This window comes from Erysipelatoclostridium sp. DFI.2.3 (assembly GCF_019132535.1).
In the GTDB taxonomy this organism is placed as follows: Bacteria; Bacillota_I; Bacilli_A; order Erysipelotrichales; family Erysipelotrichaceae; genus Clostridium_AQ; species Clostridium_AQ innocuum.
Window position 1 is genome coordinate 1 of record NZ_JAHOOJ010000011.1, and the last position, 175,181, is coordinate 175,181.

A 175,181-nucleotide genomic window follows, 5' to 3' on the forward strand; every position below is an offset into this window, starting at 1 on the left:
TTAGCTCTAACGCATGACTTGCGTTTGAATTTCATTTTTGTTATCGTTATACCGAGAATATTGTTTTCTCAAATAATTGACGTTTCCTGTTCAGTTTTCAAAGACCGAAATTTCTATTTCGTGCGCCCTTGTTTCTCATCAGCGCTCGTATATAATACAACACATATCCCTGTGTGTCAACAGCTTTTTTTATTTTTTTGACTTTTTTGTCATAAATCAGCAAACTGTGTCACAACGCCTTCGATACGCCGCATGCGACAGCTGGTTATCATATACCGTACAAACCTTCCCCATCGCCTATAGGATGGCAGATCCAGTGGAATAAGATCAGGGTTTCGTAAGATCCAGTCTACCGTTCATTCACACAGGCGTTCCTTACCTGCTTCATCCGAAATACCACTTCATCACATGCAGCAGTATCACAACGGTAAAATTCTATATCTTTGCCGATTCGTTCCACTGTATCCTGTCTCTGCACTGCCTGCTCTTCATCTTACTTCCATAATTTTTTAAAGAAATCTTTTACCCTCATAGTATCTCTCTTTCCTCTATGTTTTAACTATATTCGTATTCTATATATAGAAGTATACCATACACAAGGCAATACCTATGGTAAAATCAGCCTCTTCCCCAATCTTGTAGTAGATTTTGACAGTTCCCTTTCCTTCTTTTGATGACATAATAAAAGGGCTCCTATACGATTGCTTAATATCCTATAAGAAGCCCTTCTATATATCAGAATTGCAGGAAAGCTCTTTGGCATTCATTCCCTCTAACGGTTTATGCTTCCTTTTCCTCCAGTTGTGTTTGCTGCTTTGCTTCTTCCACATGTTCTTCATCCATGTTACGAAGCAGCTTTTTGAAGAAGAGCACGAACATCGTTACCGTAGTCAGAACGGCCAGTATATCCGCGATCGGCTCTGCCAGAAATACTGCCATAACCTTATCCTCTATAAACATCGGAAGGATATAAATCAGCGGGATCAAAACGATAATTTTACGAAACATCGCAAGAAATGCTGAGGTTTTTGCGTTGCCAAGGGCAATAAAGGTTTGCTGACAGGCAATCTGTGCTCCAAACAGCAGGCAACCTCCCATATAAATGCGCAAAGCCCACACGGTAATTTCTGTTAGAGCGGGATCACTGGTAAATATCGCCGCAAACATATTCGGCACCACCATGGCAAGCAGCCAGAGTACAGCAGAGTAGGTCAGACAGCTGATCAGCAACAGACGAAAGGCCTTTTTCACACGATAGGCATTGTTTGCTCCATAGTTATAGCTGATAATCGGCTGTGCTCCCTGGGTAAAGCCGGATAGTGGCAGCATGGCAAACTGCATAACACTCGATAGTATCGTCATAGCACCGACTGCAAGGTCTCCCCCATACTTCAAGAGGGAAGAGTTAAAGCACAATACGAGAATACTTTCCGTTGATTGCATTATGAAGGGTGCCACACCTAAGGCAAGTGAGGGTAACAGCACCTTTGCTTTTATACGGAAATTGCTCATGCGCAGCTTCAATATCGTCTGCTTTCCCATCAGAAAGCGCATGACCCAAACGGAAGAAATCCCCTGCGATATAACCGTGGCGAGCGCAGCACCCTGCACTCCCATATCGAAAACAAAAATCAGTATCGGATCCAAAATGATATTGGTGATTGCTCCGATTACAACGGTCAGCATACTGATTCTGCTGAAGCCCTGCGCAGATATAAAGGCGTTCATCCCAAGCGTAAGCTGGACGAAAATCGTGCCGGCAGCATATATGATCATATAGGACTGTGCATAGCCGATCGTATTCTCACTTGCTCCAAACATATAAAGCAGTGGTGTATGAAAACCGATGACAGCTATGGTAAGCACCAGAGCGGTGATGATCAGAGCACAGCAGCAGTTTCCGAGAATCTTCTCCGCACCCTTGATATCCTGCTGCCCCATCAGAATAGAAGCACGTGGTGCTCCCCCCATTGCGACAAGTGCCGCAAAGGCGGATATAATCATGATAATAGGAAAGCTGATTCCGACACCTGTCAGGGCCGTTGCACCCACTTCCGGTATATGACCGATGTACATACGGTCTACCATATTGTACAGAGCGTTAACCAGCTGTGATAAAATAGCCGGTACTGCCAGCATAAAAAATAATCTGCCAATGCGTTCCTTTCCCAAATCCACTTCTTTTGACATCTTCATTCATCATTCCTCCAATGTGTGTTCATTTGTTTCTATAATATTTTCGATATTCGCATTGATGCGATCAAAGGTCTGTAGGACGATATTTATATGCTCCTGTGGGATCCCCTTCAGAATGTGAGCTTCCACCTCACTGCGTTTTTTCAAAAGCACCTGAATGACCTCCTGTGCCGCTTCTGTCAGAAACAGGTGCTGTATACGCCGGTCACTATTGTCTGTTTCTATGTATACATATCCCTTTAGCAACAGGGATTCAATCCCTCTGGCAACCAGCCCCTTGGATATACCAAGAAATGCACTCAGCTCCTTTGCCGTATTGATTGTACGATTGTTGGATAGGAAAATCAGAATATCCACTTCGCTGGGAGAGAGCTGGTAATGCTTCAGCTCAGGCGCACTTATTCTGGCATAAACCTTACGAAAAGCCGCACAACGCTTTACAAGTGTTTCCAGATTGGTATGTTTGAGCATGTCATCACCTCCATTAGTTTACTTGTAAACGATTATAGTATATCATGTTTTCACGAACTTGCAAGCAGCAATATAGAATATGCATTGCCAAAGGCATGCTGTATTGATTCTTTACAGCTGATATAGCCCACTACCTTATCAATGCGAAGAAAGAAAATTCATAAATGAAAGGAACCACTGGCGAAGCGGCTGGAAAAGTTTGCTTTGCAGCAATCCCTTCCCGTATTCCATAAGCAGAAACAATCCCTAGCGCCTTTCAACAGAAAATATGTTGAGTTAAAAGCAGCGCATAATCCAAATGCGGACCTCTTGAATGCAAGCTGCTTCTTTTAAGACAGCTTTTATTTAACGGGACGGTAATTGCCTGTATGATATATTTATTTCCTATTAGACGATACGCCGATTTTGCATATTGCAGGATACTGCCGGAAAGACATAGGCAGGTGTTGTGATATTTACTTAGAAAGTTAAAAGCAAACCCCGACAGCACCATCCTGGAAACGGATAGAGGTTTATAACAGCCAAAGAATAAAGTGTGAAACAAAACAATTATGCAATATCTGCGACCGCACAGCGAAATGCTGGAGAAATTGAAAAAGATATGAAATATTTCGATCCTATTCTAAAGGGCATTGAATGTCTATAACGGATAGTCAGGTCATTTTCCTAATTTTGCTGTTCTATCCCGGAATAACAAAAGGGCCTCCGCTTCCATTGGATATCATCCAACAGAATAAGAGTCCCATTCTTTTTATAAGCAGATCACAGTTTTACGCAGGTAAGCGTACTGATACAGGAGGTAACTTTTTCTATGCACTGTACGCTTATTTTTCCAGCAGCCCCTCCTGTACCAGAAATTCGTGTGCAACCTCTGCCGGCTCACGTTTTTTTACATCCACCTCATAATTCAGCTTTCGCATCCCTTCGCTGCTCAGATGCTTGCTAAGCTCATTGATCACCCCAACTGCATCCGGATACTCCGTAAGCAGATGCTCGCTTACCATAGGTACCCCATAGTATGGAAGAAAATACTGTTTATCATCCTCCAGCACGACCAGATCATAATAGTCGATCAGTCCGTCCGTGGAATATGCATCAATCACATCACTTTCTTTATTGGCCAGAGCTACATAGCGTGTCGCTCCATCCATTGCAATATTATCCTGAAAGTTCATGTTCGGATATTTGCTTTTGATGCCTGGCAGCGCCTCTTTACGATTATTGAATGCCAGGGTTGGTGTGATGGTAAGACGATCGGATACCTTTTCCAGATCACTGACTGTCTTTAAATTGTATTTCTCTGCTGTATCCTTGCGCACAGTAAAGGTATAGGTATCGTTAAACGGCGTCTGATCCAGCAGTGTAAGATTATATTGTTCTTTGATTTTATCTTTCGCAATGCGATACACCTCATCTGCATTGCTGTTTGATTTCATTTTTAAAATATCGCCATATAATGTTCCGGTATAATCAACATACATGTCAATCTGACCGTTTTGCAGTGCGCTGAAGCATATCTGTACCCCGCCAAGAGAAAGATCTCTTTGAACCTTGTAGTCCGTTTTCGCTTCTATCATATCGGCATACATGTTACCGAGAATCAGCTGTTCACTCATATCGGAGCTCCCGATATGCAAAGCGTCCTTACTCACGCCCTTCATAAGTCTGCCCCCAACAGAAGCCATCAGCAGGCAAAGACACAGCAGTGATACAATAAGTTTTGTTGATTTGCGTACAGGTCGATTGGTCTGTGAATTTCCAATCGTCAGTCCTTCCGGAACAACCACACGCTCCAGGATTCCCATAAAGGAATCAATAACCAGCGCCAGAATACAGGCAGGAACTGCACCGGCCAGAATCTGCATATTGTTGGATGTTCGGATACCGGAATATACAAGGTAGCCAAGACCTCCTGCTCCGATAAAGGCCGCAATCGTCATCAGTCCGACAGCTGTAACAGCAGAAATCCGTACACCCGCCATAATAATTGGCAATGCCATGGGAATTTGTACCTTTATAAGAATCTGCGCTCTTGTCATACCGATACCCTTAGCCGCCTCCAGTGTCTGATCCGGTATGCTTTGAATACCGGTATACGTATTTTTAATAATTGGCAGCAGTGAATACAGAATAACCATAAAAATGGCCGGCTTGGAGCCGATTCCAAGGAACGGGATTGCAAACCCAAGCAAGGCAAGGCTCGGTATGGCCTGAACGATATTGGCAATTCCCAGAACCGGCTTTGTCAGCTTTTTGAGATAGGAAATCAAAATCCCAAGAGGAACACCAATCGCAATGGCAAGAATCACAGAAAACAGCGTAAGCTCCACATGCTCCCAGCTCAACGATAAAATCTGTCCCTGGATGGATTGTACATATTCGAGAAATTCACTCATGCCTGTTCACCTTCTTCCAGATCAAACTGCTTGGAGAAGGTTGTCACCAGAGAGCTTCTGGTAATCAGTCCACGCAGCTTTCCCTGCTCATCCAATACAGGAACATTGTAAAAGTCATGCTGTCTTGTCTGCTGCATAACATCCACAAGGTTATCATCCTCCTGAGCACAGTATGCAGGATTGACCATAATATCACGCACCAGCAGGTGATTGTCCCGCGGCTGTCTGCGAATCATTTTGGCCGTGATCATTCCCTGCAGCATCTGGCTGTGATCAACCACCATCAGCGTATCCACCTTGTTGTAACGCATGTATTCATAGGCACGTACCAGAGAAACACCCGGATAGGTTGTAATGACACGCTTAATCATGATATCACTGGCACGAATCAGCTCCGGCGAATCCCAGATGCGGTTTTTACCGACAAAGCTGCTGACAAATTCGTTAACCGGATGCTTTAGAATTTCCTCCGGTGTATCGAATTGCACGATATTTCCATCATGCATAATGCAGATACGATCTGCAATTTTAATTGCCTCATCCATATCATGTGTTACGAATACGATCGTTTTTCTCACGTTTTCCTGAATCTGTAAAAGCTGATCCTGCAGTGATGATCGCGTAATCGGGTCCAGTGCGGAAAACGGCTCATCCATCAGGATGATATCCGGATCAAGAGCAAAAGCTCTGGCCACACCGACTCTTTGCTGCTGACCGCCGCTGAGCTCCTGCGGATAGCGTTGGGAAAATTCGGCATAGTCCAGTCCAACCATTTCCATCAGCTCCCTGGTCCTTGCCCTGCGCTGTGCCTGCTCCACATGCTCCAGCTTTGCAATCACCTCCATATTATCCTCTATATTCATATGCGGAAACAAGCCTGTCTGCTGGATGACATATCCCATATTTCTTCGCAGACGAATCACATCCTCATTTCGAATATCACTGCCATTCAAAAGTATCTGACCTTTCGAGGGAGCGATCAAACGATTGATCATTTTCAGGGACGTTGTCTTCCCGCAGCCGCTGGGGCCGATAAGTACAACAAATTCACCGTCGTGAATCTCCATATTGATATCATGAAGAACCTCCTGATTTTTAAAAGTTTTGGAAACATGCTGAAATTCCAACATCTATATTCCTCCTCTCTTTTCCAAATAGAAAAAACTGTCTGTCGACAGCGTACCGGCGACGTAAGATGAAAGGCGATTTCTGCGTCCCCATCCTTTTTCACCATGTGTAGTTATAAGTATAACACAGTTTGAAAAAAATGTAAAATCCATGGTAAAAAGCAAAGATTTTTTCATTTTATTTCAGTCACAGCAATTCTTACATTATCTGCAGGAGCTCACCATTATCCTATGTTTTTCATAAAAAAAGGATTGCAATTCCTAAATAAATACGCTATAATAACAAAGCAATCGCCCGAGTGGTGAAACTGGTAGACGCAACGGACTCAAAATCCGTCGGTAGCAATACCATGCCGGTTCGAGTCCGGCCTCGGGCACCAGTAAACCAGACAACAGATACATCGTATCTGTTTTTTTTATTTATGAGAATTCCGATTCCATTTTCAATTGATCCGCATTGTACACACCGGCTTATGCGATGGCACAGTCATTGTCTGCTGTTTCAAGCTTCATATATATACCCGCCAGCTTTTTTTGCAAATCATTCCTAAAAAAAAGAAAACCATCGCAACAATCAATGAAAGATATATCCTTATTCATCGATTGTGTTGAAGGTTTTTTTATACCTGCTGCTATGCCTTATGCAGACAATGCGTGCTTACTGATTCAGGAATAGCGCTTACTTTTCCACCTGCTTCATGACTGCCGCCTTCTGCTGCTCATCGATCATATTTTCACGAATCATTGCATTCAGTACCTGAATCTGCCGATTTCTGGCTGCGGATTCATGATTACTCAGCTGATAATTTGCGGGAGATTGTGGAAGACCTGCCAAAAGCGTTGCCTCATCCAGCGTCAGATCCTTTGGCTCCTTATGAAAATATCCCTCACTTGCCGCCTTGATTCCGATATAATTATCTCCGTAATTGATCACGTTGACATACAGCTCCAATATTTCTTTTTTGCTCAGTTCCCTTTCAAGATCGTATGCGGTAAAAATCTCACTGACCTTGCGCAGATAGGACGGCTGATAGGTGTAATACATATTTTTTGCCAGCTGCTGCGTGATGGTGCTCCCTCCTCCGCGAATCTGCCCCGCCAGCACATTCTGGTACAGTGCTCTGGCCATGGAACGGTATTCCACCCCATGATGCTCATAAAAGCGCCGGTCCTCGATTGCAACCGTTGCCTGCAGCAGCTCTTCGCTGATTTCATCATACGTTACATAGGACTTTTTATGTTTAATTTCCTCTACCTTTTCACTGATGCTGACCTCATTGGTAGCCTTGACATAATTCACAAAGCCAAGTCCTACAAACAGTGTGAGAGCAATCAAAACGATCAGCAGCAAAATCAGGAACAGTTTTCTTATAATCTTCACTTTATCACCATACTCATTATAGCATACTTATTCCCCTGTGAAGCTAACTTACAGATTCGTTATAAAATCGTCAGGAAACAGAAAGATTCTTCAAAATCAGAATACAAGAAACAAGATAAAATAAAACACGGTCATCACCGTGTATTATCTGTTTGCGTTCACTGACTTCATTATCTGTTTAATCTGAGCCTCAGATGGTTTTCTTCCCATTTGTAAAAACATCGCACGAATCATTTTCTCGTTGATAGGCGGGTTTTCTCTAAGTTCTTTCTCGAATTTCTTTTTTGTGAAATAGAAACCGAGGAATCCCCCAATTGCCAATCCTACAAGGGTAAATAACACAGAGCTTAAAAAATCCATATGTAATCCTCCTTACAATAAGCATATTTTACTATTTTTATGGAGATTTTACAATAGTTTTCGCCCTATTTATCCACTTCTTGGACCAGAAGGCAGCGATATTTTCTTTTCAGCAGCTGATAAAACGGATTCGTGCAATCCTCCATGCAGGCCGCTCCCTCCCGTATGTACACCACATATACCCGGGATTTCAAAAAATGATCATAGCTGAGACAGTCCTTTCTGCACTCGATTTCCTTTTGAAAGAAAGCCTCCGCACTCTCTTGCAGGGACTGCATTTCTATCGGAATCTGGATTCTGCTTCTTTGCTGCTCATCCATCCCTTCCAGCAATACCTGTATGTTCCCACTCTGCTTCATGATATCATAAAAGGCAGGCTGAATCGCATAACACAATTTCATAGATTATCACCCGCTTACATTGTACATCGCCCATTAGTGTGAGATTTGTAGAATTTTGTGGAACGGATTGCTTTTATGGCAGAAACCGCTGCAGCTTGAAGGTGCGGATTCTGGCCGATCAGACACAGCGAAAAACTGGTATACAGCATGTAAAGCCCTCAACGTTAAAAGGGAGGAATCGGGTTACGAATGTCCCGATTCCCACCTCATCATTCTTTATCTGTGTAAATCAATATCCGAGAAATCATATTTCTCAAGGGTAGATGCAATCGTCTTATCCTTGATTGCCAAATTTTCCTTGGTCATGCGTGCTTTCGCTTTCGGCATATTTTCTATAGTCGCCGGTCCGCAGATACAGCCGCCCTGACATGCCATACCCTCCAGAATGTCTGCCTGAAACCGATTCACCTTCATCATGAGCAGCGCTTTTTTGCAGGCATCGCTTCCATCTGCATATTCCGCTGTTACCGCCTCATCATTATTCTCCTTTAAAGCAACGGCAACCGCCTTGGATACACCACCGCCGACAGAGAAGAATCGTCCATAGGCAGAAGCGGTATCCTCTTCCTTCGCAGGAACATTTTCCGGAGAGATATGCCTGGATACAAACATTGCACCAAGCTCTTCGAAGGTGATACAGAAATCAACCTCACTGTCCTGAACCTCCTGCTTTTTCGCAACACATGGTCCCACGAATACGACCTTGCAATTCGGGTGATGCTTTTTCAGATAGCGCGTTGTCGCAACCATTGGGCTTACCATATGTGAAACACTGCTTTCATATACCGTCGGGAAATGCTGCTTCGCCATGTTTACGAAGGCAGGGCAGCAGGAGGTAGTGATTTTCTTTCCCTCTGCCTTGTGCTTTTTTGCATCTTCCTTTTCATACCATGCCACAGCATCCGCTCCAATAGCCGCTTCGTATACGTCGCTAAAGCCCAGCTCACGCATTGCCTGCATGATCTGCGGCAGCGTTGCGCTGTCAAACTGCCCCTGAATAGCAGGAGCAAACACCGCATAAACCTCTTCTTTTTTCTTCAGTAGCTCGATAACATCCAGCATCCAGGACATATCCTCGATTGCGCCAAACGGACATTTCGCCTGACAGGCACCACAATTTATACATTTTGCCTCATCGATTTTCGCCAGTCCGTCTTCTCCCATACGGATCGCATCGACCGGACAGCTTTTCATGCAGGGACGCTGTGTTTCAACGATGGCATTGAACGGACATGCATTTTTGCAGGCCCCGCATTCCTTACATTTATCATAATCGATGAAAGCGTGATCCTCCCCCATATGAATCGCATCAAATTTACATGCAGACAGGCAGGCCTTTGCCATACACTTCCGGCAATTATCCGTCACCTGTATTTTATGGATGCTGCAGCCGTCACATGCTGCTTCAATCACGCGTACAATCTGACGCTTGTTGTCATTCTCCACCGGTACCGGCGGCTTACCAAGCGCCATTCGCGTCCGCTGGCGTATGATTTCTTTTTCCTTATAAATACAGCAGCGGAATTCTGCATGTTTCCCCGGAATCAACAGATTCGCTACCTCATCACAGACGTCATCATTCAGTTTTCCATCAAACGCACGCTTGCTGACCTCTCTCAGTACGTCGAATTTAAACTGTCTGGCTTCGTGATCAAATAATGACATAATATCCTCCTCTATGCGCAAGCAGTATAAACAGCTTGTGCTTTTTTTAACATGATAATTATATCACAAAGCGTACGTATAAAAAAAGCGGTAAATCGTAAAAATTTACAGCTTTTTATGTATTTATACTTTTTTTCAGCAGATATCCTGCTGCTTCTCTTTCTTCTTTCGTCCCGGCTTATATTCAATATATAGAATGGAGGAGAAAATCAGACAGGCTCCGAGTATCATCGGAGGACTCATTACCTCCCCCAGCAGCAGGAAGGAGAAGATGGAAGCAAACAGCGCCTCCATGGACAGGATCAGGGATGCGCTGTTGGCAGTTGTAAATTTCTGCGCAAAGGTCTGCAGCAGATAGGCAAGCAGAGTTGACACAAAAATCAGATAGGCCACATTTCCTGCCGCATGCCAGTTAAAGGAGGTCGGCGGCTGTTCCAGCGTCAATGCACATATCGTGGAAATAACGCCGGCTGTCATCATTTGCAAAGCGGTCATGCACACCGTATCCACATGGGCAGAGTAGCGTTCCAGCGCAATGATATGCAATGCGAAGAACAAGGCGCAGATAAGGGACAGCATATCGCCGAAGCCCAGCATGAGTGCATCCTTTTTCAACGTCAGCAGTGCAATACCCACAATGCACAGCAATGAAGCAATCAGCTCCTTGCGGGAGGGACGCCGATGCCAAAGCAGCCAGAGCAGATAGGGCACAAACACCACATTGGTAGCGGTCAGAAATGCATTCTTACTCGGCGTTGAATACTTCAAGCCAAAGGTTTGAAAGGCAAACGCCAGAAACAGAAATATCCCTGTCACGATTCCATGTCCAATCGTTGCACGATCCAGCCTGCGCAGCTTTTTCCAGCAGATCAGCAGTGGAAAAACAGCAGCCCCTACAAAACGTATCATCATGATATAAAACGGAGACAACGCATCCAGCGCTCCGTCGGTAGCGATGAAACCGCCTCCCCAGACAACGGTAACAACCACCAGTATCATATTTGCGTATATTTTTTTCATAATTCACCTCATTGGTCAACATCATACCACAGCCTTTTCGCTGCCGCAAGTATTCTTTATCAGGAAATATAAGCTTTTTTCGTATCCTTTTTACAGTCGAAGTCCCCGTCCCATGCAAGCAAAAAAAGGATTGCTATTTCTCTATCTCCATATTATAATAATACCCATGAGAAATCAGTCTCGTTTTTTTATACAATTTAAGAGAGAGGAAGCGTTTGTATGAGATTACTGGAAGAATACATAAAAAAATACGGCAATGCTCTGAATGAGGATGTTTTGAAGGTGGATGCTTTTTTGAACCATCAAATCGATGCACAGCTGATGATGGAGCTGGCAAAGGATTTCAAAGAGCATTTCAAGGATAAGCACATCACCAAAATTGCGACAATTGAGACAAGTGGTATCGCACCCGCAGTCATGCTCGGTTACTTGCTGCAGGTTCCCGTTGTCTATTTCAAAAAGGATACCTCCCGGATCATGAAGGACGATCTGTATACCTGTCAGATCCATTCCTTTACCAAAAACAAGGATTATGATATCATCTGCAGTAAGAAATATTTGTCCGCTGATGACCATGTCCTGTTTCTGGATGATTTCATGGCGAATGGTGAGGCATGTCTTGGCGGGATTGAAATACTGAAGCAGGCAAACGCTGTTATCGAAGGCATAGGAATCGTAATTGAGAAAGCCTTTCAGCAGGGGCGCCTGAAGGTAGAGGCGCAGGGGTATCCGGTGTATTCTCAGGCACGCATCGCTTCCCTTTCACAGGGAATGATTACATTCGTTTCCGAAGAGTACGAGGTTGCATAGGCGAGTATTATACATAATCCGGACACTGTCCGGTTTTTTTCTGCTTTTGGTATGCCCCACACCCCCATACATAGTGATTGCGAGACTGTATCTTTTTATTGAAGCTGCACACGCCCCCCTCTGCCGCGCCCTCGCTTATTTCACCGCTGAAATATCCTAAGGATTTTTCAATCTGCAAAGGATGCAATACTTCAATAAAAAAGGAAGACTGCACAGCGATTTCGTAATCGCATACACTCTTCCCTTCTACATATATGTGAAAGCATACACAGCAGAACTGCCTGTTCGGCTGCATCAATCCTCTGCTTTTCTGACCTCCAGCTTTTTCACGACACTCACAAGAAGCGGTATCATCACCAGCTGCAGCACAATGCCGGGTATCGCAGTAACAAAGGTGGCAGTTAAAAATATCTGCACGGTATATGCCTTGTGTGCCATGCTCAGCAGCACCAGGTTGGCAAGTCCGCTGACTGCCCTTCCTGCCAGCATCGTGATAATTAAAGAAGGATACAGCGGCAACTTTTTTGTCATCCATCCGCTCAAAAAGCCATACGTCGACAGCTCCAAACACATGGCAATTCCGGTCGGCATGAGCGGCGGCATGCCGGTTAATGCACTCGACAGCAGCGGTGTCAGCATGCCAACCAGAGCGCCATAGGCGGGGCCGCACACAAATCCGCACAGCAATACCGGTATATGCATCGGCAGAAAAACTGTGCCTGCCTGCGGTCCGAAGGAATGAAAGGCAAAGGGCAGTACAAGCCCCAGTGCCAGAAAGAATGCTGACAGTGTCAGCTGTTTGACCTGATTACTCATAAAATCCCCCTATTTTGTTACGGCAGAAAACATATCCTCATAGATTTTTTTCAGCTCCTGCGTTTCCTTCTCTGTCATTTTCCGTTCATGCGCATCATGACCATCCACCGTACCAATGTGTCCGGAAACAGCCTTTCCATCCTTTACGACCACGACAAAGGGCACGTAAAGCTGATACTCACCTTGATCATCCTTTTCCATAAACTGCTTTGTATAAGAAATCATCTCCAGCTTCTGCTTTGGTGTATAGAGAAGCTCCTTCTTGTCATCTCTTGTTCGTATGTATAAGATATGCTGCTTATCTGCCTTCGCGACTTCATTCATCACAGGCAGTGCCTCCACACACCACGGACAGCTTGGATATCCGAAATACAGGATTGCACTTTCCTTTTTCTGAAATACGGAAAGAGCCTCCTGCATATCCGAATCTACAAACTGATTTTTTGTTTCCCTAAAATCCTTATATCCGCTCATATCCGCACTTTCATCAATTCCGCAGGCACTGCTTTTATCTGTTTCATCTGAGCAGTAGGCATCCTTTTTATTCGGTTCTGACTTATCTGTCTCCGTATTTGCACTGCATGCGCATAACAGGCTGACCATGAGCAGCAGAACGATTTTTTTCATAAAATCACCTCATTTGTCTGTGTTGATTATATCATACCTGTCTGTAAAATCACATAAAAACCATATAAAATATATCATCAGGAAAAGAACCGACTCCCTATCCAGTCAGTGGGATACTGTAAATTTCCTTCAGCTCATATCAAGCACAGATGTAATGTCGTTTTTACTGAACAGTATTATGTATTGCTTTTCACCATATGTTCCAGCGTATCGAAAGGGAAAAGAAAACGGACAGCTTCACCATCCGTTTCTTTCGATCAGTCCTTCAGCAGTGTAACAAGAACCGCCTTTTGCGCATGTAGACGATTTTCCGCTTCGTCGAAGATTTCATCCGCATGAGCTTCAAATACCTTCTCTGTAATTTCCTCTTCCCGATGTGCAGGCAGGCAGTGCAGTACCATGGCATCCGCTTTTGCCACAGCCATGCATGCATCATTGATCTGATAGATGCCCTCAAAGATCTTCCTGCGTTGAGCAGCCTCCTGCTCTTCCCCCATGCTCGCCCACACATCCGTCACCAGTACATCCGCATCCTTCGCGGCCTCCAGCACATTCTGGGTCAGTGTGAAGCGTCCGCTGGCCTGTGCACGCTTCGTGATTTCCTCATCCGGCAGATATTCCAGCGGGCAGGCACATGCCACCTCCATGCCGGCGAGAATTCCACCGTTGATCAGGGAATTCGCCATATTATTTCCGGCACCGATAAAGCACATTTTCAAACCCGTAAGAGTACCCTTGTGTTCCCGAATCGTCTGTAGATCTGCCAGCACCTGACAGGGATGCACATAGTCTGTCAGACCATTGATAATCGGAATGCTTCCATATTCCGCAAGCTCCTCTACATCGGAATGCTTGTACGTGCGAATCATAATGCCATCCAGATAGCGGGACAGCACACGTGCCGTATCCTTGATTGGCTCTCCGCGTCCCAGCTGCATATCATTGGCATTCAGATACAGTGCAGTGCCACCCAGCTGTGCCATTCCCGTTTCAAAGGAAACACGGGTTCTGGTGGATGATTTGGTAAAAATCATACCAAGCGTTTTATTTCGCAGGTATGGCGTAAACACACCCTTTTTCACTTCTTTTTTCAGACTGTCTGCCAAATCCAGCAGATCATACAGCTCTTCCTTTGTCAAATCTGCAAGTGTCAGTAAATGCTTCATCGTCTTCCTCCTTACGCAATCTGCGTCAGTACAGCTTCCATAACATCCATCGCTTCCTTCAGCTCATCCAGCGTGATGGTAAGCGGAGGCAGCAGGCGGAGCTTGTCCTTAGCCGTTAAAAGCAATACGCCCTTTTCAATGCATGCAGCCACAACATCCCTGGCTGTAACACCATCCAGAACCACACCACGCATGAGTCCCAGACCATTGACCTGTACGACATGCGGCATTTCGCTCAGTCGCTGCTCTACATAAGCACCCTTTTTTTGAACAGCGCTCAGAAACGCTTCATCCATGCGCTTTAATACAACACATGCACCGGCACAGGCAATGGGATTGCCACCGAACGTTGTACCATGATCGCCGGGATGAAAGGTGTCGGATACCTTTTCCGACAACAGGACACCACCAATCGGAAGACCGTTCCCCAGCCCCTTTGCTGTGGTAACGATATCCGGATGAATCCCATACTGTTCATACGCATACAGGGTACCGCAACGCCCGATACCGGTCTGCACCTCATCCACGATCAGCAGGATGTCCCGCTCCCTGCACAGCTCTGCCACCGCGCTCACAAACGCCGGCTCCAGTGGAAGTACACCGCCTTCTCCCTGAATCATCTCCAGCATGACAGCACAGGTACGCTTGCTGACTTTGCTTTTCAAATCCGCGATATCATTGGCAACCGCATGTACAAATCCGGGTGTAAAGGGATCAAAATGCTGGTGGAAATGATCCTGTCCGGTTGCACTCAACGCCGTAATGGTTCGTCCGTGAAAGGAATTCACCAGCGTGATGATTTCATGCCGTCCAGAGCCATAATGATCACTGGAATATTTTCTGGCAACCTTGATTGCACCTTCATTCGCCTCTGCTCCGGAATTCGCAAAAAACATATTGGTAAAGCCGCATCGCTCACACAGCAGCTCTGCCACATCACTGTCCGGCTGTGAATAATACAGATTGGACACATGCGGAAGCGTGGCCGCCTGGCTCGCAACAGCCTGTACCCATGCATCATCCGCATAGCCAAGTGCATTTACACCGATACCGGCTGTCAGATCCAGATATTCCTTTTCATTTTCATCATATACCCGACAGCCCTTGCCATGCGTCAGCACAACATCAAAGCGTGCATACGTGTGGGCGATATAGTGCTGATCATTCTCTTTTATACCCATATTCTCACTCCTCTACCAGGGTTCCGATGCCTTCTTCACTGAACATTTCAATCAGGATGGAATGCGGAACCCGTCCATCGATAATCACCGCCCGCTGCACAGAGCCCTGTACAGCTGTCACCAGACAGTCCACCTTGGGAATCATCCCGCCGCTGATGACACCATCCTTTTTCAATTCCTCGATTTCGGATAACGTCGCTCTTGGAATCAGCGAGCCTTCATCCTCGGGATTTCGTAAAAGCCCCGGTATATCGCTAACCAGAATCATATTTTCCGCATGCAGCTTAGCCGCAATACTGGCCGCTGCCGTATCTGCATTGATGTTATAGGCATGTCCTGCCGCGTCACAGCCGACACTGGCCACCACCGGAATATAGCCCTTTTCAATGATATCCAGAATCAGCTCCTCATGAATCTCCTCGATTTCACCGACATAGCCGAGATCGCCCTCATCCACCGTATACTGCCTTGCCTGAATACAATTGGCATCCATTCCGCTGATGCCGACCGCTCTGGCCCCCTTCTGGTTGATCAGGGACACCAGATCCTTATTCGTTTTTCCAGCCAGCACCATCTGTACAACATCCATTGTTTCCTCATCTGTATAGCGCAGTCCTGCGACAAAGCGTGACTGCTTACCAACCTTATGCAGCATACCATTGATTTCCGGCCCTCCGCCGTGCACCAGCACGACATGCACACCGATTTCCGACAGCAATACAATATCCGTCATGACATTTTGCTTCAGCGTTTCATTTTTCATGGCGTTTCCGCCGTATTTAATGACAACGATTTTACCGTTATACTTCTGTATATACGGAAGTGCCTTGGACAATATGGTCGCTTTCTGTATGGCATCTATTTTCAATGTACTCACATCTCCCTTATCCTATGTTCGATAGTCTCCATTGATTTTCACATAATCATACGTCAGGTCACAGCCCCACGCCGTAGCCTGTGCACTCCCCTGCTTCATATCAATCAGAATATCAATTTCACTCTCACTTAAAATACAAAGTGCCTCTTCCTCATCAAAGCCGCAGCCTGCGCCATCCTTACATACCAGCATACGGCCTGCCTTACTGGCTAGCGTGACATCCACCTTATGAATATCAAAATCCCCCTCTGCATATCCGATGGCACACAGGATACGCCCCCAGTTGGCATCACGTCCGAACATGGCAGCCTTGAACAAAGAGCTTGTGACAACGGATTTTGCAATCGCTTTCGCTGTTTTCGTATCCTTGGCAGAGGCTACCCTGCAGGTCAGCAGCTTGGTAGCTCCTTCCCCGTCCTTGGCGATATTTCGACTTATTTCCACACAGATTTCCATCAGTGCCTGCTTAAAGGCTTCATAATCCTCATTACGCTCACAGATTTCCGGATTCTTTGCCAGACCATTCGCAAGAATACTCAGCATGTCATTCGTTGAGGTATCTCCATCGACACTGACCATATTGAAGGTGTCTGCGACTACCTCATGCACAACGGCATCCAGCAGCTCGGCAGAAATCGCCACATCGGTTGTGAGGAATGCCAGCATCGTTGCCATGTTGGGGTGAATCATACCGCTCCCCTTGGCCATACCGCCGATATGACATACCCTGCCCTGCAGCGTAAAGGTCACTGCGAATTGTTTCTTAAAGGTGTCTGTGGTCATGATTCCCTCACATGCATCGCTTCCGCCCTTCACATCCAGTGCAGAAACCAGCTCCTGCATGTGCTCTTCAAACGGTGTAATGCTCAGCGGCTCACCAATGACTCCGGTAGAAGCAACGATGATATCCTCTGCGTTTAGATTCAGTTCCTGTGCGCAAAGCTCACACATGCGATTTGCGATTTCCTCTCCATTGGCGTTGCAGGTATTTGCATTGCCGGAATTGCAGATGATCGCCTGGGCATGACCGTCCTGCAGATGCCGCTTTGTAACAGCGATCGGTGCTCCCTTCACCTTGTTTAATGTATATGTGCTGGCAGCAGTACACATGACACTGCTGTAAATCAGAGCCAGATCCTTTTTCGAGCGGTTCCTGCGTATCCCGCAGTGAATTCCAGCAGCCTGAAAGCCCACAGGTGCACAAATACCGTTTTCCATCCAAGTAACCATAATCAATTTCCTTTCCCTAGAAGGAGGCAGGCACATACATCAGCCCGCTGTCCTCCTTACAGTCGAACAGAATGTTCATATTCTGTATGGCCTGTCCGGCAGCACCCTTCACCATATTATCGATGGCCGATACCAGAATCAGGCGGTTATTGCGAGCCTCCATATGCAGGGATACATCGCAGAAATTCGAATACTTAATATATTTCAAATCCGCACAGCTGCCCAGAGGCAGTACGCGGACAAAGGGTTCGTCCTGATAGAACAGCCGATACATCGTCCAAAGCTCCTCCAGAATTGCTTCATCCGTCAAATCCACATAAATCGTTGAAATGATACCGCGGTTAATGGGCAACAGGTGCGGTGTAAAGGTAATGCTGGCTTTGCTGTGGCACAGCTCGGACAGAGTCTGTTCAATTTCCGGTGTATGGCGGTGTGCCGCAACCTTATACGGAGCAAAGGCTTCGTTGCAGCGCGGGAAATGTGTGTTATCACTCAGTCCCTTGCCTGCCCCGGTTGTCCCTGACTTCGCATCGATGATGATATGCTGCTCATTGACCAGCCCCAGCTTCATGAGCGGTGCAAGTGCCAGCGCGATGCTGGTTGGATAACAGCCCGGATTACCAATGATATCCGCCCCTTTGATTTGCGCACGATACAGCTCCGGCAAGCCGTACACAGCCAATTCATGGAGCTCACTGTCATGATAATCCAGCTTGTACCATTCCCTGTAATCCTGCTCATCACGCAGACGGAAATCCGCCCCCAGATCAATGAATTTCACATGAGCATCATAGCATTTGCGTGCCAGCGGCTCACTGAGTCCGTGCGGCAGGGATGCAAATACGATATCCGATGCTGCAATCACCGTGTCCTCATCGCTGAACACCATATCACAGAGCTGGTAAAAGCCCGGATATAATTCACTGATAGGCTTTCCGGTATAGCTTTGGGAGCTGATTGCCGTCAGCTCGGCATATGGATGCATCAGCAGCAGCCGCACAAGTTCTGCACCGGCATAGCCGCTGGCTCCAATGACCCCCGCTTTAATCAATTTCATCTGCATCCATCTCCTTTTGTATCGCTTTCACATGTTCAATATGTGCGGCAACGATTTCCGGAGCCGGTCCGCCGATGACCTTTCGCTGTTTCACACAGGTCTCCAGAGAAATCGCTTCATAGATGTCTTCTTCAAACTCATCACTGAAGCTTTTATACTCATCCAGTGTCAGTGTTTCCAGTGTTTTTTCCTGTTCCTGTGCATAGCTTACCAGTCTGCCCAAGACCCGGTAGGCGTCCCGAAATGCCATGCCCTTCTTCGTCAGATAATCGGCGCAGTCGGTCGCATTGATAAAGCCCCTGGCGGCTGCATTACGCATATTATCCTTGCGAATTGCAGCGCTTTTGAGCATCGGTGTAAAGGTGGTCAGACACAGCTGCACTGTATGAAGGGCATCAAAAACTGCCTCCTTATCCTCCTGCATATCCTTATTATAGGCAAGCGGAAGTCCCTTCATCATCGTCAGCAGCGTCTGTAAATCGCCATAGACCCGTCCGGTTTTTCCACGAATCAGCTCTGCCACATCCGGATTCTTCTTCTGCGGCATAATGCTGCTTCCTGTCGCAAAGGCATCGTCCAGCTCCATAAATTTAAATTCCCAGGAGCACCACAGAATCACCTCTTCCGCAAAACGGGACAGATGCATCATAACCATAGAAAGATCGGATGCAATTTCTATACAGAAGTCGCGATCACTGACACCGTCCAGAGAATTCATGCTGATGCTGTCAAAGTGAAGCTGCTCCTTTACAAATTCCCGGTCAATCGGATAGGTGGTAGCTGCCAGAGCACCGCTTCCCAGCGGGAGTGTGCGAATTCGCTTCTGTGCCTCCTGCAATCGCTGAAGGTCGCGTAAAAACATCTCCGCATATGCCATCAGATGATGCGCAAAGGTGATGGGCTGCGCACGCTGCAGATGCGTGTAGCCCGGCATGATGGTTTCCGTATGCTCCTGTGCCTTTTCACACAGGACCGTAAGCAGCTCCTGCAGCTTGTCACATACCGTACGTACCTCATCACTGCAATACATACGGGTATCCAGTGCCACCTGATCATTACGGGAGCGCGCTGTATGCAATCGCTTTCCCGCATCCCCGATCCGTTTTGTAAGCTCCTGCTCCATGAACATATGAATATCCTCGGCTGAGGGATCAATCAAAAGCGCGCCGCTCTCAATATCTCTTTGAATCGCTTCCAGCCCCTGCGCGATGGCAGCACCGTCTGCTTTTGAAATAATTCCCTGCTTTGCAAGCATGGCCGCATGCGCCATGGAGCCTTTTATATCCTGTGTAACCATAAGATGGTCAATGGAAATACTGGAGTTGAAATCATTCAGCCGCTGATCCGCTTCCTTCTTGAATCGTGCATCCCATAAATTCATATGCTCTCATCCTCTCTTTTCCTTGTATGCCAGAAGGCAGTGCAGTCTAAATGCTGCAGCATTCAACAGACTCCCCTTCTTATCTATATTTATTTCTTCCTTTTTTCATCCATGATCGCCTTTACCTTGATTGGCAGCCCATACAGATTGATAAAGCCTGCGGAATCATTTTGATCATAGGAATCATCCTCACCAAAGCTTGCAATCTGCTCGGAATATAAGGTATATGGCGAGGAAATGCTGGCCGGTGTAAGATTTCCCTTATACAGCTTGATTTTCACCTCACCGCTCACGGTTTCACTTGTCTTATCGACAAAGGCACTCAATGCTTCACGAAGCGGAGTGAACCATTGTCCGTTGTAGAGGATTTCACCGAATTTAATTCCTACCCCCTGCTTGTAATGCATGGTTTCCTTATCCAGACAGATGGATTCCAGCCACTGATGCGCCTTATATAAAATGGTTCCGCCCGGTGTTTCATAAACACCACGGCTCTTCATTCCCACCAGCCGGTTTTCTACCATATCAATGATACCGATGCCGTTGGCACCGCCAATCTCATTCAGCTTTGTTACCATTGCCTGACCGCCCAGCTTTTCACCATTTAATGCTGTCGGAATTCCCTTCTCAAAGGTCAGAGTGATATAAGTCGGTGTATCCGGAGCCTGTTCCGGGGTCACTCCCATCTCCAGTATGTCATCATACTGCGGCTCATTCATCGGATCCTCCAGATCCAGCCCCTCATGGCTTAAATGCCACAGATTTTTATCCTTGGAATAATTGGTTTCTCTTGAAATCTTTAACGGAATGTTATGCGCTTCTGCATAATCAATTTCATCATCTCTGGATTTCAGCTCCCATGTTCTCCATGGCGCTATAATCGGCATATCCGGTGCAAACGCCTTGATTGCCAGCTCGAAGCGTACCTGATCATTCCCCTTACCGGTACAGCCGTGACAAATAGCGTCTGCCCCCTCCTGTTTCGCGATTTCCACCAGCTTCTGTCCAATCAGCGGACGTGCAAAGGCTGTACCCAGCAGATATACATCCTCATAAATGGCATTGGCTTTTAAACAGGGATAGATATAATCCTCCACAAATTCATCCTTCAAATCCAGAATATACAGCTTGCTGGCACCGGTCTTGATCGCTTTTTCCTCAAGTCCATCCAGCTCTGTTCCCTGTCCTACATCCGCAGAAACCGCAACGACCTCACAGTTATTGTAATTTTCCTTCAGCCACGGGATGATAATGGAGGTATCCAGCCCTCCGGAATATGCAAGTATTACCTTCTTAATGTCTTTTGTTTCCATGTTCTTCTCCTCTTCTTTCTGTTATTCTTTCTCTACGTTCATTGTAACACGTTTTCAGCCCTTCTCGTCGTTTTCATCGTCGTTTCATCATATTTTTCATATCCTCACCTCATGTACAAAAAAAGCGCCGTTCGATATACTCGAAAGACGCTTGCACGCGGTACCACTTCCGTTGCTCTGTCAGAGACAGAACCCCTTGTTTCATAACGCAGAAAGATCGCGTCCCATGATACTTGATTCCCACAGGCTCTAGCAGGTGCGCTTCCCCATACGTTTCACAACAGCCTTCCACCATCGCTGTCTCGCTTTTGATTCCGGTATGACTACTCTCCTGCATCATCGATTTGTTGAATACATCATACTACTGTGAAAACTCAATGTCAACCTTTAATTTCATAAATTTACATTTCGCTATCATTTCTTTCAATTTTATTACAAAATAAACTTATTTCTTTCATTTCATATCATTTCAAGCAAGACTGCTTTGACAATCCCTGCGGAATACAGTAGAATTTAACCATACATATGAAATAACCGTCAGGAGGGAATTTTATGAACTTTATCTTTATTTCTCCGCACTTTCCGGAAAGCTACTGGCTGTTCTGTCAGGGACTGAAGAACAACGGTGTCAATGTGCTGGCGATTGCGGACACTCCGTACAACTCGTTAAGCACCAATCTGAAGAATTCCATCAATGACTTCTATCAGGTTTCCAGTCTTGAAAACTACGATGAAATGCTGCGGGCAGTTGCCTGGTTCACCTATAAGCATGGAAAAATTGACTGGATCGAATCAAACAATGAATACTGGCTTCGTCAGGATGCAGCGCTGCGCAGAGATTTCCATGTTGAAACCGGATTCCCCTGCGAAGCGCTTGACAACTGTCAGAGCAAGCATCGCATGAAGGAGTTTTTCGCGGCTGCCGGATTGAAAACCGCCCGCTGGCAGCTGGCAACCAATCTGGAGGATGCACAGAAATTTACAGAGCTTGTCGGATATCCGATTGTAATCAAGCCGGATATCGGTGTAGGTGCCAGTGATACGCACAAAATCAAAAACGGGGATGAGCTGCGCACTGCCTTTGCTCATGGCTTTAAGGAAGCTATGATTATGGAGGAATACATAAACGGGAGCTGTTTTTCCTTTGACGGTATTACAAACAGTAAAAAGGAGCTGCTGTTTGTGACCTCTCATCAGTACACGGATAGTATTATGGATGCTGTCAATGAACAGAAAAATATCGGCTGTTATTCCTATAAGGATATTCCTGCCGATATCATGGAGGCCGGTACCCGCAGTGTGGAAGCCTTTGATACACGCAGCAGATTCTTCCATTTTGAATTTTTCCGTCTGCTGGAGGATCAGCCGGTTGGTAAAAAAGGCGATATCATCGGCCTTGAGGTCAATATGCGCCCGCCTGGCGGCTTCCTGCCGGATATGATCAACTTTGCCAATGACAGCAATGTCTATCAGCTGTGGGCAGACATGATCGTTCATGACACGATCCATTACCAGCAGGTGCGCAAGTATTCCTCCGGCTTCATCGGAAGAAGAGACCGCCTGCACTATGCACATACCACGCAGGATATTCAGGACACCTATCGCGACAGTATTCTGATGATTCGCCGTCTTCCTGCGGCCCTTGCCACTGCTATGGGGGATGAGGTGATTGTGGCACGCTTTAAAACCGAGGAGGAAATCCTTGATTTCTTCCGCTATGTACAGGAATAAAAAACCGATAAAGCAGGATACCCCTTTTATGAAAAAGGTCATAAAAAGAGATTTCTTAAATGATGAGCTTCATTTTTGAAACCTCTTTTTCTATTGGCCATACATAATCTGGATGACACAGCCTGTTCTTTTATTAACTCAAAGGTCTGTAGTCCTATAATGCGGCACGCAGCACAGCCTCCACCTTTTCCTTTGTCGGTACACCCTCCAGCAGCTTAACACCATCCACGAAATAGGTTGGAACATACCAGTAATCCAGAGAATCCGCAAGCTCCTTCTGTTCCTGTTCCTCAATCGCCTCTATGTTTACACCCCGCAGCTCAGGATAGCTGTCCTGCAATTCCTTTACCATTGCGAATGCCGCTTTGCAATGCGGACATCCCTTCAAATACATCATACGTACATGCTTCATGAACATCATCTCCTTTATATTACTATAGCACAGCATGCCCAAAAACCACAGAAATATGCCTACAGCAGCATTGTCAGCGCCAGCAAAAGCTGTGCAGTGTAGTACAGACTCAGATTCCATCGTGTCATGCGCGTTGTGTTGCGATTGCCAAACAGCATAAATGCCAGAATCAAATCGCTCAATACAAAACACAGGGATGCAATATTCAGGATGCCACCATACAGCATGCCATCCTGCAAATGCCACAGAGCGCACGCTTCCATAAATAAAATAACAGCAGCATACACCGTACTCGGAAGACGCATCTCCTGGAAATCTACCTGTTTTTTCTTCAGAACTTCAATCACGAGCAATGCCAGCAGAATTGAACATATTGCGACCAGAATCCCCGCTTTCACCGGCATGACAAAAAGTGCAGCTACATACGCGAGATGCCCGAACAGGAAAAAAAGCAATCCACCCAGAAAGAAGAGGTTCTTCCTTTTTGGATAGCAAAACGGCAGGGCCAGCAAAACATCCCCAATCGCTCCCGATACAAGTCCTATCAGCATCCATTCACCATAGCGCCTGTCAACACATGCTGCAAATGCGCAGAAGCCGACGAGCAGAAAACAGAAGGAGGAAGCACTTTTCCAGAACAGGGATGTAAATGCGGAGGAATGCTCCTTAAAAATATAATACACAACAACGAAAAGAAACAGCAGACATGCAATTTTGATCATAGCCTCGCTCCCCTTTCTATCCCAATTATAACAAACCCAACATCATCTGACATCATTTTTGTGCTATAATACTGACCATGAGGTGATGGTATGATTGAGAAACGAGATATTTATATCCCCTGCTTTCAGGATATGAGAATGCTGCATATCTATCTGCCGGAGGATTATGAGAAGGAAACAAGACATTACCCTGTCCTGTATATGTTTGACGGGCACAACCTGTTTTATGATGAGGATGCGACATTTGGCAGAAGCTGGGGGTTAAAGCGATGGCTGGATGAGCATACGATGCCTCTCATCGTTGTCGGTGTGGAATGCAATCACGAGGGAAATCGCCGGCTGGAGGAATTTTCTCCCTATGATTTCAGTGATGCGACGGTTGGCTTTATTCACGGACAGGGGAAAGAGCTGATGGAGTGGATGAGCAGCGACCTCAAGCGGTGGATCGATCATGCCTATCGAACATTGCCAGGAAAACACCACACAGCCATCGGTGGAAGCTCTATGGGTGGTTTGATGGCACTGTATGCGGTTGTCCATCACTGTGATATTTACAGTAAGGCGGCAGTCCTCTCCCCTTTCATTTATCGTTTAAAGGATGAGCTTCTAACTGAAATCCGGGCCTGTCCCAAGCTGCGTTCTCATAAAATTTATATCTCATGGGGGAGTGATGAATTTCGCACCAAGCAGCAGCTGGCGCTTGCCAGTGGCAGAATACTCGAGCTGATGCGCTGTCTTGAGGAGAAGGAGGCAAAGGTATATCCCAACCTCGTTTTCAAGGGACGGCATAATGAGGAAAGCTGGGAACAGGAGCTGGATACCGTCCTGACATGGCTGTTTACCGAATAAAAAAGCGGACATTTGAAATCCGCTTTTTCTGTATTCACAGCAGAATATTCGCAATCACCAAAACGAGCATAATCAAGAGGAGCACAGCCAGCAGAATCAGAAAATCTCTGCGATACCGGTTCCAATATGCCTGCATATCATTTCCGTATGCAATATCCTTCTGCAGCCGCTCTCTGACAGCCTTTGTCATCACGATTTTCTTACGTCCTGACATTGCCGTCCCCTCCTTTCCCTATCTATATCATACCATAGGATATGCGGATGTACATACTTCTGGAATAATCAGATGAGTTTTGGGAAAGGTTGTCCGCATACTACTCCGTCAGGGAAATATAATAGGGTACGATATTCACATATGCTCCATCGCTCTGCAAAAAGCCGCCCGGTATCGTGCCCAGAGAATGAAATCCCAGACTCTCATACAAATGCCGTGCGGAAGCATTGCTCTCTACGACTGCGTTAAATTGCAGAATGCGAAAGCCTAAACTTCTTGCGGTCTTCATACAGTCCAGCACCAGCGCTTTGCCGATATGCTTTCCTCTTTGCTTCTGATTCACAGCAAAGCTGGCATTGCATATATGTCCGCACCGGCCGACATTATTCGGATGCAGGATATACAGCCCCACCACAGTATCCTCATCGATGCAGACACGCGTTTTGCTCTGCGAGGAAAAAAAGACATCGCCGCTTTGCTCATCCAGCTGCTCCAGCTGAGGAAAACATTTCCCTGGGCGACTACAGCATTCCATATGCGACACATCTGTGACAGATCATTCACTTGATAATCCCGCAGCATCCGCTATTCTCCATTGATGATCAGCTCCCTGGTTGTTCGCTTGGGAACATGATGCACATCCTGTGCATCCCGGTAATATGTCGTATCTCCCTGTACATTTACATCCTCAAGTACAATCGTTTCGTCCGGTTTTCCAATAGCCACAACCAGCAGCGGCACGAGATTTTCGCTCAGCTTCAGCACCTCATGCAGCGCATTCTTTTGAAAGCTGCCGATCATACACCGCCAAGCCCCAACTCAGCAGCACGCAGCAGCATCGTCTGAGCGACAATGCCGACATCCTTCTGATAAGCCTCCAGTGCAGTTGAAATGGCAGTATCCTGACAGATTACAATAAAGGCTCTGGGACAATGTCCCTCATACGGCACCTCTTTCTTTAGGGCTTTTGCCCACGCGGTTAAGGGCTGAATCTGATTCGTCTTTTCCCTCTCACATGCCAGATAGTATTTCAGCGCCTGTTTATTAACGCTGGACGGTGTCAGTCTGGCATGCTCTACCAGATCGACCAGCTCTTCCCTGGTAACCGCTCTTGTTTCATCATATCCCCGATAGCTTCGGTTTTTCAATAACAGATCCTTCAGCATAAAGATCCCTCCTCGTATCCATTATAGCACTGCACATGCACATCTCATAGCTCCTGATTATAGATTTTTGAAACCTGCTTCCTGTTGCGGATAATCAGCAGGAAGATAGCAAGCATCGAAAACGAAGCAAACAGCAGTGCCGTCAACGGGTAGGATACGTATTGTGCAATTACACCTGCGCTGAATCTGGAAGCCATCATAATGAGGGCAACCAGCACCTGAAACAACGCATTCACCCTTGCCCGCATGTGAGAGGGCAAATAGTTTTGTGTACTGGCCTCCCGTATATTCAGGGAATTGATGCCCAGAAAGCCGCAGGTAAACCGATTGACAACCATGAGCGGATAAGGAAGAAACAGGAAAACCATATCCAGGGATTCATAAACCGCATAGACACTGACAGCAACCCGGTAGCGTTTCTTCGCCGGAATATGCAGGACGTAATGCATCAGACCGCCAGCCATGCGTCCAATGGTATCCGCTGTTGTCAGAAACGCATACATCGTCGTTGTGAGTATGGGAGATGATTGAAACATCGCCATGGTCACCAGATTGATCCCCTCTGCCGAAGCATTGGTTACCGCCATGTAGCCGTAAATGGAACGGATTCCCTTTTCTTTTTTCAAATAACGAAAGCCATCCATTAAATCTCCTTTATATTTCTGCAAGGTAAACACCCGCTTTCCGATTGTTTCCTGATAGCGTATGCGCGCTTCAAACAGAGCTGCTGTCAGCAACAGAATTCCCTCCATCGCACAGATCCAGGCAATCCCCAGATGTACATACAGCAGGGATGCAACCGGTGTGAATAACGCTGTCACACTGGGATAAATCAAGGAGGATACGGAATAGCCCTTCTGCGCAAAGCCCTTGGGAATCAGATCAGGATACAGGGAGGAATATGCCAGAGAATAAATGGCTCCAAAGGATGCGGTAAGCAGGGAAAATACCAGATAGCCCGCATAAGAAAATTCCTGCATAAGCAGAAAGGCGGCAAACAGCAGATACAGAATGCCATTTCCACTATCCAGCATAACAATCAAGCGCTTTCTGCAGCATCCATCGACCAGCGGTGCTGCCAGAATGGGAATCAGAACCGTCGGCATCAGGGATATCGCAGTGAAGATTCCGGTCATAAGGGTTGATGAGGTATGGTCGAATACCACAAGCGACAGTGCAAAGCTCATAGCGGTAGAACCGATTGCACTGATCAGTGTCCCCAGTGTTATAATTATAAAATCATGTGACCATAGGGTCTTTTTCATAGGTATCATCTCCTGCGTTTAGTATACCGTATGATACGAATATAAAAAATACCCTGTATTTGGGAAAATAGTGTCCAAATATCAGGGTTAAGCCATCATAAATTAGCTTGTTCAGGAAAATTTCGTTTCCTCCATCAGCTTCATGACCTCCTTGTACCTGCGCTTCTTCTTTAACGCAGCAATGAGGTAGGACAGATGAAACTGACAGAAGCCATGGAAATAACGGGAAGTGTCACAGAGCGTATACAGGCAGTCGATATAGACCTCTGCATCCACGGCAGTTCCATAGCGGTATCTTACAAACTGCACGATTTCCCTGCGACCGTCTGCCCCATGTGAATCCAGCTACCTCTCCATCTCCTGTACATAGCGAAGGCCCTCCTTTTTCTGATTCAGCTGTTCATATAAAAGCGCCAGCTTATGACAGCATAGAAAGGTGTCATCCAGTATCTGATAGGCCTTTAGAAGCAGTGGCAGCGCCTTTTGGAAATCACCCCACTGCTGATATGTGGATCCGATATTATACCACACATGGGCCTGCATCTGCTTGTTTTTGCTGCTGCGGCAAAGATGCTCACAGCGTTCGTAATACATCAGCATGACACCTTCTGCATGCATAGCGGAATAGCAGTTTGCAATATGCATGGACGCATCGATCATACAGGGCAGAAAGCCTTCCTCACATGCAAGGTCATAGGCCTTCAGATGGTGATGCAGCGCCTGAGAATAGTCCCCCATAAGCACATACACATCTCCCTTCATCTGATATAAAATACTCCACCCTCCATATTTCTGTGCTTCCTGCAGCTGGGCAAGTATCGCTGAAAGAGTTTGTTCCTCCCTGCTTTGAAGTGCCTGTCCCGCACATAGAAAATGATACAAGAACCGCTGTGCATCCTGCATATATGGAAGAAAAACAGACGCAGAGGCCAGCGGCTTATCCGCATGCTCCTTCGTATACAGTGCTTTGATGAGCAGCGCATCAACACAGAGGGGAGAGTTCAAAAGGTTCTCCATCTGCTTTTCCAGCTCAAACGCTTCGCGTTGTTCTCCATAAAACCAAGATGACGCCAGCTCCTGAAGCTTTTCCTTCCAAACAGCAAGCCATTCTTCATTTTCCTGAAACACGATTCCCAGCCTGTGAAACAGCGCCTGATAAATTTCATCCGCAGCCTGTACCTTCCCCTGCTCCAGCTTACTGAGATAAGAAACTGCACAAATGCCGCGACACAGACCCTCCTGTGAATAATTCCTCTGCAGCCGATGACAGCGCACTAGGAAGCCTCGTAAATCCATAGAATCACCTCATATCCATGCAAAATATAGTAACACATTCCAGTTTTTTTCACTTCACAGAAAACAGCAGCCTGCTTTACCTCCTTAATCGCGTTATCCATACCGATGGGAAATTACATCCTATCTGACTTCAGTCCCTGAGTTTATCCGGGAACATCACTACCTTCTTCATATTTCCTGCAGGTACTGTCCCAGTACTCCTATACATGGAGTATATCCCTCATTCAATACTCACAAAAGGATGCTATGCGCTTGCCTCTTCTTTACAGCAATCAGAAATATGACATATTTTAAAAAGCATGCTATTCGGCTGTTTATTCACAAAGCAACATATCCTAGACTTCTGTCTTTCCTGGTTATAGGATAGCGCAGAATGTAGAAGTTTACAACGTTTTTCTTGCATGATACAAGGAAATTCTCTATAATTGAGCCAGAGATAAAGGAGGCTGCCTATGTTTGATCGTTCCATTCATTCGTATTCTGTTCTGTCTGATAGCAGAAGAATCATCGCCATTAGTGATATTCATGGCAATCTTCCGGTATTTAAAAAGCTGTTACGTAAAATCGCCTTTGATCCGGAAAAGGATGCGCTGTTTCTCGTTGGTGATCTATTGGAGAAGGGACCCTATAATCTGGAAACACTGTATTATATCATGGAGCTTTCCAGACACCCGCACGTACATCCCATGATTGGAAACTGTGATGTGGTATGCCGCAATGTGCTCTATGATACCCGTCTGGAATTTCTGCAGAACATCCTGTTGAATCGTCCAAACAGCATTCTGCATGAAATGGCACAGCGTGTCGGTCAGCGCATAGACAAAGAGACAGATATGGCTGCTCTCAGCAGGGAGCTGCGAAAAGTATTTCTCAGGGAATTGACCTTTATCGACAGACTTCCCCATGTGATTGAAACCGAGCGCTTTATCTTTGCACACGCAGGCATACGGGATGAGAAAACCTATGGCCGTGATATGCGTGATATTATGGTACAGGATCTGTTTATGAAGGAGGCCGGCAGCTTTCATAAATACATTGTTGTCGGGCACCTTCCGGTTAGCGAATATCGGAAGGATATCTGCTGCTTCAATCCCATCATTGACACACGCCGCCATATCATATCCATCGACGGAGGAAATGAAGTGAAGTCAGCTGGACAACTGAATGCATTGATCTATGAGCAGGGCAGATTTCAATTCGCATGCAGTGATCATCTGAAAAAAGCACGGATAACAAGAGATATTCTCCCTGTCAACAGGACGCCCTTTTTTATTACCTGGCATGAAGGACAGGTACATATGCTGCGTGATGAAGGTGCATGCTGCCTTTGCCGGCATGAAGCCAGCGGCAAAGTAATGCACATCGCAAAGGAATTTTTATTTTACAAAGGTAAGGAGCTGCACGCCTGTGACTTCACCAATTACCAGATACCGGCAAGGTGTGGAGATCTCGTAAAAATCGTTTCTCAAACAAGGAATGCTGTATTAGTGAAAAAGCAGGGTCTGATGGGATGGATTCCAGCAGATGCATTAGCTTTGGAAAGCTGAATCGGCAGCTGCAGTGCAATGCTATGAAGAGAAACATCAAGCAAACAGGCAAATAAATAAAGCATACTGCAGTCTTCAAATCATTAAAAATAAGATCAAAAGGATTTCATTTTGCTTTTCTTCGCTTTCAGATTTATAAAAATCATAAAAAAAGAAATACAGTTCCTAATAAAATTCAGGATTTGTATTTCTTTTTTCCTATGTTACAGCTTTACAATTCTCCGGCATCATGCAGGTATCTCGCTTCCACTGTTTATTTTCCTACCGCATAATCATGCAGCCATCCCATTTTTCTAGTACCGTAATCAAGGTGTTTTGTGATTACTTCTTATTTCTGTTTTTTCCTTCCGATTGCTTTTAAAAACACATTTCTATCTCTCAGATTCCTGTCCGCTTTCCCGCATCCGTTGAAGAAGACTGTTTAGATATTCAATAAATCGATCCACTTCCTTTTCCTCAGTTGCCCAGGATGTCACAAAGCGCATTGCCGTATGTTCTTCATCCATTGTTTCCCAGACCTGAAACGCATATTCCTTCTGCAGCTCTTCAATCAGCAGGTTGGGCAGGACTGGAAATATTTGATTTGTCGTTGTCTTTATAAGAAACGGCAGCCCAGATGCCTCCATGGCATCCTGCAGCTTCTGAGCCATCCGGTTTGCATGTGCTGCGATTTCAATATAGCGGTTTCCTTCAAACAATGCCGCAAACTGTACACCCAGCAGCCAACCCTTGGCAAGCATGCCGCCTCGCTGTTTGATCATATAGCGGAAGTCTTTTTTCAGTTTATCATTTACAATGATAACCGCCTCTCCGAAGAGAGCACCATTCTTAGTCCCGCCAAGATAGAAAACGTCACAGTATGTACATAAATCGTTAAAGGATACATCATTGTCCTTTGCTGCCAGAGCAGCTCCCATGCGGGCACCGTCCATAAACAGATACAGACCGAATTCTCTGCAAACTTCCGCAATCTGCTTCAATTCCTCTTTGTGATAGATGGTACCGATTTCCGTTGCGTTCGAAATATAGACCATTGCCGGCTTTACCATATGCTCATCCTCATGGCTAAGTACCGCTTTACGGATTCCCTGCGGTGTGATTTTACCATCGACACCTTCAGCAATCAGCACCTTGTGACCGGTCGCTTCCACAGCACCTGTTTCGTGAACATTGATATGTCCGCTGTCCACAGCAATCACTGCCTCATACGGACGAAGAGCACCCGCAATCACCGTCAGATTGGCCTGGGTTCCGCCGACTAAAAAATGTATATCACAATCCTCACAGTGCAGCTTCGCCTTCAGCTGCCGCTTCGCCTGTTCGCAAAGCGCATCCTCACCATACCCGACATTCTGGCATTGATTCAGTTCCAGCAGGCGCTCCATGATAACAGGATGGGCCCCCTCACTATAATCATTACGAAAACTATACATATGCATTCCTCATTTCTTTTTCACTCTACCATTATAATACAGGCTGAAAGAAAAGGAAACGAAAAGGCGGCCGGAATCTCATCGTCCGTACCGCCCATCGTTTGCCCTGTATTGTCTGTGATTATTTCTACTACCATTGAGACTTCTACATGCTAATGCTACTCACTACAAGCTACCTTATCATTCCAACACAATGCTATGCCAGACAATACAATGGCTGAGTCAGCCTGAGAAGCAATCTCCTTGACCAATGGTCTCCACTGCCTCCTCTGCATGAGCTCTATATCATCACTTTCATCAAGTGTGATAATCTTTAACCACCCTTATTATATAAAATACAGCAATAATGTAAAGTGTTTTGGAATTTTTGGCAGAAAAATGGAAAAAAAGGGAATTACATCCTTTTCTTTATTCAATTTATGCCTTTAATCCGATCAATTCTTCACGGAACAGACGCTCATCCATAGTTTTCAGATTATCAGCGACAGCAGGCTTGAATTCCATCTGTCCCAGAACATCCTTTTCCAGATCAACACCAGGTGCGATTTCCGTTAATGTCAGCTTACCGTCCAGCAGCTCGAATACCGCACGCTCTGTAACGTACAGAACCTTCTGTCCTGTTTCGGTTGCGAAATCTGCAGAGAAGGTAATCTGTTCCACTTCCTGTTTGAACTTCTTGATTCTTCCCTCCTGCAGAATATGCAGCTTACCGTCCTTGACCTCAACCTTGAGTCCGCCTGCAGTAAAGGTACCGCAGTACACAACGACCGGTGAAGTCTGTGTAATATTGATAAACCCGCCGCAGCCTGCAATTTTCGGTCCGAAACGGCTGACGTTGATGTTACCGGAGCAGTCGCATTCCGCAAGTCCCAGGAATGCCTGATCCAGTCCGCCTCCGTCATAGAAGTCAAACTGATACGGCTGATCGATGATGGCATCCGGATTTGTACAGGTACCAAACGCAGTTCCTGCATTCGGTACACCGCCGATTCCTCCAGCTTCCACCGTCAGCTTCAAGCCTGGAAGTCCCTCTTCATTTGCAACATTGGCAATTCCCTCCGGCATACCGATACCAAGATTGATAATAGCCGCAGGATCCAGCTCCATAGCCGCACGACGGCAGATGACCTTGCGCTCATTCAGCTTCATCGGTGCAATGGAATTTACTGGAACCTTCACTTCTCCGCTCAATGCAGGATCATACGGGTTCGCATATGTCTGCCAGTGATTTTCCGGGCGTGCAACAACGATACCGTCCACATAAATTCCGGGAATTTTCACTTTTCTTGGATCCAGTGTACCGTTCTGTACCACCTTTTCCACCTGCAGCAACACGATACCACCGGAATTCTTCGCAGCCTGGGCTATGGAAAGAGAGTCCAGAGTAGCTGCTTCCTTTTCCATGGTAGCATTGCCGTCCTCATCACAATACGTGGCACGAATCAGCGCCACATTTAACGGGAAGGATTTATAGCGCAGCCACTCTTCCCCATCGATATGCATCAGCTCAACAAGATCTTCCTTGGAGCGTTCATTCATCTTCGCTCCTTCGATACGAGGATCGACGAACGTTTTCAGACCGACCTTTGTAATCGTACCCGGACGATGTCCGGCAATATCACGGAACATCAAAGAAATGGTACCAAGGGGAAGGTTGTAGCCTTCTACCTTGTTTTCAAATACCAGCTTCTGCAGTTTTGGAATTAACCCCCAGTGACCACCAATGATACGCTTCAGCAATCCCTCATGTCCCAGCTTATTCAGACCCAGACGGTCCGTTCCATCACCAATACCGGCAGAAAACATGATAGTCAGATCCTTCGGATGTCCGCTCTTGAGAAAGGATTCCTCGATGCCTACAGAAAATTCCTGAGGATGTCCGGATCCGATAAAACCGCCAATTCCGATAGCAGCGCCATCCGGAATCATGGAAACTGCCTGTTCAATACTTATTACTTTACTCAAATCGATTACCTCCTTTGTATTATCTCCTGTTTCCAGTGTACCACAACTGAAAGCGTTTACGGAAATAATAAGCTCAAGAATTTACTTGCTTATTTGTTAGAGAATTTTTTATCCTTCGTTTTTTCCAGGAAGCAGGTCATACCATAGGTCTGATCTTCTGTCGCAAAACAATTGGAGAATTCTTCCACTTCGATTGCAATTCCACCATCGATATCTGTCTGCAGCCCGTTGTTGATTGCTTTTTTACTGTATGCAACAGCGATTGGCGCATTCTTTGCGATACCGTTTGCCATCTTCATAACAACAGCCATCAGTTCTTCGGCAGGGACAACGTTATTTACCAGACCGATGGCGTATGCACGCTCTGCTTTGATGTTTCTTGCTGTATAAATCATTTCCTTCGCAATGCCGGTACCGACAAGACGTGCCAGACGCTGTGTTCCACCAAAGCCCGGAGTGATTCCCAAGCCAACTTCCGGCTGTCCGAAGACTGCATTTTCACTTGCCACACGAATGTCGCAGCTCATTGCCAGCTCACAGCCTCCGCCTAATGCGAAGCCGTTTACAGCAGCGATTACAGGGCAGCGGAACGTTTCAATCTTACGGAATACCTCATTACCGAATTTCCCATAAGCAGCAGCCTCTTCCACGCTCTTATCCTTCATTTCAGCGATATCTGCACCTGCAACAAAGGATTTCTCTCCTGCTCCGGTAAGTACCAGTGCATATACATCGTTGTTTGCCGCAACTTCATCCAGTGCCTGATTCAGCTCTGTTAAAACCTGTGTGCTTAATGCGTTCAGTGCTTTTGGACGGTTGATTGTGATGGTTGCTACATGTCCTTCATAGTTTACTAAAATTGTTTCCATTGTATTCATCTTCCTTTCCATTTTTAAAAAAGTGAATCCACAATTTCAATGGGTTTCATGTGAAATTACAGATTCACTCGTCATGTGTTGTATGCGTGAATTATTTAGAGTAGTCGTAGAATCCGATACCGGATTTCTGACCGAGCTTACCTCCGCGAACCATTTTGCGGATCAGCGTACAGCAGCGATATTTAGAGTCTTTTGTTTCATTGTAAAGAACATCCATGATAGCTTCCACGATATCCAGACCAATCAGATCACCCAGTGCCAGAGGTCCCATCGGATGGTTAGCCCCCAGTTTCATAGCTATATCGATATCTTCAACAGATGCAATTCCTTCCTGCAGAATGAAGGCAGCCTCGTTGATCATCGGAACCAGGATACGGTTTACAACAAATCCAGGACCTTCTGCAACTTCAACAGGAGTTTTTCCTAAGGATTTAGAGATTTCAAGAATAGCTTCCTTTGTTTCAACAGGCGTGTTGATTCCGGAAATAACCTCAACCAGCTTCATACGGTCAGCAGGGTTGAAGAAGTGCATACCGATGACATTGTGCTTGATTCCGGTAGCGATTTCGGTAATGGATAAAGAAGATGTGTTAGAACCAAAGATACAGGAATCCTTACAGATTTCATCCAGTGTTGTGAACAGTTCTTTCTTAACTTCCATTTTTTCAAGAACAGCTTCCACGATCAGATCGCAGTCAGCCAGATCCTTGTATTCTCCAGCCTTCAGATTTCCTTTTACTTCTGCAGCCTTGTCAGCCGTCATTTTTTCTCTGGAAACCAGTTTGTCCAGTTTTTTAGCGATTTTGTCGATTCCACCCTGTGCCCATTCGATTTTAATGTCACATACGGTTACATCGTACCCATTGGAAGCAAATGCATTTGCAATACCCTGGCCCATTGTTCCGGCACCAATTACACCAACTTTTTTCATGTTTATTATCTCCTTTACTATTTTTGTATACCAAGAGGGGTAGTTTCCCACCCTCTTGTATAAACGTATTTATTATCCCTTTTTCGCAGCGATGATTTCATCCTTCAGCAGAGGAAGGATTTCTTTTACATCACCGATGAAGCCCATGTTTGCAATGCTGAAGATTTCAGCCTGCGGGTCACGGTTGATCGCGATAATCATATCGGATTTTTCCATACCGGCAACATGCTGGCATGCTCCGGAAATACCACATGCGATGTACAGACTAGGACGAACGGTCTTACCGGTCTGTCCTACCTGAATTGCCTTGTCAGCAAATCCATCGTCAACTACGGCACGGGAAGCACACAGCTCTCCGCCCAGTTCTTCAGCAACTGCCTGTACCATATCCAGACAGTCTTCAGCACCACGACCTGCACCTACCAGGATGTCAGCCTTTGTGATGTCAACGCCTTCTACTACTTTAGCGATCACTTCTTTAACGATTACTTTTGGATCTGTATCTGTCCATTCCGGAGTAAATTCTACAACCTCTCCGGTTCTGGAAGCATCCACTGCATCCATAGAGAATACGTTCGGACGAATTGTTGCCATCTGCGGACGAGTATCCGGACATACGATCGTACCAAACAGGTTTCCGCCGAATGTAGGACGGGTAACCAGCAGCAGCGCTTCTCCGTCTTTTGCCTTTTCCTGATCGATTTCGATTTTGGTAGCATCTGCAGTCAGACCGGCATTCAAACGTGCAGCAACACGTGGTGCAAGGTCACGACCAAGTACCGTAGCTCCTGTCAGGAAGCTGTCCGGCTTGAAGCTGTTGATGACCTGTGTCAGGGCATCCGCATAGAACTGTGTGGAATATCCTTCCAGCAGCGCGTCATCCACAACGATTACCTTGTCGGCACCATGTGCAATTACGTCATTCGCCTTGTCTTTGATGTTGTGTCCAAGCAGTACACCGACAACCTGGAAGTTCATCTGAGGAATGGATGCAACCAGTTTTCTAGCTTCGGAAATCAGTTCGTATCCAACGTTGGCAACTTCGCCGTTTTTCTGTTCTACGAATACGTAAATGTCTTTATATCCTTCAAATTTAGCCATTGTTCCTTCTCCTCCTATTTCGTAATAATCTGCTTGTCTTTCAGTGTCTTTGCAATCAGTTTGGCAGCTTCTGCAGCTGGCAGATCGAATGTTTCTGTTTCAGCAGATACTTCTTTGGTGAATGTAGCGTGAACCTTAGTCGGAGAACCTGCAAGACCAACGATGCTCTCATCGATTCCCAGATCATCAAATGTCATAACGTTCACTTCTTTAGAGAAGGAGTCAACGATATCGTTACAGTTCATGTAACGTGGCTCGTTCATTCCACTTAAGGTTGTCAGAACACAAGGCAGCTTCGCCTCAATGATCTCTTCACTGTCTTCCAGTGATTTTCTAACAGTAACAGCAGTATCGCTAAGTTCAATAATGTCGTCTACGTAGGTAACCTGAGGGATTCCCAGACGTTCAGCAGTCTGCGGACCAACCTGTGCAGTATCCCCATCGATAGCCTGACGTCCTGCAATGATCAGGTCGTAGCCTGTTTTGTTCAATGCAGCAGCCAGTGTGCTGGAAGTTGCACATGTATCAGCACCAGCAAATTTGCGGTCTGTGATCAGGATACATTCGTCAACTCCACGAGCGTATAATTCTTTCAGCATTCCCGTAGCCTGAGGAGGTCCCATGGAAATGATAGTAACAGTTGCCCCGTATTTTTCTTTCAGCTGCAGTGCAGCTTCCACACCAGCCAGATCATCTGGATTGATGATACTAGGAACTCCGGCACGAATCAATGTACCAGTAACTTTGTCAACACGGATTTCAGTAGAATCCGGTACCTGTTTTACAAGAACGATAATTTTCATAATCTTCGTATCCTTTCTTTTCTCTCTGTATTACTTCAGCATTGCGCCACTGATAACCATGCGCTGTACTTCAGAAGTACCCTCATAGATTTCAGTGATCTTCGCATCACGGAACATTCTTTCAACCGGATAGTCACGAGTATAACCGTATCCACCCATCAGCTGAATTGCCTTGGTTGTAACTTCCATTGCAACCTCTGCTGCGAACAGTTTCGCCTTAGCAGCTTCGACAGAGTAAGGAAGACCTTTTTCTTTCTTCATTGCTGCATCGTATACCAGCCATCTGGCTGCATCTGTTTTCACCTGCATATCAGCCAGCTGGAACTGTGTGTTCTGGAATTTTGCAATGGAACGTCCGAACTGCTTACGAGCTTTTACATAAGGAACGGTTTCATCAATTGCACCCTGTGCAATACCAAGTGCCTGCGCAGCGATACCGATACGTCCGCCATCCAGTGTCATCATGGCAATCTTGAAGCCTTTGCCTTCCTGTCCGAGCAGGTGGTCCTTGCTTAAACGCACGTTGTTGAAGATCAGCTCACTGGTTGCACTACCGCGGATACCCAGCTTCTTTTCATGCTGACCAACAGTGAATCCAGGCATTCCCTTCTCTACGATAAATGCAGAGATACCATGAGTTCCCTTTGTCTTGTCAGTCATTGCAAAGATTACATAAACATCTGCTTCCCCAGCGTTGGTAATGAAGATTTTTGTACCGTTCAGGATGTAATCGTCACCGTCTTTTACAGCCGTTGTCTGCTGTCCGGCAGCATCTGTACCGGCATTTGGCTCTGTTAAGCCGAATGCAGCCAGCTTCTTGCCTGTACATAAGTCAGGCAGATATTTGTTTTTCTGTTCTTCTGTTCCGAAGTGTTCGATTGGCCATGTTCCAAGAGATGTGTGAGCAGACAATACAACACCTGTTGTACCGCATTTCTTGCTCAGCTCCTCGACTGCCAGAATATAGCTCAGGTAGTCAGCACCTGCTCCGCCGTATTCTCTGCTGAACGGAATCCCCATCATTTTGCAGGCTTTCATTTTTTCGACGTTTTCTCTAGGGAAACGTTCATCTTCGTCTACTTCTGCTGCAAGAGGTTTTACTTCTTTTTCAGCAAACTCAGCGAAAAGTTTCTTCATCATCTGTTGTTGTTCTGTTAACATGAAGTCCATAAGTGTTCTCCTCTCCTTGATTTACTTGAACTTAGGATTGCTTGCATGCGCCTATATTGCGCCTATATAAATATAGTATAAGCAGCGTATTCATCGCGTTGTCGAGAATACATAATCCATCTACATTTTAGACCTCTTTTTTGTTCACGTCAATATGTTTGTTAAAGTTTTAACAAGTTTTTGTTACAAAATTAACAAGTTGACATTTGTTCAGAATATATTCCTACATTCTCATTTGTTAATTTATTAACAAGTTTCTTGACAAACGTTTTTTCTTCCGTTACCATAGCCTTGACAAAGGGTCCTCTTCCCCTTCCCCAAGGAAGACCAATATAGAAAGCGGAGGTTATTACATGAGAAAAGCATATGTCGTAGCAGCAAAGCGAAGCGCTATCGGAAGCTTCATGGGCGGGCTTACCAACATGCCCCTGGTAGATCTGGGAGCTGCTGTTTTAAGCAGAACCATCGAGGAGGCAGGCATTGATCCTGCCAATATCGACGAGGTGATTGTCGGAAACGTGATTGCGGCAGGTCTTGGTCAAAACATCGGACGTCAGGTCAGCATCAAGGCCGGTGTCCCTGTTGAGGTATGTGCACAGTCCCTGAATATGCTGTGCGGTTCCGGATTAAAGGCGGTTATGGAAGCCACCATGCGCATCCAGTGCGGATTCGGCGATATCTTTGTAGCCGGTGGTGTGGAATCTATGACCAATGCACCGTATCTGGTGCCTAGTAAGGTGCGAAACGGTGTGAAGATGGGTGACATGAAGATGGTGGATTCCATGCTGCATGATGGATTAACAGATGGTATGTATGGGATACACATGGGTGTTACCGCAGATAATATAGCGAAAAAGTATTCCATTTCCCGTGAGGATCAGGACGCCTTTGCCTATGCATCCCAGCAGAAGGCAATCGCTGCCATCGATTCCGGGCGCTTTCAGGATGAAATCGTGCCGGTAGAAGTACCCGGCCGTAAGGGCAGTGTGACGGTATTTGACACCGATGAGCACCCGAACCGTGCCTCCACGCCGGAAAAGCTGGCAAAGCTGCGTCCCGCTTTCACAAAGGACGGTACCGTTACTGCCGGAAATGCTTCCGGTATCAATGACGGTGCCAGCTTTACAATCATCGCCAGTGAGGATGCCGTTAAGAAATATAATCTGACACCGCTTGCGGAAGTCATCGGCATCGGTCAGGGCGGTGTAGATCCACGCGTCATGGGTCTTGGTCCTACGCCTGCGATTCTGCATGCGCTGAAGTATGCTGACCTGTGCATCGAGGACATGGAGCTCGTAGAGCTGAATGAAGCGTTTGCTGCACAGTCTCTGGGTGTCATTCATGAACTGGAGGAAGCAACCGGCATGGATCGTAACGCCTTTATGGAAAAAACCAACGTCAATGGCGGAGCAATCGCACTGGGACATCCGGTCGGTGCATCCGGAAACCGAATTCTGGTGAGTCTGCTTCACGAAATGCAGAAGCGCGATTTGAAAATCGGACTGGCTTCCCTGTGCATCGGCGGCGGACAGGGTGCTGCAGTCATCATCAAACGCGTATAAACAAAAGAACAAGCTCACAAGGGCTTGTTTTTCCTGCTTTTGTGTTTCAAAATCGTAAAAAGAGAAATCCGACAGATGCATTCACTTATGAATTTTTTCACAAGTTATTGACAAATGCATGAATTTTCGTTACTATGTTGATGTATTGAGTGTCGTATGCGACACGTTACATTGAAAGAAAGACAGGTAGAGAAAAATGAGAAAAACTTATGTTGTTAGCGCTAAACGTAGTGCAATCGGTAGTTTCTTAGGATCTTTAACTACCGTAAAACCAGTTGATTTAGGGGCTACAGTAGTAAAGGCACTGCTGGAAGATGGAAAGGTTGCTCCTGAGCAGGTAGACGAGCTGCTGTGCGGGAACGTGCTGAGCGCTGGTCTGGGACAGAACATCGGACGTCAGGTTGCCCTTGCTGCAGGAATTCCGGAAAGTGTATGCTCACACTCCGTGAACATGGTATGTGGTTCCGGACTTCGTACCGTTATGGAGGGTGTTATGTCCATTCAGACAGGATTTAATGACATTGTCGTTGCCGGTGGTGTGGAATCCATGTCCGGTGCTCCTTACCTGATTCCTGCAAATACACGTACAGGAAACAAAATGGGAGATTTCAAGTGTGTAGACCATATGATCTACGATGCCCTGACAGATGCTATGAACGGTATCCACATGGGTGTTACGGCAGAGAACATTGCCAAGAAATACAATATCACACGTGAAATGCAGGATGCATTCGGTTATGCTTCTCAGCAGAAGGCTATCGCTGCTGTTGATTCCGGACGTTTCAAGGACGAAATCGTTCCTGTTGAAGTGAAGCTGAGAAAAGAAACAATCGTATTTGATACAGACGAGCATCCAAACCGCAAATCCACTCCTGAAAAGATGGCAAAGCTGCGTCCGGCATTCGTTAAGGACGGTAGTGTAACGGCTGCCAACGCATCCGGCATCAACGATGGTGCTTCCTTCGTTCTGCTGGCAAGTGAAGAAGCTGTCGAAAAATACAACCTGACTCCGCTGTGCGAGGTAGTCGGCATCGGTCAGGGTGGTGTGGATCCGTTAACAATGGGTCTGGGACCTACTCCGGCAATCCGCAATGCATTGAAATATGCAGACATGAAGCTGGATGAGGTTGAACTGGTAGAGCTGAATGAAGCATTTGCCGCTCAGTCTTTAGGTGTTGTACACGAGCTGGTGGAAGAGCACGGAATCGATCGTGAAGCATTCCTGGAAAAAACGAATGTAAACGGTGGAGCAATCGCTCTGGGTCACCCGGTTGGTGCGTCCGGAAACCGTATTCTGGTTACACTGATTCACGAAATGATCAAGCGTGATGCGAAATCTGGTCTTGCATCTCTGTGCATCGGTGGTGGACAGGGTACCGCTGTTATCGTAAAGCGCCCATAATATATAAGAAAAGAGGAACTCACACACGGCTCCTCTTTTTTTGTACCCGTTTATTTGAATTTATCTTTCTATAACATACATGCGCTCCCTTTACAAATCATCAAGGATCGGCAGACATAGTTATACCAGCAGAAAGATATGCGCAAGCAGATTGATTCCCATACACAGCAGGATACCAAGTACGGTTGGCAACAGAAAGCTGACGGCAGTCCATTTCCAGCTTTGTGTTTCCTTGCGTATGGTGAGCAGTGTAGTAGCACATGGAAAGTGTACCAGAGAGAACATTAGGGTGCAGATGGCGGTTACCCATGTCCAGCCGTTGTTGACGAACAGCTCCTTTAATACGGCAAGATCACCGATATCCGTCATCGATCCATTTGCCAGATACGCCATGATCATGATCGGTACAACGATTTCATTTGCCGGGAAGCCCAGAAGGAAGGCCAGCAGAATGACACCGTCCAGCCCCATCAGATGAGCAAAGGGATCCAGAAACAGCGATATATGCTGCAGCAGGCTTGCATCCTGAACCTGAATATTGGCCAGCAGCCAGATAATTGCTCCGGCAGGTATGGCAACACTCACTGCCCTGCCCAGCACGAACAGCGTACGGTCAAAGATGGAACGCACGATCACCTTGCCAAACTGCGGTCGCCGATACGGAGGAAGCTCCAGTGTAAAGCTTGACGGCACTCCCTTCAGCAGCGTTTTCGACAAAAAGCGTGAGGTGAGAAAGGTCAGGATGACACCAAATACAATAACGCCCGTCAACAGCAGTGTTGACAGAAGACCATTCCACGGTGCCGCCACCACCCCTGCAAAGAACATCGTAATAATACTGATCAGCGTAGGAAAGCGGCCATTGCAGGGTACAAAGGTATTGGTGATAATTGCAATCAGACGCTCCCGCGGACTGTCGATAATACGGGCTCCACTGACCCCGACGGCATTGCAGCCAAATCCCATACACATCGTCAGCGCCTGTTTCCCGCAGGTGCAGGCCTTTTGAAAGAAGCCGTCCAGATTAAAAGCGATTCGCGGCAGATAACCAAAGTCCTCCAGCAGTGTGAACATCGGAAAGAAGATTGCCATCGGCGGCAGCATAACGGAAATTACCCAGCCGCAGGTTTTCACGACTCCATCCACAATAAAGCTGGTGATATATGGATTCATACTCCAGGAGGCAAATAGCTGATGCAGCCATACCTGCAGATCCTCAAACATTCCTGAAAGCATTTCGCTTGGAACATTGGCTCCGGAAATGGTAATCCAAAATATTACAGATAACAATACGACCATCCATACCAGTCCCCAGCCTTTGCTGGTAACAACATGATCAATACGCATATCCCGGTTCTGGTAGGATGCATTGTTAAATATAATACATTCTTCACTGATTTCCCTTGCTCTTTCATGCAGGGCGTGTACTACGATATCTTCAAAGCGTTCATACAAATCCTTATCCTTTAAGCGAGCAATCTGTTTTTCCACCTCTGCCCTTGTTTCCTCCTGGTTTTCGATATCCTCATAAAACAGCGTGCTGTCAACCTCCGGATCCAGCAGCTTCAAGGCCGTGAAGCGTGTATTGAGCCGCCGTGTTTTCATAACATCAGCTACCGCAGCAATGGCCTGCTCCAGATCTTTGGCATAACGGACTGCAGCCCCTTGCGTATCACTTACACGGTTTCCCACCTCTTCAATGGCTTCCTTGACATCCTCAAAGCCCTCATGATTGCGTGCGCTCATTTCTACGACACGAACCTTCAAAAGCTTGGCAAGCTTTTCCGTATCAATCGTAATGTTCTTCTTTTTGGCTTCATCCATAAGATTTAAAACAAGTACGACATGATCTGTGATTTCCATCGTTTGCAGAACCAGGTTCAGGTTACGTTCAAGAACAGTGGCATCACAGATAACCAGGCACACATCGCATGGCTCAAAGCACACATAATTTCGTGTAACCTCCTCCTCACTGGAGTGTGCAAGCAGGGAGTAGGTTCCAGGAAGATCTATCATCTGATTCTGGCGATACCTATGTGTATAGTGTCCTTTCGCAAGCTCCACCGTTTTCCCCGGCCAGTTACCGGTATGCTGATTCATGCCGGTAAGCTCATTGAATACCGTGCTTTTACCAACATTGGGATTTCCAAGCAAAGCAATGGTATATCCCTTGCGCTGCTTCAAGTACATTTCATTGATATTGTCGTTCGCCTGAACGAGCTTTTCAAACAGCATATGCAGCCTCCTTCCCTTTTATCAGAATCCGCTCACTGTCTTCACTGCGTAAAGCGATTTTACAGCCCTTGATCAGATAGGCACGCATATCCCTGCTGGGACTTTCCAAAACCGGTGTCACTCCAGTGCCCGGTACGAACCCAAGATCCATCAGCCTGCGTTTCATCAAAGCTGTATGCTCGATATCTACCACAAAAACCTCTTCGTTGAGAACAGCATCTTTTAAACAGTTCATTTCTACCCTCCTGCACCTATACTATCAACCTACGGGCAAATGCGCCTCCACAAATGCCTACAACCACCATCTCCCTTTCCGTAAGCAGGCAGAAGCAGCAGCGTCAAAAAGTGGAGTTTCTCAGGTATGCTGCTTACAGGAGACTGTGCAAATACTTAAAAAAATGATAGAGGTACCCCAGCACATACGCAATAAAAGCTGACAGCATAAGCGGCTCTTTTGCTCAGCTTGCTGTCAGTGCCACATAGCTGTAATTTCTGCAATGTAAATGGAAGACTGCTTAGAAAGGTTCACTAAAAAAGGAATGCCGCCATGATATCACGCGAACACTCCTGTCTGTATTTATGAGTTGCTTTTCATGCTTACCCAGCTTTGCTCTTAAGAAGCTCCATATCGCTGCTCATATGTGCCAGATCCTCACGTATAGCGATATGCTGTGGACACAGTGCTTCACATTTCCCGCATTTCTTACACTGGCTGCTTCTTTCTTCCTCCTTCATTTCTTCAAAATAACGTTTTCTTGCCACTTCCGTATTTCCATATTTTGCATGCTCATTCCAGATGCGGAAATTCTTTGGAATATCCAGACCAAATGGACACGGCATACAGTACGCACAGCCTGTACAGCCGTTCATCGTTCTCGCCTTGATTTCTTCTGCGATTTCCTTAATCAACCCCTGCTCCGCTACGCTCAGCGGTTTAAAATCTTCAAAGGTTGACAGGTTATCGAGCACCTGCTCCATGGTGGACATGCCACTGAGTACCACCTTAACATTTGGCTTACTGGCTACCCAGCGAAGCGCCCAGGAGGAGATGCTGCTATTGGGTGCAGCCTCCTTTAAGCGTGAAGCAAGATCCTGTGGCAGCTTGGAAAGCGAGCCGCCCTTCACCGGCTCCATGATGACCATCGGAATTCCCAGTTTCTCAGCCAGGGCATAGCCGCGATCTCCGGCCTGCTCTTGTGTATCCACATAATTATACTGTATCTGGCAAAAATCCCATTTGCGATAAGTCAGTATCTCTTCAAATACGTCGTATTCATCATGAAAGGAAAAGCCGAAATTCCGTATTTTTCCCTGCGCTTTTAATTCTTCACAATATGCAAGAATGCCCAGCTGCTTTGCTTTTTCCCATTTCGCCTTATCTACCGCATGGAGCAGATAAAAATCCACATACGTTACATCAAGGCGCTTCAGCTGATTTTCAAACATCGCTTTCGCATCCTCCAGCGTGTTCAAATCCCAAAGCGGCAGCTTTGTTGTCAGATAGTAGCTGCTTCTATCGTATTTTTTCAGCACACGGCCTACAAACGGTTCACTATCTCCATGATGATACGGAAACGCTGTATCGATATACTTCACACCATGTGCGATTGCGGTATCCAGCATCCGTTCAGCTTCCGCCTCATCAATCTTCCCCTGTGCATCCAGCGGGAAACGCATACATCCAAATCCCAGCAGGGATGGCTGATACTCCTCATTCAGCTCTCTGTATTCCATACTTCAAACTCCTCCTTTAACCAGCATCTTATAATACCTATATTATAAACGCAGAGGAAGAAAAAGGAAACAGAGCAGGCAAAAATATCTTACAAAAAGCTGTCCGACACTTACAATGGTGTTTCAAAATGCAGGATACAGTTCAGGGAAAGCTATTGTTTCCTTTGCAAGCCATCCTATCTGAACAATGAAAGCTGCAAATCATCAAAATAACTGGGGCACATCCCTTGCTTGCTATGCTGTCTATAGGGTCTGATTTGTCAATGCTGCGATCTCATAACGAGTATCTGAGAAATAAAAAAAGGATAGAAATCATCCAATCAAAGCTTGGTTTCTACCCATTCGCTCGGTGACTGCAGATAGATGTTTCGATTAACAGGCTGTTTAAACTCATCGTTCATTGACTTCCTGTATTTTTCAAGAAACGCAGTTCTCTGTGAAAACGGCCTGCACCTTAAGCCTGTTACAACACACAAGGCACTGGATCTCCATGGCATGTATACCCTGTATCATATCAGGATATTATTTCTATTCATACAGACGCTGCAGCCACGTTATGTTCTTGTTTATAAGCACTTAATTCCTGCAGGTCATACGGTGTCATCTGATATACGTAATTCAGCCAGTTGCGATACAACAGATTTGCATGAGAACGCCATGTTAAAACAGGCTCCTGCTGTGGATCATCCTCAGGGAAATAATTAAAGGGAAGCTGAATTTCCTTACCCTGCGAAAGATCGCGGAAATATTCCTGCGCCAGTGTTTCCTTGCCATATTCCAGATGCCCCAGGATATAAATTTCCCGGAAATCTCCGGTCGCAACAATATTGCTGCCGGTTACATCCGAGCGGGATAAAATTTCAAGGGCTTCCTGCTTAGCCAGTGCATGTTCATCAATGGCAGTATGGCGGGAATGCGGCGTGTAATGTATTTCATCAAAGCCATTTGTCAGAAAATTGTATTCATCACATAACGTTTGCGGATAAATACCAAATACCTTCTGCTTCATCAAATGCTTCTGAATATGATAATGATAATACAATCCTGCCTGTGCACCCCAGCAGATATGCAGCGTGGAGTACACATGAGTTTTGCTCCATTCCATGATTTCACAAAGCTCGTCCCAGTAATCGACATCCTCAAATTCCAGATGCTCCACCGGTGCACCGGTTATAATCAAACAGTCATAACGGTTCTTTTTCAGCGTCGAAAAATCATCATAGAACTTCAACAGATGATCAGCACTCGTGTTTTTGGAAACATGATTGCTGACCATCATAAAATCGATATCCACCTGTAATGGGGATTTGGATATCAGACGCAGAATCTGTGTTTCCGTTTCAATTTTTTTTGGCATCAGATTGAGGATAACAATTCTCAGCGGGCGGATATCCTGCTTTCTAGCTACATCCTCTTCCAGTGCAAAGATTTTTTCACTTTCCAGAATCTGCTTGGCTGGCAGGCCATTCGGTATATTGATCGGCATGCTGTTTCATCTCCTATATCTGTGCGAACGCCTGTGTTAAATCTTCCAGGATATCATCAATATGCTCTATCCCGCAGGACAGTCGAATCAATCCCGGTGTGATACCGCAGTTTACCAGCTGTTCATCCGTAAGCTGCCGGTGTGTTGAGCTTGCCGGATGCAGAATACAGGTGCGAATATCCGCAACATGGACTTCCAGAGATACCATCTTCAAATGATCGATGAAAGCAGCTGCGCGCTCTCTTCCTCCCTTGATGGAGAAGGAAATAACGCCACAGCATCCCTTCGGCAGATATTTTTGTGCCAGGGCGTGATATTTATTCTGCTTGAGACCCGGATAGTTTACAAATTCCACCGCGTCCTGTGATTCCAGAAATTCAGCCGTTCTTTGTGCATTCGCACAATGACGTTCCATACGGACTGCCAGCGTTTCCAGCCCCAGATTCAACAGGAATGCAGAATGCGCAGCCGGATAACAGCCCAGATCACGCATCAGCTGAACTCTGGCCTTGGTGATATAAGCTGCTTCCTTGAAGGTATCCGTATACACGATACCATGATAGGAGGCATCCGGTGTGCTCAGACCCGGGAATTTGCCGTTTGCCCAGTTGAAGGTTCCCCCGTCAACGATAACACCGCCAATCTGCAGGGCATGTCCATCCATATATTTTGTTGTGCTGTGAATGACGATGTCCGCACCGAAACGAAACGGCTGACACAGGACAGGCGTCGCAAAGGTATTATCGACAAACAGCGGAATATCATGTGCATGTGCGACACTGGCAAATTTCTCAATATCCAGTACATTCATGGCAGGGTTTGCCATAATCTCTCCAAATACCGCTTTCGTATTCGGGCGAATCAGCTTTTCGATTTCCTCTGCAGCCGCATCCGGATCCACATAGGACACTTCGATGCCGAATTTTCGGAAGGTGATAGACAACAGATTGACTGAACCTCCGTAAATGGTAGAGGAAGCAACCAGATGGTCTCCGCTTTCCAGCACATTCATTAAAGCAAGGAAGGTTGCGGACTGTCCGGATGTTGTACAAAGTGCTCCGACACCACCCTCCAGTGCTGCGATTTTTTTCTCTACCGCATCCACCGTCGGATTGGAGATACGGGAATACATGTGTCCCTCCGCTGTCAGATCAAACAGCTGTCCGACAAAGTCTGTAGAGTCATATTTATAGGTCGTACTCTGGTAAATCGGCAGAACACGAGGTTCTCCGTTTTTCGGTTCATAGCCTGCATGCAGACATTTCGATTCAATTTTCATTACAATTACCTCACCTTTCACTGCGTATTATTTTACTATTTTTATGAAAATTATTCAATCCGTAATGAAAAACTTTCAGAAATTTTAAAGAGATTTCACATATTCCAGAACTTTCATAATTTCCATGCTCTGCCGCTCTCCCAGAATCGGGCTCTCCAGCAGCCCCTGCTGTATGCATGCCGCCGCATGCTCCACCTCTCCGGTAAAGTCGGATTTCATGTCAACCTCGATGGGGGTACAGATACCATCCCTTTTTAGAATCGCTCGGGTATTCTTCCAGAAGTTTTCTGTCTCAATGCTTCCCTTACTGCCATACAACACTCCGCGGTTATCCATCCACTGCTTCCAGCCGCTGCGCACACTGGCAATTACGCCGTTATCGTAGGTGAGCAATGCCTGTGTGAACATATCATAGCCCCCTGCTGCACAATCCTTGACCGCCTGAATGTCAGAGATACATCCATCGGAAAACCAGTTCGCATAACAGATCGGATACACACCGACATCATAGACGCTGCCGCCTGCTTCTTTAGAGAAGCACCAGTGATCCTCCTCCATTTCTGAAAGATCGATTGGATAGGAATAGCTGCCCTCCACATACCGCAGCTGTCCAATCACTCCTTCCTTCACCAGCTGCTTGAGTTTTCTGTTCAGCGGCGTAAATAATGTCTTTTCTGCTTCCATCAGAAACAGATTGCTGCTGCGTGCCAGCTCAAAGCACTCCTTTAGCTGCTCAGCATTCGCCACCAGCGGCTTTTCACATAAAACATGCTTTCCATGGCGCAAAGCGTTTTGAATATGCTCGAAATGCAAATGATTTGGTGTGCATATATATACCATCTCCACCTGCGGATCCTGCAGGAGTCTTTCATAGCTGTCATAAATTTTCTGAGCTCCATATAGTCTCTGAAATTCCCCTGCTTTTTCTAAGGAGCGTGAGCCAACCGCATACAGCTCTGCGTTTTCTGCATAGCAGATTCCCTTAGCTACTCGATGCGCAATCTGCCCCAGACCCATAATTCCTACACGTATCATCGTATGTCCTCACTTTCTGCTCTAATTTTATCGCACTTTTGTATAATAGAAAAGGTAAATATTTTCCAATTATGATAGAATAAAGATATCATACGACAGGAGGAGATTCAATGAAATATGAAATTATCGGCGGACAGCTGCCGGCCGTTGTCTGCAAGCTGGATCGCGGGGAAAAAATGTTTACTGAATCCGGTGGAATGTGCTGGATGGAAGAAGGGTTCTCTATGGATTCCAATACCCGTGGAGGGCTGCTGAAGGGACTGGGACGTGCCATGTCCGGCGAGTCTATTTTTCTAACCACGTATACCAGCAGTCACGACCATGCGGAAATCGCCTTCGGCTCCAGCTTTCCAGGTAAGATTCTGCCGGTTACCCTGCATGATGGAAAGACGCTCATTGTTCAGAAAAACGCCTTTCTTGCTGCAGAGGACGGTGTGAATCTACAGGCACATTTCCGCAAAAAGCTGGGTACCGGATTTTTCGGCGGTGAGGGCTTTGTCTTACAGAAGCTGACAGGAAACGGTACAGCCTTCCTTGAGATAGATGGAGATATCATCGAAAAAACACTGGCTCCCGGTGAAACCTTGCAGGTGGATCAGGGGTATATCGCCGGATTCGAGGAATCTGTACACTTTGATATCACAACGGTAAAGGGATTGAAAAACAAGTTTTTCAGTGGTGAAGGGATGTTCCTTGCGACGTTAAGCGGTCCCGGCAAAATCTGGCTGCAGACAATGCCATTCAGTGTTTTGGCAGACCGTGTAATTTCTCTGGTGCCTAAAAATTAACCAAACACCTTCTCATATGCTGCATAAAAGTGTATGAGAAGGTGTTTTTATCAGGCCGTGGTTGATATCCAAATCTCTTGCAGTATAAACGATGGAAACAGCAAGATAAACAGCTTTTACAGATTTGAAAGGGATATGCGTATATCAGAGCTATCGTAACGAGGTTTTCTTCCGGTAAAAGTAATGCCTTGGTCAATATTCACCATTGACATTTGGAGAAACTCATAAAACCATAACGTGAGTGAGTATCAGGCTATAACAAATCAATCCCCAAGATATCTCTTGTATTTTTACAGGCTCTCACAGAGGAATAGGAGCCTATCGGTAAAAAAAACGAAAAAAATTAAAAAAAGTGTTGCATAAACTAAAAAAATAGTGTATATTATTAGAGCAATCAAGAGATGCGGGTGTAGTTCAATGGTAGAACTTCAGCCTTCCAAGCTGACTACGTGAGTTCGATTCTCATCACCCGCTCCATATATCAAATAAGCCGATAATTATCGGCTTTTTTTGTGCTTTTTGAAAACTTGACCAACGATTTGACCAACTTTATGGCTGTACTGAAGAACACCTGCGTGTTTAGACAAAAGCGTAGCTTCCTTTACAGATAAGGGTATTTCTAGATACAGCCCTTAAAGGCTTCCGATTCTATAGCCACTCAAAAATCACAGAGAACCCTACCGTTTTTTTATACAGAAATATGCAGCATAAGAGAAAGTGCGCAAAAGCAGGCTGTCTACATGCTGCCATCGCTATCAATACGCTGATGCACATCTTATTTTATTCTTATATTACAGAGCTTTAAGTTCTAAACACAAACTTTTCTATCCTTCTAAGCGATATGTTCGCCCTTCAGAAAGCGTTTATAAAACAAAGGAGATGCCGTATAATTCATTTGAAAATGGTGATAAGTAATCAGCGGGAGTCATGAAGCATTTGATTTTCGCTTTTTCTTATCAGGATGTGCCTTATGAAAAAAACAAAGCGTATTCTTTTATCATAAATCATGGAATACTTTGCGGAATACCAGCAGCAGGTACCATCCTTTTTACGTTTTTTCATCTCGAAATAGCCATGCGGTTCCCCGGACAGCATCGCATTATAAAAGCGTATGAATTCCGGTATGCTTCCTCTCTCTACCGTACCGTCTTTCACAATACTCATTGGCACTTCATACATAATCTGCGAAAGGTCAAAGTCTTCGCTGATCTGCGGTGGCAGCGTTAACCTGCATTCCTCAATATCAAAGGTATACATCAGCTGATCCTACTGCTGCCTCCCTTTTACTATATCGAATGTCTGCAGTATTGTATTGCAATGTTTAGGTAATCTGTAATTTATGGAGCTGCAGGACAATCACAAATGGCAAATTTCTCACAGCCATGTCTCTGCTTCTAAACATCAGAAGACCGATCTGGAGAAGAATTCTTAACAGATAAATCCCAGAATCATGAAAAAAGGATCCATATCATCGTAAAAAAGATGAAAGTGACCCTTTTTGTTTATCCTGTTGTTTTTTCGTCAAAGCAGGAAGAAATCTTCAGTAACCCCAATCTTCTGCAGGTTGGGCGAAAGCTTCAACTGCTGATAACTGCTTTCTAAACGTGTATGGACTTATCAGCGAAGCATTGTTTTTGCTGCGACTGCGAGAACCTTTGGATTTTTATGATACGGTGTCACCGGGCACAGCTTCTTCTCAATACCAAGCAGTCCGTAAACTGCCATACGTGCTGCGCGTACAGAATATTCCTCCGTGAATACCATATCCTCCGGAATCTCCACAAATTGTGAAATCATGGCAAAATTGGTAGAGCCGCTTGGGATAACCAGCGGACGATCACTCATCGCTCTTGGCTGGAATTGTGAATCGATATACGGCATCATGCATGGGATGACGTTCACTACGGATTCCATGATATCCTTCGTATTCTCTTCAAAATGCAGATGGTGAATCAGCTCCATCAGGATTTCCTCACCGCTGCACTCCCGCATCGGTTTTTTCACGTAATCACCAAGCGCATCCGTATACAGGCCATAGCCCCAGAAAATTGTTGTATTGGCATCCTGTGCCTTGAAATGAGGCTGTGCTGCCACTACAATGGACATCAGCCAGCTGGAATCCTTAAAGGTCATAAGTGCACCACTGCCCGGAATATTGCCGGAGAACTGCTCAATCATTTTCAGCATCCTGTTCCCTTTCATTGTGACAGTGAAGCTCTCCCAATTGGTCTCCTCCGGCTTACCAAAGAATGGCGTTGGATCGCCCAGAACCGGCTTCTTTTCTGCAACTCGTTTCCACAGCTGCGCTGAAATCGGATCCTTTGGTTCATAAGGTGCCGGTGTTTTAAAGTCACCAAGCGTTGCACAATCCGTCATACAGCCATTTGTCATAATACATAAATCACTGTCCTCCAGATGGATGGTGCGCTGTTTTCCATTTTCCAAGAGATGAATATCTGTAACTGTTACACTGTCTTCCTTAAAATCCAGATCCTCGACAACAGCACGAATGCTGAAGTCCACACCAAAGCCCTCCAGATATGCCTTTAACGGAAGAATCACAGATTCATACTGGTTGTATGGTGTTCTGGTTACTCCCTCAAGCGTTTCAATACGTGGAAACTCCAGAATCATACGATTCATATACCGGCGGAATTCAAATGCACTGGACCATTTCTGAAAAGCAAAGGTTGTCTGCCACATATACCAGAAATTTGTAGTGAAGAAGTGCGGACTATCCTTAAACCACTGTTCAATGGTTACATCATCCAGCTTTTCTTCCGGTGTTGCAAGCAGCTTTGTCATCAGAAAGCGGTCGGTATTGTTAAACTGCATGCTGCGCACATCCTGAATCACGCCATAACGATCCACCAGTCTGGCCTGCGCATGCGTTGGATGCAGGTGATCAAAATTCAATATTTCTTCGGTCACACTTTTTCCCGGCCAGTCCAGAGAAGGAATGGAGGAAAACAAGTCCCAGAAGTTCTCATAGGTTTCCTCATTCAGCATTCTGCCCCCGCGGCAGACAAACCCATTCTGCATCGTCCCTGCACCGTCATTGCTTCCGCCAAGGATGCTCATCCCTTCCATGATATGAATATTCTCTCCATGAAAGCTGCCATCCTGAATAAGGTAAGCCGCTGCCGATAAGGAAGCCAGACCGCCGCCAATCAGATAGGCCTGCCGTTCCCCTTCTCTTCCGCTGCTCACCATGCTCTGGGCACTCTGTTCGCGTTTCTTCGTAACATGACGCACTGCCGTTGCTGCTGCAATACCCGCTGCAGCAGCCGCTGCACCTGCAGCAAGTTTCTTTGTCTGTCTCTTCATACAAATCTCCTCCTATGTTTTGATATACATATGCTACTTCTATCTGGTTTCAGTATAGCGCGTTTTCATGCCTGTGTATTTATACAGTTTTAATACTTTGTCTGTTTTCTTTTAGTATATGAAAAAAAGCGAAAGCCATGCGCCTTCGCCGTCACATATTTAACTTTTTACGCATGCGTTCCGAGTTACTCGCATACATCAGTGCAGCTTCCTTATCAATTCTGCCTGCTTCATACAGCTTCATAAGACTCTCATCCATGGTTATCATTCCCTGATCCCTTCCTGCAATCATGGAATTTTCCAGCTGATGAATTTTTCCTTCCCTGATTTGCGTACGAATCGCCGGATTGACGATCATAATTTCAAAAACAGGTATGATACCCCCATCCGTGGCCGGCACCAGCTGTTCACTGATAACAGCATGCAGCGTCATGGACAGCTGTACGCGAATCTGCTGCTGCTGTTCACTTGGAAATACATCAATCATGCGGTCAATGGTATTGGCTGCCCCCATGGTATGAAGGGTCGATAAAATTAAATGTCCGGTCTCTGCGGCAGTAACTGCCGTATTGATCGTCTCAAGATCCCGCATTTCTCCAACCAGTATGACCTCCGGGGCTTCCCGCAGGGCAGAACGCAGCGCGTTTAAATAATCCTGTGTATCGTGATACACCTCCCGCTGAGAAACAATGCTTTTTTTATGGGCGTGCAGATATTCAATCGGATCTTCTATCGTTATGATATGTACGTTGCGGCTTTCGTTGATTTTATCAATGATGCAGGCGAGCGTCGTTGATTTTCCGCACCCAGCCGGTCCGCTTACCAGAATCATTCCCTTTTTCACCGCCGCAAGAGATGTGATGACCTGTGGTATATTCAATTCAACAGGATCGGGAAGTTCAAAGCGGACAACGCGCAGAACCGCTGCCTGCGAATTTCTCTGCAGATAGACATTGCAGCGAAACCGCCCGACATCCGGTATGGAAAAGGAAAAATCATCATCCTTTTTTTTGAGAAAATCCTCATAGGTATTCTGCAGCGCATACTGATAAATTTCCTGAATCAGCTGAGCTGTGTCATTGGGCATCAGCCTGGTTTCCTGCATGGAGTGAATTTCTCCATTGATTTTAAAGGCATATGGATGCCCTGCTACTAAAAATATATCCGAAGCATCCCTTGCGATTGCTTCCTTCAGCATCTGTTCGATTGTCACCATCACAGTGCATCTCCCTTCGTAATTGTTTTCCATGCTTTTATATGAACAGCACTTCCCTGCTTCTGCAATCTCAGCTGCAGCTGCTGTGCATCCTGAACCGGTATTGTCACAAGCAGCTCATCCTGCTCCCAATCCGTTTTCATCGCATATTCCTGCAGCAGCGACTGCACCCTGCTTTGTTTCAGACTTTGCTGCAGGGTTTGCTTTGGATACTGCCGGAGTTCATCAATCAGCAGCTGTGCTCCCGCATCACTTTTGGCAACTGCCTCCTGATACAGCTTCTCTCGCTGTGCAATTTTTTCGTTTTGTAATGAGCGTGTGTACGAAAGTACTGACAAGATCATCATACACAAAACGACGAAAATCATGAAGATACTGGATGCTCCCAGACCAATCTGCACGCCGCGCTTTTCAAGCTTCATTTTTGAACGCCCCCTTCCAGCAGAAAGGGAAGACGTACAAGCTCTTTGTCATCGCGGTAAATACAAAGCTCACAAAGTGCCCGACCACTTTTTTCAACCGCTTTCTTCTGTTCAATTTCAACCCGATAATATCCTGCCTGCGAAGATGACCGGTTTCCGTTCTCATCCAAGTAAAAGATTTTCTTCTGCATTGCCTGCTGTACCTGGGGAATCTTTCGCTGTGCCACCAGATTTTCTCCATATTGCAGCGCATTCCGCGTATCTGCAGCCAGATTATTTTTATCCTTTGCCGTTCCCAAAACGAGCACACAAACCGCACTCGCCAGGGTAAAGAAGAAAAGCACAAAGATGAGCTCCATCAGAAACGATATCGATTTATTTGCATGACTCTCCCGCATAGCGCTTCCTCCTTACTCACTCTTCAGCTCCATCATCATACGGCTGGCTTTCCCCTGCTCATCGTGGATGCTCACTTGCAGCAGACCTCCATTTTCCTGTGCTTCAAAGTCATAAACGGTAAACAGTGATGTCCCTGCAGAAAGCATCGGCTTCACTTCCTCACTCGCATACAGCTCCCGCAGCTTTCCCTCATATTCATATATATAGGTAACAATACGTTCTTTCTTATCGTGTATTACAATCGCATCCGTGTCCTCCAGCTGTCTCACAGATACGGCCCCGTCTTCATCCGCACTTCTAATTTTTGCGCGAAGATATGCCAGGGGTGTATGCATACGCTCGACCTCTTCCCCCTGCTTAATGATAGCCTGATAGCTTCCGGTCTGAAACAGAAGCACCAGAAACGCACAGATTACAAATACAGTAAATAACGATAGAGAGAACAAAATATCAATGGAATGTCGTTGTTTCATGGCTGTTCACTCCTTGGATACACATCCGTATCCGGCATGATATTTGCCCCGATGTAATGATAGCGGATGCGATAGGCATCCTCCTGTATATACAAACCATAGTGCTGCTTCAGATACTCCAGCGACTGGGGGTATGCGCCCTCGATACTGTAGCATTCCAGTGCTGCCTTCTGAATTGCCTCCTTAGCACGCTGTGCATCCTCCCTGCTGAGTCCGCTGTCAGCTGTCGAAAATCCGTAATAGAGCATGACCAGGATTCCCATGAACATAAAAAGCTGCAGACCCAGCATTTTTTTCTTATGTTTCATCATCCGATGGATGACATAATGCTCATCAGCGGCAGCATGACAGAGAGCAGTATGATTCCTACGATTACAGATAAAACAATCACAATGACAGGTTCAATGGTATTCAGGAAGGTTGAGATACTGGTATCCACATCCTTCTCGTATAGGGTGCTCACCTTCTGCATGACCTCATCACTTTTTCCGCTGTGAAAGCCGGTGATGATCATACTCGCATATACTCCCTGATAAAGCGCCTGCTCGCGCAGACATTGCGAAAAGCTTTTCCCCTCCTGCATATCACTGCGGCAGGCATCAATTTTCTTTTGAACCGCCTCATCCCCGACAACATCCGTAAGATACCCCAGCGCCTCCTCCATTTCATACCCGCTCGTAATGAACAGCGACAGCGCATAGGTCATTTTCGCCATGACCATGTTATGGTAGAGCCGCTTTGTCATAAACAGATGGGAAAGGAACGATTTACCTCCTGATTTTCTAAAGGTCACTGCAAGTAGAATCCCCCCCAGCAGGAACAGTGTCAGTATGATAAAGGAGGCTGTGGCAAACAGCTGTCCAAAGCGCATCATGGAGGCGGCCGTCCCCTGAAGGGCAGCTCCCATATGCAAAAGAACCTTTTCAAATATTGGCAGAACCTTCCATACGATAATGCCGACTACCGCCCACATCATCAATAACAGAATCGAGGGATAGGTCAGTGCCTCCTTCAAGGATTGCTTCAGGTCACTGCTGCGCTCATAATATAGCGCCAGCTCCTTCATAACATTATCGAGATGACCGCTGATTTCCCCGATTTCAACCATTTTCTTGGCATACGTGTCGAAATACGGAGCCTCTTCCAGCGCCGCGCTGAAGGAACCTATGACATGTACCTTTTCCAGCAGACATGCGGCAGCCTCCTTCATATGCGGATTATCCGTATCGTCCCCTATAATTTCCAGCCCCTCCTCGACAGATAGTCCGCCTGCGAGAATCATCGACATCTGGGTACAGAAATCAAACATCTCCTCAGAGCGTAATGTTGTATGTGTCATACCGTTTTCCTCCTAGTAGTAATACTTATCTTCATAGTCATCTTTATAATCAATGTCACTGGCATCAAAAGTTGGATCCATACGGCTCCATTTCTTTGCATGCAGCAGAATATCGGGATTGATCCATCCCTTTCCCTCAATATATACCTCAACCCAGGCATGATACTCAATCGTGGTATTTCCCGTTACCAGTCTGGTTGGAATCTGCTGGCTGCGCAGCATCGCCGCAAGCAGAGCCGCATAATCAAAGCATATCCCTTTTTTGCTTTCCAGTGTTTCATCCACGACAGGAAGCACATAAATATCCTCTACTTCCTTCGCCTTTTTCGAATCATAGCTGATGTTATCCACAACATAATTATACAGTGTCGCAATCCGCTTCAATACGGTATCATCATCCTTCGTCAGATCAAAGGCTTTTTTTACAGCCGCTGTATGACTGTCATAGTTCACCGTCTGATTTGGATATAAAAACGGTATCCGCTCATTTTCAAGCTTGACATCCACTGACAGGGTCAATGTGATCGTATAGGTTTTCCCGGAACGATTTTCGAGTACCTTTACCAGATATGTTCCGCTTCCCTGCTCAAAGGGAAAGGTTTCATATTCGTTTTCCTTTGTAAAATCATATGCGATGTTTCCTACACCGTCCTTGGTTATCTGGAGGCGCATCCTTTTTTCAGGCTTGTGCAAAAGCTTGGCCTGCAGATATCCGCTGCTTGTATTGCTGTAATCGATTTGTACCAGTCCGCTGGAATCCACAGCCACCTGCTCTCCGGGGCTGCTGGGCAGACGAAGCTCAGACATTTTCGGACTCGGTGATGGTTCATATTCGCTTGGATACTTCTTACCGTCTTCCTTGCCTGCACAACCGCTGATCAGCAGCAGAGCTGTCAGAAAGCATAGAAAACGTCTGAATTTCATGCTCATACCGCTCTCTCCTTGTTTTGATTATTATAGCATTCTTTTCATCAGGAGAAAAGCTTTCTTACCATATGCCCACAATGAGAAAAGCAGGAGGCAGAAAGTAAAACAGAAACAACTATCTGCATACAGCAAAAAGCTATATTCGCTACCGGAATACAGCTCGTTCCAATTTTCATTGCATCCTGTTTAGGATTATACATTTTGGATATCAATGACAGTATACTATTTTGCCAGTGCATTTTAAAACAGCGCATTCTCCTGATCCGTGTCCTTATTCACCGTTATTGTATCCACTTCACATGATATGAGTCTTAAGAGCAGAGTATCCTTAGAAGCAATTATATCTGTTACTTCCGATCTTCTTCTGTTTTATAATAGTGGAAAGCCATGTTTGCATCCGGCTTATTTATGATATCAAGTCTACATAATCAAATTTAATAAAGTAATCCATATTTTAATTATTTTTCTTTCCCTTCCAAAAGCTTGTTCATGTAACTATCGTGTTTCAATTTGCTCTGCCATCATATTTGTTTCATCTAACTTAAAACATATACAGAATGTTTCTCATCACTGATATTTTCAATTTTGGCGTATTTATCTCTTAAATCAGGATTTAATTTAATAATAGTCATATATTGTCAAAAAAACGATTGATGAATAACATAATTAACCCTTAACACATTTTTTTAAATTTAAGAAAACTATATACAGATTACTCAAATAAATCATCAATCGTTAACAGAATTGCACAATCTATTTCTGCTTGTCGTTTTACTGGTTCCGTATATCCGGATTTACTTACAAAATATAAATATATTTCTTTGATATTTGGAAATGCTTTTGTAGCATTTACGAGATCGGTATATTCTTCAAGAGGCATAGGACTAGATGTGAATTTACACTCCATGAAGATTGCTTTTTTTCCACTTCGATCAATTGCTAAAACATCAACATCATCTTGTGCTTTGATACTTGGATTATTCCCCCACCATTTTCCTATAGAAAATGGAATAAAAGGAAGTTTTCTTTGCTTTGCCTGATGAATTAAATATTCTTTACATACACCTTCGAACACATCACCCATAAGGTTTGAAATATCATTCATAATTTCTTCAGCAGCATCTTTTGCGCCTAACATTGCATAATAAGCGTTGTTTGTAAATTCATAGCGAAACCAAAATCTTAAGAAGTTATCTTTTATTACATAAATTGATTTTTTAGATTTATCGTTTTCGCCACATGGAACTCTTTTTTCAATCAAGCGTAATGTTTGAAGCGTTGTTAAATACTTAGAAACTTTTGTTTGACTCTCGTATATATAATCTGCAATTTCGATGATTCTGTTTCTTCCATTCGCAATTGCAGAAAGTATGGAATTATAGGTGTTTGTTTCTCGTAATTCTGCTTTCAATAAATTTTCAGGTTCTTCATATAAATAGGAACCATTTCGAATAATTTTAGAAGCTATATTTTCTCCAATGGATTTATCAGCATCAAATGCTTCTAAATATCTTGGAATACCACCTAAAATACCATAAGCAATCAACTTATCTTCATTGCTATAGTTAGGAAAGAAATTACTGCTTTCTAAATAATCGAATGGTATTATTTCAAGGGTTGCCGTTTGCCGATCATGTAATGGACTTTTTCTTCCCATGATTTCATTCTCCATGACACTAACTGAAGAACCACAAAGAACTAAAAAGATATTTTTATTCTTCCAGCTATGATCAATGGCATGTTGTAGAAGTGATTTAACAGAAGGGTTTTCTTCAATGATATATGGAAATTCATCAATAATAAGTGCAGTTCGATCCTGTATTTTATTACCAATATACACAAAAGCATCTTCCCAGCTTTTAAATGATGAAATAAATTGCTGATCAAAATAAAGTTGTATTGTTTTTGAGAAATCTTCTAAATTTAATGCATCATTTTTTTCACGTGCAGGAAAAAAGATTGCATTTGTATGTTTTGAAAATTCTTGAAGCAATGTTGTCTTACCAACTCTTCTTCGACCATACATAACTAAAAACTCAAACTTTTCACTTTCGTATAATTCATTCAAATAGTTTAATTCAGCTACTCTTCCTAGCATAGTATCCCTCCTGTTTCGTTTATACACTCATAAATATTATACTCTAAAGTATATAAATATTCAATCGCTATAAACTCTCTTTTTACATAGGACTTCCCTCTTTCCGCATGGTTGTCACCTGTAAGTGCCACTGCGCCTTGATTATTTAAGCCTGTCTACTTGTTCCACCCCTTATGCACGTTCCCTCACGAGTTCGTTGGGCTTCCTTTGCGTTTGGCTGCACCCTTAACGCCATAAGTCTTTCACTCATGCAGAGTAGTTATCATCTCCTGATTTTTGAACAGCTCTTCCTATTAGATACGTATTCAATTTGCATCAGAATTACGAAATCTGTATGTGTAACTGCCTGTCACAAGAAAAACCGGAATACAGCTCGTTCCAATTTTCACTGCATCCTGTTTAGGATTATATATTTTGGATATTGACAGATTACTATTTTGCCAGTGCATTTCAAAACAGCGCATTCTCCTGATCCGTGTCCTTATTCACCGTTATTGTATCCACTTCACACGATATGTGTCTTATAGACCAGAGTCTCCTTGGAAGCAGTTATTATATCTGTTACTTTCAATCTTCTTCTGTTTTATAAAAGAGGAAAGCCATGTTTGCTTCCAGCTTATTTATAAATACCCATCCACGTTTGTCTGTTTATCATAGGATGTATGGAAAGGAGGCAGATATATGGCAAAGGTTATCGTATATAATGTATATACGCAGGCATTGGAAACCTTCTATCTGGAGGAAAATGATCCAATGCCGTATGCATACGATCGAACAATGCTGGTGAGAGAATTCAGAGGATCGTCGCGATCCAGTGTTCTATGGACAACAAATGCGGCAATGGAAGCATGGAATGCAACACGAAGAACCTATGGAGCCCCCATACCTTTTCGGTATGCATTTAAACGAATCTGGGAAGGCGGACATGGGAAGCAGTCACAGCATTATGCAGGTGTTTCCTTCGATGTGGGACAGGCATTGACGCAGGCAGAGCGTAACAGAATCTGGAATACTGCGAACAATCTTGGTGTCTGGGTTTATGTGGAGCCTATTTACATGACACCGACCTGGGTACACTTCGACAAACGGTATGGCACACCGGCCTGCAGTGCCGGATTCCCTGTTTTACGCAGTGGCAGCCGTGGTGTTTACGTTTTGATTCTACAGGATGCATTAAACGCATTAGGCTACAGTACACAGACCCTTGATGGGGTATTCGGAGGAAATACACGGAATGCATTAGTTGCATATCAGCGTGATAACGGACTCAGTGCAGATGGTGTAGTCGGATGTGGAACCTGGACAAGGATCGTTAATGAGGTAGTAGGAATCGGAAGGACTCCAACGGTTATCGATCCGTAGAAAAAAAAGCGTGAGTATGAGTTTACTCACGCTTGTACATAAGAAGTTTTATTTTCTATGATGGAGAATCCATACAATTTCCATAAAAAAGAAAAAGGATGAAATAACTTCAGACCTGAAGTCTTTGTTCTCTATTTCTTGGAAACTGTAGTCAAAAGGTGGTGTTTACATGGTTCACTCCATTACAGATTAAAGGATAGAATTAAAAAAATGAAAAGCAGAAAATTCCATATTATCTGGATCACTGCCCGTAATACTGCCATGAATGACTCTGATGTAAATTCACTTGTGATTCGTGGGCAGAAATTAGATTCTGCCGTTATTTTTTCGATTGCAAAAGATGTATATGAGCAACCTGGAAAAAGTAGATGTATATGAAGGCAATGAAATCACTAGAAAAACACCATTATTTTTTTCTTTTATGAAAAAAGGAATTAGATTGGAATGAATTTTTCCTTATGCTGATCCCTTTTATTTCAATCAAACAGCTGTCTGACTGCAAATCTGTAAGCTAACAGGGATTGCATACATAAAGGCTTCCACCGGTACTCTATTCACTGACATCGAACTGCCATAATATAAAAAGATTTCAGAACACATCCTCTGAAACCTTTTTCTTACAAACATGATGGCCGATGTCATTTTTTAGGACTACATGTCCCTCTGCTACTCACATGAACCTGAATACCGTTTTTAAGCGGTGCTATAAAAAACCCGGTAATAACACCAAGCAGAAACGCATTCAGTAGATACGACTTCTGACGCTGTACCATGAAAGCTCCTCCTGTAATCCCCTACAGAATAGCACGAAACATATACAAACGCAAGTCTGATTCCCTATATCCTTATGTATGGAATCGCCAACAGCTCCATCACCACCGGTTCCTGTTCCTTTGAAAACGTGCGGTACACCTGACGGCTGTAAACCTCACCGCTTCGCTTCAGATTATGCTCCCTGAAAAATGTGCGAACGGTTTCCGTTATTCCAGCATCCGTCTTTAAATTGTCAAATGTGCATAGAACAGCATGTGCTGCACTGCGTAAGTGAAAATATGGATTCTCACAATACTGTGCATATTCCGCACAATCCTTATAAATTCCAAACCCCTTTTCACTTCTCCAGACACCATTCTCTTCATAATAATGAACGCTTTGGAAAAAAAGATCCGCATGATTGGAAAAATTGTGAAATCCCTTTGGCTGCTCCTGTGCAAAGGAGGACTGAATGCAATGCTGTGTTGATATGAAATACATATCCGGGCGCATTCCGTAAATGCACCTTCCCTTTGATTGCTCTGCAGTCTGTAGGATATCCAGACAGTTCATCAAATTGCTTGTTTTCATCTGCAGAATTCTCAGCCGCTCCTGCGTTGATTGCAGAGTTTCCGATATCACCTGCTCATAGGAATGCAAAGAACCATTCAGAAACTGCTCCCGTATCAGCTGCAAACTGATTCCCATCTGTGATAAACGTTGTATGTACAGCAGCTGGCTCAGCTGCTCCTCGGTAAAGTATCGGTAATTGGTCTGCGGATCCTTTTCCGGTTTGATGAGTCCCATGCGCTCATAATGTCGTATTGCCTCCGTAGTAACACCCATAACCTTTGCAATATCGCCGATTTTATAAATCATAGCATTCACCCCCAGCTATTGTAATCCTCTTTCCAATTTCTGTATAGTAAAATAATCGATTTTAGCTGCTGTAGTCACGATCTGTGCTCATTTCTCAGAAACCGGATTTCACACTCCAGCTCATAGCCGCTATGCTCTTTGACCTCCTGCTGAACTCTGTGAATCAGCTCCAGAAAATCCTGACTGCTGGCAGCCCCGCGATTGATAAGGAAGCCGGCATGCTTTGTGGATACCTGTGCATCATGCACCTCTGTCCCCATCAATCCAGCATCCCGTATCAAAGCAGAAGCATAATTTCCCTGTGGCCGTTTAAATGTGGAGCCTGCACTATAGGCATCCAGCGGCTGCTTTTCTCTTCGCCGCCGCATCAGCTCCTCCATTTGTGCCAGGATTGCCTCCTGTCTTCCAGGAATTAGTGCATACACAGCTTCCAGTACGATACCTCCATGCTTTGAAAAACGACTATGCCGGTAGGACAGCTCCAGCTGTGCTGCACAGCTTGTATGAAGACTCCCGTTTTCATCCAGCCAAACCACTTCAAGCAAAACATCCTTTGTTTCTCCGCCATACGCTCCTGCATTCATGTAAACGGCCCCTCCGACACTTCCCGGAATTCCACAGGCAAACTCCAGACCGCTCAGAGAATGCGCTGCACAAAATGCACTTACCGCCTTGATGGCTGCCCCGCTTTGTGCACGCACACGATTTTCCTTCTCCAGTCGGATGCTGTTAAAATTCGTTGCCAGGACGATGACCATTCCCTGAAAGCCTTCATCCATTGCCAGAACATTGCTGCCGTTACCAAGCAGAAACCATTCTATGCGGTGCTGTTTGCATACTGCCAGACACTGCTGAATCTGTGTAATACTGGACGGCTCCGCCAGAATCTGTGCCTCCCCGCCGATATGCAGTGTCGTATATTGCTTTAATTCAATATGTCTTCTTGCCGCAATCCCTTCATCCTGAAGGAACTGGTATGCCTTTTCAAATATATCCACATATATCATCCTCTCCCCTCTATTATATGTGGAATCTGATAATGTTAAATAGAAATGCCCGTAAAATTCATTCTCATCCCAAAAGAACCACGCCACGCAGACATTCAGACAACCCGGTTGATAACAGTTCCTTCCATATACGCTTCGATATTTGCGGACACCAGCTGTAAAAGACGCTGTCTGGTTTCCAGACCACGCCATCCCATATGCGGTGTAATAATGACATTCGGCATTGTGTACAGTGGATTATCCTCACGCATTGGCTCCTCTTCCTGCACATCCAGTGCCGCTTTGGCAATCCGCTTGTTCTGCAAGGCCGCAATCAGCGCCTGTTCATCAATCAGGGCTCCACGAGCCGTATTGATAATAGCGGCGGAAGGCTTCATCATCGACAGATGCACTTCGTCAATCAGATGTCTGGTTTCAGAGGTAAGCGGACAATGCAGAGAAACATAATCACTTTCCTTTAAAAGCTCTGGCAGGGAAACAAAGCGTACTCCCTCCACATGCTCGCGCGGTGTTCTCGTATACACCAGAATTTTCATATCCAGGACTTTAGCAATACGAATCACCTCCTGTCCGATACTGCCGTAACCGATAACTCCCAGCGTCTTATCATTGACCTCGGTATGCTCCACCAGCATATGGTCTGTAAAATTTCGGTAATCTTTATGTTCCAGCATTTGCAGCTGCTCGCGCATGGAGCTGCTAAGGCTTAAAAGCAGCATAATCGCCGTATGTGCCACACGCTTTGTGGAATAAGCGGGCGTATTGCACACAATGATTCCCTTTTTGCGGCAGGCCTCCAGATCGATATTGTTATAGCCGGTCCCTGCTTCACAGATTAAGCGCACACTGTCCGGAAACTGCTCAATCAGCGCTTTGGAAAGCCCCAGCTCCTTACTGACTACAATTTCACAATCCTGAACACGCTGTAGAATCTCCTGTAAATCACTATCCTCATAAGCAACAACATCTCCCTTTATACAGCTGATATCAAGCCTATGATCATAATTGATTCGTGCGATATTTAACATACAGATACGATGCTTCATATTTCCCTCCTTGTTATAGCAGCACATTCCGTAAGCTGTTCCTATAACCTTTTCCTTATACGATAATATTTTATCATGTTTTTCAGGAAATCTGTCCTTTTTCACAAAATTGTAGTATCCTTATGCATGTGAGGTAATCTTATGAAGAAATGGATAAAGCAAACAATAAAATATATACTGCTGGCGATGTTTGTTGCCGGCATGCTCTATTTCAATATCAAGGACCATGCTGCGGAAATCTTCGATACGCTGCAGCATTTGCAGCTACGCTATACGCTTGGACTGATACTGCTCAGTGCTTCTGTTTATGTGATAGGAGGAATCGGAATCTGCGTGCTGTGCAGGAAGGTCAATCCTGCTTATCAAATGAAAAGCGGAATATCCAATGCAATGATTTCCCTTTTCCTGATGAATGTCAGTGCCTCCGCTGTAGCAAAGGCGGCGCAGATGCTGTTATTTAAGGTCAGGAACATATCATGGGAGCAGGGCTGCAGTATTCTCGTCATGGATCAGATTCTGTATCAAATATCCTATATGGCGCTCAGTGCATGTGCTGTTTTCATCAGCTGTGATTTTCTGATCCCTTTATTTCCAAAGGAAAGCATCCTGGCGCTCACCGGCTTTGCAATCAGTATTTTCCCCATCCTTATTGTCGCGCTGCTGTTTCTGTGGCCGGGTGTTTTCGCAGGACTGAGCAAAGGTATCGGCTATCTGATTGACAAACTGCAGCTGCCATTTGACAAGCTGTCCATCCAGCATGCGCTGCAGCGCTTCGCAGATTCTCTGCAGACAGCAAACGGTCTGTATAAAAAGGATTACCGAGTGATGCTAAGGGTTCATCTACTGAACACAGTAAAGCTGAGTATACGGCATTCTCTGCCGCTTCTCATCGCATTCTTTCTGCAAATTGATCTCCGTCTGCAGGATATCCCACTCTTTTTTTCAGCATCCTTTTTTGTAGATCTGATATTATCTGCTCTTCCGGTATATGGCAAGCACGGCGTAGCAGAAACAACCTTTACCCTTATATTTACTCCTCTCGCCGGTGCAGCTCAGGCTGCCAGCATCATGCTGGTATGGCGGGCAATCACCTTCTATACCAATACCGTGCTTGGTGGTATCTGCATGATCCTGTCTCCGGATATCAGCCGCAGCAGTCTGAAGGAAATCAAGCAGAATTCCAAGATGTCAACTTAGCAGGAAGCGTTATAGCTCATGCTGAAACAAATTCAGCAGCTTACAGAAAATGAAGTCACCCATATGTTCGTGATGCTTTGCATTGCCATATCTATGATTATAGCAAATGCATGATCCTATCCGCATGAAAAAGCACGGCTGCATACTTTCTAAATGCAGGCAAAAAAATCTCGAAGCTGTGCATTTCCTAATGAGTTCCCATTTGTATAAGCTTAAAAACCTGAAGAAAGCAGGCTGTTAGACAAAAACTGAATGCCGTATACAATCCGTCATGAATTCCTGCACCCTAAAAAGCTGTCTGAATCACACGTTTGTCCGTGTATGAATCAGACAGCTTTTCTGCAGCTTGCCTCTTTTCAGCCGTTAGTTTTGTATCATCAGCTTTATGATCTCATCATCCGTTTCCTTCATGCCATCTCTTGCCAGCTGACCGACACCCATGATGGTTTCCTCAATATCGCGGCAAACAATACCCTCTCCGCGATAGAACTGCTTTCCCTTTTGATACATCATACAGCCCATGATGCCGGCATCAACCGCCGTTGCTATTTTTGCGGCACAGGAAGGCTTTGCACCGTCACAAATCATACCTGACGTTATTGCGAGTGCATTGACAATGGCATGGCAGATATGATCATAATCTCCGCCCAGCAGATATGCAATCCCTGCACCTGCGCCGGCACCTGCACTGACTGCACCACAATAAGCGGATAGCCGACCGATATATTTTTTCTGATACAGTGTGGAGAGATTGGATATGAGCAAAGCCCGGTACAGCTGTTCTTCACTGGATTGGAGCTCCCTTGCATAGGCGATTACCGGAAGAGAGCAGGTCATTCCCTGATTTCCGCTTCCGCTGTTGATAATAACCGGCAGCTCACAGCCGCTCATTCTGGCATCACTTCCCGCCGCAGCCAGAGCACGGGCACGAATCTGTACACTGTCACCATAGGTAGAGAGTAGCACGGAACCGATATTGGCACCATAGGAATGGGCTAACCCCTCTTCCGCTATGGCGGTATTGCATTGAATCTGTCGATCCAGTATCTCCTTTACATCCGCAAGATCCGCTATTTCTGCAAACTCATAGATACCCTGCATCGAAAACTGCATGGCATCCAGCTGCTCCTGTGTATCCTTGCGTGCCTCTTTGTCCAGCACACACCTTCCATCCTCTTCAATACGTACGATATTGGAATGCTCATTCTGGATACATACCAGTACAGTATGCTTATCTCCGGAAACTCTGACACCGACCTGCAGGGCACAGCTGCACTGCTCATGATGTACATACACTGCTGTCTTTTCAAGAAAAGCTTCCATTTGCGCGATCTGCTCCGTACGGACATGAGAAATAACCTCCAGTCCGAGGGTTGGATCACCGGCGATAATACCAATAGCTGCCGCACTTTGGATTCCCTTGCGTCCTCCGGTATTCGGCACCGTAACGCTTTTTACATTTTTGATGATATTGCCACTGGCATAAATATCCACCTGTTTTATATCTTCCTTCAGGCGTGCAGCTGCCTGCGCTGCCGCATAGGCAATCGCAATCGGCTCTGTACACCCCATCGCCGGAACGAGCTCTTTTTTCAGCAGGGTCACATATCCTCTGTACTGTGCATCCTGTTTTTTCATAAAATTTCTCCCTTTTCGCATTTTGCGTTGACTTCTCTTTAAATGTATTATATCATCACCATATATTTATGAAAATTTTATATATTTTATAAGATGATTAAATTATCTTTATGGGAGGATTTATGGAATTACGTACACTACGAACATTTCAGCGGGTAGCTCAGCTGAAGAGCTTCTCAAAGGCTGCGGCTGCACTGGGCTATACACAGGCTGCGGTCACCATTCAAATTCAGCAGCTGGAAAAAGAGCTGCACACCCGTCTGTTTGACCGTTTCGGCAAGACGATTTCGCTTACGCAGCAGGGAACTATATTTTATGACTATGCCTGCCGCATCCTCGATGAAAGTGAAAAAGCCAAGCTTGCGCTGCAGGAAGCACAGGAGCTGGAGGGACATCTGCGCATCGGCATGACGGAATCCCTGTGTGCATCCTCCTTTCCAAAACTGCTGCATGCCTTTCATACAACGTATCCGCATATCTCCATCAGCGTGGAAACCTCATCACCGGAAATTTTACTGGATATGATGAATCATAATGAGCTGGATATCGTCTATTTCATCGACCGCCGCCAGTATCATCCCGACTGGATCCGCGTCGTTGATGAACCGGAGGAAATCGTGTTTGTCTGCCATCCCTCTCATGCGCTGACAAAACGGAAATCACTGATTCTCAAGGACTTATTACAGGAGGAGCTGATTCTGACGGAAAGTGCAGCCAGCTATCGTTATGAGCTGGATCAGTATGCCCTGTCCATCAAACAGCAGGTGCATCCATACCTGGAAATAGGGAATACAGAATTCATCATACGGGAGCTGTTGAGTGAATGTGAGATTTCCTTTCTTCCCGCCTTCTGTGTGCAGCCCTATGTAGATCAGGGACGTCTGTCCATCCTGCGGCCGCGAGATTTTCAGCTGCGTGTATACCGCCAGATTGTTTATCATAAAAGCAAATGGCTCACACCGCATATGAATGCCTTTTTATCCTTTGCTTCCTAGTGGATCTAAATTTTTGAGCGTTCTGAGAGGTCCCTGTGCACCTGTGTCTAGCCTCTCCTGAGGCTAATGCACAAGATATTTTAAAAGCATAAAAAGACGGCATCTGCCATCTTTTTTCAAGATCGATTCTCAACTGCCTGCACACCGGTGATGATGCCGATGGAATAGATCGTATCCACGCTTGCCCTGCGCGTCAAGATATTGACCGGTTTACGCAAGCCCTGTAAAATCGGGCCAAACATGGTAAAGCCACCCAGCTCGACAGCAATCTTATAGCCGATATTTCCGGCATCGATATTCGGGAATATCAGTGTATTCATCTCCCCGGCGATGGCTGAATGCGGAGCCTTTACCTTTGCGACGATTGGAGAGATTGCCGCATCCACCTGAATCTCCCCGTCAACAGCAAAATCCAGCGGCATCCGTTTCAGATGCTCCGCTACGACGCGCACCTTATCCACACTTTCTCCGCTTCCCGACCCAAACGAGGAATACGATAAAATACCAACCTTCGGTTCAATACCAAACTGCCGTGCTGTTCTGGCACACTGGAGGGTAATCTCCACCAGCTCCTGAACCGATGGATCCACATTCAGTGTACAGTCCCCCATAATATAATGGATGTTATCCCGCTCCAGCAGAACACAGCTGGATACGGTTCGCTCATTCTCGGCAGTCCGAATGAGCTGTAAAGCGGGACGCATGGTTTCCGCTGTTGTTGCGATAACACCGCCAACCAGACCGTCAATATAGCCAAGCTCCAGATACATTGTTGAAAAATAATTGATATCCTTTAGTTTATCCTCACATGCTTCCCTGGTCCAGTCACCACGGCGAATCATCAGCATGCGTGACACCATTTCCGCCTTATTCGCAAAGCTTTCCATATCTGCGATTTCCACACCGCTGATATCAGCGCCAAGCTCCTTCGCATGCCAGAGAATTTCCTTTTTATGACCAATCAGCACCGGCAGTATAAAGCCGTTTTCCACATGCCGTATCGCTGCACGGATCACGTCGGGATTCGCTCCCTCCGCAAATCCGATTCTGGGATGCTTACCCAACAGATGATGCTCCAGATTTTTCATATGCCAATCACACTCACCTTTCTTTACAGCTATTCTACCACCTGTGATAACGCTTTCAAATAAAAACTTTATGAATTTTTTCACAACATTTGGAGAACACGGCAGGTTTCCTGCTTGCAAGTATATGCCAGGTATCGTACAATGAGCATAAAGACAAGGAGCCAAGAGAAGGAGGTGCTGATATGAACGTGATATTTCACATCGACGAAGAAAAACGCTGGCCGCTTGTACAGGGAAATGTAACCCATATGCTTGCCTATTGCGAACAGCTGCAGCAGGATTTCCATATCGAAATCGTCGTTAATGGAAGAGCTGTCCGGCAGCTGAAGGAGGAGGCCGCAGAGCAGCTGGAATACAAAGCAGTTTTCTGTGATTTTATAAAACGCGGTGTCATCATAGCCGCCTGCCGCAATGCCATGAAGGGGCAGAGGATGGAGGAGCAGGAGCTTTTAAACGGTGTGACAACGGTTGCAAGCGGTGTTGTGGAGCTTGCCGTTAAGCAGCAGGCGGGATATTCCTACATCAAACCGTAATCCGGCGAAGGTCGGATTTTTTATTTGAAATAAATGGAAATCCATACTATAATAAATACCACCTGGAAAGGAGGATGCACATGCTGAAAAAAACGGCAGCCTGGATCAGGGAGCATCCCTATGCGCTGTGCCTTCTTTATTTTATCCCCTATCTGATTTACTTTGAGCTTTTGGAGGCCTTTGCGGTTCCCAAATTTATCATACACTGTCCGCTGGATGACTGGATCCCTTTTCATGAAGGCTTTGTTATACCTTATTTTGCCTGGTTCCCCATGCTTGCAGTCTCTCTTGGTTATTTTCTGTTCCACTCGCGAAGGGATTTTCTGGATCTGTGCTTTATTATGTTCACCGGTATGACAATCTGTCTGCTGATCTATACCGTACTGCCCAACGGTCTACAGCTGCGTCCTGCTGTTGTACGTGACAATCTGCTTGCCCGTATTGCCGGAATGCTGTATGCCATTGATACACCGACGAACGTCTGTCCGTCCATTCATGTTTCCAGTACCGTGGCGATTATGATCATTGTCATGCGCTATCAAAAGTTTTCTCATGCGGCACTGGTCAAAGGCTTTACCCTGTTATGCGGAATCGCAGTATGTCTTTCAACCGTTGTACTGAAACAGCATTCCGTCATTGATATCGTTCTCGGAGGGCTTCTCACACTTATCTTATATAAGGTATGTATGCAAACAGACTGGATGAAATATCTGCGCAAACTCCCATATAGGAAGCTTCTATCTCGTAAATCTTAGGCTTTAAAGCATGCAAAAAGATGCAGACCTTCTGCATCTTTTTATAGGGGCTCCATGCGTACATGCTATCTCTCAGGTAATGCTGGCATCATAAATAGACTGTATGGAGCTTTTCAGTAAGGCTTCAAATTCATCATCACTCTGGGTTACGCAAAGTCCCTGTGATAATGCACGGGAGAAGCTCGCAATCAGTCCCGGATTTCTTGCAAGCCTTTCATTCGCTTCATCTCTTGTATACCCTCCGGATAATGCGACTATGCGCAGAACATGCGGATCATTCATCAGCTCTGTGTAGAAACCGTCAACACTTGGAATGGTCAGCTTGAACATAATGATTTCATCTGCTGTCAGCTTCGCCAGATGCTTTTTGATTTCCGCCTTCAGCAATACCTCACAATCCGCCTTATCCGATGCTGTAATATCTACCTCAGGCTCAAGAATCGGCACCAATCCTGCCGCACAGATACGTTTACCGATAGCGAACTGCTGCTCGACGATAGCGCGGATACCATCCGTATTGCTTTCCCTGATAACAGAGCGCATCTTCGTTCCAAAGATATGGCGCTGTTTTGCACGCTCGAGCAGCTCCTCCAGCTGTGGAATTTCCTTCATCAGCTGAACGCCGTTTTCCAGTGGGGCAAGCCCCTTGTCCACCTTCAGAATCGGAAGAATTCCCTTTTGATTCCACAGATAGTCAGCAGTGTACTCGTTGTTCACCTTCCGTTCCATAGTGTTTTCAAACAGAATGGCTGCAAGTATATGCTCGCTTGTAAAGGAAGGGCATGTCAATATTCTGGTTCTCATCTCATGAACCAGATCAAACATCTCTTCATCGCTATGATATGCATCCTCTGCAATACCATACAGTCGAAGTGCTTTCGGTGTACTGCCGCCGCTTTGATCAAGCGCCGCAATAAAACCTTTGCCTGTGTGCATGCGAATACGTTTTGGATCACTCATGATGATACCTCCTTCCATCTATTGTCATCATACCACTTTATGATGCAAAAAAACAGTGCTATTGAGTATTTCAACATATCGGTATGCAGCATAGTCACAGCAGCATCAATGCATTGGATGGAATAAAAAAGGGATATCTAAAGTATCGTAGGAATAAAAAAGCCGGTTCTTCCTATTCAGATGTCCGGCTTTGTGAGTATTCACGAATCATACTGTGCTGTATGTAAAAGCTCATTCGCATGCTTTACGAGTGCTTTGTCCGGAGGCAGGACATCCTTTAGTGCATAGGTATAGCCAAGCTCCTCCCACTTGTAGGCACCCAGTGTATGATATGGCAGAATCTCAACACGCGCTACATTATGCAGAGTCTGCAAAAAGGTATCCAGCTTTTGAAGGTCCTCATCACTGTCATTGATACCAGGTACCAGCACATGACGAATCCAGACAGGCTTACCGATATCAGAAAGATATTTTGCCAGATCCAGAATATTGCGGTTGCTTTTTCCCGTCAGTGCGCGATGCTTTTTTTCATCATAAACCTTAAGATCCAGCAGGATGAGGTCTGTGACATTCATCAGCTCCTGGAATTTATCAAAAAAGTCCCCTTCACCGGTAAACGGATTTCCCGCCGTATCCAGAACGGTGTGAATGTTTTCCTTCTTCGCCTTTTGAAACAAATCCAGAAGAAAGTCAATTTGCAGCAAAGGCTCTCCCCCGCTGACCGTAATACCGCCGTTTTTGCCCCAGTAGCTGCGATAACGCATCGCACGCTTCAGCAATGCTTCACTGTCTGTATCCGGCTCCCCGCATTTCCAGGTATCCGGATTATGGCAATACTGGCAGCGCATGGCACAGCCTTTTAGAAATATAACAAAGCGCACCCCCGGTCCATCAACGGAGCCAAAGGTTTCAATGGAATGAATCGCTCCTTTTACACTCATAAAATCACCTCCATAAACGTAGAAAGGCCTGCTTGTATAACAGACCTCTTTTCTTTGTAACTTACAGACTTGCGTGGCAGGTTCTGGAAATAACATCCAGTTGCTGTTCACGCGTCAGGTCAATGAATTTTACAGCATATCCGGAAACACGGATCGTGAAGTTTGCATACTCCTCTTTTTCCGGATGCTCCATGGCATCATGCAGCTTTTCAATACCGAATACATTGACATTCAGATGATGGGCTCCCTGATCAAAGTAGCCATCCAGAACATGTACCAGATTATCGGCACGCTCATCCTCATTGTGTCCAAGCGCATCCGGACTGATGGTCTGCGTATTGCTGATGCCGTCCAATGCATATTCATAAGGCAGCTTGGTTACGGAATTCAAAGAAGCCAGCAGACCGTTCTGTTCTGCACCATAGGAAGGGTTTGCCCCCGGTGACAATGGCTCTCCGGCCTTACGTCCGTCCGGCAGAGCTCCGGTAGCCTTACCATATACGACATTGGAGGTGATAGTAAGAATCGAGGTTGTCGGTTCAGAGTCACGATAGGTATGACGCTTCTCGATTTTCTCCATAAAGGTCTTTAACAGCCACACTGCAATATCATCCGCACGGTCATCATCATTTCCATAGCGCGGGAAATCACCCTCGATTTCATAATCAATAACCAGTCCGTCTTCATCACGAACCGTCTTAACCTTGGCATATTTGATTGCTGCCAGGGAATCTACGACATGGGAGAATCCGGCAATGCCTGTCGCAAAGGTTCTGCGCACATCGGTATCGATCAGTGCCATTAAGGAGCTTTCATAATAATATTTATCATGCATGTACTGAATCAGGTTCAGGATGTTGACATACAGATCAGCCAGCCATTCCATCATGTTGTCATACTTATGCATAACCTCATCATAATCCAGATACTCGCTTGTGATCGGGCGATATTCCGGACCAACCTGTGCCTTCGTCTTTTCATCGACTCCACCGTTGATCGCATACAGCAGACATTTCGCAAGGTTTGCACGTGCTCCGAAGAACTGCATTTCCTTACCGGTCTGTGTAGCACTTACACAGCAGCATACCGCATAGTCATCGCCCCATACCGGACGCATAACATCATCATTCTCATACTGAACAGAGCTTGTTTCAATTGAGATGCGCGCAGAATATGTTTTAAAGCTTTCCGGCAGATGTGAAGAATACAGCACCGTAAGGTTCGGCTCCGGTGCCGGCCCCATATTTTCCAGTGTGTGCAAAAAACGGAAGTCGGATTTTGTAACCATATGGCGGCCATCCATACCCAGACCTGCCAGATCCAGTGTAGCCCATACCGGGTCACCGGAGAACAGCTGGTTATAAGAAGGAATACGTGCAAATTTCACCATACGGAACTTCATCGTCATATGATCGATCAGCTCCTGTGCTTCACTTTCGGTAAGAATTCCTGCCTCCAGATCACGTTCGATATAAATATCCAGGAAGGTGGAAACACGTCCGACACTCATTGCAGCACCATTCTGTGTCTTGATGGCCGCAAGATAACCGAAATACAGCCACTGAACTGCCTCCTTCGCGGTTGTTGCAGGTCCGCTGATATCAAAGCCGTAAAGTGCAGCCATCGCCTTCATACCCTTTAACGCCTTAATCTGCTCAGCCAGCTCCTCACGCTGACGGATGATGTCATCGCTCATTACACCGCAGCCGCAGTTTGCCTTATCCTTCTGTTTCTGTTCGATCAGATAATCGATACCGTACAGAGCAACACGACGGTAATCGCCAACGATTCGTCCGCGTCCATAGGTATCCGGAAGACCGGTAACGATTTTGTTCCGTCTTGCCAGTCGCATTTCCGGTGTATAGCAGTCAAACACGGCATCGTTGTGTGTCTTGTGATATTCATGGAAGATTTCATGCAGCTTTTCACTTGGCTCATATCCATAGGTGGTACATGCCTCTTCACTCATTTTAATACCGCCGTATGGCATGAAAGCACGCTTCAGCGGCTTGTCTGTCTGCAAGCCGACGACTGCTTCCATATCCTTTAATTCATCCTTGATGTAGCCGGGGCCATAAGAGGTCAAAGAGGAAACGATTTCTGTTTCCATATCGAGAACACCGTTCTTTGCGCGTTCTTCCTTCTGCAGCTTCTGCAGCTCCTGCCACAGCTTGTTCGTTGCTTCTGTCGGTTCAGCCAGAAACGACTCGTCCCCGTCATATGGCTTGTAGTTGTTCTGAATAAAATCCCGAACATTGATTTCCTCTTTCCAGAGGCGGCCTGTAAAGCCTTCCCATTCTTTGCGTTCATTCATCATAAATCCTGCGTCCTCCTGTTTCATTCTGTTATGAAATGGTTTCGTAAGATAAATCATAGGACTGATTCATCCACAAGAAAAGAGCCGACAGTTGTCCCGAGCTCTTCTGCCCAGACGGTCGGCCCCTATACATTATACTCCCTGTGGTCAATTCCACTTCCGTCAGTCATATAACTGAATAAACTGTATCATTTTTTCAGCCGAACGTCAATAGGCTTGCATACAAAATAAGCTTACAAAGTAAGAAGGTCACGATTCACAGCAAATCCACGAAAAGAAGGATCAAACAGAAGTATAAAAATCACACAGGATGGAAAGTCATTCCCCCGTCAAACTATTACATCTTTTCTTTTTTGATCATTCGTTTATAAACTGTGAACAGTAACAAAAGCAGACCGCCTGTCCGCCGTATCGTGGAAACAGACAGTCTGATTGTGAAGTCAGATTTGGGCTGGTTGTAAAGTTATAAGGAAAACAAAGAACTGCAATCTCTTTGTTAGTTTAATCTAACTCCATATATAGAATACTCTTTTTTACAGCATCTGTCAATGAAAACATCCTGAACTCTTTATAAAAAAAGAAGCTGATGATGATAAGGTGCGCAACTTCAGAAAATAAAAACGAAAAGGCTTTGAATTCCTCTCCGTCTTTCTTCATATGTATGTTAATAAACAGTAAAACCGCCATCACTTGCGACAATGCTACCGGTGATGTGTCTTGCCTCATCACTGGCAAAATACAGGATCGTCGCTGCCTGCTCCTCACTTGTAGCATTGCGATGCTGCAGAGTTTCCGTCTTACCGGCAATCATGGAATTCTTCATAAATTCCTGCGGGTCTTTTCCCTGTGCCTTCAATTCCGCAATCTTGGCATAAATCTTCTGCTTTGCGGCTTCTGTCAGCGGTGTATCGGTTCCTGCCGGACAGATGGCATTGCAGGTAATGTTTTTCGCAGCGTAATCCATTGCCGTTGATTTTGTCAGTCCGACAACACCGTGCTTGCTGGCAACATAGGCAGGTCCTGCAGGGGTTGCCCGAATACCTGCCACGGATGCGGTATTCACAATACTTCCACCGGTTTCATTGGTAAGCATGTATTTCACTTCCTCACGAATGCAATAGAACATGGCATTCAGATTGGCATTGACAACGCTGAACCAGTCCTCATCTGTCAAATCTTCGATTTTCTTGGAATCTCCGACGATGCCGGCATTGTTAATAGCGATATCGATACGTCCATACACTTCCATCACTTTCGCATACAGGGCGATGATATCTTCTTTTATAGTCACATCACAGCGCACAAACAGTGCCTTGCCTCCCTGATCCGTAATGGTCTTTTCAATCGCCTTTCCGCGTTCTTCATTTCGTCCAGCGATGACAACGGTTGCCCCTTCTGCACCGGCACGGATACAAACTGCTTTTCCTATTCCGGAGGTTCCTCCGGTTACGACCATAATTTTATCCTTAAAACGTTCTGTATTCATAAAAAGCTCCTTTCTGTTTTCTTAATATTATTATAGCGCTTACAAAGAAAAAATACTACACTTATACAATCTTTATGCAGAGTTGAAAACCGCAGCTGGAAATCCTCCATGCTACGGCTATTTCATTTTATCTATACGCTTTCGTTCCCTTTATTTCTTTATCTCCTTCCTTATGCTTCTTTTTCTTTTTCATACTGCGTTGATGGCTCTAGCATCGCATCCAGTACAAGCTGCGCCATTTCATAATGCAGCTTGCGATAATCCTCCTCACATTCCCATTTCTCGTTCTTGCGACTGACATGAACAGCGAGGCAGTTTGCAGCAGGAATCTGGTATAAGGATGCTAGTATATAAAGTACTGCTGTTTCCATTTCACAATTCATAATTCCCAGACTTGACCATTCTTCAATCATATTGGGAACAGGAAGTGCTTTTCCCTTTATTGAAATACCCCTTCCCTGCCCTATGTAATATGTTTCTGCCGTCAGTCCCAATCCGATATGGATTTTTTTACTGCCGGACAGATGTTTTGCAATCCGACTGACTAACAGCGAATCTGCAACAGCAGGATACGTATCCGGGACATAAGTCGTCATCAATCCTGTTGTTCGTGCCATTCCAGTATTTAAAATGATATCGCCTGGCTCAATATCGTCACGCCATGCGCCGCAGCCTCCGCAACGTACGATTTGTTTTGCTCCATTTTCCAGCAGCTCACTCACACAGATTTCCGTTGAGCCTACACCTATGCCGGTAGAACATACGGATACCTTCTGATTTTTATAATAACCATTCATTAAAAGAAATTCACGATTATTAACAATAATACTACGCTTATCAAACGCTTCTGCAAGAAGTGAAACCCTACCAGGATCTCCAACAATTATGGTCGCTTCCCCCAAATCTCCGTGCTTTAATTCTTTCAAATGTATACTCATATTATCTACCTCCTATGCCTGTGTTTCTGCTGGCTTTGGCTTGTGTATCTGTAGCGTTGTCACTGTAATCAGAGATATACAGTATAACACGGTAAGAAATGCCATGGCTACTGTTAGAGAATAGTTATCTAAAAAGAAACCGATAGCGATTGAGGAAAAACCACCAATAGCACGACCGATATTGAAAATAATATTATTTGCAGTTGCACGGATATGTGTTGGATATAGATTACCAACAATTGCTCCGTAGCCTGCATTCATACCGTTGGCAAAAAAACCTACAATTGCGCCCCCAACCAAAATCAACATTGCAGAATCTGCAAAGGAATATGCAAATACTGCAATCGCAGATGCAATCAGAAATGATGCATAGGCCGTTTTGGCACCAATCTTATCCATAATCTGACCGAAGACCAGCATTCCTAAAGACATACCGATAATGGTTGCTATCATCCAAATTGATGAACCGGAAATACTAAGTCCGGCTTTGTTTTGCAAAATTGAAGGAAGCCAGTTCATCAGCCCAAAGTATCCGGCAACCTGTACAATCGCCATAATGGTCAGACGAATCGTTGTAAAAGCCCTGCCTTCTGTAAAAAGATCACGTATTCCTGATTTTTTAGTAACCGATTCTTTTTTTACCGCCTTCCATGCTTCAGATTCCGGCAGCTTCCAAAGGATAAAAACAGCCAGGAAAATTGGAAGAGCACCAAATACAAATAAACCTCTCCAGCCGAATGTTGGAATAATCAATGCAGCTCCTATGGCAGCAATGATACTGCCAAGCTGTCCTGCAATTGTTACAAATGAAGTAATTCTTCCTCTTTTACCCTCAGCGAAAGAATCCGCAATGATGGACATAATCACACCATACTCTCCGCCTCCGCCGACACCTACCAAAAAGCGCAGCACATAAATGGCAGTTATGCTTGTAGAACAAGCTGTCAGCCCTGTCGCTATAGAGAAAATAGCGACTGTAATTGCAAAAATTTTTACTCTGCCATACTTGTCTGCCAATGTTCCAAAGATGATACCACCGGCCAGCATTCCCAGATTGGTGATGGTGGATATCGCTCCACCTGCAGTTGAGCTGATTGCAAAATCAGCAATAATAGAGGTCAGTACATAGGATAACAGCATCGTACTACAGCTCTGCATTCCCAGCCCGGCCATTGTGGTACCTAATGCCGTTTTCTGATAGGTACTCATATTCATACGTTCTTGACTCATAAAAAGTCTCCTTTCCTTACACCACCATTTTAGATAGAAAAGCGCATTCTAACAATTGTGGAAAGAGCCCAAAAATTACCAGTGATTTCGTGTATCTACACAATTTACACGTTTACTTCTTGTATGATATCATTCAGTAATAAATAAGGTGTATTGTAACCGCAATCATATTATTTATATACCGGTATGATCTGTATCCAAAAACATCACACGAAATTTGTGAATGGGAGGTGATACCGTATGATCTATTTAAGCACGATCATGAGCAGTGATATCTGGGATCTGAAAGCGCTGTATGAGGGGGCTAATGTACAGCGCTTGGTTGCTTCTGTAACCATTATGGAATCTCTACCCATACGGGAATGGGCGAAGGGTGGTGAACTGCTTCTGACAAGTTCCAGAACATTACCGGAAAATGAGCAGGATCTGCTGGAGTTACTCCATGATATGCAGCGCCTGTCAACCGCTGCTCTTGCGGTAAAATGCAGAGAAACTGACGAGCATATGGCGCGTGTAAAAAGACTTTCCATACTGGCGCAGGAATGGCAGATTCCCATTTTTCTCATTCCGCCTCAGCGAACCTACCTATCCTTAACGAATGCTATCAATCGTCTGCTTTCTCTGGCAGATGAACAGGATACCCTTAAGGAATACCTTATGCGTTATCTGCTATTAAGCACGGATCCTTTCAAGGATTTGATTGTCCGACGCTGTACGCAGTCATTGCAGCTTGCACTGTTTCAGAACGAACTGCAGCTGATTCAGTTTCAAATTGATAGAGAATCTACGAATGCTCAGCTCTCTGAGCAGAAGCGCTATTCGATTTTTCTGCATGTCTGTACGATATATGAGCGTATGAAGCAACAGCATCTGCTTCATGACTTTCTCTTCATGCATACGAACACGGCGATTTATACAGCCGTAATTCTGAAAGCTTCACAGTTTTCTTCAGCCTGTATACAAGAACTTAAGCAGTTGATTCCAGTATATCCAGATCTGCAGATTGGAATCAGCTCAGTTCAGAAAGCAGCTAATATTGCTGAGCTGATGAAAGAAGCTGAATTTTCTGTACACGTTGGTCTGACACTACAGAAACAGCAGATTATCCTTTATCCAAAGGTACAACTGCTGCGAATCATACAGGAGCTTCAGCAGCAGGATAAAACAAATTATTTTCAGCAGACCATTGCACCGCTAAAGGAGTATCCTTTTCTGTTGGATACTCTTATCAAATACTTCCGCAATAACGAGAACCAGAAGCAAACATGTAAAGAGTTGTTTATTCATGTTAATACACTGCAGTATCGGCTGAAGAAAATTGAAGCATTATGTGGTTTACACATGAATGACATGCAGGAGAAAATAAACCTTTATGTATCCTTATTATCACATATGATGGAAAATTGGAGGAATGACAATGACAATGATTGAATTGAAAAACATTTCAAAATGTTTTACGACAGCTAACGGAGAGCGGATACAAGCAATTAAAGATGTATCTCTTGCAATCCATGAACACGAATTCATCTCTATTATTGGTCCCAGCGGCTGTGGCAAATCCACATTGCTGCGAATCGTAAGTGAATTACAGGAGCGTGACGGTGGAGAAATCGTATTCCATGACAACACGTTAAAAGAAAATCTGGGTTTTGTATTTCAGGATTCAGTTTTATTCCCTTGGAAAAGTGTTTATGAAAATATCATAATGCCATTGGAAATCAAACATCAAAAAACACCGGAATCATTGATGCGTGTAGAGAAATTGCTGGAGTTGATGAAACTTAAGGAATTTCGAAATTCTCTGCCAAAGGAGCTGAGCGGAGGTATGAAGCAGAGAGCTTCCATCGCTCGTTCACTTAGCTACGACCCAAAGCTTCTGTTAATGGATGAACCCTTTGGTGCGTTGGATGCCCTGACACGAGATTATTTGAATCTGGAGCTCAGACGTCTTTGGAAACAGACGAAAAAAACCATTCTATTTGTTACACATGACATAGAAGAGGCTGTTTTTCTATCCACACGCGTTGCCGTTTTAAGTAATCGGCCTTCCAAAATTCGCGACATCATCACTATTGATCTCCCACAGGAACGAAGCCTGAAGCTGCGAGAAGCTATAGAGTTTACGGATTATGTATCCAGATTGCGAGGTATGCTGAATGAGCAGGCATAAAAAAGAAGCGATATGGTATACGCTTCTCTCTCTATCTGTATTTATCTTTTTATGGTATGCTTATGTAACTTTTTTCCATATTCCCTCCTTCATCCTACCAACTCCCACTGCCGTTGCTAAGGAAATGGTTTTTCAGCTCACGCAAATGGATTTTTATAAAAATCTGCTATATACCCTGAGCGAGGTTCTGTTTGGCTTCGCACTCTCAGTTTTGTTTGGTATTATAGTCGGTTACTGTATTGGGAAGCATCCACATATCAAACAGCTGAGTATGCCTCTGCTTGTATTTTTTCAGGTATCACCGAAAATTGCCTTAATTCCTATTTTCATTATCTGGTTTGGACTTGGTTATGGCTCCAAATTATTCATCGTTTTCATCATGTCCTTTTTTCCTATCATAGAAGGTGTGCTGCTGGGTCTCGGTCATATCCCAAAAGAAATGTATGCATATATGCAGGTATTGAACGCAGATCGCAGACAGATATTTACTCAGCTAGAGTTTCCGTGCTGCATACCGTATCTTCTCTCTTCCTTCAAGATAAGCATCCTACAGGCTATTATTGGAGCAACTGTAGCGGAATGGATGGCAGGACAGTCGGGTATCGGATATTTGCAATCATTTGCCAGTTCCACCTTTGATAGTCCGCTGCTGATATCAGGTATTCTATTTACCATTTTGCTGGGAATTTTACTGTATGCAGCTGTAAACCTGCTGGAACAACGGTTACAGCGATATCAGGAGGTAAAGCAATGAAAAAATTCTGTTTCATTTTGTTATCTTTATGTTTGTTATCCGGATGTACTGGTTCTTCGTTTCACCCATATAAAAATACAGATGGACTATTTGAAGTTGATATTCAGATTGATGGAGCTGCAACACCTTATTATGCGCCGCTATATCTCGCACAGGAAAAGGGCTATTTCAAGGAGGAAGGACTGCAGGTCAATTTCTATTATGCATCTGCTGCAGAAATTGTTAAAAACGTGGGGGCAGGAAATGTACCCTTCGGTTTTCCTAATGCGGATACTGTATTGTTGGGTCGGGGAAACGGTGTTCCAGTCAACATCATTCATACTACCTATCAGAAGGGGCTGGGAGCAATCATTTACAAAAGCGAATCTGGCATTCATAAAATACAGGATCTGAAGGGCAAAACAATTGCCATTACAAGTTATGGCAGTCCCAATTATATTCAGCTGAAGGTTATTCTGCAGCAGAACGGCCTATCCATCCATGATGTGCAAATCAAAGTGATCGGAACAGGTGCAATTGTGAATGCTCTCGTTTCCAATCAGGTAGATGCAATTTGCTTTTCTAAGCTTCGCACCTATGAGCTTCAGTCTAGTGGAATCGACGTTAAACAGTTTCTCAGCAACGACTATATGCCCTCCTATGGAAATGTAGTAATCACCTCACAGACTTTCTTGAAAGAGCATCCGGAAATATGCAGAGGTTTTACGAATGCCTTGAATCGGGGTATGCAGGATATTATAGAAGGTCAGGTGCAGGAAGCTGTGAATATCGCAAAGGAAAAATTTACACCAAGCATTGCCGGAAGTGAACAGAAATACATAGATATTATTTCGCAGGAATTTGTAAAAAATCTTTGGGTTTCTGAAGATACCGCAGTGTATGGATATGGCTACAGTAATCTCCATGATTATCAGATTTACATTGACCTGCTGCAAAAAAACGGATTATTCAAGACATCCTTTCCTGCAGATGAGCTCATAGTTCAACCGGGAGGTGCATCATGAAAAAAACAAGAATCTATGTGGAAATGTGCGTACTGCTTACATGCCTGCTGATACTGTGGCAGTTTATCACCATTATATTTCATATCCCCAGCTATTATCTTCCTTCTCCTGTTGATTTTTTCAAATATTTTATACAATTTATGCAAAGCGGCAACATGGGATTGCATATCACAACAACGCTGTATGAAATTTTTATCGGCACCTTCTGGGGTATTATCTTAGGTATGATTCTCGGTTATTTACTCGCGAAAAACAGACTTTTAGAGCATCTGCTTATGCCATTGCTTCTCATCATGCAGATTTCACCGAAAATTTCCATTGCTCCGCTATTCATTTTATGGTTTGGGCTTGGACTGACTTCCAAAATAGCATTGGTCATTCTGGTAGTGTCCTTCCCTATCATGGTGGCGGAAAGCAGTGCATTGAAGAAAATCAATTCCGGATATAGGGATCTCATGAATATATTACAGGCAAATCGATGGCAGATTTTCATACGTATGGAGTTGCCCTGTGCCTTCCATGAGGTCATCAGCGGCAGCAAGGTCGCTGTGACACAGGCAATTACTAGCGCTGTGATCGGAGAAATGATGGGGGCAAAAGCCGGTCTTGGCTATCTGCTGACAAATGGTGCAGAAATGTACGATTTAAATATGATTCTCTCTTCAATATTCCTGCTTTCTCTGCTGGGACTTCTTTTATATGAAGCTTGTCAGATTGTAGAGCATAGAGTGCTGTATTGGAAATAACAATGCCTTTTTGGCAATGTATATACTTTTTTCCTAAGGCTGAATAATAAAAAAAGGGAAATCCAAAATGATTGAATTCCTCAATCGTTTGGATTTCCTTTTTCATAAACACTCAAAGATATAAACACTCGGCAAATGCTGAAAGTATTTTAACTATGCTTTTATAATAGAGACATATTTAGTGCTCCAGCTCGTTCATTGAAATGGTTGTAAAATTCAAGGCCTCCAGCACCTTTAATATCGCATTTGCCGTATCAAAGGAGGTGAAGCAGCTGATATTATTTTCTGCGGATACACGACGAATCAGGAAGCCGTCATTCGTTACCTCCTTATCCTCGCTGGACATGGTATTGATCACATAATTTACCTTTCCCTTGCGAATCACATCCAGGACATTCAAATCGCCCTCCTGGGAAATCTTATTGACAGTTTTCACAAACAACCCGTTTTCCTGTAAGAACTTCGCTGTTCCACTTGTCGCATAGATGCCATAGCCGATGGCTGAGAAACGCTTTGCCATGCGCAGCCCCTCTTCCTTGTCATCATCCGCAATCGTCATCAGCACATTTCCATGATTCGGAATACGGATACCGCTGGCAAGCAGTGCCTTATACAGTGCTTTTTCCAAGGTAACATCACCACCCAGTGCTTCTCCGGTCGATTTCATTTCTGGTCCCAGCACCGTATCAACGCTGCGCAGCTTCGCAAAGGAGAACACCGGAGCCTTGACAAATACACGATTCTCAAACGGACGGATACCTTCCTCATAGCCCTGCTCAGCCAAAGAGTCACCTAGAACACAGCGTGTTGCGATATGACTCATTGCCACTCCGGTGATTTTGCTTAAGAATGGTACGGTACGGGAGCTTCGCGGATTGACCTCCAGAACATATACCATTTCCTCTTTTCCATCCTTTGGCGCCTCCACGATAAACTGAATATTGAACAAGCCGATAAAGTGGAATCCCTTTCCGATACGAATGCTGTAATCAACGATGGTGTCGCGCACCTTGTCGGAAATGGTCTGCGGCGGATAGACACTGATCGAGTCACCGGAGTGAATACCGGCCCGCTCGATATGCTCCATGATTCCCGGAATATACACATGCTCCCCATCGCAGATGGCATCGATTTCCAGCTCCTTACCGACGATGTATTTATCCACCAGAATCGGCGCATCGTGACTGATTTCCTTGACCGCTGTTGCCATATAAACTCGCAGATCATCATCATTGTTCACGATTTCCATCGCACGTCCGCCAAGGACGTAAGAAGGGCGTACCAGTACCGGATATCCGATACGATTCGCAATGTTTACAGCTTCTTCAACCTCCACTGCTGTTTCCCCCTGTGGCTGCGGGATATCCAGCGTGTGCAGCAATGCTTCAAACGCATGGCGGTCTTCGGCACGATCAATATCCTTGAGGGAGGTTCCCAGAATCTTCACACCGCGCTCCACCAGCTTATCCGCCAGATTGATTGCCGTCTGTCCACCGAACTGAACAATCACACCCAGCGGCTGTTCCAGATCCACAACGTGCATAACATCCTCAATCGTCAGCGGTTCAAAATACAGCTTATCGGATATAGAAAAGTCTGTCGATACCGTTTCCGGATTGTTGTTGATAACGATCGCCTCATAGCCGCGCTCCCGCAGTGTCATTACACAGTGTACGGTCGCATAGTCGAATTCCACACCCTGTCCGATACGAATCGGTCCAGAGCCTAGAACGATGATTTTCTTACGGTCTGTACGGAAGGATTCCGTTTCCTGTTCATAGGTGGAATAGAAATACGGCGTCGCACTTTCAAATTCCGCTGCACAGGTATCCACCATTTTGTATACTGGTACGATGCCGTTATTCTTCCGCAGCTCATAGAGGGAGCGCTCCTTCATCCCCCACTTGCGGGCGATATAGGAATCCGCAAAGCCGTTTTCCTTCAACGTACGGAGTACGGTAAGATCCTGTGGATGTGCCATCATTTCTTCTTCCAGAGAAATGATATTCGCAAACTTATGCAGGAAGAACATATCGATCTTCGTTATTTCATGAATACGTGCTAGTGATTCCTTACGGCGAATCAGCTCAGCGATGCCGAACATGCGCAGATCATCCTTTACCGCGATTTTCTCCCACAGCTGCTCAGTTGTACAGGCATCAATTTCCTTATGATCGATGTGATCACATTTCATTTCCAGAGAGCGTACTGCCTTCAGAAAGCTTTCTTCAAAATTGCGACCGATGGACATGACTTCACCGGTAGCCTTCATCTGTGTTCCCAAACGACGATCGGCCCTCTCAAATTTATCAAACGGGAATCGTGCCAGCTTCGTAACGATGTAATCCAGTGATGGCTCAAAGCAGGCATAGCTCGTCTTGGTAATCGGATTGATGATTTCATCCAATGTCATACCGACCGCAATCTTTGCGGCCAGCTTTGCAATCGGATAGCCGGTAGCCTTGGAGGCGAGCGCTGAAGAGCGGGATACTCTTGGATTCACCTCAATGATATAGTATTTGAAGCTGTTGGGATCCAGAGCCAGCTGTACATTGCAGCCTCCGCATATTTTCAAGGCACGTATGATTTTCAGACTGGCATTGCGCAGCATCTGATGCTCACGATCGGACAACGTCTGCACGGGCGCCACAACCATGGAATCCCCGGTATGAATGCCCACTGGATCAATGTTTTCCATGTTGCAGACCACGATAGCATTATCGTTATTGTCCCGCATAACCTCATATTCGATTTCTTTAAAGCCTGCGATGCTGCGTTCAATCAGACACTGATGTACTGGAGACAGCTTTAATCCGTTATCCGCAATGATACGCAGCTCCTCTTCCGTATCCGCAAAGCCTCCACCGGTTCCTCCCAGTGTGTACGCCGGACGAACAACTACCGGATAGCCAATGGAATTCGCAAAGGCAATCGCCTCCTCCACCGTATGAACGATATCGCTCTCCGGTACCGGTTCGTTGATTTCATACATCAGATTCCGAAACAGCTCACGATCCTCCGCCTTGTTGATGGCAGCTAAGTCCGTTCCCAAAATCTCCACATCGTATTCCTCAAGAATTCCCGATTCAGCTAGTTCAACAACCAGATTCAATCCGGTTTGTCCCCCCAGACTGCCCAGTATAGCATCCGGACGTTCTTTATATATGATACGGCTGGCAAATTCCAGTGTTAGCGGTTCAATATAGACACGATCCGCAATCGCCGTATCGGTCATGATCGTTGCCGGATTGGAATTGATCAGGACGACCTCATAGCCTTCCTCACGAAGAGACTGGCAGGCCTGACTTCCGGCATAATCAAATTCCGCTGCCTGACCGATGACAATTGGTCCAGACCCGATCACAAGTATTTTTTTCATATCTGTACGCTTTGTCATTTTATACGTTCTCCTTTTCCATCAGTTTCATAAATTGGTCAAACAGATAATTCGCATCCTCCGGTCCCGGTGCAGCCTCCGGATGATACTGTACACTGAATACCGGATAGCGTTTATGGCGGACACCCTCCACACTCTTATCATTCAGTGCCTGATGTGTCATAATCAGATCTGTGTTCGCAAGACTTTCTGCTTCCACAGCATAGCCGTGATTCTGCGAGGTGATTTCCACCTTTTTGCTGGACAGATTCAGGACGGGATGATTACAGCCGCGATGTCCGAATTTCAGCTTAACCGTATTGGCACCGCACGCCAGAGAAATCAGCTGATGTCCAAGGCAGATGCCGAATACCGGAACATGCTTGATCAGCTCGCGGATTTCCTTGATTGCACCTGTCATATCCTTGGGATCCCCCGGACCGTTGCTCAGCATAATGCCATCCGGATGCAGAGCAAGAATCGCCTGTGCTGATGTATTGTATGGTACAACGACAAGATCGCAGCTTCTGCGAGACAGCTCGCGGATGATGCCATGCTTTGCCCCGAAATCCATCAGTACAACCTTTTTCCCACGGGCTGGAATTGGAAAAGGCTTCTGCGTGGATACGCGTGCAACCTGATCGTGCAAAAAATCAGTCTCCTTCAACAGCCTGACCATTGCATCCACATCTGCATCCGCATTTGCCATAATGGCACGCATGGTACCGCTGCTGCGCAGCTTTCTTGTAATCGCGCGCGTATCCACATGACAGATTCCCGGTATTTCTTTTAGCTTTAAAAATTCATCCAGTGTCAGATCGCATCGGAAATTGCTTGGCTGCGCGCAGTATTCCTTCACAACAAAACCGAACACAGCAGGATCCAGACTTTCAAAGTCATCCCGGTTGATTCCATAATTTCCAATCATCGGATAGGTCATCATAACGATTTGACCGCAATAGGATAAATCGGACAGTACCTCCTGATAGCCGCTCATTCCGGTATTGAACACAAGCTCCCCTACCTGATAATGATCAGCTCCGAAGCCGCAGCCTTCATATACACTGCCGTCCTCCAGTATCAGTAAACGTTTTTTCATATAGCTCCTCCTGTAAGTCCTTACAATTGCCGTTTCCACCAAAAGGGCATAGAATACCTGCTGTATTCTATGCCCCAATGCATTGTGCTCTCTATTCTATTTTTCCATCCAGGATTCATCCTTCGGATCCTGTTTCCATGCCTTTAACTTCTCAAGGTCTCCATCCTTGATATAGGCATGCTCCAATGCCACATCTATCAGTACATCATAATTGCTCAATGTCTTAAATTCACAGGAAATACTGTGAAACAGCTCTGTAGATGCCGGTAACAGATAGGTGAAAATTGCCACAACGCCCAGTACCTCGGCACCTGCCTCACGCAGGGATTCAATGACATCCTTGACGGAGCCTCCCGTTGAAATCAAATCCTCTACGACAACAACCTTAGCACCCTGTTCGATTTTTCCCTCGATTTTATTTCCTTTGCCATGGCTCTTGTTGGAGCTGCGCACATAGCCAAACGGCTTCTCCAGCTTGTCTGCCACCATCGCTCCCCATGGGATACCGGCAGTCGCTGTACCGACGATGACCTCAGCCTCTGCATATTCCTGCTTGATCAGTTCCACAAAGCCTTGCACAACCACAGTGCGCTTTTCCGGAAAGGAAAGTACCAGACGGTTGTCACAGTAGATTGGTGATTTGATTCCGCTTGCCCATGTAAATGGATTATTTGGCTGCAGAGATACCGCCTGGATATCCAGCAGATTCTTTGCGACAGTTTTTTCAATATTCATTTATTTTCCCTCCATCGTTTTTTCAATTTCATGATAGGTAGCCACCGGATCGGCACTTTTTGTAATGCTTCTTCCCACGACGATGTAGTCACAGCCCTGTTCTTTGGCAAATGCCGGCGTTGCCACTCGCTTTTGATCATCCTTGGAATCATCCGCAAGACGAATACCCGGTGTAACCGTCAGAAAGTCAGACCCGCATGCCTCATGAATTGCCTTTGCTTCATGAACAGAGCACACAACACCGTCCAGTCCGCTTTCCTTTGCCAGCTTCGCATAGGAGATAACAACATCCTTTACATCTCCGGGAATCAGCAGCTCTTCATTCATTGCCTCATTGGATGTACTTGTCAGCTGTGTTACAGCGATGCAAAGTGGACGCTTGCCATTGACAGCTCCCTCTTCCAGACCTTCGATTGCAGCCTTCATCATGGCACTTCCACCTGCCGCATGCAGATTAACAACATCCACATCCAGCTTTGCCAGATTCTTCATCGCCTGTTTAACCGTATTTGGAATATCATGCAGCTTCAGATCCAGAAAAATCTGGTGTCCCATCGCCTTCACTTCCCGAACAATTTCAAAACCAAAAGAATACGTAAGCTCCATACCGATTTTCACATAAATCGGCTCCTGAAACTTTAATAGAAATTCATATACTTCCTTACGCGTGGAGAAATCCAACGCAACCATTGTTTTACTCATCAACGAAAACTCCTTCCAACAGCATCATTCAGACTGTTATTCCCATATTTCTTCAGGACCTTTGGCAAATCCTCTATTATTTTAACACAGCACAGCGGATCGATAAAGTTCTGCATTCCCACTTCAACCGCACTTGCCCCGGCATACAGAAATTCCAGTACATCCTCCGCACGCGTGATACCACCGACACCGATAATCGGAATATTGACAGCAGATGCCACCTGATGCACCATACGCACTGCTACCGGCTTAATGGCAGGGCCGCTCAGACCGCCGGTCACATTGGCCAGCAGCGGCTTTCCCGTATGCAGATCCATACGCATTCCCATCAAGGTATTGATGAGCACCAGACCGTCTGCCCCTGCCTCTTCTACAGCCTTGGCAATCTCTACGATGTTGGTAACATTCGGTGACAGCTTGACATAGACCGGCTTTTCCGCCGCTTCCTTAGCCATGCGGGTAACACTCGCCGCCAGCTTGGGATCCGTACCCAGACCGATTCCCCCGTGCTTCACATTCGGACAGCTGATGTTCAGCTCATATGCCTTAACAACCTCGCTTTTATTCAGCTTCGTGATCACCTCGACATATTCCTCTTCACTGGCACCTGCCACATTGGCAATGATCTCCGTATCAAACTGCGCCAGCCATGGCAGCTCCCGCTCCATGATGACATCCACCCCTGGGTTTTGAAGACCGATGGCATTCAGCATGCCGCACGGTGTTTCCGCAACACGCGGTGTCGGATTTCCGAAGCGGCTGTGTGGTGTTGCACTCTTGATTGCTATACCTCCCAAAAGACTCAGATCATACAGCTCGGCAAATTCACGGCCAAAGCCGAAGCAGCCACTGGCTGGGATGATGGGGTTCTTCAGATGAAGTCCCGGTAGTTCTACATGCAGATCCATCAGTATTCCACCTTTCCGATTGGGAAAACAGGACCTTCCTTGCAAATGCGATGGTACATGTTTTCTTCCAACTTATCCTTTGCCACACACGCCATGCAGGCTCCGATGCCGCATGCCATACGGCTTTCAAAGGACATATAGCCGCGGGTGTAGTGCGCTTCCACTGCTTTCAGCATCGGTCTTGGACCGCAGCTGCAGGTAAACTCTGTCGTGATATTATGCTCCCTGATGGCATCCATCACCGTTCCCTTTGTCCCATAACTTCCATCCATGGTCGCTACTGCAACATGACAGCCCAGCCGCTGAAATTCATTTTCGTAAAATACGCTTTCCTGATCATTGAAGCCAAGCACCACGTTAACAGAGGCATTGATATTGCGGTATTGCTTTGCCAGCTCATACAGCGGCGGCACTCCCACACCGCCACCGATCAGCAGCACCTCATGCTCCTCCTCATGAATCGGATAGCTGCTGCCAAGGGGACCAAACACATCGATGATTCCCTGCGTGCGCAGCGTGGAAAGTTTGGCTGTGCCATCCCCTACCACCTTGTAGATGATGACAAAGCGTGTTTTATCTTCAACAGAACAGATGCTGATGGGACGGCGCAGCATAAACCCCTCCACCGCTACATTTACAAACTGTCCCGGCTTCATATCCTTTGCGATGGATGCCTGTATTTCCATACGGTAGGTATCCTTCGCTATCCTCTTATTACTTAAAATCAGTCCTTTTTCTTCCTGCATCTTATCCCTCCAGTTCATTCATGGAAATGGTGGTAAACGTCTGGGATTCCAGCACACGCAGAATCGCATTGGCGGTATCCAGCGATGTGAAGCAGCTGATATTATTCTCAGCGGCAGCACGGCGGATTTCAAAGCCGTCCCGGTTTACCTCACTGGAGATACTCATCGTATTGACCACATAGTTGACGCGTCCCTTACGGATGACATCAATCACATTGTTGTCTGTTTCTTCCTTTACCTTGTCTACGGTTTTTACATAGATACCGTTGGAGGAAAGATACTGTGCCGTTCCCTTCGTCGCATAAATACCATAGCCGATGGCAGAAAAGCGCTTCGCGATCTTCAGCCCCTCCTGCTTGTCATCATCCGCAACCGTAATAAGAACATTGCCGTGCAGCGGAATCTTCACACCACTTGCCAGCAGTGCCTTGTATAATGCCTTTTCCAGCGTTACATCGCCGCCCAGTGCTTCCCCGGTAGATTTCATTTCCGGTCCCAGTGTCGTATCTACACTTCGCAGCTTCGCAAAGGAGAATACCGGGGCCTTGACAAAGACACGCTCCCCTTCCGGATGCACGCCTTCCTCGTAGCCCTGATCCTTTAAAGAATCTCCCAGAACACAGCGTGTTGCCACATAGGACATCCCAACATTCGTAACCTTGCTCAGGAATGGCACGGTACGGGAGCTTCTAGGATTAACCTCCAGAACATACACTCTTTCTTCCCCGCTTTTCTTATCGGTTTCCACGATAAACTGTATATTATACAGACCGATGAAGTGGAATCCCTTACCGATGCGTGTCGCATAATCAATAATGGTATCCTTTACCTTCTGACTTGCCGTCGGAGCCGGATAGACACTGATGGAGTCACCGGAATGCACACCGGCACGCTCGATATGCTCCATGATTCCCGGAATGTATACATGCTCTCCATCACAGATTGCATCCACTTCCATTTCCTTACCGATGATATATTTATCTACCAGAATCGGTGCATCATGACTGATTTCCTTCACAGCCGTTGCCATATAGACACGCAGGTCATCATCGTTGTGCACGATTTCCATCGCACGTCCCCCTAATACATAGGATGGGCGCACCAGTACCGGATATCCGATACGGTTTGCGATTTTCACTGCTTCCTCAACCTCCACAGCGGTTTCCCCCTGCGGCTGCGGTATATCCAGCTTATGCAGCATTTCTTCAAACTCGTGACGATCCTCTGCACGGTCGATATCCTCCAGAGAGGTTCCCAGAATTTTCACACCGCGCGCAACCAGCTTATCTGCCAGATTGATTGCCGTCTGCCCGCCGAACTGCACGACAACACCAAGGGGCTGTTCCAGATCGATGACATGCATAACATCTTCAATCGTCAGCGGTTCGAAATACAGCTTATCGGAAATGGAATAGTCGGTTGATACGGTTTCCGGATTATTGTTGATAACAATCGCTTCATAGCCGCGTTCACGAATCGTCTTTACACAGTGTACAGTCGCATAGTCAAACTCCACACCCTGACCGATACGAATCGGACCGGAGCCGAGTACGATAATTTTACGGTTGTCACTGCATACGGATTCGTTTTCATGCTCATAGGTGGAATACAGATACGGTGTATGCGATACATACTCCCCTGCACATGTATCCACATTTTTATAGACCGGCATAATGCCGTTTTGTTTTCTTGTATCGTAGAGAGCAGCTTCCTCTACGTTCCAGCTTCTTGCAATCCAGGAATCCGCAAAGCCCATTTTCTTGGAAGCCTGCAGAACGTTTAGATCCATCGGATGCTGACGGATGACGGTTTCCTGTGCAACGATGTTTTTAAAGCGGTTCAGGAAGTAGCGATCCATCTTCGTTACTGCAAAGATATCCTCGATATCCGCACCCTTTCGAAGCAATGCGGTTATGACATAGATGCGCTCATCATCACACTGTGCCAGCTTCTTCCATAAGGCATCCTCATTCATCGCGTTGATATCCTTTTGTTCCAGGTGATCCGTCTTCATTTCCAGAGAGCGGATAGCCTTTAAAATCGCTTCATCGAAGGTACGTCCTATGGACATAACCTCACCGGTTGCCTTCATCTGTGTACCCAGTGTACGATCTGCCTTCGGGAATTTATCAAAGGCAAAGCGCGGGAATTTTGTGACAACATAATCGATGCAAGGCTCCACACAGGCATAGCTGGTTGTTGTGACCGGATTGATAATTTCATCCAGTGTCAGACCGACAGCCACCTTCGCCGCAAGCTTGGCAATCGGATATCCGGTCGCCTTGGAGGCAAGGGCAGAGGAGCGTGACACACGCGGATTGACCTCAATGACATAGTAGTTGAAGCTGTTTGGATCCAGTGCGAGCTGCACATTGCAGCCACCGCAGATTTTTAATGCACGAATGATTTTCAATGCAGATGCACGCATAATGCCGCATTCTCTATCCGTCAGCGTCTGAGTTGGCGCAACAACGATGGAATCACCGGTGTGAATACCGACCGGGTCAACATTTTCCATATTGCAGACAACGATTGCATTGTCCGCATTGTCACGCATAACCTCGTATTCAATTTCCTTATAACCGGCGATGCTCTGTTCGATCAGGCACTGGTGAACCGGAGAGATTTTTAAACCGTTATCGCAGATTACCCGCAGCTCTTCCTCACTGTGAGCGAAGCCGCCTCCGGTACCACCCAATGTAAACGCAGGACGTACCACAACCGGATAGCCGTTTTCACATGCGAAAGCCACCGCTTCCTCAATCGTATGAACGATTACACTTTCCGGTACCGGTTCCCCGATTTCATACATCAGCTCTCGGAATTTATCGCGGTCCTCTGCTTTTTCAATGGCATCCAGTGCTGTTCCCAGAATTTCCACGTGATATTCATCCAGAATACCGCTTTCTGCCAGCTCAACAACAAGATTTAAGCCGGTCTGTCCTCCCAGGCTGCCCAAAATAGCATCCGGACGCTCCTTATAGATAACACGGCTCGCAAATTCCAGCGTCAGCGGCTCAATATATACACGGTCCGCAATAACAGTATCCGTCATAATCGTTGCCGGATTGGAGTTGATCAGAATAACCTCATAGCCTTCCTCGCGCAAAGAGGTGCAGGCCTGACAGCCGGCATAGTCAAACTCCGCTGCCTGTCCAATGACGATCGGACCGGAGCCAATCACCATGATTTTCTTTATATCGTTTCTTTTCGGCATTCTATTCAGCACTCCTTTCCTTCATTACATTGCAGAAATCATCAAATATATAGGTACAGTCATCCGCACCCGGTGCTGCCTCCGGCTCAAAGGAGTAAGAGTACAGCGGATAGGTTTCATGGGTAAAGCCTTCTATGGAGCCATCATTCAGTGCGGTATAGGTGGTGATCAGTCCGGATCCCTTTATGGAGTCCGGTTCCACCTCATAGCCGTGATTCTGTGCAGTAAACTCGATTTTCTGTTTCCTCAGATTGCGCACCGGAGAAGAGTTTCCATGGTGACCAACCTTCATTTTCACAACGTTTGCGCCGCATGCAGCCGCAATGACCTCATGTCCCAGACCGATGCCCAGCATCGGCACACTGCCCAGCAGCTCTTTACAGGTAGCTACCGTTTCCGGAATATCTTCCGGTGCTCCCGGTCCGCCGCTGTAGACGATGCCATCCGGATGAATGGCCAGAATATCCTGTGCACTCATATTGTATGGTACGACAATCAGATCACAGCCGCGCATGTTAAACTCGCGGATTACGGCAAACTTTGTTCCGATGTCCACCATAACGACCTTCTGCCCACGGGATGGAATCGGGAACGGCTTCACTGTAGATACTGCCTGTACACCGTCTTTTGGTAACTCACTTTCCCGCAGCTGCTTCACAATCGCCTCCACATCGGCATCCGCATCCGCCATGATTGCCTTGCATGTACCATGATCTCTGATCTTTCTTGTAATTTCACGCGTATCGATATCCGCAATTCCCGGAATGCCCTTCAGCTTCATAAACGCATCGAGTGTCATATCACTGCGGAAGTTGCTCGGTGTTTCACAGTATTCCTTGACAACAAAGCCGAACATCTTCGGTGAAATACTCTCAAAGTCATCACGGTTGATTCCGCAGTTTCCCATGGCAGGATAGGTCATCATGACGATTTGTCCATAATAGGACAGATCGGAGATAATTTCCTGATACCCGCTCATTCCTGTCTGGAAGATCAGCTCTCCCATCTGATACCGGTCGCCTCCAAAGGCGATTCCTTCATAAACACTGCCGTCTTCAAGAATCAATAGTCGCTTTTTCATTTCAGCAAACCCTCCCTGTTATCGTATACGCAGATTCCATCCACAAATGTCTTCACCGCAAAGCCGCTGCAGACAATACCGTCAAACGGTGTGTTTTTTCCCATGGAATAGAATCCCTGTTTCTCTATCTTTCGTACGCTGTCCAGATCCATCAGTACAAAATCCGAAGCGTTTCCTTCCTTCAGTTTTCCCCTGCGTTCCATTTGAAAGCGTTTGGCAGGCGCCTCGCTCATCCAGTACACCAGCTGTTCCAGCGTGAAGATGCCCTCCTCCTTCACAAAGCGGGTATACAGCAGTGGAAACGCGGTTTCCAGTGCAACAATACCAAAGGGAGCCTTTTCCATCCCTCTGCTTTTTTCTTCCTCGCTGTGCGGTGCATGATCGTTGGCAATCATATCGATCGTACCATCCAGCAGTCCCTGAATCAGAGCCTGACGGTCCTCCTCGCTGCGCAGTGGCGGGTTCATTTTATGATTGGCATTTTCTACTGCCATTTCATTCAGCAGCAGGTGATGTGCCGTTACCTCACCACTGACATCCAGTCCTTCCTTCTTTGCCCTGCGCAGGGATTCCACACTTTCCTGCGCACTCATATGGCATACATGATAGCGGCAGCCGGTTTCCCTGACAAGTGCCAAATCCCGTTGGAACTGTGCATATTCACAGGCACTGGGAATCCCGGTAAGACCAAGCTGTTTACTGCGGATGCCTTCGTGCATGCAGGCGTTCGGCTTGCGATAGCTCATATCCTCGGTATGGGCAGCGATGATACCGTCAACATCACGGCACTTCTGCATGGCCGCCTTCATCATATCCGCTGTTGCCACACCAACGCCGTCATCACTGAAGGCATGAATCCCCATGGCGCTCAGTCCTTCCATATCACTCAGCTTTTGACTCGCCTCCGCCTTTGTGATACAGGCATAGGGAATCACATGCACACGGCTGTCCTGTTTGATTTTCGTCAGATATGTCTTCATCGTTTCCGTATTGTCCGGATACGGGATGATATTGGGCATTGCCATTATGGTGGTAAAGCCGCCATGGGCTGCAGCAGCCGTCCCACTGGCAATTGTTTCCTTATGCGCATAGCCCGGCTCACGCAGATGGGTATGTACATCGATCAGTCCGCTCAGCAGTACACAATTCTCTGCCGGTATTACCTCCTGCGCCAATGCAGGATCGATATGCTTTGCGATTTTCACAATCTGTGTTTCATCAAACAGCACATCCATTGTCTCTGTTTCATTTCCTTTTGTAAGGATGCGGGCCTGCTGAATCAGTTTCATAACTGCACCTCTTTTCTATGTATTTTTATGTAGCTTCTTATTCAAATTCATATCCCAGTGCGCGTTTGATCACTGCCTTGCGCACAAGAACTCCATTGCTCATCTGCTTGAAGATGCGGCTGTTTTCCGCCTCCACCAGATCGCTGTCGATTTCCACACCGCGGTTGACCGGTGCCGGATGCATGATGATGGCATGCGGCTGCATCATGGCTGCACGCTGTTTCGTCAGACCGTAGCGCTCCAGATATTCCGCCCTGCTCATCGCCATGGTTTCCTTATGACGCTCATGCTGAATGCGAAGCATCATAACAGCATCCGCCCATTGTACTGCCTCATCCACACGCTTGTAATAGGCATCCTTTGCGACCCATTCATCGGGACCGGAGAAGGCTACCTCTCCCCCCAGCATACCAAGTGCTTCCTTGATGCTGTTTGCAACACGGGAATGTGTAATGTCACCAATGACCGCCACCTTAATTCCCTGAAATGTCTGAAATTCCTGATATATGGTAAGCAGATCCAGCAGACACTGGGTCGGATGATTCCCACAGCCATCACCTGCATTCAGGATTGGAATTCGGATATCTTCCAGCTCTTTGAAGTATTCATTCTGGCTGTGACGGATGACCACGGCATCATAGCCGATGCTTTCAAATGTCTTTACCGTGTCATACAGGCTTTCGCCCTTTTCCACGCTGCTTCCCTGTGCAGTGAAATTTTCCACACAGGCGCCCAGCTGATGCTCAGCGCTGGCAAATGAGAAATGTGTCCGCGTGCTCGGCTCAAAAAAAAGATTAGCAACCAGCGTTTTACGCGGAAATTGCCAATCTGATTGAGAACTGGAAAAAGCAGCAGCATCCTCAAGAATGTGAAAAATCTCTTCACTCGTTAAGTCACAGATTTTCAGTAAACTGTTCTTGTTCATATGCTTTCCTCCTGCCGGTCCTATCATAAAAGGGTCCGTTTTGATACACAAAAGGACCCTTTCTATACACTTCAGGTTTGGTGTTCGCCTTCATAACCTCTCTGGATTATCTTAAAGGACCTTTTATCACTCAATATTTTACCATATATCTGCCGTATTGCAAGATTTTTTTACATGGAGTTCATAAGGATTGGCTTTTCCTGTTCTATATTATATGAAATAAGCGTTTTCAACGAAATAACATGAATATATCAGCTGAGCATTCTTCAATAGAAAACAGCAGTTTCACAGATCCTCATATACCACGGCAGTTGCTTAGCTGGCTTCTCCGCACGATCGTGAATACGTAATCTCTTAGCTGTATAAACAAAAAGAGAAGACGAAGAAAAGCAGACAGTACATTTCCATGACATGCATGTTAAATAATGCTATACTATGCTTGAATAGGAGGTTTTCTTATGGCTTTCTGGTTGTTTATGCTCATCATGAATCTTCTGATCCCCTTTACCATGATAGGATTTGGCTTCTATTTTCAAAAGCATCCCCCAAAGGAAATCAATGAACTTTTCGGATACCGCACATCCCTGTCTATGAAAAATGAAGATACATGGAAAACAGCACATGTACAATTTGGCAGAGTCTGGTTGATCTGGGGTTGGTTCAGTGCTGCGTTTTCTTTTCCTTGTATGCTGTTGCTGTATGGAAAAAGTGATACAGCATGCGGAATCTACGGAGTCATTCTCTGTTTCCTGCAATGTATTGTCCTTCTTTTCACACTGTTTATTGTAGAACGCAGACTGCACAGAATCTTTCATAAGGACGGCACTAGGAAACTAAGATGATGAATTTTAAATCGCATGCAGGAGGAACACAGCCTGTCGTTCACGGAATGTTGTGAATAAGACACATTAAATATAGAAGTAGCTGTTTTTTTAAGAAACGCAGGAACAAAAAGCTTATTTCGGACAACCATACGTTCAAGTAAAGCCCATCATAAATGAATCAGTGCTTTTTCATTACTCACACAGGTACATATAGAAAACCTTTCTTCATAAAAATTCCTATTCCATAGAGTGAAAAAATTCCATACAATGATCATATATAACCAAATGATATGAATAACCACGATAAAATCAGCCCAGGCAGCTATCAGGGCTGTTTTTCATATCTCGTTTGATCTGGTAGCTCCAGCACTTTATGCAGCAGGTGTTCATTTACCGTCATGAACTGCTGTAAGCGATGCTGCAGTGTTTCTTCCTTCAACAGCAGCTGATGCAGAATTTCCTGCCGCAAAATCTCATCCTGAAAATCAAATAGAATCTGACTGGCTCCCCGCACACCTTTTAATCCCGCTTCATCACTTAGCTGTAAACGGGATACAGAAGCAAGAAATACAAGCTGTGCATCCAGACAGTGCTGCATACTTTCACTTACTTCCTGCAATACCAGCTTTGCGGCTTTACTTCTTATATATGGATTTCTCTGCAATACGTTTAATGCATCCATTTTTTTCAAGGTGTTCTTCAGCTCCAGAAGATACAGATGCAAAAGCTGAGCCTGCCGCTTAGCCGTTTCCATGCTGCAGCATCCTTTTAAGTATATTCTCCACCATGGTGGCATTGCGGTAAATGAGCAGATATTTCTTTTCAATGACATTCTCGCCCTGTGTGAAGCTAAGGGTTACACTTGGAATCTCTTCGATATCAATCCGCATAGAAAGCTTCGTCTGCTCTCTTGGAAGCTCTCTGCCATCCAGAAGGATGCTGTCTTTCTGAATATTGATATGGAAATTACGATCACGCTCCTCCCACAGGCGAAACTGTTCAACAATTTCCGGATACAATCGAACAGGACACTTCAATACGGTATACTGTGAAAAACGCTCTTTCATAATCCGCAGCAGCTTTTCCTGCTGTTTTTGTGCAACTTCGCGCTGCTTTGCCAGCTTACGCTCTACGATTTCCTGTACAGCCTTACGGTCCGGATCCTGCAGCAGGGAAGCCTGATGAATCCGCATGAGATCGGATGCATCTGTCAGGGCATTATGCTCCACTGCCCCTTCTATCGCATAAGCAGTCTTTAAATCATCCAGTGATAAGGTTGCGGATACCAGCACATTCTGATACGTTACCTTTGCTGAAATCTGCTTTTGTAAATCAAGAATTCCTTCAAACAAAGACGGATCGCAATGATGTCGTGCGCATTCCTGCAACAGGGTTCTTCGATCATCCGGTCCAAAGCTATACATACGGCAGGAAGAAGATTCCATATAGGGCTGCAGCCATTGCATAAACTGTTTTAAAACATCCGGAAAGCTGTTTGCATTACGGATATCGCTATCCTTTAAATGTGTCATTTTACGTACCACAGAAGTCAGACGCCGAAAGTTTTTAGGACAGACCAGAGAATAAAAGGTTGCCTCCTGCGCATCCTTTTTCAGAACCGCCCCTAGGGATACTACCATCTGACAGTACTTCCCATTGATTTTTACTGCGTCAAATTCTGCATCAATATATATATGAACCATAACTTTACTACCTCATTTATTTCTAGTATGAACAGCTGCCTTCAATTATGCAATCTGAAAGATATAGAACTTCAGATACGATGTTTCCGGTACGTTCCAGAGGATCGGATGATCGCAGCTCTGCTGTCTTGCCTCAATCTGACGAAGAGATACACCTGCTGCCTGCGCCGCCTCATGCAGCATGCTTTTAAACAGACCCTCATTCATGAAATGAGAACAGGAACAGGTTGCCAGATATCCGCCTCTTGGTAACAGCTTCATAGCAGCAGTATTGATTTCCCGATATCCCTTTACTGCATGGGAAATCGTTTCTCTGGATTTGGTGAAGGCCGGTGGATCCAGAATGATCATATCATATACACGCGGCTGTTTTTTCAAAGCCTTTAAAAGATCAAATACATCCGCTGTTTCAAAGCTCATCCGCTCCTGTAATCCGTTTATATCCGCATGGTGCTGTGCCATATCAATCGCTGTCTGAGAAATATCCACGGCATGTACATGCGCTGCCCCACCCTTTGCGGCATTCAAAGCAAAGCTGCCGGTATGGGTAAAGCAATCCAGAACATGCTTTCCCTTCGCAATGCGTGCAATTGCAGCCCGATTGTATTTCTGATCGAGAAAAAATCCGGTTTTCTGACCATTTTCAACATCCACATCATAGGAAATACCATTCTCAACTATGCTGGTAAGACAGCTTTCCGGATGCTTCGGCAAAACGGAATGCGCATACCAGCCTTTTGTCTCCTCAAGGCCCTCCAGCTTACGGATTGCCACATCATTACGCTCATAGATTCCTCTGATAGCTACATGATATTCATCTCTCAAAATCTTCACAAGCATGGGAAACAGCATATCCTTTCGCTGCTCCATACCATAGGAGAGTGTCTGCACGACCAGCAAATCATGAAAACGGTCAACTGTCAGTCCGGGTAAATAATCAGCCTCTCCGAAAATCAGGCGACAGGCATCAAAATCCTCTCCCATAACTGTTGCACGGTAGCTGATTGCATGCTGCAAACGGCGGTAAAAAAAATCCTCATCGAATCTGTCATTGGCATTACGGGATAGCAGGCGGATACGGATTCGTGAATTTCCGTTATACAGTCCGCTTCCCTGATAGCTGCCTTTTTCAGAAAACACATCCACAATATCTCCATTTTGTATATTCGCTTCAAGAGCCAGCACCTCTCCCTCATATACCCAGGGATGACCGCTCTGTAGCTTCTTAGTTCCTTTTTTTGTTATCGTAACCTGTTTCCATTCACGTGTAGTTTTCATTTTCTTCTTCCATTTCCTATATACGGCGACAGCGCATCATACACTAATTCGCTTATTCATATGGACATATTATAGCAAACGCATACTGATTACGCAAACAGAGCAGTGAATGTCCTACCCCTATCCGCTTTCATTACAGTCACTTGAAACATCAGGAATAACTGGCTGCGTGGTAAATTCTTATGAAAGGGAGCAGATGATGCAAGCAAGGATTCCATCAATCCTTTCCGATTTTTTCAAATGGCGAATAAAATCGCAGCATCTGCAGGCATTTCTAAGCTTAATGAACAAGCATTGTGTTCTCCCAGATTAACATTTACTTGCAATTGAAAACAACAGCTTATGTTTGCTATTATTTCTGATGGTAGTAAAAAAGTATACAAGAATGAATATGTATACTTTTTAGCTCAATGCATACGGTTCATTAACTTCTATAATAAACCAAAGAATGTCCCGATACATGCCAGAATGATTAAACATACAAGAATCGTTGTTGTTTTAACGTTTTTCCCCAACAGCCAATACATGATACCAAAAGCTGTAAGCGGAAGAAGACATGGCATTATTTGATCGATATACGTTTGTATTGGTTCTTTTGCGCCTTTTACACCAATTTCAAATGGTATACTGATGCTGACCGTGGATGCTATCATAGCCCCTATAACCATTAAACCAAGGATAGACGCTGCCTTTGTTATATTCTCAATCATACGGCTGTTCTCACTATCACCAAAAAATTTGACACCGTATTTAAAGCCGGCATGCAGGCAATAATAGCGAGCTAGAAAGCCTGGAATATTGATAATCAATAGAAATGCAATCGGACCAATGATACTTCCTTGTTTTGCAAAGGATACTGAAACACCAATCGCAATCGTCAATAAGGTTCCCCAGAAAAAGGCATCGCCAATTCCTGCCATCGGTCCCATTAACGATGTTTTTACTGCGCTTATGCTTGCTGCATCAAAATTTTCATCCTTTGCATTTTCTTCTTCCATAGCGCCTGTAATTCCCATCAGCAAGGTTACAAGATGGGGCGTACATGACATGAATTCCAAGTGTCTGCATAACGCATCTGCCATTTTTTCTTCGTCATTGCCATAAAGTCGCTTTAACACGGGAATCATGGAGTAACAATACATCAAATTCTGTTGACGCTCATAATTCCATGCACTGTCTAATGTACAGGAACGCATAAACACTTTGCGTAAATCACTTTTTGTCAACTTCGCCTCATTAAAATTCGTTGTCATCCACTACTACCTCCCTTTGTTTTTTACTATCATGAAAGAATGTAAGACCGGCAATCACCAAGCCTGCCAGTGCTACACCGAATACAGGCATTTCCATATATGCAGCTAACAGAAATCCAGCTAACAAGTAAGGAGACAATTCTTTTGTAACAATCATCCTTGCCAGCATGGCAAACCCGACAGCTGGCAGAATTCCTGCCGCCACATCCATACCATCAATTATAAATTGCGGAATGACTGACAATACATCCTTAATGACCGGTACCCCTAAATAAAATGCGACACCAACAACTATTGATAGAATTAATTTATTTCCAATACCTGCAAAACGTGCAACCCATTCTACTTTTTTATAATCTCCTTTTTTCGCATATGAATCCGCCATATGTGTAGCCCATGTTAAGATAAACATCATTTGCAAATTATCAAAAAGCAGAACAAGAGTCGCAACCGGCACTGCTAGTGCAACAGCCGCGCCAACTTCCTGCCCCGTAAGAATTACGAAAGATGTCCCAATGATGGCACCAGAAGTGATATCAGGTGGATTGCTGGCACCAATAGGTACAGCCCCCAAGAAAATAAGCTCTAATGTTGCTCCTACCATGATACCGGTTGTCATATCGCCCAATACCAATCCAACAAGTGGTGCAACGATAATCGGGCGGTTGTTCATCGTAGATCCCCAATAACAATGCATATAACCAATAAACGCAACCAAAGTTATCAGCAGAGCTTGTATCAATAAATTATCACTCATATCTTTCTACCTCTTTCCTCTCTATTTCACAAGATCCAAAGCATTTTGCTTTGAATCACTGGGTACCAGACGGATTTCCAATTCAATTCCTTTATCTCCCAGTATCCTCAGTTTCTCTATGTCCTCTTCACTTACAAATACTGCTTTTGATATTTGCTTGCGATTCTCTCTAGCCTTCATACCGCCAATATTTATACTTTTAATAGCAGGAAAACCACTCGCCAATCGGTATGCATCTTCTACACTTTCCACAATAATAAAGAGTTTATACTTATCTGTAACACCACTATTCAATGCCTTTATAGAGTCTTCAATACTTTTCATAACCAGCTTGACACCCGTTGGTTTCGCCATACGCATTGCACTCATTTTCAATTCATCTTTCATTAAATTATCGCTGGCAATTAGAATGCAATCAGATTCCAGAAATTTTGTCCATGAAAACGCAACCTGTCCATGCAGTAAACGATGATCAATTCGCAACAGCTTTATCATATTACTTACCTCTTACTTTCTGAGCAGCCTTCACAATCTCTCTTACATGCTCTTGAGAAACTTCTCCTTCATCCCTATAGTTATCTTTGAAATAACTACCGACAATAGCGCCGTCTGCATATGCAAACTGCTTTGCCATATTTTCGGGAGTTACACCTGCGCCCACAATCAACGGGAAGTCTCCAATACCGTTGCGGAATTGTATAATCTTATCGAGTGAGGTTTCCTGTCCTGTGGCATCCTGTGTAACACAGATAGCATCACATCGCTGCATTGCAATCTGCAAATCCTCTTCAATGCTATTTTGTGATAAAACTGGCTGATATTTAAACCGTACACCACCTAACACCATCCCCTGATAGCGTTCACGGTACAGTTTGAAGAAAGCATCCAAGGTTGCTTCATCACGCGGTTTAACATGTCCGACCACTGAATCCAACTGTACAAAGCTTGCACCATATTTTTCAGCTAATTCAAACCCCATGGGATCTACATTCAGACAATTCACGCCATACGGAATAACAAGGTTTAGCTTTGAGATATAATCAAGCGCCATTTCCATATGCCGATAATTCCCAAAATAATTTTCAACTATAATGCAGTCCACACCATTTTCAGCATAGATTGCAATTTCTTCTTTAAAGCGTCTAACAATATCTTCATCACTTGTCCCTTTCAGATGAAGCATTGCCAATATCGGTTTTTCATTTTTAAATAAATTTAGAAATTTTCTATTCATACTTTCTCCTTTAAAATTCTTCCCTTTCGCATTCTTTTGACTGCTGAGTAAACTGTATACCACTTTTTGCATCATGCAGGATTTGCTCGATATCTGTTTCGTTTAAAGGTGCAGGATGCTCCAAACATACGGAAAGCAGCATGTTTAGATTCATCCCTGAAAATAATCGAACATTATCAAGCTTTGTGCATAAATACATTGCTGTAAAGACACTGGCACCATATAAATCAGTCAAGATTACATATTCTGTATTCATATGTGCGGCAATTTCCTTTTTCAATTTCCTACCGTAGTCCTCTGCAAGACCGCCGGGCTGTAGAGAATAAATCTCAACATCAAATGGAAGCTTTCCAACAATCATTTTTGCTGTATCATATAATCCGCTCGCTAATCCTCCATGTGACGCTAACACAATTTTTCTTTTCATATCCCATCCTCCAGTTGTATTATATTGTATTAACTAATGACATTCTAACACGTCATGTAACCGCTGTCAAGTACTGTATAAAAAAAGGAGGCCGCTATATTTAAAAAATATGATGAAATAATACTATCTGTGATTGCGTTCACACGTAGAATTCATTATAATGAACATAGTGTTAAACGGAATGATAGGATTTATAGGAGGGCCCATGCAGGAAATCAAACAATTAAATGCAATCACACTGCAGGAACAGCTATATAATGAATTAGCTACGCAAATAAAGAGTGGAAAGTACAAACCGGGAGATCGCATCCCCCCTGAATTGAAACTGAGCGAGATATATCGCGTAAGTCGTGTAACTGTACGAAATGCTATACAACAGCTTGTCAACGAGGACCTACTTATCAAAAAGCATGGAAAAGGAACCTATGTGAAAACACAGGTTTACACAGAGGAATTCTTCTCAGGCGGAAGTTTTACAGATACATGCTTGCGAATGAAAGCCAAGCCTTCAACACAGATTATAGAAAGTACCGTATGCCATGATGAAGCTGAAATAAATGCGATTTTTGGTACAACTGCACCGTTGATTCGAATAAAACGCGTACGTCTTGTGGACGATGTGCCATGTATTGTCGAAGTCGATTTTTTTCCCGACTCATTTCAATTCCTATTAAAGAGAAAGCTGGAAAAAACATCTCTTCTACATCTCGTCACAAAAGAAACTGGCATGCATCCGGCGAAGTTTGAGGATTATTTTAAAATTATATTTGCAACCAAGGAATTTGCAAAGCAATTAAATTGTATTGTGGGAACTCCTCTTTTGGAAGTAACCCAGACAGTCTTAACACCTGATAATTCTATTATCTATGTGAATAAGCAATATATATTAACTACGAAATACATTTATGCGGTTCGTTCATTAAAATAATAGACAGCCTGTTTCATATAGGCTGTCTATGTTTTTATATTTTTTTGCAAATACATCTTTGGCATGAATGCGCCTTTTTCATTAACTTTTATCTAGATTTCAAATGACTCTTTGCTAATTTATTACATTATGACAGCTTTTACTTAATATTTGTTATCTATGCTGCACCACTGCAGTAGCACCAGCAAATGGTTATGAAACTGCTTTTATAAAAAAAACAAAGGCCCCAAAATATGAGGCCGTTCAAGCGTTTCTTTAACTGCGATTAAGACGGTTGATATGAATTGTGAGAAATGCCAGTTCTTCATCAGATATTTCTTTTTTATATTTATTTTGAAGAAACATTTTTATTTTATTTGCGATAGCTTCTTCTTTGCATTGATTATGAACTGTTGTATATAGATTATCATTTCCTTCAATCATAGTGTCGGAAAAGAATCGCTCTGCAAAAAAACGAATATGTGTTATAAACCTTGTATAATGTATACTTTTTTTATCAAGAGGCTGCTGTAGAGAATACACAACCAGATTGACAATTTCCCCTATTAGCTTAGCTATTCTGGCACTATCTCTATCTACTTCATCACTGGCTTGGGCATTGACGATATGAAAGGCGATATTAACCGCTTCATCCTCTGGTAAATGTATATGCAATCTTGCATTGATCAGTTTCAAGCACGCAACGCCTACCAGATATTCTCTTTCATAAAAGTTCTTCATTTCCCATAACAATCGATTTGTCAGAACAAGATTTTCCCGATACCGTTCGATTGCAAAATTGAGATGATCTGCCAGAATAAAATATAGGGAATCATTTAATTCTATAGCCAATTCTTTCTTAGCTAAAACAATCACCTCATGTGTCAGCTCAAAGATTTCCGGAGGGATCGAATTCAAAAGCTCTATGATTTGTTTTGATTTGTTATGGGTAACCGGTATAAAAAATTGACAATCCTTCTCATTAACTCTGATTTCCTCATTTGGCTTTTTACCATAGCCAATACCTTTTCCCAGCACGATGAATTCAGCCTGCTTTTCATCCGTTAATAACACCACACTGGAATTCAGAACCTTTTTTATGTGCATTCTCTACTCACCTCAGTCTCTGCCTCTGTTGCCTTAATTATATACATAATGTATGTTTTATTCTACTCAAAATCAATACTATTATTACGAATTACCTTTTGGTACCAGTAAAACGAATCTTTACGATATCGGTCATAGGTTCCCTTGCCGTCATCATCCGCATCCACATAAATAAATCCATAGCGTTTTGACATCTGTTTTGTGGACTCGCTTATCAAATCAATGCATGCCCATGAGGTATATCCCATTAAATCAACACCATCCTCTGCAATAGCATCATACATACACTGAAAGTGTTGACGATAATACTCGATTCGATATGTATCATGGATTTTTCCATTTACCAATGCATCCTTGGCCCCCAATCCGTTTTCGACTATAAACAATGGCTTTCGATATCGATCATATAGCTCTACTAATGAAACCCTCAATCCTATCGGATCGATTTGCCATCCCCACTCACTGGAAGGTAAATAAGGGTTTTTTAAAGCCATAACAGTATTTCCTGCTGTTTTTTCTAAATCATCCTCATCCGCTGCAACACAGCTTGACATATAATAGCTAAAGGAAACAAAATCAACAGGATAATTTTTCATAATCTCATCATCCCCCTCCTGCTTTTCGATATGAATGCCATGATTTTCATAATACTTTAATAAATATGACGGATATTCACCGAATACCTGTGTATCGGAATACGCATAAATATTGCGCATTCTCTTTTGTGATTCCAATATATCCTCCGGTTTACAGGTCATAGGATAGAACGAAAGCTTTGTTATCATACAGCCTACTTTGGCATCGGGAATAATTTCATGACAGATTTTCGTAGCTAATGCGCTTGCGACAAATTGATGATGCATAGCCTGGTAACAGACTTCTTCAAAATTCATACCAGCAAAGCGATCCTTTACCAATCCTCCGGTAGTATAAGGATGACGGATGATACTATCGATTTCATTGAATGTAATCCAATACTTTACTTTATTTTTGTATCGCTCGCAGATTACATTTACATACCTTTCAAAAAAGGAAACCAGCTCTCTTGCATACCAGCCATTGTATTTTAAAACAAGATGTATCGGTGGCTCATAATGTGACATGGTCACAAGGGGCTGTATTCCGTGTGCCAGCAATTCGTCAAACACATCATCATAGAATTTCAATCCTTCTTCATTCGGATATAATTCATCACCATTCGGAAAGATACGGCTCCATGCAATAGACATACGGAATACCTTGAATCCCATCTCGGCCAGCAGCGCTATATCCTGCTTATAGCGATGATAAAAATCACTTCCATGACGTTTAGGATAATTTACCGTATCCTGTAAATTCTCCAAAGCCTTCTCTATATCCCTGGTTGTAACTTCATTCAATTTATGATAGTCTTTCACACTTACATCCCGCTTCATTTTGGCGCAATCAGATACAGATATCCCCTTGCCGCCTTCATTATATCCGCCTTCGATTTGATTCGCCGCTGTCGCTCCTCCCCATAGGAACCCTTTTGGAAATTTTCTCATTTTCCTTTCCTCCCTACTGTCAAAATAATTCCGGTTTTTTCTATCGTCGGTATCTCATTCACAAACACCTGATAGTCTGCTGTATTTGTTATAATGATTGGAGTTGTGCAATCAAAACCTGCTTGTTTGATGTTTTCAATATCAAATTTCAGCAAAACATCCCCGCGATGTACTTTATCCCCTGCTTTCACATGACTCTCGAAATATTTCCCCTCCAGCTCTACCGTATTGATTCCTGCATGAAATAGTATTTCTGCTCCATTTTCTGCTTCCATTCCGATTGCATGCTTTGTTTCAAACACCATCTTAACTGTTCCATCACAAGGTGCTTTCAATATTCCGGAGGATGGTATAATTGCAATTCCCTCACCTAAAACCTTTTGGGAAAACATTTCATCATGGACATCAGTTAGTGGAAGGATATCCCCTTCTAAAGGGATGTACAGATTTTCTTTATCACTTTCCTCATGACAGATTTCAAAATCCTTCTTATTTTCATCCTTCCAGAAAATCATCGTTAAGATAAATGACAAAGATAAAGCACCGATCAAACCAATAACAGCAAAGACGATATTCATTCCATTATCCGGATCAACGAACATTGTAATACTAGGCAAGCCTGGACCGACAGCAACAAACGCCTTCAGTCCAACAAGTCCAAGGAATGCCCCGATGACGCCGCTGCTAATCATTATGGATGCCAATACTCTTTGATTTTGAAGCGCTATACCATATAAAGCAGGTTCTGTAATCCCCATCAATGCCGAGATTCCAGCGGATGCAGCAATAGCTTTTTGCTCTTCATTTCTTGATTTTATCGCAACCGCAAAGCATGCGCCAGATTCAGAAATATTGTGTGCCAGAGACGCTGCGTTATATAGTATTTCATAACCGAGTGTCCCTAATGATGAAACTACATAAGGAATCATCGCCTTATGCATACCGGTAGATACCATCAACGGCAGAATACAGGCAACAATAGCTACTGCAAGGAAGCCTAATTTTGCATACAGGAACATAATCACAGATGCAAGACCTTCTCCTACTGTATATCCCAAAGGTCCCAGAATCATCAATGTAACAGGTACAGTGACAGCTAATGCAACCATTGGTACAAAAAATGTACGAATAACTTTAGGTGTTACTTTATTTAACGCCTTTTCCATCATTCCCAGAAACAGGGTACATAGAATCGCCGGAAACACCTGAGAGCTGTAAGCTACATTCTTTAAGCCAATTCCCAGTAAATCAATACCTTCCACAAGCATTGTAGTCATATTAGGAAGTAATAGAACACCTACTGCGGCAATCGCAACCATTTTATTCGTCTTAAGCTTTGCCGCTGTTGTATAAGCAACCATGATCGGCATAAAATAGAAGGTGGCATCACTAATAGAAAGTAAGACCTTATAAATATTATCCTGTGCGCTCAGTATTTCCAAAGTACTCAAAAGCACCAAAATGGATTTTAAAATACCCGCTCCAGCCATCACAGGAATTAAGGGCTGAAATATGCCAATCAGATATTCCAGCAATAGCTCCGTTACTTTCTTCTTTCCTTTCGTGCTTATCGATTCATCAATAGTAATCAGCTTCATTATTTCATCATAAACTTCGATAACCGAATTCCCGATCACAACCTGTACCTGTGAATTGACAATCAGCTTCATCACGCCCTGTACCTTCTTTAAGCCCTCCTGATTTACATTCTCCTGATTTGCTACAGTAAAACGGAGTCTGGTCGAACAATGCTCTAAATTAACGATATTTTTCTCTCCACCGATATAGTGTAGTATATCAGCTGCACATTTTTTATAATCCATGAATAAATTCCTCCAATTTGTCTTACGTTCGCTTTTTTGGCCAAAAAAAGGCAGAATCCACAACATAAAATGAAAATCATCATTTCTGTTGTTTAGATCCTGCCTGAACATTTATTGTCAGTTACATGTCTGAACAATCATATTATAGCATCATATTTTTTTACGTCAATACTTAATTTACTTTTTCAATGAAGCATGCGAATTAAAAGAGTTTAAACTGATGTATTCTTGAATTTTATTTGCAGGCTGTGCTTTCCTCCATTTGCAGTGTCACGACCATTACCTGGGGCCGGTTGTTGATTCGCTGCGGTGCGCGACTGTTCCCGAGCCCTCGTGATACGACCATCGTACAACCATTCAGCTCATAAGCTCCATCCGTATAGGAAGGAAAGATTCCCTGATCCGGCGCATACAGCGCCCCCAGCTTGGGTACTACAATCTGACCGCCATGTGCATGTCCGCAGAATGCCAGAGATACGCCCTCCCTTGCATAATCCGCAAAATGCTCCGGACGATGAGAGAGCAGGATAGAAAAGGATGTATCTACGGTCTGCATGAGGTTATGCAGATTCATGAAATACCGATCCGATGCATAGGGATAGAATTTTTTATCCTTCAGCCCCAGAATGGATATGCTTTCCTCCTTGCGCGACAGCTCCAGCTTGCTGTTCTCCAATACCTGCACCCCGTAATCCAGCAGCACCTGCTTCAAATGCGGATATATGGGGGAAACCGCTTCATGATTTCCCGGCACATAATACACCGGTGCCACTGTAACCGCCTGTTTTATCAGCTGTACAACCGGCTGCATTGTATTCTTTGCAGTTCTGCGCCGATCGATCAAATCTCCTGTGATAACAATGATGTCCGGTGCACTCATACGGATTTTGCGAAGCAGATGCTTTTGATGATACCCAAAGCGTGTAGTATGCAGATCGGACAGCTGTACAATTCGAAATCCCGCAAAAGAGGCAGGAAGCTTCGCACTGCGCACCCGCAGATGACATACATCCAGACAGCGGTTCTCATGATACGAGAGTGCGAGTGCTGCGGCAGTGAATGCAGCCCCGGCCACCGTATATGTTTTTTTCTTCATATGATTTCCTCCTTGCCTGATTTGCGATATAATACCTGTGGTGATACATATGAAACAGCATATTGCATTCATCGGCTCCAGTGTGGCCGATGTCATCATTAGAATTCCTCATCTTCCTGTACGACAGGAGGATATCAATATCGAATCACAGACGCTTTCCCTTGGCGGCTGTGCCTTTAATGCCGCATGGATGTGCCGTTTGCTTGGTGGTGACCCGCTATTCTTTTCTCCGGTAGGTACCGGAATCTACGGTGACTTTGTCCGCCGCCAGCTACAGGAACACAGGATTGACATTCTGCTGGAAAGCAAGGAAGAAAACGGTTGCTGTTTCTGTCTGGTGGAGTCAGATGGTGAGCGCACCTTTCTCAGCCACCATGGTGCGGAATACCGATTTCAGAAGGAATGGTTCTCCCTGCTGGATTCCTATGGTGTTGATACCGTCTATGTGTGCGGTCTGGAGCTGGAAGAGAAAACTGGCATATACATTCTCGATTATCTGCAAAAGCATCCGCAGCTTACCATCTATTTCGCTCCCGGTCCACGACTGTCCGCACTTTCGCAAGGCTGTATCGAGACGCTGTTCAACCTGCACTGCATACTGCATCTAAATGAAGAGGAAGCCTGCAGCTTTACCGGCTGTCCGACTGTTCAACAGGCCGCAGAAAGTCTCTATGAACGTACACACAATATCGTTATCATCACCCTTGGCTCACGGGGATGTCTGCTGCAGCAGGAAGGAAAATGTACACACATTCCTACAGAAGCGGTTCAAATTCAGGATACAATCGGTGCCGGAGATGCCCATATCGGCAGCATCATCGCGTTGCGCGAGCAGGGCTATAGCTGGCAGGATACGCTTCGCATTGCCAATCGCATTTGCGGATATATCGTTTCCATACCGGGCGCCCTTATACATGAAGATGAGCTGACAGCCCTGTCCCTATTCTGAAACACTGCTCAGCTTGCCACTGGTGGAATCCATCATAAATCCGTAAATACGCACATCCTTTGGTATGAGAGGATGTTTTTTTAACAGCTCCACACTCTTTGCCACACTCACACAGCCATCATCAAAGCCCTCCAGCCAGCGGTCAAAATCAATTCCGCAGTATCGCAGAGATTCAATGGCGTTGTTCGAAATACCGCGCTTACGCATATTCTCCAGCAAATTTTCGGCATCCATATGCTGTACACCGCAATTCGTGTGACCGATTACCAGAATTTCCTCCACACCCAGTTCATAAATGGCAATCAAAAGACTTCGTACAACACTGCCAAAAGGATGTGTAATAACTCCTCCTGCGTTCTTTATAATTTTTGCATCGCCGTTTTTTATACCAAGTGCTGCCGGCAGCAGCTCAATCAGCCGCGTATCCATACAGGTAACGATAGCCAGACGCCGATCCGGATATTTGCTTGTTTGATAAGGCTCATAGCCCTTGTTCTTTACAAATTCCTCATTGTAGCTCAGAAGATCTTCAATCACTGACCTTCCTCCTTTCACATGTGTGAGCATTATACCATGAAATCATCAAGGAATTGTGTGAGACTTTGTTTTCTGAAAAAGTAAATCAGCCAGGCGAACAGACCCAGCACCGCCATGATAAAACAGAAGGCAAAGGTGTAATCCTCCTGCGTTTGTTTAACCGGTTCCAGATGAAGCGTCAGCACATAGCTGCGATTATAGTTGTATGGTGTTATCGCAAAGGTCACATCCTCCTTCAAGCGGTAATCCTTTTCCTTTTCATCCAGATGCAGACGATATGTGCCTATTGGCAGCTTCTGCAGTTCAATACTGTCTCTGTCACTGGTGATATTCCGAAGCTTCTTCCCCTGCTCATCCAGCAGCTCCATGGAAACATGGGATATTTTTTCATCATTCTCCTGCCGGATACGAAGCTTTACCGTCCCCAGCATACGTTCATTTACAACCTTCCAGCTTTGCTTCTTCTCCTGTGTTCCATCATATACAAAGCTGATGCGCTGTTTTGTTTTCTGATAGCCATAATCTGTCTGCGTCTGGATGAGCTGATATTCTCCGTAATCAAGATCATGTAAAACGATTCTGCCCGTTTTATCACTGGTCAGCTCCTGCAGAGGCTCCCCATAGCTGATAAGCTGAAATGCGGCTCCCTCAAGGGGTTTTCCGGTATCATCCTGTACCTGAACCACCCCCTGTACCACTTCTTCCTTAGCCTGCACAGGGGTTAGAAATACAGATATACAAACTCCACACAGGACACATGCTTTGATCATCGCTATCACCTCAATCTATCCTATGTGAGGTGTTCATGTTTTAAGCCTGATTTTCATCGACAAAAAAAGACTGCGGAATATTCTCCCCAGTCTTCTCAGCTATTCGCTTTTACTCACCTTGCGGTATTACATCCTGATCCAGCATTGCATGAAGCAGCGCAACGACTTCCTTATTCGTTTTTTCTCTGGCCTCTACGATCTCCAAAATCGTTTTCGTTCGAATGGCAGTCAGCTCTTCATTCAGATCATGCGGTATTTTCTCAATTGCCGAAAATGCCTCCTGCAGATATTCCTTCTGCTGTAAAATTGTATCAATCCTTGTTAAGATATCCTTCTTATTATTTGTCTCCAAAGTCTTTTCCTCCATGTTTTCCGGCGGCGTAAACAGACAGATGCAGGATGCTGTCACATAGTACGCCCTGCCTTTTTTCACCAGTCCTCTTGCACGGCGCTCATAGGTATTTTGCAGATGAACACCCTGCTCATCAATGACCTCTATATGCTTCATTTTCTCATCCTCTTTGTACCTTCGTCTTTTTATGATGGGTGTCTCCCCCTGTACAGCTTAACCATACCCCGTATACTTTGATAATGCAAGCTTTTTTCTTGTTTTTTTAGCCAACCAGCATCACGGTATAAGAAAACCGCAGACCCAAACAATCTGCGGTTATGTTACTATTTAAAATACTTCTTTACCAACTCATCCATCTTTCCGTTTTCCTTCATCGTTTTGATGGCTTTGTTGAATTCATCCTTCAATTTGTTGTCCTTCTGGAAAATCATTGCATTACCCGCAAGCTCAGCACCGGCTTCAAACTTGTAGTAGCTCAAATCTTCGTTATCTGCCGCAAGCTCCTCTGCTACTGCTTTTTCAACGACCATGGCATCAATGACTCCCTTTTTCATTTCCAGAACCATATCGGAATAAGCCTTTCTCTTGTCCAGCTTCAGCTTATATTCATCCTGAAGAGAGTTCAGAATGGATTCCTGAATGGTACCCATCTGCGTACCGATTTTCTTTCCTTTGATATCCTCTGTTTTTTTCATACCGCTGCTCTTCATTGTCAGCACATAGTTCTGTGCATCCTCTCCTGCATAGTATACATCAGAGAAATCCACCTGCTTTGCACGCTCCTCGGTATATGTGATGCCTGCAATACCGATATCTGCTTTTCCCTGCTTTACTGAAGGCACGATACCGTCAAAGTCAACATCCTCCCATTTCACGGTATAGCCTGCCAGTTTGGCAGCCTCATTCATAACGTCGATATCAAACCCGTACAGATTTCCCTTTTCATCCACCATCTCATATGGCTTGTAGCCGGAATTTGTATAAACGGTCAGCTCCTTCTTCGCCGTATCGCTTCCCTCTCCTGCTCCATCATCCTTGCTGCCGCAGCCCGCAAGTCCAGCCATCATAACAACAGCCATCAATCCAGTCAGTAACTTTTTCATCTTCTATTTCCTCTCTTTCCTTTTCTATATCATTTTTGACAGAAATTCCTTTGCCCTTGCCGTTTTCGGCTCTTCAAAGAACTCTGCTGCCTTACTGCATTCCTCAATATTTCCCTTATCCATGTAGATGACATAATCCGCAACCTTTTTGGCAAAGTTCATCTCATGAGTCACAACAATCATCGTAATACCGGTATGGTTCAAATCCTGAAGAACCTTCAGTACCTCACCGGTCATTTCCGGGTCCAGGGCGCTCGTCGGCTCATCAAACAGCAGGACATCCGGCTCCATCGCCAATGCTCTCGCTATCGCACATCGCTGCTTTTCACCACCGGACAGCTGATGCGGATAAGCGTCTGCACGATGCCGTAAGCCGACCTTTTCCAAAAGGGAGAGTCCCTTCGCTCTGGCTTCCTCCGCGTTCATCTTTTTCACCTTGCGAAGTGCATACGTAACATTGTCAATGGCTTTCATGTGATCAAACAAATTGAAATTCTGGAAAACCATTCCGATTTTTTCACGGACACGTGCCAAATCTGTTTTCGGATCATTGATTTTTGTTTCATTGTAAAATATATCCCCGCTGGTCGGTACCTCCAGCATATTCAGACAGCGAATGAAGGTTGACTTTCCTCCGCCGCTGCTGCCGATAATAGCATAGGTTTTTCCATCCTCGAAGGTAAAATTGACATCGAAGAGAACCTTTACACTATCACCGTAATTCTTATATAAATGCTCTACTCTAATCATATTTCAGCTTCCTTTCAATCGCCTTTCCAATGAGGGACAATACCTTATTCATAATATAATATACAAGGAACACAATCAGCAGCGGTTCAAAATCCGCATAGGTCTGATTCTTAACCGCATAGAACCAGTACATCATATCATGCAGACCAATCACAGATACGATGGAGGTTTCCTTGGTCAGTGTGATAAATTCATTGATAACCGCTGGCAGTACATTACGAAATGCCTGAGGGATAATAATATCTTTTCCAATATCTTTACCGGATACTCCCAATGCCTTCGCTGCCTCAATCTGCCCCTTATCAATACCATCAATACCGGCACGCATAATTTCTGACATATAGGCACCGGAGTTCAGGGAGAATACCAGAATTCCCGCAACCCAGTTGTTGATATTAAGCCCCGGAACCAGACTGGGAATACCGAAATAGATAAAAAACATCTGTACATATACCGGTGTTCCACGAAACAGATCAATATACGCCGCAACAATCAGATTGAATACCTTGTTCATCCTTCTTAGAAATACCGTCGCCAGACCAATCAGCGTTCCAAAGAATGCGGAAGCCAGGGACAATCCAAGAATAACCGGCACGCCACTTAACAGCAGCTGCCAGAACCTTTCTATTACTGTAATATCAAAATTCATAAAATCTCCTTCCTCTCTATAAAAATAAAATCGCCCTTCAAAAAATCAAAGGACGATTGCTCGCGGTACCACCTTAGTTCCGCCCGTTTGCACAACGGACGACGCTTATGCCTGTAACGTCAGGTAACACGGAACTGCCTCATGCCGCAGCGTTCGACAATCCAACTCCCAGACACGTTCCATCCTGTTTTACTCTCCTGCTCTCACCGGTATGCAGGCTCTCTTTGCAGCATTTCAGATGTACTACTTCTGTTCTCAGTTGTTAATATAACACTATTATACACGGATGCAAAAAGATTGCAACACTTTTCTGTAAATTTTTTGAAAAATATTTCATGTTTTTGTTTCAGGGCATTTTCATCAAATTTATATCATGAAAAGATTGTAAGATGGGCTAGTATATAGGGCGTTTCCCTGCTTTCCCATATACTGTAGGGAAAGGAGATGTTACATGATGATTTCAACAGCCGCATTAAAACCGGGAAGCATCGGAATTGGTGTAAACAAACAGCAGGCATATTTGAATATGATGCAGGAAAAGGGGTTCATCAATACCCGTAATCTGCAGGATGGTGTATATGGCACCAGAACGGAGCAGGCCGTACGGGAATGGCAGCGTTATGCAAACCTTCCGATTGATGGTGAAATCGGCAACGATACCTGGGATTCCATTGTAAACAAGCTTCGTGATCTACAGATTGTCACCAATATTCCTGTCGCAAGCAGCTCTTACTACCTCAGCTCTGGTGCGCAGGGAATTTCCGTCTTTAAAATGCAGGAATATCTGAATGAGATTGCTGCTGTCAACAAATGCTTGCGTCCGATACCGGTAGACGGCATGTATGGTCCAAGAACTACCACCATGGTACAGCAGTTCCAGTATTTATATGACTTAAACATCGACGGTGTCATTGGAAAGGCAACCTGGGATGCCATCGTTAACGAGCGTAATAAGCTGTAGGATGAAATTCACAAAACGATAACGGGAGGATTGTCTTTCCTGCCGTTTTCTACATAGAATATAACAATAATCCACCAGTATTGTGATCTGCTTAACCGACAAAAAAAGTACAGCAGAAGCTATCTGTGCTGCACCTGTGTTTAGGAAAAACGAATGGGGCGGTCAAATTCCAGAACCTCCTGTTCAACATACTTTTCTATTGCATTCAGCTGGTTTTTCTGAAAGATATCCGGCATCCTTCGCTTTTGCAGCAGATAGGTCAGCATGCCGAGCATAATAGACTCCAACGCCGCGATGATGAAATAAATTTTGAGAAACAGTGTTAAAACAAGGAAGACAGCCAGAAACAATATGCCTACGATCATAAGCAGGCGACGGTTGATGCCCCTGTAGGTTTCCTCCAGAAACGCTGTGTAGCGCTCAATAAAAGCATTCATTGCATCACTGCATGCATATCCCTGCAAGTCCAGAAAACGGGGGCGTTTTTTTCTGGGATTGCGCATGCATTCCTGTATTGCATACATCCGCATGGCACAATAGCGCGCCGCATTTTTATTTCCCTGCTCCTCATAGCAAAGTCCCTTCATATACATGAGCTTCATATACGAAGCATCGTCCAGCTCCTCCTTAGGATGCGTCATTAAATCATGCAGTGGTTCCTGCACATCCGCACCGGCGTGATTCTGCAGTGCAAAGAAGCGTTCCCACAGTACATTCAGTCTTGTATCAAAAGCTGTTTCACTCATCATCTCATCCATACCCTTTACTCCTTTTTATTTCCATTATTATATCATATCCGTGAAGCAATCACCCGCAAATGTAAACATACGCTCATATATGTATGCTATCCAGCAATGCGTTCCTTCAGCTTTTTCATTTCACTGGTACGAACCCGCTCGATATGCAGGGCAAGATATCCGATTTCTGTTTCCGGAATATCCTTATGATAGACCTTGCGCAGCTCCTCACAGATTTTCTGCGCCGTTTTGTAGGCATAGGGAAACTGCTTCGATACATAATCGCCGACATCCATCTGCAGCTCCTCATCCGATTGCAGCCGCAGCATCAGAAACTTCATATGATTCATCAAACGGGTATAGGACATGGAATTGGTATCGATTGAAATCCCATAGTCCCGCTCCACCTCTTCGATACTGTCGCGTATGATAACCGCTGTCTGCATCGCCTCTGAAACCTTGTCTTCCCCTCTTGCGGAATGCACGTGCAGCGTGATATAGCCGATTTCTCCTTCATTGATCGTATAGCCGCACATTTCCTCGATAATTGCCTTTCCCTGCAAGGCGACCTCATATTCCTCCCGGTAAAGCAAAGCGATTTCACTGGCGAAGGGATTGGAAATATCCATATTTGCCTTCATCCGCTCAATGGAAAAAGCGATATGATCCGCCAGCGGCAGCAATATGTTTTTATCAACCTCATGAAATCTGGCCTGCGCAAGCTGCAAAATTCTGCCTGCGACCTCAATGAAGATTGGATTGACCTCCTGTATGATTTCCATGGCATCCCCATGATCATTTGTTTCCGTGAACCGATACAGCTCCACGCCCGCACCCAGGGTGATGGAATCCCCGTTTTTCTTTCCGAAGCCGATCCCCTTCCCCAGGAATATCATGGATACACCGGATGCATCCTGTACCAGTACACTGTTGTTGTTTAATGTTTTTACAACGGTATACATAAATGTCCCCCTTTCCTAAAACCCGTTTCCTTATACACCTATTCCTTACCTGCCTGACGTAACAGATAATCCTCCAAATCCGATTTTATAATCGTCACACGGGGACCGTAAATAATCTGCAGACCGCGACTTTTCTTATAGATACCGGCAGCTCCGCTTGCCTGCAGCAATATATCATCCATCTGCATTGGATCCTTCATCGCCACATGAAGTCTTGTCGCACAGCAGTCCAGACTTATGATATTGTCCTTTCCTCCAAGTCCTGCACAGATCAAAGAGGACAGGGCATCTGCATCGCTATCTTTTTTCTCTATTTGCTGTCCTTCATCCGTTTTCTCCACCACCGCAAGCCTCTCGCTGACTTTTATTTCCTGTGATTCGCTTTCTCTTCCCAGTGTCTTGAAATCGAACCTTTTGATCAGAAAGGTGAACAGCACATAGTAGATGATAAAATAGAAAACGCCGACAACGACGATCATAATCCAGTTGGTTTTTGCATTTCCCTGAAGAATGCCAAACAAAAACAGATCGATCAATCCTCCGGAAAAGGTTAAGCCAACACCGACCTGCAGCATATGCATGAGCATAAATGCACAGCCTGCCAGTACACAGTGTATGACATAAAGCAGCGGGGCCGCAAACAGAAAGGTATATTCCAGTGGCTCGGTGATACCGGTCAGCATACTCGTAAGCGCAGCGGAAATCAGCAGTCCTCCGGCAATTTTCTGTTTTTTGGGCAAAGCACAGTGATACATGGCAAGGGCAGCTCCGGGAAGACCGAACATCATCAGTGGAAATTTACCGGACATGAAGCGCGTTGCCTCTACGCTGAAGCGTACGGTATTGGGATCCGCAAGCTGAGCAAAGAAGATATTCTGTGCTCCCTGCACACTGACTCCCGCAATTTCCATCGTACCGCCAACTGCCGTCTGCCAGAACGGAAGATAAAAGACATGATGAAGCCCGAAGGGAATCAGTGCGCGCTCGATCACCCCGTAAAGAAAGGTTCCGTAATACCCGGAGCGTTGCACGATATCCCCAAGCATATAAATCCCCTCCTGTAAAACCGGCCAGATATAGAACATCAGAATGCCGACCAGCAGATAGACGATGGAACAGATGATGGGCACAAAGCGTGTTCCTCCAAAGAAACTCAGAATGCGCGGAAGCTGAATTTTGTAAAAACGATTGTGTAGTGCAGCCGTACCAAGCCCTACAAGGACTCCGCCAAACATCCCCATCTGTAAAGAGGTGATGCCGGTCACTGAAGTTACAGAGCCTTCCGGAAGCGATCCCGCCATATCCGTAAGCTCCAGCATCGTAGCGATGGAGGTATGCATGATGAAAAAGCTGATCGCGGATGCAAGAACTGCGACCTCCTTTTCCTTCTTCGCCATCCCCAGTGCCACCCCCATAGCAAATATCAGGGGCAGATTCGTAAATACGATATTGCCGGCATTGCTCATCACCTTGAATATCATATAGAAGAATGTTCCTTCACCCAAAAGCCATTGCAATCCATAGGCAGCGATCATATTGGGATTGCTGAGTGATTCCCCGATTCCCAGCAGCAGACCCGCAACCGGAAGTATGGCAATCGGCAGCATAAAGCTTCTTCCCACCCGCTGCAGAACATTGAGCATGCGATCTTTCATATATGTTCTGTATGAGTCGCCCGTACAGCGAATTCATACACTCCTTTCTCCTTACAACTAAACCATATATAATATGGTACCAATTTTGGAAGATATTGTAAAGGAAAAAACAACATTCGATTTCCATATTGTGCCTGTATTTCTTTACTATTCACATGCACCCATATGCTGAAAAAGGGAGTCAACATTTCTGTTGAAACCCTTTTTGTAAGCACGCTGTATCAGCAGGATGCCTGATCCTCTTTTTTTCTGTGAACGATGCGTCTGATACTTCGTTTGATGACATCAAGGAAGCTCAGGGAACGCACCATCCGCTCTTTGTCTACATAGTTTGCGACCGCACGCAGCAGGGCTTTGTTGTCGCGGGAGGAGAAGGAGAATGTACCGCTGCTTTTTGTCATGACTGCAAAGCGTGAAATCTTTCTGCCTTTGAACAATACAGAAGCAACGATGGTATCCACCTCGTCCCAGGGAATCTGAATATAATCCTTAACATTGCGATCATTATAAAACTCGAAGGCCCGATCCCCTACCATGATCTTCCCATACGCTGATAATCCCATATAGGAAATACCCTTGACTGTATAATCCACCGTTGTGTTTCTTGACTGTACCATATCTGATTTCCTCCTCTGCCGCGAAGCTATGCAACCTTTTTAAACGGCTCCTACATCACGCCGCCAAGACGTGCCAGAATACCTACGATGAATAAAGCTATGATAATGATGATCGGTGATACCTTTTTCTTTAACAGCCAGCAGCACAGCAGCGTCAGCAGCAATGCTGCCAGTCCCGGAATCAGCTGATCCAGATTCTGCTGCAGGGTTGTCACCTTTTCCACATTTAAGCCGGTGCTTCCCAGTGCATCGTACTGCGTAATAGCCTCACGTACACCGTCAATGCCGCTGGACAGGTTATCCCAGTCAATGAACGCTCCCTTTGACTGTGTAACCGTAGATACAACAGGTGTAAAGGAAATGCTTACCCAGCGCTGTACAAGAGATCCGATGATAAACATACCCAGAATGGATGCCCCGCTTGTTATTTTACCAAGCAGACCACCGGAAAGATCCTTTACAATAGAGGTTCCCACCTTGTAGCCGAACTCCTGTGTATACCAGATAAAGGCCCAGCGGATCACATTCCATGCCACAAAGAACAGCAGTGGTCCGATGATGTTTCCGGACAATGCCAGGGATGCACCAAGCGCTCCCAGAATCGGACGCAGGGTAAACCAGAATACCGGATCTCCGACACCTGCCAGCGGTCCCATCATACCGACCTTGACACCCTGTATTGCCGCATCATCCACAGACACCCCGTTGGCACGCTCCTCTTCAAGTGCCAGCGTAACACCCATAACCGGTGCAGACACATAAGGATGTGTATTATAGAATTCCATATGACGCTTCAATGCGGCAATCTGGTCATCCTTATTCGGATACAGCTTTTTAATGGCAGGGATGATGGAATAACACCAGCCGCCATTCTGCATACGTTCATAATTCCAGGAACCCTGAAGGAACTGATGACGCCATGCAACTGACAAACGATCTTTTTTCGATAATGTAATTTTCTCCATGTTTTCTTCCTCCTTCAAGATCAATAATCATTCAATATATCGCCAAGCGGATCACCGGTATTACTGCTTCCTCCGCCGTTATTGGAACCACCGTGCTCCTTCAGTCCCAGATAAATCAGTGCAATGACAACACCGATTACGCCCAGTGCGATCAGCGTCAGCTGGTTCAGTGCAGCTAGCACAAAGCCCAGAGCGAAGAACGGCCAGGTTTCCTTTGTTGCCATCATGTTGATAACCATGGCATACCCTACTGCAGCAACCATTCCTCCACCGACTGCCATACCACCGGACAGCCAGGATGGCATCTGATTCAATACATCGGTAACAACACCCGGAGATACGACGCACAGGGCAGCAGCAGGAATCGCGATACGTACACCCTGCAGCAGGATAGCAAGCATCTGCCATACCTCCATCATGCGGATATTTCCCTTTTCAGCAGCGGCATCCATAAAGTGAACCATTGGAATTGCAATGGTACGACAGATCATTGTTAAAAACAGACCTGCTACGGACAGCGGTACGGCAACAGCAATGGATGTGGAAATTGCGTTATTTACATCGGTTGCTCCACCCTGCAATCCCAATACCATGATGATTGCCGATGCAACAGAAGCCAGGGCGGCATCCGGAGCAATCGCTGCTCCTACGTTTGCCCAGCCCAGTGCCATCATCTGCAGGGAGCCTCCTAAAATGATACCTTCCTTCATATGACCGCTCACGATACCGATCAGCGTACATGCTACCAGTGGCTGATGGAACTGAAATTCATCCAGGACCCCTTCCATACCAGCCAGAAGAGCAACGATAACGATTAGTAAAATTGTAATAATTGACATTATGATCTCCTCCTGTTCCTTAAGCCAGCTCTGCTTTGGCTTTCTTTATAATATCGTCCATGTTTTCTTTGGAATCGTTTGGTACCTTGCGCACATCAAACTGGATTCCCTTTGCTTTCAGCTTTTCAAAGGTTTTGACATCGTCCTTACCAAGAGACAGCACCTTGCTCACTGCAATCTTTCCGACGGAATGTGCCATGGAGCCGATATTCAGCTCCTTCACGTCCACGCCGCCTTCAATGGCACGAAGCGCATCCTGCGGTGTTTCAAACAGCAGCATCGCTTTTGTATTTCCAAAACGCGGGTCCTTTGCGACCTGAATCATTTTATCAACCGGAACAACGTTGGCCTTCACACCCGGAGGAGCCGCCTGTTCAATCAGGTTTTTTCGCAGCTCATCCTTTGCAACACCGTCGGAAACCACGATGATACGCGTTGGCTTAACGGTTTTTGTCCATGCTGTGGCTACCTGTCCATGCAACAGACGGGAATCAATACGTGCCAGCACATATTTGATATGTCCGTCTCCGATTACGGTTCCCTCAGGAATCGCTCCCTGCGGCGTCACCGGCTCAGCTGCCTGTTTTTCCTGTGCAGGCTCCAGTGCCTCCGGAAGCAATCGAACCCCTTCCTTTGCCACCCCATATACATGTGCGGCAATCTCCTGTGCGGATTCCATTGACATTCTGGATGCAAATGCTTCAATCAGCATCGGCAGATTCAATCCTGTAACGACAGCCCATGTGTCTTCATGACCGTTGATCAGTCCACTGGTCTGATTGAACGGTGTACCGCCCCAGAGGTCTACCATGAACAGGACCTGCTCAGGATTTTCGAATGTAGTGATTGCTTCTTCCATTTTTGCGCGAATGTCATCCGGTCCTTCACTTGGCTGCAGTGTTACTGCTTTTACATTGGGCTGCGTTCCGAAAATCATTTCCCCGGATTGCAGAATGCCTTTCGCAAAATCACCGTGACTTGCAAGAATAATTCCTACCATTTTTTCTCCTACCTTTCTTTTTTTGAATCCCTCGCAATGCAAAAAAACAGGCATCACTCTTCGATTGGATAGACTCCGCCTTTACTCGGTAATCCATCTTCTCAAATAGTTAATGCCTGTTCTTGATAACAGTAACACACCACGAAGTATTCACTTTTTACGGGTAAATAATATCATTGGTATCGCTTACTGTCAATTCTTTTTTTCATTATTTCTTGTATACAGCCATCAAAGCTGCGCGCTTTAGCACCCAGCTTTCAAGAGAAGCTGCACACACTAAAAGCATATCCTGACACCTGCCTATGCGATGGCCCTGTCTTCTTGTACACCATTGCCGTTTTCCAATGATGAGCAACCCGGGCAATGGATCCATCACACTGTCCCACTGCTTTCACATACCCTTTTGGCGCATGGCTTTCGGTGCATGCAGGAAAGGATAGCATACTCATACAGGGTACGGTTCTCATGCGGTGACATGCTATAAAAACAGGGAAATCCAATGCTGTGATATGCAGCAACAGCAGCTCGGATTCCCCTTTTCAATACGATTGAAAGCCGCGAATGCGAAGACAGCAGCGATAAGATTTCTATATCATACCTTCTGCTTTTCTCCCTGCTGATAGGCCTCATACAGAGCTTGTCCGCTTTTACAGCCTTTTGAACAGCCGCTACATCCCCCACTGCAGGATTCCTCTTTGCGAATCGAACGCAGTGCAAGGATGATCAGCAGCAGCAAAAGTAATGAAATGATAATGGTAGCCATCCTTCATCAATCCTCTCTTTCTTGGTGTCAGGCATTGACCTTTACTTTTTCAAGATGCACCTGTTTTTTAGATTCCGAACGAAACAGCAGATACAGCATAACCAGCAGGAAAAGCAGAGCGATGATCAGACCGATCCCGAATACGCCGGTTGTAAAGAAGGTTGCGAACTGGAAGATCATAAAGGCAATCACATAGGCGAATACACACTGATAAGCGACAGCGAAGATCGTCCATTTCGCATTGTTCATTTCACGCTTGATCGCACCGATTGCGGCAAAGCATGGTGCGCACAGCAGATTGAATACCAGGAAGGAGTATGCTGCTGCAACCGTGAAGCTTGCTGCCAGCGTTCCCCAGATTTCTAATCCATCCTCTGCCACTTCGGCAAAGCCGTACAGGATACCAAAGGTAGCCACGACATTTTCCTTTGCGACCAGACCGGTAATTGCGGCAACGGATGCCTGCCAGTCTCCCCAGCCCAGCGGTGCAAACAGCGGTGCAATCGCAGAGCCCAGATTCGCCAGGAAGCTTTCGTTTAGCTGCGATTCTTCCAGCATGGTGAAGCCTCCGTTTACGAAGCCGAAGTTGGAAGTAAACCAGATAAAGATCGTAGACAGCAGAATAATGCTTCCCGCTTTCTTGATAAAACTCCATCCGCGCTCCCACATACTGCGAAGAACATTCAAAGTCTTTGGAACGTGGTAGGCAGGAAGCTCCATGACAAACGGTGACGGATCACCTGCAAACATACGTGTTTTCTTCAACATGATACCAGATAATATGATGGCAGCAATGCCGACAAAATATGCGCTCGGTGCCACCCAGCTTGCTCCGTGGAACAGCGCTCCGGCAATCAGTGCAATAATAGGAAGCTTGGCGCTGCATGGAATGAAGGTCGTTGTCATGATCGTCATACGGCGATCCTTTTCACTTTCAATCGTACGGCTTGCCATGATGCCCGGCACACCGCAGCCGGTTCCGATCAGCATCGGAATAAAGGATTTACCGGATAATCCGAATTTGCGGAAAATACGGTCCATGATAAAGGCGATACGTGCCATATAGCCGCAGTCTTCCAGAATCGCCAGAAACAGGAAGAGCACCAGCATCTGCGGAACAAAGCCGAGAACTGCCCCGATACCGGCAATGATACCATCGACAAGCAGAGAAACCAGCCAGCCTGCAGTTCCAATGCCTTCCAGAAAGGAAGTCACAGCAGGAGGAATGATATCTCCAAACAGCACATCATTTGTCCAGTCCGTCACATACGTACCAACCGTCGTTACGGATACATAGTATACCAGATACATCACCACAGCGAAGATCGGCAATGCGAGCCAGCGGTTGGTAACAAAACGGTCAATACGGTCAGATACATTCATACCGCTGTGCTTTTTCACATAGGTCTGCTTCATCAGCTTAGCGATGTATTCATAGCGTTCATTGGTGATAATGCTTTCGGCATCATCGTCATAGCTATCCTCCAGCTCCTTACGCAAAGCATTTACGATGCTGCTGTCTGTACTGTTTAGCGGTGCGGATGTCATAATTTTCTCATCATTTTCCAGATATTTCACCGCATACCAGAAGCTGCTGGCTCCCTTTGCCTGCACGGCGCTCAGATCAGCAATTTTCAGCAGACAATCCTTCAGCAGTCCTTCGTAAATATTGGTAAAGGCAGTATGTTTGTTACTGAGCATACCGACTGCTTTCTGAATCAGTTCATCCAGTCCGCGGTTTTTCAATGCGGATACCTCCACAACCGGAATATTTAACAGATCAGACAGCTTGCATGTGTTCACTTCTGTTTTATTCTGCTGCATCAAATCCATCATATTCAGTGCCGCAACAACCGGAATACCCGTTTCCTGCAGCTGTGTTGTCAGATACAGATTTCTCTCCAGATTTGTTGCGTCGATAATATTGATAATCAAATCCGGCTGTTCTTCCACCAGATAGTTTCTTGCCACCACTTCATCCAGAGAATACGGTGACAGGGAATAGATACCCGGAAGGTCGGTAATCACGATATCTTTGTGACCCTTCAGCTTCCCTTCTTTTTTCTCTACGGTTACACCCGGCCAGTTACCTACATATTGGTTACTGCCTGTCAGTGCATTGAACATCGTTGTCTTTCCACAGTTTGGATTTCCAGCCAATGCGATTCTGTACATAATCTCCCTCCTCTGTTAGCTTAGACTAACTCAATCTTCAAAAAAATACATGTTATTCCACTTCGATCAGTGCCGCATCCGCCTTACGGATACTCAGCTCATAACCGCGCACGGTAAGCTCGATTGGATCTCCCAGCGGAGCAACCTTGCGGATATACACTTCCGTGTTTTTGGTAAGTCCCATATCCATCAGCTTTTTCTTAACCGACCCGGTAGAATTTAGTCTGCGGATCGTGACACTGTTTCCAGGTTTTACTTCCTTTAATGTCATGCTCATTTCCCTCCTATTTCACATGGATGCGGTTGGACAGGCTCTTATCCAATGCAATCCGTGTATCCTTTACATGGATGATGACATTGCCGCTCAGCTCATTCACCACGCTTACGTCAGCACCCTCTACAAAACCAAGTGCCGCCAGATGACTGCGAACCTCATCCTTACCATTCACCTTTGCGATTTGAAAGTTTTTTCCAATCGGTGCAGCTGTCAGTACCATATGTCAACCTCCTTTGTTAGCAAACACTAACCTTTCACATCCAAATATTAGCACAGGCTAACATGCCTGTCAACCAGTTTTTTCCTTGTATGCCCTTTCAGTCTTCGACTGTCAAGGAATATGCCCGAAGACAAATGTAAAGAAACGATTTTATCAAAGGCTTTCTAAACGAAATGCAGACCGAATGATCTGCACACGTTTTTATGCATTGGCGAAGCGTTCTCCCAAGGACTCACAGGCATCCAGGCCGTCAGCATCCGGTGTGTAATTTATAATCAGTCCGTTTTCAAACAGATTGGCTCCGGCTGCTTCCACACGTTCCTCCCAGCTCTGCATCCATTCACCGCTGCCCCATCCGTAGGAGCCAAACAGCGCAACCTTTTTATTCATCAGAGTTCCTTCTGCCTGCATGAAGAAGGGTTCAAATTCTGACTCCTCCAGTACCTCCGCGCCCATGGCAGGACATCCGAAGATAATGTAATCATATGCGGATACATCCGGCTGATCTGCGACATGAACGACATCAGCATGCTTTCCTGCCTTTTCAACGCCCTGTGCAACAGCATTTGCCATAGCCTCTGTATTTCCGGTTCCTGACCAGTATGCGATAAGAATATTCATGTGATTCCATCCTTTCCTAAGCTGTTATCAGCTGTTCCAGAGGAATGCCTTCCTGCAGTTTTTCCAGAGTACATTCCATGCTCTGCAGAAAGCGTGCCGTTGTTTTTCTCGCACGGGAGAGATTGTGATAAATCTTCCAGTATCCGATTTCCTGATAATTTTTTCCGTTGTTCTGTATAAACGACACAACATCATCCAGCGGATATCCGAGAAAGACACCGATTTCATGAGGAAAGCATTCCTTGCACATATGTTCCTGCAGATGATAAAGCGCCTGTCTGGTCGTCACAAAGCCGTATCCGAAAGCAGACAGAAACTGCTGTATATCCTCCTGACACAGATGCGTATCCAGAAGATCCTTGTGATATACGAGGATCAGCTTGAAATCCGGTGAATGCTTCATAATCTGAAGATAAATCCGTTTTGGATTCAGACAGCGGTTATATGCCAGAACAAGTTCTTCTACATTTCCAACTTCACTATCTCTGCAGCTGAACAGACAGGAAGGCTTCATACCCTCCAATGTTGGTGCTGCATAGTATGCAATCAGTTCAACAAACGACACGATGTTTCCTCCTTTATGTTAGATTAGTCTAACTATAGTTCTAATAAGAAACAGAGGAATCCCTCTGCCTATTAAATTATCTTAATCTAACTTATGGAATAAGTATACTTCATCAGGGCTCCGTATGTCAATCTCTTTTGAAGCTTTTTTGCATTTCTTCTTACGACGTTTCTTTTCTGAAAGCATGATTCTTCTTTCTATTTTGTATTCGCTTATCGTATGTGTCCTCTAAAGCCACTTATCGCTCTTTTTACATCCTTTTTTTCTATCCTATGTTTTTGAATGCTTTTATGAGTCCTTGTAAAGTTGCTCTTAGCATATTCTGATAGAGATCGTCGCAGTATGTGAGCGCAGGCAGCTTATAAAAAGAGTATGCTTATCATAAGGAATGCGTTCATCAAGCAGGCAAGCAGAAAATGGATACAACAGGTTTTCGCATCCCCTTCTGCATACGGCAAGAGCGATTGCATACAGGAAATGGCATTGACACATTTTGTTAGCTGTGTTAAACTTTATCCGAAAAAGGGGGTGAGATGATGGCAACCATCATCATACTCATACTACTCGTTTTGTATATTGTCTTTGCCTTCCATCGGTCAAGAAAAAGAATAAAAAACGGCTGCTGCGGTGGCGGCGGACCTGTATTCAGAGACAGCGTACAGACGGATCAATATGCAATACATGAGCAGTATCATATACGCGGTATGCATTGTGAAAGCTGCGCGGCAAGCATTGAACACAGACTTAATCAGATGCAGGATACGGCTGCCCTTGTAAATCTTCAAAAGGAAGTTGTCGATGTATACAGCAATCATCCGCTCAATAAAGAGGAGCTGTTTCAGGCCATTCAAGCATTGGGGTATGAAGCGTATGAGTGATATCAGCTATAATCGCCGCGTTCACTATTACATCGCCCTGTATGAGTTGTTTCAGGAGCAGGAATGCCTGCACTGCATGGATATCGCAAGAAAGCTGTCCATCTCACTGCCGGCTGCCAGCCGTATGCTACAAAAGCTGATCAGTGAAGGTTTGATTGAGAAAAAAAGCTATCAGAGCATCTGTCTTACACAGGCTGGAAAGGGACAGCTGCAGACAACCTATCACACATATTGCGAGCTGATTTCCTATTTTTCCCGCATACCCACTTTCACCGAGGAGGACCGTCTGGAAAGCTCCCTTCTCTGCCTGGGTTCCTTTCCGCATTCCCGCATCGAAAAGCTGGTTAGGAGTGCAGACTGTATAGGAACAGAAAAAAGGTGTCAAACACTTAGATAACACATAAGTGATGACACCTTTTTTTGTATGCAGATCAGATTTTTATTTTTCTTCCTTGACCGCAAAATACTGATTGGTTGCTGCTGTGATTTCCGTTGCCAGATCACGCTGCTGGAAGCTCTCTTTTCCGCTGTCGCATAACGGGCACAGATAATCATCCGCTTCCTTTGTGAAATCCTCACCGTCATAGGTGTATCCACAAATACTGCACATCCATGTCATATCGTATGTCCTCACTTTCTCTGTGAATTATTATACACAAGAAATGCACATCTGTCATTTTATTTGCCAGCTGATATAGCTGCGAATCCCTGCCGCAGGTCTTCCAGTATATCGTCAATATGCTCAGTGCCAATGGAAAGCCGTACAGTCTGCGGTGTGATTTTAACAGCTGCCAGCTCCTGTGCACTCATCTGTGAATGGGTTGTGGAGGCCGGATGAATTACAAGGGATTTCACGTCCGCCACATTTGCAAGCAGCGAGAATACGGACAGGGATTCCGTAAAGGTTCTCGCCTGTTCCTCACTCCCCTTTATTTCAAAGGTGAAGATGGATGCGCCTCCCTTTGGATAATAGCGTTCATACAGTTCTTTCTCTCTCCCCTGTGCAAGAGAGGGATGATGCACCGCAGCGACCTTCGGCTGCTTCTGCAGAAAGTCAACGACCTTTCCTGCATTTTCTACGTGGCGTTCCACACGCAGAGATAATGTCTCCAGCCCCTGCAGCAGAAGAAATGAATTAAACGGGGACAGACATGCTCCCTGATCACGCATCAATGTAGTCCGGATCTTCATGATATAGGCGATATTCCCCACGGCTTGCGTAAAGACAACGCCGTGATAGGAAGGATTAGGTTTTGACAGCCCCGGGAATTTATCGTTCTGTTCCCAGTCAAAGCGTCCTCCGTCCACAATGACACCGCCCATAACCGTTCCATGTCCGCCGATGAACTTGGTTGCGGAATGGACAACGATATCCGCTCCGTGCTCCAGCGGACGGAATAAAAACGGTGTGGCAAATGTATTATCAACAATCACCGGAATACCATGACGATGGGCGATTTCGGATACAGCCTCCAGATCGATGATATCCGCATTCGGATTTCCAAGGGATTCCAGATACACAGCCTTTGTGTTATCCTGAATGGCTTCTTCGAAGTTTTTCGGATCACTGCCGTCCACAAATGAGGTCGTGATGCCGCTGTCTGTCAGTGTGTTGGCAAACAGATTATAGGTCCCTCCATAGACCGTAGAGGAGGAAACGATATGATCGCCGCAGGTCACGATATTGCGGATCGCATAGTCGATTGCCGCAGACCCGGATGCCGTAGCCAAAGCCGCAGCGCCATTCTCCAACGCGGCCATCCGCTGTTCAAACACATCCGATGTCGGATTCATCAGACGGCTGTAGATATTGCCCCCCTCACGTAAGGCGAAACGCTGTGCTGCCTGCTCGGAATCCTTGAATACATAGGATGTTGTCGCATAGATCGGTACTGCTCTTGCATCGGTTGCGCTGTCTGGCTCCTCCTGTCCGGCATGCAGCTGCAGGGTTTCAAATTTATATACTTTCTCTTTCATATTGCTCCCTCTCTTTCAAATACCTAGTGTTTTAGTAGGCTTATTGAAATTATACGGGGTGAATGCATGGATGTCAATAAATTTTCACAGTTTTATGAAAATAATGTCATAAATACTGAAAATTATTTCATAAAGGCGTATTGTCTTTCTAAATAGCCTCTGCATGACAAAATATCATTACTGCGACAGCGACTGTACAGCATATCACATGGAGAAACCTGCAAATCGCTTCTTTGCTGCTTACCATAAGGAAAGCACATGCTACAAAACTATAAAAAAGAGTCAAGGAAACCATATTGAATTCCCTTGACCCTCTCCTTCTTTACTTGATTTGCAGCTCTTTTTTCTTTCTCAATATCCATAGGATACTGCCTGCCACAAGAGCACCGAGCATGCCTAATGCGTATATCTGCGCCTGTGTTTTATCACCTGTATCGACACCCTTTTCCGCTTTGTCCACACTTCCCTTATTCTGAGCTTTCTCAGATGTATCTGCCTTTGAAGCATCAAGAGGTGTGTTCTCCTGAGAATTATCAGGTTTACCCGTATTCGGAATGTCCGGTTTTCCTTCCGGCGTACTTTCCTTGTCATTCTCCTGCGGTTTATTTGTATCCGGAGTTTCTGAAGGCACATTGTTATCACCGGAATCTGCTTTTTCTATCGTAACCGGTGCGATTGCATCCATACCGGATACCTCATTGACCGCATATACATCGTTTACGGTTTTCAGACTGTCTTCGATTACACTTACTTCCGCCTTAGTTCCAGCGGCAAGCTTCAATTCCACCATTCCAAGACGCAATTCATCCTGTGCATACAGATGCTCATCACCGGAAAGATAAATGGTCAGCCTCCCGGTATCCTCCTGATAGCGCCATTCCTGTACATCGCTTTTGATATCACGGTGAAACCTGAACTGTACATGTTCTTTCAGTACCTTCCCCTGCTTCGCCTTGATCTGAAAGCTCAGTTGTAAGGAACGTATCGTATCCTTGGTATCGGATGGTATGAGTACGGTCTCTACCTGATTCTCCTTCGCGGTAAGGATAATTTTTTCAATCGTATCCGCCTGAATAGCGATGGGACCTGCCAGCAGGCAAATCAGTAACAGGGATACTCCTCGCTGCAGCCATGTTTTCATCAGCCTTCTCCTTTCTTTTCCTTGCTTTTCAGTATTATTTTGTCAATGTGATTTCCGGCAAAATCTCCGGAATCTTGACGAGCAGGGTATCGCTGACCAGCCGCTGTCCCTCATTGGTCAGGGCATTGTCCACACGATACAGCTCTGCACGGACTTTTTCAGGCAGCTGCTCAACGTTCAAGTCTTTTTCTGCAATCCAGTATACCCAGGTACCCTCGGAAACCTCACCAAGCAATGCATTCTGTGGATTTGGGGCAAAAATAACCTGATTGGCAATCAGAGAACCCTCTGCGTCTGTTCCGCCGATGATAGTTCCTGCTTCATCATACAGCATAACGACATTATAAGCCGGGTTTCCCTTATAGGTTCCTGTAAAAATCAGAGATCCCTTTTCAATCTTCTGTTCCTCATGCGTTTCATCTTTCTCCTGAAGGATAACATCTTCTTTCAGAATACCGATCGACGCTGTCTCTGCCGCTTCCTCATTATAAAATTCGATATTATCACCCGTTGGTCCCAGAATATCCAATTCCGGAATGACCAGTGTGCTGTTTTTCTTGTTTAAAGCAGTGATACGTACATAAACAGCATCATAGGTTGCTATCCATGGATCGTTGTCCGCATTTTGGAAATAGACAGTTGCCACATCATCCTTAAAGTCGAAGGCTCCTTCTTTAAGCTTTTTAAATGTTTCGCCATCCTGACTGATTTCAATCCTGTAATCTGTCATATCGTAACGTTCATCCGTACCGCGGTGATAACGCAGGGCTGTCACTTCCGTGGTTTTTCCCATATTGATCGTAATCTGCGGATCTGCATTTGTAGATGCACCGGTATAGGTGTTTTCTTCTGCCGTGCCGTCATCAATCATGCGGTATGCCGCTGATTTCAGCTGCGGAGCACATGGATCCTCTCCTTCTGCCGGCTTCTGTTCATCATCTTTTGACAGCATATTCGTCGTGATGGTCCAGCTGTCCTTAACCTGACTGCCGTCACCCTCTACCTTGACTGGAGAAACCTGTACGGCCGCTGAGCGGTTCAGGAATTTATCAATCGCAGTCACCTTATAGGAAACAGAGCGGTTGCTTACTGGACCCAGCTGATCTGTGAATTTGTTGTCCATGGTAAATCCGACAACCTCATCCTTTTGCTTTCCCTGATCATAGGTCGTTCTTACAATTTCATAACCAAGAATCGCTTCTGCCTGATCCGCAGTATTGCCCAGTGTCAGTGTTACGCTGGAGCGATCATTCTTTGAAACAGATGCAGTGGCAACATCCCTGCCGCTGATACCTTCACTTGCGCCATGCTCGATTTCATAGGCACGTGCTTCATCATTTACATAATAGATGGCGCGTGCTTCCTTTTCAAACTGCTGCATATATGCTTTGGTATCCGCATCCATCACCATACCCCAGCGCTGGAAGAAGTCACTCAAATCCTTTTCTGCCGCAGCACTCGCCAGACGCATGATATTCTGTTCGGCATCCTTGCCAAGTGTCAGCTTGATACCATTGGGAGCAGGTGCCAATGCTGTATTTCTTGCATAGCTGTCTACGCGCGCAAAGAACAGATTTTTGAATATTTCATCATAATCCGCATAGGTCCTGTAATTATATCCGCGATCATATGCCAGATGCAGCTGCCAGTACATTCCAAGCTGTGTGAATACATTGTCACTCCGCCCCGTTACATTGGATGTTACTTTTTTGTATACATCCTCATATTTGAACCGCACACCGTTATTCGTCTCATCTGCCTGTGCCAGAAGGGAGAAATAATTGTTTGTGATTTCAGCAATTGCATAGCTTCCCTGATTGATGTTATGTCCGATTTCATGAGCAATGCCCCAGCCGAAGTATGTTCCAACCCCGATTTTCTTTCCGTTTTCATCAACCTCTACCGGCTTGCTGTTCACCAGTCCGCGTGTGGAACCCCATTCCACACCGATATGATTGCCGGATGCATACATAAAGGCGCCGTCAAACATTTTCATGTATCGAATATTCAAATGCTGTGCAGGTAAATGATTCTTGTCCTTCACATTTTGTGCAGTACCTTCCTTAAAGTTATCAGTGAGTCCCTTATGCTGATAGAAAAGCGTCATCATGTCATCCATTGCGTTAAGGGAAGCATTCAGCTTTTCAGCGCCTGCCTCTACAGAGCCGTCATTCACCGCATTCCAAACCTGAGATGCCGGTATGGAATACATCATCTGATCCAGCATGATATCCGTGATATTCAAAACACACGTTTTCTCGTCGTATGCGTAGGATACCTGCTCATTGCCCTCTGTTTTATGATCTTTCTCATGCTGCTGCTGCAAATTCGGGACAAAGTCTTGCAGCTCTTCGATGTAGGTACGGATTCTTTTCATTCGTTCTTCTTTATCCTTTACCTGATACAGATCAAGCGTTGGAACCCTTGTGCCTGAGCTGACTCTTACTGCATACTGATCCGTGTCCTTGTTTCCGTTATATTGAAGATAGAGCGCGCCGCCCTTTTCAACATCGGTAGAAGTAATCTGCGGAATCGTTATTTCATTTCTGCCGATTTTCAAATTGCCGACCGTCTTGGCAAATCCGCTTGCCTCCGCATGCTGCTGTGTTGCAACAAGACTCAGGGAACTGTTCTGCCCGGTTTTCATCCCCGGATTTCCTACATAAATGACCAGCTCCTGTCCTGCATAAGCACTGATACCCAGCGGCTGCCATGCATTCAGACCACCTACAGAGATACCGGAATCTTTGTTTGAGCGAAGATTGGCATGTACTGCAATCGTATCGTTCAGCGTATCCTGTTCCGCATACAGCTGCTTCGCTGTATCCAGTTCCACCTGCAGTGCTTTTTGATCCGGATGATATTCTCCATGATTCTTGGTGTCAAGACGCTGCTGCAGTGTATTCAGAAGCTCTGTGTCCACATCCTTTGCCAGTGTCAGATGAAGATCATCAGCAAATAATGCCTGAATATCCGATTCCAGAGAATCGTATTGGAAGAAACGGATTTCTGCCACCATGATATTTCTTACACCGCCGGATGTAGTCAGACCAAAACGCACGCGGCTTGTCTTAATCGGCTTTGCCAGCTTGATCACATAATATTTTCTTCCCTGTCCGTCATCCTTCTGTTGTATGCGAACATTCGATGCCTGTACTTCCTTATTCTGTTCACTGTCCCAATAGTAGATTGCCGCAGCTCCATAGCCGACCGTATCCATCGGTGCAGCCAGTGTGAAGCGATCCATTGTATACTCCTGATCCAGCTGTACGGTAGTTCCCCACTGCCACTGGTGATAGCTGACCGCGTCATCCCAGTCCTCTAAACGATAGTAGGACTCATAGCTGTCATCCACAAGACCGTTGGCACTTTGGGCATCTGTATCCAGACTGCTGTTTACCATGCTTCCGACAACATGCTTTGCAGAGACGATATGCTGTGTGAGCTTTCCTTCTCCGTTGGAATCATTGATCAGCTTATAGGAAGGCATCTGCGCACGCTTTACACTTAGCGTGGATGCCTTAACCTTCATGGAGCCTGGACCCTCTCCCAGTTCATTAACACCCGTGACGTACAGAATATACGTAGTTTCATCCTTTAAACCTTCCAGCGTGTAACTTGTTTTTTTGATATTGCTGATTTTTGTAAAGGAATCTTCGGTCTCTTCTTTGTAGAATACATGATAGCTATCTGTATCCTTCATGTTTTTCCAGGATAAGCTTATGGAGCGGTAACCGCCGGACGCCTTTACATCATCCGGTGCCGCCGGCTTACTGCTGGTCTGTGGCGTCAATGTTATCGGTGCAGAATACCCGCTTTTCCAATCACCGTTTACAGACTGTACAGAAACCATATACTCCTTTTTGTTTTCCAGCTTGTCCTTTTTAAATTGTGTGACGGTCACACTTGGTACCGTTGTTTTGACAACCTCACGATATCCGTCTGCCTCAATTCGCACCTCATAGCCCGTTACGTTTCTCTCCGGAGTCCATGAAACTGTGAATTTTTTATCTCCGGAAGTTCCCTGCAGATTTTTCGGTATATTCATCTCCGGCTCCGGAATACGTGTTTCCATGTCATTTAGAAATTCAACCTTGGAAATCTCGACCAGACTACCCTGCGCCTGTGTCGTTTTGGTTACCTTGATCGTCACCTTTTTCACTGCAATCTGATCACCGAGATGCACAATCAGATTTCCCCTCGCATCCATTTCCACATAAGGAGAGGACGCAGTACGACGGGAACGGTAGTAATTTACAATTGGCACCTGCAACGGCTCATCCTGTCCCTCGATTTCAACAAGAATCATTCCATCCGCAATATTGTTTACACTCTCAAGCGGTGCCTGAATGGTAAAGCCTTCCATGCGGATCGGGTTTTCATTCTGCTGAAAATCAAAGGTCAGCTGCAACGGATGGTCTGTACTGATCGCCTGTCCGTCGGCATGTTTCAACGTCACAGCAGATTCCGCAGCCAATACATCCTCCAGCTTTCCGGAAACGAGTTGCGTTCCCGCTTCAATGGAAACACCTACAGCGCTTTTTGGAACTCTTCGTTCTATAGCGGAGGTTTGCGGCTTATATTCCCTGCGCTCATCATAGAGCCTCTGTAAATCCGCAAGATCCACCGTTCCATCCTGATTGATATCATAAATGCTGTCCGCACTTCCCCGATCCAGCGCATCTACGAAATCCTTAATTTGTACATTCGATGCCGCATATGCCAGCAATCCCGGCTGTACATCCTCAAACAGCTGCGGTGCTGTACCAAGATACAGCTGAATGCTTTGATCATACCCGTCCATCTGAAATATCTGCTCATATGTTCGATACCCTTTCGCAGCCACCTGCAGCGTATAGGTGCCTTTCGGAAGATTTTCGAAAACAGCAGATACAGCGGAAGCTCCCTGCGCAGCCTCCAGAACAGCAGTTCTTGTTTCCTCCTCACTGCCGTGCTTCAGCGTCAGTTGAAAGCTCTGACGCTCAGACAATCCTTTTCCTGTTAAAAAAGAAACGGTAATACTGCCGTTGATCTGTTTTCGAACAGGCTCCTCTTTGCCCTCATTGCTATTTTGTTCTATGGGAGTTGTTCGTGGTTTTTCATCTTTTTGATCCTGTGTCTGCGTTTCTTCCTCCGAAGCATTCTGTACCGGCTGTTCCTGTTCTTCAGCTGCTTCCGGTTGCGGTTCCACATTCTGCACCTGCACTTCATCTGACACTTCTGCAGGTCCTTCAGACTCTGTTTCAGCCTTCATATAGCCGGAAGAAGAACCAAGTGTTAGTTGCATCAGCATACATCCAGCCAGGATCAGGGAAAACCATCGTTTCATAACCTCCTCCACCCCTTTCTCTGTAAGAGCTGCACAGATAATCATATACAGCATTACCGTAAAATTATAACCGTTTTTGCTTTCTTAAGGCAATAAAAAAGCTCTTTTTTTATCAAAAAGGTTATAATTTAAGCTATAAAACCAACATAAAAAAACAAATGCTTCGCAAAGGTTATGCTTTATGTATATTTGCTGTGATCAGGAGAGCAGATATATGATGGTATGAGAATTTCAGTCTTTTAAAAAACAATGCACATCGTCAGCCTGATAAAAAAAAGCTGCGGGAGTATACTCACACACAGCTGTATTTCTGTTTCATTGAAAATTCTGAAATTCTATATAACAATCAGCTTATTCTGTACGCAGGGCGGTAACCGGATCCTCCTGAGCCGCCTTCTTCGATGGGATCAAACCGCCAATCAGTGTCAGAATGACACTCAGGACAATCAATATGACACCGCCTGCCAGCGGTAAAGCAGCACTGACCTCCACATTTCCTGCCAGATGGTGAATGAGCATATTGCCAGGTATGAGCAGCAGCAGGGTGATTATGATTCCAAGCAGACCTGCCAGCAGACCAATGATGAATGTCTCCGCATTGAATACCTGCGAAATATTTTTCTTGGAGGCACCGATTGCACGCAGAATACCGATTTCCTTCTTTCGTTCCAGTACACTGATATAGGTGATAACACCAATCATGATGGACGATACCACAAGTGAGATGGCGACAAAGGCGATCAGTACATAGCTGATAACATTGATAATATCAGTCACCGAGGACATCAGTGTACCCACATAATCGGTATAGGAAATCACCTTGTCCTCATCCACCTTCTCCATGTTTGCATTATAGCCATCCAGTACATCGATCACCTTCTGCTTGCTTTCAAAATTCTTCGGATAGATGCTGATGCCGCCCGGCTTATCAAGATCGGCATATCCAAGATTTTTCAAATTACCGTCATAGGAGGAGACCTCTGTGGTCATCAGGGACATCATCAGCTCGGAAAGCTCTTCTTCATTCATATTCATTTTGATTGCCTTGGAAAATACGCTTGCGTCGATCTGAATTGCATCCTGCATACTGCTGGCAAGATGTCCAAGCTGGCTCTGCAGCTGTGTGCTCAATTCCTTTTGCAGCTGTGCTGTGAGTGTGGATGTATACTGTGTCATGATCGTCTGCATCTGCTTCTGCAGCTGTGCTTCAAACTGCCCGGTCAATCCGCTTTGCTGCAGCAGCGTGCTCATTTCCTTCTGAATCAGCGCCTGTGCAGAATCACTCTGCAGGTAGGCAAGGAAATATTCATTCATCCTGGTAGGATCAAGCAGTGCATGCTCGACCATATATTTCTGAAAATCCGTCTGCAATGCCGTTGCCAGCGACTGCAGCTGCTCCTGTGAAATCTGAACATCCAGACTGGACAGGATATCTTGAACATCAATCTGCGGCAGCTTGGACATATCCATCTTGATGCCACTGAGATCAAGCTTGGACATATCCATATTCAGCTTACTCTGATCAAAGGAAAAGGCCTGCTTCAGCATCTGTGTATCCACCGTGAATAACGAATTCATATCGAATGCTTTGCTGCTTTTGTCTGTAAATGACTTCCCGGTAAATACATCCGTATTCGGCTTTGCCAGCTGTTTCTTCACGATTTCACTGTTCTTGGCCTGTTCGATCACATGCATCGTCAGCTCGGCCGGATAGCCGATTCCTGCCTTCAGCATCGTCGCGGTCGCTGAGCTGCTTGGCTGAACAACACCGACGATTTTTACATCTTCACCGTTTTGAACCAACTGCTTCATATATTTTTTATCTTCTGTTTTATCCTTATACACATGATAGGTTTTATCATATACATAATAATCAGCGGCATCGACTAGCTTATAGGTGGTTCCCACAAGCTCCTCATAGCTGTAGGAGCGGCTCTCATCCGGAACGTTTACCTTCTCATCTCTGGAGAACTGCTCCACCATTTTGTCAAGCTCCTTATAGTCGCGAAGCCCCAGTGTGTACAGCATAAAATCATTGATATTGCCATTCTTTGTCAGAACGAGTACACATTCATTATACTGCTTCGGCCATCTCCCTGCCTTGATATCGTATTGATCCTCATACAGCCCGGTATCCTGCGGCATCTGATAAAACACATCCGTGCTCATCATGGAGGACATCATGCTGTTGGTGTTGCTGGAGGAGCCAAAGCCCAGTGAGGAAAAGGAGGTATCCGGATGTACCTGACGCACAGTATCCGTTTTCGTGCTGTAAATCTGCGGAGCCACTGTATAGGTGTATTCAATCGAATTGGTATTTTCCTCGATATCGGTTTTTCCGCTGTCCAGATACTGCTTCAGTGATGTCAGATCATTGGAGCCGATTTTTGAAAACATGTTCGTAATCATTTGAGAAACATGAATTTTATCTTCCTCATCATCCCCCTGCTTTTGGCCGGGATGGGCATCTGTCATCATGGATGTGATATCAAAGCCTGTACTCTGAATTTGCAGCGGATATTCAGACAGGGTTTCTTCCTCAATGGATTGAATATACTGATTCACACCGTTGGAAAGGGAAAGGATCAGTGCGATTCCGATAATTCCGATCGAACCGGCAAAGGAGGTCAGAATGGTTCTCGCCTTTTTGGTACGAAGATTATTAAAGCTCAGCGACAGTGAGGTCAGAAAGGACATGGAGGACTTCCCCATAGTTTCATGCTTGGGCGGTTCCAGCCCTTCCTCGCTTACTGCATAGGGATTGGAATCACTGCGAATCCTGCCATCCCGCAGCGATACGATACGGGTCGCATAATCCTGTGCCAGCTCCGGATTGTGGGTTACCATGACGACCAGGCGATCCTTGGCAACCTCCTTCAGCAGATTCATTACCTGTACACTTGTTTCACTGTCCAAAGCTCCGGTCGGCTCATCCGCCAGCAGGATATCCGGATCATTCACCAGTGCACGCGCTATGGCAACACGCTGCATCTGTCCGCCTGACATCTGATTCGGCTTTTTATGCCCCTGATTGCCAAGTCCAACCTCCTCCAGAGCCTTTCTGGCCTTTTCTCTTCGCTCGGCCTTGGATATACCGGAAATCGTCAATGCAAGCTCAACATTGGCCAGCACTGTCTGGTGCGGTATCAGATTATAGCTTTGAAACACAAAACCGATGGTATGATTTCGATACGAATCCCAATCTCTGTCACGGTATTTCTTTGTTGAAATTCCGTTGATGATCAAATCTCCCTGATCATAACGATCCAGTCCTCCGATGATATTCAAAAGCGTCGTTTTACCGGAGCCGCTCGGTCCCAGTATAGCGACAAACTCATTATCACGCAGATTCAGGCTAACGCCATCCAATGCCTTCTGGATCAAACTGCCTGTCTGATATTGTTTGTATATATTTTTTATCTGAAGCATAGAAAACATCCTCTCTTTAACAGTCCCCGCTTTACACAAAAATAGGTTTGTTATGTGAATTATACCGCAAATGTGGCATGAAATACAGGAAAAGCTTTCAAGAATCATTAAAAATCACAGGATGTTATGATTTTATCAGACAGTTTCTGATCCTGCAGCAGCATGAGCTATGTGCTGAATCATAAGAAAAGGGAATCGATGTTATCCCGATGAAAACAACCGATTCCCTTAGTATACAGCACTTCTTGCTTCAAATGTTTCTATACGCTCAACGGCACTCTAAAAACTGCTTCGTAAATGCGCAATAGCCTTTTGACAGCCGCTTAAGCCCCGTGCGCATAAGTGCATTGGGACAGGCTATGTTGATTCTTATAAAATCCTCTCCGCTTTTTCCATAGGCAGAGCCTTTGGAAACAAGAAGACCGTGTTCCTTATGCAGATAATCACAAAACTGATCCACAAAGGGATGCAGTACATGGCAGTCAATCCACAGCAGATACGTCGCCTGCGATTCGACAGCATGCAGCTCAGGGAGCTGTGTTTTCAGATCGTGCTGTGCCGTTTTTTTGTTGGCACTGATGTAATGGTTCAAATCCTTCAGCCAGTCCTTTCCCTCAATCCATGCGGCAATGGATGCTTCACAGGCAAAAACATTTGGTTCCGCGACCTCATCCGTATGGAAGCCGCGCCATATCCGATTGCGTATCCCCTCATCCGCAATGACAACACAGGCAGCCTGTAATCCGGCAAGATTAAAAGCCTTGCTTGCGGACAGACAGGTAATACTGTTTTGCAGACATGATGTATTTACCGAGGCAAAGGGAAGATACTTTTTTCCAGGCTCACAAAGCTCACAGTGAATCTCATCACTGATGACGATCACATGATGCTTCCTGCAGAGTGCATTGATCTGTGTCAGCTCCTCCCTGCTCCATAATTTGCCAATCGGATTATGCGGATTGCACAGGACCATCAGTGATGTAAGCGGATCCTGCAGCTTCTGCTTTAGATCGATAAAGTCAATTTCATATACCCGAGCGTGCAGTTTCCATCAGTGTGGTATGACTGCATTCTATATTGGTGCTATACCAGAGCGGATATTTCCACTTGAAGATGCTGTTGTGAAGACGAATATTGCGGCTTTCTTTTAACGGGGATTCCCCTTGGGCAAAGGTGCTGTCCTCCACCTGTACATCCGATGCATGAAATAACGCTCTCTCTCCTGTTACATATGCCTGTTTTATCGTATCCATGCTTACTACCTCCTAGTTGTTTCATCCTGTGATATTTCCATCACGCTTTTTTTCCCAGCTCATAGGCTTCGTTTAAGATTTCGGGATGTTCAAGTACTGCATCCATACCATCGATCGAGGTACCATACACCACGGCCTTTAACGAACTCTTTTCAAAGCAGTCAATCCAGCCCTGCAGACCCTTGATCACCCCGTCCATTGCATGTTGCTCAGAATCAGCGGCGGTCGTTAACAGATAGATATCTTTAAACTTATAAGGAATCGGAAACAACGGATTTGTCCGATCCAGCAAAGTTTTCATCTGTCCGCACATTTCATAGAAATATACCGGTGTCGCAAATGCGATAACATCCGCTGCTGCCATCTTTTGTATCAGGATATCCGCATCATCCGGCATTGCACACTGCCCCTGCCTGCTGTGCTGGCATGTCATGCAGCCTGTGCAAAAATGCATAGCACAACCTTGCAGCGAACATTTTTCTACCATATGACCTGCCTCCTTCGCACCCTTTACAAATGCATCCGCAAGACGTTCGGAATTTCCATTTTTTCTTAAGCTCGTACTGATAACGATGATATTCTTCATAAAACTGCCTCCTTCTACCACGTTTGGTAAACTGTTTATGTTACAAATATTTTGGATAGACGATATAGCTTCCTACTCTACGGCATGAGCTTTATGCCTTTCCTTATGTGTGGTAGCCTGTATTCTGTTCCTATCTGTTTTTATATCGGCTCCGCTGATGCGGAAGCCTGTTCCTTATACACAGACTTATCACATGGCATACGTAACTCTAAACTATGCTTTTTTCGTTCTGCTTCCTTCCTGTATCCTTTGCTTTCTGTTTCACATATCGTTCCATAAAGCATTGTAGTTTTTGTATAGTATACATAAAGACCGGCAAACACAGCGAGTGTATAACAGAGGATTCCAAAAAATGCGGCAATATCCTTCCTTCTCATGTTCCACCTCCTGTGACCGATTTCAGCTTCTGTAAAACAGCATCCAGACAATCCAGCGTTTTCTTTATCCGATGTGCATTCTTCAGATGCAGATCGCGGCGCTCTTGTAACATTTCCTTTCTCAGCACCCGGGTATCGTCTTCTGATTCTGCTAAGGAACAGTATGCTTTTATCGTTTGAATATCAAAGCCCAGTGCATGTAAACACAAACAGGTTTCCAGTCGCTGTACAGCGAAACAGCAAAGACAATCCCTTTCCAGATCATCTTCAAAGCCCTTCAATAACCCTGCATGAAGGAAGGCTTTGATCACATCCTTTGTCACAGCATACTGCCTGCAAAATTCTTTCATGTTCATATCTCCGCCTCCCTTCAGGAAAAATCTTCCTTATGTTTCGCTGTTCTCAATTTCATAGATCAGATAATCCATGCAGTCAACTGCTTTATATTCCTTTTCTATTTGTTCCTGCAATTGTTTGCAATACATCTCAAGCATAGCAACAGCTTCTTCTCTATGCGGCGATTCTATAAGTTTTTCATATTCCCGAATGATATCCTCTTGACAACCGCATTCCTTCATGTTCCATAGTGTGTTTTCAATTCCCTTTTTCATTTTTCAACCCTCTATATAGTTTGTAATAATTTTCTAAATTACAGTAGTGTAAAACGATGATTATGGATACTCTTCGATCCGTAATCGTGACCGCTCTTTTTTCCTGTATGTCACATGCCACGCACTGTGGTATAATGTGGTATAGATTACAGCACCCGAAGAATAAAAATGAAGCATTTCATTCTTTATGGTAGGTTGTTATAGCGCTATTATGGGAACTGTGCAGCATAATCGAACGGCTCTGCCCCATGATGGGAAACGAAAGTATTTTCTTTCATAACAGTGATCAGGAGGATATCATAATGGAATTAAGAGTACTTCATTATTTTCTTACAATCGCACGTGAACAAAGCATATCCGGTGCAGCAGAATTTCTGCATATATCTCAGCCGACGTTATCCAGACAGATGAAGGATATGGAGGATGAGCTGGGAAAACAGCTGTTTGTCCGCAGCAATCGAAAAATCACCTTAACGCAGGAAGGCAGGATTTTAAGAAAACGGGCAGAGGAAATCCTTGATCTGGTAAAGAAGACCGAGGATGAGATCACCTTACAAGATAATGTGACAGAGGGAGATCTTTATATCGGAGCAGGTGAAACACATGCGGTATCCGTTTTGATCCATGCCGTTCAGCAGCTGCAAAAGCAGCAGTTTCAGCTCCGCCTGCACATTTCCAGTGGAGATACAAAGGATGTGCTGGATGATCTGGATAAGGGGCTGATCGACTTTGGACTTGTGTTTGGTATTTTTGACAAATCGAAATACGATTATATTGAGCTGCCCTGCAAAGATACGTATGGTATTTTAATGCGAAAGGATAGTGAGCTTGCGGAAAAAGATGTCATCGTGCCAGAGGATTTATGGGATAAGCCTCTGATTTGCAGTCGTAATTCCAAAAATAATGAAGATAATATTTTCCAGTGGCTGCAAAAAGATCCTACTCAGTTGAACATCATCGCAACCTTCAACCTTCTATACAACGGTTCTGTCATGGTGGAAAACGGTATCGGCTATTCCTTCGCTTTAGACAACATCATTCATATATCGGATGAATCCTCCATCTGCTTTAAGCCTTTAGAGCCACCCCTGCGTGTCGGTATGACATTGATATGGAAAAAATATCAGATTTTCTCCAAAGCTTCTGAAAAATTTCTAAAGCAGCTGCAAACCGTAATAGCAAATATGGAGAAGGACACATAGCGGGATGCCGTATCCATCCTGATTCAAATAACGTCAATTTCTCTAATACGTAAATATAACCTCTTTGTTTCCTTCCTTCCATGCCTGTGCAAGTGCCTCTGCGTCATCCACCTTTCCAAGGGATGTGTAGGAATACGCAGTGGCAAAGTCTTTATAGAACAGCATCGGGCAATCCCTGCCAAACATCTTTACATCACCGGTATGAATTTTCGTTGCACGCTGTGCATCTGTTGGCAGATTCTCGTCCATATATGCGAAAAGTTCATTTCCATTCAGCTCCTGTATCGTTACCGTCATGGGGAAACGCTTTAAAAATGCACGGGCAGATTCAGAATCATGCAAGGATAACGTGAACGTCTTTGTACCGATGAGAGCCTTCACACGCCGCTGTTCTTCCTTTACTTTCTGTTTTTGGGATACCGTGTTATTTTTATATTTTGTGATATTTATCATTCCCTGCAACCTTTTGATATTATCCTTTCCGGAAACTGCTTCTCCCAGTGCATACAATGTATCCGAGGGCTGACCATTTTCATAAAACAGGACAATGTTGTTCCATGGCTTGTAATATGCCAGCGTGCCTGAAGAAGCTACAGCCTGTGGTGTATCCTGCGCTTCCAACTCCTTCAAGGGATGAAAGATTTTTTCATTATCGCTGTAGTCTTCCACGTTCACACGCAGCGGCAGCTGTTCGTAAAAAGACTTGGCAGCTGGTGATGAGAACAGCACAAAGCGTACCGTAGTATCGTGTTCGTCCTGTATCATGATTTCCATAGTACTTTCTTCCTTCACGGTGCCTCTGTCAGTGGGATTGTTTTTCCCCGCTGTTTGTCTTTGCCGAGTACAGCCAGCACACAGCAGCAATCCCATGACAGCCAGTATTTTTATAAAATGATTTTTCATATACCAAACCTTGATTTCCAACAGAAACCTCACATACTTTCTTTAAAGATCTGAAGGATTTCATCGCGGTTAAGAATCTTATAACCACCTTCCATAAGCAGTGTGGCATCCACAAGATCTTGCATCATATCCTCACGCACACCAAGCTCTGTAAGATGCATGATCAAACCGAGATCCTTCATCCACTGTTCCATGCGATCAAGACCTTCTGCCGCGATTTCCACTGGCGTTTTTCCATGCGGATTTACATTCCAAACATTCTGTGCAAAGCGGACGAATTTTGACAGACCATACGGACAAAGGAAACGATAATATGCCATGGACACTGCTGCCAGCGTCATGCCATGCGTCGCATCCGTACAGGCTCCTACCGCCTGTCCCAACATATGTACCATCCAGTCCGTCGTCTTACCTTTTGCGATCAGTGTGTTCAATGCCCAGGTTGCCGTCCACATGATGTTGCTGCGGGCTTCATAATCCTGAGGATTTTTTATAGCTGCATAGGAGGAATGAAGAATCGAACGCAGCAGTCCTTCACTGATATAATCGCTTGTATTGTCATCTTCTCCGGAAAAATACTGTTCACATATATGATTGAAAATATCATAGATACCGGAAACCATCTGATATTTGGGAAGGGAATACGTATATGTCGGATTCAGAATTGCGAATTTTGGAAATACGTTTTCACCAAACACATGACCGATTTTCAGCTTCTGTTCATGATTGGTGATCACCGCACCGCCGTTCATCTCCGAACCGGTCCCCACCATGGTAAGAATGCAGCCTACTGGAACAATCTCACAGGATACATCCTCCATCCGCAAATAATATTTCTCCCACGGATCTTCTTCGCAATGAATGGAAACAGATACAGCCTTGGCATAATCGCATACGGAGCCGCCTCCAACTGCCAATATGAAATCCACCTGATTTTTTCGTGCAATGTCACAGCCTTCCCGCAGCTTTTCCACGGTAGGATTTGGCATGACTCCGCCATCCTCATAGATTTCTTTTCCATTTGCCTGCAGTATTTCACATACTGCATCATAAACTCCGTTTTTCTTAATCGAACCTCCTCCGTATACAAGTAAGATACGGTTGCCATAGTTTGATAATTCCTCATGCAGATGGGAAAGTGCATCCTCACCAAAATAGAGCTTTGTCGGGTTTACATAACTGAAATTTCCTAACATATACTGTCCTCCTTATTGCCCTGATAAGAGCCTCTCGTGTTTTCAACACGTTATGTTATTTTTTGTCACCTTGCTGTTTGTTCATGGGTACGATTCCCGATGTACTGTAGCCTTAGGATGTATGTGGCAGATGCTCAGGAAAGCGTGTTGCCTTATCCATCCCTCCGATTTCTCTACCCCCAATCCAAATTTCACATACAGCTTATGATGTATTGATATGCTTTATTTTCTGATCAGTCTCCCTTTCATTTCCTATCATCATCATACCTTCTCTTTTTATATATGACAAATACTTATATCAAATAGTTTTCCATGCTTAAAAGGTATAGATGAGTATTATATCCATTACTTTTAAGGTATAGAAAAAATAAACAGTGCCATCTCACTGTTTAGATACTCATGCTAATAGAATGATATAAATTCTGTGTTGTATTTTTAAAAGAAAGAAGTTTTTCCTCAGCCACGGAAATGACATAAAACGAAACAGGTTTTTCGCCAGCTTATGAGAATGACATGAATCAAAAAATAAGAATTGCTGACTTATACAATCATTTCATCACAAAAGCATCCAAATTTCGCAAATAAAAAGTGCCAGTTTGATTGGCACTTCCTCTGTTTCTTTTATTCGACTCCAATTTTATAACCCGTTCCTTGAATTGAGTAAATTCAATTTTCGTTGACAAATACGTATTATTTTAAATGTCAGTGTTCCTTGTAGTTTACTGTATTTGAGTACTTTTTGAAGTTTTAAGCTCCAAATAAACCCCAAAATCCATAATCTACAAGATTAAATAATCTAAATAATCTTTAATGTTTGCAGTATCTTATCTACATCAGTGAACATTAGTTTTATCCCTTTTCTACTATATAAAGATATTAGTTTATTTGCTTTAGATTTCAAATTGTGTTTTACCTTATTCGATAATTCAATAGGCTTTTTGGTGTTTTTATCTATATATATTTCTTTAAAATATTGTTCAGTAACTGGAAACATATTTTGTAACAAAAAAGCCTTTTTTTCTCCTAAGACATATCCAAATTCAATAGTATCGCAACGACCGTATTTTTGAATGTTCTTATCATATATTTTCTGGTACTTTTCTATTTGATGAGAAAATGGTATTACCCAATAATAGTCACCTTGATCAATCTTGATAGCACAAAAAGCAGGACGTCCATGTTTTCCATTTTCGTCATCCGGTTTATTGATGGGTAATGTTTTGTCTTGAACCAAATCAAAAAACGACTGTTTTATAAAATATAGATTTCCTAATTGAACCATAGAATTAAACTCCTAAATAAAATGCCCCAACTAGGGGCAATTTGTACATTCGCCTTTTATATCCCGTACACGAATTAACGGCTAATATTTGAACGCTGGCCTTTTATATCCCGCAAGCCAGCTAGCGGATAATATTTGAACATAACTGTTCATTTAATAGTATGTCCAGATATAAATAAATATTCATCTATATCCTTCAACTATATTTTAATGAATATTGATACTTAAGTCAATAATTATAATACTTTTATCAACAAAAAAAGTAATTATCTATATTTCTTAGAAATGAATATATTAACTTCTGTTTTGTTTCCTTAATGTTTCAATCGCAATTTTAATTGCATTATTATTAGGCTTTATCATATCCCTTCATCCCAATATCTTTTGTGCCACTTAAAGGTTGGTGCGAATCTTTAGGTTTATCTAATTTTATTTTACTTGGCAGTACTATAGCATCACCAACCACTAAAACCTCACCAATGTCTAAAAGTGGTAAATGTTCAAAAGTGCTTTTTAAAGAGTCAGGCAACAAATTTTTAATTACTCCTTTATCACATTTATTTGTTAATCTTAAAATGATAAATTTACTATTCATGATATAAGACATATCCATTCATCCTTATGTTAATAGTCTTAAAAATGAACCTATAAATAAGCACCACAACAAATAAATTTAAAGCATAAGCAATGCTACTTTATTATGCTACAGGATACAAAAAAGCCCGAATCTATCGAGCTTTTCATATCCTATTGTATTTTTGAGTACTATTCGACTCCGAGAATGAAGCTGTACACCGGCTGATTACCGCTGTTCACTTCCACTTCAACATCGTATTTATCTTCAATGTAGGAAGCAATTCCCTGTGCTTCTTCTTCTGTGATATCCTCACCATAAATCAGTGTGACGATTTCACTTTCCTCATCCACCATGGCATCGATCAGATGACGTGTCGTATCCAGCTTATCCGGATTCGATACAATGATATCCTTTTCCAGAATACCCATATAATCACCTTCACAGATTTCCATACCCTCAAAGGTGGTATCCTTAATCGCATAGGTTACCTGTCCGGTTTTCACAAGTGCAATCGCATCGCTCATTTCTGAAAGGTTCATATCAAAATCCACTTCCGGATTGAACATGATGCATGCGCTCAGCCCCTGCGGAATCGTCTTTGTCGGAATAACCTCCACATGCTGATCCTCACAAACCGAAGCAGCCTGCTGTGCCGCAAGTACAATATTGGAATTGTTCGGAAGAATGAAGATATGCTCGGCATTCACCTTGTCGATTGCCTGTACAAAATCCTCTGTGGAAGGATTCATCGTCTGCCCGCCACTGATAACATAATCAGCACGAAGCTCTGTAAACATATCCTTTAAACCATCACCGGCCGCAACCGTGATAATCGCATATTTGCTTTTCGGCTGCTGTGGCGCCTCTTCTTTTTCAACTGCAGCATTCATCATGATGTTCTCATGCTGTTCCTGCATATTTTCAACCTTCAGCTTGACAAATTCGCCATAGCGCTGCCCCATGTTCAGGGCATCTCCCGGTGTCAGTGTATGCACATGCACCTTTACGATATCATCATCCTGCACACAGACGATGGAATTACCAATGCTTGCCAGAGAATCACGCAGAGAATCCTCTCTGAAATTTTTCATACCGCGCTCAGACAGGCGAATGATGAATTCTGTACAATAACCGAATTCCTCACTTTCCATGGATGCCTGAACACCCTCGCTTGCTTCGCCAGCTTCCTCTTTCTGAATTACAGTTCCCTTCATTGCAGAAAGGAAGCCTTCAAAAATCGTCACAAGACCGGCACCGCCGCTGTCCACGACACCGACTTCCTTCAGGACAGGCAACAGCTCAGGTGTACGAATCAGAGATTCCTTGGATTCCTCCACCATCTTCTCCATTACCTGCGTTACCGTTACATCCTGTGTAGAGGTTGCATAGGCATACGTATAATCAGCCGCCTCACGCACAACGGTCAGAATCGTTCCCTCAACAGGACGCATAACCGCCTTATACGCAACACGTGATCCCTGTACCAGTGCATTGGCCAGCTGGAATCCGTTGATTTCCTTCATGCCTTCCACACCCTGATACAGACCACGGAAAATCTGAGAGGTGATAACACCGGAGTTACCGCGTGCCCCCATCAGCAGTCCCTTGGACAATACCTTGGCGATTTCACAGACATCATCACTCGGACAAGCCAGCGCATCCTGTACGCCGGCATTGAATGTCAAAGACATATTTGTTCCCGTATCACCATCCGGTACCGGGAATACGTTTAATGCATCGATTTCACTGAATTTGTTGGACAGCAGATTCGCACCGCTGGCCAGCATATCCTTAAATAAACTTCCGTTAATTGTCTCCATATGCAGTACCCTATTTCATAACCTTTACATCCTGCACATAGACATTCACTTTTTTGAATTCCAGTTCCAGGGATTTTTCAAGCATATATTTCACACGTTGCTGCACTTCGTAAACAATCTCACTGATTTTTACTCCATGAGACACTACGATGTACAGGTCCAGCTCCAGATGATCTTCCTTCTGTCGAACCACAACACCTTTTGCGTAATTTTCTTTCTTTAACAGTTCTGCGATACCGTCCTTCAGAAATTTTTGAGAAGCCATTCCGACTACTCCATAGCATTCTGTCACAACACCGCCTGCCAATGAAGCAATGGCATCAATGGAAATTTCGATATTTCCATACTGTGTACTTTTAGAGATTGACATAATATTCCTCCTTACATCTTATTTATTATACCAAAAACCGTATAGATTTCCAAGAATGTTCCTTCTTTTCTTATCTGTTTATTCTTTTTTACTGCAATTTTCGTTATGTATGGAATGCGTAGCGGCATCCGGCCATAAACAGACATTGCTTTTTTTCAGACGCTTCAGCGTCCCCAGATAATCGTTGAGCAGCGGCATGGACTCATAGGAGGTAAAAATGGTGTTGCCGTCCTGCATGATGATTTTCACCATATGCTTGTCATATGATGTTTCATACGGAACCATTTCCGATATCATCTGCACAATGGAATCCTCCACCTTCTGTTTTCCGCCAAAGCTTTTGGCAAGCTTTTTCCGCTCCGCAGCCGTAAAGCCGTCCACGAGCGGATAATTCACAATCGTATCCAGCATGGCGCTGTCGATTACCAGACTGCTTCCGTCATTCACCAATGCATAGTTTTTCCCATTATCGATATAATATCCGACAATGCTCTTTTCTTTCACTTCAATGGTAATGGCACCATCAAGTTCCTTATGTACAGTGGCAGCTTCAATCAGATCATCCTTCTCCAGCTTCCATTCCAGATAGAAGCGGGGGATGACGATATAGCGGCTGTCATAGGTCAGTCCTGCCTTTTGAAGAACCATTTGTTTCGTATAGAAGGAATTTCCTCTTACATCCAGTGATTTCACCTTTGAAAAATCACTGATAAAGTACAGCGCGGCAAGCGCGAGAGCAACCAGAAGAATCAGCAGTCGTTTCTTTCGTTTTTTCTTCCTGCGGTTCTTTTTCTTATTCTGAAGGGCCAGGTATTTCGCTTCGACGTCATCATAGAGAAGATCGTTTATATCTTCCAATTGAATTTCTCCACTTCCGTAATCAGCTCAACACCAAAACGGTCCTGTACTTCCTTCTGAATGACTTCTACCAGCTGTACTACATCCTCTGCCCTTGCATGATCTTCATTGACGATAAAATTCGCATGCTTTTCTGAAACCATCGCTCCGCCGATCCGTGTTCCACGCATACCGATTTCTTCAATCAGCTGCCATGCCTGATGATCCTTAGGATTGCGAAACATACTGCCGGCACACGGCTTGTCCAGCGGCTGAGAATCCATGCGGCGCTTTCTTCGGGAATCCATTAAATCACGAATTTCCTTCTGATCCCCCAGTTGCAGCTGCAGTCTTGCCCCCAGGATGATCCAGTCGCGGTGACTCTGGAATATCGAGTGGCGGTATGCGTATTCCAGCTCCTCGACGCGCATAACAACTATCGAGCGGTCCTTTAAAATGTAAACCTCTTTCAGAATCTGTGATATGTCACTTTTATAAGCACCGGCATTCATGAAAACAGCGCCCCCAAGCGTACCGGGTATGCCACTGGCAAACTCCAGCCCGCTGAAGGATTTTTTCATCGCTTCATGTGCAAGCATGATGATGCTGGCACCCGCCTGTACCAGACAGGAGCCTTCCTCCTCGAAGAAAAAATCAGTAAAATAGCGGTCCAGACAAAGGATCGCCCCTTCATAATCATCGTCGCTGCAAAGGATATTGCTTCCCTTGCCGAATATCCGGTGCGGAATTCCTTCCTCCTCCAGAATGTCCAGTATCCGAAGCAGACACAGCTCATTCTTCGGATAAATAAAATATTTGCAAGTCCCGCCGATACGAAATGTCGTCCGCTTGGACAGCGGCACCCGGCATTCCACATCGCCATAGGACTGTAGTTTCATTTCTATATTCATCTATGTTCACCTTTTCATTTCATCGCACCAGTTCAGTATATCCTCACTCGCATTCGGTTTTCCAAGCGCTAACGAAGCGCTGTGCATGGAAGCACGCAGCAAATCATCCGACATGATGCGATCGATTGCGTTGGATAGTGCCTCCGCATTCAAATCCTTTTCCTCCAGCATGACAGCCGCCTTGTGATCAACCAGTACGCTGGCATTATAAAACTGATGGTTATGGGCAACATAGGGACTCGGAACCAGTATACTCGGTGTACCGAGTGCAGTGATTTCCGCTGCGGTTGTTGCGCCGGCACGACAGACGATCAGATCGACATGCGCCATAATATCCAGCTGTTTTACATAATCGACGACTTTTACATGCGGGGCATGAATCTGCTTACGCATCTCTTCGTAATTGTTTTTCCCTGTCACAAACAGGATCTGATACCGTTCACTCACAGCAGGCAGTGCATCCTTCATGATGGCATTGACTGATGTGGAACCCAATGACCCCATAACAACCAGGATCAGCGGCTTGTGCAGGCTCAGACCGAGTGATAAAAAGTAGTCCCTGTCAAATTTGGCATGGACCGCATTGGTTGCACGGGGATTTCCCAGCAGTCTGGTTTTTTCTCTGCCGAACTCCTCAAAGCATTTTTCATAACAGATGACGATCGCATCCATATACTTAGCAACCATTTTATTAGAAACTCCGACAATGGAGTTTTGTTCATGGATCATGGTAGCTACATGCTTATGATGTGCCGCCAGCATGACAGGTGCACTCACATAGCCTCCAAAGCCAATCGCAATATCCGGTTTAAATTCATCAATAATCCTGCAGGCTTTTCGGTAACAGTTCATCATCAGCAGCAGTGCCCTGCACTTGTTGAAGACATTTCCTGTCAGTCCGCTGGCATGCAGTCCCTGAAAGGCGTAACCATGGGACGGTACTTCACTGGCCTCCATTCGATCATCATTTCCCACAAACAATATCTCAATATCCCCATAGCGCTCTTTTGCGGCATCCGCCAGCGCCATGGCAGGATAGATATGACCTCCGGTCCCTCCAGTGGCAATCAGCATTCTCATGTAATCACTCCTTGTTTTTTATTATACCATAGGAAGACGTGTTACTGCGCAGTAAATTTTATGTTTTTCAGCTTTCATTTGCAATGCTCATCAAGAGCCCCATGCTGCCCATCATGACCACAAGCGAGCTGCCTCCGTAGGATATAAAGGGGAGGGTGATGCCTGTAACCGGAAACAGACCGACAACAACGCCCAGATTGATCATCACCTGAATGGCAAACAGCGAGATCAAGCCGATAGCGACATAGCACAGATAAGGATCACTGCTGTTTTTGGCAATTTTCACGCCCTGATAAATCACCATCAGAAATAAGGTGATAAGGATACAGCAGCCGATAAAGCCGAATTCCTCGGCGAAGATGGCAAAGATGAAATCCGTCTGCGGCTCCGGCAGATAGAAATGCTTCTGCATGCTGTTATCAAAGCCGACACCCAAAATCCCTCCCGGTGAGATAGCAAACAATGACTGTATGATCTGAAAGCCTGCCCCCAGCGGGTCCTTCCACGGATCGATAAAGGAGGTGATACGGGCAAGGCGGTAGGGCGCGGATATGATCAGTCCACCCAGACCGGCAGCCCCCAGCATACCGACTCGCACAAAATAAGAAAGCGGTGAATCCGCCGCCAGCACCATGACGACAATGGAACAGACCATAACCATGCCGCTTCCAAAATCCGGCTGCAGCAGAATCAGACCAAAGCCAAGCATGACCAGAAAGGCCGGAAACAGCAGATCGCGCTTAAAGGTTTTGATGCGGTAGCGCTTTGCCAGAAAATCCGCAACGTAAATGATGATGGCAATTTTGAAAAATTCAGATGGCTGAATCAGAAAGGAGCCGACACCAAACCAGCTGCGGCTACCGTTTCGCTGGATGCCTAGCCCCGGAATCAATACCAGAATCAGGGCGATCACACACAGGATAAACAGCTTTTTCCCGTACCTGCGAAGCTTCGTCAGGGAAATACGGCTGGCCACATACATGACAAAGACCCCAATGAGTGCAAACACGGCCTGTCTGCTCATAAAATAGGATGCATCATTGAATTTCGCGGATGCCCATACACGGGAAGAGCTGCCCACCATGATCACGCCGATGACCACCAGCAGCAGAATCAGTACGGTGAGCGTCCTGCACTTTCTGGAAAACATAACTACCACCTCTGACACAGTGTATGCCAGCAAGAAAAAAAGTAGTACCCGACTACTTTTCTCTGTATTTCCCATTCAGGATATCATCCTCGACATGCACCTTGCGCAGATTGATCGTTCCAAAGACGCAGGATACATCTACCGCAAGATCCTGTGAGCCCTCCGGATGATGCTCCACACGGGTGTTTCCGAACACATTTTCACTTTTCACGCGATAATGTATCCTGTCACTGACCAGCAGGTCGATGCTGCCAAACACCGCTTCCAGCTTCACATAGCCGCATTCCGTTAAGTCCGCATCCACAAGATCAATCATCTGCGTTCCGAAAACACTTTCCGCCTTCAGTGAATACACAATACCATGAGCATTCAGCCGTTTGTTGCCGAAATAGGTGGCACTGCGCAAATCACGGCGGCCATCCTCCTCCTGCAGGACACTGTCACTATGTTTAAACCGCAGAAAGCTGTCCCCGATGATCATACGGCAGCCGAGCAGAATCAAGCCGATTGCCACCAGCATTCCCCATGTCAGGCGAATACTGATCCAGTCATTTGCACTGCACAGCAGATATACCCCCAGAATAAAAACACAGCCGTTTCCGAAATGGAAGCCGTCCTCAAAAAAGCTGAATACTGCCGGGATGATCAGAAACAGTGTCCACCAGCCCGGGAAAAAGATGGAGAAATCCCACCAGTCCATGGCGCCTCCCAAATATCCGATTCCAACTGCCAGAAACAGCAGTCCGATAATTCTTGATTTCATATGCATCGCATGTTCTCCTTTCCATCCTGAGCATTCCGCTTTCCAAACGCAGGATTTGCTGTTTTCTCTTTAAAATGCAGCTGGCTTTATTTCTTCAATGCCCCGTCCCACTTCACAAGTCTGGCGTGCAGCAGGTAGCGCAGCTCGCTGGGCTGTCCGTCACGTTCATAGGAACAGGTGCTTAACGAAACGATGCGATCCTGTCCTTTGACCGATACCTTTCGGTTAAAATCCGAAAGCTCCCTCACCATATCCACATAGCTCTTGAAGTCCGCATCATCCGCATACTGAAGCCGGTAGGAGGCACTCGTTGCACTCGTTGAATACATACTGAATATTTCGCAGCGGTAATTCTGCTGCTCAGTGAAGATATACAGATACGGATGCTGTTCAAAAAATGCCTGCTCCTTAAACTTCTCCAGCTCGGCAAACATGGTACCGTGCTTGACATTGTGTCCGTAGATGATGGTATTGCGATCCTGAAAGGAAGCATCTGCGCCGGCATCCATAAAAATAGCACCGGCATAATTTTCCTTTTTTTCAAAGGTGTGATTCAGATAATAGGAATTATCACTTCCCTGCACGATGGGATAGGATATATCTGTATCAGGGATCAGAATCCAGCCGACAACCTCCGGATTTTTCTCCTTCAATGCCTTCCAGTCAATCGTGAAATCCTCCTTTTCCGGATTTTTGGGAACCTTGGCAACCTCCTGTACCGCATCCTTTTCCTTCCCCTCCTGATAATTCAGATAGTAGATGCTGATCAGCTTATAGGCGGAAAACAGAAAAACGGCCAGAGCGATGACGAACAGTATATCATATATAATTTTTTTCGTTTTTGACATGGGTTTCTTCATGCGGATACCTCCGTTGCTGGTTTTCATTTTACCATAGTTTATACAAAATTACTATCCATACGGAATTTGTTTGACAATCCAATCGTTCTGTTCTATACTTCATTTAGACAGTTATCGAAATGAAAGAGGTGATGCTATGGGATTTCAGGAAACCTTCAAGGCGCTGTCCGATCCGACCCGCAGAGAAATTGTAAATCTGCTAAAGGACGGCAAGCGCAGTGCCGGAGATATCGTTTCACATTTTTCAAGCACAAATGCCACGATATCCCATCATCTTTCCATTCTTAGAAAGGCTGGTCTGATTACGGATGAAAAACAAGGGAAATACATTTATTATGAGCTGAATACCAGCGTGATTGATGAAATCATCGGCTGGATCACATCCCTGAAAGGAGAAGAGCAATGAAAAAGCAAACCCTGAGTATTGCGTTTTTGATTCTGATAACGTTTCTATTCTGTCTTGTAATTCTCCCCTTCCTGCCTGCGCAGATTCCGATTCACTGGAATGCGGAGGGTGTTATCGACAATTGGTGCGACAAGCTTTTTCTGTTCCTGTTTCCTGTGCTGCAGCTCGTAATCACCGTCGGTTTCCAGTTTGTCAGAAGCACGGATCCACGCAGGAAAAACGTGGAGCGCTTTGTATCTACCTGTAACGTATTTCTAATGGTACTGTGTCTGCTTATTTTCGGCATGTGTCTGATAACTGCTATTTCCGCATGGAAGCCGGATGCTTTGGATGTTCCAATGGCGATCACGCTGGGGCTTGGTTTCCTGTTTGCCGTCATGGGCAATCTAATGCCGAAAATCCGCCAGAATTATTTTATCGGCATCAAAACTCCATGGGCACTGGAGGATGAGGATAACTGGCGCAGAACTCACCGCATGGCTGGGCGTTTATGGTTTGCGGCCGGACTGCTCATGATGCTCCTCAGTGTGCTGCCAAAGGAAATTCTGACGGGGTCTATCCTTGGACTTGCATCGGCTATGGCTCTGGTGCCCTATATCTATTCATATTCACTGTTTCGCTCAAAGCGGATGAAAGGAGAAAACAAATGATTGAAATCAAGCATGTAACAAAAATATACGGAGGTACCCACAAGGCTGTGGATGATATCTCTTTGACAATACCTACGGGAGAAATCATCGGCTTTATCGGCCCAAACGGTGCCGGCAAAACCACAACGATCAAAATGATCACGGGTGTGCTCAATCCGGATGAGGGAGAAATCCTGATCAACGGGAAAAACATCGTTAAGGAGCCGCTGGAGGCAAAAAAGGAATTCGGAATCGTTCCGGACAACGCTGATATTTTCCTGCGGTTAAAGGGGCTGGAATACCTGAATTTTATGGGAGATATCTATGAGGTTGACAGCGAGCAGCGCAAGCAGCGCATCACCTCCCTTGCGGAAACCTTCGAGATGAAGGACGCACTCAATGACCGCATTCTTTCCTATTCCCACGGTATGCGGCAGAAAATCGTCATCATGGGTGTGCTGCTTTCCGATCCAAACGTATGGATTCTGGACGAGCCGATGACCGGTCTGGATCCGCAGTCCTCCTATTCTCTGAAGGAAATGATGAAGGAGCATGCCCGCAAGGGAAACACTGTTTTCTTCTCCACCCATGTGCTGGAGGTGGCGGAGCGTTTATGCGATAAGGTTGCCATCATCAACAGGGGACGCATCGTGTTCTTCGGTACACTGGAGGAGCTGAAGCAGCTGCATCCGCAATGTGATTCTCTGGAAGCCCTGTTCATGGAGGTCATTGCCCATGCGTAAATATCTGTCTCTGACACGGGTTCTGTTAAAGAATTCCATGGGGATGATGAGCGACGGCAAATCCAAGAAGGCACTCAACGTGTTCATATATGGCGTGCTTGCAGTCTGTATGATTCCGTTAGGCTTCACGCTGTACATGATGTTCAACACTGCCATGGCACAGCTGCAGCCCCTGCAGCAGGAGGGAGCTGTTCTGGCACTGGGCTTTCACATTTCCTCACTGGTAACCTTTCTGTTTTCCATTTTTCTGATTCCCTCCATCTTTTATTTCAGCAAGGATTCCGAAACCCTGCTGGCGCTTCCGCTGCCGCCGCAGACCATTCTGAGTGCCAAATTCAGTGTGTGTCTTGTGTATGAATATGCCTTTACACTGATCGTCTGCGTACCGCTGTACATCGCCTATGCAAACAATGCTGCAATTGGTATTCCCTATATTCTACTTGCGCTGGCAATTTTCATTACCCTTCCAATCTATCCCCTCGTCCTGTCCAGCATCATCACGATGCTGCTGATGCGTTTTGTGCCGTTTTTCAAAAACCGCGACCGCTTCAATATGATTGCCGGTATCCTTTCCATTATTCTGGCCTTCGGCTTCAGCTTTGCAATGAACTCCGGTACGATTGCAGAGGATCCCAATGCGCTCATTTCGATGCTGACACAGGGGAATAATTCCATGATTTCCCTGTTCTCCAAAATATTTCCGGCCATCCCCTTTGCCGCAGAAGCACTTATCAGCAGCGATGCACTGCAGCTGGTTTACTATATACTCATCACCTGTGCTGCTCTGGCGGTCCTGGTCATTCTGGGAAAATGGCTGTACTTTAAGGGAGCCATCGGCTTCAGCGAAACAAAAAGCTCCCGCAAGGAGCTGTCCGCAAAGGATTTTGCGCGTGTCAGCCGCCACAGCAAGGTACGCACCTATTTAATTAAGGAGCTGCGTCTGCTTATCCGTACACCGGTGTATGCAATCAACTGTATCGGCATGTGTGTACTGATGCCGATCATGCTGCTGGTCATCTTTATAACAGCGGATGCGGATGTCCTGCTGCAGCAGCTTCCGGATATCACACCGTATCTGGACGGCATGCTCCCCTATGCTGTACTTGCCGGCATGGCCTCAGGCTTTCTGTTCAGTAATCTGAACATGATTTCTTCAACCGCCATATCGCGTGAGGGAACAAATATCTCCTTCATGAAATACATTCCCATGTCATTGAAGCAGCAGCTGCAGGCTAAGGTACTCAGCGGTATTCTGATGTCTGTCATCAGCATGCTGCTGACGATGGTCTGTGTATACTTCCTGCTGCCGATTTTCCCGCTAACCTGGTATTTCGCTGCCGCAGCTGCTTCCCTTATCACCATCGTACTTGGCAATTATGCCAGTCTTGCGCTGGATATCCTGCACCCCAAGCTGGTTTGGGAACAGGAGGCAGCTGCTGTTAAGCAGAATATGTCGGGAATCGTGTCCATGCTGGCAGGTATGGCTATGACGGTTGTGACCTGTGTGCTGCTCTTCATCCTGCCGGATGACTACCTTCTTTTCGGTACGGCAGGCATGGTGATTGTATGTATTGCTGTTGATGTGGTATTCTATATGCGACTGGATAGCTTTGCACAGAAGCGCTTCCATCAACTATAGGAGTGAAATGAAATGAAGAGAATACTAATATATTTTGGTGACGAGCAGCAGAAGCAGCCCATTGTGGAACAGGTACTGAAGGACATGCATGCGGATTACCGTATCCTGCAGGATGCTGATCTCAATCAGTGTGTTGCCAATTTGATGGGCCTTCCCGGATTTGATGAGATACCGGATGCGAAGCCTGCTCACCACAGCATTGACCTCATGCTGTTTGAAGATGCTTCGGATGAGGAGATTCAAAAGGTGAATGAATGTCTGCAGGCAAAGGGAACTGCCATGCAGCGAAAAGCAATGCTGACAAAGCATAACAAAGGCTGGACTTTCCATGATCTGCTTTCAGAGATCGAACGGGAGCATACCTATTTTCAAACCATGGATGCCATTCGCACCCTGCTTGTCCAAAGCAGCGAGCTGGTGATCGAAGCCTATACCCCCGCTTCCTGGAAGTCCTATGAGCAGGCCTTTTATCAGGCGTATGAATGCATGAACAGAGAATGCTCCATGGAAGAACTCAACGGGGCCTATGAAGCCCTGTCCTCCGCAAAAAAGCTGCTTGAGCCGGCAGAATAAAGCCGTCCGCAAACGGAAGTCTGCATGGAAACGGATGAGCTACAGAAATCCGGATATAAAAATGGTCAATGGATGAAATTGACCATTTTTTATCCTCTGCATGAAAGGATATCTGCATACAGCCAGGAATCCGCAAATTGCGGTTCTATTTCTGCTAATCAAAAATTGTATTGGTATACATGTCTAGCAGCTATACGCTCGAATACCGGCTACCTCTTATAAATCCATGCAAATTCGATGTACAACAGCAAAATCATCCAGGCCGTATCCAGGCCGATTGTATACCCTAATATACCGATGTATCCTTCCCTACTCTTCAAATCGCGATAATTGATAACCGGCATATATATCCGCGAAATTCTTATCAAAATAATACAAATCACCGTCTGGAGCACTTTATACCTGCTGTACAAGCACCATTGTGCAAAAAAAGCCTGAACCGCGAGATCCTTCCTCATGTACATGGAGCCATGTGAAATTCACACAAAGCAAACACTATTCCTTATGGTATCAAGCATGCAACTGCAAAAGACGATTTGTCAGAATCTCGTGACAAATCGTCTTCTTTATATTTTCTGCTCACAGATCGAAACGTCTGTTTATACTTCCTCAAACTGGGAGTTGTACAGCTTGGTATAGAAGCCATCCGCTTTCATCAGATCCTCATGATTTCCGGCTTCCACAATATCGCCATCCTTCATAACAAGAATCAGATCCGCATCCCGAATCGTAGACAAACGGTGTGCAATTACAAAGCTTGTACGGTTCTCCATCAGCTTCTCCATGCCCTTTTGAATCAGTACCTCCGTACGGGTATCGACAGAGGAGGTTGCCTCATCCAGAATGAGCACCTTGGGATCTGCAAGGAAGGCACGCGCAATGGTCAGCAGCTGTTTCTGTCCCTGCGAGATATTATTGGATTCCTCATTAATCATCGTATCATAGCCATGATCCAGCGTACGAATGAAATGATCGACATAGGCAGCATCTGCCGCAGCCATGACTTCCTCATCGGTAGCATTCAGGCGGCCATAGCGCAGATTCTCCATGACAGTTCCGTTGAACAGCCACGCATCCTGCAGCACCATACCGAACAGTGAGCGTAAATCGCTTCTGCGCATATCCGTCGTCTTAATACCGTCAATATAGATGCTGCCGCTGTTCAGCTCATAAAATCTCATGAGCAGCTTAACAATCGTCGTCTTTCCGGCACCGGTTGGTCCGACGATGGCGATTTTCTTTCCGGGCTTGATATACATGGAGAAATCATTGATGACGATTTTGTCCGGTGTATAGCCGAAGTGTACGTTTTCAAAGGTAACCTGTCCCTTGATGCTCGTTTTTCCGTTTGCATCAAAGACCTCGACCGGCTGTGTCGTTTCTTTGACCTCTTCCTCTTCTGACAGAAATTCAAACACACGTTCTGCAGCTGCGGCTGTGGACTGCAGGACATTCATCGTCTGCGCAACCTGAGATATCGGGTTGTTGAAGTTTCGGACATAGATGATGAAGGACTGGATATCACCAATCTCAATGACCCCGTTCATCGCCAGCCAGCCTCCCAGAATACATACTCCGACATAGCCGATATTTCCGACAAACATGGCAATCGGCTGCATCAATCCACTAAGAAATTGTGATTTCCATGCGGAATCATAAAGCTCATCATTGTATTCGGCAAACTGAGCAATACTCTTTTCCTCACCGTTGAAGGCCTTCATAACAATATGACCGCTGTACATCTCCTCAATGTGTCCATTCACATTTCCCAAGGAACGCTGCTGCTTTGCAAAGAATTTCTGGGAATGCTTGACAACGGTCGTAACCAGGAACAGGGACAGCGGAATGACAACCAGTGCCATCAGAGTCATCTGCCAGCTGATGGACAGCATCATGACAAGGAATCCGATAATCTGCACAATAGAGGTTATCATCTGTGCCAGAGACTGGCTCAGGGTCTGCTGTACCGTATCAATATCATTGGAAAAGCGTGACAGCACCTCACCATGAGACTGCTTATCAAAATAGGAGAATGGCAGAATGTCGATTTTCGCCGCCATCGTCTTGCGCAGATTGAAGGATACCTTCTGTGCCACACCTGCCATCATCCAGTTCTGAATGAAATTGCATAGGGTGGAAATCAGATAGATAGCAATCAGAAATAACAGAATTTCTGCGATACGGTCGAAATTGATGGATCCTGTCCCATATATTTTAGCGGTAAATCCGCTGACCAGCTCGGTTGTCGCCCTTCCCAGAATCTTTGGTCCAACGACCATAAAGACCACAGACAGTACGGCAAAGAGCATGGATACGATAATATTCAGATAATAGGGGCGCATGTAGGCAATCAGCTGCTTCATGGTGCCCTTGAAATTTTTAGCTTTTTCTGTAGGAGCGCCCGGGCCTCTGTGCCCCATCGGTCCTCGCTTCGCTGCATGTGAAGAACGGTTTTCTTTACTCATTTTCCAGTTCCTCCTTTGATAATTGACTATATGCAATCTCTTTATAGACATCGCATGACTTCATCAGCTCCTCATGGGTGCCGATGCCGGCTACCTGTCCCTTATCCAGCACAACGATGCGCTGAGCATGCATGATACTGGAAATACGCTGTGCCACCAGCAGAACCGTACTTCTGGTTTCCTGACACAATTCGTTCAGTGCCTTTCGCAGGCGGGCATCTGTTTTGAAATCCAGTGCGGAGAAGGTATCATCAAATATATAAATTTCCGGTTTTTTGACAAGCGCCCTTGCGATGGACAAGCGCTGACGCTGTCCGCCGGAAACATTCGTACCACCCTGTGCAATCGGTGCATCAAAGCGCTCCTGTTTCTCATCAATGAAGTCCAGGGCCTGTGCAATGGATGCGGCCTCTTCCATATCGGCCGTCGTCGCATCCTCTTTCGCATATTGCAGATTGCTGGCAATCGTACCGGTAAACAGAGAACCCTTCTGCGGTACATATCCGATTTTTTCACGCAGATCATGCTGAGATACCCTGCGGACATCCACACCGTCCACCAGAATACTTCCCTCTGTTACATCAAAGAAGCGCGGAACCAGATTGATGATGGTTGATTTACCGCTACCGGTACTTCCGATAAAGGCGGTTGTCTCACCCGGCTGTGCCGTAAAGCTGATATCGTGAAGAACATCCTCCTCGGCGCCCGGATAGCGGAAGCTGACATGATGGAATTCAATACAGCCGCGTTTTGCTTCATCAAAGTGCTCTGCTGTTAACGGATCGCAGATGCTCGGCTCGGTATGCAGTACCTCCATGGCACGCTGTGCAGCCGCACTCGCTCTTGGCAGCATAATGGATATCATCGTAATCATCATGAATGCCATGATAATCTGAATTGCATACTGGATAAACGCCATCATATCACCAACCTGCAATGCTCCGGAATCAATCTGATGGGAGCCGATCCATACGATCAGTATCGAGGCGCAGTTCATAATCAGCATGACCAGCGGCATCAGACATGCCATGGCACGTGTGGTGAACAAATTGGTTTTCAGAATATCACCGTTTGCTTTCGCAAATTTCTCACTCTCACATTTCTGATTATTGAAGGCACGGATGACCGGCATTCCATCCAGAATTTCACGAACGACGGAATTCAGCTTGTCCATCAGCTTCTGCAGCATCTTGAACTTCGGCATAACAAAGGCGAATGCCACCATCATGATACTCAGAATGAGCACAACGACAAGTGCGATGATCCATGTCATGGATACATTGGTATTTACAACCTTGATCACAGCACCGATACCTATGATCGGAGCATAGATGACAATACGCAGAATCATTACCAGCGCCATCTGAATCTGCTGGATATCATTGGTGGTACGTGTAATCAGCGTATTCGTGGAGAATTTATTAAATTCAGCACTGGAGAAGTGTTCAACCTTATTGAAAACATCCTTGCGCAGGTTTCTGGATACACCTGCCGCGATACGCGCTGCCAGAAAGCCGACAGCAACTGCCGCAGCCGCAGAGCCAAGCGCTACTGCCAGCATCATAAACCCGTGCTGGAACAGATAGGTATACTGTATGGCATCCACATCAACACCGATGGCCTTGTATTCATTTCGCACATAGGCTGCATTGGCAGTATCTGCGGTTTCCGCCCCCATGGCATCGGTCACCTTATTCATTTCCTGTTTCATATCCATCAGCTGCTTTGATGGCATGGTTTCCAAAACGGTGAAGATGTCCATTCCCTTCGGCAGACTGGATAGCAGCTTCATCATCTTTTTCTGTTCATCCGACAATTCCCTGCTGGATGAGGATTTTCCGCTTTTGGCCTCGGCAGCACTCTGCTCCAGCCCCATGACAGTCGTTTCCGCCTTGCGCAGAGATTCCTTTATGGTATCTCTTGTCGCACTGTCCACATCCTTCAGCTCATATACATTTTCCTTTTTCAGTATCGGATAGGCATCCAGCTGATCGTCAGTTGCTTCTTCACTTATGAGCCTTGTGTAATTGTCTGTAAAGACCTTCTGTTCCTTTTTATCCATGAACAGAACAAGCTTTTTTACTTCACTTTCACGAATTACACTCGGAACACCGTCTTCCACACCACCGGATACGATACCGACATCGACTATACTGGACATATAATCCGGCATCGCCAGCTCACACATTGCCTGCGTGAACAGCAATGCCACAATCGCCAGAATCGATAGGGCAAACGGCTTCAGATATTTACCTAATTTCGTCATTTCTGTTCTCCTTCCTCAAGCTTTTCTTTGCGTTTCTGAGAATATGCCAGTGCCTTTTCCAGTATGCGGACAAACGCATTGGCATCCTCCTCACCGAGTTCCTCAATGAATTCAACAAGACGCTCTGTCATAAAGGCTTCACAGTTTTTCATCATCCGACGGGCATCCTCGCTTACCTGAATATAGACGCTTCTGCGATCTGTATCCAAAAGAATCCGGTCCACCCACCCCTTTTTCTCAAACTGCTTTATAATCTGGGAAATCGCAGCGGGCGTGACCTGAAAATAATCACTCAGCTCGCTCATCTTTACCAGATTGCCGTCATTGAGCTTCATAATGGCATCCAGGACCATGATATCGCGATGCTTCATTTTCGGATGATCATCTTTTTTCAGCAGGTTGTCTCTGCGAAACATGTAAAATAAATGTGTAACCTTCCGGACAATATCCATCTCATCCATTGTATCACCTCTCCAATTAGTTAAGTAACTTAATAATTAACTACCTTAACTATTATATTCAAAAATACAGTGATGTCAACAAAGATACTTTACTTCACACAAAGTTCACAATGTTTCCGCTTTCACCTGAAAATAAAAAAAGAGGATTCTAAAGCGTCCTCTTTCATCTGCATATTATTCCTGTACGGCAGCCTCTGCCTGTTCAATCGTTTTCAGAAAGCTCTGTGCCTTTTCCACGTAATAAATTTTATTACCGTGTGCACATACATAGCGGAAGCAGCTTTTCGCTTCCTCCAAGTCCTTCTCAACAAAAGCAATCAGTCCCAGGTAGTATTTGAAATCCACACGCTGAAATTCAAATCCTGCTGTCGGCATCGCTTTTTCAAAAAAGCTGCGGGAGCTGGAGAAGTTTTGATCCATCAGATCCAGCTTGTTCTGGATTCCCTCCAGACACTGTGTTTTAATCATTTGCATCGGCCCGTTGTTTACTCTGGCACCGGCCTTCTCACACTCATCGTAATGATATTTCACCATACTGCGATCACCCAGCTGGTAATACGCATATGCCATCAGCGAGTGATAGGCGAAGATGAAGTTTCCTCTACCCTGCGCACTGGTTGCCAGCACATCGATTGCCAGATGCGGATCATTCAGATATACCATGCACTGTGCAAGATGCTGGGGCATCGGAAAGTTCTTTTTCCGCTTTCCTTTTTTGGCATAGGCAAAAATCGCCGTTGCACAGGCCTCGGGATTGCATTGATCATACAGCAGGGAAATAATCGGCTGCATGGACATGTTCTTCTGTTTGGTGAGCTGGAAAAACAGAATGGAATACATCATCATTGCCGCAAAGACCGCTATGAAATTCTCAACATACAGAATCACAAGCAGAACCGCAATCAACCCTGTAAAATACAGAAGGTTCATTTTCAGATTAAAGCTCCAAGCCTTTTTGCCAAGTGCTTCATACTCACTCAGATATGCATGATGCAGGCGGTAAACACGTTCCACCTCCGCAACACTGGTCACATTTTCCTTTGCGAATTCCCTGCGCCTGCCTCTGTTGGGAATGCTCAGCATGCCATACAGGCAGACAACAAGTGCCGGAAGCACAGTTACGGTACCAATCAGCTCAACGATGGTGAAGCCGCCCATAAAAAACAGCACCATGATGAGGATAAAGGGAACATTAAAGCGCTGCATGGCATAGCTCAGCAGCATGACGCCGTTGGCAAGACCGGATATGGTCAGACCGCCGATCAGATAATACATATAATCCGCTTTTACAAGCTCCCCTGCCATTTCCGCAGGGATGCTTTGCTGCATCAAAGAAACGATATACTCTCTTTGATAGCCCATAAATCCAAACAGGACTGCACCGGCCGCAAAGCTGACCAGTAAAACCACAAGATGTTTCTTACATTGATATTTCCACATACAATTACCTCTTTTAAATACTGTAACATACTATATCATAAACAAATGAAAAGGAAAAGAAATTTCCCTTTCCTTTCCATAAGTTTTGTATAAATTTACTCGCTTTTGATTTCTCTGCCGTTCATCATCGGTGCACAGACCAGCACAATGATAACCGATATAACAAAATTCATCGCCAGCGAAATCATCGTCAGCTGCTGCAGAAGCTCCAGTGTAAACTCCCCCCTGCTCAGGAAGAAAATGGTCAGCCCGATACCGGGAGCAGCTGCTGCAACCATGATCAGCATACGCAGCATATTCTCCATAATTGCGTTGTTGCGACTCTTTAAAATACGTACAGACAGCACGCTCGCTGACAGAAAAAGGGTTGCATAGCCCAGCAGCATGATGAAATACTGCAGGACACTGGCAATATCTATCTGATACAGCAAAGCCGCCACAAGAATTGCAGCACTCATCGGCAGCAGCATCTTCAAAAAGGTCGGCAGCAGCACGCAGAGCAGCTTTTTCAGCGGGTGATCGGGAATCAGATAAATCTGATAGTTGTTCATATCCTTCATGAAATCGGAATTCTGAACAATGGTGAAGAGCCAGAACATCATCATATACATGAAAAAGCCAAAGCCCATATCCATGATGAGCGTGATAACCAGATAAATACCAATTGTCATAACATCCGTCCAGCGGATATAATCATTGGATTTGCGCAGCAGCAGAACATTCTTGGAAAAGATAGCCATCGCGCCGCTGCGAAAGCTCGCCTTAACCTCATGAATCTTACGATCACTCATTCCATCGCGTTTGCCGGCACGCACATCCTTATACAGCGCAGTAAACTCCTGTGCATCCTGCATGGCACGCTCCACAAAGTCCCCCTTATAGCCACATAGCAGAAGATAGGCTGCCATACAGGAAATCAGAAGTAAGCCGATTCCAAGCAGCATAAGTCCCCACGAGGAAGCGATATAGGAAACCAGTATCATTTTGATCCATCCAAACAGCGGCACCCAGTAAAACAGCTCCGTATTCAGAAAAAGTGTTCCACTTCCTGTCAGCGCAAAATCGTTCTGCAGGACGACCATGCCATACACCGCCGCAACCATCAGGACATACAGCAAAGCGGCAATCGCAGGGATATGGCGGTAGCTGTCCTTTTGAATCGAGAGCAGATACACATAATAATACACAACCAGAAAGACAAAATACACAAAAGAAAAGCAGAGGAATGCAATCAGCAAAAACGGAAATGACAATTCAATCGTGCTTCCCAGCAGAATGACCATAAGCAGGGAAACTGCCCCGCACAGAAAGGCGGAAGCGATATTCTGCAGCATGAGAAAGCGCATGGTCTGTACACGGGTAAAGGGTCCGCTGAACAGATAGAAGGCATCCGCCTCCATAAACAGCGCCTTTCTTTTCTGCAGCAGCATGACGCCGACCATCAGCGCCGTAAATCCGACACCGATCATGATCGCCATATTGGCATCCGTGATATTCTGCATTGACAATGCAATTTCCGGCTTGGAAAGACTCATGACAATCAGTCCGCCGTACAGTAACATCATGAGTATGGCAAAAATCGCGCTTCCCTTACGGGAAAATACATGGCGGATATTCGCCTTCATGCGTGTCAGATACAGCTTATACAGTATGCTCATGTTCATCACCTTCCACAGATGCAAAGAAGATTTCCTTGATACTTTTATCCTTCAGATCTTCCTTTCGCACATGCGCAACAATTCTTCCGTGATCCATAATATAGGCGCTGTCCCATATCGCTTCGATCACATCAATGATATGCGTGGAAATCAGAATGGCAACCCCCTGCTGCTTCAGACGTACAAACAGCTGCAGCGTTTCTTCAATACTTGACGGATCCAATCCCACCATCGGCTCATCCACCAGCAGCGTCTTTGGGGAAATGATCAGTGCCAGCAGCATGCTGACCTTCTGCTTCATCCCTTTGGACAGCTCACGAACCGCTTTTTTGCGTTTGTCCTCCAGCTTGAACAGGGCGATATATTCATCTGCAAGCGCACGGTAATTCTCACAGCGGTATGCCTTTCCGATAAATTCCACATGCTCATCTATGGTCAGAAGATCATAGAGCACCGGTGCCTCGGGAATATAGCCAAAGCCCTTTTTCGCATCCAGTGAGCTGTTGGCAACACCGTTGATTTTAATATCTCCCTTATACTGCAGCAGATTGGTTATGCTCTTGATAGTTGTCGATTTGCCGGCCCCGTTTGGTCCCAGCAGAATGGTCACCTCGCCATCCGCTGCACATAGGGAAACATCATCCACAGCCTTGAATTTCCCATACAGCTTTGTCAGATTCTTTACTTCGATCATAATACACCCTCGTCTTTCTTTTTTATTTGAATTTCTTTTTTATCCCGAAACTGACGATATTGAAAGCACATCCACAGAAAGCCTTCTATCGTACAGACTGTCCCGAGTATCAGCAACAGACTATGAATGTCCGCAGCCCAGTCAAAGCCACTTGCAAACAGCATACCGGCTCCGGACACAAACAGCACTGCCCCTTTGCGAAAGGTAAGATTCACGATACGAAGACGTCTTCTCTTCATACGCAGCATAATACCGACCACCATCAACAGGCCGACAGCCCCCAGAATCGAGCCTGTCATCAAAAGGATCATCGACACCACAGAGCTTTCGATCCACAGCAGGGACAGCAGACAGAGACAGCCGATTACCAGGGCACCGGCGAATATATGCAGAGTCGAACGATATCCCTCCATTCTGGTTTCCACCTCACTGTGCAGAGGAACACATCCCTCCTCAGCCCAGAAAAAGTAAACATCTTTTCCCTCGGGATTTATGATATGCCAGCCGCTGTTTTCAAACAGCTGAAAGTAGGCTTCTTTTTCATCCTCCTTCAGCTTCTGCATATCGTAGCTGAAGATGCGGTTGACCGGCTCCTGCTTTTGCAGGATGTAGCACATACCGCGAAATTTCTCAAACACCCAGCCTTCCTTTGCATACTGATGCAGCATTTCCATATCCTCACAATCGGAAAAGGCAAGACCACCGCACATCACGCGTTTTCTATCCTTCATATCCGTTTTCCTCCAATATTCGCAATCCGTCCTCCACCATGCGTTTTCGTCGGGCAACCTCATGGAGCAGCACCTGTCTGCCGGTATCGGTAATCTGATATTTCTTCGTCCGATCCGCAGTAACAGAGGTCTGCAGAATCCATTCCGCCCTGCACAGCTTCTTCAGCAGAGTATACAGTGTTCCCGGACCCATGGTGATGCTTTGATTGCTGAGCTCTTCGATATATTTCATAATCGCATAGCCATGGCGCTCGATCATCAGCGACAGCAAAATGTAATACATGGCATCTGTCAGCTGCGCACTCTCCATCGTATTGCTTTTTGACATATTCTCAACCTCCATAATAGATATATCCATTTTAGATATATCTATTACAGATATAATATACCATACCTAAAGATAGGCGTCAACATATTTTGATTTTCAAACTGAAGGAGCTGAAGAAAGCATACAGATGGCGCATGCTTTCTTTATCCTACATGCCTTTCAGCGGCTGCAGAAAGACCGCGACAAGACAAAGCAGCACTGCGAAAACCAGCTTCATTTCCTCATCCCTTCTTTCCTGCACGGATATTTCATATGGTATACGATTTGAAATACCGCTATATTCCTGAAAAAGCATGTAAAAAACAGGTATTTTACGCTTGATTGCACAAAAAAAAGAGCTGTACACAAACGTATACGTTTATGTACAGTGCACAGAGATATTTTATAGCATACTCCCCCATTGCGCAAGAGTCCCATGTAAAATAATGAAATTCTTACCATCCGCCCGTTGCGATTCACCGAGGCATAATGAATCCTCAGGAATACCAAAAAGGTATTACGTTCTTCATGAGGTTCCTGCCATATGTTACTGTTTTTACCCTTAATTAAACCAATTTCTACCATAAGATTAGTGAATGATAATACTTACCCTTTCATACTGACAGCATAAATGATTGAGAAGGATACCGGTATGGACAGGCTGTAAAAAAAAGACGCGGAATCGTCCTGCAGCTTCCGCAGCCTTCTTACGTTTAATAAAAAATACAGTGCTTTTCCCGTTTATCTTTGGCAGCCAGCCCGATGAAGGTGGAGCCTGCCGGCACATCACTGATCACAACCGCGTTGGCTCCGACCTTGGCATCATCATGAATCGTGATGTTGCCAAGACATTTTGCCCCCGCTCCAATCATCACCCGATCTCCCAGCGTAGGGTGCCGTTTGGCATGCTGTTTACCCGTCCCCCCCAGCGTTACACCGTGATACAGCTGACAGTCATCTCCGATGACGGCAGTCTCTCCGATGACAACACCCATTCCATGATCAATCAGCAGACCTCTGCCAATCGTTGCCCCCGGATGAATTTCTATCCCTGTCCAATGCCTGGCGATGTTGGAATTCAGCCTTGCCAGAAAAAACAGATGATGCTTGTACAGGAAATGAGAAACCCGATGAAAGGCCAGTGCACGGATATGCGGATACAGCAACAGAATTTCCAGCTTGGAATGCGCTGCCGGATCGTTTTGCAGGGAGCGGTTGAGGTTGTGATTGATATCCTTCAACACCCGAAACATATCAGTCAAAATCCAGTACGGAGAGGTATTTTTCTCCACCGTCCGGTGCTACCGTAACGATCTTTTTTCCGGGATAGCGTAAAGATAAACGTTTTGCTAAAGCAATGTTGGCACCGGAGCTGATACCGACCAGAATTCCGGTTTCCTTAGCGAAGCGCACTGTCTCAAAAACAGCCTCACGATCGGATATCAGCAGAATATCATCCGCCAGCTCCCGATCAAAATTAGCAGGAACAAAATTTGCCCCAATACCCTGTATTTTGTGCGAACCAGCCTGTCGTCCACTTAAAACCGCACTCTTTTCCGGCTCTCCAGCCATGCATAAAATCGCGGGATTGTATTCCTTCAGCCGCTTTGCCACCCCGCTGAAGGTACCACCGGTTCCGATGCAGGCAACAAAGATATCCACATCCTGCAGCTGATCCAGAATCTCTTTTCCGGTTGTCTCATAATGCGCATTTGGATTATCGGGATTGTCGAACTGGGAAAGTGAACGATAGTTTGTGTTCTCCTTCATCAGCCTTTCCATTTCATCCATGGCTCCCTGCATTCCCTTTTCCCCCGGTGTCAGCACAAGTGTTGCACCGTAGGCCTTTACCAGCTGACGGCGTTCCATACTCATTGTTTCCGGCATAATGATAATGACCGGAATATGGTAAACGGCACCAAGCATAGCAAGTGCGACACCGGTGTTACCACTGGTGGCTTCAACCAGTACAGTATCCTGTCTGATTTCTCCCTTATTCATGGCAGCGTCCAGCATCCCCAGCACTGCGCGGTCCTTGATGCTGCCACCGATGTTATATTTTTCCAGCTTTACATAAATATTGGTATCCTCTATATGGTACAAAGGGGTGTTTCCAATCAGCTTTACTGTTTCCTTCATCTTTCATGTCCTCCTTTTACAGTTGATATTCTCTATGAACTTGACGATTACAACATCGTTCACGGAGCAGGACGCTTTCGCATTTGAACGTATTCCAGAACAATTTTCCTGCTGCATATGCTTTCATGCGACAAACCTCCTTATCTGCTATAGTATATTCCTTTTCAAAAGGAAAAGACACTATGACGCTTTTATGCTCTTTATTATCCCATACTTATACAAAAAAAGAAACAGTTTGAAGGTATTTTCTGAAAGAAATGAAACTTTGTGTAAGCTGTCATCCAGTGATTGGACCATGCGATTTGCTTTCACTACAGATGGATGGGACTGTAAGGCCACTATGCACAGATTCCCCATGTAGAGGATAACATGGAAATTTGTAAAAAAATAAAAAATTTAGGAGTTTTGTATGTTTCATACGTATATAAGAGTATATAGGAAAAAAAGGAGGATACTACCTATGGAAAAAGAATATGCAAAGGATTACCCGATCCCCTTTCACAATGATGTTTTCTTCAAATACATGCTGATTGGGGACG

General features: G+C 45.2%; 169 protein-coding genes, 2 tRNA genes, 1 pseudogene, 1 riboswitch and 1 other annotated feature. Of the genes and pseudogenes, 32 read left to right on the plus strand and 140 right to left on the minus strand.

Annotation, left to right across the window (positions count from 1 at the left end; translation table 11 throughout):
• Window positions 1-349: 349 nt before the first annotated feature.
• The 5 genes from KSZ58_RS23215 to KSZ58_RS12205 all read right to left on the minus strand — a co-directional run bounded on the left by KSZ58_RS23215 (window position 350) and on the right by KSZ58_RS12205 (window position 6,193).
• Window positions 350-478 (minus strand): hypothetical protein, encoded by a 129-nt coding sequence (locus KSZ58_RS23215; protein ID WP_009587581.1) that lies wholly within the window; start codon window positions 476-478, stop codon window positions 350-352.
• Window positions 479-780: 302 nt separating this feature from the next.
• Window positions 781-2,196: an MATE family efflux transporter gene (locus tag KSZ58_RS12190; protein WP_009587599.1), complete on the minus strand. Its 1,416-nt coding sequence runs from the start codon at window positions 2,194-2,196 to the stop codon at window positions 781-783.
• A gap of 3 nt (window positions 2,197-2,199) precedes the next feature.
• Window positions 2,200-2,667: a MarR family winged helix-turn-helix transcriptional regulator gene (locus KSZ58_RS12195; protein ID WP_002611390.1), complete on the minus strand. Its 468-nt coding sequence runs from the start codon at window positions 2,665-2,667 to the stop codon at window positions 2,200-2,202.
• An 824-nt stretch (window positions 2,668-3,491) separates the two neighbouring features.
• A complete protein-coding gene (locus tag KSZ58_RS12200) occupies window positions 3,492-5,063 on the minus strand; it encodes a glycine betaine ABC transporter substrate-binding protein (protein WP_008817100.1) in 1,572 nt (523 codons plus the stop codon).
• Window positions 5,060-6,193 (minus strand): ABC transporter ATP-binding protein, encoded by a 1,134-nt coding sequence (locus KSZ58_RS12205; RefSeq protein WP_002611392.1) that lies wholly within the window; start codon window positions 6,191-6,193, stop codon window positions 5,060-5,062. Before KSZ58_RS12205 ends, KSZ58_RS12200 begins: the two co-directional genes overlap by 4 nt.
• A gap of 290 nt (window positions 6,194-6,483) precedes the next feature.
• On the opposite strand from KSZ58_RS12205, the gene KSZ58_RS12210 reads away from it, so the two are divergent.
• Window positions 6,484-6,570, plus strand: a tRNA-Leu gene (locus tag KSZ58_RS12210).
• Window positions 6,571-6,869: 299 nt separating this feature from the next.
• On the opposite strand, the gene KSZ58_RS12215 is transcribed toward KSZ58_RS12210, so the two are convergent.
• The 5 genes from KSZ58_RS12215 to KSZ58_RS12235 all read right to left on the minus strand — a co-directional run bounded on the left by KSZ58_RS12215 (window position 6,870) and on the right by KSZ58_RS12235 (window position 11,017).
• Entirely contained in the window at window positions 6,870-7,571 is a 702-nt protein-coding gene (locus KSZ58_RS12215; RefSeq protein WP_002611394.1) for a biosynthetic peptidoglycan transglycosylase, read from the minus strand.
• A gap of 144 nt (window positions 7,572-7,715) precedes the next feature.
• Entirely contained in the window at window positions 7,716-7,931 is a 216-nt protein-coding gene (locus tag KSZ58_RS12220; protein WP_002611396.1) for a YneF family protein, read from the minus strand.
• Window positions 7,932-7,996: 65 nt separating this feature from the next.
• Window positions 7,997-8,332 carry a hypothetical protein gene (locus tag KSZ58_RS12225; RefSeq protein WP_008817099.1) on the minus strand — a complete coding sequence of 112 codons (336 nt, stop codon included), beginning with the start codon at window positions 8,330-8,332 and terminating at the stop codon, window positions 7,997-7,999.
• A 216-nt stretch (window positions 8,333-8,548) separates the two neighbouring features.
• Window positions 8,549-9,997, minus strand: a complete 1,449-nt coding sequence (locus tag KSZ58_RS12230) for a 4Fe-4S dicluster domain-containing protein (protein ID WP_002611399.1) — start codon at window positions 9,995-9,997, stop codon at window positions 8,549-8,551.
• A 135-nt stretch (window positions 9,998-10,132) separates the two neighbouring features.
• Complete coding sequence (locus KSZ58_RS12235) at window positions 10,133-11,017, minus strand: DMT family transporter (protein WP_008817098.1); 885 nt, start codon at window positions 11,015-11,017, stop codon at window positions 10,133-10,135.
• Between the two features lie 219 nt (window positions 11,018-11,236).
• Between KSZ58_RS12235 and KSZ58_RS12240 the strand changes: the two genes are divergently transcribed.
• Entirely contained in the window at window positions 11,237-11,827 is a 591-nt protein-coding gene (locus KSZ58_RS12240) for a xanthine phosphoribosyltransferase (protein WP_008817097.1), read from the plus strand.
• 7 nt (window positions 11,828-11,834) lie between these two features.
• On the opposite strand, the gene KSZ58_RS12245 is transcribed toward KSZ58_RS12240, so the two are convergent.
• The 10 genes from KSZ58_RS12245 to KSZ58_RS12290 form a co-directional block, all read right to left on the minus strand.
• A complete protein-coding gene (locus KSZ58_RS12245; RefSeq protein ID WP_008817096.1) occupies window positions 11,835-12,122 on the minus strand; it encodes a hypothetical protein in 288 nt (95 codons plus the stop codon).
• On the minus strand, window positions 12,122-12,643 hold the full coding sequence (locus tag KSZ58_RS12250; RefSeq protein WP_008817095.1) for an ECF transporter S component: 522 nt from the start codon (window positions 12,641-12,643) through the stop codon (window positions 12,122-12,124). The genes KSZ58_RS12245 and KSZ58_RS12250 overlap by 1 nt, the downstream gene beginning before the upstream one ends.
• A gap of 9 nt (window positions 12,644-12,652) precedes the next feature.
• Window positions 12,653-13,270, minus strand: coding sequence for a transporter accessory protein (locus tag KSZ58_RS12255; RefSeq protein WP_008817094.1), 618 nt, complete (start codon window positions 13,268-13,270; stop codon window positions 12,653-12,655).
• Between the two features lie 257 nt (window positions 13,271-13,527).
• Window positions 13,528-14,436 (minus strand): ornithine carbamoyltransferase, encoded by a 909-nt coding sequence (gene argF / locus KSZ58_RS12260; RefSeq protein WP_002611409.1) that lies wholly within the window; start codon window positions 14,434-14,436, stop codon window positions 13,528-13,530.
• An 11-nt stretch (window positions 14,437-14,447) separates the two neighbouring features.
• On the minus strand, window positions 14,448-15,617 hold the full coding sequence (locus KSZ58_RS12265) for an aspartate aminotransferase family protein (protein WP_008817093.1): 1,170 nt from the start codon (window positions 15,615-15,617) through the stop codon (window positions 14,448-14,450).
• Window positions 15,618-15,621: 4 nt separating this feature from the next.
• Window positions 15,622-16,494 (minus strand): acetylglutamate kinase, encoded by an 873-nt coding sequence (gene argB / locus KSZ58_RS12270; RefSeq protein WP_008817092.1) that lies wholly within the window; start codon window positions 16,492-16,494, stop codon window positions 15,622-15,624.
• Window positions 16,495-16,506: 12 nt separating this feature from the next.
• A complete protein-coding gene (gene argJ / locus KSZ58_RS12275) occupies window positions 16,507-17,724 on the minus strand; it encodes a bifunctional glutamate N-acetyltransferase/amino-acid acetyltransferase ArgJ (RefSeq protein WP_008817091.1) in 1,218 nt (405 codons plus the stop codon).
• A gap of 16 nt (window positions 17,725-17,740) precedes the next feature.
• On the minus strand, window positions 17,741-18,781 hold the full coding sequence (argC, locus tag KSZ58_RS12280; protein WP_008817090.1) for an N-acetyl-gamma-glutamyl-phosphate reductase: 1,041 nt from the start codon (window positions 18,779-18,781) through the stop codon (window positions 17,741-17,743).
• Window positions 18,768-20,162, minus strand: coding sequence for an argininosuccinate lyase (argH, locus tag KSZ58_RS12285; RefSeq protein ID WP_008817089.1), 1,395 nt, complete (start codon window positions 20,160-20,162; stop codon window positions 18,768-18,770). Before argH ends, argC begins: the two co-directional genes overlap by 14 nt.
• 89 nt (window positions 20,163-20,251) lie before the next feature.
• The gene (locus KSZ58_RS12290) at window positions 20,252-21,475 is read right to left on the minus strand and encodes an argininosuccinate synthase (protein WP_002611420.1); all 1,224 of its coding nucleotides are present in this window, start codon (window positions 21,473-21,475) and stop codon (window positions 20,252-20,254) included.
• Between the two features lie 552 nt (window positions 21,476-22,027).
• On the opposite strand from KSZ58_RS12290, the gene KSZ58_RS12295 reads away from it, so the two are divergent.
• Complete coding sequence (locus KSZ58_RS12295) at window positions 22,028-23,206, plus strand: acetyl-CoA carboxylase biotin carboxylase subunit family protein (protein WP_009270956.1); 1,179 nt, start codon at window positions 22,028-22,030, stop codon at window positions 23,204-23,206.
• Window positions 23,207-23,360: 154 nt separating this feature from the next.
• Here KSZ58_RS12295 and KSZ58_RS12300 read toward each other — a convergent pair whose 3' ends face one another.
• Window positions 23,361-23,618 carry a thioredoxin family protein gene (locus KSZ58_RS12300; protein WP_008817087.1) on the minus strand — a complete coding sequence of 86 codons (258 nt, stop codon included), beginning with the start codon at window positions 23,616-23,618 and terminating at the stop codon, window positions 23,361-23,363.
• A gap of 59 nt (window positions 23,619-23,677) precedes the next feature.
• A complete protein-coding gene (locus KSZ58_RS12305) occupies window positions 23,678-24,340 on the minus strand; it encodes a lysoplasmalogenase family protein (RefSeq protein WP_008817086.1) in 663 nt (220 codons plus the stop codon).
• A 90-nt stretch (window positions 24,341-24,430) separates the two neighbouring features.
• Here KSZ58_RS12305 and KSZ58_RS12310 point away from each other — a divergent pair, with 90 nt between their 5' ends.
• Window positions 24,431-25,189 (plus strand): alpha/beta hydrolase, encoded by a 759-nt coding sequence (locus tag KSZ58_RS12310; RefSeq protein ID WP_008817085.1) that lies wholly within the window; start codon window positions 24,431-24,433, stop codon window positions 25,187-25,189.
• Between the two features lie 34 nt (window positions 25,190-25,223).
• On the opposite strand, the gene KSZ58_RS12315 is transcribed toward KSZ58_RS12310, so the two are convergent.
• The 8 genes from KSZ58_RS12315 to KSZ58_RS23220 form a co-directional block, all read right to left on the minus strand.
• Complete coding sequence (locus KSZ58_RS12315) at window positions 25,224-25,403, minus strand: hypothetical protein (protein WP_002611429.1); 180 nt, start codon at window positions 25,401-25,403, stop codon at window positions 25,224-25,226.
• Between the two features lie 100 nt (window positions 25,404-25,503).
• Window positions 25,504-25,938 carry a GNAT family N-acetyltransferase gene (locus KSZ58_RS12320; protein ID WP_009270957.1) on the minus strand — a complete coding sequence of 145 codons (435 nt, stop codon included), beginning with the start codon at window positions 25,936-25,938 and terminating at the stop codon, window positions 25,504-25,506.
• Window positions 25,939-25,988: 50 nt separating this feature from the next.
• Entirely contained in the window at window positions 25,989-26,204 is a 216-nt protein-coding gene (locus KSZ58_RS22735; protein WP_254884720.1) for a hypothetical protein, read from the minus strand.
• Entirely contained in the window at window positions 26,201-26,569 is a 369-nt protein-coding gene (locus tag KSZ58_RS22740) for a nitroreductase family protein (protein WP_254884721.1), read from the minus strand. Before KSZ58_RS22740 ends, KSZ58_RS22735 begins: the two co-directional genes overlap by 4 nt.
• A gap of 44 nt (window positions 26,570-26,613) precedes the next feature.
• Window positions 26,614-27,834 (minus strand): MFS transporter, encoded by a 1,221-nt coding sequence (locus KSZ58_RS12330; protein WP_217752774.1) that lies wholly within the window; start codon window positions 27,832-27,834, stop codon window positions 26,614-26,616.
• 111 nt (window positions 27,835-27,945) lie between these two features.
• Window positions 27,946-28,143, minus strand: a complete 198-nt coding sequence (locus KSZ58_RS22745) for a hypothetical protein (RefSeq protein WP_224727327.1) — start codon at window positions 28,141-28,143, stop codon at window positions 27,946-27,948.
• A gap of 36 nt (window positions 28,144-28,179) precedes the next feature.
• The gene (locus tag KSZ58_RS12335) at window positions 28,180-29,130 is read right to left on the minus strand and encodes a helix-turn-helix transcriptional regulator (protein WP_009270959.1); all 951 of its coding nucleotides are present in this window, start codon (window positions 29,128-29,130) and stop codon (window positions 28,180-28,182) included.
• Window positions 29,109-29,231: a hypothetical protein gene (locus tag KSZ58_RS23220; RefSeq protein ID WP_265412165.1), complete on the minus strand. Its 123-nt coding sequence runs from the start codon at window positions 29,229-29,231 to the stop codon at window positions 29,109-29,111. Before KSZ58_RS23220 ends, KSZ58_RS12335 begins: the two co-directional genes overlap by 22 nt.
• A 351-nt stretch (window positions 29,232-29,582) precedes the next feature.
• Here KSZ58_RS23220 and KSZ58_RS12340 point away from each other — a divergent pair, with 351 nt between their 5' ends.
• Window positions 29,583-30,677, plus strand: coding sequence for a metallophosphoesterase (locus KSZ58_RS12340; protein ID WP_009270960.1), 1,095 nt, complete (start codon window positions 29,583-29,585; stop codon window positions 30,675-30,677).
• Between the two features lie 371 nt (window positions 30,678-31,048).
• Here the strand turns inward: KSZ58_RS12340 and KSZ58_RS12345 are convergent, their stop codons facing one another.
• From KSZ58_RS12345 to KSZ58_RS12375, 7 genes are all read right to left on the minus strand, one after another.
• On the minus strand, window positions 31,049-32,110 hold the full coding sequence (locus KSZ58_RS12345) for a low specificity L-threonine aldolase (protein WP_009270961.1): 1,062 nt from the start codon (window positions 32,108-32,110) through the stop codon (window positions 31,049-31,051).
• A gap of 417 nt (window positions 32,111-32,527) precedes the next feature.
• A complete protein-coding gene (locus KSZ58_RS12350) occupies window positions 32,528-34,075 on the minus strand; it encodes an acyl CoA:acetate/3-ketoacid CoA transferase (RefSeq protein ID WP_008819290.1) in 1,548 nt (515 codons plus the stop codon).
• Window positions 34,076-34,164: 89 nt separating this feature from the next.
• Window positions 34,165-34,944, minus strand: a complete 780-nt coding sequence (locus KSZ58_RS12355; protein ID WP_008819291.1) for a short-chain-enoyl-CoA hydratase — start codon at window positions 34,942-34,944, stop codon at window positions 34,165-34,167.
• 100 nt (window positions 34,945-35,044) lie between these two features.
• A complete protein-coding gene (locus KSZ58_RS12360) occupies window positions 35,045-35,884 on the minus strand; it encodes a 3-hydroxyacyl-CoA dehydrogenase family protein (RefSeq protein ID WP_008819292.1) in 840 nt (279 codons plus the stop codon).
• A gap of 72 nt (window positions 35,885-35,956) precedes the next feature.
• A complete protein-coding gene (locus KSZ58_RS12365) occupies window positions 35,957-36,985 on the minus strand; it encodes an electron transfer flavoprotein subunit alpha/FixB family protein (RefSeq protein WP_008819293.1) in 1,029 nt (342 codons plus the stop codon).
• A 14-nt stretch (window positions 36,986-36,999) separates the two neighbouring features.
• The gene (locus KSZ58_RS12370; protein ID WP_002611450.1) at window positions 37,000-37,788 is read right to left on the minus strand and encodes an electron transfer flavoprotein subunit beta/FixA family protein; all 789 of its coding nucleotides are present in this window, start codon (window positions 37,786-37,788) and stop codon (window positions 37,000-37,002) included.
• 30 nt (window positions 37,789-37,818) lie between these two features.
• Window positions 37,819-38,958, minus strand: a complete 1,140-nt coding sequence (locus KSZ58_RS12375; RefSeq protein ID WP_002611453.1) for an acyl-CoA dehydrogenase — start codon at window positions 38,956-38,958, stop codon at window positions 37,819-37,821.
• 353 nt (window positions 38,959-39,311) lie between these two features.
• Here KSZ58_RS12375 and KSZ58_RS12380 point away from each other — a divergent pair, with 353 nt between their 5' ends.
• Window positions 39,312-40,520, plus strand: coding sequence for an acetyl-CoA C-acetyltransferase (locus KSZ58_RS12380; RefSeq protein WP_002611456.1), 1,209 nt, complete (start codon window positions 39,312-39,314; stop codon window positions 40,518-40,520).
• Between the two features lie 196 nt (window positions 40,521-40,716).
• Window positions 40,717-41,922, plus strand: coding sequence for an acetyl-CoA C-acetyltransferase (locus KSZ58_RS12385; RefSeq protein ID WP_008819296.1), 1,206 nt, complete (start codon window positions 40,717-40,719; stop codon window positions 41,920-41,922).
• 120 nt (window positions 41,923-42,042) lie between these two features.
• On the opposite strand, the gene feoB (KSZ58_RS12390) is transcribed toward KSZ58_RS12385, so the two are convergent.
• The 6 genes from feoB (KSZ58_RS12390) to KSZ58_RS12415 form a co-directional block, all read right to left on the minus strand.
• Window positions 42,043-44,157, minus strand: a complete 2,115-nt coding sequence (gene feoB, locus KSZ58_RS12390) for a ferrous iron transport protein B (RefSeq protein ID WP_008819297.1) — start codon at window positions 44,155-44,157, stop codon at window positions 42,043-42,045.
• The gene (locus tag KSZ58_RS12395) at window positions 44,147-44,392 is read right to left on the minus strand and encodes a FeoA family protein (protein ID WP_008819298.1); all 246 of its coding nucleotides are present in this window, start codon (window positions 44,390-44,392) and stop codon (window positions 44,147-44,149) included. The genes feoB (KSZ58_RS12390) and KSZ58_RS12395 overlap by 11 nt, the downstream gene beginning before the upstream one ends.
• Window positions 44,393-44,754: 362 nt before the next feature.
• Window positions 44,755-45,891, minus strand: a complete 1,137-nt coding sequence (locus KSZ58_RS12400) for an aldo/keto reductase (protein ID WP_002611464.1) — start codon at window positions 45,889-45,891, stop codon at window positions 44,755-44,757.
• A gap of 532 nt (window positions 45,892-46,423) precedes the next feature.
• The gene (gene metA, locus KSZ58_RS12405; RefSeq protein ID WP_002611466.1) at window positions 46,424-47,377 is read right to left on the minus strand and encodes a homoserine O-succinyltransferase; all 954 of its coding nucleotides are present in this window, start codon (window positions 47,375-47,377) and stop codon (window positions 46,424-46,426) included.
• A gap of 13 nt (window positions 47,378-47,390) precedes the next feature.
• Window positions 47,391-48,656: an O-acetylhomoserine aminocarboxypropyltransferase/cysteine synthase family protein gene (locus KSZ58_RS12410; RefSeq protein WP_008819300.1), complete on the minus strand. Its 1,266-nt coding sequence runs from the start codon at window positions 48,654-48,656 to the stop codon at window positions 47,391-47,393.
• Between the two features lie 84 nt (window positions 48,657-48,740).
• Entirely contained in the window at window positions 48,741-49,691 is a 951-nt protein-coding gene (locus KSZ58_RS12415) for a Gfo/Idh/MocA family protein (RefSeq protein ID WP_008819301.1), read from the minus strand.
• Window positions 49,692-49,801: 110 nt separating this feature from the next.
• On the opposite strand from KSZ58_RS12415, the gene KSZ58_RS12420 reads away from it, so the two are divergent.
• Together KSZ58_RS12420 and KSZ58_RS12425 are read left to right on the plus strand one after the other, a co-directional pair.
• Window positions 49,802-50,479 carry a TIGR00266 family protein gene (locus KSZ58_RS12420; protein ID WP_008729216.1) on the plus strand — a complete coding sequence of 226 codons (678 nt, stop codon included), beginning with the start codon at window positions 49,802-49,804 and terminating at the stop codon, window positions 50,477-50,479.
• A 403-nt stretch (window positions 50,480-50,882) separates the two neighbouring features.
• Window positions 50,883-50,956: transfer RNA gene (locus KSZ58_RS12425), tRNA-Gly, on the plus strand.
• Between the two features lie 438 nt (window positions 50,957-51,394).
• On the opposite strand, the gene KSZ58_RS12430 is transcribed toward KSZ58_RS12425, so the two are convergent.
• From KSZ58_RS12430 to KSZ58_RS12475, 10 genes are all read right to left on the minus strand, one after another.
• On the minus strand, window positions 51,395-51,736 hold the full coding sequence (locus KSZ58_RS12430; protein ID WP_008817457.1) for a hypothetical protein: 342 nt from the start codon (window positions 51,734-51,736) through the stop codon (window positions 51,395-51,397).
• 360 nt (window positions 51,737-52,096) lie between these two features.
• Window positions 52,097-53,806, minus strand: coding sequence for an oleate hydratase (locus tag KSZ58_RS12435; protein ID WP_008817458.1), 1,710 nt, complete (start codon window positions 53,804-53,806; stop codon window positions 52,097-52,099).
• A 151-nt stretch (window positions 53,807-53,957) separates the two neighbouring features.
• Complete coding sequence (locus tag KSZ58_RS12440) at window positions 53,958-55,022, minus strand: type IV pilus twitching motility protein PilT (RefSeq protein WP_008817459.1); 1,065 nt, start codon at window positions 55,020-55,022, stop codon at window positions 53,958-53,960.
• Window positions 55,022-55,444, minus strand: coding sequence for a hypothetical protein (locus tag KSZ58_RS12445; protein WP_002610656.1), 423 nt, complete (start codon window positions 55,442-55,444; stop codon window positions 55,022-55,024). Before KSZ58_RS12445 ends, KSZ58_RS12440 begins: the two co-directional genes overlap by 1 nt.
• Window positions 55,441-55,842, minus strand: coding sequence for a hypothetical protein (locus KSZ58_RS12450; protein ID WP_002610654.1), 402 nt, complete (start codon window positions 55,840-55,842; stop codon window positions 55,441-55,443). Before KSZ58_RS12450 ends, KSZ58_RS12445 begins: the two co-directional genes overlap by 4 nt.
• 12 nt (window positions 55,843-55,854) lie before the next feature.
• Window positions 55,855-56,316 (minus strand): DUF4860 domain-containing protein, encoded by a 462-nt coding sequence (locus KSZ58_RS12455; RefSeq protein ID WP_008817460.1) that lies wholly within the window; start codon window positions 56,314-56,316, stop codon window positions 55,855-55,857.
• Window positions 56,313-56,627 carry a hypothetical protein gene (locus tag KSZ58_RS12460; protein ID WP_008817461.1) on the minus strand — a complete coding sequence of 105 codons (315 nt, stop codon included), beginning with the start codon at window positions 56,625-56,627 and terminating at the stop codon, window positions 56,313-56,315. Before KSZ58_RS12460 ends, KSZ58_RS12455 begins: the two co-directional genes overlap by 4 nt.
• The gene (locus tag KSZ58_RS12465; RefSeq protein ID WP_008817462.1) at window positions 56,624-57,655 is read right to left on the minus strand and encodes a type II secretion system F family protein; all 1,032 of its coding nucleotides are present in this window, start codon (window positions 57,653-57,655) and stop codon (window positions 56,624-56,626) included. The genes KSZ58_RS12460 and KSZ58_RS12465 overlap by 4 nt, the downstream gene beginning before the upstream one ends.
• A 12-nt stretch (window positions 57,656-57,667) precedes the next feature.
• Complete coding sequence (locus tag KSZ58_RS12470) at window positions 57,668-58,585, minus strand: transglutaminase family protein (RefSeq protein ID WP_008817463.1); 918 nt, start codon at window positions 58,583-58,585, stop codon at window positions 57,668-57,670.
• A gap of 709 nt (window positions 58,586-59,294) precedes the next feature.
• Window positions 59,295-60,680, minus strand: a complete 1,386-nt coding sequence (locus tag KSZ58_RS12475) for an ATP-binding protein (protein ID WP_008817464.1) — start codon at window positions 60,678-60,680, stop codon at window positions 59,295-59,297.
• Window positions 60,681-61,361: 681 nt separating this feature from the next.
• On the opposite strand from KSZ58_RS12475, the gene KSZ58_RS12480 reads away from it, so the two are divergent.
• The gene (locus KSZ58_RS12480; protein ID WP_009270968.1) at window positions 61,362-62,042 is read left to right on the plus strand and encodes a peptidoglycan-binding protein; all 681 of its coding nucleotides are present in this window, start codon (window positions 61,362-61,364) and stop codon (window positions 62,040-62,042) included.
• 638 nt (window positions 62,043-62,680) lie between these two features.
• On the opposite strand, the gene KSZ58_RS23225 is transcribed toward KSZ58_RS12480, so the two are convergent.
• The 4 genes from KSZ58_RS23225 to KSZ58_RS12495 form a co-directional block, all read right to left on the minus strand.
• Window positions 62,681-62,815 carry a hypothetical protein gene (locus KSZ58_RS23225; RefSeq protein WP_008817467.1) on the minus strand — a complete coding sequence of 45 codons (135 nt, stop codon included), beginning with the start codon at window positions 62,813-62,815 and terminating at the stop codon, window positions 62,681-62,683.
• A gap of 64 nt (window positions 62,816-62,879) precedes the next feature.
• The gene (locus KSZ58_RS12485) at window positions 62,880-63,674 is read right to left on the minus strand and encodes a MerR family transcriptional regulator (protein WP_008817468.1); all 795 of its coding nucleotides are present in this window, start codon (window positions 63,672-63,674) and stop codon (window positions 62,880-62,882) included.
• A 74-nt stretch (window positions 63,675-63,748) separates the two neighbouring features.
• Window positions 63,749-64,681, minus strand: coding sequence for a UDP-N-acetylmuramate dehydrogenase (murB, locus tag KSZ58_RS12490; RefSeq protein WP_008817469.1), 933 nt, complete (start codon window positions 64,679-64,681; stop codon window positions 63,749-63,751).
• A 95-nt stretch (window positions 64,682-64,776) separates the two neighbouring features.
• Window positions 64,777-65,727: a 2-hydroxyacid dehydrogenase gene (locus KSZ58_RS12495; protein ID WP_008817470.1), complete on the minus strand. Its 951-nt coding sequence runs from the start codon at window positions 65,725-65,727 to the stop codon at window positions 64,777-64,779.
• 141 nt (window positions 65,728-65,868) lie between these two features.
• Here KSZ58_RS12495 and KSZ58_RS12500 point away from each other — a divergent pair, with 141 nt between their 5' ends.
• The gene (locus KSZ58_RS12500) at window positions 65,869-66,924 is read left to right on the plus strand and encodes a lysylphosphatidylglycerol synthase transmembrane domain-containing protein (protein WP_008817471.1); all 1,056 of its coding nucleotides are present in this window, start codon (window positions 65,869-65,871) and stop codon (window positions 66,922-66,924) included.
• Between the two features lie 363 nt (window positions 66,925-67,287).
• On the opposite strand, the gene KSZ58_RS12505 is transcribed toward KSZ58_RS12500, so the two are convergent.
• On the minus strand, window positions 67,288-68,562 hold the full coding sequence (locus KSZ58_RS12505) for a serine dehydratase subunit alpha family protein (RefSeq protein WP_009270969.1): 1,275 nt from the start codon (window positions 68,560-68,562) through the stop codon (window positions 67,288-67,290).
• A 122-nt stretch (window positions 68,563-68,684) separates the two neighbouring features.
• Between KSZ58_RS12505 and KSZ58_RS12510 the strand changes: the two genes are divergently transcribed.
• Entirely contained in the window at window positions 68,685-69,557 is an 873-nt protein-coding gene (locus tag KSZ58_RS12510) for a LysR family transcriptional regulator (protein ID WP_002610629.1), read from the plus strand.
• 116 nt (window positions 69,558-69,673) lie between these two features.
• On the opposite strand, the gene KSZ58_RS12515 is transcribed toward KSZ58_RS12510, so the two are convergent.
• Complete coding sequence (locus KSZ58_RS12515; protein WP_247230722.1) at window positions 69,674-70,729, minus strand: phosphotransacetylase; 1,056 nt, start codon at window positions 70,727-70,729, stop codon at window positions 69,674-69,676.
• Window positions 70,730-70,827: 98 nt separating this feature from the next.
• On the opposite strand from KSZ58_RS12515, the gene KSZ58_RS12520 reads away from it, so the two are divergent.
• Together KSZ58_RS12520 and KSZ58_RS12525 are read left to right on the plus strand one after the other, a co-directional pair.
• Window positions 70,828-71,178 (plus strand): DsrE family protein, encoded by a 351-nt coding sequence (locus KSZ58_RS12520; RefSeq protein WP_008817474.1) that lies wholly within the window; start codon window positions 70,828-70,830, stop codon window positions 71,176-71,178.
• Window positions 71,179-71,258: 80 nt separating this feature from the next.
• On the plus strand, window positions 71,259-71,933 hold the full coding sequence (locus KSZ58_RS12525) for a phosphatase PAP2 family protein (protein ID WP_008817475.1): 675 nt from the start codon (window positions 71,259-71,261) through the stop codon (window positions 71,931-71,933).
• Between the two features lie 72 nt (window positions 71,934-72,005).
• Here KSZ58_RS12525 and KSZ58_RS12530 read toward each other — a convergent pair whose 3' ends face one another.
• The 6 genes from KSZ58_RS12530 to KSZ58_RS12555 all read right to left on the minus strand — a co-directional run bounded on the left by KSZ58_RS12530 (window position 72,006) and on the right by KSZ58_RS12555 (window position 79,805).
• Window positions 72,006-72,893, minus strand: coding sequence for a fructose bisphosphate aldolase (locus KSZ58_RS12530; RefSeq protein WP_008817476.1), 888 nt, complete (start codon window positions 72,891-72,893; stop codon window positions 72,006-72,008).
• A gap of 200 nt (window positions 72,894-73,093) precedes the next feature.
• Complete coding sequence (gene pflA, locus KSZ58_RS12535) at window positions 73,094-73,834, minus strand: pyruvate formate-lyase-activating protein (RefSeq protein WP_008817477.1); 741 nt, start codon at window positions 73,832-73,834, stop codon at window positions 73,094-73,096.
• Between the two features lie 61 nt (window positions 73,835-73,895).
• On the minus strand, window positions 73,896-76,151 hold the full coding sequence (pflB, locus tag KSZ58_RS12540; RefSeq protein WP_009270970.1) for a formate C-acetyltransferase: 2,256 nt from the start codon (window positions 76,149-76,151) through the stop codon (window positions 73,896-73,898).
• A 101-nt stretch (window positions 76,152-76,252) separates the two neighbouring features.
• Window positions 76,253-76,331, minus strand: a riboswitch (ZMP/ZTP riboswitch).
• Between the two features lie 484 nt (window positions 76,332-76,815).
• Entirely contained in the window at window positions 76,816-77,637 is an 822-nt protein-coding gene (locus KSZ58_RS12545) for an SDR family NAD(P)-dependent oxidoreductase (RefSeq protein WP_002610616.1), read from the minus strand.
• Between the two features lie 170 nt (window positions 77,638-77,807).
• The gene (locus KSZ58_RS12550) at window positions 77,808-78,575 is read right to left on the minus strand and encodes a nucleoside phosphorylase (protein WP_009270971.1); all 768 of its coding nucleotides are present in this window, start codon (window positions 78,573-78,575) and stop codon (window positions 77,808-77,810) included.
• Between the two features lie 12 nt (window positions 78,576-78,587).
• A complete protein-coding gene (locus tag KSZ58_RS12555; protein ID WP_008817480.1) occupies window positions 78,588-79,805 on the minus strand; it encodes an MFS transporter in 1,218 nt (405 codons plus the stop codon).
• 240 nt (window positions 79,806-80,045) lie between these two features.
• Here KSZ58_RS12555 and KSZ58_RS12560 point away from each other — a divergent pair, with 240 nt between their 5' ends.
• The 5 genes from KSZ58_RS12560 (at window position 80,046) to KSZ58_RS12580 (ending at window position 84,479) form a co-directional block, all read left to right on the plus strand.
• Complete coding sequence (locus KSZ58_RS12560; protein WP_002610611.1) at window positions 80,046-81,236, plus strand: PucR family transcriptional regulator; 1,191 nt, start codon at window positions 80,046-80,048, stop codon at window positions 81,234-81,236.
• On the plus strand, window positions 81,223-81,975 hold the full coding sequence (locus tag KSZ58_RS12565) for an ABC transporter ATP-binding protein (protein WP_002610609.1): 753 nt from the start codon (window positions 81,223-81,225) through the stop codon (window positions 81,973-81,975). Before KSZ58_RS12560 ends, KSZ58_RS12565 begins: the two co-directional genes overlap by 14 nt.
• 145 nt (window positions 81,976-82,120) lie before the next feature.
• Window positions 82,121-82,729 (plus strand): ABC transporter permease, encoded by a 609-nt coding sequence (locus tag KSZ58_RS12570; protein WP_224727329.1) that lies wholly within the window; start codon window positions 82,121-82,123, stop codon window positions 82,727-82,729.
• Complete coding sequence (locus KSZ58_RS12575; RefSeq protein WP_008817482.1) at window positions 82,726-83,733, plus strand: ABC transporter substrate-binding protein; 1,008 nt, start codon at window positions 82,726-82,728, stop codon at window positions 83,731-83,733. Before KSZ58_RS12570 ends, KSZ58_RS12575 begins: the two co-directional genes overlap by 4 nt.
• The gene (locus tag KSZ58_RS12580) at window positions 83,730-84,479 is read left to right on the plus strand and encodes an ABC transporter permease (RefSeq protein ID WP_008817483.1); all 750 of its coding nucleotides are present in this window, start codon (window positions 83,730-83,732) and stop codon (window positions 84,477-84,479) included. The genes KSZ58_RS12575 and KSZ58_RS12580 overlap by 4 nt, the downstream gene beginning before the upstream one ends.
• 178 nt (window positions 84,480-84,657) lie before the next feature.
• On the opposite strand, the gene carB (KSZ58_RS12585) is transcribed toward KSZ58_RS12580, so the two are convergent.
• The 10 genes from carB (KSZ58_RS12585) to KSZ58_RS12630 form a co-directional block, all read right to left on the minus strand.
• A complete protein-coding gene (gene carB / locus KSZ58_RS12585; RefSeq protein WP_009270972.1) occupies window positions 84,658-87,876 on the minus strand; it encodes a carbamoyl-phosphate synthase large subunit in 3,219 nt (1,072 codons plus the stop codon).
• 1 nt (window position 87,877) lies between these two features.
• Window positions 87,878-88,954: a carbamoyl phosphate synthase small subunit gene (locus KSZ58_RS12590; RefSeq protein WP_008817485.1), complete on the minus strand. Its 1,077-nt coding sequence runs from the start codon at window positions 88,952-88,954 to the stop codon at window positions 87,878-87,880.
• A 96-nt stretch (window positions 88,955-89,050) separates the two neighbouring features.
• Window positions 89,051-89,689, minus strand: a complete 639-nt coding sequence (gene pyrE, locus KSZ58_RS12595) for an orotate phosphoribosyltransferase (RefSeq protein ID WP_008817486.1) — start codon at window positions 89,687-89,689, stop codon at window positions 89,051-89,053.
• The gene (gene pyrF / locus KSZ58_RS12600) at window positions 89,690-90,391 is read right to left on the minus strand and encodes an orotidine-5'-phosphate decarboxylase (protein ID WP_008817487.1); all 702 of its coding nucleotides are present in this window, start codon (window positions 90,389-90,391) and stop codon (window positions 89,690-89,692) included.
• Entirely contained in the window at window positions 90,391-91,299 is a 909-nt protein-coding gene (locus tag KSZ58_RS12605; RefSeq protein WP_008817488.1) for a dihydroorotate dehydrogenase, read from the minus strand. The genes pyrF and KSZ58_RS12605 overlap by 1 nt, the downstream gene beginning before the upstream one ends.
• Window positions 91,299-92,045, minus strand: coding sequence for a dihydroorotate dehydrogenase electron transfer subunit (locus KSZ58_RS12610; RefSeq protein ID WP_009270974.1), 747 nt, complete (start codon window positions 92,043-92,045; stop codon window positions 91,299-91,301). Before KSZ58_RS12610 ends, KSZ58_RS12605 begins: the two co-directional genes overlap by 1 nt.
• Before the next feature lies 1 nt (window position 92,046).
• Window positions 92,047-95,262 carry a carbamoyl-phosphate synthase large subunit gene (gene carB / locus KSZ58_RS12615; protein WP_008817490.1) on the minus strand — a complete coding sequence of 1,072 codons (3,216 nt, stop codon included), beginning with the start codon at window positions 95,260-95,262 and terminating at the stop codon, window positions 92,047-92,049.
• 1 nt (window position 95,263) lies between these two features.
• The gene (gene carA, locus KSZ58_RS12620; protein ID WP_009270975.1) at window positions 95,264-96,343 is read right to left on the minus strand and encodes a glutamine-hydrolyzing carbamoyl-phosphate synthase small subunit; all 1,080 of its coding nucleotides are present in this window, start codon (window positions 96,341-96,343) and stop codon (window positions 95,264-95,266) included.
• Entirely contained in the window at window positions 96,340-97,632 is a 1,293-nt protein-coding gene (locus tag KSZ58_RS12625) for a dihydroorotase (RefSeq protein ID WP_009270976.1), read from the minus strand. Before KSZ58_RS12625 ends, carA begins: the two co-directional genes overlap by 4 nt.
• Window positions 97,633-97,669: 37 nt before the next feature.
• Window positions 97,670-98,557, minus strand: coding sequence for an aspartate carbamoyltransferase catalytic subunit (locus tag KSZ58_RS12630; protein WP_009270977.1), 888 nt, complete (start codon window positions 98,555-98,557; stop codon window positions 97,670-97,672).
• A 458-nt stretch (window positions 98,558-99,015) separates the two neighbouring features.
• On the opposite strand from KSZ58_RS12630, the gene KSZ58_RS12635 reads away from it, so the two are divergent.
• Window positions 99,016-99,399 carry an SdpI family protein gene (locus KSZ58_RS12635; protein ID WP_008817494.1) on the plus strand — a complete coding sequence of 128 codons (384 nt, stop codon included), beginning with the start codon at window positions 99,016-99,018 and terminating at the stop codon, window positions 99,397-99,399.
• Window positions 99,400-99,706: 307 nt separating this feature from the next.
• On the opposite strand, the gene KSZ58_RS12640 is transcribed toward KSZ58_RS12635, so the two are convergent.
• From KSZ58_RS12640 to KSZ58_RS12675, 8 genes are all read right to left on the minus strand, one after another.
• Window positions 99,707-100,135, minus strand: a complete 429-nt coding sequence (locus tag KSZ58_RS12640) for a hypothetical protein (protein ID WP_009270978.1) — start codon at window positions 100,133-100,135, stop codon at window positions 99,707-99,709.
• Window positions 100,122-101,084: an exonuclease domain-containing protein gene (locus KSZ58_RS12645; RefSeq protein WP_009270979.1), complete on the minus strand. Its 963-nt coding sequence runs from the start codon at window positions 101,082-101,084 to the stop codon at window positions 100,122-100,124. Before KSZ58_RS12645 ends, KSZ58_RS12640 begins: the two co-directional genes overlap by 14 nt.
• Window positions 101,085-101,129: 45 nt before the next feature.
• Entirely contained in the window at window positions 101,130-102,362 is a 1,233-nt protein-coding gene (locus KSZ58_RS12650) for a class I SAM-dependent rRNA methyltransferase (RefSeq protein ID WP_008817497.1), read from the minus strand.
• Window positions 102,363-102,793: 431 nt separating this feature from the next.
• Window positions 102,794-103,615: a PTS system mannose/fructose/sorbose family transporter subunit IID gene (locus KSZ58_RS12655; RefSeq protein WP_002610573.1), complete on the minus strand. Its 822-nt coding sequence runs from the start codon at window positions 103,613-103,615 to the stop codon at window positions 102,794-102,796.
• The gene (locus KSZ58_RS12660) at window positions 103,599-104,372 is read right to left on the minus strand and encodes a PTS sugar transporter subunit IIC (protein ID WP_008817499.1); all 774 of its coding nucleotides are present in this window, start codon (window positions 104,370-104,372) and stop codon (window positions 103,599-103,601) included. Before KSZ58_RS12660 ends, KSZ58_RS12655 begins: the two co-directional genes overlap by 17 nt.
• Before the next feature lie 21 nt (window positions 104,373-104,393).
• A complete protein-coding gene (locus KSZ58_RS12665) occupies window positions 104,394-104,867 on the minus strand; it encodes a PTS sugar transporter subunit IIB (RefSeq protein ID WP_008817500.1) in 474 nt (157 codons plus the stop codon).
• 1 nt (window position 104,868) lies between these two features.
• Window positions 104,869-105,606 carry a BtpA/SgcQ family protein gene (locus tag KSZ58_RS12670; protein ID WP_008817501.1) on the minus strand — a complete coding sequence of 246 codons (738 nt, stop codon included), beginning with the start codon at window positions 105,604-105,606 and terminating at the stop codon, window positions 104,869-104,871.
• A gap of 10 nt (window positions 105,607-105,616) precedes the next feature.
• Window positions 105,617-106,033 carry a PTS sugar transporter subunit IIA gene (locus KSZ58_RS12675; RefSeq protein ID WP_002610565.1) on the minus strand — a complete coding sequence of 139 codons (417 nt, stop codon included), beginning with the start codon at window positions 106,031-106,033 and terminating at the stop codon, window positions 105,617-105,619.
• A 205-nt stretch (window positions 106,034-106,238) separates the two neighbouring features.
• On the opposite strand from KSZ58_RS12675, the gene KSZ58_RS12680 reads away from it, so the two are divergent.
• Window positions 106,239-106,961, plus strand: a complete 723-nt coding sequence (locus tag KSZ58_RS12680; protein WP_008817502.1) for a GntR family transcriptional regulator — start codon at window positions 106,239-106,241, stop codon at window positions 106,959-106,961.
• A 255-nt stretch (window positions 106,962-107,216) separates the two neighbouring features.
• Here the strand turns inward: KSZ58_RS12680 and KSZ58_RS12685 are convergent, their stop codons facing one another.
• The 4 genes from KSZ58_RS12685 to KSZ58_RS12700 all read right to left on the minus strand — a co-directional run bounded on the left by KSZ58_RS12685 (window position 107,217) and on the right by KSZ58_RS12700 (window position 112,492).
• On the minus strand, window positions 107,217-108,047 hold the full coding sequence (locus tag KSZ58_RS12685) for a PRD domain-containing protein (protein ID WP_008817503.1): 831 nt from the start codon (window positions 108,045-108,047) through the stop codon (window positions 107,217-107,219).
• 62 nt (window positions 108,048-108,109) lie between these two features.
• A complete protein-coding gene (locus KSZ58_RS12690) occupies window positions 108,110-109,573 on the minus strand; it encodes a glycoside hydrolase family 1 protein (RefSeq protein WP_008817504.1) in 1,464 nt (487 codons plus the stop codon).
• A complete protein-coding gene (locus KSZ58_RS12695) occupies window positions 109,570-111,396 on the minus strand; it encodes a beta-glucoside-specific PTS transporter subunit IIABC (protein ID WP_008817505.1) in 1,827 nt (608 codons plus the stop codon). Before KSZ58_RS12695 ends, KSZ58_RS12690 begins: the two co-directional genes overlap by 4 nt.
• Before the next feature lie 235 nt (window positions 111,397-111,631).
• A complete protein-coding gene (locus KSZ58_RS12700) occupies window positions 111,632-112,492 on the minus strand; it encodes a metallophosphoesterase (RefSeq protein ID WP_009270981.1) in 861 nt (286 codons plus the stop codon).
• A gap of 49 nt (window positions 112,493-112,541) precedes the next feature.
• Here KSZ58_RS12700 and KSZ58_RS12705 point away from each other — a divergent pair, with 49 nt between their 5' ends.
• The gene (locus KSZ58_RS12705) at window positions 112,542-113,441 is read left to right on the plus strand and encodes a carbohydrate kinase family protein (RefSeq protein WP_008817507.1); all 900 of its coding nucleotides are present in this window, start codon (window positions 112,542-112,544) and stop codon (window positions 113,439-113,441) included.
• Here the strand turns inward: KSZ58_RS12705 and KSZ58_RS12710 are convergent.
• The 6 genes from KSZ58_RS12710 to KSZ58_RS12735 all read right to left on the minus strand — a co-directional run bounded on the left by KSZ58_RS12710 (window position 113,433) and on the right by KSZ58_RS12735 (window position 117,602).
• Window positions 113,433-113,978, minus strand: coding sequence for a carbonic anhydrase (locus tag KSZ58_RS12710; RefSeq protein WP_008817508.1), 546 nt, complete (start codon window positions 113,976-113,978; stop codon window positions 113,433-113,435). The genes KSZ58_RS12705 and KSZ58_RS12710 overlap by 9 nt on opposite strands.
• Window positions 113,979-114,007: 29 nt before the next feature.
• Window positions 114,008-114,748, minus strand: coding sequence for a collagen binding domain-containing protein (locus KSZ58_RS12715; protein WP_008817509.1), 741 nt, complete (start codon window positions 114,746-114,748; stop codon window positions 114,008-114,010).
• Window positions 114,749-114,857: 109 nt separating this feature from the next.
• Entirely contained in the window at window positions 114,858-115,256 is a 399-nt protein-coding gene (locus KSZ58_RS12720) for a hypothetical protein (RefSeq protein WP_008817510.1), read from the minus strand.
• A gap of 167 nt (window positions 115,257-115,423) precedes the next feature.
• Window positions 115,424-116,203 (minus strand): transporter substrate-binding domain-containing protein, encoded by a 780-nt coding sequence (locus KSZ58_RS12725; protein ID WP_002610553.1) that lies wholly within the window; start codon window positions 116,201-116,203, stop codon window positions 115,424-115,426.
• 24 nt (window positions 116,204-116,227) lie between these two features.
• On the minus strand, window positions 116,228-116,953 hold the full coding sequence (locus KSZ58_RS12730) for an amino acid ABC transporter ATP-binding protein (RefSeq protein ID WP_002610551.1): 726 nt from the start codon (window positions 116,951-116,953) through the stop codon (window positions 116,228-116,230).
• Window positions 116,946-117,602, minus strand: a complete 657-nt coding sequence (locus tag KSZ58_RS12735; RefSeq protein WP_002610550.1) for an amino acid ABC transporter permease — start codon at window positions 117,600-117,602, stop codon at window positions 116,946-116,948. Before KSZ58_RS12735 ends, KSZ58_RS12730 begins: the two co-directional genes overlap by 8 nt.
• A gap of 45 nt (window positions 117,603-117,647) precedes the next feature.
• Window positions 117,648-117,868, minus strand: a binding site (T-box leader).
• Between the two features lie 185 nt (window positions 117,869-118,053).
• Between KSZ58_RS12735 and KSZ58_RS12740 the strand changes: the two genes are divergently transcribed.
• Window positions 118,054-118,563: a peptidoglycan-binding protein gene (locus tag KSZ58_RS12740; RefSeq protein WP_002610548.1), complete on the plus strand. Its 510-nt coding sequence runs from the start codon at window positions 118,054-118,056 to the stop codon at window positions 118,561-118,563.
• Between the two features lie 140 nt (window positions 118,564-118,703).
• Here the strand turns inward: KSZ58_RS12740 and KSZ58_RS12745 are convergent, their stop codons facing one another.
• The 13 genes from KSZ58_RS12745 to KSZ58_RS12805 form a co-directional block, all read right to left on the minus strand.
• Window positions 118,704-119,321, minus strand: coding sequence for a hypothetical protein (locus KSZ58_RS12745; protein ID WP_008817511.1), 618 nt, complete (start codon window positions 119,319-119,321; stop codon window positions 118,704-118,706).
• 86 nt (window positions 119,322-119,407) lie between these two features.
• Window positions 119,408-120,262: a PRD domain-containing protein gene (locus KSZ58_RS12750; RefSeq protein ID WP_008817512.1), complete on the minus strand. Its 855-nt coding sequence runs from the start codon at window positions 120,260-120,262 to the stop codon at window positions 119,408-119,410.
• 38 nt (window positions 120,263-120,300) lie between these two features.
• Entirely contained in the window at window positions 120,301-121,917 is a 1,617-nt protein-coding gene (locus tag KSZ58_RS12755) for a PTS transporter subunit EIIC (protein WP_008817513.1), read from the minus strand.
• A gap of 221 nt (window positions 121,918-122,138) precedes the next feature.
• Window positions 122,139-122,534, minus strand: coding sequence for a DUF956 family protein (locus KSZ58_RS12760; protein WP_008817514.1), 396 nt, complete (start codon window positions 122,532-122,534; stop codon window positions 122,139-122,141).
• 50 nt (window positions 122,535-122,584) lie between these two features.
• Entirely contained in the window at window positions 122,585-123,499 is a 915-nt protein-coding gene (locus tag KSZ58_RS12765) for a PTS system mannose/fructose/sorbose family transporter subunit IID (RefSeq protein WP_002610539.1), read from the minus strand.
• 20 nt (window positions 123,500-123,519) lie between these two features.
• Entirely contained in the window at window positions 123,520-124,338 is an 819-nt protein-coding gene (locus KSZ58_RS12770) for a PTS mannose/fructose/sorbose transporter subunit IIC (protein WP_008817515.1), read from the minus strand.
• Between the two features lie 19 nt (window positions 124,339-124,357).
• Window positions 124,358-125,338, minus strand: a complete 981-nt coding sequence (locus KSZ58_RS12775; protein ID WP_008817516.1) for a mannose/fructose/sorbose PTS transporter subunit IIA — start codon at window positions 125,336-125,338, stop codon at window positions 124,358-124,360.
• Window positions 125,339-125,930: 592 nt separating this feature from the next.
• A complete protein-coding gene (locus KSZ58_RS12780; protein ID WP_009270983.1) occupies window positions 125,931-126,101 on the minus strand; it encodes a FeoB-associated Cys-rich membrane protein in 171 nt (56 codons plus the stop codon).
• A gap of 27 nt (window positions 126,102-126,128) precedes the next feature.
• Window positions 126,129-128,276: a ferrous iron transport protein B gene (gene feoB, locus KSZ58_RS12785; protein ID WP_009270984.1), complete on the minus strand. Its 2,148-nt coding sequence runs from the start codon at window positions 128,274-128,276 to the stop codon at window positions 126,129-126,131.
• Window positions 128,277-128,328: 52 nt separating this feature from the next.
• The gene (locus KSZ58_RS12790; protein ID WP_008817518.1) at window positions 128,329-128,547 is read right to left on the minus strand and encodes a ferrous iron transport protein A; all 219 of its coding nucleotides are present in this window, start codon (window positions 128,545-128,547) and stop codon (window positions 128,329-128,331) included.
• Between the two features lie 13 nt (window positions 128,548-128,560).
• A complete protein-coding gene (locus KSZ58_RS12795) occupies window positions 128,561-128,773 on the minus strand; it encodes a FeoA family protein (protein WP_002610528.1) in 213 nt (70 codons plus the stop codon).
• Between the two features lie 201 nt (window positions 128,774-128,974).
• Window positions 128,975-129,394 (minus strand): flavodoxin, encoded by a 420-nt coding sequence (locus tag KSZ58_RS12800; protein WP_002610526.1) that lies wholly within the window; start codon window positions 129,392-129,394, stop codon window positions 128,975-128,977.
• A 16-nt stretch (window positions 129,395-129,410) separates the two neighbouring features.
• A complete protein-coding gene (locus KSZ58_RS12805) occupies window positions 129,411-129,959 on the minus strand; it encodes a DUF3793 family protein (RefSeq protein WP_008817519.1) in 549 nt (182 codons plus the stop codon).
• A gap of 536 nt (window positions 129,960-130,495) precedes the next feature.
• Here KSZ58_RS12805 and KSZ58_RS12810 point away from each other — a divergent pair.
• Both KSZ58_RS12810 and KSZ58_RS12815 read left to right on the plus strand, forming a co-directional pair.
• Complete coding sequence (locus KSZ58_RS12810; protein WP_009270985.1) at window positions 130,496-130,837, plus strand: FeoB-associated Cys-rich membrane protein; 342 nt, start codon at window positions 130,496-130,498, stop codon at window positions 130,835-130,837.
• Window positions 130,821-131,234 (plus strand): MarR family transcriptional regulator, encoded by a 414-nt coding sequence (locus KSZ58_RS12815; RefSeq protein ID WP_008817521.1) that lies wholly within the window; start codon window positions 130,821-130,823, stop codon window positions 131,232-131,234. Before KSZ58_RS12810 ends, KSZ58_RS12815 begins: the two co-directional genes overlap by 17 nt.
• Window positions 131,235-131,276: 42 nt before the next feature.
• On the opposite strand, the gene KSZ58_RS12820 is transcribed toward KSZ58_RS12815, so the two are convergent.
• The 11 genes from KSZ58_RS12820 to KSZ58_RS12875 all read right to left on the minus strand — a co-directional run bounded on the left by KSZ58_RS12820 (window position 131,277) and on the right by KSZ58_RS12875 (window position 145,540).
• On the minus strand, window positions 131,277-131,456 hold the full coding sequence (locus KSZ58_RS12820) for a rubredoxin-like domain-containing protein (protein WP_002610519.1): 180 nt from the start codon (window positions 131,454-131,456) through the stop codon (window positions 131,277-131,279).
• A gap of 59 nt (window positions 131,457-131,515) precedes the next feature.
• A complete protein-coding gene (locus KSZ58_RS12825) occupies window positions 131,516-132,814 on the minus strand; it encodes an O-acetylhomoserine aminocarboxypropyltransferase/cysteine synthase family protein (RefSeq protein ID WP_008817522.1) in 1,299 nt (432 codons plus the stop codon).
• A 322-nt stretch (window positions 132,815-133,136) separates the two neighbouring features.
• Window positions 133,137-133,955 carry an LPXTG cell wall anchor domain-containing protein gene (locus KSZ58_RS12830; RefSeq protein ID WP_008817523.1) on the minus strand — a complete coding sequence of 273 codons (819 nt, stop codon included), beginning with the start codon at window positions 133,953-133,955 and terminating at the stop codon, window positions 133,137-133,139.
• A 34-nt stretch (window positions 133,956-133,989) separates the two neighbouring features.
• The gene (locus KSZ58_RS12835) at window positions 133,990-139,284 is read right to left on the minus strand and encodes a fibronectin type III domain-containing protein (RefSeq protein WP_233104385.1); all 5,295 of its coding nucleotides are present in this window, start codon (window positions 139,282-139,284) and stop codon (window positions 133,990-133,992) included.
• 351 nt (window positions 139,285-139,635) lie between these two features.
• On the minus strand, window positions 139,636-142,713 hold the full coding sequence (locus tag KSZ58_RS12845; protein ID WP_009270988.1) for an ABC transporter ATP-binding protein/permease: 3,078 nt from the start codon (window positions 142,711-142,713) through the stop codon (window positions 139,636-139,638).
• 268 nt (window positions 142,714-142,981) lie between these two features.
• A complete protein-coding gene (locus KSZ58_RS12850) occupies window positions 142,982-143,686 on the minus strand; it encodes an aminotransferase class I/II-fold pyridoxal phosphate-dependent enzyme (protein ID WP_008817529.1) in 705 nt (234 codons plus the stop codon).
• Window positions 143,687-143,738: 52 nt separating this feature from the next.
• Window positions 143,739-143,966 (minus strand): DUF3737 family protein, encoded by a 228-nt coding sequence (locus tag KSZ58_RS12855; protein WP_009270989.1) that lies wholly within the window; start codon window positions 143,964-143,966, stop codon window positions 143,739-143,741.
• Between the two features lie 40 nt (window positions 143,967-144,006).
• Entirely contained in the window at window positions 144,007-144,552 is a 546-nt protein-coding gene (locus KSZ58_RS12860; protein WP_009270990.1) for a flavodoxin family protein, read from the minus strand.
• 140 nt (window positions 144,553-144,692) lie between these two features.
• Window positions 144,693-144,929 (minus strand): hypothetical protein, encoded by a 237-nt coding sequence (locus tag KSZ58_RS12865; protein WP_009270991.1) that lies wholly within the window; start codon window positions 144,927-144,929, stop codon window positions 144,693-144,695.
• On the minus strand, window positions 144,926-145,285 hold the full coding sequence (locus KSZ58_RS12870) for a hypothetical protein (protein ID WP_161129347.1): 360 nt from the start codon (window positions 145,283-145,285) through the stop codon (window positions 144,926-144,928). Before KSZ58_RS12870 ends, KSZ58_RS12865 begins: the two co-directional genes overlap by 4 nt.
• Before the next feature lie 30 nt (window positions 145,286-145,315).
• Complete coding sequence (locus KSZ58_RS12875) at window positions 145,316-145,540, minus strand: hypothetical protein (RefSeq protein ID WP_008817534.1); 225 nt, start codon at window positions 145,538-145,540, stop codon at window positions 145,316-145,318.
• Between the two features lie 302 nt (window positions 145,541-145,842).
• Between KSZ58_RS12875 and KSZ58_RS12880 the strand changes: the two genes are divergently transcribed.
• Window positions 145,843-146,742, plus strand: coding sequence for a LysR family transcriptional regulator (locus tag KSZ58_RS12880; protein WP_008817535.1), 900 nt, complete (start codon window positions 145,843-145,845; stop codon window positions 146,740-146,742).
• Window positions 146,743-146,784: 42 nt separating this feature from the next.
• On the opposite strand, the gene KSZ58_RS12885 is transcribed toward KSZ58_RS12880, so the two are convergent.
• From KSZ58_RS12885 to srtB, 12 genes are all read right to left on the minus strand, one after another.
• Entirely contained in the window at window positions 146,785-147,678 is an 894-nt protein-coding gene (locus tag KSZ58_RS12885; protein ID WP_308125158.1) for a cyclophilin-like fold protein, read from the minus strand.
• The gene (locus KSZ58_RS12890; RefSeq protein WP_008817537.1) at window positions 147,675-148,841 is read right to left on the minus strand and encodes an iron-containing alcohol dehydrogenase; all 1,167 of its coding nucleotides are present in this window, start codon (window positions 148,839-148,841) and stop codon (window positions 147,675-147,677) included. The genes KSZ58_RS12885 and KSZ58_RS12890 overlap by 4 nt, the downstream gene beginning before the upstream one ends.
• Window positions 148,842-149,637: 796 nt before the next feature.
• Window positions 149,638-150,123 carry a type III toxin-antitoxin system CptIN family toxin gene (gene cptIN, locus KSZ58_RS12895; RefSeq protein WP_009270993.1) on the minus strand — a complete coding sequence of 162 codons (486 nt, stop codon included), beginning with the start codon at window positions 150,121-150,123 and terminating at the stop codon, window positions 149,638-149,640.
• A 349-nt stretch (window positions 150,124-150,472) separates the two neighbouring features.
• Entirely contained in the window at window positions 150,473-150,730 is a 258-nt protein-coding gene (locus tag KSZ58_RS12900; RefSeq protein WP_009270994.1) for an ATP-binding protein, read from the minus strand.
• Window positions 150,731-150,888: 158 nt separating this feature from the next.
• Window positions 150,889-152,520: a DAK2 domain-containing protein gene (locus KSZ58_RS12905; protein WP_009270995.1), complete on the minus strand. Its 1,632-nt coding sequence runs from the start codon at window positions 152,518-152,520 to the stop codon at window positions 150,889-150,891.
• Window positions 152,521-152,530: 10 nt separating this feature from the next.
• Window positions 152,531-152,890: an Asp23/Gls24 family envelope stress response protein gene (locus KSZ58_RS12910; protein ID WP_002610499.1), complete on the minus strand. Its 360-nt coding sequence runs from the start codon at window positions 152,888-152,890 to the stop codon at window positions 152,531-152,533.
• 78 nt (window positions 152,891-152,968) lie between these two features.
• Window positions 152,969-153,748 (minus strand): cell division protein FtsQ/DivIB, encoded by a 780-nt coding sequence (locus KSZ58_RS12915; protein ID WP_009587585.1) that lies wholly within the window; start codon window positions 153,746-153,748, stop codon window positions 152,969-152,971.
• Window positions 153,736-154,638 carry a UDP-N-acetylmuramate dehydrogenase gene (murB, locus tag KSZ58_RS12920; protein ID WP_002610497.1) on the minus strand — a complete coding sequence of 301 codons (903 nt, stop codon included), beginning with the start codon at window positions 154,636-154,638 and terminating at the stop codon, window positions 153,736-153,738. The genes KSZ58_RS12915 and murB (KSZ58_RS12920) overlap by 13 nt, the downstream gene beginning before the upstream one ends.
• Window positions 154,639-154,644: 6 nt before the next feature.
• Window positions 154,645-155,718, minus strand: a complete 1,074-nt coding sequence (murG, locus tag KSZ58_RS12925; RefSeq protein ID WP_008817540.1) for an undecaprenyldiphospho-muramoylpentapeptide beta-N-acetylglucosaminyltransferase — start codon at window positions 155,716-155,718, stop codon at window positions 154,645-154,647.
• 67 nt (window positions 155,719-155,785) lie between these two features.
• Window positions 155,786-156,868: a putative lipid II flippase FtsW gene (gene ftsW, locus KSZ58_RS12930; protein ID WP_008817541.1), complete on the minus strand. Its 1,083-nt coding sequence runs from the start codon at window positions 156,866-156,868 to the stop codon at window positions 155,786-155,788.
• Window positions 156,869-156,920: 52 nt separating this feature from the next.
• Window positions 156,921-157,631, minus strand: a complete 711-nt coding sequence (locus KSZ58_RS12935) for a hypothetical protein (protein WP_224720937.1) — start codon at window positions 157,629-157,631, stop codon at window positions 156,921-156,923.
• A gap of 86 nt (window positions 157,632-157,717) precedes the next feature.
• A complete protein-coding gene (gene srtB / locus KSZ58_RS12940; RefSeq protein ID WP_008728793.1) occupies window positions 157,718-158,491 on the minus strand; it encodes a class B sortase in 774 nt (257 codons plus the stop codon).
• Window positions 158,492-158,627: 136 nt separating this feature from the next.
• Between srtB and KSZ58_RS12945 the strand changes: the two genes are divergently transcribed.
• Genes KSZ58_RS12945 through KSZ58_RS12965 form a run of 5 tightly spaced genes read left to right on the plus strand, consistent with a single transcriptional unit; the run spans window position 158,628 to window position 162,481 of the window.
• A complete protein-coding gene (locus tag KSZ58_RS12945) occupies window positions 158,628-158,897 on the plus strand; it encodes an autorepressor SdpR family transcription factor (RefSeq protein ID WP_002610489.1) in 270 nt (89 codons plus the stop codon).
• Window positions 158,894-159,547, plus strand: coding sequence for an SdpI family protein (locus KSZ58_RS12950; RefSeq protein ID WP_008817542.1), 654 nt, complete (start codon window positions 158,894-158,896; stop codon window positions 159,545-159,547). Before KSZ58_RS12945 ends, KSZ58_RS12950 begins: the two co-directional genes overlap by 4 nt.
• A complete protein-coding gene (locus KSZ58_RS12955) occupies window positions 159,544-160,269 on the plus strand; it encodes an ABC transporter ATP-binding protein (protein WP_002610485.1) in 726 nt (241 codons plus the stop codon). The genes KSZ58_RS12950 and KSZ58_RS12955 overlap by 4 nt, the downstream gene beginning before the upstream one ends.
• Window positions 160,262-161,908, plus strand: a complete 1,647-nt coding sequence (locus KSZ58_RS12960) for a membrane protein (protein WP_008817544.1) — start codon at window positions 160,262-160,264, stop codon at window positions 161,906-161,908. The genes KSZ58_RS12955 and KSZ58_RS12960 overlap by 8 nt, the downstream gene beginning before the upstream one ends.
• Window positions 161,909-161,920: 12 nt before the next feature.
• On the plus strand, window positions 161,921-162,481 hold the full coding sequence (locus tag KSZ58_RS12965; protein WP_022300183.1) for a DUF3783 domain-containing protein: 561 nt from the start codon (window positions 161,921-161,923) through the stop codon (window positions 162,479-162,481).
• A 599-nt stretch (window positions 162,482-163,080) separates the two neighbouring features.
• On the opposite strand, the gene KSZ58_RS12970 is transcribed toward KSZ58_RS12965, so the two are convergent.
• From KSZ58_RS12970 to KSZ58_RS13020, 11 genes are all read right to left on the minus strand, one after another.
• Window positions 163,081-164,946, minus strand: a complete 1,866-nt coding sequence (locus KSZ58_RS12970) for an ABC transporter ATP-binding protein (RefSeq protein WP_008817547.1) — start codon at window positions 164,944-164,946, stop codon at window positions 163,081-163,083.
• A complete protein-coding gene (locus KSZ58_RS12975) occupies window positions 164,939-167,212 on the minus strand; it encodes an ABC transporter ATP-binding protein (RefSeq protein WP_008817548.1) in 2,274 nt (757 codons plus the stop codon). Before KSZ58_RS12975 ends, KSZ58_RS12970 begins: the two co-directional genes overlap by 8 nt.
• A complete protein-coding gene (locus tag KSZ58_RS12980; protein ID WP_002610474.1) occupies window positions 167,209-167,673 on the minus strand; it encodes a MarR family winged helix-turn-helix transcriptional regulator in 465 nt (154 codons plus the stop codon). Before KSZ58_RS12980 ends, KSZ58_RS12975 begins: the two co-directional genes overlap by 4 nt.
• A gap of 174 nt (window positions 167,674-167,847) precedes the next feature.
• Window positions 167,848-169,113 carry a hypothetical protein gene (locus KSZ58_RS12985; RefSeq protein WP_217752775.1) on the minus strand — a complete coding sequence of 422 codons (1,266 nt, stop codon included), beginning with the start codon at window positions 169,111-169,113 and terminating at the stop codon, window positions 167,848-167,850.
• A 95-nt stretch (window positions 169,114-169,208) separates the two neighbouring features.
• The gene (locus tag KSZ58_RS12990; protein ID WP_009587556.1) at window positions 169,209-170,771 is read right to left on the minus strand and encodes a putative ABC exporter domain-containing protein; all 1,563 of its coding nucleotides are present in this window, start codon (window positions 170,769-170,771) and stop codon (window positions 169,209-169,211) included.
• A complete protein-coding gene (locus tag KSZ58_RS12995) occupies window positions 170,755-171,465 on the minus strand; it encodes an ABC transporter ATP-binding protein (protein ID WP_009271000.1) in 711 nt (236 codons plus the stop codon). Before KSZ58_RS12995 ends, KSZ58_RS12990 begins: the two co-directional genes overlap by 17 nt.
• On the minus strand, window positions 171,462-172,196 hold the full coding sequence (locus KSZ58_RS13000) for a DUF2812 domain-containing protein (RefSeq protein WP_009271001.1): 735 nt from the start codon (window positions 172,194-172,196) through the stop codon (window positions 171,462-171,464). The genes KSZ58_RS12995 and KSZ58_RS13000 overlap by 4 nt, the downstream gene beginning before the upstream one ends.
• Window positions 172,186-172,524, minus strand: a complete 339-nt coding sequence (locus KSZ58_RS13005; protein ID WP_002610466.1) for a PadR family transcriptional regulator — start codon at window positions 172,522-172,524, stop codon at window positions 172,186-172,188. Before KSZ58_RS13005 ends, KSZ58_RS13000 begins: the two co-directional genes overlap by 11 nt.
• Before the next feature lie 148 nt (window positions 172,525-172,672).
• Window positions 172,673-172,819 (minus strand): hypothetical protein, encoded by a 147-nt coding sequence (locus KSZ58_RS13010; RefSeq protein WP_009587575.1) that lies wholly within the window; start codon window positions 172,817-172,819, stop codon window positions 172,673-172,675.
• A gap of 397 nt (window positions 172,820-173,216) precedes the next feature.
• The gene (gene epsC / locus KSZ58_RS13015; protein ID WP_002610463.1) at window positions 173,217-173,756 is read right to left on the minus strand and encodes a serine O-acetyltransferase EpsC; all 540 of its coding nucleotides are present in this window, start codon (window positions 173,754-173,756) and stop codon (window positions 173,217-173,219) included.
• A gap of 1 nt (window position 173,757) precedes the next feature.
• Complete coding sequence (locus tag KSZ58_RS13020) at window positions 173,758-174,642, minus strand: PLP-dependent cysteine synthase family protein (protein WP_022300184.1); 885 nt, start codon at window positions 174,640-174,642, stop codon at window positions 173,758-173,760.
• A gap of 409 nt (window positions 174,643-175,051) precedes the next feature.
• Here KSZ58_RS13020 and KSZ58_RS22750 point away from each other — a divergent pair.
• A pseudogene (locus KSZ58_RS22750) lies at window positions 175,052-175,181 on the plus strand (transposase); the annotation flags it as partial.

Coding starts and splice junctions, on each gene's coding strand:
- KSZ58_RS12190 (WP_009587599.1), bottom strand. CDS start 2,196: ATGAAGATGTCAAAAGAAGTGGATTTGGGAAAGGAACGCATTGGCAGA.
- KSZ58_RS12195 (WP_002611390.1), bottom strand. CDS start 2,667: ATGCTCAAACATACCAATCTGGAAACACTTGTAAAGCGTTGTGCGGCT.
- KSZ58_RS12200 (WP_008817100.1), bottom strand. CDS start 5,063: ATGAGTGAATTTCTCGAATATGTACAATCCATCCAGGGACAGATTTTA.
- KSZ58_RS12205 (WP_002611392.1), bottom strand. CDS start 6,193: ATGTTGGAATTTCAGCATGTTTCCAAAACTTTTAAAAATCAGGAGGTT.
- KSZ58_RS12220 (WP_002611396.1), bottom strand. CDS start 7,931: ATGGATTTTTTAAGCTCTGTGTTATTTACCCTTGTAGGATTGGCAATT.
- KSZ58_RS12225 (WP_008817099.1), bottom strand. CDS start 8,332: ATGAAATTGTGTTATGCGATTCAGCCTGCCTTTTATGATATCATGAAG.
- KSZ58_RS12230 (WP_002611399.1), bottom strand. CDS start 9,997: ATGTCATTATTTGATCACGAAGCCAGACAGTTTAAATTCGACGTACTG.
- KSZ58_RS12235 (WP_008817098.1), bottom strand. CDS start 11,017: ATGAAAAAAATATACGCAAATATGATACTGGTGGTTGTTACCGTTGTC.
- KSZ58_RS12240 (WP_008817097.1), top strand. CDS start 11,237: ATGAGATTACTGGAAGAATACATAAAAAAATACGGCAATGCTCTGAAT.
- KSZ58_RS12245 (WP_008817096.1), bottom strand. CDS start 12,122: ATGCAGCCGAACAGGCAGTTCTGCTGTGTATGCTTTCACATATATGTA.
- KSZ58_RS12250 (WP_008817095.1), bottom strand. CDS start 12,643: ATGAGTAATCAGGTCAAACAGCTGACACTGTCAGCATTCTTTCTGGCA.
- KSZ58_RS12255 (WP_008817094.1), bottom strand. CDS start 13,270: ATGAAAAAAATCGTTCTGCTGCTCATGGTCAGCCTGTTATGCGCATGC.
- argF (WP_002611409.1), bottom strand. CDS start 14,436: ATGAAGCATTTACTGACACTTGCAGATTTGACAAAGGAAGAGCTGTAT.
- KSZ58_RS12265 (WP_008817093.1), bottom strand. CDS start 15,617: ATGGGTATAAAAGAGAATGATCAGCACTATATCGCCCACACGTATGCA.
- argJ (WP_008817091.1), bottom strand. CDS start 17,724: ATGGTTACTTGGATGGAAAACGGTATTTGTGCACCTGTGGGCTTTCAG.
- argC (WP_008817090.1), bottom strand. CDS start 18,781: ATGAAATTGATTAAAGCGGGGGTCATTGGAGCCAGCGGCTATGCCGGT.
- argH (WP_008817089.1), bottom strand. CDS start 20,162: ATGAATTTATGGGATGCACGATTCAAGAAGGAAGCGGATCAGCGGCTG.
- KSZ58_RS12290 (WP_002611420.1), bottom strand. CDS start 21,475: ATGGAAACAAAAGACATTAAGAAGGTAATACTTGCATATTCCGGAGGG.
- KSZ58_RS12295 (WP_009270956.1), top strand. CDS start 22,028: ATGAACTTTATCTTTATTTCTCCGCACTTTCCGGAAAGCTACTGGCTG.
- KSZ58_RS12300 (WP_008817087.1), bottom strand. CDS start 23,618: ATGAAGCATGTACGTATGATGTATTTGAAGGGATGTCCGCATTGCAAA.
- KSZ58_RS12305 (WP_008817086.1), bottom strand. CDS start 24,340: ATGATCAAAATTGCATGTCTGCTGTTTCTTTTCGTTGTTGTGTATTAT.
- KSZ58_RS12310 (WP_008817085.1), top strand. CDS start 24,431: ATGATTGAGAAACGAGATATTTATATCCCCTGCTTTCAGGATATGAGA.
- KSZ58_RS12315 (WP_002611429.1), bottom strand. CDS start 25,403: ATGTCAGGACGTAAGAAAATCGTGATGACAAAGGCTGTCAGAGAGCGG.
- KSZ58_RS12320 (WP_009270957.1), bottom strand. CDS start 25,938: ATGGAATGCTGTAGTCGCCCAGGGAAATGTTTTCCTCAGCTGGAGCAG.
- KSZ58_RS22735 (WP_254884720.1), bottom strand. CDS start 26,204: ATGATCGGCAGCTTTCAAAAGAATGCGCTGCATGAGGTGCTGAAGCTG.
- KSZ58_RS22740 (WP_254884721.1), bottom strand. CDS start 26,569: ATGCTGAAGGATCTGTTATTGAAAAACCGAAGCTATCGGGGATATGAT.
- KSZ58_RS12330 (WP_217752774.1), bottom strand. CDS start 27,834: ATGAAAAAGACCCTATGGTCACATGATTTTATAATTATAACACTGGGG.
- KSZ58_RS12335 (WP_009270959.1), bottom strand. CDS start 29,130: ATGGATTTACGAGGCTTCCTAGTGCGCTGTCATCGGCTGCAGAGGAAT.
- KSZ58_RS23220 (WP_265412165.1), bottom strand. CDS start 29,231: ATGGATAACGCGATTAAGGAGGTAAAGCAGGCTGCTGTTTTCTGTGAA.
- KSZ58_RS12340 (WP_009270960.1), top strand. CDS start 29,583: ATGTTTGATCGTTCCATTCATTCGTATTCTGTTCTGTCTGATAGCAGA.
- KSZ58_RS12345 (WP_009270961.1), bottom strand. CDS start 32,110: ATGTATAGTTTTCGTAATGATTATAGTGAGGGGGCCCATCCTGTTATC.
- KSZ58_RS12355 (WP_008819291.1), bottom strand. CDS start 34,944: ATGGAAACAATTTTAGTAAACTATGAAGGACATGTAGCAACCATCACA.
- KSZ58_RS12360 (WP_008819292.1), bottom strand. CDS start 35,884: ATGAAAAAAGTTGGTGTAATTGGTGCCGGAACAATGGGCCAGGGTATT.
- KSZ58_RS12365 (WP_008819293.1), bottom strand. CDS start 36,985: ATGGCTAAATTTGAAGGATATAAAGACATTTACGTATTCGTAGAACAG.
- KSZ58_RS12370 (WP_002611450.1), bottom strand. CDS start 37,788: ATGAAAATTATCGTTCTTGTAAAACAGGTACCGGATTCTACTGAAATC.
- KSZ58_RS12375 (WP_002611453.1), bottom strand. CDS start 38,958: ATGGACTTCATGTTAACAGAACAACAACAGATGATGAAGAAACTTTTC.
- KSZ58_RS12380 (WP_002611456.1), top strand. CDS start 39,312: ATGAGAAAAGCATATGTCGTAGCAGCAAAGCGAAGCGCTATCGGAAGC.
- KSZ58_RS12385 (WP_008819296.1), top strand. CDS start 40,717: ATGAGAAAAACTTATGTTGTTAGCGCTAAACGTAGTGCAATCGGTAGT.
- feoB (WP_008819297.1), bottom strand. CDS start 44,157: ATGCTGTTTGAAAAGCTCGTTCAGGCGAACGACAATATCAATGAAATG.
- KSZ58_RS12395 (WP_008819298.1), bottom strand. CDS start 44,392: ATGAACTGTTTAAAAGATGCTGTTCTCAACGAAGAGGTTTTTGTGGTA.
- KSZ58_RS12400 (WP_002611464.1), bottom strand. CDS start 45,891: ATGGAATACAGAGAGCTGAATGAGGAGTATCAGCCATCCCTGCTGGGA.
- metA (WP_002611466.1), bottom strand. CDS start 47,377: ATGCCGATCAATATACCGAATGGCCTGCCAGCCAAGCAGATTCTGGAA.
- KSZ58_RS12410 (WP_008819300.1), bottom strand. CDS start 48,656: ATGAAAATTGAATCGAAATGTCTGCATGCAGGCTATGAACCGAAAAAC.
- KSZ58_RS12415 (WP_008819301.1), bottom strand. CDS start 49,691: ATGATACGTGTAGGAATTATGGGTCTGGGGCAGATTGCGCATCGAGTA.
- KSZ58_RS12420 (WP_008729216.1), top strand. CDS start 49,802: ATGAAATATGAAATTATCGGCGGACAGCTGCCGGCCGTTGTCTGCAAG.
- KSZ58_RS12430 (WP_008817457.1), bottom strand. CDS start 51,736: ATGTATACCTTTGATATTGAGGAATGCAGGTTAACGCTGCCACCGCAG.
- KSZ58_RS12435 (WP_008817458.1), bottom strand. CDS start 53,806: ATGAAGAGACAGACAAAGAAACTTGCTGCAGGTGCAGCGGCTGCTGCA.
- KSZ58_RS12440 (WP_008817459.1), bottom strand. CDS start 55,022: ATGGTGACAATCGAACAGATGCTGAAGGAAGCAATCGCAAGGGATGCT.
- KSZ58_RS12445 (WP_002610656.1), bottom strand. CDS start 55,444: ATGAAGCTTGAAAAGCGCGGCGTGCAGATTGGTCTGGGAGCATCCAGT.
- KSZ58_RS12450 (WP_002610654.1), bottom strand. CDS start 55,842: ATGCGGGAGAGTCATGCAAATAAATCGATATCGTTTCTGATGGAGCTC.
- KSZ58_RS12455 (WP_008817460.1), bottom strand. CDS start 56,316: ATGAAACAACGACATTCCATTGATATTTTGTTCTCTCTATCGTTATTT.
- KSZ58_RS12460 (WP_008817461.1), bottom strand. CDS start 56,627: ATGATGAAACATAAGAAAAAAATGCTGGGTCTGCAGCTTTTTATGTTC.
- KSZ58_RS12465 (WP_008817462.1), bottom strand. CDS start 57,655: ATGACACATACAACATTACGCTCTGAGGAGATGTTTGATTTCTGTACC.
- KSZ58_RS12470 (WP_008817463.1), bottom strand. CDS start 58,585: ATGAGCATGAAATTCAGACGTTTTCTATGCTTTCTGACAGCTCTGCTG.
- KSZ58_RS12475 (WP_008817464.1), bottom strand. CDS start 60,680: ATGCTAGGAAGAGTAGCTGAATTAAACTATTTGAATGAATTATACGAA.
- KSZ58_RS12480 (WP_009270968.1), top strand. CDS start 61,362: ATGGCAAAGGTTATCGTATATAATGTATATACGCAGGCATTGGAAACC.
- KSZ58_RS23225 (WP_008817467.1), bottom strand. CDS start 62,815: ATGGTACAGCGTCAGAAGTCGTATCTACTGAATGCGTTTCTGCTTGGT.
- KSZ58_RS12485 (WP_008817468.1), bottom strand. CDS start 63,674: ATGATTTATAAAATCGGCGATATTGCAAAGGTTATGGGTGTTACTACG.
- murB (WP_008817469.1), bottom strand. CDS start 64,681: ATGATATATGTGGATATATTTGAAAAGGCATACCAGTTCCTTCAGGAT.
- KSZ58_RS12495 (WP_008817470.1), bottom strand. CDS start 65,727: ATGAAGCATCGTATCTGTATGTTAAATATCGCACGAATCAATTATGAT.
- KSZ58_RS12500 (WP_008817471.1), top strand. CDS start 65,869: ATGAAGAAATGGATAAAGCAAACAATAAAATATATACTGCTGGCGATG.
- KSZ58_RS12505 (WP_009270969.1), bottom strand. CDS start 68,562: ATGAAAAAACAGGATGCACAGTACAGAGGATATGTGACCCTGCTGAAA.
- KSZ58_RS12510 (WP_002610629.1), top strand. CDS start 68,685: ATGGAATTACGTACACTACGAACATTTCAGCGGGTAGCTCAGCTGAAG.
- KSZ58_RS12520 (WP_008817474.1), top strand. CDS start 70,828: ATGAACGTGATATTTCACATCGACGAAGAAAAACGCTGGCCGCTTGTA.
- KSZ58_RS12525 (WP_008817475.1), top strand. CDS start 71,259: ATGCTGAAAAAAACGGCAGCCTGGATCAGGGAGCATCCCTATGCGCTG.
- KSZ58_RS12530 (WP_008817476.1), bottom strand. CDS start 72,893: ATGAGTGATCCAAAACGTATTCGCATGCACACAGGCAAAGGTTTTATT.
- pflA (WP_008817477.1), bottom strand. CDS start 73,834: ATGAGTGTAAAAGGAGCGATTCATTCCATTGAAACCTTTGGCTCCGTT.
- pflB (WP_009270970.1), bottom strand. CDS start 76,151: ATGATGAATGAACGCAAAGAATGGGAAGGCTTTACAGGCCGCCTCTGG.
- KSZ58_RS12545 (WP_002610616.1), bottom strand. CDS start 77,637: ATGAATACAGAACGTTTTAAGGATAAAATTATGGTCGTAACCGGAGGA.
- KSZ58_RS12550 (WP_009270971.1), bottom strand. CDS start 78,575: ATGAGTATACATTTGAAAGAATTAAAGCACGGAGATTTGGGGGAAGCG.
- KSZ58_RS12555 (WP_008817480.1), bottom strand. CDS start 79,805: ATGAGTCAAGAACGTATGAATATGAGTACCTATCAGAAAACGGCATTA.
- KSZ58_RS12560 (WP_002610611.1), top strand. CDS start 80,046: ATGATCTATTTAAGCACGATCATGAGCAGTGATATCTGGGATCTGAAA.
- KSZ58_RS12565 (WP_002610609.1), top strand. CDS start 81,223: ATGACAATGATTGAATTGAAAAACATTTCAAAATGTTTTACGACAGCT.
- KSZ58_RS12570 (WP_224727329.1), top strand. CDS start 82,121: ATGGATTTTTATAAAAATCTGCTATATACCCTGAGCGAGGTTCTGTTT.
- KSZ58_RS12575 (WP_008817482.1), top strand. CDS start 82,726: ATGAAAAAATTCTGTTTCATTTTGTTATCTTTATGTTTGTTATCCGGA.
- KSZ58_RS12580 (WP_008817483.1), top strand. CDS start 83,730: ATGAAAAAAACAAGAATCTATGTGGAAATGTGCGTACTGCTTACATGC.
- carB (WP_009270972.1), bottom strand. CDS start 87,876: ATGACAAAGCGTACAGATATGAAAAAAATACTTGTGATCGGGTCTGGA.
- KSZ58_RS12590 (WP_008817485.1), bottom strand. CDS start 88,954: ATGAAAAAACGTTTACTGATACTGGAGGACGGCAGTGTATATGAAGGC.
- pyrE (WP_008817486.1), bottom strand. CDS start 89,689: ATGAATATTGAAAAAACTGTCGCAAAGAATCTGCTGGATATCCAGGCG.
- pyrF (WP_008817487.1), bottom strand. CDS start 90,391: ATGAGTAAAACAATGGTTGCGTTGGATTTCTCCACGCGTAAGGAAGTA.
- KSZ58_RS12605 (WP_008817488.1), bottom strand. CDS start 91,299: ATGGATCTGCATGTAGAACTACCGGGACTTCATCTGAAGAACCCCATC.
- KSZ58_RS12610 (WP_009270974.1), bottom strand. CDS start 92,045: ATGCAGGAAGAAAAAGGACTGATTTTAAGTAATAAGAGGATAGCGAAG.
- carB (WP_008817490.1), bottom strand. CDS start 95,262: ATGCCGAAAAGAAACGATATAAAGAAAATCATGGTGATTGGCTCCGGT.
- carA (WP_009270975.1), bottom strand. CDS start 96,343: ATGAAAAAGCGACTATTGATTCTTGAAGACGGCAGTGTTTATGAAGGA.
- KSZ58_RS12625 (WP_009270976.1), bottom strand. CDS start 97,632: ATGAAACTGATTCAGCAGGCCCGCATCCTTACAAAAGGAAATGAAACA.
- KSZ58_RS12630 (WP_009270977.1), bottom strand. CDS start 98,557: ATGAACAAGAACAGTTTACTGAAAATCTGTGACTTAACGAGTGAAGAG.
- KSZ58_RS12635 (WP_008817494.1), top strand. CDS start 99,016: ATGGCTTTCTGGTTGTTTATGCTCATCATGAATCTTCTGATCCCCTTT.
- KSZ58_RS12640 (WP_009270978.1), bottom strand. CDS start 100,135: ATGGAAACGGCTAAGCGGCAGGCTCAGCTTTTGCATCTGTATCTTCTG.
- KSZ58_RS12645 (WP_009270979.1), bottom strand. CDS start 101,084: ATGGTTCATATATATATTGATGCAGAATTTGACGCAGTAAAAATCAAT.
- KSZ58_RS12650 (WP_008817497.1), bottom strand. CDS start 102,362: ATGAAAACTACACGTGAATGGAAACAGGTTACGATAACAAAAAAAGGA.
- KSZ58_RS12655 (WP_002610573.1), bottom strand. CDS start 103,615: ATGACAACGAATTTTAATGAGGCGAAGTTGACAAAAAGTGATTTACGC.
- KSZ58_RS12660 (WP_008817499.1), bottom strand. CDS start 104,372: ATGAGTGATAATTTATTGATACAAGCTCTGCTGATAACTTTGGTTGCG.
- KSZ58_RS12665 (WP_008817500.1), bottom strand. CDS start 104,867: ATGATAAAGCTGTTGCGAATTGATCATCGTTTACTGCATGGACAGGTT.
- KSZ58_RS12670 (WP_008817501.1), bottom strand. CDS start 105,606: ATGAATAGAAAATTTCTAAATTTATTTAAAAATGAAAAACCGATATTG.
- KSZ58_RS12675 (WP_002610565.1), bottom strand. CDS start 106,033: ATGAAAAGAAAAATTGTGTTAGCGTCACATGGAGGATTAGCGAGCGGA.
- KSZ58_RS12680 (WP_008817502.1), top strand. CDS start 106,239: ATGCAGGAAATCAAACAATTAAATGCAATCACACTGCAGGAACAGCTA.
- KSZ58_RS12685 (WP_008817503.1), bottom strand. CDS start 108,047: ATGCACATAAAAAAGGTTCTGAATTCCAGTGTGGTGTTATTAACGGAT.
- KSZ58_RS12690 (WP_008817504.1), bottom strand. CDS start 109,573: ATGAGAAAATTTCCAAAAGGGTTCCTATGGGGAGGAGCGACAGCGGCG.
- KSZ58_RS12695 (WP_008817505.1), bottom strand. CDS start 111,396: ATGGATTATAAAAAATGTGCAGCTGATATACTACACTATATCGGTGGA.
- KSZ58_RS12700 (WP_009270981.1), bottom strand. CDS start 112,492: ATGAAGAAAAAAACATATACGGTGGCCGGGGCTGCATTCACTGCCGCA.
- KSZ58_RS12705 (WP_008817507.1), top strand. CDS start 112,542: ATGAAACAGCATATTGCATTCATCGGCTCCAGTGTGGCCGATGTCATC.
- KSZ58_RS12715 (WP_008817509.1), bottom strand. CDS start 114,748: ATGATCAAAGCATGTGTCCTGTGTGGAGTTTGTATATCTGTATTTCTA.
- KSZ58_RS12720 (WP_008817510.1), bottom strand. CDS start 115,256: ATGAAGCATATAGAGGTCATTGATGAGCAGGGTGTTCATCTGCAAAAT.
- KSZ58_RS12725 (WP_002610553.1), bottom strand. CDS start 116,203: ATGAAAAAGTTACTGACTGGATTGATGGCTGTTGTTATGATGGCTGGA.
- KSZ58_RS12730 (WP_002610551.1), bottom strand. CDS start 116,953: ATGATTAGAGTAGAGCATTTATATAAGAATTACGGTGATAGTGTAAAG.
- KSZ58_RS12735 (WP_002610550.1), bottom strand. CDS start 117,602: ATGAATTTTGATATTACAGTAATAGAAAGGTTCTGGCAGCTGCTGTTA.
- KSZ58_RS12740 (WP_002610548.1), top strand. CDS start 118,054: ATGATGATTTCAACAGCCGCATTAAAACCGGGAAGCATCGGAATTGGT.
- KSZ58_RS12745 (WP_008817511.1), bottom strand. CDS start 119,321: ATGGATGAGATGATGAGTGAAACAGCTTTTGATACAAGACTGAATGTA.
- KSZ58_RS12750 (WP_008817512.1), bottom strand. CDS start 120,262: ATGTATACCGTTGTAAAAACATTAAACAACAACAGTGTACTGGTACAG.
- KSZ58_RS12755 (WP_008817513.1), bottom strand. CDS start 121,917: ATGAAAGATCGCATGCTCAATGTTCTGCAGCGGGTGGGAAGAAGCTTT.
- KSZ58_RS12760 (WP_008817514.1), bottom strand. CDS start 122,534: ATGGTACAGTCAAGAAACACAACGGTGGATTATACAGTCAAGGGTATT.
- KSZ58_RS12765 (WP_002610539.1), bottom strand. CDS start 123,499: ATGGAGAAAATTACATTATCGAAAAAAGATCGTTTGTCAGTTGCATGG.
- KSZ58_RS12770 (WP_008817515.1), bottom strand. CDS start 124,338: ATGTCAATTATTACAATTTTACTAATCGTTATCGTTGCTCTTCTGGCT.
- KSZ58_RS12775 (WP_008817516.1), bottom strand. CDS start 125,338: ATGGTAGGAATTATTCTTGCAAGTCACGGTGATTTTGCGAAAGGCATT.
- KSZ58_RS12780 (WP_009270983.1), bottom strand. CDS start 126,101: ATGGCTACCATTATCATTTCATTACTTTTGCTGCTGCTGATCATCCTT.
- feoB (WP_009270984.1), bottom strand. CDS start 128,276: ATGTACAGAATCGCATTGGCTGGAAATCCAAACTGTGGAAAGACAACG.
- KSZ58_RS12790 (WP_008817518.1), bottom strand. CDS start 128,547: ATGACATTAAAGGAAGTAAAACCTGGAAACAGTGTCACGATCCGCAGA.
- KSZ58_RS12795 (WP_002610528.1), bottom strand. CDS start 128,773: ATGGTACTGACAGCTGCACCGATTGGAAAAAACTTTCAAATCGCAAAG.
- KSZ58_RS12800 (WP_002610526.1), bottom strand. CDS start 129,394: ATGAATATTCTTATCGCATACTGGTCAGGAACCGGAAATACAGAGGCT.
- KSZ58_RS12810 (WP_009270985.1), top strand. CDS start 130,496: ATGGCAACCATCATCATACTCATACTACTCGTTTTGTATATTGTCTTT.
- KSZ58_RS12815 (WP_008817521.1), top strand. CDS start 130,821: ATGAAGCGTATGAGTGATATCAGCTATAATCGCCGCGTTCACTATTAC.
- KSZ58_RS12820 (WP_002610519.1), bottom strand. CDS start 131,456: ATGACATGGATGTGCAGTATTTGTGGATACACCTATGACGGTGAGGAT.
- KSZ58_RS12825 (WP_008817522.1), bottom strand. CDS start 132,814: ATGAAAGAGAAAGTATATAAATTTGAAACCCTGCAGCTGCATGCCGGA.
- KSZ58_RS12830 (WP_008817523.1), bottom strand. CDS start 133,955: ATGAAAACATGGCTGCAGCGAGGAGTATCCCTGTTACTGATTTGCCTG.
- KSZ58_RS12835 (WP_233104385.1), bottom strand. CDS start 139,284: ATGAAACGATGGTTTTCCCTGATCCTGGCTGGATGTATGCTGATGCAA.
- KSZ58_RS12845 (WP_009270988.1), bottom strand. CDS start 142,713: ATGCTTCAGATAAAAAATATATACAAACAATATCAGACAGGCAGTTTG.
- KSZ58_RS12850 (WP_008817529.1), bottom strand. CDS start 143,686: ATGGTCCTGTGCAATCCGCATAATCCGATTGGCAAATTATGGAGCAGG.
- KSZ58_RS12855 (WP_009270989.1), bottom strand. CDS start 143,966: ATGGATACGATAAAACAGGCATATGTAACAGGAGAGAGAGCGTTATTT.
- KSZ58_RS12860 (WP_009270990.1), bottom strand. CDS start 144,552: ATGAAGAATATCATCGTTATCAGTACGAGCTTAAGAAAAAATGGAAAT.
- KSZ58_RS12865 (WP_009270991.1), bottom strand. CDS start 144,929: ATGAGAAGGAAGGATATTGCCGCATTTTTTGGAATCCTCTGTTATACA.
- KSZ58_RS12870 (WP_161129347.1), bottom strand. CDS start 145,285: ATGAACATGAAAGAATTTTGCAGGCAGTATGCTGTGACAAAGGATGTG.
- KSZ58_RS12875 (WP_008817534.1), bottom strand. CDS start 145,540: ATGAAAAAGGGAATTGAAAACACACTATGGAACATGAAGGAATGCGGT.
- KSZ58_RS12880 (WP_008817535.1), top strand. CDS start 145,843: ATGGAATTAAGAGTACTTCATTATTTTCTTACAATCGCACGTGAACAA.
- KSZ58_RS12890 (WP_008817537.1), bottom strand. CDS start 148,841: ATGTTAGGAAATTTCAGTTATGTAAACCCGACAAAGCTCTATTTTGGT.
- cptIN (WP_009270993.1), bottom strand. CDS start 150,123: ATGGTTCAATTAGGAAATCTATATTTTATAAAACAGTCGTTTTTTGAT.
- KSZ58_RS12900 (WP_009270994.1), bottom strand. CDS start 150,730: ATGTCTTATATCATGAATAGTAAATTTATCATTTTAAGATTAACAAAT.
- KSZ58_RS12905 (WP_009270995.1), bottom strand. CDS start 152,520: ATGGAGACAATTAACGGAAGTTTATTTAAGGATATGCTGGCCAGCGGT.
- KSZ58_RS12910 (WP_002610499.1), bottom strand. CDS start 152,890: ATGTCAATCTCTAAAAGTACACAGTATGGAAATATCGAAATTTCCATT.
- murB (WP_002610497.1), bottom strand. CDS start 154,638: ATGAATATAGAAATGAAACTACAGTCCTATGGCGATGTGGAATGCCGG.
- murG (WP_008817540.1), bottom strand. CDS start 155,718: ATGAGAATGCTGATTGCCACTGGAGGGACCGGAGGTCATATCTATCCT.
- ftsW (WP_008817541.1), bottom strand. CDS start 156,868: ATGTTTTCCAGAAAGTGCAGGACGCTCACCGTACTGATTCTGCTGCTG.
- KSZ58_RS12935 (WP_224720937.1), bottom strand. CDS start 157,631: ATGAAATCAAGAATTATCGGACTGCTGTTTCTGGCAGTTGGAATCGGA.
- srtB (WP_008728793.1), bottom strand. CDS start 158,491: ATGAAGAAACCCATGTCAAAAACGAAAAAAATTATATATGATATACTG.
- KSZ58_RS12945 (WP_002610489.1), top strand. CDS start 158,628: ATGGGATTTCAGGAAACCTTCAAGGCGCTGTCCGATCCGACCCGCAGA.
- KSZ58_RS12950 (WP_008817542.1), top strand. CDS start 158,894: ATGAAAAAGCAAACCCTGAGTATTGCGTTTTTGATTCTGATAACGTTT.
- KSZ58_RS12955 (WP_002610485.1), top strand. CDS start 159,544: ATGATTGAAATCAAGCATGTAACAAAAATATACGGAGGTACCCACAAG.
- KSZ58_RS12960 (WP_008817544.1), top strand. CDS start 160,262: ATGCGTAAATATCTGTCTCTGACACGGGTTCTGTTAAAGAATTCCATG.
- KSZ58_RS12965 (WP_022300183.1), top strand. CDS start 161,921: ATGAAGAGAATACTAATATATTTTGGTGACGAGCAGCAGAAGCAGCCC.
- KSZ58_RS12970 (WP_008817547.1), bottom strand. CDS start 164,946: ATGAGTAAAGAAAACCGTTCTTCACATGCAGCGAAGCGAGGACCGATG.
- KSZ58_RS12975 (WP_008817548.1), bottom strand. CDS start 167,212: ATGACGAAATTAGGTAAATATCTGAAGCCGTTTGCCCTATCGATTCTG.
- KSZ58_RS12980 (WP_002610474.1), bottom strand. CDS start 167,673: ATGGATGAGATGGATATTGTCCGGAAGGTTACACATTTATTTTACATG.
- KSZ58_RS12985 (WP_217752775.1), bottom strand. CDS start 169,113: ATGTGGAAATATCAATGTAAGAAACATCTTGTGGTTTTACTGGTCAGC.
- KSZ58_RS12990 (WP_009587556.1), bottom strand. CDS start 170,771: ATGAGCATACTGTATAAGCTGTATCTGACACGCATGAAGGCGAATATC.
- KSZ58_RS12995 (WP_009271000.1), bottom strand. CDS start 171,465: ATGATCGAAGTAAAGAATCTGACAAAGCTGTATGGGAAATTCAAGGCT.
- KSZ58_RS13000 (WP_009271001.1), bottom strand. CDS start 172,196: ATGAAGGATAGAAAACGCGTGATGTGCGGTGGTCTTGCCTTTTCCGAT.
- KSZ58_RS13005 (WP_002610466.1), bottom strand. CDS start 172,524: ATGTCAAAAAGCAATACGATGGAGAGTGCGCAGCTGACAGATGCCATG.
- KSZ58_RS13010 (WP_009587575.1), bottom strand. CDS start 172,819: ATGCTTTTTCAGGAATATAGCGGTATTTCAAATCGTATACCATATGAA.
- epsC (WP_002610463.1), bottom strand. CDS start 173,756: ATGTTTCGGGTGTTGAAGGATATCAATCACAACCTCAACCGCTCCCTG.
- KSZ58_RS13020 (WP_022300184.1), bottom strand. CDS start 174,642: ATGAAGGAAACAGTAAAGCTGATTGGAAACACCCCTTTGTACCATATA.